This is a genomic window from Dyella amyloliquefaciens, from assembly GCF_004296575.1.
GTDB lineage: Bacteria > Pseudomonadota > Gammaproteobacteria > Xanthomonadales > Rhodanobacteraceae > Dyella > Dyella amyloliquefaciens.
The window spans coordinates 1-230686 of sequence record NZ_SAYT01000004.1 but is presented as its reverse complement, the minus strand read 5'-3'; the positions used below and the strand labels follow the sequence as shown (position 1 = coordinate 230686).

216 protein-coding genes, 1 tRNA gene, 1 pseudogene and 1 riboswitch (1 of these 219 cut by a window edge) are annotated in these 230686 nt (G+C 65.0%); of the genes and pseudogenes, 120 read left to right on the top strand and 98 right to left on the bottom strand.

Annotated elements, in window-relative coordinates; genetic code table 11:
* The 14 genes from EPB08_RS11370 to EPB08_RS11305 form a co-directional block, all read left to right on the top strand.
* A protein-coding gene (locus tag EPB08_RS11370) for a hypothetical protein (protein ID WP_130619209.1) crosses the window boundary here: on the top strand, positions 1-80 show its 3' portion. It extends 1216 nt beyond the left edge of the window; 80 of the gene's 1296 nt are visible here — the last part of the coding sequence; the start codon falls outside the window, past its left edge; the stop codon is at positions 78-80.
* The gene (locus tag EPB08_RS11365) at positions 73-789 is read left to right on the top strand and encodes a hypothetical protein (protein WP_130619208.1); all 717 of its coding nucleotides are present in this window, start codon (positions 73-75) and stop codon (positions 787-789) included. The genes EPB08_RS11370 and EPB08_RS11365 overlap by 8 nt, the downstream gene beginning before the upstream one ends.
* The gene (locus tag EPB08_RS11360) at positions 782-3574 is read left to right on the top strand and encodes an AAA family ATPase (RefSeq protein WP_165418488.1); all 2793 of its coding nucleotides are present in this window, start codon (positions 782-784) and stop codon (positions 3572-3574) included. Before EPB08_RS11365 ends, EPB08_RS11360 begins: the two co-directional genes overlap by 8 nt.
* A gap of 2 nt (positions 3575-3576) precedes the next feature.
* Positions 3577-3900, top strand: coding sequence for an EF-hand domain-containing protein (locus EPB08_RS11355; protein ID WP_130619206.1), 324 nt, complete (start codon positions 3577-3579; stop codon positions 3898-3900).
* Between the two features lie 233 nt (positions 3901-4133).
* The gene (locus EPB08_RS11350; RefSeq protein ID WP_130619205.1) at positions 4134-5483 is read left to right on the top strand and encodes a TCR/Tet family MFS transporter; all 1350 of its coding nucleotides are present in this window, start codon (positions 4134-4136) and stop codon (positions 5481-5483) included.
* Complete coding sequence (locus tag EPB08_RS11345) at positions 5480-5986, top strand: DUF1993 domain-containing protein (protein ID WP_130619204.1); 507 nt, start codon at positions 5480-5482, stop codon at positions 5984-5986. The genes EPB08_RS11350 and EPB08_RS11345 overlap by 4 nt, the downstream gene beginning before the upstream one ends.
* 120 nt (positions 5987-6106) lie before the next feature.
* Positions 6107-6760 (top strand): DsbA family oxidoreductase, encoded by a 654-nt coding sequence (locus tag EPB08_RS11340; protein ID WP_130619203.1) that lies wholly within the window; start codon positions 6107-6109, stop codon positions 6758-6760.
* Positions 6761-6894: 134 nt separating this feature from the next.
* Positions 6895-8529 (top strand): NAD(P)/FAD-dependent oxidoreductase, encoded by a 1635-nt coding sequence (locus EPB08_RS11335; protein ID WP_130619202.1) that lies wholly within the window; start codon positions 6895-6897, stop codon positions 8527-8529.
* A gap of 101 nt (positions 8530-8630) precedes the next feature.
* Positions 8631-10733 (top strand): ATP-dependent DNA helicase DinG, encoded by a 2103-nt coding sequence (gene dinG, locus EPB08_RS11330; protein ID WP_130619201.1) that lies wholly within the window; start codon positions 8631-8633, stop codon positions 10731-10733.
* Positions 10730-11284, top strand: coding sequence for a HutD/Ves family protein (locus EPB08_RS11325; protein ID WP_130619200.1), 555 nt, complete (start codon positions 10730-10732; stop codon positions 11282-11284). The genes dinG and EPB08_RS11325 overlap by 4 nt, the downstream gene beginning before the upstream one ends.
* A gap of 189 nt (positions 11285-11473) precedes the next feature.
* A complete protein-coding gene (locus EPB08_RS11320; RefSeq protein WP_130619199.1) occupies positions 11474-12052 on the top strand; it encodes an NnrU family protein in 579 nt (192 codons plus the stop codon).
* Positions 12053-12121: 69 nt separating this feature from the next.
* A complete protein-coding gene (locus EPB08_RS11315; RefSeq protein ID WP_130619198.1) occupies positions 12122-12319 on the top strand; it encodes a hypothetical protein in 198 nt (65 codons plus the stop codon).
* A complete protein-coding gene (locus tag EPB08_RS11310; protein ID WP_130619197.1) occupies positions 12320-12913 on the top strand; it encodes a DUF938 domain-containing protein in 594 nt (197 codons plus the stop codon).
* A 91-nt stretch (positions 12914-13004) separates the two neighbouring features.
* Positions 13005-13427, top strand: coding sequence for a YchJ family protein (locus tag EPB08_RS11305; RefSeq protein WP_205746340.1), 423 nt, complete (start codon positions 13005-13007; stop codon positions 13425-13427).
* Positions 13428-13432: 5 nt separating this feature from the next.
* Here EPB08_RS11305 and EPB08_RS11300 read toward each other — a convergent pair whose 3' ends face one another.
* From EPB08_RS11300 to gltB, 6 genes are all read right to left on the bottom strand, one after another.
* Complete coding sequence (locus EPB08_RS11300; RefSeq protein ID WP_130619327.1) at positions 13433-14194, bottom strand: NRDE family protein; 762 nt, start codon at positions 14192-14194, stop codon at positions 13433-13435.
* A 98-nt stretch (positions 14195-14292) separates the two neighbouring features.
* Entirely contained in the window at positions 14293-17112 is a 2820-nt protein-coding gene (locus tag EPB08_RS11295; protein ID WP_165418487.1) for a TonB-dependent receptor, read from the bottom strand.
* A 244-nt stretch (positions 17113-17356) separates the two neighbouring features.
* On the bottom strand, positions 17357-17491 hold the full coding sequence (locus EPB08_RS21360) for a hypothetical protein (RefSeq protein WP_267873349.1): 135 nt from the start codon (positions 17489-17491) through the stop codon (positions 17357-17359).
* Positions 17492-17539: 48 nt separating this feature from the next.
* Positions 17540-18412 carry a methylglyoxal synthase gene (locus EPB08_RS11290; RefSeq protein ID WP_130619195.1) on the bottom strand — a complete coding sequence of 291 codons (873 nt, stop codon included), beginning with the start codon at positions 18410-18412 and terminating at the stop codon, positions 17540-17542.
* Between the two features lie 178 nt (positions 18413-18590).
* Positions 18591-20030: an FAD-dependent oxidoreductase gene (locus EPB08_RS11285; protein ID WP_130619194.1), complete on the bottom strand. Its 1440-nt coding sequence runs from the start codon at positions 20028-20030 to the stop codon at positions 18591-18593.
* Positions 20027-24472 (bottom strand): glutamate synthase large subunit, encoded by a 4446-nt coding sequence (gltB, locus tag EPB08_RS11280; RefSeq protein ID WP_130619193.1) that lies wholly within the window; start codon positions 24470-24472, stop codon positions 20027-20029. The genes EPB08_RS11285 and gltB overlap by 4 nt, the downstream gene beginning before the upstream one ends.
* Positions 24473-24859: 387 nt before the next feature.
* On the opposite strand from gltB, the gene EPB08_RS11275 reads away from it, so the two are divergent.
* Positions 24860-26062, top strand: a complete 1203-nt coding sequence (locus EPB08_RS11275) for a murein hydrolase activator EnvC family protein (RefSeq protein ID WP_130619192.1) — start codon at positions 24860-24862, stop codon at positions 26060-26062.
* Positions 26063-26192: 130 nt separating this feature from the next.
* Positions 26193-27566, top strand: a complete 1374-nt coding sequence (locus EPB08_RS11270) for a S41 family peptidase (protein WP_130619191.1) — start codon at positions 26193-26195, stop codon at positions 27564-27566.
* A 556-nt stretch (positions 27567-28122) separates the two neighbouring features.
* On the opposite strand, the gene EPB08_RS11265 is transcribed toward EPB08_RS11270, so the two are convergent.
* The 5 genes from EPB08_RS11265 to EPB08_RS11245 form a co-directional block, all read right to left on the bottom strand.
* Positions 28123-28602 (bottom strand): cupin domain-containing protein, encoded by a 480-nt coding sequence (locus EPB08_RS11265; RefSeq protein ID WP_229238314.1) that lies wholly within the window; start codon positions 28600-28602, stop codon positions 28123-28125.
* Entirely contained in the window at positions 28599-29363 is a 765-nt protein-coding gene (gene tatC / locus EPB08_RS11260) for a twin-arginine translocase subunit TatC (protein WP_130619190.1), read from the bottom strand. Before tatC ends, EPB08_RS11265 begins: the two co-directional genes overlap by 4 nt.
* On the bottom strand, positions 29350-29745 hold the full coding sequence (gene tatB / locus EPB08_RS11255) for a Sec-independent protein translocase protein TatB (RefSeq protein ID WP_130619189.1): 396 nt from the start codon (positions 29743-29745) through the stop codon (positions 29350-29352). Before tatB ends, tatC begins: the two co-directional genes overlap by 14 nt.
* Positions 29746-29760: 15 nt before the next feature.
* Positions 29761-30006 (bottom strand): Sec-independent protein translocase subunit TatA, encoded by a 246-nt coding sequence (gene tatA / locus EPB08_RS11250; protein ID WP_130619188.1) that lies wholly within the window; start codon positions 30004-30006, stop codon positions 29761-29763.
* A 67-nt stretch (positions 30007-30073) separates the two neighbouring features.
* Positions 30074-30763 carry a lipid-binding SYLF domain-containing protein gene (locus tag EPB08_RS11245; protein ID WP_130619187.1) on the bottom strand — a complete coding sequence of 230 codons (690 nt, stop codon included), beginning with the start codon at positions 30761-30763 and terminating at the stop codon, positions 30074-30076.
* A gap of 106 nt (positions 30764-30869) precedes the next feature.
* Between EPB08_RS11245 and hemH the strand changes: the two genes are divergently transcribed.
* Together hemH and EPB08_RS11235 are read left to right on the top strand one after the other, a co-directional pair.
* The gene (gene hemH / locus EPB08_RS11240; protein WP_130619186.1) at positions 30870-31937 is read left to right on the top strand and encodes a ferrochelatase; all 1068 of its coding nucleotides are present in this window, start codon (positions 30870-30872) and stop codon (positions 31935-31937) included.
* The gene (locus EPB08_RS11235; protein ID WP_130619185.1) at positions 31934-32794 is read left to right on the top strand and encodes an alpha/beta fold hydrolase; all 861 of its coding nucleotides are present in this window, start codon (positions 31934-31936) and stop codon (positions 32792-32794) included. Before hemH ends, EPB08_RS11235 begins: the two co-directional genes overlap by 4 nt.
* A 12-nt stretch (positions 32795-32806) precedes the next feature.
* Here EPB08_RS11235 and EPB08_RS11230 read toward each other — a convergent pair whose 3' ends face one another.
* Entirely contained in the window at positions 32807-33313 is a 507-nt protein-coding gene (locus tag EPB08_RS11230) for a hypothetical protein (protein ID WP_130619184.1), read from the bottom strand.
* Between the two features lie 186 nt (positions 33314-33499).
* On the opposite strand from EPB08_RS11230, the gene EPB08_RS11225 reads away from it, so the two are divergent.
* Both EPB08_RS11225 and EPB08_RS11220 read left to right on the top strand, forming a co-directional pair.
* Positions 33500-34294, top strand: a complete 795-nt coding sequence (locus EPB08_RS11225; RefSeq protein WP_130619183.1) for a helix-turn-helix transcriptional regulator — start codon at positions 33500-33502, stop codon at positions 34292-34294.
* Positions 34295-34368: 74 nt separating this feature from the next.
* Positions 34369-36243 (top strand): aspartyl protease family protein, encoded by a 1875-nt coding sequence (locus EPB08_RS11220; protein WP_130619182.1) that lies wholly within the window; start codon positions 34369-34371, stop codon positions 36241-36243.
* 102 nt (positions 36244-36345) lie between these two features.
* Here the strand turns inward: EPB08_RS11220 and EPB08_RS11215 are convergent, their stop codons facing one another.
* The 7 genes from EPB08_RS11215 to EPB08_RS11185 all read right to left on the bottom strand — a co-directional run bounded on the left by EPB08_RS11215 (position 36346) and on the right by EPB08_RS11185 (position 43204).
* A complete protein-coding gene (locus EPB08_RS11215) occupies positions 36346-36801 on the bottom strand; it encodes an REP-associated tyrosine transposase (RefSeq protein WP_130619181.1) in 456 nt (151 codons plus the stop codon).
* Positions 36802-36948: 147 nt separating this feature from the next.
* Positions 36949-38649 (bottom strand): dipeptidyl-peptidase 3 family protein, encoded by a 1701-nt coding sequence (locus EPB08_RS11210; RefSeq protein ID WP_130619180.1) that lies wholly within the window; start codon positions 38647-38649, stop codon positions 36949-36951.
* Between the two features lie 188 nt (positions 38650-38837).
* Positions 38838-40040 carry an ABC transporter permease gene (locus tag EPB08_RS11205; protein WP_130619325.1) on the bottom strand — a complete coding sequence of 401 codons (1203 nt, stop codon included), beginning with the start codon at positions 40038-40040 and terminating at the stop codon, positions 38838-38840.
* 2 nt (positions 40041-40042) lie between these two features.
* On the bottom strand, positions 40043-40777 hold the full coding sequence (locus EPB08_RS11200) for an ABC transporter ATP-binding protein (protein ID WP_130619179.1): 735 nt from the start codon (positions 40775-40777) through the stop codon (positions 40043-40045).
* Positions 40774-42351: an alpha/beta hydrolase gene (locus tag EPB08_RS11195; RefSeq protein ID WP_130619178.1), complete on the bottom strand. Its 1578-nt coding sequence runs from the start codon at positions 42349-42351 to the stop codon at positions 40774-40776. Before EPB08_RS11195 ends, EPB08_RS11200 begins: the two co-directional genes overlap by 4 nt.
* 53 nt (positions 42352-42404) lie before the next feature.
* A complete protein-coding gene (locus EPB08_RS11190) occupies positions 42405-42599 on the bottom strand; it encodes a helix-turn-helix transcriptional regulator (protein WP_130619177.1) in 195 nt (64 codons plus the stop codon).
* Positions 42596-43204 carry a hypothetical protein gene (locus EPB08_RS11185; RefSeq protein ID WP_130619176.1) on the bottom strand — a complete coding sequence of 203 codons (609 nt, stop codon included), beginning with the start codon at positions 43202-43204 and terminating at the stop codon, positions 42596-42598. The genes EPB08_RS11190 and EPB08_RS11185 overlap by 4 nt, the downstream gene beginning before the upstream one ends.
* 460 nt (positions 43205-43664) lie before the next feature.
* On the opposite strand from EPB08_RS11185, the gene EPB08_RS11180 reads away from it, so the two are divergent.
* The 4 genes from EPB08_RS11180 (at position 43665) to EPB08_RS11165 (ending at position 48892) form a co-directional block, all read left to right on the top strand.
* The gene (locus tag EPB08_RS11180; protein ID WP_165418486.1) at positions 43665-44222 is read left to right on the top strand and encodes a fimbrial protein; all 558 of its coding nucleotides are present in this window, start codon (positions 43665-43667) and stop codon (positions 44220-44222) included.
* A gap of 94 nt (positions 44223-44316) precedes the next feature.
* Positions 44317-45060, top strand: coding sequence for a fimbrial biogenesis chaperone (locus EPB08_RS11175; protein WP_130619174.1), 744 nt, complete (start codon positions 44317-44319; stop codon positions 45058-45060).
* A 116-nt stretch (positions 45061-45176) separates the two neighbouring features.
* Complete coding sequence (locus EPB08_RS11170; protein ID WP_130619173.1) at positions 45177-47819, top strand: fimbria/pilus outer membrane usher protein; 2643 nt, start codon at positions 45177-45179, stop codon at positions 47817-47819.
* Complete coding sequence (locus tag EPB08_RS11165; RefSeq protein ID WP_130619172.1) at positions 47783-48892, top strand: fimbrial protein; 1110 nt, start codon at positions 47783-47785, stop codon at positions 48890-48892. The genes EPB08_RS11170 and EPB08_RS11165 overlap by 37 nt, the downstream gene beginning before the upstream one ends.
* 4 nt (positions 48893-48896) lie before the next feature.
* Here EPB08_RS11165 and EPB08_RS11160 read toward each other — a convergent pair whose 3' ends face one another.
* Positions 48897-49244 (bottom strand): hypothetical protein, encoded by a 348-nt coding sequence (locus tag EPB08_RS11160; protein WP_130619171.1) that lies wholly within the window; start codon positions 49242-49244, stop codon positions 48897-48899.
* Positions 49245-49506: 262 nt separating this feature from the next.
* Positions 49507-50250, bottom strand: a complete 744-nt coding sequence (locus tag EPB08_RS11155; protein WP_130619170.1) for an FAD-binding oxidoreductase — start codon at positions 50248-50250, stop codon at positions 49507-49509.
* Between the two features lie 95 nt (positions 50251-50345).
* On the opposite strand from EPB08_RS11155, the gene EPB08_RS11150 reads away from it, so the two are divergent.
* The 9 genes from EPB08_RS11150 (at position 50346) to EPB08_RS11110 (ending at position 61481) form a co-directional block, all read left to right on the top strand.
* Positions 50346-51305 carry an ABC transporter ATP-binding protein gene (locus tag EPB08_RS11150; protein WP_130619169.1) on the top strand — a complete coding sequence of 320 codons (960 nt, stop codon included), beginning with the start codon at positions 50346-50348 and terminating at the stop codon, positions 51303-51305.
* Positions 51302-52075, top strand: a complete 774-nt coding sequence (locus EPB08_RS11145) for an ABC transporter permease (protein ID WP_130619168.1) — start codon at positions 51302-51304, stop codon at positions 52073-52075. The genes EPB08_RS11150 and EPB08_RS11145 overlap by 4 nt, the downstream gene beginning before the upstream one ends.
* 112 nt (positions 52076-52187) lie before the next feature.
* Positions 52188-52907, top strand: a complete 720-nt coding sequence (locus EPB08_RS11140; RefSeq protein ID WP_130619167.1) for a pseudouridine synthase — start codon at positions 52188-52190, stop codon at positions 52905-52907.
* 664 nt (positions 52908-53571) lie between these two features.
* The gene (locus EPB08_RS11135; protein ID WP_130619166.1) at positions 53572-55011 is read left to right on the top strand and encodes a sugar porter family MFS transporter; all 1440 of its coding nucleotides are present in this window, start codon (positions 53572-53574) and stop codon (positions 55009-55011) included.
* A 79-nt stretch (positions 55012-55090) separates the two neighbouring features.
* Positions 55091-56467 carry an ATP-dependent RNA helicase DbpA gene (dbpA, locus tag EPB08_RS11130; RefSeq protein ID WP_130619165.1) on the top strand — a complete coding sequence of 459 codons (1377 nt, stop codon included), beginning with the start codon at positions 55091-55093 and terminating at the stop codon, positions 56465-56467.
* Positions 56468-56503: 36 nt separating this feature from the next.
* Positions 56504-57277: a glutaminyl-peptide cyclotransferase gene (locus tag EPB08_RS11125; RefSeq protein WP_130619164.1), complete on the top strand. Its 774-nt coding sequence runs from the start codon at positions 56504-56506 to the stop codon at positions 57275-57277.
* An 80-nt stretch (positions 57278-57357) separates the two neighbouring features.
* Positions 57358-58740 carry a M28 family metallopeptidase gene (locus EPB08_RS11120; protein WP_130619163.1) on the top strand — a complete coding sequence of 461 codons (1383 nt, stop codon included), beginning with the start codon at positions 57358-57360 and terminating at the stop codon, positions 58738-58740.
* 125 nt (positions 58741-58865) lie between these two features.
* Entirely contained in the window at positions 58866-59765 is a 900-nt protein-coding gene (locus tag EPB08_RS11115) for a DUF2167 domain-containing protein (RefSeq protein ID WP_130619162.1), read from the top strand.
* Between the two features lie 84 nt (positions 59766-59849).
* The gene (locus EPB08_RS11110) at positions 59850-61481 is read left to right on the top strand and encodes a Clp protease/crotonase-like domain-containing protein (RefSeq protein ID WP_130619161.1); all 1632 of its coding nucleotides are present in this window, start codon (positions 59850-59852) and stop codon (positions 61479-61481) included.
* Positions 61482-61487: 6 nt separating this feature from the next.
* Here the strand turns inward: EPB08_RS11110 and EPB08_RS11105 are convergent, their stop codons facing one another.
* The gene (locus EPB08_RS11105) at positions 61488-62189 is read right to left on the bottom strand and encodes an ArsR/SmtB family transcription factor (RefSeq protein WP_130619160.1); all 702 of its coding nucleotides are present in this window, start codon (positions 62187-62189) and stop codon (positions 61488-61490) included.
* A gap of 82 nt (positions 62190-62271) precedes the next feature.
* On the opposite strand from EPB08_RS11105, the gene EPB08_RS11100 reads away from it, so the two are divergent.
* The 9 genes from EPB08_RS11100 to EPB08_RS11060 all read left to right on the top strand — a co-directional run bounded on the left by EPB08_RS11100 (position 62272) and on the right by EPB08_RS11060 (position 70140).
* On the top strand, positions 62272-62910 hold the full coding sequence (locus EPB08_RS11100) for a flavin reductase family protein (protein ID WP_130619159.1): 639 nt from the start codon (positions 62272-62274) through the stop codon (positions 62908-62910).
* 70 nt (positions 62911-62980) lie between these two features.
* Complete coding sequence (locus tag EPB08_RS11095) at positions 62981-63964, top strand: NAD-dependent epimerase/dehydratase family protein (RefSeq protein ID WP_130619158.1); 984 nt, start codon at positions 62981-62983, stop codon at positions 63962-63964.
* A gap of 30 nt (positions 63965-63994) precedes the next feature.
* Positions 63995-64327, top strand: coding sequence for a DHCW motif cupin fold protein (locus EPB08_RS11090; protein ID WP_130619157.1), 333 nt, complete (start codon positions 63995-63997; stop codon positions 64325-64327).
* Between the two features lie 140 nt (positions 64328-64467).
* Positions 64468-65100: a YceI family protein gene (locus tag EPB08_RS11085; protein ID WP_425598255.1), complete on the top strand. Its 633-nt coding sequence runs from the start codon at positions 64468-64470 to the stop codon at positions 65098-65100.
* Positions 65101-65121: 21 nt separating this feature from the next.
* Entirely contained in the window at positions 65122-65784 is a 663-nt protein-coding gene (locus tag EPB08_RS11080) for a glutathione S-transferase family protein (protein WP_130619156.1), read from the top strand.
* A gap of 35 nt (positions 65785-65819) precedes the next feature.
* The gene (locus EPB08_RS11075) at positions 65820-66350 is read left to right on the top strand and encodes an SRPBCC family protein (protein WP_130619155.1); all 531 of its coding nucleotides are present in this window, start codon (positions 65820-65822) and stop codon (positions 66348-66350) included.
* A gap of 262 nt (positions 66351-66612) precedes the next feature.
* Positions 66613-66975, top strand: coding sequence for a hypothetical protein (locus EPB08_RS11070; protein WP_229238313.1), 363 nt, complete (start codon positions 66613-66615; stop codon positions 66973-66975).
* A gap of 166 nt (positions 66976-67141) precedes the next feature.
* Entirely contained in the window at positions 67142-69184 is a 2043-nt protein-coding gene (locus EPB08_RS11065) for a M13 family metallopeptidase (RefSeq protein WP_229238312.1), read from the top strand.
* A 92-nt stretch (positions 69185-69276) separates the two neighbouring features.
* Positions 69277-70140, top strand: coding sequence for an energy transducer TonB (locus EPB08_RS11060; RefSeq protein WP_130619153.1), 864 nt, complete (start codon positions 69277-69279; stop codon positions 70138-70140).
* A 10-nt stretch (positions 70141-70150) separates the two neighbouring features.
* On the opposite strand, the gene EPB08_RS11055 is transcribed toward EPB08_RS11060, so the two are convergent.
* Positions 70151-71398, bottom strand: coding sequence for a cation:proton antiporter (locus tag EPB08_RS11055; protein WP_130619152.1), 1248 nt, complete (start codon positions 71396-71398; stop codon positions 70151-70153).
* A gap of 213 nt (positions 71399-71611) precedes the next feature.
* Positions 71612-71824, top strand: a riboswitch (cobalamin riboswitch).
* 155 nt (positions 71825-71979) lie between these two features.
* Between EPB08_RS11055 and EPB08_RS11050 the strand changes: the two genes are divergently transcribed.
* Complete coding sequence (locus EPB08_RS11050) at positions 71980-74469, top strand: ribonucleoside-diphosphate reductase subunit alpha (protein ID WP_130619151.1); 2490 nt, start codon at positions 71980-71982, stop codon at positions 74467-74469.
* 159 nt (positions 74470-74628) lie between these two features.
* Entirely contained in the window at positions 74629-75654 is a 1026-nt protein-coding gene (locus tag EPB08_RS11045) for a ribonucleotide-diphosphate reductase subunit beta (RefSeq protein ID WP_130619150.1), read from the top strand.
* A 48-nt stretch (positions 75655-75702) separates the two neighbouring features.
* Here EPB08_RS11045 and EPB08_RS11040 read toward each other — a convergent pair whose 3' ends face one another.
* Positions 75703-76173 (bottom strand): bacteriohemerythrin, encoded by a 471-nt coding sequence (locus tag EPB08_RS11040; RefSeq protein WP_130619149.1) that lies wholly within the window; start codon positions 76171-76173, stop codon positions 75703-75705.
* A 148-nt stretch (positions 76174-76321) separates the two neighbouring features.
* Between EPB08_RS11040 and EPB08_RS11035 the strand changes: the two genes are divergently transcribed.
* Positions 76322-77404, top strand: a complete 1083-nt coding sequence (locus EPB08_RS11035) for an AbrB family transcriptional regulator (RefSeq protein ID WP_130619148.1) — start codon at positions 76322-76324, stop codon at positions 77402-77404.
* Positions 77405-77407: 3 nt separating this feature from the next.
* Here EPB08_RS11035 and EPB08_RS11030 read toward each other — a convergent pair whose 3' ends face one another.
* A complete protein-coding gene (locus EPB08_RS11030) occupies positions 77408-77878 on the bottom strand; it encodes a bacteriohemerythrin (RefSeq protein ID WP_130619147.1) in 471 nt (156 codons plus the stop codon).
* Positions 77879-78346: 468 nt separating this feature from the next.
* Here EPB08_RS11030 and EPB08_RS11025 point away from each other — a divergent pair, with 468 nt between their 5' ends.
* The 4 genes from EPB08_RS11025 (at position 78347) to EPB08_RS11010 (ending at position 83594) form a co-directional block, all read left to right on the top strand.
* Positions 78347-78733: a BlaI/MecI/CopY family transcriptional regulator gene (locus EPB08_RS11025; protein WP_130619146.1), complete on the top strand. Its 387-nt coding sequence runs from the start codon at positions 78347-78349 to the stop codon at positions 78731-78733.
* A gap of 1 nt (position 78734) precedes the next feature.
* On the top strand, positions 78735-80939 hold the full coding sequence (locus tag EPB08_RS11020) for a M56 family metallopeptidase (RefSeq protein WP_130619145.1): 2205 nt from the start codon (positions 78735-78737) through the stop codon (positions 80937-80939).
* A 127-nt stretch (positions 80940-81066) separates the two neighbouring features.
* A complete protein-coding gene (locus EPB08_RS11015) occupies positions 81067-82371 on the top strand; it encodes an ABC transporter permease (protein ID WP_130619144.1) in 1305 nt (434 codons plus the stop codon).
* A gap of 8 nt (positions 82372-82379) precedes the next feature.
* Entirely contained in the window at positions 82380-83594 is a 1215-nt protein-coding gene (locus EPB08_RS11010) for an ABC transporter permease (RefSeq protein ID WP_130619143.1), read from the top strand.
* 373 nt (positions 83595-83967) lie between these two features.
* Here EPB08_RS11010 and EPB08_RS11005 read toward each other — a convergent pair whose 3' ends face one another.
* From EPB08_RS11005 to EPB08_RS10995, 3 genes are all read right to left on the bottom strand, one after another.
* Entirely contained in the window at positions 83968-86301 is a 2334-nt protein-coding gene (locus EPB08_RS11005) for a S9 family peptidase (protein ID WP_130619142.1), read from the bottom strand.
* 118 nt (positions 86302-86419) lie between these two features.
* Positions 86420-86752 (bottom strand): multidrug/spermidine efflux SMR transporter subunit MdtI, encoded by a 333-nt coding sequence (gene mdtI / locus EPB08_RS11000; RefSeq protein ID WP_130619141.1) that lies wholly within the window; start codon positions 86750-86752, stop codon positions 86420-86422.
* The gene (locus EPB08_RS10995) at positions 86742-87098 is read right to left on the bottom strand and encodes an SMR family transporter (protein ID WP_229238311.1); all 357 of its coding nucleotides are present in this window, start codon (positions 87096-87098) and stop codon (positions 86742-86744) included. The genes mdtI and EPB08_RS10995 overlap by 11 nt, the downstream gene beginning before the upstream one ends.
* 61 nt (positions 87099-87159) lie before the next feature.
* Between EPB08_RS10995 and EPB08_RS10990 the strand changes: the two genes are divergently transcribed.
* Together EPB08_RS10990 and EPB08_RS10985 are read left to right on the top strand one after the other, a co-directional pair.
* A complete protein-coding gene (locus EPB08_RS10990; protein WP_130619140.1) occupies positions 87160-87567 on the top strand; it encodes an acyl-CoA thioesterase in 408 nt (135 codons plus the stop codon).
* Positions 87568-87619: 52 nt separating this feature from the next.
* Complete coding sequence (locus EPB08_RS10985; protein WP_130619139.1) at positions 87620-88372, top strand: glutathione S-transferase family protein; 753 nt, start codon at positions 87620-87622, stop codon at positions 88370-88372.
* 306 nt (positions 88373-88678) lie between these two features.
* On the opposite strand, the gene EPB08_RS10980 is transcribed toward EPB08_RS10985, so the two are convergent.
* Complete coding sequence (locus EPB08_RS10980) at positions 88679-89011, bottom strand: hypothetical protein (RefSeq protein WP_229238310.1); 333 nt, start codon at positions 89009-89011, stop codon at positions 88679-88681.
* 281 nt (positions 89012-89292) lie between these two features.
* Between EPB08_RS10980 and EPB08_RS10975 the strand changes: the two genes are divergently transcribed.
* On the top strand, positions 89293-91329 hold the full coding sequence (locus tag EPB08_RS10975; protein WP_130619137.1) for an amidohydrolase family protein: 2037 nt from the start codon (positions 89293-89295) through the stop codon (positions 91327-91329).
* 160 nt (positions 91330-91489) lie between these two features.
* Here EPB08_RS10975 and EPB08_RS10970 read toward each other — a convergent pair whose 3' ends face one another.
* Positions 91490-92389, bottom strand: a complete 900-nt coding sequence (locus tag EPB08_RS10970) for a LysR family transcriptional regulator (RefSeq protein WP_130619136.1) — start codon at positions 92387-92389, stop codon at positions 91490-91492.
* A gap of 153 nt (positions 92390-92542) precedes the next feature.
* Between EPB08_RS10970 and EPB08_RS10965 the strand changes: the two genes are divergently transcribed.
* Positions 92543-93535: an aldo/keto reductase gene (locus EPB08_RS10965; RefSeq protein WP_130619135.1), complete on the top strand. Its 993-nt coding sequence runs from the start codon at positions 92543-92545 to the stop codon at positions 93533-93535.
* A 37-nt stretch (positions 93536-93572) separates the two neighbouring features.
* On the opposite strand, the gene EPB08_RS10960 is transcribed toward EPB08_RS10965, so the two are convergent.
* The gene (locus EPB08_RS10960) at positions 93573-94043 is read right to left on the bottom strand and encodes an Lrp/AsnC family transcriptional regulator (protein WP_130619134.1); all 471 of its coding nucleotides are present in this window, start codon (positions 94041-94043) and stop codon (positions 93573-93575) included.
* Between the two features lie 112 nt (positions 94044-94155).
* On the opposite strand from EPB08_RS10960, the gene EPB08_RS10955 reads away from it, so the two are divergent.
* From EPB08_RS10955 to EPB08_RS10940, 4 genes are all read left to right on the top strand, one after another.
* Entirely contained in the window at positions 94156-94782 is a 627-nt protein-coding gene (locus tag EPB08_RS10955) for a glutathione S-transferase family protein (protein ID WP_130619133.1), read from the top strand.
* 30 nt (positions 94783-94812) lie between these two features.
* Positions 94813-95007: a hypothetical protein gene (locus tag EPB08_RS10950; RefSeq protein WP_130619132.1), complete on the top strand. Its 195-nt coding sequence runs from the start codon at positions 94813-94815 to the stop codon at positions 95005-95007.
* Between the two features lie 466 nt (positions 95008-95473).
* Complete coding sequence (locus EPB08_RS10945; protein WP_130619131.1) at positions 95474-95998, top strand: FHA domain-containing protein; 525 nt, start codon at positions 95474-95476, stop codon at positions 95996-95998.
* A gap of 3 nt (positions 95999-96001) precedes the next feature.
* Complete coding sequence (locus EPB08_RS10940) at positions 96002-97705, top strand: serine/threonine-protein kinase (protein WP_130619130.1); 1704 nt, start codon at positions 96002-96004, stop codon at positions 97703-97705.
* A gap of 23 nt (positions 97706-97728) precedes the next feature.
* Here the strand turns inward: EPB08_RS10940 and EPB08_RS10935 are convergent, their stop codons facing one another.
* Both EPB08_RS10935 and EPB08_RS10930 read right to left on the bottom strand, forming a co-directional pair.
* Positions 97729-98679, bottom strand: coding sequence for a LysM peptidoglycan-binding domain-containing protein (locus EPB08_RS10935; protein WP_229238309.1), 951 nt, complete (start codon positions 98677-98679; stop codon positions 97729-97731).
* The gene (locus tag EPB08_RS10930; protein ID WP_130619129.1) at positions 98676-99533 is read right to left on the bottom strand and encodes a PP2C family protein-serine/threonine phosphatase; all 858 of its coding nucleotides are present in this window, start codon (positions 99531-99533) and stop codon (positions 98676-98678) included. The genes EPB08_RS10935 and EPB08_RS10930 overlap by 4 nt, the downstream gene beginning before the upstream one ends.
* 610 nt (positions 99534-100143) lie before the next feature.
* On the opposite strand from EPB08_RS10930, the gene EPB08_RS10925 reads away from it, so the two are divergent.
* The 9 genes from EPB08_RS10925 to EPB08_RS10885 all read left to right on the top strand — a co-directional run bounded on the left by EPB08_RS10925 (position 100144) and on the right by EPB08_RS10885 (position 107581).
* On the top strand, positions 100144-101715 hold the full coding sequence (locus EPB08_RS10925) for a glycoside hydrolase family 1 protein (RefSeq protein WP_165418485.1): 1572 nt from the start codon (positions 100144-100146) through the stop codon (positions 101713-101715).
* A 90-nt stretch (positions 101716-101805) separates the two neighbouring features.
* A complete protein-coding gene (locus EPB08_RS10920) occupies positions 101806-102021 on the top strand; it encodes a hypervirulence associated TUDOR domain-containing protein (RefSeq protein ID WP_130619127.1) in 216 nt (71 codons plus the stop codon).
* An 8-nt stretch (positions 102022-102029) separates the two neighbouring features.
* Positions 102030-102572: a DUF488 domain-containing protein gene (locus EPB08_RS10915; RefSeq protein WP_130619126.1), complete on the top strand. Its 543-nt coding sequence runs from the start codon at positions 102030-102032 to the stop codon at positions 102570-102572.
* Between the two features lie 527 nt (positions 102573-103099).
* On the top strand, positions 103100-103888 hold the full coding sequence (locus EPB08_RS10910) for a hypothetical protein (RefSeq protein ID WP_130619125.1): 789 nt from the start codon (positions 103100-103102) through the stop codon (positions 103886-103888).
* A 265-nt stretch (positions 103889-104153) separates the two neighbouring features.
* Positions 104154-104420 carry a hypothetical protein gene (locus tag EPB08_RS10905; protein WP_130619124.1) on the top strand — a complete coding sequence of 89 codons (267 nt, stop codon included), beginning with the start codon at positions 104154-104156 and terminating at the stop codon, positions 104418-104420.
* A gap of 92 nt (positions 104421-104512) precedes the next feature.
* On the top strand, positions 104513-104956 hold the full coding sequence (locus tag EPB08_RS10900; RefSeq protein ID WP_130619123.1) for a hypothetical protein: 444 nt from the start codon (positions 104513-104515) through the stop codon (positions 104954-104956).
* Between the two features lie 220 nt (positions 104957-105176).
* Positions 105177-105638, top strand: a complete 462-nt coding sequence (locus EPB08_RS10895) for a hypothetical protein (RefSeq protein WP_130619122.1) — start codon at positions 105177-105179, stop codon at positions 105636-105638.
* A gap of 108 nt (positions 105639-105746) precedes the next feature.
* Positions 105747-106124, top strand: a complete 378-nt coding sequence (locus tag EPB08_RS10890; protein WP_130619121.1) for a hypothetical protein — start codon at positions 105747-105749, stop codon at positions 106122-106124.
* A 311-nt stretch (positions 106125-106435) separates the two neighbouring features.
* Positions 106436-107581, top strand: coding sequence for a M24 family metallopeptidase (locus tag EPB08_RS10885; protein WP_229238307.1), 1146 nt, complete (start codon positions 106436-106438; stop codon positions 107579-107581).
* A gap of 75 nt (positions 107582-107656) precedes the next feature.
* Here EPB08_RS10885 and EPB08_RS10880 read toward each other — a convergent pair whose 3' ends face one another.
* Entirely contained in the window at positions 107657-108202 is a 546-nt protein-coding gene (locus EPB08_RS10880; RefSeq protein WP_165418484.1) for a lipocalin-like domain-containing protein, read from the bottom strand.
* Positions 108203-108344: 142 nt separating this feature from the next.
* On the opposite strand from EPB08_RS10880, the gene EPB08_RS10875 reads away from it, so the two are divergent.
* The 6 genes from EPB08_RS10875 (at position 108345) to EPB08_RS10850 (ending at position 120989) form a co-directional block, all read left to right on the top strand.
* On the top strand, positions 108345-109274 hold the full coding sequence (locus EPB08_RS10875) for a LysR family transcriptional regulator (protein ID WP_130619118.1): 930 nt from the start codon (positions 108345-108347) through the stop codon (positions 109272-109274).
* Positions 109275-109962: 688 nt separating this feature from the next.
* Positions 109963-110703, top strand: a complete 741-nt coding sequence (locus EPB08_RS10870) for an alpha/beta hydrolase family protein (RefSeq protein WP_229238306.1) — start codon at positions 109963-109965, stop codon at positions 110701-110703.
* Between the two features lie 308 nt (positions 110704-111011).
* Positions 111012-111548 (top strand): hypothetical protein, encoded by a 537-nt coding sequence (locus EPB08_RS10865; RefSeq protein WP_130619116.1) that lies wholly within the window; start codon positions 111012-111014, stop codon positions 111546-111548.
* Complete coding sequence (locus tag EPB08_RS10860; RefSeq protein WP_130619115.1) at positions 111526-117198, top strand: autotransporter-associated beta strand repeat-containing protein; 5673 nt, start codon at positions 111526-111528, stop codon at positions 117196-117198. Before EPB08_RS10865 ends, EPB08_RS10860 begins: the two co-directional genes overlap by 23 nt.
* A gap of 441 nt (positions 117199-117639) precedes the next feature.
* Entirely contained in the window at positions 117640-119346 is a 1707-nt protein-coding gene (locus EPB08_RS10855) for a SulP family inorganic anion transporter (protein ID WP_205746339.1), read from the top strand.
* Between the two features lie 221 nt (positions 119347-119567).
* Positions 119568-120989 carry a DUF2252 domain-containing protein gene (locus EPB08_RS10850; protein WP_130619114.1) on the top strand — a complete coding sequence of 474 codons (1422 nt, stop codon included), beginning with the start codon at positions 119568-119570 and terminating at the stop codon, positions 120987-120989.
* On the opposite strand, the gene EPB08_RS21070 is transcribed toward EPB08_RS10850, so the two are convergent.
* On the bottom strand, positions 120979-121281 hold the full coding sequence (locus tag EPB08_RS21070) for a hypothetical protein (protein ID WP_165418477.1): 303 nt from the start codon (positions 121279-121281) through the stop codon (positions 120979-120981). The two genes, EPB08_RS10850 and EPB08_RS21070, sit on opposite strands and share 11 nt — an antisense overlap.
* On the opposite strand from EPB08_RS21070, the gene EPB08_RS10845 reads away from it, so the two are divergent.
* The 5 genes from EPB08_RS10845 (at position 121280) to EPB08_RS10825 (ending at position 127077) form a co-directional block, all read left to right on the top strand.
* Entirely contained in the window at positions 121280-121516 is a 237-nt protein-coding gene (locus EPB08_RS10845) for a potassium channel family protein (protein ID WP_205746338.1), read from the top strand. The two genes, EPB08_RS21070 and EPB08_RS10845, sit on opposite strands and share 2 nt — an antisense overlap.
* Positions 121517-121862: 346 nt before the next feature.
* Complete coding sequence (locus tag EPB08_RS10840; RefSeq protein ID WP_205746337.1) at positions 121863-123191, top strand: alpha/beta hydrolase family protein; 1329 nt, start codon at positions 121863-121865, stop codon at positions 123189-123191.
* Positions 123192-124086: 895 nt separating this feature from the next.
* The gene (locus tag EPB08_RS10835) at positions 124087-125337 is read left to right on the top strand and encodes a DUF1254 domain-containing protein (protein ID WP_205746336.1); all 1251 of its coding nucleotides are present in this window, start codon (positions 124087-124089) and stop codon (positions 125335-125337) included.
* Positions 125338-126022: 685 nt separating this feature from the next.
* Positions 126023-126334, top strand: coding sequence for a HigA family addiction module antitoxin (locus tag EPB08_RS10830; RefSeq protein ID WP_130619113.1), 312 nt, complete (start codon positions 126023-126025; stop codon positions 126332-126334).
* A 248-nt stretch (positions 126335-126582) separates the two neighbouring features.
* Positions 126583-127077, top strand: a complete 495-nt coding sequence (locus EPB08_RS10825; protein ID WP_130619112.1) for a GNAT family N-acetyltransferase — start codon at positions 126583-126585, stop codon at positions 127075-127077.
* A gap of 143 nt (positions 127078-127220) precedes the next feature.
* Here the strand turns inward: EPB08_RS10825 and EPB08_RS10820 are convergent, their stop codons facing one another.
* The 5 genes from EPB08_RS10820 to EPB08_RS10805 all read right to left on the bottom strand — a co-directional run bounded on the left by EPB08_RS10820 (position 127221) and on the right by EPB08_RS10805 (position 130843).
* On the bottom strand, positions 127221-127787 hold the full coding sequence (locus EPB08_RS10820; protein ID WP_130619111.1) for an OmpA/MotB family protein: 567 nt from the start codon (positions 127785-127787) through the stop codon (positions 127221-127223).
* A gap of 375 nt (positions 127788-128162) precedes the next feature.
* Entirely contained in the window at positions 128163-128624 is a 462-nt protein-coding gene (locus EPB08_RS10815; protein WP_130619110.1) for an SRPBCC domain-containing protein, read from the bottom strand.
* Between the two features lie 77 nt (positions 128625-128701).
* Positions 128702-129538 (bottom strand): GAF domain-containing protein, encoded by an 837-nt coding sequence (locus tag EPB08_RS21150; protein ID WP_229238305.1) that lies wholly within the window; start codon positions 129536-129538, stop codon positions 128702-128704.
* A 251-nt stretch (positions 129539-129789) separates the two neighbouring features.
* Positions 129790-129933, bottom strand: a complete 144-nt coding sequence (locus EPB08_RS21065) for a hypothetical protein (RefSeq protein WP_165418483.1) — start codon at positions 129931-129933, stop codon at positions 129790-129792.
* Positions 129934-130015: 82 nt separating this feature from the next.
* On the bottom strand, positions 130016-130843 hold the full coding sequence (locus tag EPB08_RS10805; RefSeq protein ID WP_130619109.1) for a helix-turn-helix transcriptional regulator: 828 nt from the start codon (positions 130841-130843) through the stop codon (positions 130016-130018).
* Between the two features lie 169 nt (positions 130844-131012).
* Here EPB08_RS10805 and EPB08_RS10800 point away from each other — a divergent pair, with 169 nt between their 5' ends.
* On the top strand, positions 131013-131927 hold the full coding sequence (locus tag EPB08_RS10800) for an isocitrate lyase/PEP mutase family protein (RefSeq protein WP_130619108.1): 915 nt from the start codon (positions 131013-131015) through the stop codon (positions 131925-131927).
* Between the two features lie 214 nt (positions 131928-132141).
* Here EPB08_RS10800 and EPB08_RS10795 read toward each other — a convergent pair whose 3' ends face one another.
* Entirely contained in the window at positions 132142-133251 is a 1110-nt protein-coding gene (locus tag EPB08_RS10795; protein ID WP_130619107.1) for an oxidoreductase, read from the bottom strand.
* Between the two features lie 125 nt (positions 133252-133376).
* Here EPB08_RS10795 and EPB08_RS10790 point away from each other — a divergent pair, with 125 nt between their 5' ends.
* From EPB08_RS10790 to EPB08_RS10770, 5 genes are all read left to right on the top strand, one after another.
* Complete coding sequence (locus EPB08_RS10790; RefSeq protein ID WP_165418482.1) at positions 133377-133793, top strand: cupin domain-containing protein; 417 nt, start codon at positions 133377-133379, stop codon at positions 133791-133793.
* Between the two features lie 243 nt (positions 133794-134036).
* Positions 134037-136343, top strand: coding sequence for a TonB-dependent receptor (locus tag EPB08_RS10785; RefSeq protein WP_130619105.1), 2307 nt, complete (start codon positions 134037-134039; stop codon positions 136341-136343).
* A 19-nt stretch (positions 136344-136362) separates the two neighbouring features.
* The gene (locus EPB08_RS10780; RefSeq protein ID WP_130619104.1) at positions 136363-137058 is read left to right on the top strand and encodes a phosphatase PAP2 family protein; all 696 of its coding nucleotides are present in this window, start codon (positions 136363-136365) and stop codon (positions 137056-137058) included.
* 163 nt (positions 137059-137221) lie between these two features.
* Positions 137222-137887 carry a response regulator gene (locus EPB08_RS10775; RefSeq protein WP_130619103.1) on the top strand — a complete coding sequence of 222 codons (666 nt, stop codon included), beginning with the start codon at positions 137222-137224 and terminating at the stop codon, positions 137885-137887.
* Complete coding sequence (locus EPB08_RS10770) at positions 137884-139278, top strand: sensor histidine kinase (protein WP_130619102.1); 1395 nt, start codon at positions 137884-137886, stop codon at positions 139276-139278. The genes EPB08_RS10775 and EPB08_RS10770 overlap by 4 nt, the downstream gene beginning before the upstream one ends.
* Before the next feature lie 34 nt (positions 139279-139312).
* Here EPB08_RS10770 and EPB08_RS10765 read toward each other — a convergent pair whose 3' ends face one another.
* The 6 genes from EPB08_RS10765 to EPB08_RS10740 form a co-directional block, all read right to left on the bottom strand.
* A complete protein-coding gene (locus EPB08_RS10765; RefSeq protein ID WP_130619101.1) occupies positions 139313-140446 on the bottom strand; it encodes an acyltransferase family protein in 1134 nt (377 codons plus the stop codon).
* A gap of 26 nt (positions 140447-140472) precedes the next feature.
* Complete coding sequence (locus EPB08_RS10760) at positions 140473-141210, bottom strand: LytR/AlgR family response regulator transcription factor (protein WP_130619100.1); 738 nt, start codon at positions 141208-141210, stop codon at positions 140473-140475.
* The gene (locus tag EPB08_RS10755; RefSeq protein WP_130619099.1) at positions 141198-142280 is read right to left on the bottom strand and encodes a sensor histidine kinase; all 1083 of its coding nucleotides are present in this window, start codon (positions 142278-142280) and stop codon (positions 141198-141200) included. Before EPB08_RS10755 ends, EPB08_RS10760 begins: the two co-directional genes overlap by 13 nt.
* 60 nt (positions 142281-142340) lie before the next feature.
* A complete protein-coding gene (locus EPB08_RS10750; RefSeq protein WP_165418481.1) occupies positions 142341-142844 on the bottom strand; it encodes a nuclear transport factor 2 family protein in 504 nt (167 codons plus the stop codon).
* 193 nt (positions 142845-143037) lie between these two features.
* Positions 143038-145197, bottom strand: coding sequence for a penicillin acylase family protein (locus tag EPB08_RS10745; protein WP_425598254.1), 2160 nt, complete (start codon positions 145195-145197; stop codon positions 143038-143040).
* Positions 145198-145430: 233 nt separating this feature from the next.
* Positions 145431-147452 carry a M1 family metallopeptidase gene (locus EPB08_RS10740; protein WP_130619096.1) on the bottom strand — a complete coding sequence of 674 codons (2022 nt, stop codon included), beginning with the start codon at positions 147450-147452 and terminating at the stop codon, positions 145431-145433.
* A gap of 135 nt (positions 147453-147587) precedes the next feature.
* On the opposite strand from EPB08_RS10740, the gene queF reads away from it, so the two are divergent.
* Complete coding sequence (gene queF, locus EPB08_RS10735) at positions 147588-148412, top strand: NADPH-dependent 7-cyano-7-deazaguanine reductase QueF (protein WP_130619095.1); 825 nt, start codon at positions 147588-147590, stop codon at positions 148410-148412.
* Positions 148413-148570: 158 nt separating this feature from the next.
* Positions 148571-149176, top strand: coding sequence for a hypothetical protein (locus EPB08_RS10730; protein ID WP_130619094.1), 606 nt, complete (start codon positions 148571-148573; stop codon positions 149174-149176).
* A 72-nt stretch (positions 149177-149248) separates the two neighbouring features.
* On the opposite strand, the gene EPB08_RS10725 is transcribed toward EPB08_RS10730, so the two are convergent.
* A complete protein-coding gene (locus EPB08_RS10725; RefSeq protein WP_130619093.1) occupies positions 149249-149800 on the bottom strand; it encodes an HdeD family acid-resistance protein in 552 nt (183 codons plus the stop codon).
* Between the two features lie 283 nt (positions 149801-150083).
* Between EPB08_RS10725 and EPB08_RS10720 the strand changes: the two genes are divergently transcribed.
* The gene (locus EPB08_RS10720; RefSeq protein ID WP_130619092.1) at positions 150084-150290 is read left to right on the top strand and encodes a CsbD family protein; all 207 of its coding nucleotides are present in this window, start codon (positions 150084-150086) and stop codon (positions 150288-150290) included.
* A 103-nt stretch (positions 150291-150393) separates the two neighbouring features.
* Here the strand turns inward: EPB08_RS10720 and EPB08_RS10715 are convergent, their stop codons facing one another.
* From EPB08_RS10715 to EPB08_RS10700, 4 genes are all read right to left on the bottom strand, one after another.
* Positions 150394-150678, bottom strand: a complete 285-nt coding sequence (locus EPB08_RS10715; RefSeq protein ID WP_130619091.1) for an ArsR/SmtB family transcription factor — start codon at positions 150676-150678, stop codon at positions 150394-150396.
* Between the two features lie 81 nt (positions 150679-150759).
* A complete protein-coding gene (locus EPB08_RS10710) occupies positions 150760-151626 on the bottom strand; it encodes an MBL fold metallo-hydrolase (RefSeq protein WP_130619090.1) in 867 nt (288 codons plus the stop codon).
* A 10-nt stretch (positions 151627-151636) separates the two neighbouring features.
* A complete protein-coding gene (locus tag EPB08_RS10705; RefSeq protein ID WP_165418480.1) occupies positions 151637-152062 on the bottom strand; it encodes a DUF6691 family protein in 426 nt (141 codons plus the stop codon).
* Positions 152059-152505, bottom strand: a complete 447-nt coding sequence (locus tag EPB08_RS10700) for a YeeE/YedE family protein (protein ID WP_229238304.1) — start codon at positions 152503-152505, stop codon at positions 152059-152061. Before EPB08_RS10700 ends, EPB08_RS10705 begins: the two co-directional genes overlap by 4 nt.
* 227 nt (positions 152506-152732) lie before the next feature.
* Between EPB08_RS10700 and EPB08_RS10695 the strand changes: the two genes are divergently transcribed.
* On the top strand, positions 152733-155261 hold the full coding sequence (locus tag EPB08_RS10695; protein WP_130619089.1) for a TonB-dependent receptor: 2529 nt from the start codon (positions 152733-152735) through the stop codon (positions 155259-155261).
* Positions 155262-155313: 52 nt separating this feature from the next.
* Here the strand turns inward: EPB08_RS10695 and EPB08_RS10690 are convergent.
* Positions 155314-155390: transfer RNA gene (locus EPB08_RS10690), tRNA-Arg, on the bottom strand.
* Positions 155391-155709: 319 nt separating this feature from the next.
* On the opposite strand from EPB08_RS10690, the gene ubiE reads away from it, so the two are divergent.
* From ubiE to EPB08_RS10665, 5 genes are all read left to right on the top strand, one after another.
* Positions 155710-156462, top strand: coding sequence for a bifunctional demethylmenaquinone methyltransferase/2-methoxy-6-polyprenyl-1,4-benzoquinol methylase UbiE (ubiE, locus tag EPB08_RS10685; RefSeq protein ID WP_130619088.1), 753 nt, complete (start codon positions 155710-155712; stop codon positions 156460-156462).
* A 6-nt stretch (positions 156463-156468) separates the two neighbouring features.
* Entirely contained in the window at positions 156469-157764 is a 1296-nt protein-coding gene (locus EPB08_RS10680; protein WP_130619087.1) for an SDR family oxidoreductase, read from the top strand.
* On the top strand, positions 157761-158237 hold the full coding sequence (locus tag EPB08_RS10675) for a DUF2269 family protein (protein ID WP_130619086.1): 477 nt from the start codon (positions 157761-157763) through the stop codon (positions 158235-158237). Before EPB08_RS10680 ends, EPB08_RS10675 begins: the two co-directional genes overlap by 4 nt.
* A 124-nt stretch (positions 158238-158361) precedes the next feature.
* The gene (locus EPB08_RS10670) at positions 158362-159000 is read left to right on the top strand and encodes a TMEM175 family protein (protein ID WP_130619085.1); all 639 of its coding nucleotides are present in this window, start codon (positions 158362-158364) and stop codon (positions 158998-159000) included.
* 18 nt (positions 159001-159018) lie between these two features.
* A complete protein-coding gene (locus EPB08_RS10665; protein ID WP_130619084.1) occupies positions 159019-159678 on the top strand; it encodes a Pr6Pr family membrane protein in 660 nt (219 codons plus the stop codon).
* On the opposite strand, the gene EPB08_RS10660 is transcribed toward EPB08_RS10665, so the two are convergent.
* Genes EPB08_RS10660 through EPB08_RS10650 form a run of 3 tightly spaced genes read right to left on the bottom strand, consistent with a single transcriptional unit; the run spans position 159679 to position 161601 of the window.
* Complete coding sequence (locus tag EPB08_RS10660; protein ID WP_130619083.1) at positions 159679-160362, bottom strand: glutathione S-transferase family protein; 684 nt, start codon at positions 160360-160362, stop codon at positions 159679-159681.
* A 17-nt stretch (positions 160363-160379) separates the two neighbouring features.
* The gene (locus tag EPB08_RS10655; RefSeq protein WP_130619082.1) at positions 160380-160676 is read right to left on the bottom strand and encodes a cupin domain-containing protein; all 297 of its coding nucleotides are present in this window, start codon (positions 160674-160676) and stop codon (positions 160380-160382) included.
* Between the two features lie 4 nt (positions 160677-160680).
* Positions 160681-161601: a DMT family transporter gene (locus EPB08_RS10650; RefSeq protein ID WP_130619081.1), complete on the bottom strand. Its 921-nt coding sequence runs from the start codon at positions 161599-161601 to the stop codon at positions 160681-160683.
* Between the two features lie 107 nt (positions 161602-161708).
* Between EPB08_RS10650 and EPB08_RS10645 the strand changes: the two genes are divergently transcribed.
* Together EPB08_RS10645 and EPB08_RS10640 are read left to right on the top strand one after the other, a co-directional pair.
* The gene (locus EPB08_RS10645) at positions 161709-162218 is read left to right on the top strand and encodes an Lrp/AsnC family transcriptional regulator (RefSeq protein ID WP_130619080.1); all 510 of its coding nucleotides are present in this window, start codon (positions 161709-161711) and stop codon (positions 162216-162218) included.
* Between the two features lie 303 nt (positions 162219-162521).
* Positions 162522-164117 carry an MASE1 domain-containing sensor histidine kinase gene (locus tag EPB08_RS10640; RefSeq protein ID WP_130619079.1) on the top strand — a complete coding sequence of 532 codons (1596 nt, stop codon included), beginning with the start codon at positions 162522-162524 and terminating at the stop codon, positions 164115-164117.
* Positions 164118-164156: 39 nt separating this feature from the next.
* Here EPB08_RS10640 and EPB08_RS10635 read toward each other — a convergent pair whose 3' ends face one another.
* On the bottom strand, positions 164157-164618 hold the full coding sequence (locus EPB08_RS10635) for a hypothetical protein (RefSeq protein WP_229238302.1): 462 nt from the start codon (positions 164616-164618) through the stop codon (positions 164157-164159).
* A gap of 241 nt (positions 164619-164859) precedes the next feature.
* Here EPB08_RS10635 and EPB08_RS10630 point away from each other — a divergent pair, with 241 nt between their 5' ends.
* The 7 genes from EPB08_RS10630 to EPB08_RS10600 all read left to right on the top strand — a co-directional run bounded on the left by EPB08_RS10630 (position 164860) and on the right by EPB08_RS10600 (position 173736).
* Complete coding sequence (locus EPB08_RS10630) at positions 164860-166404, top strand: S10 family peptidase (RefSeq protein ID WP_130619078.1); 1545 nt, start codon at positions 164860-164862, stop codon at positions 166402-166404.
* Positions 166405-166431: 27 nt separating this feature from the next.
* Positions 166432-167997, top strand: a complete 1566-nt coding sequence (locus tag EPB08_RS10625; RefSeq protein WP_130619077.1) for a S10 family peptidase — start codon at positions 166432-166434, stop codon at positions 167995-167997.
* Positions 167994-169679 (top strand): acid phosphatase, encoded by a 1686-nt coding sequence (acpA, locus tag EPB08_RS10620; RefSeq protein ID WP_130619076.1) that lies wholly within the window; start codon positions 167994-167996, stop codon positions 169677-169679. Before EPB08_RS10625 ends, acpA begins: the two co-directional genes overlap by 4 nt.
* A gap of 156 nt (positions 169680-169835) precedes the next feature.
* Positions 169836-170150, top strand: a complete 315-nt coding sequence (locus EPB08_RS10615; protein ID WP_130619075.1) for an EF-hand domain-containing protein — start codon at positions 169836-169838, stop codon at positions 170148-170150.
* 108 nt (positions 170151-170258) lie between these two features.
* Entirely contained in the window at positions 170259-172121 is a 1863-nt protein-coding gene (locus EPB08_RS10610; RefSeq protein ID WP_130619074.1) for a M1 family metallopeptidase, read from the top strand.
* Positions 172122-172195: 74 nt separating this feature from the next.
* Positions 172196-173197 (top strand): alpha/beta fold hydrolase, encoded by a 1002-nt coding sequence (locus tag EPB08_RS10605; RefSeq protein ID WP_130619073.1) that lies wholly within the window; start codon positions 172196-172198, stop codon positions 173195-173197.
* A gap of 47 nt (positions 173198-173244) precedes the next feature.
* Complete coding sequence (locus tag EPB08_RS10600; protein ID WP_130619072.1) at positions 173245-173736, top strand: hypothetical protein; 492 nt, start codon at positions 173245-173247, stop codon at positions 173734-173736.
* Here EPB08_RS10600 and EPB08_RS10595 read toward each other — a convergent pair.
* From EPB08_RS10595 to ttcA, 4 genes are all read right to left on the bottom strand, one after another.
* Positions 173733-174503 carry a M48 family metallopeptidase gene (locus tag EPB08_RS10595; protein ID WP_130619071.1) on the bottom strand — a complete coding sequence of 257 codons (771 nt, stop codon included), beginning with the start codon at positions 174501-174503 and terminating at the stop codon, positions 173733-173735. The two genes, EPB08_RS10600 and EPB08_RS10595, sit on opposite strands and share 4 nt — an antisense overlap.
* 154 nt (positions 174504-174657) lie before the next feature.
* Entirely contained in the window at positions 174658-175575 is a 918-nt protein-coding gene (locus tag EPB08_RS10590; protein ID WP_130619070.1) for a recombination-associated protein RdgC, read from the bottom strand.
* Positions 175576-175708: 133 nt separating this feature from the next.
* Positions 175709-176908 (bottom strand): amino acid aminotransferase, encoded by a 1200-nt coding sequence (locus tag EPB08_RS10585; protein ID WP_130619312.1) that lies wholly within the window; start codon positions 176906-176908, stop codon positions 175709-175711.
* A 29-nt stretch (positions 176909-176937) separates the two neighbouring features.
* Positions 176938-177801, bottom strand: a complete 864-nt coding sequence (gene ttcA / locus EPB08_RS10580) for a tRNA 2-thiocytidine(32) synthetase TtcA (RefSeq protein ID WP_130619069.1) — start codon at positions 177799-177801, stop codon at positions 176938-176940.
* A 101-nt stretch (positions 177802-177902) separates the two neighbouring features.
* Here ttcA and EPB08_RS10575 point away from each other — a divergent pair, with 101 nt between their 5' ends.
* The gene (locus tag EPB08_RS10575) at positions 177903-178109 is read left to right on the top strand and encodes a YdcH family protein (RefSeq protein WP_130619311.1); all 207 of its coding nucleotides are present in this window, start codon (positions 177903-177905) and stop codon (positions 178107-178109) included.
* Between the two features lie 340 nt (positions 178110-178449).
* Positions 178450-179046, top strand: a complete 597-nt coding sequence (locus tag EPB08_RS10570) for a GNAT family N-acetyltransferase (protein ID WP_130619068.1) — start codon at positions 178450-178452, stop codon at positions 179044-179046.
* Positions 179047-179177: 131 nt separating this feature from the next.
* Here the strand turns inward: EPB08_RS10570 and pssA are convergent, their stop codons facing one another.
* The 7 genes from pssA to EPB08_RS10535 form a co-directional block, all read right to left on the bottom strand.
* A complete protein-coding gene (pssA, locus tag EPB08_RS10565) occupies positions 179178-180572 on the bottom strand; it encodes a CDP-diacylglycerol--serine O-phosphatidyltransferase (RefSeq protein ID WP_130619067.1) in 1395 nt (464 codons plus the stop codon).
* A gap of 139 nt (positions 180573-180711) precedes the next feature.
* Positions 180712-181734, bottom strand: coding sequence for an HlyD family secretion protein (locus EPB08_RS10560; protein WP_130619066.1), 1023 nt, complete (start codon positions 181732-181734; stop codon positions 180712-180714).
* Positions 181735-181743: 9 nt separating this feature from the next.
* Entirely contained in the window at positions 181744-181944 is a 201-nt protein-coding gene (locus EPB08_RS10555; RefSeq protein ID WP_130619065.1) for a DUF1656 domain-containing protein, read from the bottom strand.
* Positions 181934-184075, bottom strand: coding sequence for an FUSC family protein (locus EPB08_RS10550; protein WP_130619064.1), 2142 nt, complete (start codon positions 184073-184075; stop codon positions 181934-181936). Before EPB08_RS10550 ends, EPB08_RS10555 begins: the two co-directional genes overlap by 11 nt.
* A gap of 2 nt (positions 184076-184077) precedes the next feature.
* Positions 184078-184572, bottom strand: coding sequence for a MarR family transcriptional regulator (locus EPB08_RS10545; protein ID WP_130619063.1), 495 nt, complete (start codon positions 184570-184572; stop codon positions 184078-184080).
* 233 nt (positions 184573-184805) lie between these two features.
* Positions 184806-185234: a DUF4156 domain-containing protein gene (locus EPB08_RS10540; RefSeq protein WP_130619062.1), complete on the bottom strand. Its 429-nt coding sequence runs from the start codon at positions 185232-185234 to the stop codon at positions 184806-184808.
* A gap of 101 nt (positions 185235-185335) precedes the next feature.
* Positions 185336-188209 carry a M16 family metallopeptidase gene (locus EPB08_RS10535; protein ID WP_130619061.1) on the bottom strand — a complete coding sequence of 958 codons (2874 nt, stop codon included), beginning with the start codon at positions 188207-188209 and terminating at the stop codon, positions 185336-185338.
* A 287-nt stretch (positions 188210-188496) separates the two neighbouring features.
* On the opposite strand from EPB08_RS10535, the gene EPB08_RS10530 reads away from it, so the two are divergent.
* From EPB08_RS10530 to EPB08_RS10495, 8 genes are all read left to right on the top strand, one after another.
* Positions 188497-188700 (top strand): hypothetical protein, encoded by a 204-nt coding sequence (locus tag EPB08_RS10530; protein WP_130619060.1) that lies wholly within the window; start codon positions 188497-188499, stop codon positions 188698-188700.
* A 52-nt stretch (positions 188701-188752) separates the two neighbouring features.
* Complete coding sequence (gene trmL / locus EPB08_RS10525) at positions 188753-189217, top strand: tRNA (uridine(34)/cytosine(34)/5-carboxymethylaminomethyluridine(34)-2'-O)-methyltransferase TrmL (RefSeq protein WP_130619059.1); 465 nt, start codon at positions 188753-188755, stop codon at positions 189215-189217.
* A 194-nt stretch (positions 189218-189411) separates the two neighbouring features.
* Positions 189412-190062 (top strand): ubiquinone biosynthesis accessory factor UbiJ, encoded by a 651-nt coding sequence (locus EPB08_RS10520; RefSeq protein ID WP_130619058.1) that lies wholly within the window; start codon positions 189412-189414, stop codon positions 190060-190062.
* Between the two features lie 8 nt (positions 190063-190070).
* On the top strand, positions 190071-191711 hold the full coding sequence (gene ubiB, locus EPB08_RS10515; RefSeq protein WP_425598253.1) for a ubiquinone biosynthesis regulatory protein kinase UbiB: 1641 nt from the start codon (positions 190071-190073) through the stop codon (positions 191709-191711).
* 170 nt (positions 191712-191881) lie between these two features.
* A complete protein-coding gene (locus tag EPB08_RS10510; RefSeq protein ID WP_130619057.1) occupies positions 191882-192583 on the top strand; it encodes a pseudouridine synthase in 702 nt (233 codons plus the stop codon).
* Positions 192584-192635: 52 nt separating this feature from the next.
* Entirely contained in the window at positions 192636-193058 is a 423-nt protein-coding gene (arfB, locus tag EPB08_RS10505) for an alternative ribosome rescue aminoacyl-tRNA hydrolase ArfB (RefSeq protein WP_130619056.1), read from the top strand.
* Complete coding sequence (locus EPB08_RS10500) at positions 193055-193645, top strand: 1-acyl-sn-glycerol-3-phosphate acyltransferase (protein ID WP_130619055.1); 591 nt, start codon at positions 193055-193057, stop codon at positions 193643-193645. Before arfB ends, EPB08_RS10500 begins: the two co-directional genes overlap by 4 nt.
* Before the next feature lie 96 nt (positions 193646-193741).
* Entirely contained in the window at positions 193742-194377 is a 636-nt protein-coding gene (locus EPB08_RS10495) for a LysE family translocator (RefSeq protein ID WP_165418479.1), read from the top strand.
* Positions 194378-194523: 146 nt separating this feature from the next.
* Here the strand turns inward: EPB08_RS10495 and EPB08_RS10490 are convergent, their stop codons facing one another.
* Positions 194524-195564 carry a LysR family transcriptional regulator gene (locus EPB08_RS10490; RefSeq protein WP_130619053.1) on the bottom strand — a complete coding sequence of 347 codons (1041 nt, stop codon included), beginning with the start codon at positions 195562-195564 and terminating at the stop codon, positions 194524-194526.
* Between the two features lie 124 nt (positions 195565-195688).
* Between EPB08_RS10490 and aceB the strand changes: the two genes are divergently transcribed.
* Both aceB and aceA read left to right on the top strand, forming a co-directional pair.
* Complete coding sequence (gene aceB / locus EPB08_RS10485) at positions 195689-197287, top strand: malate synthase A (RefSeq protein ID WP_130619052.1); 1599 nt, start codon at positions 195689-195691, stop codon at positions 197285-197287.
* A 128-nt stretch (positions 197288-197415) separates the two neighbouring features.
* A complete protein-coding gene (aceA, locus tag EPB08_RS10480) occupies positions 197416-198720 on the top strand; it encodes an isocitrate lyase (RefSeq protein WP_130619051.1) in 1305 nt (434 codons plus the stop codon).
* Between the two features lie 112 nt (positions 198721-198832).
* On the opposite strand, the gene EPB08_RS10475 is transcribed toward aceA, so the two are convergent.
* The 3 genes from EPB08_RS10475 to EPB08_RS10465 form a co-directional block, all read right to left on the bottom strand.
* Positions 198833-200626 (bottom strand): cation:proton antiporter, encoded by a 1794-nt coding sequence (locus EPB08_RS10475; protein WP_130619050.1) that lies wholly within the window; start codon positions 200624-200626, stop codon positions 198833-198835.
* Positions 200627-200948: 322 nt separating this feature from the next.
* Complete coding sequence (locus tag EPB08_RS10470) at positions 200949-202448, bottom strand: YifB family Mg chelatase-like AAA ATPase (RefSeq protein WP_130619049.1); 1500 nt, start codon at positions 202446-202448, stop codon at positions 200949-200951.
* 149 nt (positions 202449-202597) lie between these two features.
* Positions 202598-202846: an accessory factor UbiK family protein gene (locus EPB08_RS10465; protein WP_130619048.1), complete on the bottom strand. Its 249-nt coding sequence runs from the start codon at positions 202844-202846 to the stop codon at positions 202598-202600.
* Between the two features lie 192 nt (positions 202847-203038).
* Between EPB08_RS10465 and glnK the strand changes: the two genes are divergently transcribed.
* Positions 203039-203377 (top strand): P-II family nitrogen regulator, encoded by a 339-nt coding sequence (gene glnK, locus EPB08_RS10460; RefSeq protein WP_130619047.1) that lies wholly within the window; start codon positions 203039-203041, stop codon positions 203375-203377.
* 6 nt (positions 203378-203383) lie between these two features.
* Here the strand turns inward: glnK and EPB08_RS10455 are convergent, their stop codons facing one another.
* Together EPB08_RS10455 and gpmA are read right to left on the bottom strand one after the other, a co-directional pair.
* Positions 203384-203908, bottom strand: a complete 525-nt coding sequence (locus EPB08_RS10455) for a CcdC protein domain-containing protein (RefSeq protein ID WP_130619046.1) — start codon at positions 203906-203908, stop codon at positions 203384-203386.
* Between the two features lie 113 nt (positions 203909-204021).
* Positions 204022-204765, bottom strand: a complete 744-nt coding sequence (gpmA, locus tag EPB08_RS10450; protein WP_130619045.1) for a 2,3-diphosphoglycerate-dependent phosphoglycerate mutase — start codon at positions 204763-204765, stop codon at positions 204022-204024.
* A 141-nt stretch (positions 204766-204906) separates the two neighbouring features.
* On the opposite strand from gpmA, the gene EPB08_RS10445 reads away from it, so the two are divergent.
* Entirely contained in the window at positions 204907-205569 is a 663-nt protein-coding gene (locus EPB08_RS10445; RefSeq protein WP_130619044.1) for a DUF4097 family beta strand repeat-containing protein, read from the top strand.
* Between the two features lie 108 nt (positions 205570-205677).
* On the opposite strand, the gene hemF is transcribed toward EPB08_RS10445, so the two are convergent.
* Together hemF and EPB08_RS10435 are read right to left on the bottom strand one after the other, a co-directional pair.
* Positions 205678-206580 (bottom strand): oxygen-dependent coproporphyrinogen oxidase, encoded by a 903-nt coding sequence (gene hemF, locus EPB08_RS10440; protein ID WP_130619043.1) that lies wholly within the window; start codon positions 206578-206580, stop codon positions 205678-205680.
* Between the two features lie 184 nt (positions 206581-206764).
* Positions 206765-207472 (bottom strand): YdcF family protein, encoded by a 708-nt coding sequence (locus tag EPB08_RS10435; protein ID WP_229238301.1) that lies wholly within the window; start codon positions 207470-207472, stop codon positions 206765-206767.
* A gap of 149 nt (positions 207473-207621) precedes the next feature.
* On the opposite strand from EPB08_RS10435, the gene EPB08_RS10430 reads away from it, so the two are divergent.
* Genes EPB08_RS10430 through EPB08_RS10420 form a run of 3 tightly spaced genes read left to right on the top strand, consistent with a single transcriptional unit; the run spans position 207622 to position 210373 of the window.
* A complete protein-coding gene (locus EPB08_RS10430) occupies positions 207622-208821 on the top strand; it encodes a beta-ketoacyl-[acyl-carrier-protein] synthase family protein (protein ID WP_205746335.1) in 1200 nt (399 codons plus the stop codon).
* On the top strand, positions 208818-209615 hold the full coding sequence (locus tag EPB08_RS10425) for a beta-ketoacyl synthase chain length factor (RefSeq protein WP_130619042.1): 798 nt from the start codon (positions 208818-208820) through the stop codon (positions 209613-209615). The genes EPB08_RS10430 and EPB08_RS10425 overlap by 4 nt, the downstream gene beginning before the upstream one ends.
* Complete coding sequence (locus tag EPB08_RS10420) at positions 209612-210373, top strand: glycosyltransferase family 2 protein (protein ID WP_130619041.1); 762 nt, start codon at positions 209612-209614, stop codon at positions 210371-210373. The genes EPB08_RS10425 and EPB08_RS10420 overlap by 4 nt, the downstream gene beginning before the upstream one ends.
* A gap of 52 nt (positions 210374-210425) precedes the next feature.
* Here the strand turns inward: EPB08_RS10420 and EPB08_RS10415 are convergent.
* The 8 genes and pseudogenes from EPB08_RS10415 to EPB08_RS10380 all read right to left on the bottom strand — a co-directional run bounded on the left by EPB08_RS10415 (position 210426) and on the right by EPB08_RS10380 (position 216565).
* Positions 210426-210922 (bottom strand): annotated as a pseudogene (locus EPB08_RS10415) (SDR family oxidoreductase).
* Between the two features lie 14 nt (positions 210923-210936).
* Positions 210937-211371 carry a hotdog family protein gene (locus EPB08_RS10410; RefSeq protein ID WP_130619040.1) on the bottom strand — a complete coding sequence of 145 codons (435 nt, stop codon included), beginning with the start codon at positions 211369-211371 and terminating at the stop codon, positions 210937-210939.
* Positions 211355-213673, bottom strand: a complete 2319-nt coding sequence (locus tag EPB08_RS10405) for an MMPL family transporter (protein WP_130619039.1) — start codon at positions 213671-213673, stop codon at positions 211355-211357. The genes EPB08_RS10410 and EPB08_RS10405 overlap by 17 nt, the downstream gene beginning before the upstream one ends.
* A 2-nt stretch (positions 213674-213675) precedes the next feature.
* Positions 213676-214323, bottom strand: a complete 648-nt coding sequence (locus tag EPB08_RS10400) for a LolA-related protein (RefSeq protein WP_229238300.1) — start codon at positions 214321-214323, stop codon at positions 213676-213678.
* The gene (locus tag EPB08_RS10395; RefSeq protein ID WP_130619038.1) at positions 214247-215200 is read right to left on the bottom strand and encodes a lysophospholipid acyltransferase family protein; all 954 of its coding nucleotides are present in this window, start codon (positions 215198-215200) and stop codon (positions 214247-214249) included. Before EPB08_RS10395 ends, EPB08_RS10400 begins: the two co-directional genes overlap by 77 nt.
* Positions 215197-215496, bottom strand: coding sequence for an ApeI family dehydratase (locus EPB08_RS10390; RefSeq protein WP_130619037.1), 300 nt, complete (start codon positions 215494-215496; stop codon positions 215197-215199). Before EPB08_RS10390 ends, EPB08_RS10395 begins: the two co-directional genes overlap by 4 nt.
* Positions 215493-216215 (bottom strand): COG4648 family protein, encoded by a 723-nt coding sequence (locus tag EPB08_RS10385; RefSeq protein ID WP_165418478.1) that lies wholly within the window; start codon positions 216213-216215, stop codon positions 215493-215495. Before EPB08_RS10385 ends, EPB08_RS10390 begins: the two co-directional genes overlap by 4 nt.
* An 80-nt stretch (positions 216216-216295) precedes the next feature.
* Positions 216296-216565, bottom strand: a complete 270-nt coding sequence (locus EPB08_RS10380) for a phosphopantetheine-binding protein (protein WP_130619036.1) — start codon at positions 216563-216565, stop codon at positions 216296-216298.
* Positions 216566-216657: 92 nt separating this feature from the next.
* Between EPB08_RS10380 and EPB08_RS10375 the strand changes: the two genes are divergently transcribed.
* Positions 216658-217644 (top strand): chorismate transformation FkbO/Hyg5 family protein, encoded by a 987-nt coding sequence (locus tag EPB08_RS10375; protein ID WP_130619035.1) that lies wholly within the window; start codon positions 216658-216660, stop codon positions 217642-217644.
* A gap of 4 nt (positions 217645-217648) precedes the next feature.
* Here EPB08_RS10375 and EPB08_RS10370 read toward each other — a convergent pair whose 3' ends face one another.
* The 14 genes from EPB08_RS10370 to queD form a co-directional block, all read right to left on the bottom strand.
* Positions 217649-218443, bottom strand: a complete 795-nt coding sequence (locus EPB08_RS10370) for a DUF4850 domain-containing protein (protein ID WP_130619034.1) — start codon at positions 218441-218443, stop codon at positions 217649-217651.
* Positions 218444-218525: 82 nt separating this feature from the next.
* Positions 218526-219896 (bottom strand): bifunctional UDP-N-acetylglucosamine diphosphorylase/glucosamine-1-phosphate N-acetyltransferase GlmU, encoded by a 1371-nt coding sequence (glmU, locus tag EPB08_RS10365; RefSeq protein WP_130619305.1) that lies wholly within the window; start codon positions 219894-219896, stop codon positions 218526-218528.
* Between the two features lie 84 nt (positions 219897-219980).
* Positions 219981-220547, bottom strand: a complete 567-nt coding sequence (locus EPB08_RS10360; protein WP_229238299.1) for a hypothetical protein — start codon at positions 220545-220547, stop codon at positions 219981-219983.
* A gap of 82 nt (positions 220548-220629) precedes the next feature.
* On the bottom strand, positions 220630-221055 hold the full coding sequence (locus EPB08_RS10355) for a F0F1 ATP synthase subunit epsilon (protein ID WP_130619033.1): 426 nt from the start codon (positions 221053-221055) through the stop codon (positions 220630-220632).
* 94 nt (positions 221056-221149) lie between these two features.
* Entirely contained in the window at positions 221150-222562 is a 1413-nt protein-coding gene (gene atpD, locus EPB08_RS10350; RefSeq protein ID WP_130619032.1) for a F0F1 ATP synthase subunit beta, read from the bottom strand.
* Between the two features lie 181 nt (positions 222563-222743).
* Positions 222744-223664, bottom strand: a complete 921-nt coding sequence (atpG, locus tag EPB08_RS10345; RefSeq protein WP_130619031.1) for a F0F1 ATP synthase subunit gamma — start codon at positions 223662-223664, stop codon at positions 222744-222746.
* A gap of 91 nt (positions 223665-223755) precedes the next feature.
* Positions 223756-225306, bottom strand: a complete 1551-nt coding sequence (gene atpA, locus EPB08_RS10340; protein WP_130619030.1) for a F0F1 ATP synthase subunit alpha — start codon at positions 225304-225306, stop codon at positions 223756-223758.
* Positions 225307-225459: 153 nt separating this feature from the next.
* Positions 225460-225993 carry a F0F1 ATP synthase subunit delta gene (locus tag EPB08_RS10335; RefSeq protein WP_130619029.1) on the bottom strand — a complete coding sequence of 178 codons (534 nt, stop codon included), beginning with the start codon at positions 225991-225993 and terminating at the stop codon, positions 225460-225462.
* Between the two features lie 3 nt (positions 225994-225996).
* Positions 225997-226467 carry a F0F1 ATP synthase subunit B gene (locus tag EPB08_RS10330; RefSeq protein ID WP_130619028.1) on the bottom strand — a complete coding sequence of 157 codons (471 nt, stop codon included), beginning with the start codon at positions 226465-226467 and terminating at the stop codon, positions 225997-225999.
* Between the two features lie 85 nt (positions 226468-226552).
* Entirely contained in the window at positions 226553-226840 is a 288-nt protein-coding gene (gene atpE / locus EPB08_RS10325; RefSeq protein WP_102301691.1) for a F0F1 ATP synthase subunit C, read from the bottom strand.
* A 76-nt stretch (positions 226841-226916) separates the two neighbouring features.
* Positions 226917-227750, bottom strand: coding sequence for a F0F1 ATP synthase subunit A (gene atpB, locus EPB08_RS10320; RefSeq protein ID WP_130619027.1), 834 nt, complete (start codon positions 227748-227750; stop codon positions 226917-226919).
* 3 nt (positions 227751-227753) lie between these two features.
* Positions 227754-228119, bottom strand: coding sequence for a hypothetical protein (locus EPB08_RS10315; protein ID WP_130619026.1), 366 nt, complete (start codon positions 228117-228119; stop codon positions 227754-227756).
* A 248-nt stretch (positions 228120-228367) separates the two neighbouring features.
* A complete protein-coding gene (locus EPB08_RS10310) occupies positions 228368-228751 on the bottom strand; it encodes a phasin family protein (protein WP_130619025.1) in 384 nt (127 codons plus the stop codon).
* 152 nt (positions 228752-228903) lie between these two features.
* Positions 228904-229266, bottom strand: coding sequence for a 6-carboxytetrahydropterin synthase QueD (gene queD, locus EPB08_RS10305; RefSeq protein WP_130619024.1), 363 nt, complete (start codon positions 229264-229266; stop codon positions 228904-228906).
* 130 nt (positions 229267-229396) lie between these two features.
* Here queD and EPB08_RS10300 point away from each other — a divergent pair, with 130 nt between their 5' ends.
* Entirely contained in the window at positions 229397-230428 is a 1032-nt protein-coding gene (locus tag EPB08_RS10300; RefSeq protein ID WP_130619023.1) for an IS110 family RNA-guided transposase, read from the top strand.
* Positions 230429-230686 lie beyond the last annotated feature (258 nt).

Here is a 230686-nt window from a genome sequence, read left to right as displayed (position 1 = left end):
GCCTGGTGGACCCAGGCCTGGCGGCGATCGCGCTGGTAAGCGCGGGCCGCCTGCATCCCAAGGAAACCAACGATGCATGACGACATCGCCGCGCTGACCGCGCGCCTGCTGTCGCAGCGCTGGCTGCCGCGCGACGACGCGCAGGCCCGCAAGGCGCTGCTCGACGAAACCTTCCGCGAAGAACTGGACCGCCGCCTCGCCGCGGTGGGCCTGGAGCTGCGCGAACACCCCTACTCCGCCTATATCGGCGTGGCCATCACGCGCAGCGCCGAGCGCAGCGTGTTCGGGGGCAGCGACAGCTGGATCTCCAATACGCTGCAGCTCGACCGCGATGCCGTGGCGCTACTGGTGGTGCTGTGGGCGCTGATCGTGCTGCCCAAGCGCCAACGCCAGCTGGACCGCCAGCAGGCCGAAGCGGACGCCTCGCAGACGCAGATGTTCGCCGAAGCCAAGCCCATCTCGCGGGATGCGTCACTGTCGCCGGTGGTGGCCGAACGCACCCTGCTGGCCGACTTTGGCGACCGCCTCGGCGGCAAGACGCGCGTGAACTTCAACCTCGGCGTGCTGAGCCGCCACGGCTTCATCATCCGCCGCAAGGGCGAGCTGGCCGAAGGCCCGCTGCTCGACCTGGTGTTCGATTACGAGCGCACCGCACGACGCATCCTCGATGGCGCGCTGGGCGACCTGCTGGCCGGCCTCACGCCGCGCGAGGACATCGGCGACAGCGACGAGCCGCTGTACGAAGAGTCCGACGAATCCGAAGACAGCGAGGCGAGCCACGATGTTTGATTTCCGCAGCCTCGAAGTCATCCACTGGGACTACTGGCAGCGCTTCAGCCTGCCGCTGGATACCAACATCGTCACCGTGGTCGGCCCCAACGGTTCGGGCAAGACCACCCTGCTGGATGCGCTGCGCACCCTGCTCACCATCGACTGCGCCGGCAACCGCGACTACAAGAGCTACCTGCGCCACAACGGCAAGCCCTTCGCGTGGCTGCGCGCCCGCGTGGGCAACCTGCCGGGCCCGCGCGGCGAGCGCCCGTTCTTCCCGATCATGGACAGCGAAGTGACGCTGGCCATGCGCATCCAGAAGAAGGGCGGCGAATGGCAGCGCCAATACTCGGTGCTGGGCGGTGACGTGAGCATCGATGAGATCGAGGCGCGCAACGACTGGCTTGGCCTGCGCGAGTACCGCGTGCGCCTGGAAGGCGCCGGCCTGTCGCAGGCGATCCGCCGCGTGCTGACGCTGGAACAGGGCGCCACCGACAAGTTGTGCCAGCTGCCACCGAAGTCGCTGCTCGACCTGGTGTTCGACGTGTTCGGCGACAAGACCGTGCTGGAGGATTACCAGCGCGCGCGCAATGAACAATCCGAAGCGGATCGTGAACTGCACGGCCTGGAGCACCAGCTTTCACTGATCGGCGTGAGCCTGCAGGAAGCCGAGGGCCGCGTGCGTTCCTGGCAGGAGTGGGATGCGCTCAAGCACGAGCACACCGACCTGGTGGCCGAGACCCTGCCGCGGACGGAACTGGCAGAACTGCACGCCGCGATCCGCGGCGCGCGCCCGCAGTTGCTCGGCCTCAAGCGCAAGTGTCGCGATCTGTCGGCGCGCGACGTGGAACTGCAGCTTGGACTGCAGACGCTGGACGCGGGCGAGGAATCGCTGCGCGGCGAGCAACACGTGGCCGACCAGGTCCGCCAGCAGGCCAAGCAGCAACTGGACGAGGCGCGCCGTGCCGAAACTGAGAATGCCACCCTGCTCAAGCAGGAAGCGCACCTGCGCAAGCTGGTCTCCGAGCAGGACGGTGCCGATCACGAAAAGCAGGGCAAGCAACTCGTGGAAGCGCGCAGCCAGCTCGGTCGCCTGCAGAACGACGAGGCACGCCTGCGCGAACAGCTGTCCACGCTGACCGCACAGCTGGCGGCCTGGCGCCGCGGTCAACGCTATACGCCGGAGTTCGAGCAGTCGTTCCGCCGCGCGCTGGACGACGCGGGCATCGGCCACAGCATGCTCAGCGAGATCGTGGAGATCAGCGAGCCGCGCTGGCAGGCGGCTGTGGAAGCCGTGCTCGCTGGCTATCGCCATGTCGTGCTGCTCGATCATCCACGCGATCGCGAAGCTGCGTGGCGCCTGGGCGAGCAGCATCGTTACAAGCACTTCGTGGTGGCCGAGCGTGCGCCGACCACGGCACCCACGCGTGGCTCGCTGCTGGAAGTGGTGGACTTCACCGCACCCGCACCGGAATGGCTGCTGCGCCAGCTCGACCGCATCCGCCGCGTCGAAGACGTGGCCGACGGCGCGAAGCTGGGCAAGGAGCAGGACTGGATCACCCCGCAGGGCTATTTCCGCGAACGCCGCGGTGGTCGTCACCTGGGCGTGGACGATGTCTACTTTGGCAGTGCTGCGCGCGAGCGCCAGCTGCGCGAGGGCGAAGATCGCCTGCAACAGATCGAGAAGCAGCTGCGCGCCATTGGCGACAAGCGCAAGACCTACCAGGAGCAGGCCAGCGACGCCGAAAGCCTGCTGCGCGGCGCCAACGCCAGCAACCAGCTGGCCGACCGCGCCGACGAGTTCGCGGCCGCGCACGAGTCTCAACCTGCGCTGCAGGATGACGTGCAGCGTTGCGCCGACAGCTATGCCGCCGCGGAAGCACACTACGAAGCAGTTCGCGAAAAGCGCCAGCAGAATTCTCGCCGGCGCGACAACGAGGCCCGCGAGCATCGCCAGGCACAGCAGCAACTGGCCGACAGCGCGCGCCAGTTCTCCCAGTTCCGCAACGAACAGGTCGACCGCCTGAAGGCCTTCCGCCACAAACGCAGCCATGTGCGTCCGGTGCATCGCGCGCGCAAGGCCATGCTGGAGCTGCGCGAGCGCTATGAATCGCCCGCGGCCGTGCGTCGCGAGATCGACCGCATCGAGCGCCGCCTCAACGAAGGCCACTGGGAAACCGACGATGGCGTGCTTCCGCTGCGCGACAAGTACGCCAACGACCATGACGGCCTGAAGGGCGACCTGCAGCGTCGCCGCGTGCACCTGGAGCGCGCGGCCCGCATCACGCACGAGGCACGCGGCGCGTACCTCAACGTGCTCCGCAATACGGTGAAGCGCTACGCGCGCAACCTGAAGGTGCTGGCCGATCTGGCGGGCATCGGTGTGGAAACGGAACTGCCGGAGCTCTCCAACGAAGACCTGGCGCTGGCGCAAGCCGGGCTCAACGTGCGCTTCGAGTTCGACAAGAAGGGCTGGATCGGTATGGACGACGGCGAGGCATCCGGCGGCCAGCAGGTGATGAAGTCGCTGCTGTTGCTGGTCGCTTTGATGCGGGACGAGGACCGCCCCGGTGGCTTCGTGTTCATCGACGAGCCGTTCGCGCACCTGGACATCTTCAACATCGACAAGGTGGGCGCGTTCCTCAAGTCCACCCGCGCGCAGTACATCCTCACCACGCCGGCCACGCACAACATCAACGTGTTCCAGCCCAGCGACCTCACCCTGGTGACCAGCAAGCGCCGCCCCGGCGCCACCTGGGCCCAGCCGCTGGCGGTGTTGCGCCGTCGCACCGAGGCCGCCTGACCATGCGCCGCCTCGGCCTGCTGTTTCTGCTGCCCGCACTGGTGCATGCGCAGAGCACGCCGGCCGAGTACCTGCGACTGTTCGATACCGATGGCGACGGCCGCGTGAGCGAGGCCGAGTACGTGGCGCACCTGAGCGAAGGCTTCCAGCGGCTCGATCGCAATGGCGATGGCGTGCTGGAAGCCGATGAACTGCCGGGTGGGCACGGCAAGCCGATCACGCTCAAGCAATACCAGGACAACCTGCGCCGCCAGTTCCACAAGCTGGACCGCAACCACGACGGCTATCTCGACGCGCATGAGCTGACCCAGCCGCCGCAAGGTTGACGAAATCTTACCGGGCGAATCGTCACCAGCCGCCTTTGTAGGAGCGCACCCAGTGCGCGAAAAGCCTACGGAGCGAAGGTCCCGGCAACCTCCCGATCGCGCACTGGGTGCGCTCCTACAGGAAGAGCCTTCACCGATCTCTTCCTGAGGGCTGGGGAAACGCCTGCCGCACCGCACACGCCCCGTCACGCGCAATCGGCTATGGTTCGACCTTCGCCGCGAACCCCGTGCCCATGGATCAGCCGACCATCAACGAGCTCCATCCGCGCCGTCGGGCCGCGCTCGTGTTCATCTACATCACCGTGGTGCTGGACATGCTCGCGTTCGGCATCGTCATTCCGGTGCTGCCCCACCTGATCGAACAGCTGGCCGGTGGCGGCATCGCCAGGGCGGCCTGGTGGGTGGGCGTATTCGGCACCGTGTTCGCCATCGTGCAGTTTGCGTTTTCGCCGGTGCAGGGGGCGCTGTCGGACCGGTTCGGGCGCCGCCCGGTCATCCTAATCTCCAACGCGGGCCTGGCCATCGACTTCGTGGTGCTCGCGCTGGCGCCCACGCTGTGGCTGCTGTTCCTGGCCCGCGTGCTGCTGGGCATGACGGCGGCCAGCTTCACCACGGCCAACGCCTACATCGCCGACATCACGCCCAAGGAAAAGCGCGCCGCGGCCTACGGCATCCTCGGCAGCGCGTTCGGTCTGGGCTTCATCATCGGTCCGGGCCTCGGCGGCTTCCTGGGCGACATCCACCTGCGCCTGCCGTTCTGGGTCGCTGCGGCGCTGGCTGCCTGCAATTTCATGTACGGCCTGTTCGTATTGCCCGAATCGCTGCCGAAGGAACGCCGCACCAAGCGCTTCGAGATGCACAGCGCGCATCCGCTGGGCTCGCTGAAGCTGGTGCGCCGCTATCCGCTGGTGATGGGCCTGGCGGTGGTGATGTTCCTGGTCTACCTCGCGCACTACGTGCTGCAGACCACCTTCGTGCTCTACGCGGACTACCGCTACAGCTGGGGTCCGCAGGCCGTCGGTTACGTGCTGATGCTGATGGGTGCATGCGATGGGTTCGTGCAGGCCGTGCTTACCCGCAAGCTGGCGCCGAAGTTCGGCGAGCGGCGGCTGATGCTCGGCGGCATGTTGTGCGGCATCGGCTCGTTCCTGGCGATGGGCCTGGCCAGCAGCGGCACGGTGTTCCTGCTCGGCATTCCCCTCATGGCACTGTGGGGCCTTTCGCAACCGCCGATCCAGTCGCTGATGACGCATCAGGTCGATCCTTCCGAACAAGGCCGCCTGCAGGGTGCGATCAGCAGCCTGGCGAGCTTCGCCGGCATTTTTGGCCCGTTCCTGTTCGCCCAGGTGTTCTCGTTTTCCATCTCGCCTTCGTCGCCCGTCCACTTGCCCGGCCTGGCCTTCGTGTTGTCGGCCGGCCTGCTGGCGGTCGGCACGGTGCTCGCCATGCGCGTTACCCGTCACACGGGCGATCTGGCCCAGGCCGATTCCCCCACCGATACCAGCGGGACGGGCGAGCTTTCCTCGGTCGTCACGCTTCAAGGCACCGTCACCACCCCTGAACCACCGGAGCAATCCCCATGACTTTGTCGATGTACCAGGCCTCTGTTCCCGTTTTCCTGCGCGCGCTGGCCAATCTGCAGCATGTGCTGCGCAAGGGCGAGGCACATGCCGAGGCACGCAAGTACGAACCCGCGCTGCTGCTGGGCGCGCGCCTGACGGCGGACATGCTGCCGCTTACGCGCCAGGTGCAGATCGCCACCGACATGGCCAAGAACGGCGCGGCGCGCCTCGCCGGCGTGGATCCGTTGAAGTTCGAGGACAACGAAGCCAGCTTCGCCGAACTGCATGCGCGCATCGATCGCGCGATCGACTACATCAAGAGCTTCAAGCCCGACCAGATCGATGGCAGCGAAACCCGTGCGATCACGCTCAAGATGCGCAGCGGCGAACAGCATTTCGAAGGCGAGGGCTACCTGCTGCACTTCGTGATCCCGAACCTGTTCTTCCACTGCACCACCGCCTACGCGATCCTGCGTGAGGCCGGCGCCGATCTCGGCAAGACGGACTTCATCGGCAAGGCCTGATCGCTCGCCGCTGCACGGCCCGTCGACCCGCCGACATCCGGCGCGGCGGGCCGGCATCCATCAACTCTTGATAGTGGGCGGCCGCGTACCCATGAAGAGGAAGTCCCAGAGGAATTGCCCATGACTGCTCCCGTTGCCCTCAAGATCGACTTTGTTTCCGATGTGGTGTGCCCCTGGTGCGCCGTCGGCCTGAAGTCGCTGGAGCGCGCACTGCAGAGCATGGGCGACGACGTCGCGGTGGAGATGCACTTCCAGCCGTTCGAGCTCAATCCGCAGATGGCGCCGGAAGGTGAAGACGTGGTGGAGCACCTGGTGCGCAAGTACGGCAGCACGCCGGAGCAGATGGAGCAGAACCAGGAAGCGATCCGCCAGCGCGGCGCCGAAGTCGGCTTCACCTTCAACATGGACCGCCGCAAGCGCATCGTGAATACCTTCGATGCCCACCGCCTGCTGCACTGGGCGGCCTTGCAGGGGCGCCAGCCCGAACTGAAGCAGGCGCTGCTCGCCGCCTATTTCACCGAAGGACGCGATGTGAGTTCGCGCGACGTGCTGGTGGATGTGGCGACACAGGTTGGCCTCGACCCGGTCGAGGCGCGTCACGTGCTGGCCGAGGACCGCTATGCGCAGGACGTCCGTGCGCAGGAGCAGTTCTACCAGTCGCAGGGCGTCCGCGCCGTGCCGTCGGTGATCATCAACGATCGCTACCTGATCCAGGGCGGCCAACCGCCTGAGGTCTTCGAACAGACCTTGCGCAAGATCGCCGCCGAAGGGTAACCCGCCGGACTGCGATGCCCCTCCTGTAGGAGCGCACCCAGTGCGCGACCGCGGCCGCCAACCGCAGCCCACCCCCGCCCCACCGCCCGACCATGCGAAAATGCCGGACTATCCACGTCCGACGCCCTCCCCGCATGATCCGACTCACCGACATCAAGCTCCCGCTGGACCACCCCGAAGGGGCGGTCGAGGCCGCCGTGCGCGCGAAGCTCGGGCTCGGCAAGGACGCGGTGCATGCCGTCCATGTGTTCCGCCGCGGCTACGACGCGCGCAAGCGCGGCGCCATCCAGCTGATCTACACGCTGGACGTGGAACTGGCCGATGAAGCCGGCGTGCTCAAGCGCCATGCCGACGACAAGCACGTACAGCCCACGCCCGACACCAGCTACCACTTCGTGGCGCAGGCGCCGGAGGATCTGGCCCAGCGCCCCATCGTGATCGGCATGGGACCGTGCGGCCTGTTCGCCGGACTGCTGCTGGCGCAGATGGGCTATCGCCCCATCATCCTGGACCGTGGCAAGGCGGTGCGCGAACGCACCGTGGATACCTGGGGCCTGTGGCGCAAGCGCAAGCTCGAACCAGAATCCAACGTGCAGTTCGGCGAAGGTGGTGCCGGCACGTTCTCCGACGGCAAGCTGCACAGCCAGATTTCCGATCCGCACCATCACGGTCGCAAGGTGCTCACCGAATTCGTGCTGGCCGGCGCGCCGGAAGAGATCCTCTACGTCAGCAAGCCGCACATCGGCACCTTCCGCCTCGTCACGATGGTGGAGAACATGCGCGCGACCATCGAGTCGCTGGGCGGCGAGATCCGCTTCTCGCAGCGCGTGGATGATTTCCTCGTCGACACCGATGCCGATGGCACCCGCCAGATCCGCGGTGTGGTGCTGGCCAGCGGCGAACAGCTGCTGAGCGACCACGTGGTGCTCGCCGTGGGCCACAGTGCGCGCGACACCTTCTTCCAGCTGCACGAGCGCGGCGTATACATGGAAGCCAAACCATTTTCGATCGGCTTCCGCGTCGAACATCCGCAGTCGATCGTCGACCAGGCACGCTTCGGCCCGCAGGCGGGGCATCCGATCCTCGGTGCCGCCGACTACAAGCTGGTGCACCACTGCAAGAACGGCCGCTCGGTGTACAGCTTCTGCATGTGCCCGGGCGGCACCGTGGTGGCCGCTGCATCCGAACCGGAGCGCGTGGTCACCAACGGCATGAGTCAGTATTCGCGCAACGAGCGCAATGCGAACGCGGCCATCGTGGTGGGCATCGATCCGAAAGACTTCGCCGCCTTCGACGACAGCGGCAGTCCGCTCGCCGGCATCGCGCTGCAGCGCGCACTCGAATCGCGTGCCTACGAACTCGGCGGGCGCGACTACAGCGCGCCGGGCCAGCTGGTCGGCGATTTCCTGGCGGGCAAGCCGTCGTCCGAATTCGGCAGCGTGCAGCCCTCGTACAAGCCCGGTGTGCATCTCACCGACCTCGCGCCTGCCCTGCCCGATTACGCCATCGAGGCAATCCGCGAGGCATTGCCGGCGTTCGATCGCCAAATCAAGGGCTTCGCCATGCGCGACGCCATACTGACCGGCGTGGAGACGCGCACCTCGTCCCCGGTGCGCATCCGCCGTGGCGACGACTACCAGAGCCTCAACACGCAGGGCCTGTATCCCGCGGGCGAAGGGGCTGGCTACGCCGGCGGCATCCTCTCGGCGGCCGTGGACGGCATCCGCGTGGCCGAGGCTGTCGCCCTACGGATCAACGCTGGCCTCTGATCCCACGCCGTTCCGGCGGAGCGGGGATGCCGGGCCGGCACCCCGGTCCCCGGCATGCGAGAATGGCCAGCCGTCGCGAACCCTCGCGCCCCGATCTGCCCATGCTCACTGACGCCACCAAAGACGCGATCCGCGCCTCCTATACGCGCCTGAAGGACGGCCTGCCCGGCTTCCGAGCGCGTGCGTCGCAGGGAAAGATGATCGCCGAGGTGGCCAAGGCACTGGCACAGGAAGGTGGCGCCGCCGTGATCGAGGCGCCCACCGGCACCGGCAAGTCGATGGCCTACCTGATCGCCGGCGTCGAAGTGGCGCGCGCGCAGAAGAAGAAGCTGCTGATCGCCACCGCGACCGTCGCGCTGCAGGAGCAGCTCGTGCAGCGTGATATCCCGCTGTACCTCAAGCTCAACGGCACCGAGGCGAAGGTGGCACTGGCCAAGGGCCGCGGCCGCTACCTGTGCCCGCGCAACCTCGCGATGGCCAGCAACAGCCTCAACGAGACGGCCCAGATGGGCCTCGGCTTCGATGCCGACCTGGCGCTGTGGACCAAGCCGCCGCAGGAACGCGACAAGAAGGCGCTGTCCAAGCTGGCCGACCTGTTCGATCGCCATGAATGGGACGGCGACATCGACGCCGCGCCCGAACCGATCAGCGACCTGCTGCGCCCGATGATCACCACCAGCGCGGGCGGCTGCACCGGCCGCAAGTGCGCGCTGTTCATGAACTGCCCGTTCTTCGCCGCGCGCCGCGCGGTGGGCGACGCCGACATCATCGTGGCCAACCAGGACCTGGTGCTGGCCGACCTCACCATGCCGCGCGAGGAAGACGGTTTCGGCGGCGTGATCCTGCCCAAGCCCGACGAAACGCTGTACATCTTCGACGAAGGTCACCACGTCCCGTCGAAGGCAATCGATCGCGGCGCCGCCGAGGTCTACATGACCGCTGCCGTGCGCCAGCTGAGTCGCCTGGGCCGGCAGATCCACGCCGCGTATTCGCTCACCGACAAGGAAGTGATCGGCAAACTCTCGCTGGATGCCGGCGACGAAAAGTTGCAGGAGCTCAGCAACGGGCTGGAAGAACTGGAAAGGGAAATCCGCCTCGGCTGGCTGCCCTCGCCCGACGACAATGAGCCGATGTATCGCGGCTCGCTCGGCCAGTTGCCCGAAGCGTGGGTGGAGCACGCCCGCGCACTCTACGTATTCACCGGCGAGATCGAGCGCTGGGTCGGCGCCGTGCGCCGCGCGGTGCTCGAGATGACCGAGAGCGGCCCCACGCATGAAGCGCTGTCGCGCGAGCTGGGCATAGCGCTGGAGCGCATCGACCGTCAGCTGCGCACGTGGCGCGCGTGGTCAGCCTCGGATGGTGACAACGCACCGCCGCTCGCACGCTGGGTGACACTGGGTTCCGACCAGCAATTGATCTGCCATGCCTCCGCGGTTTCCGCGGGCGGCCTGCTGCGCAGCGTGCTGTGGGGCAACGCGAGCGCCGCGGTAATGACCTCCGCCACGCTCAGCGCTGGCGGCAATTTCCGGGGTTTTGCCGATGCCGTCGGCCTACCCGACGAAGCGGTGACGCTGAGCCTGCCCTCCCCGTTCGACCTCGCCGCGCAGGCGCGCCTCGAAGTGCCGGCGCTGCGCGCGCTGCCCGATGCGCGCGAAGAGCACGTGCAGGAAATCTGCGACTGGCTTTCGGCAAACCTGGACTGGTCGGCCGGCAACCTCGTGTTGTTCACCTCGCGCATGAAACTCGATCGCGTGCTGCAGAAGCTGCCGATCGAATACGTGCGCAAGGTGCGCGCACAAGGCTCGCTGGGCAAGGCACAGCTGGTGGCCGAACACATCGCCGACATTGAAGCAGGCAAGGGCAGCACGCTGTTCGGCCTCGCCTCGTTCGGCGAAGGCCTCGACCTGCCGGGCAAGCTGTGCGAAACGGTGGTGATCACCCAGCTGCCGTTCGCGGTACCCACCGATCCGGTGGGCGCGACCTACGCGGAATGGCTCGAGTCGCGCGGCCGTAATCCCTTCATCGAAGTCACCGTGCCGGAAGCGACGCGCCTGCTCACGCAGTATTGCGGCCGCCTGATCCGCACCGAGACCGATCGCGGCCGCATCGTGCTGCTGGATCGCCGCGTCGTGCTCAAGCGCTACGGCGAGCGCATGCTCAAGGCACTGCCGCCCTTCACCCGCGTCATCGAGAAAGTGGCATGAGCTTTCACGTCATCCGCGCCGCCGACACGCAACCGCAGCCGTGGAAGAACGGCATGGGCACCACGCGCGAGATCGCGCGCTTTCCCGCCAATGCCGGCAGCGAGGATTTCCTGTGGCGAGTCAGCGTGGCCGAGGTGAACAGCGCCGCGCCGTTCTCCACCTTTCCCGGCATCGATCGACAGATCGTGCTGCTGGAAGGCGACGGCTTCACCATGACGCTGGACGATGCGCGCGAGCATGCGCTGGTGTTGCCGTTCGAGCCGTTCGCCTTTGCGGGCGAGGCGCGCGTGGAAGTGACGATGGCCGGCGGCGCCACGCGGGATTTCAACCTGATGGTTCGCCGCGCGTGGGGACAGGGCGAGGTGCGTACGATCGATCAACCGGGCAGCCATGAGCCGGATCCTTCGTGCGTGCTGATCTACGTCGCACGTGGTTCGGTGACAACCATCGATGGCGATCTGCAGGCCGGCGACGCGTGGCTGCCCGATCGCAGTCCGTTCAAGCTGGCCGAAGGCAGCGTCGTGCTGCTGGCGTTGGTGCGGCCGCGCTGAGGGTAGCCCCCCTCTACCGCTGTAGGAGCGCACCCAGTGCGCGAAAAGCCAACGGAGCGGTGAAGCCGATACGCCGCGGTCGCGCACTGGGTGCGCTCCTACAAGTGGATAGGCTGGAAGCCGCTGTCATCACCCGGCGACCGCTTGCCCGTATGATCAGGTCGTTCCGCCAACCTCTCAGGTGAGCCCATGACGCTGCTGATCCTCGGTCTGGTGTTGTTCCTCGGTTCGCATTCCATCCGCATCTTTGCCAACGACTGGCGCAGCCGGCAGATCGCCCGGCTCGGCGAAAAGGGCTGGAAAGGGCTCTATACGCTGGTATCCATCGCTGGCTTCGCACTGATCATCTGGGGCTTCGGGCTGGCCCGCCAGCAACCCGTGTTGTTGTATGTGCCGCCGATGTGGCTGCGCCATCTCAATGCGCTGTTCACCCTGATCGCCTTCGTCCTGGTGATCGCGGCCTATGTGCCCGGCAATCACTTCAAGGCGAAGCTCGGCCATCCCATGCTGGCCGGCGTGAAAACCTGGGCCTTCGGCCATCTGCTCGCGACCGGCATGCTGCATGACGTGGTGCTATTTGGAGCCTTCCTGCTGTGGGCCGTGGTCGACTTCATCAGCGCCCGCCGCCGTGATCGCGCCGCAGGCGTGCGCTATCCGGCGGGAACGGTGAAGGGCGACGTCATCGCGCTGGTGGCTGGCATGGTGTTCTGGGCGGTGTTCGCGTTCTGGCTGCACGGCTGGCTGATCGGCGTGAAGCCCATGGGGTGAAAGTAGTCATCTACGACACCACGATCCGCTGGGCTAAAGTGGCGTGGTTTCCGGCATGAGGATCGGGCCATGGTCGCCTTCCTGCTCTGGTTGTTGTTGCTGGTGTTCTGCTGGCCGCTCGCGCTGCTGGCGATCGTGCTGTATCCCATCGTGTGGTTGCTGACGCTGCCCTTGCGGCTGGTCGGCATCACGGTGGGCGCCGTGTTTGCCTTTCTCGGCGCCTTGCTGATGCTGCCGGCCCGCGTGCTGCGCGGCCGGCCGGTGTAAGTGGACAAGCCCAGCGCTCCCTCCTGCGAGCGCAACCGCGATCCGATCCTGGACGTGTTGCGCGAGCAGTTCGCGGATCGTCGCGAGGTGCTGGAGATCGGCAGCGGCACCGGCCAGCACGCGGTGTATTTCGCCGAGGCGATGCCCGCGCTCACCTGGCAATGCTCCGATCGCGTGGACAACCTGCCCGGCATTCGCCTGTGGCTGGATGAGGCCGGCCGAGCCAACACACCCCCGCCGATCGAGCTGGACGTGGGCGGCACCTGGCCCCTCCACCATTACGACGCCGTCTTCAGCGCCAATACGCTGCATATCATGGGCTGGGACGAGGTCGAGCGCCTGTTCGACCGCATAGGCAGCGTGACCACCGACGACGCCATCCTCGCCATCTATGGCCCGTTCAACTACAACGGCCGCTACACCAGCGAGAGCAACGCCGAGTTCGACCAGTGGCTGCAGGCCCGCGGGGCGCATATGCGCATCCGCGATGCCGAAGCGGTGGATGCCTTGGCGGAAGTGGCGGGCTTCGATCTCATCAACGATATCGCGATGCCGGCCAACAATCGCCTGCGGGTATGGCAGCGCCGGCGCTGACCCGCGCCGGCTATGGATCACCATTGGCATTTGCCGGCAAAGGCGTCAGGATGCTCGCCAGCGGCGCCCCGAGACGCGCCCCAGCCAAGCCATGCGACCCTACGTGCAAGCCATCGACACCCTGACTCCCTGCCCCTGCGGGAACGACGCCGGCTATGCCCGTTGTTGCGGACTGCTGCACGAAGGGGCCGTGGCAACCACCGCCGAACAACTGATGCGTTCGCGTTACAGCGCCTACGTACTCAAGCGTGAGGATTATCTGCTCGCCACCTGGCATCACAGCACGCGGCCGGCTCATCTCAAGCTGGCGTCACAGCAGCCCGCGCCGACCTGGCTTGGCCTGTCGGTGAAGCGTCATGAAAGCGAGGGCGACACGGCCACCGTGGAGTTCGTGGCACGCCTGCGTTACGGCGGCGGCAAGGCACAACGCATGCACGAGGTCAGCCGCTTCGTCCGCGAAGATGGCCGTTGGTTCTACGTGGATGGCGAATTCCCCGCCAGATCCGGCGAGTAGCACCCTCAGGGCGAAACCGGAATCGCCGTCTCGCCTTCTTCCCGGCCGAACGGCCCGAAGCGCCGCTCCACCACCACACCTCGCCCGTCGTGGCCAATGGCGACCACCGTGCTGGCCCGCGTGCCGTAGTGCTCGCCGCGAATGAAGGCGGAAGACAGCCAGCGCTCCCGCTCCAGGCCCACGCCGGTATCGGGCAACTCGTCGTCGGGATAAGCGTGGGGATCGGCCAGGGCGGCGAACAGGGGCGCGAAGTCTTCGTCTTGCCCCCCTTCCAGCCACGCCTGCACGCGTTGCATCAGTGCATGCGTCTTGGGCCACGGCGTGTTGAAGTCGGCGTTTGACAGGCCATGTACGCCCGGCGTGATGGCCTGCGCCCGTGCGTCGGGACGATTGCCGATATAGAACGCCGCCCGCGTATCGAACGTGAGCAGGTTGAAGGGACGATAGCCTGACGCGGTGGTCAACAATGTTTGCGCATGCGCGGTGGCATCCGCGCTGCCACCCAGATAGTCGAGCGCCAGCAGACCGCGCGACCGGCCCAGTTGCGGATCCCGTGGATCGCGAACATTGGTGACCACGCTGCAGCGTCCGTCGTCGGTCACGCCCAGCCAGGTACCACCGGCTTCCAGGTCCTTGCCCGCCACGATGGAGGGCGACGACCAGCGCGCGAGTGGTGCGCTGGGGCGCGCGTGGAATTCGTCGCGATTGCCGGCAAGCAGCAGGCGCCAGCGCGGATGGTGGTTCCAGGCGAATGCGATCAGGCACATGCCTGCATTGTCGGCAAGCATCGGCGCCAACGCCAGCGAAAAAAGCGGCGCACCCGATGCCGTGGTGCGCCGCCATACAACTCTTCAGGCCGGATGACTTACATCTTCACCTTCACGCCCAGGTTGAAGAAGCGACCCACGATGCCGGAATAGCCATACGTCGGGTTGTAGTTGTTGGCCGCATAGTTGATCGGATCCAGCGGCGGCTTGCGGTCAAACGCGTTCATGATCGAACCGAACACCGAGACGTGCTCGTTGAAGTCGTAGCTGCCAGTGAGGTCGAAGGTGGTGATCGACGACATGTGGCAGTCCGCCGGGAAGTTGGCACCGGTGATCGTATTGGTGGAGAAGCACCCGGGCTGGATATCAGGCACAACGAACGACTCGCCGCTGGTGTAATAGAACGTACCGGTCACCGTCAGCGCCTTCCACATCACGGTATTGGCCCATGATGCACGCGTGCGCGGCGTGCCCGCGCCCGATGACAGCTGGTACGGTCCATGCGTACCCACGAAGCGCTGTTCCGAGCCGTCCTGCAGATAGAGATTCCACTCGAAGATCTGCGTCGCATTGAGCTCGCTGATCCAGCGCCAGTCGTCGTTGAACTTGAAGTCACCACGCAGGTCGGCGTCCAGGCCATTGGTTTCGAGGCTATTCTCGTTCACGTACAACGCCTCGACCACGATCGGCCTGGCCAGCGCGGTCGGGTTTTGCGGATCCGGGTTGTCCGCGATGACAGCCGTATTCGCCGGCAACGGCAGGCCCGCGTAATACGCGTCCAGCACCGCGCTGGAGTCGGCGGCCGTGATCACGCCCGTCTTCCTGATGTCGTAGTAGTCCAACGAAAGGCTGATCGGCTGCCAGGGCTGGATCACGATGCCGAACGTATAGCTCTCCGACTTCTCCGGCTTGATGTTCGGGTTGGCCGCGGTGAGAAAGCCCAGCGGATAGGGCTGCACATAACCGTTGTTGCCGTGGGCGGCCTGGAAGTCCGCGGGTGGCGTATAGGTCGTAAAACCTTCGGAGGCGCTCGAACCGTTTTCCGCAAAGCTCGGGGCACGGAAGCCTTGCGAGTAGGTGCCACGAATCGCCAGCATGTCGATCGGCTTCCACTTGAAGCCCGCCTTCGGCGATACGTTACTGCCGAAATCCGAGTAGTGATCGTAACGCCCGGACAGATCCAGTTCCAGCGACTGCAGCAGCGGCATCACCACTTCGCCGTAAACGCCATAGACATTGCGCCTGCCGATGGTGTGCGCGATGCCCAGGCCTTGTGCGGCGAGATCCGGATTCAGGTCCGGATCGTCCTGTGCCTCATGGCGAAAGTCGGCGCCGACACCGAGACCCATCGGCCCGCCATCCATCTCCCACAATTCACGCGATGCACGGAAGTCGATCGAATCCATGTCGGTGGTGGAGGTCTTGTTCAAGGTCGGCGACAACGCCGCCAGCGTGGCGCTCGAATTCGCCGATGGGTTGATGAAGTTGTAGGTGCCGTTGGTGATATCGCTGATCAGCTGGTTGTAGTTGAGATAGCCGTAGTTGTTGACGTCCAGCCAGGTGTGGTTGATCACCAGGGCGCTGTCGTAGTCCCAACCCCAGGCACGTCCTTTGATGCCGGCGGCGACGCGCAGATTGTGGTTGGTATCGTCGATGGCGCCGAACTGCAGGCCGGGGAAGGCATAGTTGATCAGCGCGTACTGGCCCTGCGCGGCGAACGGGTTGTTCGGATTGAGCGACCCGTCGGGCAACGTCGGCGGCAAGGTGATCGCATTGGTGTTCTTCGGTGTGCTGTTCTGGATCTGCGGAGGCACTGCCGTGGACTGCACTTCATTCTGGAAATAACTGGCGGACAGATAAGCCGTCGCATCATCGCTCAGCTTGACGGTAAAGCGGCCATACAAGCCCAGGCGCTGCTGCTCCGGCGCAATCTGGGTGTCTTGCCCCGTCTGGTTCTGCGCGCAGTAACTACCGGGGTTGTTCGGGTCGTTCGTGATCAGGGTGGAATCGGATCCGCACGGACGCAACGGTTGTGCGACGGCGCCCGGCAACGGCACGCCTGAGGTGAGATCGCCCGGGCGAGTCAACATGGCAGGCGTCACCGTGCCGTAGGTCGAACCGAGGTTAAGGCTGGGCTGGCCCTGGATCAGGTTGTTGCCGCCGATCGAGGACAGGTTCGTCGTGTTGTACGGAAAGCCGCGATCCTTGAGCATGATTTCGTCGTCTTTCTGATATTCGACGCTGATGTAGGCGTTGTGACCATCCTTGTCCAGGTCGCCGCCACCGAGCAGGCCCGTAAAGCGCGTGGTGGTGCCACCACCATGCTGCGAGGTACCCACCTCGGCGGTCGCCTCACCACCCGTGTAGCTGGGCTTGAGGATGATGTTCACCACGCCGGCGATGGCATCGGCGCCATACAGCGACGAGGCGCCGTCCTTCAGCACGTCGATGCGCTCCACCGCCGCGATGGGAATGGTATTGAGATCCACGAAGGTGCGTTGACCGTCGTCGGCCAGCGCATAGCTTGCACTGCGCCGTCCGTCGATGAGCACCAGCGTGGAGTTCACGGTCAGGCCACGCAGCGCCACGCCAGACGAACCGGCGGCGAAACCCGCGGTGAATGCCGTGGGGATGCTGCCGCTGTTGTCGGCCGAAATAGCGCGCACGACATCGCTGACCGTCTTCAGGCCGCTACGTTCTATCTGCGCGGCGGTGATCACGGTGACGGGCGAAGGCGTTTCCACGTCAACGCGCGGCAGCGCCGAACCGGTCACGGTGATGGTTTGGAGCTGCTTGGCCTGCTGCTCCTGCGGGGCCTGGGGCTGTGGGGCCTGACTATTGTCCTGGGCAAGAACGACGCTGGACGTAGACGTGAGAAAAAGCCCGGCCAACGACAAGGCAAGCTTGTTGCGCTTCATGGCGATCTCCTCTTTGTGGGGCCTGGGGACGGCCCGAATGCGCCTATCCCGGCAATGCATCGGGACAGTCGAAAGAGAAAAAACCAGCTAGTTTCCGGTCAGGCGCGAGTGGACTATTTCACCAGCCGGATCACATCACAAGTACATAACGCCAAGCGCACATTGTCATAGCAGCGCGAAATTTCTTGCGCAAATTTCGCTCGAGCACAAAACGCAAAGGACGATGCACCACGTACAGTGACGATCATTGCCGATCGACCCCATTCGCCACGCGAAAAATTTCGTTTGGACATCCATATGAGATGCTGCCGCGCAGCACCTGCATATTCCGCGCCATAGCATATTCATCGATAAAATCGGCAACACCGAGCGAATCCATCAAGGATTCGCGCAGCTTCGCATCGCCTCGAGGGCGCAAAAGAGGGGCTTAGCGCCTCGCGCTCCGCAACCGCACACCCTCCGCCCAACGGGCGGCGACGCGAGGCGAGGTGATGCACGCCGCCTCGTCGGTACGCGTGGTGACCGCGCGTTCGAGAAGCTGGATGTCGGCTTCGTGCTGGCGTGCCACGTGCGGATCCTCGAAGAAGATCGCGCGCTGGCAGCGCCGCTCGAGCACCAGGTCCGCGATCTGTGCATCGCCACCCATCGGGCCGCTCTGGTAGCGCTCGACCCATGCACTGTCGGTGGGCCAGCCGCGGCTCCAGGCCAGTTCGTTGAGTCGCTGGCCGGTAGTGCCGGTGCCCACGCGATGGGCAAAACGGGACAATACATCGAAGTGCTCGGCGGCATAAGCGAGCATCTGCGGCTTCATCGCGTCGTGCGCGATCAGGGCGATGGTCTGCGCTTCCAACGCGTGCAGGTTGTCGGCACCCGGGTCGGGCGCCAATCCGGCGTGCACGCGCTCCATCTCGATCCAGTCACGCGCGGTGGCGACGGTGGAGATGAACGGCTTGCCATGGATGACGCACTGGCGCTTGAGCGCGATCGCTTCGGGAAAAATGGACGATGGATCCACCGGATCGATCAGGTAGATGGCGCCATCCAGTACACGCCCTTCGCCAAGGCCAACGACCTCGGCGACGAGCTTCATCAGGCCACCCTCGCGCCCGTAGGGATAACGATGCAGCGACGGGAAGTTTTCGAGATGACCCGCGCGCAGTATGGCGTCATAAGTCCGCCCTACCGCATGCAGCCCCAAGTCCAGTTCACGGATACCCGTTTCGCAGGCACGCAGCCAGCGGAACAGTGCAGCATCGGCATGGGCGTGATGGAGTTGGTTGGCGGCGAGGCCAAGGCGCATGGGGTTCGCTCCGGGGGGGATGAAAGTTCGACCGCCCGAAGGCGGCCGACGCGAATAATAGCTTCACCTGTAGGAGCGCACCCGGTGCGCGACCGCAGCGTATCGGCGTCGCCGCTGTGCAGGCTTATCGCGCACAGGGTGCGCTCCCACACAGGCCTTGGCGCTGGGGCGCACGCCTTCAGGCGTGCGCCAGCACCGGTGCGTCCACCTGCTGCAGCATCCGCACGATGGAGCCCGCCGCCTCGCGACCGTCGTATACCGCACGCACCACCAGATCCGCACCACGCACGTTGTCGCCGCCGGCGAAGATCTGCGTGTGGCTGGTCTGGTGTGGCAGCGCGCCGTTGGCGCCCGTTACCACGCGACCCGTCTTGTCCAACGCCACCCCGTGCGTACGCAGCCAGTCCGGCGGGCTCGGCAGGAAGCCGAAGGACTGGATCACCACGTCCGCGTCGATCACGTACTCCGAGCCCGCCACGTTCTGCGGACGCAGTCGGCCCGAGCCATCGTCGACCAGCGCGGTTTCCACTACGCGCACACCACGCACGGTGCCGCGCGCGCCGCCGAGGATTTCCAGCGGCTGGCGCTGGAACAGGAAGTTCACGCCTTCCTCGCGGCTGTAGTTCACCTCGCGCGCCGAACCGGGCATGTTCGCCTCGTCGCGGCGATACACGCAGGTGACGCTCGCCGCGCCGAGACGAATGGCCGTGCGGTTGCAGTCCATGCCGGTATCGCCGCCGCCGAGCACCACCACATGCTTGCCGCGGAAGTCGAACGAGGGCGTGATGGCCTCGTCGCGCAGCAGGCGCTCGGTATTGGCGATCAGGAACGGCAGGGCATCGTGCACGCCGTGCAGCTCGCGACCCGGCAGCTGTGCATCCACGTAGGTATAGGCGCCGGTACCGACAAACACCGCGTCGTATTCGTCCAGCAACTGGCCGAACTCGACGTCGCGACCCACTTCCCGGTTGAGCAGGAAGCGTACGCCCATGCCCTCGAGCACGTCGCGACGCGTGCGCACCACGCCTTTATCCAGCTTGAAAGGTGGGATACCGAAGGTCAGCAGCCCACCGATCTCGCTCTGGCGATCGTAGACGTCCGCCGCGATGCCGGCGCGACGCAGGCGGTCGGCGCAGGCGAGGCCCGCGGGCCCCGCTCCGATGATGGCCACGCGCTTGCCGGTCTCGTGTACCGCCGAAAGATCCGGGCGCCAGCCCTGGCGGAAAGCCTCGTCGGTCACCCAGCGCTCGATGCTGCCGATGGTCACCGCGCCGAACGAGGTCTGCTCCAGCGTGCATGCGCCTTCGCACAGGCGATCCTGCGGGCACACGCGGCCACAGATCTCCGGCAACGGGTTGGTCTCGTGCATCAACGTGGCCGCCTCGAGCAGGCGACCTTCCTGCACCAGCTTCAGCCAGTTGGGGATGTAGTTGTGGACCGGGCAGGCATGCTCGCAGTACGGGTTGCCGCAATCGATACAGCGCTCCGCCTGGGTGCCGGCCTGAGCGTTGGCGAAGTCGCCGGCAATCTCGCCGTAACCGAGCACGCGGATCGATACCGGCACCGTGCGCGGTGTCTGCCGCGTGATACTGAGGAACTGGAAATCCTTCTCGCTCATGCCGCGCTCCTCAATTCTTCCGCCAGTGCCGCCAGGCTCGCTGCCTTCGGCTTCACCAGCCAGAACTTGTATTGCAGGCCACGGAAGTCCGCGAGGATGCGGCGCCCCCAGTCACTGCCGGTCAGCTCGACGTGCCGCGCCACCAGGCCACGCAGATGCTGCATGTAGTGCTCCATGCCCTCGGGCGAGATGCGCAGGATGTCTACCAGCTCGTGGTTGTAACAGTCGACGAAGGTGCGTTCGATGTCGAGCACGTAGGCGAAACCACCCGTCATGCCGGCACCGAAGTTGAGGCCGACCTTGCCGAGCACCGCGACCACGCCGCCGGTCATGTATTCGCAGCAGTGATCGCCCGCGCCTTCCACCACCGCCAACGCGCCGGAGTTGCGCACGGCGAAGCGCTCGCCGGCACGGCCTGCGGCATACAGTTCGCCGTCGGTGGCGCCATACAGGCAGGTGTTGCCGATGATGGCCGCATCCTGTGTCGCGAACGGCGAATCGGCGGGCGGACGCACCACGATGCGACCGCCGGCCATGCCTTTGCCGACGCCATCGTTCGCTTCGCCGGTCAGATCGATGTGCACGCCACCGGCATTCCACGCGCCAAGACTCTGGCCCGCCGCGCCACGGAGCTTGAGCATGACCGGATGCAGGTCCATGCCGTGGTCGCCCCACAGTCGTGCGACGGCACCGGACAAGCGGGCGCCAATGGCACGATCGGTATTGGCGATATCGAAAGCAAACTCACCGCCCGTCCGACTGGCCACCGCATCACGGGCCGCCTCGTCGATGCGCGTGGCGAGCGCCGCGTCGTCACGCATGGGATTGCGTGCCAGCGTGCAGGCGAAATCGACATTGGCCGCCAGCGCCGCATCGCCCAGCAGCGGCTGCAGGTCGAGCTTGTGCTGCACCGGCGTGGTGCCATCGACCTGTTCCAGCAGGTCGGCACGGCCGATGAGTTCGTCCAGGCTACGCGCTCCCAGGCGTGCCAGATGCGCTCGCACGTCCTCGGCGATGAAGCGGAAATAATTCATCACCATTTCCGGCAGGCCGACGAAATGATCCTTGCGCAGCACGGGATGCTGCGTGGCCACGCCGGTGGCGCAATTGTTGAGATGGCAGATGCGCAGGTACTTGCAACCCAGCGCCACCATCGGGCCAGTGCCGAAGCCGAAGCTTTCCGCACCGAGCAGCGCAGCCTTCACCACGTCGAGGCCGGTCTTCAGGCCGCCATCGGTCTGCAGGCGCACGCGGCCACGCAGGTCATTGCGGCGAAGGGTCTGCTGCGTTTCGGCAAGACCAAGTTCCCACGGTGTGCCGGCGTACTTGATGGAAGTCAGCGGGCTGGCACCCGTGCCGCCATCATGGCCGCTCACCGTGATGAGATCGGCACCCGCCTTCACCACGCCCGCGGCCACGGTGCCCACGCCGGCATGGCTCACCAGCTTCACCGAGATCAACGCCTCGGGATTCACTTCCTTGAGGTCGTGGATCAGCTCGGCGAGATCTTCGATCGAATAGATGTCGTGATGCGGCGGCGGCGAGATCAGGCCGATGCCGGGCTTGGCGTAACGCAGGCGCGCGATGGTGCTGTCCACCTTGTGGCCGGGCAGCTGGCCGCCTTCGCCGGGCTTGGCGCCCTGCGCGATCTTGATCTGCAGTACCTCGGCGTTCACCAGGTACTGCGGCGTGACGCCGAAGCGGCCCGAGGCGACCTGCTTGATCTTCGAGGTCTTCTCGGTGCCGTAGCGCGCCGGGTCCTCGCCACCCTCGCCGGAATTGCTGCGCGCACCAAGGCGATTCATCGCGATGGCGAGCGACTCATGCGCCTCGGGCGACAACGCGCCCAGCGACATGCCGGCCGAGTCGAAGCGACGCAGGATGTGTTCGACCGACTCCACTTCATCCAACGGAATCGATTCACGCAGCGGACGCGGCGACAGCAGGTCGCGCAGCGCCGACGGCGGTCGATGGTCGACGAAGTTGGCGTAGGCGCGGTAGTCGCTCGCCTCACCCGTGCGCACGGCACGTTGCAGGCTGCCGATCACGTCCGGGTTGTACATGTGGTATTCGCCACCGTACACGAACTTGTAAAGGCCACCGGCGCGCAGCGGCAAGGCATCGCTCCATGCCTCGGCCGCCAGCAGGCGCTGGTCGCTCTCCAGGTCCTCGAAGCTGGCGCCACCGATACGCGACGGCGTTCCCGGGAAGCACAGCTCCACCACTTCAGGTGCCAGGCCGACGATCTCGAACAGCTGCGCGCCGCGATAGCCGGCCACGGTGGAGATGCCCATCTTCGACAGGATCTTCAGCAGGCCCTTGCGGATACCACGGCGATAGCTGCGGCCGATCTCGAAACGGTCGCTGGCGATATGACCTTCGCGTCCCAGTTCGAACAGGCTCTGGTAAGCCAGCCACGGATAGATCGCGGTAGCGCCGAAACCGAGCAGGCAGGCGAACTGGTGCGGGTCACGCGGCGTCGCGGTTTCCACCAGGATGTTGCACTGGCAGCGCAGCGCCTTGTCGATGAGATGCGCATGCACCGCACCCACCGCCAGCTGCGAGTGGATCGGCAACAGATCCTTGTGCGGATAGCGGTCGCTCAGGAACACTAGCTGACAGCCCTCTCGCACGGCCTTCTCCACCTCGCGGCAGAGGCGGCGCAGCGCGGCTTCCAGGCCTTCTTCCGGCGCATACATCAGATCGAAGCGCGGCGTGCCCACGAACTGCGGCAAGGCCAGCAGCTGGCGCAGCTTGCGCTGCGAGAGCACCGGCGAATTGATCAGGATCTGCTTCGCGTTCTCGGGCGTGAGATCGAACACGTTGCTTTCGGGGCCGATCTGCGTCACCAGCGACATCACCAGCTTCTCGCGCAGCGGATCGATCGGCGGATTGGTCACCTGCGCGAAGGCTTGGCGGAAGCGGTCGAACAGCGGACGCACCTGGCGCGACATCGCCGCGACCGGCGTGTCATCGCCCATGGAGCCGGTCGCCTCCTGCTCCAGTTCGACAATCGCCTTGAGCACGGTTTCGCGCTCTTCGCGCGAGAGGCCGTACAGCTTCTGGTAGCGGCGCAGCTCGTCCTGCGGCAGTGGCTCGGCCGCCAGCGAAGGATCGATCAGATCGGATTCGAGATAGCTCACGCCCGCGCGCAGCCAGTCGCGGAACGGCGCGCGCTTGCGATTGATGTCGTCGATATCGGCATCGCGCAGCAGGCGATGCTCCTTGAGGTCCACCGCGATCATCTCGCCCGGGGCGAGGCGACCCTTGGCGATCACCTGAGACGACGGCACGTCCCACAGGCCGGCTTCGGAAGCGACGATGAGATGGTTGTCCGCCGACAGCGCCCAGCGCGCGGGGCGCAGGCCGTTGCGATCCAGCGTGCAGGCCGCGTAATGGCCGTCGCACATCACCAGTCCGGCCGGACCGTCCCAGGGTTCGCTGTGCAGCGCGTAGTACTCGTAGAACGCGGCGAGGTCTTCGTCGATGCCTTCGCGGGCGGCGAACGCCGGCGGTACCAGCACGCGCATCGCGGCGATCAGGTCGAGACCGCCGGCAATCAGGACTTCCAGTGCGTTGTCGAGGCTTTCCGAATCGGAACCGGTCTGGCGCACCAGGGGCCCGATGTCGGAAAGATCCACCAGCGGCGAATGCAGGATGGATTCGCGCGACTGCATCCAGCGGCGATTCGCGCGGATGGTGTTGATCTCGCCGTTGTGCGCGAGCAGCCGGAACGGCTGCGCCAGGCGCCACTGCGGGGTCGTATTGGTGGAATAGCGCTGATGGAACACCACCGCATCGGCGCTCAGCGCCGGATGCGTGAGATCGGCAAACACTTCGCGCAGGCGGCCCGGCGCAGCCATGGCCTTGTAACCCACGACCTGCGACGACAGGGTCACCACATAGAAGTGAGGATCGTTCGCCAGCGCCACCTCCGCGCGGCGGCGCGCGCGGAACAGCGCGCGCTCGAAGCCGGCGTCATCGATGGCCGTGGAGGGTTCGACGAACACCTGGCGCACACGCGGCTTGGCGGCAGCGGCAAGCGGCCCGCACGCCTCGGCATTCACCTCGACGTCGCGCCAGCCCGCCACACGCAGGCCTTCCTCGCGCAGATAGCCTTCGAACGTCGCCGCGGCTTCTTCGCCACCCGAGGGATCGAGGAACACCACACCCGCGGCGAACTGCTTGCCCAGCGTGATGCCGGCCTCACCTGCCAACGCTTTGAGCCATACCAGCGGACGATGAAAGAGCACGCCGCAGCCGTCGCCGCTGACGCCGTCGGCATTGATGCCGCCGCGATGGGAAAGTTTGGCCAGCGCGGTGAACGCGGTGTCTACCACCCATGCACTGGCATGACCGTCGATATTAGCGACCAGACCAAAACCACAGCTGTCGTGCTCGAACGCAGCGTCGTAAAGCGTCGCTGGTAGTGCTCGCGCCATCTCGCCTCCCCGGCTGATGGGTACAGACACGTCGTCCCAACGGCGCCAAAGGCACCGCTGCCACGTATCCAGGTGTGGCCTCGACTAAAACACAATTGGTGCGTCGCGTCAAAGACATCTTTACGTCCAAATGAAAGTTTCAACTGGAAGCAATTTTGTCCGCAGGACATCCATGCGCATCACCCGCGTCACGGTGGCTCGGTGCGCGCTCAGGTCATTCGGACATGCGACACGGCATTGCCGATGGATGTCATCGGCTGTCCTCGAAATCACAGCCGGGCATACCAGTGAAAAGCATGGGCTGACGCCCAGACCGTGCCTGCTCGCCATGGCGCCCCGATCCATGCCGGCTCGCGCGCCGTCATCGCGCTCTGTGATAATCGGCCGATGCCCATACCAGTCCGTCGTGCCCGCCCCCTCGCCCGTGCCATGACCGGCGCCATCCTGCTCTCCCTGTTGACCCTGCCCGCCTGGGCGGCGCAGGACAGCAAGACGCGCGCGGAGCAGGCCGAGGCGCAGAAAAAGCTCTCGGATATCCACAGCAGGATGGAAGCGCTCGCCAAGGAGCAGGCCGAGACGGCCGCCAAGCGCGACAGCGCCACCGCCGAACTGGCCAAGCAGGCCAATGCCGTGGCGACCGCCGCCAAGGCGGTGCGCGATACCGACACTCAGCTGACGGCCAAGCAGAAGGAACTGGACGGACTGGAGACCCAGCGCGGCGAATTGCAGAAGAGCCTCGAAGGCCAGCGCGCCGCCATTGCTGACCTGCTGCGCGCCACCTATGCGCTGGGCCAGGGCTCGGACCTGCGCCTGCTGATGGGCGATGACGATGTGGCCCGCATCGCCCAGGCCCTGGCCTACTCCAAGTATTTCCAGGAAGACCGCGTGGCCCGGGTGCAGAAGCTGATGGGCGACCTGGCCAAACTGCAAGACCTGGAGACGCAGATCTCGGCGGAAAAGCAGACCCTGCAGGCCAGTCGCGTCGAACGCGAGACCCAGGCCAAGACCCTGGAGCAGCAGCGAGCCAGCCAGGCCAAGCTGGTGGCCGACACCGACGCCCAGTACAAGGACCAGGGCGCCAGGCTGGCCGCCCTGAAGCAGAACGAGGCCTCGCTGAACCAGCTGGTCGACAAGCTGCAGAAGGCCATCGAGGAAGCAGCCCGCGAGGCCGAGCGCGCCGCCGCGAAGGCCAATGCGGGCAGCGCCGCGCCGCCCCCGGGCAAGGGGCTGGTGAACATCCGTGGCAACCTGCCCTGGCCGGCCAGCGGCACGGTCAACACCTACGGCAGCGGCGTGCTGATCAAGGCGCCGGGCGGCAGCGAGGTGCGCGCGGTGTCCAGCGGCAAGGTGGTGTACGCGGCCTTCCTGCGCGGCTACGGCATGCTGGTCATCCTCAGCCACGGCAACGGCTGGCTGAGCATGTACGGCAACAACGAAACCCTGCTGCACGGCGTGGGCGACCAGGTGGCAGCCGGCGAGGCAGTAGGTACGGCCAGCGCACCCACCGGGGTCAATACCGGTGTCTACTTCGAGCTGCGCCAGAACAACAAACCCGTCGATCCGCGCACATGGTTGAGCCAGCGACATTGACGCCGGCTACGCGGCGTCGCAGGCTAATCTCCGCGACATGACATTGAATTCCAACGCGATCCGGCGGTCCAAGCAGCACTGCGCTGCTCGCCGGTGGCGTTTCCCTCGGTTCCCCGGAGTCCTCCCTACCATGCGGTTTTCCACCTTGAGTCTGGCCGCCCTGCTGTTGGCGGCGCCGCTGGCACAGGCCCAGACCGCGCCCAACGGCGCCAAGTCTTCCGCGACCCCCACCGCCGCCGCCCTTGCGCCGGCCAGCTCCGTACCGGACCGCCTGGACCTCGACGACGTGCGCAACTTCAGCCGCGTCTACGAGATCGTGCGCCAGGCCTACGTGGAGCCGGTGGACAACAAGACCCTGATGAAGGCCGCCATCAGCGGCATGCTCAGCGGCCTGGATCCGCACAGCGAATACCTGGACAAGGACGGCCTGGCCGAACTCAACGAGGACACCACCGGCCAGTACGGCGGCCTCGGCATCGAGGTGCTGCAGGTGGACGGCACGCTGCGCATCGTCGCCCCCATCGACGACACGCCTGCCGCGCGGGCCGGCATCAAGCCGGGCGACACCATCGTGAAGATCAACGGCAAGCCGGTGGATGCCGACAACATCGACGAGATGTTCAAGGAACTGCGCGGGGACCCGGGCAGCAAGATCACCCTCACCATCCTGCACGAGAAGAGCGACAAGCCGATCGATATGCCGATGGTGCGCGAGCGCATCTCCGTCACCAGCGTTAAGACACGCGAGATCGAGCCGGGCTACGCCTATATCCGCATCAGCCAGTTCCAGGACGACACCGCGCCGGACCTGGAGAAGAAGCTGGCCGAGCTGGTCCGCAAGAACGGCCCGCAGAAGGGCGCGATCCTCGACCTGCGTTCCAACCCGGGCGGCCTGCTCACCGCTGCGGTGGGCGTCAGCGACGACTTCCTGGATTCGGGCACCATCGTCACCACGCGCGGCCGCCTGCAGGACTCCAACCTCAGTTTCGAAGCGCACGCGGGCGACCTGCTCCACGGCGCACCGATGGTGGTACTGGTGGACAACGGCACCGCTTCCGCCGCCGAGATCGTTTCCGGCGCGCTGAAGGACAACCGCCGCGCCCTGATCATCGGCCGCCGCACCTTCGGCAAGGGCGTGGTGCAGACCGTGCTGCCGCTGGACGCGGACCACGCGGTAAAGATCACCACCGCGCGCTACTACACCCCGAACGGCACCTCGATCCAGGCCGAAGGCATCAAGCCTGACATCGCCCTGGCCGATCTCTCGGTCAACAAGGCCGACAGCCCGCCGAGCCTGATCGCCTCCGAAGCCGACCTGCCCAACCACCTCGCCAACGAAGACGGCTCCAAGGGCGGCAAGGACATCGACAACGACGGCAGCGCCGAGAATGCCAAGCTGGCGACGCAGGACTACGCGTTGTCGCAGGCGCTGAATGTGTTGAAGGGTTTGGCGTTGAATCGTGGGGTGCCGGCGGCTGCGGCGACGACGCCGAGCAAGCACTGAGTTTTTCGTTCCCCTGGCGCCCCATAGCAAGCGTCGCGAGTTTGGTTTGCGTCCGCTACTGCGCTCCATCCTTCCCGGTGGGAACGCAGTCTGCACTCGTGCCGCCTGCACCTTAGTTCCGGTGCAATCCAAAAGGCGACCGGCGTGAACACCCTCCATGACGCGAGCTGTCACTCCCTCTCCCTTCGGGAGAGGGCTGGGGAGAGGGTGCGGTTCTCGCCTCGGCCTTCAGCGTAAGCCGCGAGCCAGCGCCTCGCGCTTCTGCCTGATGCGCTACCGCCAGGGTGCCGCCTACGCGGCGGGCGTTTCGATCCCCTGCCGGCGCTCGAGTCACTTTTCTTTTGCTGGCCCAAAAGAAAAGTAACCCAAAGAAAACGGCCTTTAGAGCCAGAGCTCTTAGCGTTATGGGGGATAGGAGCGTCGGATGACCGGTGCAAGCCGAACCAGGGACGTGCTACCTCCAAGGGTACGGCCAAACCGCAACGCGCCATGGCGATGAGGGCTTAGAACGTCGCGTGTCTTGTGAAGACGACCTGCTGGAAATTGTCCACGACGCCTAAAACCCGATTTCCGGCACCAACCCCGCCAAATGCCCCGCCAGCGGATCACTCTCCGCCAACAGTTCGAATCCCTCGTATTCGAACCCAGGTGCCACCATGCAGGTCACCAGCGCATAGCGCCCGAGCGGCCGCGCGGCCTGCCAGGCACCAGCCGGCACCACGGCCACGGAACGGTTGTCACCGTTAAGCGGCCCCAGACAATGACGCTCAAGCCGGTTGCAGGCCGGATTGTAGATGAGCAGCTCCAGCGGCTCGCCCTCGACGAAATGCCAGGCTTCTTCCGCGTCGACCCGATGCCAGCTACTGAACTGGCCATGCTCGAGCAGATAGTGGATGGCACTCATCGCATGACGAGCACTGGTGTTGCCATCCGCAGCCTTGGCGGGATGGAAGCGGCGGTAATAGCCACCTTCGACGTGCGGCTGCAGTTGCAGCGAGTCCTTCAGCTCTCCGACGCGGGCGACCGCGTCGCTCACGACGCCTCCGCAGGCGCGGGCTTGAGCAGCCAGCGCACGGCCAGCACGCCGAGCTCATACAGGAGGCACATCGGAACGGCCAGCATGATCATCGAGGTGATGTCCGGCGGCGTGATGAAGGCCGCAATGGCGAATGCGCCCACGATGGCGTAGCGCCTGCCGTTACGCAGCTGCTCCAGGTTCACCACGCCGATCGCGGCGAGGATCACCACCGCCACCGGCACCTCGAAGCACAGGCCGAAGGCGAAGAACATCAGCATCACGAAGTCGAGGTAATGCGTGATGTCCGTCATCATTTCCACGCCCTGCGGCGTCACTGCCGTGAGGAAGCGGAACGCGGCGGGCAGCACCAGGAAATAGGCAAACGCGCAGCCCAGATAGAACAGGAACAGCGCGGCCACCAGCAACGGGCGCGCCAGCCGCTTCTCGTTGCGGTAGAGACCGGGGCGCACGAAGGCCCACAACTGGTACACCACCACCGGCATCGCGATGAACAAGGCCGCATAGAACGCCAGCTTCAACGGCGTTACGAACGGACTGGCCACTTCGGTCGCGATCAGGTGGGCACCCTGCGGCAGGCGCGACACCAGTGGTGCGGCCAGCTCGGTATACAGGCGGTTGGCGAATGGAATCAGCGCCGCCAGCACCACCAATACGGCGACGATGGCCCGCATCAGGCGCGAGCGCAGCTCGATCAGGTGCGAGAACAGGCCTTCCTCGAGGCCGCCGTCATCCGGACCATCCAGCTCAGGCGCCGCCATGCGAAGACTCCTTGGTCGGCGCGACGCTGGAAGCGTCCGCCATGGTGGCGGTCACGACCGGTTCGTCGACCGGTGCAGGCGCGGGAGAGGGCTCGGAGGAAGCCGGCGCGGGTGCGTCGCCGTTGGGCCGCATCTTGCGCAGGGTCTCGTCGAGCTCGGCCTGGGCGGCGTGAGCACGATCCGCTGCCTCCTTGGCCTGGCGGCGGATCTCCTCCACCTGCAGCTCGCGCTCCACCTCCGCGCGCACGCTGTCCCAGCCGGTACGCACACGACGCAGCAACGCGCCCGCCGTACGGGCGGCGTGCGGCAGTTTTTCCGGGCCGAGTACGATCAGCGCGATGAGCGCGAGCAGTACCAGCTTGCCGAAGCTGATCTCGATCATGGACCGCGAACCGGTTTACTTCTGCTCGGTGGTGTCGTGCTGGCTCTGGTTCTGGGTCGTACCAGCCGGCGGGTCGGCGCGCAGGCGCTCGTTCGGATCGCTCGAGGTGTTCGGCTTGGAGGTACCTTCCTCGCCGCCGTCCAGGCCCTTCTTGAAGTCACGCACGGCGCCGCCGAGGTCGGAGCCGATGTTGCGCAGCTTCTTGGTGCCGAAGATCAGCACGACCACGACGAGCAGGATAAGTAGATGGGTAATGCTCATTTAGCAGGCCTCAGAGACGTTTAAGCGGCGGAACTAAGCTGTCACGCCATCGCGCCGCCGCTCCACATCATCGCTGAGTGTACTCCTCAAGGCGATCCCTGAAATCGACCACCTGACTGGGAACGTTGCTGACCCCGCCTTCGAAGATGCGGCGCGGGGTCACACCCTTGCCGTAGATCGATTCGTTGGCGTCGTAATCGATGCGCAGGGCGGAGCCGTCCAGGGCCACGCCGGCGAACAGGCCGCGCGAACGCGAGTAGGAGTAGATCTCGGCCTTGAAGTCGCTGTCGGTGGAGGCCTGGGCGGTACGGCCGACCGGGCCGGCCGCGGCGGCGGCGTCCGCGCCGAGGGTGAACTTGCCATTGACTATCGAGTCCACGCCGCGCTGGGTGCGGAACACCAGGATCACGTCGGTGGACGAGGCGCCGGCCTGGAAGCCCACGCTGCCGCCGGTCATGGTGATGAAGCTGGGGTTGGACCAGGTGCCGTCCGGACCCTTGACCGAGATCACGCCCTCGCCGCGGCGACCACCGAACACGAAGCCCACCTTGAGCAGGTCGGGGATGACGGCGATGGCCTTGGCTTCCTTGAGCAGGTCGGTCGGGATCGACTTGTCGGGCGCCTGCATGATCTCGTTGAGCACGCGCACGGAGTTCTGCGCGCGGACCAGCGGCGGATCCTCGGCGTGCGCCGCCATGGCCGGCAGCAGCAGAACCGACAGGGCAAGCAACACGCGATGCAACGATGCCTTGAACATGATGACTCCTGAAGCTGGATTTCGAAGGCTGCTGCGGCAACCGTGTCCACGGCAGCCTGGGCAGCTTGTGGCAGACTCTGCGGCGGTTTCTCTCGCCGACGCCACGATGCCACGCAGCCATGACTATACCGGCCCTGCCGGTGATTCCCATGACCCAGCCGTTCAGGCTGCAGTGCTGTTGGTGAACCTCGGCACACCCGATGCACCCACGGCGAGCGCGGTGCGTCCGTATCTGGCCGAATTTCTCGGCGACCACCGAGTCATCGACTACCCGCGCTGGTTGTGGTGGCTGATCCTGCACGGCGTGATCCTGCGCGTGCGCCCCGCGCGCTCGGCCCACGCCTACCAGCGCATCTGGACGGCACAGGGCTCTCCCCTGCGCGTGGGCAGCGAGGCGCTAGCCACCCGCCTGCAGGAAGAACTGTCGCACGATGGCGGTGCGCCGGTCCGCGTCGCCCTGGCAATGCGCTACGGACAGCCATCGGTGCAGCACCAGATCAAACAGTTGCAGCGCGAAGGTGTCCGCCGGCTGCTGGTGCTGCCGCTGTATCCGCAGTATTCGGCCACCTCCACCGGTTCGGTGATCGATGCCGTGGCCGATGCCATGAAGTCGCTGCGCTGGCCACCGGAGCTGCGCATCGTCAACGACTATCACGACGATGCCGGGCATATCGAAGCGCTGGCCCGCAGCATCGAACAATGGTGGGCTGCGCACGGGCGCGGCGATCGCCTGCTGCTGTCCTTCCACGGCATTCCCGAGCGTTACGTGCGTGCCGGCGACCCCTACCTCGACCAATGCCAGGCCACCGCCCACGCATTGCGCCAGCGTCTGCAACTGGACGACTCGCAGCTGGTGGTGAGCTTCCAGTCGCGCGTGGGCCGCGAACAATGGCTGCAGCCCTACACCGACGCTACCGTGCGCGAGCTGGCGACATCGGGGGTGAAGACGCTGGATGTCGCCTGCCCGGGCTTCGCTGTCGACTGCCTGGAGACGCTCGAGGAGATCGCCATGCAGAACCACGACTTCTTCAAGGAGGCCGGCGGCAGCGAGCTGCGTTACATCCCCGCGCTCAACGATTCACCGGGACAGGTCGAAAGTCTGGTCCAGCTGGTGCGGCGTCATATGGCCGGCTGGCCGTCCGGCGCGGCCACCGGCAACGAAGCCTCGACATGACCGAACCCCGCGAACGCGATATCGCCCTGCCCCATCTGCGCCTGCGTGCACAGGTGTGGGGCGACGACCATGCGCCGCCGCTGCTCGCCCTGCATGGCTGGCTGGACAACGCCGGCAGCTATGCCTTTCTCGCTCCCCTGCTGGCCGAGCGCTGGCAGGTGATTGCGCTGGAACTGCCGGGGCATGGCCACTCGGACCATCTGCCGGCGGGCACCCACTATCACTTCATCGACTATGTGCGCGCCGTGCTGGCTGCGGCCGAAGCGTTGCAGCTGTCCAGCTATCGCCTGCTCGGACATTCGCTGGGTGCAGGCATCGCCGCCATGGTCGCCGCCGCCACACCGGAACGGGTGGAGCAGTTGCTGCTGATCGAAGGCATCGGCCCGATCGCCGATGACGGGCACCACACGCTGCGCCGCTTTCGTGATGCGTTGACCTCGTCGGCCACGGGACGCTCGCTGCGAGCATTCCCCTCGATCGACCATGCGATCAGCGCGCGAACCATCGCCAGTGGGCTGCCCGCAGCACAGGCGCGCCCCATCGTGGAACGGGGCCTGCGCGAGACCGACGGCGGCTGGCGCTGGCGCAGCGATCCGCGGCTCAACCGACCCTCACCATTGCGCCTGCCCGAAGCCCAGGTGCGTGCGTTGTTGCGCGGCATTGAATCGCCTGCGGCGCTGCTGCTGGCCGATCCCGCCACACCCTACCTGCCGCGCACGCAGATGGAGGAACGCGCCGCCTGCGTCGGTCGCATCGAGGTGAGCACGCTGCAAGGCGGGCACCATCTGCACCTTGAACATCCCGATACTGTCGCAGCCTGGGCGCACCGCCATCTCGGCGACGGCGTACCGGCCTGAACCACAACGCAGCTATTTCATCCCGTTGCTGCTGGAGGTGGCGTCACTCGTGTGATCGATGCTGGCGTCGTGGGACGGAGGCCCCAGTACCGGCAGGGTGCTGAAGATATCGGCATCGCTCTGGCGCGATGCCAGGATGCGCGAAAGCTTTTCGCGATTGACCGGCTGGATGCTCTTGAAGTGGCAGGACGTGACACGCCCCTGGGCATCCTGCGTAACCACGCTGTCATCATCGGTGATGGCCGGTTGTTCGCAGCCATCCCTGGTAGTGACGAGCCAGAGCTTCTGGTTGGCGCGATCGACGAACACCAGCTTGTTGGGACCGAGGACGAACCCGCCCAGTCTGCCTTCCACGCTCATGCTCGAACTCTTGCCCCCGGCTGCCGATTCGAACGCCGACAGATAGGGTGAATTCCCTTCGGACGATTCGGCATGCACCGCACCGATTGCCACGCAGGCGGCAAACGCCGCAACGCCGATATCGCGCCAACACTTCCCTGCTGCCTTGCTGTTACCCACGGCACCATCCCCCTTGCGTTGACTCCATCTAGGCAAACAGCGATCGAGATGCGGAAGCGGCACCTGCAGCAACACCTGGCGGGTGCAATGTGCGCCGGCCCGGACTGAAGAGGCAATTCGCGTTGCAGCATGACGGGCCTGACCGACGGCACATGCCCCGGGGCGGCAGCGGCCTAGACTGGCGCCATGGAGCATCTCAAGCGCGCCAACTACGGGCAGCCCGACCAGGTCCGTCGCCTGCACGGCCTGCAAGTCTCCGCCACGCCTTACAGGGCCGGCGACGTGCTGCCCTGGCATGAGCATGATGAGGGCTATCTCTGCCTGGTCGCCGACGGCGCGTACACGCAACAGTCGAGCGGCGGCGACCTGGATTGCCGGCCCGGCCTGTTGCTCGCCCATCCGCAGGGACACCGGCACGCCAATCGCTTCGGTCCGCATGGCGCGCGCTGCATCAGCATGTTCTTCATGGATGAGAGCGAAGGCCTGTCGCGCCTGCTGCGCGAGCATCGCCAGTTGCGCCTGCCCGATGCAGGCCGCCTGCTCGACCGCATCGAGCGCGAGCTTCGCGCCACCGACGATGCCGCCACACTGGCACTGCAGTCGGCTGTGCTGGAGCTGGTGGCATCGGCCTGTCGCGCGGAAGGCGAGCGACGACCGGCCTGGCTGCGACGCGTGTTGCAGCGCCTGCACGACGATCCGCTGGCGACACCTTCCCTGCAGGAGCTCGCGCTGCTGGCGGGTGTGCATCCCTCGCATCTGGCGCGCAGTTTCCAGCGCAGCCAGGGCACCACCGTGGGTGATTATCAACGCGGCCTGCGCATCGAACTGGCACGCAAGGCGCTGGCCGGACACGACCATTCCATCGCCGAGGTGGCCGCTATGGCAGGCTTCAGCGACCAGAGCCACTTCGCTCGGGTGTTCAAACGCGTCATCGGCAAGACGCCACGTGACTACCGGCACAGCGTGCAACAGGCGTCCTGATACGCCATTTACGTCCTAGCCATCCGGCGTGCCCGGACGGACGATGGCACCACCCCGAGCAAGGAGCCATTGCCATGTCGTATCGCGCCCGCACGCTGCTTGGCCTGCTGCTCGCCGGCGCACTGTCGCCCGCACTGGCATCGACGGCCAACGACCCCGATACCTTGTTGCACGCCCTGCGCCAGGCCTATGGCGGTACGCATTGGAATCAGGCCGTCGCGCTGCAAGCCGATGGCAAGGAGACCGGTGACGATCTCGCCGGGCCGTGGCACATGCTGGTCGATCTTCGCAACGGCCAGTTCGTCAACCGCATGCGCAACGAGGTGTTCGCCGCCGCCGAAGGCGCCGACGCGCAGGGCCGTTGGCGCGAGGACATCACCGGCCTCGTGCACCCGCTCGACTCGGACGAAGCGCGCACGGTCGGCATAACCGAGAACTGGCTGCGTCGCTTCGGCTTTCTCGACACGCATGCGCCGGTGAGCTATCGCGTCCTGCCCGATGCACAGGAGAAGGGACACAGCTGGCAGCGCATCGAGGCCACGCCCGCGGGCGGGCGCACGGTGACGCTGTGGATCGATCCGGCCACCCACCGCCTCGACCGGGCCACCTGGCCCAGCTCGTTCCTCGTGGTGACGCAGCGCTATGGCGACTACCGTGACGTGAACGGACTGAAGCTGCCCTTCCGCATCGAGACCTCGAGCGCCAACCTGGCCGGCAACGCCGATGGCAGCAGCATCGATGTGGTCGAGAGTTACAAGGTGCTCGACGCCACGCCCACCGCCGAACTGCGCCGCCCGGACGGCAAGGTGCGCGACGTGACCATGGCCAACGGTGCGCGCACGGCCACCACGCGGTTGCGTGTGGAAGGCGGCATCGTGCTGGTGGATGTCAGCATCGATGGCCGTCCGCCGATGCCTTTCATCCTGGATACCGGCGGCCACGCGATCCTGACCAGCGACGCGGCAAAGCTGTTGGGCTTTGCGACGAAAGGCAACGGCGTCTCCGGCGGCTCGGGCTCCGGCACGATGAGCACGTCGTATACCAAGGTGCACGACACCGCGCTGGTCGATGCCCACGTGCGCGACCTCACCTACACCGTGCTGCCCTACCCGTTCGGCTTCTACGAACGCGGCGACGGTGCACCGATCGCGGGCATTCTTGGCCTGGAGATGTTCGAGCGTTTCGCGATCACCTTCGACTACGACCGTGATGAGCTTCGTCTCTCACCCTACGACCAGGGCGAGGCACCCGCGGCCATGAAGGGTGATGCGGTCGCGCTGCGCTTCACCGACGACATGCCGCTGGTCACCGCCCAACAGGACGGCCATACCGGCACGTTCGGCATCGACACCGGCAATGCCGGTTACGTGCTGACGTTCCCGCAATGGGCCGGTCGCAACGGCATCTCGGCGCGCTACGCCGCGGGACTGCCAATTCCCACCGGTGGCGTCGGCGGACTGTTCATCGCCCATGTTGCCCATGCACAGCAACTGGTGCTGGGTCAGCAGCATCTCGACAACGTCGTGGCGATGCTCACGCGCGAAGATGCCGGCGCCACCGGCAACCCAAGCGAAGCCGGCAACATCGGGCAGGACATCCTGTCCCGCTTCAACGTGCACTTCGACTACCGCCGCCAGCAGATGGTGCTGATGCCGCGAGCGAAGGCGACGGAATGGAACTACGGCATGGCCGGATTCCGCGCCGAAAAGAAGCCGGACCATCCGGATCGCTTCGACGTCATCAACGTGATGCCCGGCAGCCCCGCACAGCAGGCCGGACTCAAGCAGGGCGATGCGATCCTGGCTGCCAACGGCAAGCCGGCCACCACGCTCAGCTTCGGTACGCTCCGGGACATGAGCACCCATCTTCCGGAGGGGGCGCCGCTGTCGCTGAAGCTGGCGGATGGTCGGGTGCTGGAGATGAAGGCTAGGGATATGGCGCCGAGGTAACGAGATGTTCTTCTGTGGGAGCGCACCCTGTGCGCGACACGTGCCATTAACCTGCCGCTTCGTTGGCTTGTCGCGCACAGGGTGCGCTCCTACAAACAGCCATCAAAGCCAGACGCAGTCCCAGTAGGGGTAGTCGAGAACATGACTGACCAGTCCGGCACGAAGCGGGTTGGCGACGATATAGCGAGCCACGGCGCGCATATCCTCATCAGCACGCACGGCGCGATCGTGATAGCCGCGATCCCACACAAGGCCCACCTGTGTGCAATGGAGCCGCTTCGCGGTGATGGATTTGAAGCGATTCATCACGGTGGACAGGTTGTCGCGCGCCCCTAGTTTCACGAGTCCATGCCAGTGATCAGGCATCAATACCCAGCACAGGAGTGTGGCGTCGCCCCAGCAAGAATCCTCGCGCATGCAGCGGGACAAGGCTCTTGCCGCTTCCACATTCCGGAAGAGCGGACGTCGATAGGCAGCAACGGTCGTAAGCAGATAGATCTGACCGGGAAGCGAAACGCGTCCGTGGCGCAATGAGCGATAGCCGAAGCGTGGAGTCATGGTCCGAACGTCGCATCGTTCGGGCCATGAACCTATCGGATAGAACGGAAGCTCAGGTAGGAAACTACCTGCGTTCTATTGGTCTCGACAACCTGACGCTCCGCAGTCGCGCACAGGGTGCGCTCCCACAGAGGTGGTTGAGGCAGCTCAGGGCTTAGCCAGACCCAGTACGTCCAACCCCTGATCAAACGTCACATCCACCGGAATCTTCGCCTGGTCCAGGCGCTTCAGGTCGCCCGCCAGCGTGGCGTCCACACTGCCCATGGTGTCGGTGAGCTTCTTCGCGGCATCGTAGTCGCCGTCACCCTGGATGGTGAGCAGCTTGGCCGACAGCGCGTTCATTGCCGCGGTCATCTTGTCGAAGTCCACGCGGTAGCGACCCGTAGTCGCGTCGCGGGTGAAGGCGCCCTGCTGCTGGAAGAAGTTGAAGCGCACCATGTTGGCCTTGGCGTGCGCGTCGCTGGCGCCGAAACGGACCGAGCGCAGGATGCCGGCAAGGAAGGTGACGTAGTTGTCCATCAACTTGGCCTTGTCCAGCTCGCCCTTGTCGGCCAGCTTGGTGACCATGTAGAGGCCGAGGATGTCGGCCTTGCCTTCTTCGAAGCTGGAGGCCTGGTCCTTCAGCGCGGTGCGCACCAGGCCCTTGTCGGTGAGCGTCTGCTTGATGCCCAGGCCATGCGCCACTTCGTGGAACATGGTGTTCTCGAAGAATGCATCAAAGGTGAGGTGCGACTGCTGGTCATCCGCGATCAGCGCCTTGGCGATCGGCAGCATGATCTTGTCGAACTTTGCCTGCATCACGTTTTCCAGCTGCAGGCGGCGCGTGCCCTTCTTCAGCTGCACTTCCTCATCATTGGGCAGGTTGATCGCGATGGTCTTGGCGCCGACGTTGGCATCGCCCGCGTAGTACACCGCGAAATAAGCGTTGAGGTCGGCGTCGGAACCCGGCTTCTCGGCCTTGTACTTGTCGTCTACCGGCAACTCGCGCTGCAGCTCGGGCAGGTACTTGGCGAAGCGAGCGAGCTTGGCGCTCCACGCCTGGTCCTTCACCAGCACGTAGCTTTCGTAGCTGGCCTTGTAGCCGTAGAGCTGGTCTTCATAGGTTTCGATCGGGCCGATCACGATGTCGACGGGATTGTTCTTCATCGACATCCAGGCGAAGTCGCTGGGGCGATAGTCATCGCTCTGCAGCGCGTCCGCGCGCTTCTTTAAGTAGCCGGCGAAATCTTTGTCGGACGAAAGATCGGCGGCCTGCCGCAGCAGACCGGCAGCGCGATCGAGGTCGGCCTTGTACGCCTCGTGATACGGCACGGTGACCAGCTTGCCCTGCGCATCGCGGCGCAGCAGCGTGTAGAGCCCGGTCTTGTCCTTGAGGTCGGCCTTGTCGAACTCTTCCTTGCTCATGTCAGCCGGGTAGAACTGGGCACCCGGCGGACGCGCGCCCACACCGGCGACGAACGGCTGGTCGTTGTCGAGGCGGTCCCACGGACCGTAGTTGATCTCGGCGAAACGACGGGTGACGTCGTCGGGAATGCGCGCCATCAGCGCCGCCTTGTCGCCCCACGACTGCTTCCAATAGATGTCGTTGGTGACGTCGGCCGCCTGCACCAGCAGCGCGATCATCTGCTTCTGCTTGTCGTCGAAGCCGGAAAGATCGGCCGTGAGCTTCACCGTGGCGTAGTTGGCCATGCGCTGCGCGGCGTTGTCGGCATCGGTGGACGGCGGCGGCACCGCCGGCACGGTGGCGGCCGGCGCCGGTGCGGGTGCCTGGGCCGTGCTGGCGTTGTCGTGCGAGCTGCAACCGGCGAGGGTGGCGACGAGGCCCAGGGCGAGCAGGTGGCGGCGCATGGCGAGTATCCCGGAGGGAGAAAACGCCATGGTACCGCGGGGGTGCTCCCTCTCCCCGCCGGGGAGAGGGTTGGGGTGAGGGGGCGATCTTGCGGTGACGTGGATCCGAGCCGGCTTTTATGGTGCTCTTTCGCGAGCACCCGCCCCTCACCTCAGTCCTCTCCCCGGAGGGGAGAGGAAGCCAAGCGTCACCCGGAAATCGCCAGGCGTTCCGACTGATACAGCCGCGCCGTCACCAGCACGCCCAGCGCCGCGGCAACCAGGCTGCCCAGCAGGCACAGGCCCAGTTGTTGCGGCTCCACGCCATCACCGCGAAGCAGCTGCATGATGCCCAGGTGCTGGCCGAGCAGCGGCACGGCGTACATCCAGGCCTGCGCCTTGATCGGCATGGTGGAGAGCAGGATGCTCGGGATCACCGGCACGAACATCAGCAGCGACACGTAGGTCTGCGCCTCGCGATAGCTCTTGGCGAACGCCGCCACCAGCGACTGCAATGCGGCCAGCAACACGATCAGCGGCAACATCAGCAGCAGCACGCGGCTCGCGAAGTTCAGGCCCAGGTCCAGCTCCATGCCGAGCTTCTCGGTCGGCAGGAAGCGTCCCACCACAGCGAAAGCCGTGAGCGAGATGAGCAGGCTCGCCGCCGAGAACACGCAGATCGCCGCCAATTTGCCGGCCAGGATCTTCCAGCGCGGCACCGGGTTGGCGAACAGCGGCTCCAGCGACTGACGCTCGCGCTCGCCGGCGGTGAGGTCAATCGCCAGGTACATGCCACCCATGAACACGGTGAGCACGAAGAAGTACGGCAGGATAGAGAACATCAGCGCCGCGCGCGCCTGCGCCGTGGCCTGGTCGCGTTTGGCGGCGATCACCGGCCAGGCCGTGCCGGGCGAAAGACCACGAGCGACCAGTCGCATTGCGCCCTGCTGGCGCGCATAGGTCTCCACCAGCTGGCTCACGCGTGCTACCGCCGTGTTCGCATCGCGCTGCGAGGAGTCGTAGATCAACTCCACCTGCACCGGCTCACCCTTGCGCCACGCGTTGCCGTAATCCGGCGAGATGCGCAGCACCACGTCAGCGTCCTGTTTGCGCACGGCCACTTCCGGATTGGCGATGGGCGGCTTCGGCACGATGCCGTCGACTTTCAGCGCGGCGATCAGATTGGGGGCGTACTCGGCACCGATCACGGGAACCGGCAGCGGCTTCTCCGCCTTGTCGAATTCGCGATTGAGCGTGATGTTGAGCAGCATCACCAGGATCAGCGGACCAAGCAGCGGGCCGGTGAGAAAGGCGCTGGTGAGTGTGCGGCGATCGCGCAGGTTTTCCTTCACTTCCTTGAGAAAAACGGTGAGGAAGGCGCGGGTGCGACCCAGCGACGCTCGGGTATTCATGTTCATGCGGCGAGTCCCTCTTCGCTGCCGATGATCTTCACGAAGGCGTCTTCCAGATTCGCCTCCCCGGTCTGCTCGCGCAGTGCTTCGGGCGATTCGTCCGCCACTACGCGGCCGTTGGCGATCACCACGATGCGATCGCACAAGGCAGCCACCTCCTGCATGATGTGGCTGGAGAACAGCACGCAGCGGCCCTCCGCCTTCAGCCGCAACATGAACTGGCGCAGCGCACGCGTGGCCATCACGTCGAGGCCGTTGGTGGGTTCGTCAAGGATCACATTGCGCGGATCGTGGATCAGCGCGCGCGCAATCGCTGTCTTCACGCGCTGGCCTTGCGAAAAGCCTTCCGTACGGCGATCGCCGATGTCTTCCATCTCCAGCGCCTGCACCAAGGCCTCGCGACGCATGGCCAGCAGATCCTCCGGCAGCCCGTGCAAACGCGCGAAGTAGTCGATGTTCTCGCGTGCGGTGAGGCGCTTGTAAAGGCCACGCGCGTCGGGTAGCACGCCCAGCTGGCGGCGCACGGCCAGCGCGTCCTGCGCGGCGTCGATGCCATCCACCAGCACCTGGCCGCGATCGGGCTTCATCAGCGTGTACAGCATGCGCAGCGTGGTGGTCTTGCCGGCGCCGTTCGGGCCAAGCAGACCGGTGATCTCGCCGTCGCGCGCCTTGAAGCTCACGCCGTCCACGGCCTTCACCGTGCCGAACGCCTTGTGCAAATCCTTTACTTCGATCATGGCGTGGCTCCGTTGAAGTCGATGAACATCGGCGTGGCACGCAGGCGATCGAGGCACTTCACGTCCAGCGCCTTGGGGTTCTGGTCCTCGATGAAGTGCTTGATGACCTGTGGCGCGCAACCGGCGTTCATCACGTTGTGCCCCTGGCCGGCGAGCACGACATGACGCGACTGCGGAAGGTTCTTCGCCACCTGCTCACCGTAGCGTGGCGGCGTCACCGGATCGAATTCACCCGATAGCAGCAGCACCGGCTTGTCGGTCTTCAGCGGCTGGTGGAAGTCGTCGGGACGCGTGCCCTTGGGCCACACCGAGCAGACGTTCTGCAGCGTGTCGATCATGCGCGTACCGAGGATGGTGTGCGCGTCCTGCGGACGCGGCGTCAGCAGGTCGGCATCTTCGCTGCAGATCACCGACAGCTGCATGCCGCCGTTCATGGTGTCCGACAGATCACCCGACAGCAGCTTGGCCTGGCCCAGCAGCGGACCCACGTCGCCATGCGCCGCCGCGTCGATGGATAGCGGCAGCAATGCCGCCGTGAGCGGGGTATAGGCGAACATGCGCACCACGCTGGCCAGCGACGCCTCGTTCAGCACGCGCTGCACCGTCTGGTAGTTCTGCGGATCGCGGAAGCTCACCGTGTGCGGATTGGCACGCAGTGCATCGCGCAGCTGGTACAGCGTCTGGTACGGATCGTTGAAGCGCTTTCGGCAAGCATCATTCGTTTCGCAGCGTGCGAACTGCGCTTTCAGCGCGGCGTCGAGGTTCTGCGCGAAGTCTTCGCCCAGCACCAGCTCGTTCGGCACGACGCCATCGAGCACCAGACTGCGCACTGCCTGCGGGTAGCGCATGGCGTACTGCTGCGCCATGCGCGTGCCGTAGGACACGCCGACGAGGTCGAAGGAGGGGGCGCCGAGCGCCTGGCGCACGTCTTCCAGGTCCTGCGCGGCGACGGTGGTGGTGTAGTAGCGCGGGTCGGCCTTGCTGGCGAGCACCTTGAGGCAGCGCTGGATGTCCTCGCGTTCCTTTTCGGGATGCGCGTCGAGGTCGTCGGCGCCGCCTTCCGTACCTGCGCTCTCTTCCTTGCAGGTGAGCGGGTTGGATCCGCCGGTGCCGCGCTGATCGAGCAACAGCACATGACGATGCGCGGTAAGCGGCTGCAGCGCAGTGGCTACGCCAGGCCACGACTCAGTGGCCGCCTGGCCGGGGCCACCGGCGAGCATCACCAGCATGTCCTTGCTGGCCACCTGCGCGCTGCTGCGGATCACCGCCAGCTTGAGCTTGATCTTGCGGCTATGCGGGTCGTCGCGGTTCTCGGGCACCTCGAACGGCGCGCACCACGCGGCGGTGGAGAGCCCACTGTTGGGCTGGCCCAGCTCGCACGGCGTCAGCGTAAGCGAGCCCAGCTGCCAGGTCTGCGGCTTGACCGGCCTGACCGGTGCCGCGGGAACCGTGGCTGCGGTTTCCTCCACCTCCGGCGATGCCGCCGTCCGTGCGTGGAAGTGACTCCATCCCAGCGTGGCGAGACCCACGGCCACGATGCCTATACGCAGGGCAGTTCGCCCATTGATTGCCATATCTGCCTACCCCTTCATCCATTTGGGTTGCACGTACTCGCGCCCATCGCCGCTCACGGCCCGGGCTCGAAGATCGATTCGATGGAAAGACCGAACAGCCGCGCGATCTTGAAAGCCAGCGGCAGGCTCGGATCGTACTTGCCGGTCTCGATGGCATTCACGGTCTGCCGCGACACATCGAGCCGCTCGGCCAGATCGGCCTGCGACCAGCTGCGGTCGTTGCGAAGCTCGCGGACGCGGTTGTTCATTCGGCCCGGTTACGGCAGACCAGCACGCAATGGGTCACGCCGTAAGCGATGCTCAGGGCCGGATAGACCAGCAGCAACGCCAGCGAGGCGTCCACGACGATGAGCTTTGCTGCCGCCAGGAAACCGAACACCATGCTGGCCACGCTCACGATGGCGACGCCGATGGCGAGCGCCTCGAGATGCTGGCGGCGTTCCAGTTCGTCGTGGCCCAGTACATAGCGGATCGAGGCGATGATCAGCCAGGCGATCGGCAGCACCGGCAGCAGTGCCGCCGCCACCTTCAGCACGCCGGGCTCCATGGTCTTCTGCAGCGGCCACACATAGAGCATGGCCAACATATAGATAAGCATCGCCGGCATGAATTCGCGGGCATAGCGGCGATCGACCGTACGGCTGCGCTCCCGGTGCATGGCGCGTCCGGCATGAATGGACAGCGGGATACCCATGGCGAGCGCCACCAGCCCCAGCACCCGCCACAGCCCGCCGAGCACGATCAGCCAGAAGCCACTGGCCAGCAGCGCACAGGTAGCCGCGAGGATCAGCCAGCGTCCCCACGCCGGCCAGGTATGCATGGGCGCCCAGCGCCCGGTGTCCACACTTCCCATGCCCTCATCCCCCTCCGCAGCGGACCTTGGGCCCGTCGCGACACATGTCAAGTTGACTTGACACTGAGGCTACGCCCAGCCACTCGATCGTGTCAAGCAACCTTTACACGGGGCAGGGGTTATCGGCAGGCACCGAACAAGCTTGAGGACTTTCGGCACCAATCGATTATGAAAATGTGACCCAATTTGCACATTTGCCCCCTCCCAAGGAGCGGGAAGTGACCCTTTATGGCTCACTTAAACATCACCCTTTATTAACAAATAAGTCTCACTTTCCAGCCAGACGGCCATTTTTGTGACCGAGTTCACATTGGCACGGGGGTTGCTATAGCGGAGGGAAGCGATCGGAGATCGGCCCGAAGAGGCACGAGCCAGTAGCGAAAGCGCAATCGGGGGGCGCTAGCCCGTGGTCCGGAAAGCGCACCAAAAACCGCTGTATCCAAATTCAAAGGACATGGGTATGAAGAAGCTTCTCCTCTCTGCTGTGCTCGCCGCTTCGTTCGGCGCCGTGGCACTCGCTCCGCAGTCGGCCCAGGCCGCCGACGGCACCATCACCGTCAGCGGCACCGTGGCCAGCACCACCTGCACCATCACCGGCAGCGCCGGCGTGGGCAGCGCCGTCACCGTCCAGTTGCCGACCGTGTCGACCAGCGCGTTCAGCACCTCGAACGTAGCCGGCCGCACCGCGTTCCAACTCAACCTGGCCAGCTGCGACCCCTCGCTCGCCAGCAAGACCGCCGTCAGCTTCTTCGATGGCGCCAACATCCAGTCCGACGGCAACCTGAAGAATATTGCGGCCACTAACCCCGCGGGCGGCGTCGAAGTCCAGCTGCTCAATGCCGACGACGCTTCGGCCATTGTGCTGAACAACCTGACGACGGCCACGCAGAACTCGCATGGCGCAACCATCACCGGCAACGCTGCGACCCTGAAGTACTTCGCGCAGTACTACAAGAGCGGTACGGTGGGCGCCGGTTCGGTCAACACGACCGTCAACTTCACCATCAACTACCAGTAAGTAAGACGCGCAGGCGTCTGCGGCCGCAATGGCCGCAGCGCCACGCGGTGGCAGGGGCCGCGGCGCCTCATCCCATTCGAGAGGCAACCCAACGATGGTTATCCGTGTTCGCTGCGGCCTGGTCGCGGCTCTGCTGGTGCTGTGCCAGTTCGCCACGCTCGCCCACGCAAGCGTGCAGGTCATCGGCACGCGCGTCATCTTTCCGGCCAAGGATGGTGAAGTCACCGTTCGCCTCACCAATGACAACAACCGTCCGGCCCTGGTCGAGTCGTGGATCGATCGTGGCGACGACCATTCCACGCCGGACAAGGTCGATACGCCGTTTCTGATCACGCCGCCCCTGTTCCGCATGGAGGCCCACAAGGACCAGAGCCTGCGCATCATCTTTACCCACGAGCAGCTACCAACCGACCGTGAGTCGGTGTTCTGGCTCAATGTGCTCGAGGTTCCGCCCAAGCCCAATGGTCCGGATGCGGAGCAGAACTATCTGCAGTTCGCGATCCGTTCGCGGCTGAAACTTTTCTACCGGCCATCGGGCCTGGCAGTCGAACCGGCCAAGGCACCGTCCCTGATGCGCTTTTCGCTAGTCACCGACAACGGCGGCTATGCCGTAGTCGTGAAGAATCCTTCGCCCTACTTCGTGAGCATCTCGTCGTTGGCGCTTGGCGCGAGCGGCAGTTCGTACTCGACCGAACCCGGCATGGTCGCACCAATGTCGGAGCTGAAGATGCCCGTGCACAACCTGAAGCAGGCACTACCTGCCGGCACGCCGGTCAACTTTGAAAGCATCAATGATTTCGGCGCTGCTTCGCCGACCTCGGCTGCGCTGGGTCAGTGACGGCAGGCTGCGCCAGCACGAATAGCGTTACGGCGCGATACCGGCTTGGTGCCTGCCGTCGACAGGCGCTCGGCCTGGCGGTGGCTTGCGCTCTGCTGGCAGCAGCGCCCTCGTGCGTGGCCGCCGCGTCACCGGCGTCTGCTCCGTCCTCCTCGGCCACGGCAGACGCCACGGCGGTGGAGTTCGACCGCAGCATGCTGTCCGGCGCCGGGCAGAACACCACGGACCTTTCGCGTTTCGAACGCGGTAATCCCGTCATGCCTGGCGCTTACCGTGTCGACGTCTATCTCAACAACGAATGGGTCGGTCGCCGCGATGTGCAGTTTGCTGCTCCGAGCCCCGACGCTAGCGCCCTGCCATGCGTGACTCCCGAACTGCTCAGGATGATGTCGCTCCCCAGGGACAAGCTTTCGGTTGACGCCCAAGCGGCGCTGGCTGACGGCACCTGCACCGACCTGACAGCGCTGATCCCCGGCAGCACAATCAAGTTCGACCAGTCGGAGCTGCGCCTGGACGCGACCGTGCCCCAGGCGTGGCTTGGCTACCGCCCGCGCGGTTACGTGAGCCCAGAGAACTGGGACGCCGGCGTAGCGGCCATGCTGCTGAATTACAACTTCAATGCCTATCACAGCACCAATGCAGGCATCAGTCAGACCAATGCCTATCTGGGCCTCAACCTCGGCGTGAATGTCGGCCTGTGGCAACTGCGCGAGGACGCCAACCTGACATGGCAGTCAGCGGCAGCCGGCCAGCCATCGCGCCGCCAGTGGCAGAGCATCGACACCTACCTCCGTCGCGCGCTGCCGTCCTGGCGAGCGCAGCTGACCGTGGGTGACGCATACACCAGTGGCGACATGTTCGACAGCATTCGCATCCGTGGCGTCAATGTCGGCACCGACGACCGCATGCTGCCCGATTCACTTCGTGGCTATGCACCCACCGTTCGTGGCGTCGCCGATACCAATGCCCGCGTTACGGTTCGACAGAATGGCGTGCAGCTTTACGAGACCACGGTGTCGCCCGGCCCGTTCGAGCTCAACGACCTGTATGCCACCGGCTATGGTGGTGACCTTCAGGTCACCGTTACCGAGGCCGACGGTCGAGTGAAGACCTTCAGCGTTCCCTACGCCTCCGTGCCCCAGCTGCTTCGCCCCGGTGTGATGCGATTCAACATCGCCGCCGGTGCCGTGAACGATGTGTCGATGGAGCACTCTCCCGCGCTGCTGCAGGCGACCATCCAGCGCGGCATGACCAACATGGTGACCGGCTATGGCGGCATCGTGGGCTCCACCGGCTACGCCTCCGCACTGGTCGGCGCCGCACTCAATACCCGTTATGGCGCACTTGCCATGGATATTACGGGTGCTCGGACAAGCATTCCGGGACAGTCGAGCATGACGGGCGAGAGCGTGCGCCTGAGCTACAGCAAGATCATCCCCAGCACCCAGACTTCGCTGTCGGTGGCCACGTATCGCTATTCGACGAGCGGCTTTCTCGGCCTGCGCGATGCCTTGCTGGCCCGCGACTATGCCCGCGGCGGGCTCTACGCGGCGGGCACCGACCCGCAGTTGCTGGCCAACCTGGACTCATTCGACCCGTATCAGGCCAACGTGCTCAACGCGGCCCAGCGACGCGTGCTGCTCGGCTACGACACAGTCAACCCGGCAACCAATCAGCTCTATCGCCAACGCAGCCGCTTCGACCTCTCGCTCAACCAGCAGCTCAACGGCCATGGTGCAATCTACGCCAGCGCCTCGGCGCTGGATTACTGGAACAAGACCCGCACCGACGTGCAATTCCAGGTCGGCTACAACAACTCGTTCAAGCGACTGGGCTACAGCGTCTCGGCGTCGCGCGTGCGCGACTCGCTGGGTCACTACGGCAACCAGTACTTCATCAATTTCACACTGCCCCTGGGTCATACGCCGCACTCGCCCAACCTGACTGCCAACCTCAGCCGTGACGCCAGTGGCGACATGCTGGAACAGGCAGCGGTCAACGGCATTGCCGGGCACGACAACCAGTTCAGCTACGGCGCCAACGCCTCCCACGGCGACAGCGCTGGCACGGCCGGCAGCCTGTATGGCGGCTATCGCTCCTCCTATGCGCAGCTCAATGCAAGCTACGGTAGCGGCAGCGGCTATTCGCAGGCGTCATTCAGCGCGAACGGCGGCGTGGTCGCCTATCCCGGCGGCATCAGCTTCGGTCAGCAGATCGGCGATTCGGTGGGCATCGTGGTGGCGCCGGACGCCGCGGGTGCGCAGGTCTCCAGTACGCCCGGGCTGCGCGTGGACCGCTCCGGCCACGCACTGGTGCCCTTTCTCACGCCATACGCGCTCAACACCGTAGAGCTCAATCCGAAGGGCCTACCGCTGGATGTGCAGCTTGAGGAAACGAGCGCGCAGTCCGCTCCGTATGCCGGCGCGGTGGTATTGCTGAAATTCAAGACCAGCAGCGGCCGCAGCATGATCGTGAAGGCGACCCAGGCCGACGGCCAGGCGGTTCCATTCGGTGCAACCGTGACGGATGAGAAGGGCCAGATGCTGGGCGTCGTCGGCCAGGCCGGCCAGATCCTGGTGCGGGGTGTCAATGATGCGGGTGAACTCAGCGTGCGCTGGAACGATGATGACGGTACAGCCCACGGCTGCTCGTTCCCCTATGCGATGAAAGCGCGCAAGAAGGGCGACGGCACGGCCGTCGCCTTTGAACAGCTCGAGGCCGCATGCAAGCCGGTCGCGATGGCGAGGAGTGGTACATGAAAACGGACAAACATGGCTCGATGCGATTCATGCGCTGGTCGACTGCAATCTTGCTGTTGCTGTTCCTGTGCTGGAGCCCGTCGCTGCTCGCGGAAAACTGCAGCAGCTCAAGCCCCACCATCAACCTTCCCGATTTCACCGTGAAGACCACGGACCCGGTCGGTACGCTGCTGGGCTCGGCGCAGAGCGTGTCCGTCACCTTCTCTTGTACGGGGCTTCCGGTCAGCGGCAACTCCCAATACGCATACACGGCAACGATCCAGGCAGGCAATCTTGCGCCAGCCGATCCACTCGACAACCCGACCGGGAATGCCGGCATCGTCTTTGCCACGAATGTTCCCGGCATCGGCGTGAAACTCACTGCAACGCCGGTCCAGGCGTCCGACAACGCGTGTATCCGCTGCGGCCCCAACAGCTCGCGGGGTTTTGAACCGGGGGCGGTAACCGTCCCATCGTCAACCAACCTCGGGACAGGCTCTGGCACCGTTTCCGAAAGGTTCACCGCGCAATTCATCAAGACCGGGACGGTGACGCCAGGTATCGCAGTCACCAGCCTTCAGCTGATGCAGTTCGCCTGGTACATCTATGGTATCGGCGCGACCCAGCCCTACTTCGCGTCGCTGAGCATTGGGAACGCCAATGTCACTACCATTGGCTGCAGCGTGTCGATCGCTTCGCAGAATCTCAACGTCAACCTGCCCACCGTGGCGCTCAAGCTGTTCACGGGCGTCGGGTCCAAGGCGGGTGCCACGCCGTTCTCGATCGACCTCTCGTGCCAGCCCGGCACCAAGGCTACGGTGACCATGAGCGCCACCAACGCGAACACGACGACGACCGGGGTGATCAACAATGCGACAACCATTACAGGCAAGACCCCGGCCACCGGCATTGGCGTGCAGCTGACCAACACATCAGGTACCGGCGTGAATGTCCGAGGTACCGCCCAGACTGCCGTCACCGCCACCGGCCAGGCCCTGTCGCTTCCCTACGTGGCGCAGTACTACCAGACGGCCGCGACTACCAAAGCCGGTGCCGTACAGGCCGTCATCACGTTCACCATGTCCTATCAGTGACGTTTTATTCGAACGTCTGGGTAATCAGACGCGCTTCTCCGGGGGCAACGCCGGCCGAAGCCAGGTAACCGGCGAGATACGCCACCAGTCGGTCGGATGCTAGCTCGCCACCAGCAAGTGGCGAGTTGGCAAGTACGTAAGGCGAAGCCGTGACGCCTTGCGCATCGGGCTGGCTCTCACCACAGCGATGCCAACGGCTACCTTGAGACGGCTGGTCCATGTCCGGACCGCAGGTCGGCGCAGCGATCATCCCGTTAAAGGCCATCGAGCCTCCCGCGGCACGCACGTCGCGTGCGCCCAGCGCCAAGGCGACGGCAACAACCACCCAGATAAAGCGATTCCAGCCCTTCATAAACGGCCCCTTCCGTACCCCAGGGGAATGGAGGGGTACTGTTTGGAGCTATCGGCGTGGCCGACAGGGGCTTGATATCGAAATCCCGGGCAGGTGTTCACAGCGTGAACTGCGTCACGCTTTTGGCGGGTGTCGGGAAATCGACCCGGGGATGGCGGATTGGGAACGGCGAAGGGCGTCGCCTGGGCTGAACCGTTAGCGGCCAGCCTCAGGCGAACTTGAGGGCCTTGTTAGGCAATGGTTTAGAAATACTTCCCGCGACTCAACGTGAGGAGATGTACTTCTCGCGGCGGATCTGCGCCACCGGCAGGCCGAATTCCTTGAGGGCGGCGAAGGCGGCGTCGACCATGTTGGGGTTGCCGCACAGGTAGGCGATATCGCGTTCGGCACTGGGGGCGAGTTCGGCCAGCACGTTCTGGACGTGGCCAGAGCGGTCGTTCGGGCGGGGCACTTCGCGGGCCTGGCGGCTCAGGCAGCCGTGGAAGGTGAAGCCGGGGTTGGCCTGGGCGAAGGCTTCGAATTCCTCGCCGTACAGCAGCTCGACCTCGTTGCGGGCACCGTACAGCAGCACCACCTCGCGCCCTTGCTTCACCAGTTCGGCGATCTGCGGAAGCATGGCGCGGTAGGGGGTGACGCCCGTGCCGGTGGCCATCAGGATGTAGCGGCCGTTGGTGTCGCCGGCCTGCAGGCAGAAGCGGCCATAGGGGCCGCTGGCGTCGATCACGCCACCGATCGGCAGCTCGCCCAGCAGCTTGGTGGCGGCACCGCCTTCCACGTAGCTCACCGCGATCTCGATGCGCTGGGTCGGAGAGGAGCCATCACCCACTGTGCCCACCGAGTAGCTGCGCTTGGTGGCCGTGCCGTCGTCGTAGTGGAAATGGATCTGCAGGAATTGCCCGGGCACAAAGGCCAAGGGCTGGCCATCCGCTCGCTCAAACGCCATATGACGCACGGTGGGCGCCAGCATGGTGCTGTCGACGAGACGGAGCTGGAAATGGTCGGCCATGAAGGTTTTCCCGGGAAACAATGTGATCGCGACGCCAGGCCGGACGGCCCGGGCAAGCCCCGTATAATAAAAGGCTAGCCCCTCCGGTGCAGCTCATGTCCCCTTCTTCCACACCCGCGCTCGTCGTAAACAACCTGCGCAAGACCTACAGCAATGGCGTCGAAGCCCTCAAGGGCATCAGTCTCACGGTCCAGCCCGGCGATTTCTTCGCCCTGCTCGGCCCCAATGGCGCCGGCAAATCGACGCTGATCGGCATCCTGTCCTCCCTGGTGAACGCCTCCGGTGGCGACGCCGAGGTGTTCGGCGTCTCGGTCAACAAGCAGCGTGGCAAGGCCATGCAGCTGATCGGCCTGGTGCCCCAGGAAATCAACTTCAACCAGTTCGAGAAGCCGTTCGACATCTGCGTGAACGAGGCGGGCTTCTACGGCATTCCGCGGAAGATCGCCGCCGAACGTGCTGAGAAGTACCTCAAGGAGCTGCGCCTGTGGGACAAGGCGCAGCACCAGGCGCGCATGCTCTCCGGCGGCATGAAGCGCCGCCTGATGATCGCCCGCGCGATGATGAACGAGCCCAAGCTGCTCATCCTCGACGAGCCGACCGCGGGCGTGGACATCGAGATCCGTCGTTCGATGTGGCAGTTCGTCAGCGGCATCAATGCCGCCGGCACCACGGTGATTCTTACCACGCATTACCTGGAGGAAGCCGAGCAGCTCTGCCGCAACATCGCCATCATCGACCACGGCACCATCGTGGAGAACACCTCGATGAAGCGACTGCTGGCCTCGCTGGACGTGGAAACCTTCGTGCTGGACATCAATCACGTACCCGTCGAGCTGCCCGTCATCCCGGGCATCACGCTGCGTCGCATCGATGAGCACACGCTGGAGGCGGAGATGGCCCGCTCGCACGACCTCAACTCGTTGTTCGCCACCTTGTCCGCCCAGGGCATGACGGTGACCTCGATGCGCAACAAGACCAACCGTCTGGAAGAACTGTTCGTGCGACTGGTCGAGAACGGCCGAACCACGAAGGACAACGTGGAGAAAGTCGCATGAATGGCGCCGCGAACCTTGTCGCGCTCAACACCATCGTCCGCCGCGAAATCGTGCGCATCATGCGCATCTGGACGCAGACGCTGATCCCGCCCGCCATCACGATGACGCTGTACTTCGTGATCTTCGGCAAGCTGATCGGTAGCCGCATCGGCCAGATGCATGGCTTCACCTACATGCAGTACATCGTGCCCGGCCTGGTGATGATGAGCATCATCACCAACAGCTACGGCAACATCTCCAGCTCGTTCTTCGGCGCCAAGTTCAGCCGCGCGGTGGAGGAGATGCTGGTGTCGCCGATGCCCAACTGGGTGATCCTGCTCGGCTATGTCACCGGCGCGGTGACACGTGGCGTGGTGGTCGGTGCTTTGGTGTTGCTGATCGCGCTGTTCTTCACAGACCTGCATGTCGTGCACCCGATCATCACCTTCCTATCGGTGCTGTTGGGCGCGACGGTGTTCTCGCTGGCCGGCTTCGTCAATGCCGTGTTCGCCAAGAAGTTCGACGACATCGCGCTGGTACCCACCTTCGTGCTCACCCCGCTCACCTATCTCGGCGGCGTGTTCTATTCGGTGGACCTGCTGGGCGAACCGTGGCGCAGCATCTCGATGGTCAACCCCATCCTGTACATGGTGAACGCGTTCCGCTTCGGCGTGCTTGGCGTCAGCGACGTGCAGATCGGCGTGGCGTTCGCGGTGATGCTGGTGTTCGTGATCGGCCTTTCCGGCGTGGCGCTGCATCTGCTCAAGCGCGGCGTGGGGCTGCGTTCGTAAAGCATGGCCATGTAGGAGCGCACCCAGTGCGCGACCGCAGGCTTGCCATGTACCGCTTTGACTGGCTTTCGCGCACTGGATGCGCTCCTACAGTAAGAACAACGATCCATCCATGCGCGTCAACAAATACATCAGCGAAGCCGGCATCTGCTCCCGCCGCGAGGCGGACGAGATGCTGCTGGCCGGTCGCATCACCATCAACGGCGAAGTCGTCACCACCGGTGCCAAGGCGCTGGAGGGCGATGAGGTGTGCGTGGATGGCGAAGTCGTCAAAGCGCGCATTCTCGCCGCGACGCCGTCGGCCAAGCGCGCGGTCTACATCGCGCTGAACAAGCCGGTGGGCGTGACCTGCACCACCGACCAGACGGTGAAGGACAACATCGTCGATTTCGTCGACCACAAAGAGCGCATCTTCCCGATCGGTCGATTGGACAAGGATTCGGAAGGGCTGATCCTGCTCACCAGCAACGGCGACATCGTCAATGAAATCCTTCGGACCGAGAACAACCACGAGAAGGAGTATCTCGTGGGGGTGAACAAGCCGGTCACCGATGAATTCCTCAAGGGCATGGCGCGCGGCGTGCGCATCCATGGCCAGATGACCAAGCCCTGCAAGGTGCGCAGGATCGCCAAGTTCGGCTTCGCCATCATCCTCACCCAGGGCCTGAACCGGCAGATCCGCCTGATGTCGGCGGAGTTCGGCTATCGCGTGACGCAGTTGCGACGGGTGCGCGTCATCAATGTGAAGCTTGGCCATTTGAAGCAGGGGCAGTGGCGGAATCTCACTGAGGCGGAGTTGAAAGGGTTGTTGCCGAATCGCACGCAGTGGTGAGGAGGCGAATAAACCTCACTACGGCCGCTCCCCTGTAGGAGCGCACCCAGTGCGCGAAAACTCTCGCCTCGGTCTTTTCCCCGTCATTCCCGCGAACGCGGGAATCCAGTGACTTTCGCATTTGATCTAGCGCTCCCGCCAGGGTGCCGCCTACGCGGCGGGCGTTTCGATCCCCTGCCGGCGCTCGAGTCACTTTTCTTTTGCTGGCCCAAAAGAAAAGTAACCCAAAGAAAATGGCCTTCAGAGCCAGGGCTCATAGCGATATGTGGGATACGAGCCTGCAGGGTCCGGAGCCCGGATTGCGACCGCCTCCGCCGATAGCGAGCGGCTACATCGCAACGCGCCATGACTCTGAGGACTTAATGCAGCTGCGTTTTTCGCCTCTGTCCTTCACTTCTCCCTCTCCCCTCCGGGGAGAGGGCCGGGGTGAGGGGCCGCTCCTGAGGAGAGCTTTTGGTGGTGCAATGCACCAATAACCTGCTCTCCGTACCATCGCTTTCGCCATCCACCGAGCTGGCGCACAGAACACGTCATTGCGCACCTGCACCATCTCCATCTCGGGCCGCAAAAACTCGACATCCCTCCCCCTCTAGTGCATACGTATTCACTCCTTGTACCCGCGACTGCCAGCGCAGAATCGTCGGACTTTGCATGGGGAGAGGCGATGAATCTCAATACACCTTCAACATCGACGAACGCTGTCGATGATCTGGGCCAGCGTGCCACGGCGCGCGTAGTGCTGATCGCAGCAGCGGCGGCGCTCGGCGGTTTCCTGTTTGGTTTCGATACGGCCGTGATCAACGGCGCCGTGGATGCTGTGCGCGGCAACTTCGGGCTGGGCGCGGGGCAGATCGGTTTCGCCGTGTCGTGTGCACTGCTCGGTTCCGCCGTGGGCGCATGGTATGCGGGTCCTCTCGCGGATCGCCTCGGCCGTGTGCGCAGCATGCAGATCGCAGCACTGTTCCTCGCTCTCAGTGCATTGGGCTCGGGCCTGGTGTCCGGCGTGGCCAGCCTCGTGTTCTGGCGCCTCGTCGGTGGCATCGGCGTGGGCATGGCATCGGTCATCGCGCCGACTTACATCGCGGAGGTTTCACCAGCCGCCGTGCGCGGACGCCTCGGTTCGCTGCAACAGCTCGCCATCGTGCTCGGCATCTTCGCTGCGTTGCTCAGCGACGCCTGGCTTGCCGGAACCGCGGGCGGCGCCGCACATCCCTTGTGGATGGGTCTGGCCGCGTGGCGCTGGATGTTCCTGGTCGCCGTGGTTCCTGCGCTGATCTACGGTTCGCTGGTACTGGGTGTACCGGAATCACCGCGCTACCTGGTGGCCAAGGGCCGGCTGTCGGAAGCGCACGACGTGTTGCGCCGCGTGCTGGACATGCACAGCGAAACGGCGCTCAACGCGAAGGTGAAGGACATCCAGGACAGCCTTCACTCCGAATACCGCCCCACCTTGCGCGATCTGCGCGGCACGGCCTTTGGCCTGCTGCCGGTGGTGTGGGTGGGCATCCTGCTGTCGGTGTTCCAGCAGTTCGTGGGCATCAACGTCATCTTCTACTACTCGTCCACGCTGTGGCACTCGGTCGGCTTCAGCGAGGCCGACTCGTTCTCCATCACCGTGGCGACGTCGGTCGTGAACGTGCTGGTGACGCTGGTGGCGATCGCGCTGGTGGATCGCATCGGCCGCAAGCCGCTGCTCGTCATCGGTTCGGCCGGCATGACGGTGACGCTGGCGGCGATGGCCTGGTGCTTCTCGCAGGCCACCGGCAGCGGCGCCACGCTGAGCCTGCCCGCGCCGTGGAACATGGTGGCCCTGGTCTCGGCCAATGCGTACGTGGTGTTCTTCGGCCTCAGCTGGGGCCCGATGGTGTGGGTGCTGCTGGGCGAGATGTTCCCCAATCGCATCCGCGCCATCGCACTGGCCGTGGCCGCCGCCGCGCAGTGGATCGCCAACTTCATCATCACCAGCAGCTTCCCGGCACTGGCCGAAATGGGCCTGAGCTTCGCCTACGGCCTGTATGCCGCCTTCGCGCTGATATCGCTGGTCTTCGTGGTGAAGACGGTGCGCGAGACCAAGGGCATGGAACTGGAAGAGATGCAGGGCTGATTTGCAGGGGACGGGGGCGTAAGCGCCCCCGGCCCTGGCCGTTTCCTGCCCCGCCCGGGGCGGCATGCGACAATGCCGCATGACCGATTTCCGCACGCTCCCGCTCAAGCCCGCGCTGCTCGCCAGCGTGGAGACCCTCGGCTATACCGAGATGACCCCGGTACAGGCCCAGAGCCTGCCGCCGATGCTGGAGGGCCGCGACGTGATCGCACAGGCCCGCACAGGCAGCGGCAAGACCGCGGCCTTTGGCCTCAGCCTGCTGCAAAGCCTGGACGTGGACACCATTCGCCTGCAGGCGCTGGTGCTGTGCCCCACCCGCGAGCTGGCCGACCAGGTGAGCAAGGCCATCCGCAAGCTGGCTGCCAATATCCCGAATGTGAAGCTGCTGACGCTCTGCGGCGGCATGCCGTTGGGTCCGCAGCTGGCGTCGCTCACGCATGATCCGCACATCGTGGTCGGCACGCCCGGCCGTGTGCAGGAGCACTTGAAGCGCGGCAGCCTGCATGGCGGCGGCATCAAGGTGCTGGTGCTGGACGAAGCGGACCGCATGCTCGACATGGGCTTTTCCGAAGCCATCGACGACATTGTCGGACGCATCGCCAAGCACCACCAGACGCTGTTGTTCTCCGCCACGTACGCCGAAGAAATCCGCCAGGTCAGCAAGCGCCTGCAGCGTGATCCGGTCGAGGTAACGGTAGAAACGCCGCATGACGAGGTCACCATCGAGCAGCGCTTCCACGAAGTGGAACCGGCGCAAAAGATGGATGCGCTCGCACAGCTGCTCGGCAAGGAACACGCGCAGCACGCCCTGGTGTTCTGCAACATGCGCAAGGACGTGGACGCGGTAGCCGACGAGCTGGACAAGCGCGGCTTCTCCGCCCTGGCCCTGCACGGCGACATGGAACAGCGCGACCGCGACGAAGTGCTGGTGCAGTTCGCCAATCGCAGTTGCTCTATCCTGGTGGCAACGGACGTTGCCGCACGTGGCCTCGATATCGCCGCGCTGCCGCTGGTGGTGAGCTTTGACATCGCGCACGATCCTGATACGCACACACATCGCGTCGGTCGCACGGGTCGCGCGGGTGAAACGGGCCATGCCATCACCCTGGTCACGCCCCGCGAACGCCCCAAGGCCCTCAATATCGAGGAACAGATGGGCAAGCCGCTGCCCTGGCAGCCGCTCAAGCTGTCGGCGCCGCGCGGCAAGCAGCTCAACCTTGCACCGATGAAAACGGTGGTGATCGACGCCGGTCGTCAGGACAAGCTGCGTCCCGGCGACATTCTTGGCGCATTGACTGGCGATGCGGGCCTCGACGCCAAGAGCATCGGCAAGATCGACGTGTTCGCCACGCGCGCCTATGTGGCGATTCAGCGTGATCTTGCGAACAAGGCGCTGGAACGCTTGCGCGCGGGCAAGATCAAAGGCCGCAACTTCCGGGTGCGTGCTCTGCATTAAGCTCAGCCCCTTACGCACCATCACGGGACACCCTGCATGATCCGCTGGCTCACCCGCGCGGCCGCCATCGCCGCGCTCACCGCCACCGCCTCCATCCATGCCACGACGCCGGTCTACGGCTATCGCGTGGTGCACACCTATCCGCATGACACCTCGGCCTATACCGAGGGCCTGTTCTACAAGGACGGCTATCTCTACGAGAGCACCGGCGAAGCCGGCGAGTCGACCGTGCGCAAGGTGGAGCTGGAAAGCGGCAAGGTCGTGCAGCGCCACGACCTGCCGGCGCAGTATTTCGGCGAAGGCATCGTCGACTGGGGCCAGCACATCGTGCAGCTCACCTGGAAGGACCAGCTGGGCTTCGTCTACGACCTCACCAGCTTCAAGCAAGAGCGCACCTTCACTTACCCTGGCGAAGGCTGGGCACTGACGCGCAACGATCAGCACATCTACATGAGCGACGGTTCGGCCGTGCTGCGCGTGCTCGATCCCAAGACACTGGCGACGGTGGGCAGCATCCTGGTCACGGACGGCGACCAGCCGGTGCTCAATCTCAACGAGTTGGAATGGGTGAAGGGCGAGATCTACGCCAACGTGTGGATGACCGATCGCATCGCCCGCATCGACCCGGCCACCGGCCACGTGAAGGGCTGGATCGACCTCACCGGCCTGCTGGATATCAACAAGCTGCCCGATCCCTCCAACGACGTGCTCAACGGCATTGCCTACGACGCCCAGCACGACCGCCTGTTCGTCACCGGCAAGCGCTGGCCCAAACTGTTCGAGATTACCCTGGTGCCGCCGGCCCGCTAGCGGTCCGGCCCCTGCCCTCCGGCAGGGGGCGCGCCCGTTGGGCGGCGCTACAGTGGGCTGTTGCCTTACCGGAGAATCCGATGCGCCCCGTTCCCTTGCTGCTTCCGCTCGCCCTGAGCCTTGCCGTGTCCACCGCGTTCGCCGACGAGGCGCCGGTGCAGCCGCGGCAGCAGCCGTCGCTGCTGGCACTGTCCACCCAACCCAGCGAGGCGGAGCTGCACGCCACCATCGAGAAGCTGGTCGGCTTCGGCACGCGCCATACGCTGTCCGACACCAAGTCGGACAAGCGCGGCATCGGCGCTGCGCGCCGCTGGGTGAAGTCGCGCTTCGAGGAAATTTCCAGGCAATGCGGTGGCTGCATCGAGGTGGTCACGCCGTCTCAGATGTTCACCGGCAAGCGCATCCCGCAGCCGACCGAAGTGATGGACGTGGTGGCGATCAAGCGCGGCAAGGGTGATCCGCAGCGCGTGATCGTGATGACCGGCCATCTGGACTCGCGCGTCACCGACGTGATGAACACCAAGTCCGACGCACCGGGCGCCAACGACGACGCCTCCGGCGTTGCCGCGCTGATGGAAGCGGCGCGCATCCTCTCCAGGCAGGACAACGACGCCACCCTGGTGTTCGCCGCGCTGTCGGGCGAGGAGCAGGGCCTGTACGGCGGCAAGGTGCTGGCCGACTACGCCGTGGCGCAGGGCTGGAAGGTGGAGACCGATCTCAACAACGACATCGTGGGCAACAGCCACGGCCAGAACGGTGTGATCGACAACCTCACGGTGCGCGTGTTCTCCGAAGGCACCAAGACCAACGAGACGCCGGAGCAGGCGAAGTACCGCGCGTACCACGGCGGCGAAGTGGATTCGCCCTCGCGCAACATCGCGCGCTACATGGAGCAGCTCGCCTCGACGTACCTGCCCGACTTCCGCGTGCACATGGTCTACCGCACTGACCGCTACAGCCGTGGCGGCGACCAGGTGCCGTTCCTCGAAGCCGGCTACCCCGCAGTCCGCGTGAGCGAAGGCCACGAGGATTACACCCGCCAGCACCAGGATCTTCGTACTGAAAAGGGCATCAAGTACGGCGACACCATCGACGGTGTGGATTTCCGCTACCTCGCCCGCGTCACCGCGCTCAACACCATCACCATGGCCTCGTTGAGCCGCGCCCCGGCCCCGCCCAACGGCGTGAGCACCGAAGGCGCGCTGGCCACCGATACCACCGTCCACTGGAAGAAGGTGCCCGGTGCCGCCGGCTACGTGGTGCACTGGCGCGACACCACTGCGCCGCAGTGGCAGTACAGCCGCGTGGTGGGCGACGTGGAACAGGCCGTGATCAAGGACGTGGTGATCGACGACTGGTTCTTCGGCGTCTCCGCCGTCTCGGCCGATGGCTATGAGAGCCCGGTGGTGTTCCCGGGTGACGCTGGCAGCTTCGAGCGCTCGCCAGCCCCCAAGTCGCCCTGAACCACCTGATCCCGGTGGTCGCCGTGGTGTGCCGCACATCGTAAGATCGTGCGGTCGCTGCGCCACGGGGGAGCCGCGGCCGCATCGATCGATGCGTATCCAAGGACGAACCAGGGGAATCCAAGATGCTTCGCAAGATGATGCTGCCAGTGCTTTGGCTGGCTGTTTTCGCATGCACCACGCCCGTGCTGGCCGAGGAATCGGGCGACATGACGGCCGAACAGTTTGTCGCCACGCTGCACCCGGTCACCGGCCCGGTGACCCTTCCGGGCGCACAGGCCACGCTCAACATTGCCGACGGCTACAGCTTCCTGCCCGCGGCGGACGCGCAGCGCGTGCTCACCCAGCTGTGGAACAACCCGCCCGACAGCGACGTGCTGGGCATGATCCTGCCCAGCAGCGACGCGCGCGCCGTGCTCGACGACAAGAACTGGGCGGTGGTGGTGACCTTTGTCGATGATGGCTACGTGTCCGACGAAGATGCGGCCAAGATCGACTACAACGACATGCTCAAGGACATGCAGAAGTCGACGGAGGACGAGAACGCCGATCGCCTCAAGGAAGGCTATCCCGCGATCGAACTGATGGGCTGGGCCGAGCCGCCTCACTACGACACCGCGAGCCACAAGCTGTACTGGGCGCAGGACCTGCGCTTCAAGCGAACCAACGGCTCCGACGAAAACCGCACGCTGAACTATGCGATCCGCGTGCTGGGGCGCCAGGGTTACCTCTCGCTCAACGCGGTGGCGCCCATCGAAGCATTGGCGCAGGTGCGCGCGGACATGCCGCAGGTGGTGGAGATGGCCGACTTCGACGCCGGCCAGCGTTACACCGACTACAACCCGAGCACCGACAAGGCCGCCGCCTACGGCATCGCCGCGCTGGTGGCGGGTGGCATCGCCGCCAAGGCGGGCCTGTTCGCCAAACTGGGCGTACTGCTGCTAGCGTTCAAGAAGTTCATCGTGCTCGGCGTTGCGGCCGTCGGCGGCGTGATCGCCAAGCTGTTCAAGCGCAAGCAGGCCTGATGCCGTACCCCGCGGTGGCGCCACGTCGGCGCCGCCGCTTTTATTGCAGGAAGTCGTTCCGGTCACCGCTCTGAGGGCTGTCCGATGGCTTTTCCCGATCCGACGTACCGCCGCACCGAGCGCGTCCCGCCTACGTGGGATGGCACGTTGCCGCTCGAACCGCCGGGCCAGCGCCCTCCACCGCTGCCGTCGAAACCGCGGACCAACTACCTGCTGGCGCACTGGCGCGGCGAGCTCTCCCTGGCCCAGTCCTACTGGTGCAACAACGTGCTGGTGAGCCTGGGCCTGGCCCTGCTTCAGACCATGATGCTGGGATGGCTCAACCAGGCACACCTTTCGCTATCGCATCTGCTCATCGTGGTCGCCAGTTCTGCGGCGGTGCGCCTGCTCATCTCGGTATGGCAGGTGATCGGCACCCTGCGTGCCGCCGCGGTGAGCGGCAGTCGCTGGGCGATCGTCGTGAATATCCTGATGGTGCTCGGCATCCTCGCCACCATCGGCACCCTGCCGACCGAATGGGCGGCACTGCAGAAGATCGCCGCCGGTGCCGCGGAGCAGCGGCGCTTCAGCCAGTACACGATTGCGCCGGATGCGGGCGGCCAGGCGATCGTGGCCAAGGGCACGATCGGCGTCGGCTATGCCGATGCGGTCGTCGACGCGCTCAGGGCTCATCCGTCGATCCATCGCCTCGTGCTCGACAGCGTGGGCGGGGACGTCGACAACGGCATGCAGTTGCACGACTTCCTCGCATCGCGTCCCGACATCACCGTGGAAGTGGATCACCTTTGCGCCAGCGCCTGCACGCTCGCCTTCATCGGCGCCAGCCAGCGCATCGCGTCGACCCACTCGACATTCGGCTTCCACCAGATGCGCTCGATGATCGACAGCCACGCCTCACAGGCCTATGTCGGCACGCTGCAGGAGAAGTACAAGTCGCTGCTGGCCCAGGCCGGCGCCTCACCGGATTTCATCCGCCTGGCGTTCGCCAAGCAGGGTGACGAGGTGTATTCGCCCCATGCCGACGAGCTGTTCGCCAATTACATCATCACCGGCCTGCGCGTGGACGATCGCGTGCTGACCGCCGAGCAGTGGCGACAGGAGCAATTCCTGTATGCGCTGCATATGCACGCCCACACGCAGCGCATGGGCGATGCGATGGCGCTGATACGCCAGCAATGGCCGCCCATCTACGACGCCTGGACCCAGCGCGACCTGCGTCTGCTCGACAAGCCCGATAATGCCGAAACCGATCGGGCCTATGGCGTTTCCATGTGGACCGCACTGCATGAGGCACGACGATCCGCGATGCGCACGGTCACGGCGGACCGCGTGCGTGCCTTTGCCACCGCGCGGCGCGAGCTGCTGCAGATGATCAGCCGGCGCCTTTCGCCGGATGCCTGCGGACGCTATCTCGATGGCGCAGGCTTCGATCCGGGCAAGCCGGCCGATGCGATCTTCATGGCCAACGGCGACAGTTATGCCAACCTGCTGGCCGACAATGATCCGAAACGCATCATCACGGTGAACTGGTCACTGGGAGCGCGCGAACTGTCGCAGGCGCGCAGCGCTGCCGCGCAATCGGTGCCAGTGCATCCGGGCGCGGGTTTCCATGCCCAGTCCTGCCACCAGCAGATCGCCTTGCTCGACAACCTGCTGGCATTGCCGCCGCTCGGCAGCGACATGGCCTTGCGTAACCTGTTCTCGCAGTTGCAGTGACGAACGTCAGCTGGCGTCGATGCGCACGCCGAGTGCCACCAGGCGGCGAAGCCCGTCGTCGCTCGGCTGCAATGCACGACTGTCGGACCGACGACGCAACCAGCCGGACTCGAGCATGGCATCGGTGAGCGACACGCCCAGCGGGCCACCCACGTGCATGCGCCGCTCGGTCCAGTCGAGGCAGCTGCGCCCGCGCAGCGATACCAGGGCCTGGGCGGACGTTTCCCGCAAACCTGCCGACACCAGCGCAACTACACCCGATTCGCGCAACCGCAGCCCTTCGCTCGTCATGTGCAGGTAATCGCCTGCCAGCATCGCATCGCACAACCCCACGCCGAGCCGACCCGCGAGATGGCGATAGCAGGTGCGCGCCAGGCGCAATGCGCGGTCCCCGCCGGCGGGAACCGGAAGCGTGGCGCGCGTGCGTGGCAATGCCATGGCCTCCAGCAATGCCGACACCTCTTCGCCAGCCAGCCGGTAATAGCGGTGGCGACCTTGCACATGCACCGCGAGCAGACCGCCCTCCAGCAGGCGCTTGAGATGGGCGCTGGCCGTGGCGGCGCCCACACCGGCCGCCTGCGCCAGCTCGCCCGCGGGGCGCGCCGTGCCGTCGATCAGTGCCAGCAGCATGGCGGCCCGCGCAGGCTCGGCGAGCAAAGCGCCAATCTCGGCGAGTTGATAGCGACTGGGGGCGACGGTATCGCTCATGCGTGCAGTCTAGCGCCGTGCCTCGGCGGATACTTCGCTGCGCAGCGAAACCTCGTCGAACACGGCGCTGCACACTGCAGGCATGGACAGTTTCCGCTCGCCTGACAGTCGCGTCATTCATCCATCGATCCTCTATTTCGGCACGCCGGTCGTGCTGATCACCACGCGCAATCCCGATGGTTCGACCAACATCACGCCGATGTCCTCCGCATGGGCGCTTGCCGATCGCGTGGTGATCGGACTTGCCGGCGGTGGCCAGGGCCTCGCCAACCTGCAGCGCGAACGTGAGTGCGTGCTCAACCTTGCCGGCGAGGACCAGTACGAGGCGGTGGAACGCCTGGCCCCCACCACGGGGCGTGACCCGGTGCCCGCATGGAAGCGGCAGAACGGCTATCGCCACGAGGCCGACAAGTTCGCGCTGGCCGGCGTGCACACCGCGCCATCGCTGACCGTCGGCGCACCACGCATCGCCGAGTGCCCGCTGCAACTCGAAGCGCGGTTGGTCCTGGCCGTTGAGCGCCCGCTGGAGGCGTGGCGCGATGCGGCCGGTGGCTATGTCATCGCGGAACTCGAAGTGCTGCACGTACATGCGCACGACGACGTGGTGGTGGCTGGCACGCAGCACATCGATCCGCGGCGCTACCAGCCATTGTTCTACCTGTTCCGGCACTACGTGGGTCGCGGCCAGGCGCTGGGCAAGACCTTCAAGGCGGAGGTTTGAGACCCGGCTGCCGGGCGCGGCAGGGCAATGCTAGGATCGGTCACTTCCCCCGGCTCATCGGTCCGCACGCATGCGTATCTTGGTCACAGGAAGCTCCGGCCATCTCGGCGAAGCACTGGCGCGCACACTGCGCGACCTCGGCCACGAAGTGATCGGCCTGGATATCGTCGAGGGGCCTTTCACCACACAACTCGGTTCCGTGGCCGACCGCACCACGGTGAAGCGCTGCATGGCCGGCGTACGCCACGTGTTTCACCCGGCCACCCTGCACAAGCCGCATGTCGCGACGCATAGCCGGCAGGCCTTCATTGACGTCAATCTCACCGGCACGCTCAACCTGCTCGAAGAAGCGGTCATGGCGGGCGCCGAATCCTTCGTCTACACAAGCACCACCAGCGTCTTCGGCGACGCGCTGGTACCGCCGGCCGGCGAACCGTCCGCATGGATCACCGAAGACGTCACCCCGATTCCCAAGAACATCTACGGCGTCACCAAGGCGGCGGCGGAAGACCTGTGCCAGCTGTTCCAGCGCAACCAGGGCCTGGCGTGCATGGTGCTTCGCACCTCGCGCTTCTTCCCCGAGGAAGACGACGATCGCCATGCCCGTGCGAGCTACGCCGACGACAACCTCAAGGTGAACGAGTACCTGCACCGGCGCGTGGATATCGAAGACGTCGTGAGTGCGCACCTGCTGGCCGCACGCCATGCGAACACGCTCGGCTTCCGCCGCTACATCATCAGCGCCACCTCGCCGCTGCAGCCGGAGGACATGCCCGCCTTGCGCGCGAATGCGCCACTGGTCGTGCAGCGGCGCGTGCCAGCGTATGCCGAGGTTTATGCACGCCTTGGCTGGAAGATGGCGCAGGGCATCGACCGCGTGTACATCAACGCACGTGCCCGTGAGGAACTGGGTTGGCAACCGCGCTACGACTTCGCCTTCCTGGTCGGCCAGGCGGAGGCCGGCGAGGACATCCGCAGCCCAATGGCACGCCTCGTAGGCGCCAAGGGCTATCACGCCGAAGTCTTCGCTGAAGGCCCCTATCCCGTCGAATAACCATCGCATCGCGCACAGGACGCCACGCCGATGAAGATTCCCTCCCTGCCGTTCACAGTGACGAACTGGGCCGACGTGCCGCCCACGCGACACCCGGGCGAATCCGGGGAGGCGCTCTGGCGCAGCTTCAACATCGGCGATCTGCGCGTGCGCCTGGTGGAATACAGCCCCGGCTATGTGGCCGACCATTGGTGCGATCGCGGCCATGTGCTCTATGTGCTGGAGGGAGAGCTGCATTCGGAGCTGAAGGATGGCCGCCGCTTCGTGCTCACGCCCGGCATGAGCTACCAAGTGTCCGACTTCGGCGATGCCGCGCATCGCTCCAGCACGCCCACGGGCGCACGTCTTTTCATCGTCGACTGAGGCGTCCACCGCCCGCAGGACAAGCGATACCGACTTCCCGAAGTCCGATGTCGAAATTCCCGCTGCCCGTTCGTCATTGAAGTGAGCGCGGCCGGAGTGGCCCGCGAAACCCCACCGTTCAGGAGCTGACGATGACCGCATTGCCCCCTTTCACCCGGCACGCCGCCATGGCTACGCTGGCCATGGCGTCCACCTTCGGCGCACCGGTTCATGCCGCCCCGGCCAGCTACACCATCGACCCCGCCCACACCTACCCCAGTTTCGAAGCTGATCACATGGGCGGCTTGTCCACCTGGCGCGGCAAGTTCAACAGCACCAGCGGCAAGATCACGCTGGACAAGAGTGCAGGCACCGGCAGCGTCGACATCACGGTGGATATGTCCAGCGCGGACTTCGGGCTCGACACGTTGAACGAGGTGGCTCGCGGCCCGGAGCTGTTCGACGTGACCAAGTATCCGCGGGCCACCTACAAGGGCAAGCTCGCCGGGTTCGTCAACGGCGCGCCCACCAAGGTCACCGGCGAGCTGACGCTGCATGGCGTCACCCATCCGGTCGACCTTGCGATCAACACGTTCAAGTGCATGCCGCATCCCATGCTCAAGCGCGAGATCTGCGGCGCGGATGCCTACGCCACGTTCAAGCGCGATGACTTCGGCATGGATGGCGGCAAGAACTACGGCTTCAACATGGACGTGGTGCTGCGCATCCAGGTCGAGGCACTGGTCGACGAACCGGGCAAGGACAAGGTTGCCCTGGCCTCCCCGCAACGCTGACCCGCACGCACGAGGTTCAACATGTCACTCACGCTCTACATGCATCCGCTCGCCTCGTTCTGCCACAAGGCGCTGATCGCGCTGTACGAGAACGACACGCCGTTTCATCCCTACCTGGTCGATCTGGCCGACCCGGAAGCGCGTGCCTCGTTCTATGCGCTGTGGCCCATGGGCAGGTTTCCGCTGCTGCGCGACGATGCCCGCGACTGCCTGGTGCCGGAGTCCAGCATCATCATCGAATACCTGGCGCAACACTATCCCGGCAAGGTCGCACTGGTTCCGCAGGATGCCGACCTGGCCCGCGAGACCAGGCTGCGCGATCGCTTCTTCGACCTGTACGTCAACGAAGCAATGCAGAAGGTCGTCACTGACCGGCTTCGCCCTGCCGACGCTCACGACCACTATGGGGTGAGCGAAGCGCGTCATCGCCTGCGCACTGCCTACGACCTGCTGGAGAAGGACATGGCGACGCGCACATGGGCCATGGGTGACAACTACACCATGGCGGACTGCTCGGCATCGCCCGCGTTGTTCTACGCGAACATGGTGATACCGCTCGACGAATCGCATCCGCATACCGCGGCCTATCTGCTGCGCCTGATGCAGCGCCCCTCGTTCGAACGCGTGCTGCGCGAAGCACAGCCTTACCTGCACATGCTGCCCAGGGAAGCGGCCGACGCCTGACGCCGGTCCGCAACGATCCATCAAGGAGTCACATCATGCTAATCGCCATCGTCATCATCCTGCTCGTCATCGCCGCGCTGCTCGGCGTGGCGGCCATGCGCCCCGACCAGTTCCGCATCGAACGAACCGCCACCATCCAGGCATCGCCGGAACGGGTCTTTCCCTTCATCAACGATTTCCGCCACTGGCAGGCGTGGTCGCCGTATGAGCGCAAGGACCCCACCATGGAACGCAGCTACGAAGGACCGAATGCCGGTGAAGGCGCGACGTATGGATGGAGCGGCAACAAGAACATCGGCAGTGGACGCATGCAGATCACCGAGTCCACGCCGTCCGCGCGCATCGAGATCAGGCTGGAGTTCTTCGCGCCCTTCAAGGCCACCAACACGGCCGAATTCGTGCTCGAACCGCGCGGTGACGGCACACAGGTGACCTGGGCCATGCACGGCCGCTCGAGTTTCACCAGCAAGCTGATGGGCCTGCTGTTCAATATCGACAAGATGGTGGGCAAGGATTTCGAGGAAGGACTGGGCAGTTTGCGCAGCCTTTCCGAAGGCCGCGCGTAAGCTTGAAACGCCTTCGTCATGCGCACCGCTGTCGGCTGGCTGACGACATGCCGTGCTGCATCACGCGGAACCTGCCTGCAGCTGAATGAAACCGGGCAATCGCGTGTCATCCCGTCAACGGCGACTGTGATCCCTCGTTCTCCGCATCGAGCCATCCATTCTGGAAAAGCTCGCAGGGGAAACACCATCAGCGAAACAGCAGCGGATCATCCACAGGGATCCCGTTGCTGTTTCCAACCACCGGAAGAGAGGATCGCAAGCCATGAAGACCAAGATGACGTCGCGCTTCACCCTGATCGCCTTCACCATGGTGGCCGCGTTCGCAAGCGCCGGCGCCATGGCGCAGTCCACGTCGCCGGACAATGTTCCCGGCCATCCGCGCGTAAGTGAAGTCAACAGCCGTCTCGAGAACCAGCAGGACCGCGTCCAGGCCGGCGTGGCCGATGGCCAGCTCAACGCCAAGCAGGCTGCCCGCGACGAGAAGCAGGACTCCAATATCGCCGCGCGCGAAAGCCGCGACGAGGCCGAGCATGGTGGTCACCTCACCAAGCAGGAACAGAAGAACCTCAACAAGTCGCTGAACAAGGACAGCCAGCGCATCCACAAGCAGCGCGCTGCCGGCTAAGGCCTTCGATCCAGACTGACCGACGGCCCGGCACTAGCCGGGCCGTTTCCTTTTGCGCGGAAAGTACAACTTCCAGCACTGGCAGCACCCCGCCACCGTGCGAGCATCCCTTCACCTCAAACACGGTGGAGTGCTTATGGTCAGCAGGATCCTGGCGGTCGCTTGCATGAGCGCGTTGGTCTTCGGTGTCGCCCATGCCGCCGACCCGGCGACAACCAAGCCGCAGTACGGCACATGGGGATTCGATCGGGCCGGTGCGGATACCGCGACGAAACCGGGCGACGATTTCTTCCGTTACGCCAACGGTACCTGGCTGGACCACACGCCCATCCCGCCCGACAAGCCGGCGGTCAGCCTGCGCCTGGCCATGACGGACCTCACCGAGCAGCGGCTGCACACGTTGATGGAGGGTGCCGCACAGAGCCATGCGCCCGGCACCTCGCTCGAAGGCAAGGTCGGCAACTTCTACCAGTCCTACATGGACGAGGCGCATATCGATGCACTTGGCGCCAAGCCCATCGCGCCGCAGCTCGAGGCCGTGCGCAAGGCCACCACGCGCGATGCGCAGGCCGCCTTGATGGGACGTACCGGCACGGATTTCGACGGCGCGCTGTTCGACCTCGTGTTCGACGTGGATCTCAAGGACAACTCGCGCTACGCGGTGTACGTCACCCAGGCGGGTCTCGGGCTGCCCGACCGCGACTACTACCTCAAGCCGGCCTTCGCCAAGGAGAAGGCCGCGTACCAGGCCTATGTCGCCCAACTGCTCACCCTCGTCGACTGGCCCAACCCCGATGCGGCGGCCAAGGACGTGGTGGCCTTCGAAACCGCGATCGCCCAGGCCAGCTGGGACAAGGTGGCGCAGCGCGACCCGGTCGCCATGTACAACCCGATGAGCGTGCAGGACCTGCAGAAGCTGGCGCCCGGTTTTGCCTGGCACGACTACCTGGCATCGGCCCAGCTCGGCGATCTCAAGCAGATCGTGGTGGCGGAGAAGACCGCCTTCCCGAAGCTCTCCGCGCTGTATGCGAAGACACCGGTCACCACCATCCAGGCATGGCAGGCCGCACGCATCGCGGACAACGCCGCCTACTACCTGTCCAAGCCGTTCCAGGACGCGTACTTCGAGATGCATGACAAGACGCTGTCGGGACAGCAGCAGCAGGAAGCACGCTGGAAGCGAGCCGTGCATGCCGTATCCGGCGGGGATTGTGGCGTGGGCGACCGCCTCTCCTGCTTCGGCAATCTCGGCTGGGGCGTCGGCGAGCTCTACACGGCCAGGTACTTCCCCGCGTCGTCCAAGGCGAAGATCGAGGAGCTGGTGGCCAACCTCAAGGCGGCTTATCGCGTGCGCATCGAGAAGCTCGACTGGATGGGACCCAAGACGCGCGAGGAAGCACTGCGCAAGCTGGATACCTACACCATCAAGGTCGGCTACCCGGATCATCCGCGCGACTACTCGAACGTGACCACTCGTCCCGACGACCTTGTCGGCAATGTGTTGAACGCCGCCAAGGCGGACTGGTCGTTCTACGTGAACCGCCTCAACGGCGCAGTCGATCGCAGCGACTGGTCGATGACGCCGCAGACCAACGACGCCTACAACGGCTCGCTGCGCGACATCGTGTTTCCCGCCGCCATCCTGCAGCCGCCGATCTTCGATCCCTACGCCGATCCGGCCATCAACTACGGCGCCATCGGCGGCGTGATCGGCCACGAGCTCACGCACGGCTTCGACGACGAGGGCCGCAAGATCGACGCCGACGGCAACCTGCGCGACTGGTGGACGCCCGCCGACGCCAAGGCCTTCGATGAACGCGCGAAGAAGCTCGGTGCGCAGTACGACGCGTTCCAGCCGATCACCGGCGTGCACATCAACGGCAACCTCACCATGGGCGAGAACATCGCCGACCTCGGCGGCCTCACGCTCGCCCTCGACGCCTACCACGCCTCGCTGCATGGAAAACCCGCCCCGGTGATCGACGGCCTCACCGGCGACCAGCGCGTCTTCCTGGGCTGGGCGCAGGCGTGGCGCGGCAAGCTCACCGACGACGCGATCCGCCGCCAGGTCACCAGCGATCCACACTCGCCCCGCAAGTTCCGCGTGAATGGGCCGGTGCGCAATCTCGATGCGTGGTATCAGGCGTTTGGAGTTCAGGCTGGGGAAAAGCTGTATCTCGATCCGAAGGAGCGGGTGCGGATCTGGTAAGGGTTTGCACCGTCACGGCAGGTGGCAACCTAACGTTGCTACCTGCCGAACGCCGTGATTAGACTGCGCTCGTCTTTTCGGGGGAATAGACCATGCGTGCCCTTTCTCTGGCTACGGTTTTCCTGGCCGCGCTGCTTGCCAATGGCGCGCTGGCAGACGATCTCCGCCATCAGGTCGAGGCCAGCATGCTGGTCGAAGGCAAGGCGGTGCTGAATCCCGACGGCAGCATCATCAGTTACAGTCTTCGAGAGCCCGACAAGCTTCCTCCGCCGGTCATCGATCTGATCAAGCAGAACATCGCTACGTGGAAGCTCATGTTCGTCCATGAGCCGGCGGCGCCCGTCGAAGAAGACATGACCATGCGTATTGTCGCCACCGATGTCGATGGAAGGCACACCACGCTTCGCCTCGCTTCTGCGCACTTCGAAGATGCCAACCGTCCGGCCAATGAGGTTATGCATTGGAAGGATCGCGTACGACCGAGCTATCCGCGCAGGTCCTACGAGGGGCGCGTTTCCGGAACGGTGTATGTGCTTGCGCGCGTTGGTCGCGACGGACACGTGCTCGATGCGGATGCAGAACAGGTGAACCTGCATCAGTATGTGACCCGCGGTGAGGAAGCAATCTACCGCAGGGATCTCGCTGCCGCCTCGATAAGAGCCATCAAGCGGTCGACGTTCGAGGTCCCGTCCGCAGGCTTAGAGGCGGGGCAGCCCTATTGGTACAGCCGGGTACCGGTCAAATTCCATCTGCACGACTTCAACAATCCGGCGTTCGATAGCCACACCGGCAATGACTACGGCACATGGGAAATCTATGTGCGCGGCCCTCGCGAGGACATCCCGTGGCTGCAGGACCGAGCGCTACTCGCCGAAGCTCCGGATTCCACGGCAGACAGTGGAGTTCACCAGCTAGGTATCGGGCCGACCTTGCAGAAGCCACTGGCGCCGAACTAAGGTTCAGCGATCAGTCGAGGAGCCGGCGTTGCGCTCCCGATGCAACGGCGCCACGATGAAACGCTGCCACCATCGGCGTCGTCATCATCGTGGTGACGATCGCCATCACCAGCAGGATGGTGAACATCGCCGGCGTGATCACACCGGCGTCCAGGCCCACCTTGATCACGATGAGCTCCATCATGCCGCGCGCATTCATCAGCGAGCCAATGGCGAGGCTGTCGCGCCAGCCCTGACCGGATATGCGCGCACCGGCCGTGCCACCGATGAGCTTGCCGAGGATCGAAACAGCAAGCACGAGCGCTAGCGCCAGGCCGGCATCCGCACTCAACAGCTGCGCGGTGGTGCTCAGTCCCGCAAGCACGAAGAACACCGGCAACAGCGTCGCCAGGGTGACGTGTTCCACGTGCTCGATCAGGCCCTGCAACAGCCGGTCGTCGCGCGGCAGGCACAAGCCGAACAGGAACGCACCGAACACGGCGTGCAGTCCCAGCCATTCGGTAATTGCGGCGCAACCGATCGCGCCGGCCAGCAGGAACGCGAGCACCGCACCGCTCGCATGCCCATCGGGCGCATGCCGCGCCAGCAGCCACGCGCACGACGGACGCAACGCGAACCAGGCCATGCCGAGCAGCAGCAACAGCCCACCCATGGTTCGCCAGAACGGCAGCCAGTTGCCGTGCGCGCTGATCAAGGCCACCACCAGGGCGAGCGCCACCCAGGCCAGCACATCGGCCACGGCAGCGGCGGCAATGCCGAGGCGTCCCGGAAGACTGTCGGTGAGTCCGCGCTCCTTCACGATGCGCGCCATCACGGGCAGCGCCGTGATCGCGCAAGCCGTGGCCATGAACATCGCAAACGGCCCGTACGACACGCCGGCGGGTGCGTAGCCGCGGAACAGCCATGGCGAAATGCCGAGTGCCAACAGGCCGGGCAATGCGAATGCCAGCCCGCCGATCCACGCCGCCGGCCTCAACAGCCGCCCACCGGTGGGCACGCGCAATTCGGCGCCCACCACCGTCATGAACAACACCAGGCCCAGCGTGCTCAGGCTTTGCAGGGCGCCGAGGCTGTCGGCGGGAAACAGGCTCGCCTGCCATCCTGGCGCCAACGCGCCGAACAGCAGCGGCCCGAGCGCCAGCCCGGCCAGCATCTCCCCCACGACGGCCGGTTGGCCGAGCCCCCGCAGCAGCCAGGCCAGCAGCCGCGAGGCCGCGATGATCACGAGCAACTGCACAAGCAACAACGGGTGTCCCATCGACCCATCCCTTCCCCGTTAGACGAGCGGGCAGCTTGCCGGGCAGCGGGACGAGCCGCAACGCCGCCCGCCAAAGGCACCCGTCACAGCCGGCCTCGCGCGGGCCCTGGGCAAAATTCCTAGGGACGCGATAAACCTCCCAGCAGCCTGATCTTTTTCGAGTTATCCACGCCCCATCCACAAGTTATTGGGTTGACCCACCCGATCGAGCCCGATATGTTGTGCCCCGTCGGTGCCACTCTCAGACCTATGGTCGGACTGGCTTAATAGGGAATCCGGTGAGAATCCGGAGCTGCCCCGCAGCGGTAAACGGAAACGAAAGCCAACAACGCACTGGCCCTCAGCTGCTGGGAAGCGGGAGCGAGTAGGCGGGTCGAAAGACCCTCGTCCGTGAGTCCGAAGACCTGCCGACAGCCGTGGCCATGCACCACGGTGAGTAGTGGCGGCTTCCGCGGGGAAGCGCGTCGACGCGCGGGGCGCTGCCCTGCTGCTCGGCCGTCCGTGAAGCTCCACTGCTCCTTTCCTTTCAGCCCTGCGCGCGGGAGCAGGCGGTTGATGACCAAGCTTGGAGCGAAGTCGCCATGCAACCTATCGATACCACCGGCCGCGAACGTGAAGACGGGCGCGCCGACAGTCCCGCTTTCCCTGCCGACAGCGTCGTGGCCGAGGCACCGCGCGCGGATACCCCGTTCGCACTGACCCCGCCGCACAACCCTGGCCAGATGCGCGTGACCAAGCGCAACGGTCGCCAGGAAACCGTGGACGTGAACAAGATCGTCCGCGCCGTGACCCGCAGCAGCGAAGGCCTGCATGCGGTCGACCCGCTGCGCGTCGCGCTCAAGACCATCGGTGGCCTGTACGACGGCGCCACCACGCAGGAACTGGACGAGCTGTCCATCCGCACCGCCGCCGCGCTCACCGCCGAAGAGCCCGAATACGGCCAGCTCGCCGCGCGCCTGCTGGGCGCGTACGTCGATAAGGAAGTGAGCGGCCAGGAAATCCAGAGCTTCTCGCAGTCGATCGCGCGCGGCGCCGAGCTCGGCATCGTCAACGACCGCCTGCGTGACTTCGTGGTGGCCAACTCGCGCAAGCTCAACGACGCGATCGATCCGCTCGCCACGCGCCGCTTCGAATACTTCGGCCTGCGCACGGTGTACGACCGCTACCTGCTGCGCCACCCGCAGCTGCGCAAGGTGATCGAGACGCCGCAGCACTTCTTCATGCGCATCGCGTGCGCGCTGGGCGGCAGCGAGATCGGCGAGACGCTGGAGCTGTACCGCCTGCTGTCCTCGCTGGAATACATCGCCAGCTCGCCGACGCTGTTCAACTCGGGCACGGCGCACGAGCAGCTCAGCTCCTGCTTCCTGCTCGACTCGCCGTCCGACTCGCTGGAATCGATCTACGAGAAGTACGGCGACGTCGCCAAGCTGAGCAAGTTCGCCGGCGGCATCGGCCTGGCCTACTCGCGCGTGCGTTCGCGCGGTTCGCTGATCAAGGGCACCAACGGCCATTCCAACGGCCTGGTGCCGTGGCTGAAGACGCTGGACGCCTCCGTGGCCGCCGTGAACCAGGGCGGCAAGCGCAAGGGCGCGGCCTGCGTGTACCTGGAGCCGTGGCACGGCGACATCGAGGAATTCCTCGAGCTGCGCGACAACACCGGTGACGATGCTCGCCGCACGCACAACCTCAACCTCGCCAACTGGATCCCGGACGAGTTCATGCGCCGCGTGGAGATTGACGGCGAGTGGTCGCTGTTCGATCCCAAGGTGGTGCCGCACTTCGTGGACAGCTGGGGCGAGACGTTTGAAAAGGCGTACCGTGAAGCGGAGGCCGCCGGCCTCGCCGTGAAGAAGGTGAAGGCGCGCGAGCTGTATGCCCGCATGCTGCGCACGCTGGCGCAGACCGGCAATGGCTGGATGACCTTCAAGGATCGCAGCAACGCCACCAGCAACCAGACGGCGAAGGCGGAAAACGTCATCCACCTGTCGAACCTGTGCACCGAGATCCTGGAAGTCACCAATGCCGAGGAAACGGCGGTGTGCAACCTGGGTTCGGTGAACCTGTCGCGCCACGTGGTCGATGGCCGCTTCGACTTAGACAAGCTCGCCGCCACGGTGCGCACCGCGGTGCGCCAGCTGGATCGCGTGATCGACCTGAACTTCTATCCGATCGACACCGCCAAGGTCGCCAACAACAAGTGGCGCCCGGTCGGTCTGGGTGTGATGGGCCTGCAGGACGTGTTCTTCAAGCTGCGCCTGCCGTTCGATTCGGCCGAAGCGCTGGCGCTGTCCACGCGCATCGCCGAGGAGATCTACTTCAACGCGCTGTCCCAGTCGAACGAGCTGGCGATGGAACACGGTGCGCACCCGGGCTTTGCCGAGAGCCGCGCCGCCAACGGCGAACTGCAGTTCGACTACTGGACCAACGCCACGCCGAACGACCAGGCACGCTGGGATGCGCTGCGTGAATCGATCAAGGCGAAGGGTCTGCGCAACTCGCTGCTGATCGCCATCGCACCGACCGCCACCATTGCCTCGATTGCCGGTTGCTATGAGTGCATCGAGCCGCAGGTGAGCAACCTGTTCAAGCGCGAGACGCTGTCCGGCGACTTCCTGGTGGTGAACCGCTACCTGGTGGAAGAGCTGAAGACGCTGGGCCTGTGGACGTCGGAAGTGCGCGACGCGATCAAGCTGGCGGAAGGTTCGATCCAGGGCATCAGCGCGATCCCGGAACGCCTGCGCACCATCTACCGCACCGTGTGGGAGCTGCCGCAGAAGGCCTTGATCGACCTGGGCGCCGCGCGCGGTGCGTACATCGACCAGAGCCAGTCGCTGAACCTGTTCATGGAAAACCCGAACATCGGTCAGCTCAGCTCCATGTACATGTACGCGTGGAAGTCCGGCATCAAGACCACCTACTACCTGCGCTCGCGCCCGGCCACGAAGATCGCCAAGACCACGGTGTCCGCGGCACCTGCCGCGAAGCCGGCGCCGGTGGCGGACCAGGAACAGGCGACGGCCGCGGTGTTCTGCTCGCTCGAGAACCCCGAGTACTGCGAAGCCTGTCAGTAACGCGCTCCACTCCCCTCTCCCAATGGGAGAGGGGTTGGGGGTGAGGGTGCGGGCTTGCCTCAACGCCGCACTAATCCCGCACCCTCATCCGCCCCTCGCGGGGCACCTTCTCCCACCGGGAGAAGGAAAGATCGTCAACCGTTGTCGCAAGGATCATCCATGTCCGCCGAATCATCTCGCCCCCAGCACATCCTCGATCCCGGCTTCGCACTCACACTGCGTCCGATGCGCTATCCCGAGTTCTACGAGATGTACCGCAACGCGATCAAGAACACCTGGACGGTGGACGAGGTGGACTTCTCGCTGGACGTCACCGACCTGCGCTCGAAGATGAGCGAGGCCGACCGTCACCTGATCCATCGCCTGGTCGCGTTCTTCGCCACCGGCGACACCATCGTGGCGAACAACCTGGTGCTCAACCTGTACCAGCACATCAACGCGCCCGAGGCGCGCATGTACCTGTCGCGCCAGCTGTACGAGGAAGCGCTGCACGTGCAGTTCTACCTCACCCTGCTCGACACCTATATTCCCGACCCGACCGAGCGCAACAAGGCGTTCGCGGCAATCGAGAACATCCCCTCGATCCGCCAGAAGGGCGAGTTCTGCTTCAAGTGGATCGACTCGGTGCAGGACATCAAGCGTCTGGAGACGCGCGAGCAGCGTCGCCAGTTCCTGCTCAACCTGGTCTGCTTTGCCGCGTGCATCGAAGGCCTGTTCTTCTTCGCCGCGTTCGCCTATGTGTACTTCCTGCGTTCGCGCGGACTGCTGCATGGCCTGGCCTCGGGCACCAACTGGGTGTTCCGCGACGAGAGCTGCCACATGGCGTTCGCTTTCGACGTGGTGCGCACCGTGCGTGCTGAAGAGCCCGACCTGTTCGATGAGGAGATGCGCGCACAGATCGAGGAGATGCTGGAAGACGCGATCGCCTGCGAAACGCAGTTCGCCGAGGACGTGCTTTCGGGCGGCGTGGCGGGCCTGTCGGTGAAGGACATGCGTCAGTACCTGGAATACTGCGCCGACCAACGCCTCACCCAGCTCGACCTGCCGAAGAAGTACGGCGCGAAGAACCCGTTCGACTTCATGGATCTGCAGGACGTGCAGGAAGTGACCAACTTCTTCGAACGCCGCGTCTCGGCCTACCAGGTCGGCGTGCAGGGCGAAGTCTCGTTCGACATGGCGTTCTGATCGCCCGGCGCCACGCACGGCAGGCGTGCGTGGCGCCATCGCTCTCGTCTATTTGTTGCTTCCGAAGAACCGGCGCAATGCCGTGGACAACCAGCCACCCTCGCTGGTGTCGCTGGTGAGCTTGAGCATGTTGCGCTTCACCGAGTCGACGTAGGCACGATCGTCGCTGCGGATGTGCTGGAACAGCCAGCGCGACAGCATCACCCGCAACTCATCCGTGATGTCTTCCCCCGCCCTGAAGCGCTCGCGATATTGCTGGATGCGGTTCGCGAAGATCTCGTGCAGCCGCTGGTGCGCGCGGCAGAATTCGTAGCCGGCGTCCTCGATCAGCGTCTCCTCGAAAGTGAAGTGCGACAAGGTGTAGTCGACCAGTTCCTCCAGCACGGCGTCGATCGCGGCCCGGTCGCCACCGTCCTGCGCCTCCTGCAACGCATTGAGGATGGCGACGATGCGCCAATGCTGGTTGTCGATCACCTCGATGCCCGTGTTGAGCTCGTCCTGCCATACAAGTGCGGTCACTGCGATACCCCCTTTACGCTCCCTGATCTGACAAGAAATAGCGCTGTGCGCTGATGACACGATTGACCTGCGTCATGGCCTCCCACGTAACCGTGCCGTCGAGGTGATGTGCTGTAATGCCGGCGCCCATCCACCCGACGGAAACGCCATGTCACCGCCCCTGCCTGGCTGGTCGTTGCGAGCCCTTGGACCGGTTCCCGTGTGGACATTGCTGCTCCTGCTGTCGACGGCATTGGCCGGCGCACTGCTGGCGCTGCACCTGACGGCGGCGTTGCTGATCGGCCCGATGGCGGCTGCCATCGTGCTGGCGGCGCTAGACGCACGCATCGAAGTGGGCAACGTCGCCTTCATGGGTGCCCAGGCCCTGGTCGGCTGCATGATCGCGCGCAGCTTCAGCCCTGCCTTGTTGCACGAGGCGGCACGCGAATGGCCGCTGTTCCTGGTGGGTGTCGCGTCGGTGATCGGCGTGGCCGTGGCGTTGGGCTGGGTGCTGGCGAAGCGACGCGTGCTGCCTGGCACGACGGCCGTCTGGGGTTCCTTTCCGGGTGCGGCCACCGCGATGGCGCTGATGGCCGAAGCCTTCGGCGCCGACGTACGCCTGGTCGCCTTCATGCAGTACCTGCGCGTGCTGATGGTGGCGGTGGTGGCTTCCACCGTGGCGAGAGTCAGCCTCGGCAGTGCGCATGCGCCGCCCACCGCGTGGCTGGCCGCCGTTCCACTCCTTCCCTTCCTGACGACGTTGCTGCTCGCTTTCGGCAGCGCCGCGATCGCCTATCGGCTACGTATTCCCGCGGGCCCGTTGTTGCTGCCACTGTTCGTCGGCGCACTCGCGCAGGACATGGGCTGGCTCAAGGTAACCTTGCCGGCATGGCTGCTGGCGATCAGCTACGCGGTGATCGGCTGGGGCATCGGCCAGCGTTTCACGCGCGACATCCTCGGTTACGCACTGAAAGTCATGCCGAGGATCCTGGGTGCGATCCTCGCCTTGATCGCGATCTGCGCAGGGCTGTCCGCGCTGCTGATGATGGTGAGCCACAAGGATGCGCTGACGGCCTACCTTGCGATGAGCCCCGGCGGGGCCGATTCGGTGGCGATCATCGCCGCGTCCAGCCAGGTGGACGTGCCTTTCGTGATGGCGATGCAGAGCGCCCGCTTCCTGCTGGTGGTGCTGCTGGGCCCGGGCATTGCCCGCTGGGTCGCGGCCCGTGTGCAGGTAGCCGGGCAGGACTGAGCGTCAGGCCCTCGCGCCAAAGAAGCGCCGCAGCGAACGCGACAGCCAGCTGCCTTCGTGGTCTTCCGTGCCGACCTGATGCAGGTGGCGGCGCACGGCATCCACGATGGCCTTGTCGTCGTTGCGGATGTGGTTGAACAGCCAGTGCGATAGCGTGTGCAGCAGCTCGGTGCCGATGTCCTCGCCGGCGCGGAAGCGCAGGCGGTATTCCGAGACGCGTTTGACGAACACTTCGTGCACGCGCTTGTGCGCACGGGTGAATTCGTAGCCCGCATCCTCCATCAACGATTCCTCGAAGGTGAAGTGGGACAGGGTGTAGTCGACCAGCTCATCGAGGATGTCGCTGAGTTCCTGGCGATCGTGGTGGTCCATGGCGTCGTGCAGATGGTTGATCATCTCCACGATGCGCCTGTGCTGGTTGTCGATGACCTTGATGCCGGTGTTCAGGTCATCCTGCCAGACCATATAGGGCATATCGCACCCTCCGATGTGCGGTGGTCCGGCTATTGGCGTGTATTTTTTCTGTCGGCAGATTGACCTTGATCAATCAAATCCGGCGACGTTTGCGATAGCGACACTACGCCGCATGAAGTCCGCGAACGATGTCGAAACGTGTAGCGCGTGGCGCAGCTCGCGTTATCAGATGCATTGAGGATCCGGAAGGACACTGCATCGCTGATACGTGTAGGCCGACACCTGAGCGTTTCCGGCTCGGGGTACCCGCAGCATGTTCAGCGTCCGCGGCGGGCCACTCTCTTCAACGCCATGAGTGGGCCTGGCCGATGGCATCACGTGCCGCGGAGAGGGGCCGGCGGGCCCGGCCAGGCATTGATGCGGCGCAGCAACCCGGTCCTGCGCCGCAGGACCGCCCAACGACCTATTGACTACAGCTGTAGTCAGAGGGTAGCGTGACTACAGCTGTAGTCACCAAGGATCGTGCACATGGGCAAGGCAACCATCGGCGACCAGGAGCTGGCGCTCCTGCAATACATCGCCGAACACAGCAATGCATCGGTAGGTGAAGTCGCCTCGGGCTTTGGCGAGCCGCGCGGTCTCGCGCGCTCCACCGTGCTCACCATGATGGAACGGTTGCGCGGCAAGGCCTATCTGCGCCGTCGCCAGGTGGCGGGCGTCTATCGCTACAGCCCGGCCACCGGCCCCGGCGAAGTGATGCGCAGCGCCGTCGGCCAGTTCGTCGAGAGGACGCTCAGCGGATCGGTGTCGCCCTTCGTGGCCTGGATGTCCGAGCGCGGCAAGGTGAGCGACAGCGAGCTGGCGGAACTGGAAGCGCTGGTCGTCCGGCTGCAGTCGCAGCGAAAGGAGAGCTGAGATGAATGCCCTGCCCTCGTTGATGGACACGCTGCTGGTACGGATCGGTTGGACGTCGCTGCAGGCGGCGTTGCTGATCGGCGCCATCTGGCTCATCTGCCGGCAGCTGCCGCGCCTGAGCGCGGCGACGCGCTCGCTGCTGTGGTGGCTGGTAGGGGTGCAGTTGCTGCTGGGCCTGGCGCTGCCAACGCCGGTGGCACTGCCGCTGCTGTCGGCTCCGGCACCCGTCGTGCAGGCCACGGTCCAACCCGTCACCCCGACATTCATCGCGCCGAGCGAGCACCGCATCGGCAGCTTCGGTGGCGGTTCGGCCGCACCGACCGTTGCCTACGACAACTTCGCACCCGCCACGCCGCCGGTGGTGGTGGAGGCAAGCCATAAGGACTTCAGCCTGCCGTGGCGGAACATCCTGCTCGCCCTCTGGCTCGCTGGCGTGCTGGTGCAATTGCTGGTGACGGCACGCCATTGGCACGAGGCACGCCATGTCCTGCGCACCTCCGATGAACTCGACGATCCCGCGCTGCTTGAAGCCAGCCGCGTGCAGGCGCAAGCCATGGGTCTGCGCCGCTGCCCGTCGCTGCGCGTCTCGCACGCCATCCGTTCGCCGCAGGTAAGTGGCTGGTGGCGGCCGGTGGTGCTGCTGCCCGCGCAACACGAACTGAGTGAGGACGAAACCGCCCTGGCCCTCGCCCATGAACTCGCCCACCTGCGCCGCGGCGACCTGTGGCTCGGCTGGGTGCCTGCCATCGCTCAACGCGTGTTCTTTTTCCACCCGCTGGTGACCTGGGCGATGCGCGAGTACGCGCTCAACCGCGAAGCGGCCTGCGACGCCCAGGTGATGCAGCGGCATCACGCAGCGCCCCAGGACTATGGCCGCCTGCTGCTGCGCCTGGGCGTGGCCCATCCGCTGCATGCGGGCCTTGCCGGCGCTTCGCCGACCTTCCTCAACCTCAAGCGACGCCTGACCATGTTGCAGGGCGTATCGCAGGGCGCCACGTCCCGTCTGCGCAGCGCAATGCTGATCGTCGCCGTGGCATGCGCGGGCGTGCTGCCCTATCGCGTGACGCAGGCTGCAGCGGAAACTCCGTCACCGTCGCCCGCACCCGCTGCCGCTTCATCCACGGCTGCGCCGGCCACGGACGCGACGCCCGCCGTGCAGGCAGCGCCTGCGGCCAAGGCCACGGCTGCCGTGCACGCCACGCCTGCGGCTGCCGCCAAGCCTGCAGCCAAGGCCGCACCGGCCGCCAAGGCGACGGTGGCGAGCAACACGTCGTACGGCTGGGTGCCGGATGTGCCGCCTCCGCCGCCGGTTCCCCCCACGCCGCCGACTCCGCCAACGCCGATGACCCCGCCGACGCCGCTCACGCCGCCGACGCCGCCGACACCAATTACTCCGCCAACACCGATCACACCTCCGACTCCGCCGACTCCGATCACGCCACCCACGCCGTTCACGCCGCCGACGCCACCTACACCGCCGACTCCTCCGACGGCCCTGACAGGCATGCGCGGCCACCACGTCGACATCGATATCTCCAGCGATGCGAAGAACGGCTTTGCACTGTTCGACGACAGCGCCAACACCATCCTCGTCAACGGCACCGATCGCGACGTCGCAGAAGCGAAGCAGGAGCGCAAGGGGTCCGAATCGCTGCTGTGGTTCCGCCGGGGCAACCAGGCTTATGCCGTGCGCGACGGCGCCACCATCGAACGTGCACGCATTGCGTATGCACCGATCCGCGACATCGCGTCGATGGAAGGACGGATAGCCGGTGAGCAGTCGCGCATCGCCAGCATCCAGAGCCGCATCGCCAGCCGCCAGGGTGAACTCGCCGCGCGCCAGGGCGAACTGGCGGCACGCCGCGGTCAACTCGAATCGCAGCGCGCGCAGCTGGAATCGCAACGCGCGGTGCTCTCCACCAAGCCGGGTATCACGCAGGACGACCTGCGCGAGATGGACAGGCAGGTCCGCATGTTCGATGACCAGATTCGTTCGATGGCGGCACGCGAGCACAGCCCGGGGGACGATCCCGAGTTCCAGCACCAGCAGGAAGAACTCGCCCGCCAGGAGCAGCAGCTGGAACGCGAACAGCAGGCACTGGAAGTGCGCCAGCGCAGCGAGAACAGCAAGGCCGACAGCCAGATGGAAAAGCTGCTCGACGATGCCATTGCCAAGGGCGTAGCCAAGCCCGCCGCCCTGCGCTGAAACGCGCCGCATGACGCGCCGCCCTGACGGCGGCGCGCTGCATCACCCACGACCACACGCGCACCCGGGCCGGCGGGAGGGATGCCTTCGTGTCCAGATCACACCCGGCCACCGATGGAGAACAGCCATGCTTGGCTATTACGCGTCCATTGCCGCATCCAGCTTCCGGAAGAACAAGGCGCTTGCGACCTTGATGGTGCTCGTGATCGGGCTCGGCATTGGCGCCAGCATGACCATGATCACCGTGTTCCACGTGCTGTCCGGCGACCCGTTGCCAGGACGCAGCGAACACCTGTTCGTGCCGGTGATCGACCCGCGTCCGCTAGATCGCAGCCCGTCCGCCGGCACGCCATCGATGGATGGCAACTTCACCTGGCCCGACGCACTGAACCTGTTGCATGCCGCACGCGCCGATCACCAGGCGGCGATGGCCGGCGGCGCGGTGCCGGTACGGCCGATGCAGGGCGCAGGCCTGCCGTTCTACGAGACGGGCCGATACACCACGGCGGATTTCTTCGCGATGTTCGGCACGCCGTTCCTCAGCGGCGGCGGATGGACCGCTGAGGACGATGCGCAACGCGCACGCGTGGTGGTGCTCGGCCATGCACTCAGCCGCAAGCTGTTCGGCGAGGGGCCGGCGGTAGGCCGAACCGTGCGATTCAAGGATGTCGACTTCCGCGTGATCGGCGTGCTCGACGACTGGCAGCCGCAACCGCAGTTCTATGCGCAGATGGACAGCCGTGCCTTCGGCCGCAGCGACCAGTTCTTTCTCCCGCTGCAAACGGCGCTGGACCTGAAACTGGATTTCGTCGGACGACTGTCCTGCTGGGGCGACTCCGGTGACGGACGCACCAGCGACCAGTGCAGCTGGCTGCAGTTCTGGGTGCAGCTGGACAACCCCGCCAAGGTCGCTGCGTATCGCGCCTTCATCACTGGCTACTGGCGCGAGCAGCAATCGCACGGCCGCCTGCCACGGCCGGTCGACGCCCGGCTCTACGGGTTGATGGACTGGCTCGCATACCAGCACGCGATTCCGGACGACCTGCGCCTCCAGCTGTCGTTGTCGGTGGGCTTCCTGCTGGTGTGCATGCTCAATGTGATGGGCCTGCTGCTGGCAACCTTCCTGCGTCGCGGTGGCGAAATCAGCGTGCGCCGCGCACTCGGCGCGCGGCGCCGCGACATCTTCCTGCAGCTGGGCGTGGAGTCCTCGGTGATCGGCCTCACGGGCGGACTGCTGGGTGTGCTGGTCGCGTTGTTCGGTTTGTGGAGCGTGCGCCAGCGACCGGATGGCTATGCGCAGCTCGCGCACATGGATCCCGGGATGCTGTTGGCGACCTTCGCACTGGCCCTGATCACCGGTGCACTGGCCGGACTTCTGCCCGCCTGGCGCGCCTGCCGCATTGCTCCCGCCCTGCAACTGAAGACCCAGTGAGGACTGTCATGCCGCACTCGCCCCTGCTCGCCAGCCTGGGTCGCCACAAGCTCACCGTGCTGTTGATGGTGATGCAGGTGGCACTGACCTGCGCCATCGTCTGCAATGTCGCCGCCATCCTCGGTCACCGCATCACCCAGCTGAGCCTGCCCAGCGGCGTGGCGGAGGACGAGCTGGTGATGCTGGAAAGCATCAGCGTGGATGCGAGCACCGACCCACTGGTTCGCCACGACACCGACCTCGCGGCCCTGCGCCAGCTGCCGGGCGTGCGTTCGGCCGCCGCCGTGGACGCACTGCCGTTCAACAGCAACAACTGGAGCAACGGCATCTCGCTCGTGCCCAAGGGTGACGCGCGGCTGACCGCGACCGCGTTCAATGGCACGCCCGGCGAGCTGGCCACGCTGGGCCTGCGCCTCGCCGCGGGCCGTGACTTTCTACCGGAGGAATATCTGCCTTTGGGTGCCGCGCAGGACTGGACCGGTATCAACAAGGTGCCGTCCACCATCGTCACCAGCGCACTCGCGCAACAGCTGTTCCCGGGACAGGATCCACTGGGCAAGGTGATCTATCCCGGCGACGGTCCGGTACGCATCGTGGGTGTGGTCGATCATCTGTTGCGCCCGACGCTGGACGAAACCGCGGGCAACGAATACGCCACGGTGTTTCCCATGCTGCCGGATGACGGACGTGTCACCTATGTGATGCGCACCGCGCCTCAGGATCGCGAACGCGTGCTGCAGCAGGCCATGGCGCGGCTTGCGCAGCTGGACAGCAACCGTGTGCTGCGTCGTCCGCAGACCTTTGCGCAGTTGCGCGAAGACTACTTTCGTCGCGATCGCACCATGATCAGCTTACTGCTGGCCGCCGCGTTCGGATTGTTGCTGGTCACTGCCGCAGGCATCGCGGGACTGGCGAGCTTCTGGGTACAGCAACGGCGTCGCTCGATCGGCATCCGACGCGCAGTGGGCGCGACGCGGCATGACATCCTGCGTTACGTGCAAGCGGAGAATTTTCTGATTGTGAGCGGAGGCGTGCTGCTGGGCGCGGCACTGGCGTATGCACTCAACGTGATGCTGATGCAGCGCTACGCCTTGCAGCGACTGCCGGCGTTCTATGTGCCGCTGGGTGCGGCGGCGCTGTGGTTACTGGGACAGTTGGCGGTGCTGGGGCCGGCGCGGCGCGCGGCGGCGGTGCCGCCGGTGGTGGCGACGCGATCGGGTTGACCGCCTATGACTCCCTCTCCCCTCCGGGGAGAGGGTTGGGGTGAGGGGCTGGCCTTGCCGAGACCTCACCAAGAGCGCGCTCTTGGCAACCTAATCGCGAGCACCCGCCCCTCACCTCGGTCCTCTCCCCGAAGGGGAGAGGAAGAGTAAGAGCGCAGGCTTCAGCCCTTTGGCAATGACGACAAGGGAGTAATGGAGAGAACCAACGACTTCAAGCACGAACCCTTCTCCGTCCGGGAGAAGGTGCCGGTCCCACGGGGACTCCCTTCGGTCGCAGGCGGATGAGGGTGCGGGCGGAGCGCAGCCATCAGGCGTGTCGCGAGTCCGCACCCTCACCCCAACCCCTCTCCCATCGGGAGAGGGGCTTTAAGCATCAGTCCTTCGGCGGCTTCATCGTGTACTCCTTCGGCGGCGTTTCGCCGGCGAGGTAGCGCACGAAGTAGTCCCAGCGCTTGCGCATCATGTAGTTGCTGGCCGCGCCATAGCCGTGGTGGGCATTGGGAATAAGCAACAGATCGAAGTCCTTGTTGGCCTTGATCAGCGCATCGACCACCAGCAGCGTTTCGTACGGCGGCACGTTGTCGTCCATGGTGCCGTGCGCCAGCAACAGATGGCCCTTGAGGCCTTCCGCGTGGTTCTGGTTGGCCTGGTCGTCGTAGTTGCTCTTGCCGTCCTTGTCGGTGGTCAGAAGGCCCTGCCACTTCTCGGCCCAGTCGTCTTCGTAGTTGCGGTTGTCGTGGTTGCCGCTCTCGGCGATGCCGACCTTAAACATATCGGCATGGCGGAACATCGCGGTCACCGTGGCGTTACCGCCACCGGAATGACCCCAGATGCCCACGCGGTCCATGTCGATCCAGGCATTGCGCTTGCCCAGTTCCTTCAGGCCTGCGACCTGGTCGGGCAGCGTGTTGTCACCGATGTTGCCGAAGTAGGCATCATGGAACGCCTTGGAACGCCACGGCGTACCCATGCCGTCCATCGCGACCACGATGAAGCCCAGTTCCGCCAGCGCCTGGTGATCGACGCGCGCTGCCGCGAAGCTGCGCGAACCGACCGAACCCGTCTGCGGGCCCGGATAGATGTAGTCGACGATCGGATACTTCTTCGACGGATCGAAATTCGTCGGCTTGAACATCAGGCCGTAGATGTCGGTCTTGCCGTCGCGGCCCTTCACCGTGAACGGCTCCGGTGCCTTCCAGCCGGTGGCGAGCAGGCGCGAGATGTCGGCCTTGGCGACGTTGCCCACCACATGGCCGTCGTCGCCACTGCGCAGCACCGTCACCGGCGCGGTGGTCGGCGTCGAGTACGCATCAGCAAACAGACGTCCATCCGGCGACAGGCTGATGGTGTGGTCGGCCGCCTCCGGCGCCAGCAGCGTCGGCGCGCCACCATCCAGGCTCACCTTGTAGAACTGCTGGTAGTACGGATCGACGCCATGCTCGCGACCCACGCCGCGGAACCACGCCGTGCGCGACTTCGGATCGACCCTGAGCACCTCGGTGACGTTGCCTTCGCCCGTGGTGATGGCGTGCTTGAGCTTGCCGCTGTCGAGGTCGTAGAGGTACAGGTTGCCCCAGTTGTTGCGCTCGCTGAACCACACCACTTCGTGGCTTTCCGGCAGGTACTGCCAGTTGACCTTGCCGTTGCCGCTTTCGTAGTAAGTGGGCACGCTTTCGTCGAACACGGTGCGCACGGCGCCGGTGTGCACGTCGGCGACGCGGAACCAGGCCTGCTTGTGATCGCGCGAGGACGACACGAAGGCCAGCGAGCTGGCATCGGGCGCCCACTGCACGTCATCCCAGCCGCCGTCGCGGCCGCAGCTCACGTCGTCGCACAGGGTGGAGCGGTGCTGGTCGGGGTCCATCTTCAGGCGCAGCGTCTTGTGGCTGCCGACATTGACGATGACGCGTTCGATCATCGTCACGTCCTTGTCGCCCACCAGCGGGTACTTCCACTTCTCCACCTTCGGGTGGCCGACGTTGGTGCCCACGATCACCATGTCGCCGGTCTTGCGCTGGTCCTGCTGGAACGTGGCGATCTGCTTCGAATCGGGCGACCACACCAGGATGGCCTTGTTGGTGTGCTTCCAGCCCGCGTTGTCGGTGGCGTAGCCGTAGTTCTCCACGCCGTCGAGGGTAAGCTGGGTTTCCTTGCCGGTGGCGATATCGCGCACCCACAGGTTCCAGTCGCGCACGAAGGCTTCGCTGCGCTTGTCCGGCGAGAGCACGCCCGGTTCGCTGCCCACGGCCTCGGAATTCTCGTCCTTGCCCACGGTGCACGCGGCGGCCTTGGCATCGCACAGGTAGTGCTTGCCGCGGATGGCCACATCGAGGTGACCGTCAACGGTTTCACTGTAGCCGGAGATACCCAGCTTGTCGGCCTTGACCGGCTTGCCGAGCGCCTTGCCCAGCGCCGCGGCGAGGCGCGCATGGTCGAACAGCGGGGAGGCCTTGCCGGTGGCGGCGTCGTAGCGCAGGTAATGATCCCCCTTGGCGTCGTGGTCGCGATACCAGAAGTGACCATTGTCCAGCCACATCACGCTGGTGACGGCGTGATCGACCAGCGGCGTGGTGTTGTAGCCCACGTAGCGCTCGGCCTTGGCGTAGTCGTCGTTGGTGAGCGTGCGGCCCTGTGCCGCCGCGCCCGTCGAAAGTGCACCCAGTACCAGCGCGCCCAGCAGGCGCGAGCCGTGTTTCATCGGAACCATGCGTTCTCCCCAGTCTGCTGCTTGTGGCGGACGCCGTCGTGGACGCCGCGTTCAACCTTTCATCCTACTGTCGACGGCGGGTGGGGACCCCTGCCATTGGTCCCGTACCCGAGCCCTCTCAGGCGAACTTCAGCAGGCAGACGCCCGCAGTGATCAAGGCCAGGCCGGCCCAACCCGAGGCGCGCAGGCGCTCGTCGAACAGGGTGATGCCCAGCAGCGTGGTGGCAATCAGCCCCACGCCGCCCCAGATGCCATAGGCCACGGACAGCTCGATGCCCTTGATGGCATAGCTCAGCGCCGTGAAGGCCGCCAGCGCGCAAATGATGGCGGCAATGGCCGGGCGCTTGTGGGCAAAGCCGTGCGACTGCTTCATCAGCACATTGGCACCCACTTCGAGCGCAATCGCCATCATCAGGTAGAGCAGGTGGACGGGCTGGAAATCAGGAAGCATGGCTGCCTCCGTGCTCGCCTTCGTCGGTGCCGCGCTCGAGCAGCACGATGCCCGCGATGATGAGCGCGATGGCGACGAGCTTGGGCGCGCTGAGCTCTTCGGCGAACAGCCACGCGCTGCACAGCGTGATCAACACCAGGCCCAGGCTTTCCCACGCGCCATAGGCCACGGCGAGCGGAATGCGCTTCACCGCGAGTGCGAGGCTGGTGTAGGACACCACCAGCATCACGTACATCACCGCCAGGCCGATGGCGTGCGACGCGTGATGCGCGCCGTATTTCATCGCCAACGTGCCGATGACTTCGGTGACAATGGCAGCCGTCATGAACAGCCAGTAGCGCAGCATTGCGATCTCCTCGTCGCGCGCCCCCCGATCAAATCCTAACCTCCCCCCTGTCGATCACGCCATGAGCCAAACGAACATCGAACCTACTCTCCAGCTGCCTGAAGCGCGCCTGCTGGAGATGGTCTTTCCCGATCACACCAACCACCTGGGCACGCTGTTCGGCGGCCAGGCGCTGGCCTGGATGGACAAGGCGGCCTTCATCGTCGCCTCGCGCCACGCCCGCCGTACGGTGGTGACGGCACGATCCGAAGAGGTGAATTTCCGCACGCCGGTGCGCAAGGGTCAGCTGGCGGAGCTGGTGGCGCGCATCGTCCATGTGGGGCACAGTTCGATGACGGTGGAAGTGGAACTGACCGCGGAAGACCCGCTGACGGGCGATCGCCGCGTATGCACCACGGGTCGCTTCGTGATGGTCGCGCTCGACTCCAACGGTGCGCCCGCCACGGTGCCCCCGCTGCCCACGGCTTGACTCGCCACCGGCGGGCAGCCCACCCTCCATGGGTCCCCGCAGGAGCGCCGCGATGTCATCCCAGTTCACCATCATCGGCAATTACATCTCGCCCTATGTCCGCAAGGTGCTGGCGTGCATGGAGCTGAAGGGGCTGGACTACCAGATCGATCCGATCACACCCTTCATCGGCGATGACCGCTTCACGCAGCTCAGCCCGCTCAGGCGTATCCCGGTCCTGATCGAAGGCGACCTGGTGCTCAACGACTCGTCGGTGATCTGCCAGTACCTCGAGGATCGTTTCGCGGAACCCTCGCTCTACCCCGCCGACGCCGCCGATCGCGCCAAGGCGCGCTGGGTGGAGGAGTACTGCGATACGCATCTGGCGAGCGTGCTGGTCTGGAAGTTGTTCTACCAGAAGGTGGTCCGTCGCCACGTCTTCCAGGAGGAACCCGACGAAGCGATGATGACGCATGCCCGCGAGGTGGAGATTCCCGCCGCACTCGATTACCTGGAGAGCTGTGCTCCCGCAGACGGCTTCCTGTTCGGCGCGCTGTCGATCGCTGACATCAGCATCGCTTCGTATTTCCGCACGGCGTCCTTTGTGCGCTACGTCATCGATGCAGAGCGCTGGCCGCGCATGGCGGCGCTGGTGGCGCGCGTGCAGGGGCTGCCTTCGTTCCAGAAGCTGGCGCGGCTGGAGGAATCAGTCCTGCGCGTACCGCTGGCAGAGCAGCGCGATGTGTTGATCGCTGCGGGTGCGCCACTGACGGCGGAGACCATGGCTACGCTGACGCCACGCAAGGGGACGTCACGTTTCGCCTGACCAGGCCATACGAACATCACCTGTAGGAGCGCACCCAGTGCGCGACGGCCTTACGCGCCGGTCTGCATGTTCTTCGTTCTTGCGAGAGCAGTGTTCGGCCTTCGGTAGCTCTGCTGCTGTCAGCTTGCCGCTTGCGACAAGGTGTCAGCCAGCAGCCGAGGCTCCAGGCCTCGGCTTGCGCAAGGACGATGGCATTGGGGCCTGGGGCGAAAACCGCACCCTCTCCCCCACCCCTCTCCCAGGGGGAGAGGGTGCTACAGCTTCGCGATCGCGCACTGGGCGTGCTCCTACAGCGAACAACGCGCCTCAGCGCAAATGCAACCAGTACAGGTGGATCCCGTTCTCGCGGTCTTCCGCGCGGAAGCCTTCGCGTCCCTCGACGGCGATGCCCCATACGGTGCGCATGGTTTCGCCGCGCGGCTCGTCCACGCGCACGTGTTCGCCCAGCGAAATGGGGAACCGGGTCTCCAGCATCATCACCTGGTCGCGCTCCCACACCAGCACGGCGTTGCGCGCGGTGTTGGCGCCCCAGCCGAGATGGATCTGCACTTCCTTGGGGTCGTAGTTGCCGCGGTTGTCCAGCTTCCAGTTTTCCGAGCGGCGCAGCAGCTCGGCCAGGCGCGGATCGTTCCAGTCCACGCGACTTCCCTTGGAGTGAGGCTTATGAGGGCTCATACAAATAGCAACTTCCGGTCTGACGGGTACGGCGGCAGCGCTGGCAAGCCACGCCAACGTCCGGACCGGCGCACCTCAACTCCACAGGGGCGGAGGGCGCGCGTCCCCCTGATATCGACCGTTATGTCAATGACTTGAGCTCTGCGCCGAACATTCTAGCCCATCCGACACCCCTCCGACGGGCACTATGGCGCCGGCCACAGCCCGGTGATACTCCGCCGCGACCACCCACGGAGGCTTCAACCATGCGCGCCCCGCTCGTCGTGTTCGCCCTCGGTCTCTCCCTTCCCTGCCTCGCCGATACCGCCACAGACTCGCTGGCCAGGCCGCCAGCCAATGCGCAGCGCTTCACCATCATGTCCACCGCCGGCAAGCACGGCACCTCGGCACGCTGGACTACCGCCGACGGCACCCGCATGGGGCGCGACAGCCTGCTGTTGCGCGGCATGGTCACGGAAGTGGAGAGCAGCGCCACGCTGGGTCGCGACGGCATGCTGGACCACGTGGTCATCCGCGGCCACACGCCCAGCGGCGATGCGGGGGAAACCTTCTCGATCAAGGACGCCACCGCCAGCTGGAAAAGCCCGGTGGATGCCGGCTCCGCGCCTTACCGCGGATCGGCCGAATACGTGGCGTTCGGCGGTCCGATGGATCTCAACGCCGACCTGATCGAAAAACTGCTCGCCTCCCCGGGCCACACACTGTCTCTGCTGCCCGGAGGGCAGGCGCACGCCGAGCAGCTGACCACCGCCACCGTGGGCGAAGGCGCGGCGAAGAAGCAGATCAAGGCCTATGCGGTCACCGGACTCAGCAATACGCCGGTACCGGTGTGGGTCGATGCCTCGGGCAAGTTCTTTGCCTTCGTCGACGGCCTGTCGTGGATGCCGGAAGGCTACGAGTCGGCCCAGGCCCAGCTGGACAAGGCGCAGACTGCCGCGCTGGCCGAGCACGCCAAGGCCATCGTGCCCAAGCTGCTGAAGACGCCCACCGGCCCCGTGGCGTTCACCCACGTGCGCGCGTTTGTTGATGGCACGCGCTTTGTCGAAGACCAGACCGTGGTGGTCGACAAGGGCAGCATCGCGCAGGTCGGACCGGCCGCATCGGTGAAGGTGCCTGGCGGTGCCCAGGTGATCGACGGCAAGGGCAAGACCCTGGTGCCGGGCCTGTGGGATTCCCACCAGCACGTGCCGGATGACGCGAGCGGTCCGATGCTGCTGTCGCTGGGCATTACCTCGGTGCGCGACCCGGGCAACGTGGACGAGCAGACCATTTCGCGCGCGCAGCGCCGTGCCAAGGGCGAGCTCTTGGGGCCGAAGGTCTATCCCTCGATGCTGATCGACGGCAAGGGCCCCAATACCGCCCAGGTGGCCGACGTGGCGACCTCGCAGGCCGAGGCCATCGCGCTGGTGCACAAGGCGAAGGACGAGGGCTTCGACGCGATCAAGATCTACGGCACGTTCAACCCCGACTGGGTGAAGGCGACGGCGGCCGAGGCACACAAGCTGGGCCTGCACGTGCACGGGCACCTGCCCGCCGGCATGCGTCCGAAAGATGCGATCGACGACGGCTACGACGAAATCACGCACATCTACTTCGTGATGATGCAGGCGATGCCCGATTCCGTGGTCAAGGTATCCAACGGCATGGCGCGGTTCGAAGGCCCGGGCCGTTACGCCAAGGACGTGGACCTCACCAAGGAACCGATGAAGTCGCTGATCGCCACCATGGCCCAGCACAAGATCACCTCCGATCCCACGCTGGTCGTGGCCGAGAGCCTGTTCATGCCTGAGAACGGCGACCTCTCCCCGGCCTATGCGCCCTACATCGGCGGCCTGCCGCCGGCCGTGGAGCGTAGCTTCCGCCAGGGCGGTTTCACCGTGCCGAAAGACCTCACCCGCGCCGATTACCGCGCCAGCTTCGCCAAGCTGCAGGCGCTGGTCGGCGCCATGCACAAAGCCGGCGTGCCTATCGTGGCCGGCACCGACGGCAGCGGCCTGGAACTGGTGCGCGAGCTGGAGCTCTACGTGCAGGCCGGCTTCACCAACGCCGAAGCGCTGGCCAGCGCCACCATCGACACGGCGCATCTGGTCGGTGCGGACCAGCGCACGGGCAGCATCGCCGTAGGTAAGGCCGCCGACCTGGTGCTGGTCGAAGGCAATCCCGCTGAACACATCGGCGACCTGCGCCACACCGAGGTGGTGATGATGGACGGCAAGCTGATGGATGCGACGGCGTTGCGCTCGGAAGGTGGCATCAGCAGGCGGCCGGCGTGGTTTGAGTAAGCGCGCCTACCCGACCCTATGTGGGAGCGCACCCTGTGCGCGACCGCGGAGACGCGCCGACATCGTTGCATGCGGTCGTCGCGTCTCCCTGGGTTTCGGCTTCTACGCCTTGTAGGCTTTTCGCGCACAGGGTGCGCTCCTACAAAAGAGCCGTGGCGGCTCAGGGCAAATCGCGCAGCACGCCGGCTACCCAGTCGATGAATACCCGCAGTCGCAGCGGCAGCTGTCGTTGTGACTGGTAGAGCACAGTGACCGGGAAGGCCGGTGGCGGCGTCGCCGGCAGCAGTTCCACCAGGGAGCCGTTGGCCAGCGCCTCGCCGAGGCGGTAACGCGGAAACTGCGCGATACCCAGGCCCGCTTCGCAGCAGGCGAGATAGGCCTCGGTACCGCTCACCGTGACCCGCGCCGGCAGCACCAGCTCGCGCATGCGCTTGCCCACCATGAATTCCAAAGGCGTCGTGCGGCGCGTGGTGGGCGAGGCCCAGTTCACCGTGACGTGGCCGTCCTGCAGGTCGGCGAGGGTTTGCGGCAGGCCGTGGCGGCGCACGTAATCCGCGCTCGCCACGGTGGCCTGCGACATGCTCGCGACGCGGCGGCCCACCATGGTGGAATCGGAAAGATCGCCCGCGCGCAGCACGCAATCCACACCCTCCTGCACCAGGTCGATGAAGCGGTCGCTGGTGCCGATATCCAGTTCGATCTGCGGATAGCGCGCCAGGAATTCCGGCAGCGCGGGAACGAGCACCTGGCGCGCCAGCGAGGACGCCAGATCGATGCGCAGCTTGCCCTTGGGCACCACGGCGGCCTCGCGGAAATCCGCTTCCACCGCATCGAGGTCGGCCAGCAGGCGTACGCAATGGTTGTAGTAGACCTCGCCGTCGCGGGTCGCGCGCACGCGGCGCGTGGTCCGCTGCAGCAGGTGCGCGCCCACGTGTTCTTCCAGCCGCTTGATGGTGTGGGTCAGCGTGGCGCGCGGCAGGTTCAGGTCGTCGGCGGCGCGGGTGAAGCTGCCCAGTTCGACGATGCGGGTGAACACGCGCATGGCTTGCAGACGATCCATGGAGGCCTCTCGGGCAGTCGCGCCAGCCAGTGACCCGACCCGCCGATTGTTGAGCAATTCGACAATAGACATGGCGATTATTGAGCATTTATCCGACAGCCGTCATGCCGAAGAATGCGTGTCTGCCTTTCTCCCCCACCAAGGAATCCCCCGATGCAAATGCGACAGCTCGGCAAGCACGGCCCTTCCGTTTCCGCCCTCGGCCTCGGCTGCATGGGCATGAGCGATTTCTACGGTTCGCGCGACGACGCCGAATCGATCGCCACCATCCACCATGCCCTGGAGCGCGGCATCAACCTGCTCGATACCGCCGACGTGTACGGCCCGCACACCAACGAGGTACTCGTGGGCAAGGCCATCCGCGATCGCCGCGATCAGGCCTTCCTCGCCACCAAGTTCGGCATCCTGCGCGATCCCAACGATCCGAGTCGCCGCGGCGTCAGTGGCAGCCCCGAGTACGTGCGTGCCTCGTGCGACGCCAGCCTCAAGCGCCTGGGCGTCGACCACATCGACCTGTACTACCAGCACCGCGTGGACCCGAACGTGCCGATCGAGGAAACCGTGGGCGCGATGGCCGAACTGGTGAAGGCCGGCAAGGTGCGCCACCTCGGCCTGTCCGAGGCGTCCGCCGCGACGCTGGAGCGCGCGGTCAAGGTGCACCCCATTGCCGCCCTGCAGGTGGAGTTCTCGCTGTGGACGCGCGATCCGCAGGAGAACGGCATGCTGGATGCCTGCCGTCGGCTGGGCGTGAGCCTGGTGGCGTATTCGCCGCTGGGTCGCGGCTTCCTCACCGGCGCGTTCGCCAGCCCCGATGACTTCGACGCCGATGATTACCGCCGCCAGAGCCCGCGCTTCCAGGGCGAAAACTTCTACCGCAACCTGGAACTGGTGGAGAAGGTGAAAGCCATCGCCGCCGAAAAGCGCTGCACGCCGGCCCAGCTCGCGCTGGCCTGGGTCCTGGCACAGGATCCGAACGCGATCGGTATTCCCGGCACCAAGCGCCGCGACCGCCTGGACGAGAACCTCGGCGCGCTCGACGTCACGCTCAGCACGGACGAACTGAAGGCCATCGACGCGGTATTCCCGCCGGATGCCGCCGCCGGCGCCCGCTACGTCGACACCATGATGCGCATGGTCAACGTCTGATCCGACCACGCCGCGCGGCCTGCGCGCCGCGCGGTGTTCAGACCGGGATGACGCTCCCCACCTTGTCGCGCGCCATCACCACGTTGGTGGTGAAGCGGCGGATGTTCGCGTTGTCGAACAGCAGGCGGCGCGTGAACTGCTCGAAGTCGTCCATGTCCTTCGCCGTCACGATCAGGATGAAGTCCGACTCGCCGGTGACGTAGTAGCACTGCTGCACGTTGGGATCGGCGCGCGCCGAGCGGCGGAACGCGTCGAGCATGTCCACGCGCTCGCGCTCCAGTTCCACGCCGATGATGAAGGTCATCGCCTGCCCCACGGCCGCGGGGTTCACCAGCGCCACTTCGGCAGTGATCACGCCCAGCTGGCGCAGATGCTTGATGCGCCGTTGTACGGCAGCTGCGGAAAGTCCGATCTGGGCGCCAATCTCCTCGCCCGTGGCCCGCACATCCAACTGCACGCGGCGGAGGATCTCGCGGTCGAAGTCGTCCAGCTCGTAATCGGTCGCCATGCCGCACAGATAAGCCAAAAAACGCGGCCTGACAACGCCTTTACCCCGTACAACGCGCCTTGGCCGCGCCGCCGAACCCCAGAATGCGTGCACCCCATCGGCTCGGGCACGCATGAAACTCCTCTACCAGACCCACTCCCCCTATGCCCGCAAGGTGCTGGTGATGGCCCACGAGGCCGGCCTCGCCGACCGCCTGAGCGTGGTCCACCACGAAACCAGCCCGACCTGGCGCAACGACGACGTGTTCCGCCTGAACCCATTGGGCAAGGTGCCGGTGCTGCTGCTCGACGACGGCACCGCGCTGTTCGACTCCAACGTGATCTGCGAATACCTGGAGTCGCTTCACGACCGCCCGCCCCTCATCCCCCGCGAACCCTTGGCGCGGCTTCTGACACTTCGAACGCAGGCGCTGGCACAGGGCCTGTGCGATGCCGGCATCGCCGTGCGCCATGAAACCGTGCGTCGCCCGGAAGCGTTGCGCTATCCCGCGATGCGCGACGGGCAGATCGAGAAGCTGGTGGCTTCCTACGACTTTCTGGAACAGGAGTGGGCGGAAGCCGCCGACGGGGCCCCCATCGACCTCGGCCAGATCGCCCTTGCGACTGCGCTGGACTGGCTGGCCTTCCGCGAACTGCCCGATTTCGAGCAAGGCCGCCCGCGCCTGTCGTCGTGGTACCGCCGGTTCATCGAACGCCCGTCGATGCTGGCGACCACGTTCGCCGGCCAGACCGTGGATTGAAACGCCCCTCACCTCTTCCCGGAGACTTCCATGAGCTCGCTCTGGACGGACCTGTTGTTCCTGCACGGCCACGTCACCGACCTCAAGCTGCTGCACCCGTTGAAGGAAATGCCTCGCCCGGACCCACACGCCACGCAAGCTCGCCCAGCGGGCGGCAAGCAGCGGCCCTGCTGGCCGTTCCGTTTCTGCCTGGGCATCGGCGATGGCGAGGTGCGCACGCAGTAAGGCGCCCGCATGTGAAGGCGATGCGAGCCCACACGAAACACGACGATGACCTACCTTTCCTGTAGGCGTCTGCTTACATCGGATAGCAGGCGACTGCGGCAACTTATCCCGGTCGGCGTTTCCACGAACGTCCGACGCCCCCGGGCCGGTCGCCCCCCCTAGATCCGGCTCACTGGCCCCCGAAAGGGGGCCTTTTTCTTGGTGGCCCCGGGTCAGTCAGCACTTAGCCCTCGCCTTGCACCCCGCCAGGTTGACGCCACCTGAACCCTTCGACGGCGATGCTCCCCGCATGCAGGCGCATTGCTTTATGTTTCTGCTGCCGCATCGCGGCGTCGCCGACGCCGTGCGAGGCTCGCAAGGGGCACGCAAGCTACGTTCTTTCAAGGGGCGACAGGGGCTTCAGTTCCGGCCGTAGCGGCCGACTTGTTCGCTATATTGTCGAACTGCTTCAGGTACCAAGGCTCCGATGGACAACCCCCGCAACGTGACGCCATCTGCTCACCCCCGGCGCCCTTTGGGTCCGCAGGGCACGCAGCTGTTTTCGGCGGATGAACTGAATCGCCTTGCGGCCGAAGCGGGCGCCGCTTCCGACGGGCGCGCCAGCGTGCACGAACCCGTGCTCGAGGGAGCCAATGCGGGGCTGGAAGGCAAGCGCTTCACGCTGCGCGCGGGACGGCAGACCATCGGTCGCCGCGACGACAACAACATCGTGATCGGCGACTCCAGCGTGTCGTCGGCCCATGCCTGGATCATGAACCAGCAGGGCCACTACGTGATCATGAATACGCTCTCCACCAACGGCACCTACGTGAACGGCAAGCGCGTGCACGAAGCCACGCTCAAGCATGGCGATCGCGTCCGCCTGGGCCAGGTGGAATTCGTGTTCCTCACCCGCGAGCCCGGCCAGCACTCGCATACGCGCAGCGTCGCCATGGCCCTCGGCGTGGTGGCCCTCGCGGCGATCGCCGTGCTGGCGTGGTGGTTGCTCTAGCCCATGGGCGAACCCTCGATACCGCGCACCATCGGTCGCTACCGCATCGATGGCGTCCTCGGTGAAGGCGCCATGGCCGTGGTGTACGCCGGCTTCGATCCGGGCATCGATCGGCCCGTCGCCATCAAGTGCCTGCATCGCAGCGTGGCCGCCGACCCCGGTTCGCGGCAGCGCTTCCTGCAGGAGGCACGCGCGTCGGGACATCTCGTCCATCCCAACATCGTCACCATCTTCGACACCGGCGAAACCGAGGACGGCCGCAAATACATCGCGATGGAACGCCTGTCCGGCGAAACGCTGGCCAGCCGCGTATCGCGCGAAGGCCTGCCGCCGCTGTCGGTAGCGATCGAGCTCGCGTCGCAGGTCGCCGCGGCGCTCGACTACGCGCACGGCCAGGGCGTCATCCATCACGACGTGAAGCCCGAAAACATCATGCTTGCCGAGGACTGGCACTACGCCAAGCTCAGCGACTTCGGCATCGCCGAACGCCGCGCAGCGTCCCTCACCATGCATGACGGCGACCGGAAGATGGGCGGCACGCCCGCCTACATGGCGCCCGAACGACTGCGCGGCGAGGCGGCCGACGCGCGCGGCGACCTGTTCTCGCTGGGCGTGGTGCTCTACTGGCTGGTCACCGGCAAGATGCCGTGGCCCGATACCACCGACCTCAAGCGCCTGATCCGCGAGCGGCAGCGCCATCCGCGCCCGGCGATCACGCCGCTGGACCCCGCCACGCCGCCGATGCTGGTCAGCATCGTGCGCACCCTGCTCGCTCCCACGCCGGATGCGCGCTATCAAAGCGGCGCCGAGGTGATCAACGACCTGCGCCTCGCGCGGCGCGAGTACGAACGCACCAATGAATCGCCGCTGGCCTCACGCATCATCTCCCTGCGCTTTCGCTGGATCAGCGCACTGAGCACGATCCTCTGCCTGGTGCTGCTGCTCGGGCTGGCCGCGATCTACACCAAGCAGAACAGCGCCGTAACCGGCCTGGCCACCGACTACGGCAGCACGCTGGGCCGCATGGTGGCCAGCGAGTCGGCCGAGAACCTGTTGCTGGGCGACGAAGCTGCCACGCGCGCGCTGGTGGCGGACATGGCGCACAACGGGCAGATCCACTATCTCTCCATCGCCAATCGCGAAGGCAACGTGGTGGCGAGCACGCAGTCCGCCGATGTCGGCCACGCATTGCCCGTCGTCGCCGGCACGCACCAGCAAACCCTCGCCGACGGCGTGGAACGCTTCCTGGGCCGCGTCGCCGAAGACAACCGCGGCAACGAGATGCTGCTGTTCGACGTACCCATCCGTTACCAGGACAAGACGGTCGGCGAACTGCGCCTGGGCGTGAGCAATGCGCCGCTGCTCGCCGCGCAGCGCACGACGTTCTGGGTCATCGCCTCGGTACTCGTCATCACGCTGCTGGCATTGGTCGGCGCGGCCTACTGGCTGTTCCGCCAGCCACTGGCCCTGCTGGGCATGCTGGGCGACGCGATGATGCGCGTGGCGCGCGCCGACTACAGCTACCGCATCCGCCTGGTACGACGCGATGAACTGGGTCGGCTGTTCGCCGCCTTCAACCTGATGAACAGCGCGCTGCAGTCGCGTCAGCCGGCCGAGGTGGCGACGCCCACGCGTCCCACCGCGGAGGATGCCGGCCAACCCACCTTGATGATGTCGCCGCCTGCGGCCAACGACGACGCCCACTGAGCGTCGTCACCTGGCGCCGCGTTTCAGATCTGCTTGAGCCGCTGCTGCAGCTCGATGGCGCGGGCGCGATAGACCGTAGCGCGCTCGTAACCCGGATCGATCGCCAGCACGTGGTCCCATAGCGCGATGGCCTGGTCCAGCTTCTGGTCGCGATACAGCACCACGGCGCGCTCGTGATACGACGCGAGCAGCTGGTCACGCAGCGCCTGGTTGCCCGCGGGTTTCAGCTGCGGATCCAGCGTCAGCGCCTGATCGAGTCGTGCCAGCGCCTGGTCCTTCTGGCCCTGTTTGAGCAGGGCCGAGCTTTCCGTCTGCAGACGCTGCGCGCGGGCTGCGGGAGAATCGGTCGACGGCGGATTCTCCGGCGCGGCAGCAGCAGGCGCTGCCGCGCTCGCCGTAGTGGCAGCCTTGCTGGTCGTGTTGCGCGCGACGGGCTTGGTCGTCGTATCGGCGGACAAATTCGGCCGCACGCCAGCCAGTGGCAGGCGCACCGCATCACCCACATGCAAGGACGAAGGGTTGGTCGAACCGTTGTAGCGCGCAAGTATCAGGAACAGGCTGGAATCGCCCAGATGACGCGCGGCCAGCGTGCTGTAGGAGTCGCCGGTCTGCGCCACGTAGGCGCGCGACCTGGTGCCCAGTGCCACCTTGGGGTCCGTCGTCAGCTGGCGCAGTGCGACCTGTGCGGCGTGATCGTTGGGATATTTCGCCAGGTACTGACGCAGGCGCTGCTCGCCTTCGTCGTAGCGACCCTTCATCAGGTACGTACTGACGATGGTGTTGAGCGGCAGCGGCTCAGCGGCTTCCGACGTGCTATTCGTTGACGTGGTGCCCGAACCACCCAGCGTATCGCCGACCTTGGACTTAAGCGCCGTCATCTGGGTACAGCCCACTGCACCCAGCGCCGTCATCACGAGCGCCAGCCGCAGGGTTCGCACGCCATGCGCGCGCATGAAAAGAAACGATCGAATCAAGAGGAAGCCTCGTTGTAACTGGCGGCGACCCGCCGCCCGCCGGGTGCAGCGCGACGCAAGGCCCACCGCAACCTGTCGCCGTATCGCCGCCACCAGCCTTCGGCCGGGCGGGCGAAAATCAGCGCGACATTATCGCCTTCCTGGCCGCCACGTTCGACAGCCAGCACCAATGCCTCGCGCAAGGCGTCCTGCTGATCGCGGCGACGCGACAGCCGGGCCAGTTCCTCCGTCGAGAGCTGCTCCCAGATGCCGTCGCTGCAGAGCACATAGGTCTGCCCCGCACGCAGCACCGCGCAGCCATGCTCGACCACCGGCGCTTCGGGGCCACCCAGGCCCCGAAGCAGCTTGTGCTGGTCCGGGTGGGTCGCCAGCTCACTCTCGGTGATCTGGCCCTGCTGCAGGCGCAACTGCGCCAGGCTGTGATCCTCGGTCCGCCCCAGCAACTGGCTGCCCTGGAAGCGGTAAAGACGGCTGTCGCCGACATGTGCCCACGACACGCGACCGCGATGCACCATCATCGCCACTACAGTCGAATGCGGCTCGCCGCTCGCCAATCCGGCGCGGCGACGATGAAGTTCGGCATGCGCGTCCTGGCACAGCGACTCGAGAAAGAGCGGGCCCGGCTGCTCGCGCCACTGGCCTGCATCCCACAGGCGGCGCGCCACCTCGACGACGCCGGCCGACGCGAGCTCACCGGCCCCATCACCGCCCATGCCATCGGCCAGCACGAGCAGGAAGGCTTCCTCCCGCGCATCATGGAGGCACACCATGTCGTCCTGCTGCGTTTCGCGCCCACCGCGAGCGCGTCCTGCTACGACCCGTGGGATCGCCTGAAAGTCGACAGCCTGATCCATCGCCCTCCCCCTTCGCTCCCACGATCCGCCCCGGTCTGGCCGGCACCTTACGGGAGTTTGGGCGATCATAATTTGCGCCTGGTCCCGCTGCGCAAGTCGGCCAAACGGCGAAGCGTGCGGCAACGCACCGATGCCGTGACTTTCGCCACATCGTTTCACCGCGGCTTCGCCGGCGCCACTTGCCGCCGAGCTCGCCTTGTCGACATGCTTACCCGGAAAGCCATCGGCCCTTGCCCGGCAAGGCGCACCTTCTTCAGGCCCATGTGCGGGGAACACGTGGGGATGGCCGGGGAGTGTAATCCGGATAGCGTCAGCGACTGACGACCGCGTGCAGTGCCGCGGGCCACCCGTCGCGCCGTGCCCTAGGCACAGCGAGCGATGGTGGCTGCCACATGCAAGCGAGGCGTCGCGTTGGCTTCCCGTCCTGCAGGACATCCACACGACTCCCCTGTGCAACCGAGCGACTACCCGACAAGGTGATGGGGATGGCAATGATGGCGGTGGATACAAGCAACAAGGCGCTTCACGTTCAAGCGGGGCCAGACATGGAAAACCGTTGCAGCCAAACGGCCCAACCATCCCGCAACGAACAACCGCGATGGATGCGCGCATGAGCCGGCGCCACTGGAAGCGTTACACGGCCATCGGCGTTCTCGCGCTGCTCGTTGTCGCAGTCATCGCATGGAGCCTTGCCCTTCCCGGGCGCGGCGAACCGCGCATCACGGCGGCACCGATGCAGCCCATGCTCTTTCCCAAGGGCTTCCTGTGGGGTGTGGCGATCGCCGGACAACAGGCCGAAAGCCTGCCCGCCAGCGACTGGACGAAGTTCGAGGCCGAGGTGTTTCGCGATCACCGCTTCGCCCAGGGCGAGCACATCGGCGCCACGCCTGCGGGCAACATTCACGGTTTCGGTCGATGGTCCGAACAGGTGCGCACCCACAAGGCGGGGTTCGATGTCCTGTACGAGGAGGACATCGATGCCGCCGCGCACCTCGGTCTCAACGCCTTCCGCGTCTCGATCGAATGGGCCCGCCTGTTTCCGCGCCCCGGCATGACCGAACCCGATCCCGAGGCGATCGCGTACTACCACAAGGTTTTCGCGGCGATGAAAAGCCGTGGCATCGAGCCGATCGTGACCTTGTTCCACTATGTATCGCCCGCCTGGTTCTTCGATGCGGACGCCCACGGCAAGCGCGGATGGGAGCGCGCCGATGCGCTGACGCTGTGGCAGGCCTACGTCGATGCGGTGGCGAACAACTTCGTGCCCGACGTGCGGATCTGGTGCACGCTCAACGAGCCCAATGTCTATCTCTACGACGCCTATGTCCTCGGCACCTACCCGCCGGGCGAGAAGCGCGGCGACTTCGCCGGCGCACGCGACGTGTATGCCGCGCTGCTGCGCGCGCATGCCCAGGCCTATCGCACCCTGCACCGTGTCGCCGCCTCGCGTGGCGCCACCGTGTCCGTGGGGCTGACCCAGAACATGCAGATCTTCGAGCCGTATCACCGCTACTCGCCGCTCGACCGCACGCTCGTGTGGGTCGTCGACAAGGTCTGGAACTGGGACTTCCTCGATGCTGTCGCCAGTGGTCGCATGAAGCTCACCACCACGGACATCGATATCCCGATCGAGGGTCTGGCCGGCACCGAGGACTACGTCGGCGTCAACTACTACAGCCGCAACTATGTGCGCGGTGACTGGCGGCATCCGCTCGACCCGGACGTCGGCACGGTCGCGCCAGACCTGCCCGATGAGGAGCGCAACGACCTGGGCTGGCCCTCCTATCCGCATGGCTTCTACGAGACGCTGACCAAGGTGGGCAAGCGCTATGCCAAGCCCGTGATGATTCTGGAGAACGGCACGGCCGACAGCGCCGACGACGACAAACTACGGCAACGCTACCTGGTCGCGCATATCCGCGAAGCGTGGCTGGCGCAACGCGATGGTGTCGACATCCGCTCCTACGTCCATTGGTCGTTGATGGACAACTTCGAATGGAACGAGGGATTCGATGCCAGGTTCGGCCTGTTCGCGGTGGATTACGAGCACGACTTCCACCGCACCGCCCGCCCTTCGGCCGCGCTGTACGGCGAGATCGTTCATGCCAACGGCTTGAGCACAACCGTACTGAAAAGGTATTCGGAAGCTGCCGGGGCAACCGCCGGCACATCTGGCAGATGACGGCTACGTCACGTCGAAGTGACGTAGCGCCCATGCACCAGCTACTCCAATGGAGAGCCATGGAGTAGCCATGCCGCCGGACATCTCACGATGAGCAGCGCATTCAAGGTAGGCGATCACGTCAGCTGGAATTCCGAGGCCGGCCGGGTCTCGGGAACCGTCATTGCGGTCCACACCCGCGACTTCGATTACAAGGGCCATACGCATCACGCATCGAAGGAAGAGCCCCAATACGAGATCAAGAGTGACAAGACCGATCACGTCGCGGCCCACAAGGGCGGCGCGCTCCGGCACCTTGACGGCTGACCGGTGCAATGTCTGCGTTCTTCACCATCGGACATTCCAACCGAAGCGTTGAAGAGCTTGTCGAGCTGCTTGTCGATGCGGGTGTCCGGCGCGTGGTGGACGTACGCGCCTTTCCCAGGTCGTACACCCACCCGCAGTTCAACGAGGATGTGCTCCCCCTCAGCCTCGCGCCTTCCGATATTTCGTATGAGCATCTGAGCCCGCTTGGCGGACGACGCGGCAAATCGAAGACCGTGCCTTCCGGGGTCAATGGATTCTGGTCGAACCCGAGCTTCCACCATTACGCCGACTACGCGCTCTCCGACGCCTTTCGCGCCGGCCTGGACGACCTGATTGCACGAGGCCATGCATCGTGTTGCGCCATCATGTGCTCCGAAGCCGTGTGGTGGCGCTGCCATCGCCGCATCATCACCGACTATCTGATCACTCGCGGCGAAACCGTGTGCCACATCCTTGGACGTCGCCACGTGGATGAGGCCAGGCTGACAGTCGGCGCGGTGCCGCAAGCGGATGGAAACATCTTCTATCCCGCGGCGGCACCGATGGCCTGAGGCAAGTCTTCACGCCGGGCTGCGTCACTTGCCAACGCGCGCTCAACGAATGTCCTTGCTCCGGTGGCCCTTGGGACTCGGCGCGGCGCGCGATGACCCCAACCAGACGCAAAGCCCGAGCCTGACAACGCCGCCCGTATAGTCCGAAAGGCCGATCAGCGCTTGCCGAAAACGTGCAATCGCCGCCTCTGCATCGCTCAACACTGCGCTGGTTTGTGAAAGGGGTTCACACTTCCAGCACCGCAAGTTTTGGCGATCCCGTCGATGAAACCGCAAGCCATCGGCGACCTTGTCTCCCGCGAGCAGTGAGCGATCACGGCGATGCGTCCGGTGCCAAAGCGTAACCCCTCTTCGGCATGCCTGACCCGGCAATACAGGTTTCTTCTTATGGCTTGCCCCGATCGCATCGGCAGTTGAATTCGATGGGGTGACGGACGGATACGCGCCATCTGGACAGCGACGTCGGTTCAACCGGATGCGTGGCCGCTTGTGGCCATGTCCGTCACCAACAGAGGGGAATCCAGAACATGAGCAAGTTCCACAAGTCGATCGTCGTCCTGGCGTTGTTGTCTCCCGTGTGCGCCTTTGCCACCAGTGCATTCGATGGCACCTGGAAAGTCGACATGAGCCAGGTGCAGCTCTCGAAGAAGCCGTCCGTGATCGTGTTGCAGAGCGGCATGTACGACTGCAAGTCGTGCGTGCCGCACTTCATGGTCAAGGCGGATGGCCAGGACCACCCGATTACCGGCAACCCCTATTTCGATGCTGCCGCTGTTGAAGTCGTGGACGCCCATACGGTGAAGATCACCGACAAGAAGGGTGGCAAGGTGGTGGCCAGCGTCACGAGCACCGTAAGCCCTGACGGCAAGACGGTCCACGACGACTATACGGACAGCAGCAACACCAACAGCGCCCCGATAACAGGGAGCGAGGACTGGGTGAAGGTCGCTGCCGGACCGGTGGGCTCGCACGCCCGCTCGGGAACGTGGCAGGCCGGCAAGGTGACGAGCGTGTCCGATAACGCTGTGACGTGGACCATGAAGGAAACGGGCGGGATGTTCAGCATGACCGCCCCGACCGGGCAGTCCTACAACGCCAAAGTGGATGGCACGGAAGCTCCGTTCGTCGGCGATCCGGGCGTTACCAGCGTTACGGTAAAGCTCACCGGCAACACGCTGGTGGAAAGCGAGATGCGCGCTGGCAAGGTCATCTCCGTGCAGACCTCCACGGTATCTGCGGACGGCAAGTCCATGAAGGTGGTCAGCGAAGACAAGCAGCGCAATCGCACGACGACGTTTGTGGCCTTGAAGCAATAAAAGCCTGGCGCCCGGACCGGGCGGTCCGGGCGCTTGCCCTGGTCAGGGGCCACCGCGCCGGCCATCAGCGGCGACGGCCCAGCCAGGACGGGAAGGTCCAACGCACGCCAATCCCCCTACCGGCACCCGGGCGCAAGTGGACGGCCAGACGGCCGCACACCCTTGGCGATACTCCCCTACGGTTCAAAGAGTTGCCATACTGCGAGCCGGGGACTCTAGGCACTGCCTGCCTTCTTGGCGGACAGACGGGGATAAAGGGGGAAATATGGGGCTTTGGTCAGTCTTGGCCGTCGGGCAGGGTTTTCTGCGTCCCGAAGGGATCGCCGATTTCGAACTCTATGGTGTCGTCTCGGCCTGCGATTCGGATGCCGCGCTTGCCAAGGCCATCGATCTCGCCCGGCAGCACTGGCCGGAGATCGGGCAAGGCCACGAGACGTCCGATTCCGAAGCCGTCATCCATGCCGAGGCGATCAATGAGGTTGCCTTGGTAGCGGGCATGGAGGTCGACGTCGTCGACGTCTCCTGGATCTAGATATCCAGTCCGCCCACAGAGCGGACAGATGCTTGGCTTGTGCAATGACAGGTTCGACGATTCCAAACAGTTTTCCAACAGGGGGAGGCTCTATGCAATCGAAAGGCATGGTATTGGCTGCGGTTGGTCTCATCATCGTCGTGGGCTTTCTGGTGCAGCGAAGCTACAGCTCCAGCGCACGTCCAGATAGAAATCCCGATCCACAGATGAATGCGCTTCCGCAGGACGCGCTCGCATACAAACCCATCGACAGCACCAGCTACGACCTGGGTTACCAGGCAGGCAAATCGTCCACGAGCCCGGCCAAGCCGCCCGCCGACTGGGTCAGCTACTGGCTTGGCTATGGAGAGGAGAAGCGCGCGGAGGGTGACACGCCGCCGCGTCCTGGCAGCTTTGCCGACCTTCTCCACGAGAACCAGCGTTGCATTCAAGGCGAGGTCGTAACGCTGCGCGAAAAGACCTACGCCAAGACCAAGGACGCGTCGGGAAGCACCTTCCTGTGCAACCGGTTCACGGTGTTGCCGCTAGGGCATTGAGCGTGGCCTAGCCCGGTCAAGCGGGGTCCGGAGGCGTCTTCGGCCCCGCTTGCGAGGGATGCGCGACTCGGCTTGAGGCCGAGTGCTCTCCGGATCGATTGATCATTCCGAATGAGATCGGGATGTCGCGGCATGCACGTCCGCGTTAGAACGAAAGTCGCTCAACGACCAGGCACGAACCCGCGAGACGCCTTGGTCAGGCACATACATGGGGGGATGGATGTCGCAAGACCAGTACGCTGCACCAGCTACGACGTTCAACAAGGCAGTATCGCCGGCCATAGCCATTTACTCACCCATCCAGATCGCCTTCGGGACGTTTCTTGGTGGCCCGGTCGGGCTTATCTATTTCTTGTGGAAAAACTTCGTTGCGCTCGAGAAATACACTTATGCGCGACGTTGCCTGATTCTCGGTGCAGCACTCATCGCAGCGCTTTGGCTATTGCTGCCTTTTCTGCCGGAAAAGACGTCAGGCATGCCCTTTGCCATTGCCTACGTCATTACCGCCCGGCACATCGCCGAGACCTATCAGCTCACCAAGCCGGCCATTGCCGAAGACCCCAGGTATTCCTTCCGATCCAACTGGAATGTGGTCGTTGCCGGGGTGCTATGCCTGGTGGGTTCGGTCGTGTTGATCGTCGGCCCCATCCTTGCGCTGTACATGTTCGGGATCGTCAAGTGACGACCCGCTTCGTTGGATGCGCGTAGTACGAGTCGCGCGATTTGACCCGCCGGCTTCGACCGGTCGCGAGACGGTTCCGCAAGGGAAACGCACCATGAGGCAAAGCGAATGACCGATCCGCACGAGGTGGTTGTCGATGTCATTGCGGTAGGCGAAGAGCCTGACGAGTGGCAGATGGTGCTCGTCGAGGCAGGCCCGTGGGAGGGCGAGACGATCACCCACCTCAAGAGAATTCAGGCTCGCATGTATGGCTGCGTCGACGCGGCCCTGGATGGCCAGCTATCGGCGAAGTTTCCCGATGCCATCGGAAAGTGGGTGCTGATTGTGCTTGATTGCTATGGCGGCCCGCAGAACGAGATCCAGCGATTCTTCGACCGCTTCTCCGACGGTGTGTTTTCCATCGACGACTATCGAAAGAGTTTGCAGGAGCAGGCGTTCGTGCAGGGCATCCGGTTTCAGCTGAATCTAGGGAGCCTTCCCTCCTGAGGTCAGTTTCCGACGGGATAATCCCTGCCTGTATCACTTTGAGCACAGGCGCCCAGGTTCACCGCATGCTGCACTTGGCCGTGGTGTTCACGCATAGCGCGATCTCACACCTAGCCAGGCAGTAGTCGCGCCGCCGACTCCAGCCTCATACTGCAAAGCAACCTCTCAACCGGTCCGGAGTCTTCATGCGTCGTCGCGACTTTCTTGCTGGAGCTGTAGCCACCACTGCCGCGTCTGCTGCCCTCATGCTGGGTAGCCGGTCGGCCCAAGCCGCGCCTGCTGCATCGAACAGCATGGCCGGATTGACCTCCATGACCACCGGTGCCAAGCCGATTTCCGTGGAGGAACGCCTCGCCCGGATCGCCAGGCTGCAGAAGCTGATGGTCGAGCAGAAGATCGGTGCCCTGATCCTGGAGTCGGGCTCGAGCCTGGACTACTTCACCGGCATCCAGTGGCATCGCTCGGAACGTACGACGGCCGCCGTGATTCCGGCCCATGGCGACCTTGTCGTCGTGACCCCGGCCTTCGAAGAACCCTCGATCCGCGAAACCCTGGCGGTGCCCGGCGACGTGCGCCCCTGGAATGAGCACGAGAGCCCGTTCGCCCGCATCGTCGGCGCGCTTCGCGACCGCGGCGTTACCTCCGGCCCGATCGCCTTCGAGGCCACCACGCGCCTGTTCATAGTCGACGGTGTGCGTGACGCGAGCGCAGGCGCCTACAACGTGGTCTCCGGCGACGCGCTGGTCAAAGCCGTCCGCTTGATCAAGTCTCCGGCCGAACTCGCGCTGATGCAGACCGCCAACGACGTCACCCTGGCTGCGCTGCGCTATGTCCATGGCAACGTCCGCGTCGGCATGCGTCCGGACGAAATCGCCAACATGATGAATGCCGCCACCGTCGCCCTGGGCGGCGCGCCGGAGTTCGCCCTCGTGCTGATCAACGAGGCCAGCGCCTACCCGCACGGCTCGCACAAGGCAGAGACCCTGCACGAAGGCTCGGTGATCCTGATGGACGTGGGCTGTGCCGTGCATGGCTATCAATCGGACATCTCGCGCACCTGGGTGATGGGTCAGCCGACCGCGAAACAGCGGAAGGTCTGGGATACCGTCAAGCGCGGCCAGGAAATTGCGCTGGCCACCGCCAAGCTCGGCGCTCCGGTGGGCAGCATCGACGACGCCGTGCGCGCCTACTACGAAAAGGAAGGCTGGGGCCCCGGCTACCACCTGCCCGGTCTTCCGCACCGCACCGGTCACGGCATCGGTCTGGACGGCCACGAGTCGCCCTATCTCGTCCACGGCGACGCCACGCCGCTCGCGGCAGGCATGTGTTTCTCCGATGAGCCGGGCCTCTACATTCCCGGTGAATTCGGCATCCGCCTGGAAGACTGCTGGCACATGACCGAGACCGGCCCGAAGCTCTTCACCCAGCTCGCCAAGTCGATCGAAGACCCGATCTGATCGAGACAAGCAGGCAGCCACCGGGATGCCGGTGGCCCTGCAGATGTGAGCCCATCATCGAGACGGCGTGCGTTCCTATGAATGGACGCGACGCCAAACCACTTCACCATGGGCGCCATCCGCCGCACCGCTCGACGGTTTGGCAACGCGATAGGTCAGCTCGTCACCGTTGATGGTGTAACTCGTGTCGCCGCTCCTTCCATCCCAATTGGGGAAGGATGCATGCACGATGTCGCTGCGCAGATGGCTCGCATCGGCACTCACGCGACCGTAGTGGGCATTGCTGTCCATCGAGGCGGCGCGATACTCGTCGGGCGTCCCTTTGGATTTGTCGTTGGCGGCGAATGGCATGCGCCTGGCGCGCACGATCTGCATCATGTAATCGCCCTGGGCATCGATAAGCCACATGCCTTCCGGATGGGGGCCGTAGAGCTCCACGCGATGGCCATCGGGATAGACGTTGTCACAACGGACCAGCGTCCACGCCCCGACCAGCTCCTTCGGAACCATGCCGTGGCCGGCGCTTGCGGCGGACGTCATGGCGTCCTGGCCGGCCAGCACCGGGGATGCGGCCATGGAGGCGATCAGGCAAACAACGAACATGCGTTTGGCGAATGACATGGCGGCACCTTCAGGGGAGCGGGGGATGAATTCCATACTCACTCGCCGCCTTCCGCTTGATAATGAGCCTCGATGTTTATTGACCTTCAAATGCCATTTGAAGATGATCCGGCTCAAGCCTCCTGCGCCAGGACAGGCACTCATGAACCGCTTCAGCGACATGCAGCTTCTTGTCGATGCGGCCGACCTCGGCAGCCTGTCGGCGGCCGGGCGCCGGACCGGGCTTTCACCTGCCGCGGCCAGCGCCTGTGTGCAACGGGTGGAGACGATGCTGGGCGCGCGCCTGTTCGAGCGGACAACGCGTCAACTGCGCCTGACGGATGAGGGGCGCATCTACATCGCCTCCTGCCGGGTGGCGATCGAAACCATGAACGAGGCCGAGCGCGCCGTGCGAAGTGGCACCGACGCGGTCAGCGGAACGCTGCGGGTATCGGCACCGTCGGATCTCGGGCGCAACCTGCTGGTCCATATCCTCAACCGCTTCATGGAGCTGCACCCCGACGTGCGCGTCGTGCTGACGCTGTCGGATTCGCTCTCGCGCTTCGTGCCCGACGATGTCGACGTCGCCATACGCGTCGGCCCCTTGCAGGACAGCGACCTCGTCGCGCGCCACCTTGCCGACAGCTGGCGCGTGGTGTGTGCATCGCCGGCATGTATCGATGCCTACGGCATGCCAACGCAACCCGAGGAACTCGCCGAGCTTCCCACGCTGGTGCTGACCAACCAGGCAGGGCCAAGAAACGAGTGGCAACTCGGCGAGGATGTCGTACGCGTGCGGCGTTATCACGAATGCACCGACAGCGAAGTCATTCGTACATGGGCGGTGATGGGGCGCGGCTTTGCGTACCGGCAGCTATGGGCGGTCACGGCGGATGTAAGCGCCGGAAGGCTGAAGCTCATAAACGCGCCGGCCTGGTCCGCCCCTTCGCCCATCCACGCGATGTACCACCCCAACGTGTTTCAGCCACCGCGCGTGCGCCGCTTCGTCGACTTCCTGCAGGGGGAGTTTTCACAGCGGTTTGCAACGGAAGGCGAGAACGCCTTGGCGTCGGCTTTCAAGAGGAAGCCATGAGCCGGGTGTTCGCTGCCATCCCCGATGGGTTGAGGCGAAGCCGCGTTTCGACGGCCCGCCCCCATCGGCAAGCGCTGAAGCCCGATGCCTGCGCGGTCCCACACCCGTGTTCGGCTCGCGAACCGTGACTGCGCGCCACGCGGCATCAAGCAGCCACAGCGCCGCGGTCAGACGCCACCCAAGGGGGTTACCGAATATGTGCAATACGGAGGTAGTCCGATCCTATAGCGTTGGACGATCGCCACATGGAGTCCTGCACTGCTGCCAGGCTGCCTGCACTCAAGTTGACCGGGAACGCCGCTCACCGCCGTCCAGCCGCCTTCATCGGGGTGCGCCTGTGCGGCCGATGGACAAGCCCTGCCCCGGTCAGTCCGAGCCTAGAATGCGACGACCATAAGCCATCTGGCAGAGGGAAGAAGTCCTCTGCACATCGACTATCCGCATTAGTCTGGCATCGCTCGCGGGTAACCGGCGCCAGCCATCTCACCAAGGGGAAAGCATGAAAACGTTCGTGACGTCCGCATTGTTTGCCGCTTGCCTATCGCTGTGCCTGTCTCCTGATTCAGCTCACGCCCGCGGTACCGGGTCGCCTGACGATGCGAAGGCCAGCGTTAACAGTGCGACCCAACCGGAAGGCGATGCGAAGGCGTCGATGGAGACGATGCAGATCCCCAGCCACGGATCGCTCATGAATGCCCTGGTTTACGTGGCTGCGGGTGCTGGTCCGCACCCAGCGGTGATCCTGTTGCACGGCTTTCCCGGAAACGAGCGAAACCTGGACCTCGCGCAGGACATGCGGCGCGCCGGGTGGGACGTTCTCTACTTCAACTATCGCGGGTCATGGGGTACGCCGGGCACCTTCTCCTTCTCCCACGGCATCGAAGATGTCGCCGCGGCCATCGCCTATCTTCGCCAACCCGCAAACGCCAAGCGCCTGCGACTCGACCCATCCAGGATCGTGCTCGTGGGTCACAGCATGGGAGGCTTCATGGCGGTCCACGGTACCGCGTCGGACCCAGCCATCAAGGGCATGGCGATGATCTCGGGTGCCGATCTCGCCGGCGAGCTGGCGCAGCTGCAGTCGCATGGTTCGAAGGAAGACGCCATTAAGGCCATGGGCACGTCACTGGCTGACGAAGGCATGGCGCCGCTCAGCGGATGCACTCCCAACGGTTTGGCCCAGGAGGTATCCGACCATGCATCTGCGTGGCGATTTGGCGCGAAGGCGGCAGCCATCAAGGACAGGCCCGTGCTCGTGATGACGTCGGACGACGGCCTGGCGCCCGTGGACGACGCTTTCGCCAGCGCGCTTCGCCAGGCCGGTGACACCCGCGTCACCACGTTGCATCTGGCTACGGATCATGCGTATTCGGATCAACGAACGGAACTCTCGCACGCCCTGTTGCAATGGCTTGAAACGGTCAAGTGAACTAGAGGCTTGGGGAATACGAATATTGAGTGTGTCGGCTAGGCAACGCCTGCAAGGTCCGCCTTCGACCCGAAGCAGTCATAAGGACCACGCGATTAGGCAAGTTTTCATCCTCGCAAGGTTCGCAGCCAGCCCCTGGGGAGAGGGCGCGTTGACATTGTGTTGAAGGCATGCGGTGTATTTTGGTTTGGCAGGGGTTGTCCTCCGATAGGCATGTCGCGCTCTGGCCGGTATGAGTCGCGGCTCACCGCGCCGATCGTTGTTCAAAAGGGGGCTGACCATGAAGGGTTGTGTCGCAATGGCGGTCGATGTTCGATCCGTTGCGCAACGCCGCAGCGCGTTCGGAAGTCCAGCGAGTAGTACGAAGCGACGGCAGACGAACCTTCCCCGTCGGGGCGGCGCATCTGCCCCTTCTTGACCATATGCACCACCTCGATGCCGCCACGCAGGATCCAGGCACATTGGATGCTTTTGGAGCCCAACGGGGGTCGCGCTCGTCGCTTGCTGGCGCGGTGATTCTGCTCGACCAGGTTGTTCAAATACTTCTACTGTCGAATGTTGATCGGCTGATTGCGGGCGGCGGTGATGTCTTTGAGCGCAGCGAGGTCCGCTCCGCTCTTATTTATCGTCACCGTCTCGGGTACGCCATTCTTGGCGATCCTATTGAAGTATTGATCTCCACGCGGGTATTCGCCTGGCTGGCAACACCTGATTCTCAGCAAAACTTCGTAGGATGGCTCCTCTCTGCCGAGGTTGTCGCATGCGCGACGAACCACTGTGAGCGTCGAAATAAATGCGTTTTGACGGACACCAGAGCGAACTATGACCGCGCCGAAAAACTCTGATGGAGGTCGGCTGCCAGGTTACGTGGAGGTGCCCTGTCGCTGCATCAGCCAGATGGTTGCCAGACCGATCGCACTTGCATTGATTATGGCGTCCGTCGCTATTCCCGCTTGGGCCGGCAACGGTGGCGATGGAACAAGTTGTACGGGTCAAGCCGTTGGCAACTTCATCGGTGGCAGCTCAGGCGGTGGCAATGGCGGCAACGCAGCTGCGGGGGGCGCAACGGGTGGTGCGGGCGGCACCGCCGCAAATCCTAACGGCGAGAATGGAAATCAGGGGTTAGCTGATGGCGCTGGCGGTGGCGGCGGCTGGAACGGCAATGGCACAGGCACCGCGACCATCAACAACACGGGCAACCTCGTTGGAGGCAACGGGGGCAATGCGTCCAACGAAGGCACTGCTCACGGAAACAATGCCGGCGGAGGAGCCGGAGGATGCGGCGCCTACATTACCGGTAGCAGTGGAACCAGCACGAACTCCAGCACGATCACGGGAGGCACCGGAGGCGCGGGCGGCAATGGTGGCGGCGGCACGAGCGGCGGCTTTGGCGGAGACGGTGGCGCGGGTCTGAAGTTCGCGGCGAACGGTGCGACGCTAGTGAATTCGGGCTCGATCAGTGGCGGTCAGGGTGGCGCGAACTCACCCAATGGCCTGGGAACTGCTGGGAACGGCGGCATCGGTCTCATCGGGCTTGCCGACACCGTCATCAACTCCGGCAGTATCTCCGGAGGTGCAAGCACCAGTGCGATTGGCGGTGCCGGCATCTCTGGTACTGGGCTCAGTGTCACCAATATGGCCGGTGGCACTATTTCCGGGGGGGCAAGCACGACCGGCACCGGAGGTGTGGGCATCACCGGCGCGGGGCTAACGATCATCAATGCCGGCAACATTTCGGGCGGCCTCGGAGGCGGAGGCACTCGGGCAAGTGCCATCACCTTCACGGGCGGCACCAACTCGCTTGAGATCGATGCGGGCTCGAATATCACCGGCAACGTGGTGGCGTTTTCGTCAGCCGATACGTTCATTCTGGGCGGTTCGACCAACGCGACCTTCAGCATGGCGCAGATCGGTCCGACTGCACAGTATCAGGGCTTTGGCCAGTATCAAAAGACGGGCGTCAGTACCTGGACGCTGACCGGCTCAACCACGACGACTACACCCTGGACGATCTCGGCGGGCACGCTGCAGGTGGGTGACGGCACTACCAATGGCGCCATCACCGGCAACGTCAGCAACAATGCCGCGCTGGCCTTCGATCCGGCAGCCGGCACGGCGGTGACCTACGGCGGCGTGATCTCGGGCACCGGATTAGTCAGCCAGATCGGCACCGGCACTACCACGTTGACCGGCGCCAATACTTATACGGGCGGAACAACGATCAGCACCGGCACGCTCGTCGTCGGGAGTAACTCTGCGCTCGGCTCCAGCGCAGGCGGAACCACGGTGGCCGCGAGCGCGACCCTCGATCTCAACGGCATGAACATCGGCGGCGAAAGAGTCGTGCTCAATGGAGGCACCATCGCGAATTCATCCGTCACCGCCACTGACGGCAGAGTGTATTCGGTGGTGGCCAATGCCAATAGCTTTCTCGCGCCGAACGCCGGATGGATCAGCGTCAGCATTACCAGCGGACCCGGCTCTCTCACCATTTCGAGCACCGGAGGTCATGGGATTTTCAACAATACGGTAGGCGGCGTCTGGGCGAACACGGGCGGCGTCATTCTCAATAGCGGTGACCTGGATATCTATAACGGCGCGAGCATCACCGGCGGCCCGATCACGATCAACGGCGGTCTCTTTAGAGTGCTGGGGACCAACAACGGACAGAGCGGGATCGGCGGCAGCGTCGCTGTCACCGTCAATGGCGGCGAGTTCCAGTTGCTGGCCGTCGATACGATCGGTTCCCTGGCCGGCACCGCCGGCACAGTGGCGCTGAATGCGACCACCCTGGCCACCGGCGGCAACAATACATCGAGCGCATACTCCGGCACGATCAGTGGAAGCGGCAACCTGACCAAGATCGGCACCGGCACCCAGACCTTGTCCGGCAACAACTCCTACAGCGGTACGACGACGATCAGCGGTGGCGCGATCGCAGTCGGCAACAATGCGGCGTTGGGTACGGGCGCGCTGGCAATGGCCGCTGGCACCACCCTGTCATGGCTGAGCGGTAGCAACTACACGATTGGCAACAACGTCACACTGACCGGCGATCCGAACTTCACGCCGCCGGCGGGAACCACCCAGACCCTTGCCGGGGTCATCTCTGACGGTACCGCTCCCGGCGTGCTCAATGCGGCTGGCCCTGGCACGTTGGTTCTGACCGGCACCAACAGCTACACGGGCGGCACGACCGTCAATGGCGGCTCCCTGTACATCAACGGCGACCAGACGGCCGCCACGGGTGCGACGGCGGTGGCGAGCGGTGCGACGCTAGGCGGCACTGGCATCATCGGAGGAAGCGTCAACGTGGCCGGTGGCACCCTGGCTCCTGGCGGGGCTGCGGGCGGTATCGGGACCCTGACTATCAACGGTGATCTTGGCCTCGCCAGCGGTTCGGTCCTCGAGTACAGCTTTGGCCATTCCAATGTGGCAGGTGGCGCGCTGAATGACCTGACCGCGGTGAAGGGCAACCTGACGCTGGACGGCACGCTCGACGTAGCCGAATCACCGGGCACCACGTTCGGGCCGGGCATCTACCAGGTTTTCATGTATGGCGGTGCGCTGACCAACAACGGACTGACGCTGGGCACCCTGCCATCGGGGACGACCGCCGTGGTGCAGACTTCGGTGCCTGGTGAAGTAAATCTGGTCAATACGACGGGCGTGACGTTGACCTATTGGGATGGTACGGGAACCAGGAACGGCGACATCAACGGTGGCAGCGGTACCTGGCAGAGCCCTGCCGGCAATGACAACTGGACCAACGCCACGGGCACCCTAAACGCGCCGTGGGCGAACTTGGGCTATGCAATCTTCGAGGCGACGCCGGGCACGGTGACGGTGGACAACAGCGTGGGCCAGGTCAGCGCCGCGGGCATGCAGTTCGCGTCCGGTGGCTATGTGATCAATGGCGGACCGCTGACGCTGGTTGAGACCACCGCCGGATCCGGCACGACCACCATTCGGGTCGGCGATGGCACGTCGGGTGGAGCAGGCTATATCGCGACAATAGACGCCGTACTGCAGGGCAGCACGCAGCTGGAGAAAGCCGACCTCGGCACACTGATACTCGGCGGCGCGAACACGTACACGGGCGGCACAGCGATTAACGGCGGCACGCTGCAAGTGTCCGCCGACGACAATCTTGGTGCGGCAACGGGCAGCCTGAGTCTCGATAGCGGCACGCTGGCGGTCACCGGCCCGGGCTTCACCACGGCACGCAGCGTGACGCTCAATACCGGCGGCGGGACGATTGATGTTGCGCCAGCCGGTACATTCGCCGCGAGCGGTGTGATCGGCGGCACCGGATCGTTGACGAAGGTCGATACGGGCACGCTCGTTCTTTCGGGCGCGAACACCTATACGGGCGGCACGGCGATCAACGGCGGCACGCTGCAAGTGTCCGCCGACAACAATCTTGGTGCGGCAACAGGCAGCCTGAGTCTCGACAGCGGCACGCTGGCGGTCACCGGCCCAGGCTTCACCTTGGCACGCAGCGTGACGCTCAATACCGGCGGCGGGACGATTGATGTTGCGCCAGCCGGGACACTCACCGTGAGCGGTGTGATCGGCGGCACCGGATCGTTGACGAAGGGCGATACGGGCACGCTCGTGCTTTCAGGCTCGAACACCTATACGGGCGGCACGACGATCAATGCCGGCACCCTGCAGCTGGGCAACGGCGGTACCAGCGGTAGCATCGTGGGCAACGTCACCGACAACGGCGCCCTGGCGTTCGATCGCAGCGACACGCTCAGATTCAGTGGCGTGCTTTCGGGAACCGGCGCTCTGGTACAGATGGGCACCGGCACCACAGTGCTCAATGGCAACAACACCTACAGCGGCCCGACAACCATTCAACAGGGCACGCTCATCGTCAATGGCTCGATCAGTTCGCCCGTGACCGTCCTTGCACCAGGGACCTTGGCCGGTTCGGGCACGGTGATCGGCAACGTGGTGAACCAGGGGGTGGTCTGGCCCGGTAACCCGGTGGCCGGAGATACCGGTTATGGCGCGCTGACGATTCGCGGAAGCTACAGCGACCCGCAGGGCGAGGTCGTATTCAACACGTTTCTCGGCACAGACGGCTCGCCATCGAGTCGGCTGGTGCTCGACGGTGGCACCACGAACGGAACGAGCGCGGTAGTCGTGCTTCCCACCGGCGTCAGCGGCGCGCAGACCTTGAACAACGGCATCCGCCTGGTCCAGGTGATCAACGGCGGCAGCACAACAGCAGGCGCGTTCGTGCTCAACGGCAGGCTGCGCGCCGGCTTCCTCGACTACCGCCTGTTCAGAGGCAGTGTCGACAGCAGCGCGCCCGAAGACTGGTTTTTGCGCTCTGATTTCATTGCGGCACCCACGCCGGTCACCTCGACGCCTTCCACGCCACCGCCGACGGGATCACAGTCCGGAGTACCGGACGGCATCCCTCCCGGCAACTCACTGCCTCTGGATGCGCCGGCGGCCCAGCCTACATCGGCGAAGTATCCGATCCTCGGCCCGGAAATCGCCACGGACGCGGTGGTGCAGCCCATCGCGCGACAACTGGGACAGACGACCCTGGGTACGTTGCATGAACGGATCGGCGACACGTTGACCGTGGCCGCGGGTGGTGCCGACAACGCTGGCTGGGGCCAGTCTGCCTGGGGGCGCACGTTCGGACAGCAGATCGACAACCGTTACCAGACCTTCACCGATGCGAGCGCCAGTGGCCACCTGTTTGGTGTCCAGGTGGGTCTGGATCTTTGGCGCGACAGCTTCATGCCAGATCACTACGATGCCGCCGGCGTCTACTTCGCATACGGAAACAGCAATGCCGACGTGAACGGGCTCGTGACCAATGCACCGGCCACGGCCTACGTGCAGGTCCAAACAGGCACGCTGGATCTCGATGCGTACAGCGGCGGGGCATACTGGACGCATTACGGCCCAAGTGGTTGGTACGTCGACGCCGTGCTGCAGGGCACGCACTACGACGGCAACGCCACAACGCAGTCGGCCCGTCTGTCGGTCTCAGGCTACGGCGTTCTGACTTCGATCGAGGCAGGTTATCCGGTGGCGCTCGCGTTCGGGCCGAACTTCGTGCTGGAACCTCAGGCGCAGATCATCTGGCAGCGCGTCGCATTGAACGATGGCAATGACGGGCTGGGCGCCGTCGACCTGGGCACGACCACAGGGGGAACCGGGCGGCTGGGCGTACGGGGGCAGTGGACGATCAACCGTGCCGACGGGGAGATGTGGCAGCCGTATGTGCGTGCCAACCTCTGGCGGGACTGGGGTGCGCAAGCCACGACGACATGGTCCGGAGCGAATCAGGTTCCGCTTGCGCAACAGACGACGCGCATGGACATTGCAGCAGGCGTCACTGCGACGCTCAATACCCGCATGAGCCTGTATGGCCAGTTCGGCCGCCAGTTCTCCATCCATAGTTCGGAGAGCGGAAGCCGTAAAGGCGTCTGGGGCGATATCGGCATCCGCTACACCTGGTGACGGTATGGACGCTCAACATCGTTCCATCGAGCATTGGTCCTTGCGGTCGCGGAAGACGGACACGAAACGTCACTTTGAGGCAGACCTGTGGACGCGGGCTCCGCCAAGCTGGTTAGGTCCACTCTCGACCCAAAGCGGATAGCCATGGCTGCCAATCCCGAGACGCAGTAACTAGGTAAATTTACGCAATCCTGTCCGAAATCGAGCGGCACGAGCGTCCACCATCCAAAAACATGGTCGCCTCCTCTGACCATCGATAGAGCGGGGTTGGCGCTCCACATCTGACGCCGTTCTGCGGCTTGTGCCTAGAGCCCACCGGCGTCAAGCTATTTCAGCTCGATCGACGCACGCGCGAATCTCTGTTGAGAATGGCCTCGAGCCGTCTCGCTGGACGAACTCGAGTCTGACGACACGCCGACACATTGGCGGAGGAGCTCTCATATGCAGCATCCTTCGATGTCCCCTGTCATGCAGCCGCAGCCCGCCGCCCGGAAGCGATTGCGCCACTACAGTGGTGCATGGGCAAAAGCGGATGTCATCGCTGGCGTTACCGTCGCGGCGGTGGTGATTCCAAAGGCCCTGGCTTACGCCACCGTTGCGGGATTGCCCATACAGGTCGGTCTGTATACGGCATTCCTTCCCATGGTCATTTATGCCTTCCTCGGCACATCTCGACCCCTTAGCGTCAGCACCTCAGCAACGCTTGCCATCCTTACGGCGTCCGCACTAGGGCGGGTGGTACCCGATGGCAACCTTGCCGCCTTGACCACAGCCGTAGCCACGCTGACGGCTCTTGTGGGTGTCACGCTTCTACTTGCGTCGGTGCTTCGCCTGGGTTTCGTCGCGAACTTCATCTCGGACCCGGTGCTTACCGGCTTCAAAGCTGGCGTGGCTGTCGTGATCGTGGTCGATCAATTACCGAAGCTTCTGGGCATCCACTTCCCTAAGGGGTCGATCGCTCATAGCGTCTACGAGATCGTCGTGGGTCTTCCTCACTTGTCGATAGCGACGTTTGCGGTGGGCGCCGCCTGCATAGGCATACTGGTGGTCTTCGAGCGATTTTGGCCGAAAGCGCCAGCGCCGCTCATCGCTGTGGCGGCTGGAATCGGCAGTGTGGTGATTTTCAACCTGTCGTCACACGGCGTGGAACTCGTCGGCAAGATACCAACGGGCCTTCCTTCTCTGACTTTGCCCGATCTATCGATGATCCGGGAGCTTTGGCCGGCAGCAGTCGGCATTGCGCTGATGAGTTTCACCGAAACCATCGCGGCTGGACGCGCCTTTGTCGGGGATGACGAGCCGATACCCACAGCAAATCGCGAGTTGCTTGCGACGGGTTTTGCCAACCTGGGCGGGGCATTCCTCGGTGCGATGCCTGGCGGTGGTGGAACGACCCAGACGGCGGTCAATCGCCTCGTCGGTGCGCGGACCCAGGTTGCCGAGCTGGTTACGGCGACTGTCACGCTCTGCACGATGCTGGTGCTTGCGCCATTCATCGCACTGATGCCGCATGCAACGCTGGCCGCAGTGGTCATCGTTTATTCGATCGGGTTGATCAAGCCGGCTGAATTCCGCGCCATTCTGTCGATTCGTCGGACCGAATTCGTGTGGGCCATGGCGGCAGTCGTCGGCGTCGTATTCCTTGGAACACTGCAGGGCATCGTCATTGCCATTGCGGTATCGCTGCTGGCGCTCGCACATCAGGTATCCGACCCTGCACTGTATGTACTGGTGCGCAAGCCTGGAACGACGCTCTTCAGGCCCGCGTCGCCCGAGCACGCGGATGACGAAACGATTGACGGCTTACTGCTTCTTCATCCCGAGGGTCGGGTCTTCTTCGTGAATGCTGCGAGGCTCGGGGCGAAGATGTCGCAACTCATTTCGCAAGTCGCTCCCCGGATAGTGGTGATCGATTTGAGCGCCGTGTTTGATCTTGAATACACGGCGCTGAAAATGCTTATTGCAGCCGAGAAGAAAGCGAGGGAAAGCGGGCGCGAAATATGGTTGGCAGGCATGGCGCCGGAGGTCTTGCATGTAGTGCGCAATTCGTCCTTGAACAATGCGCTCGGCCCCGGGCGGATGTTCGCGCGGCTGGAAGACGCCGTTACGAAATTTGAGGCGTCAGCGGAGAAGCAGAGCTCGCCCTGAATCACGGGAGCGGCAAACCGGCACGTCAGCTGGCCGTAACCAGAAATATCGGCGCCTTGCAATGGAAGCATCGTCTTGAGGAGACCGGGGTCGATCGTGCGAGTCGTAATCAAATTGCATCGGTTGCGTTTGAATCGCCCGCCTACTGGATGCGCCATGATCCTTCACAGTGTGATCTTCCTTGCTGTCCCCACAAGGCAAGGTGATCTGCAGGAATCGCGATGATCATCAACCCGGTCAATTCGCCACGAAAGGCCACAGAGAGCCAAGACGCGTCACCACACCTGCGCGTCGATGAGCGTCAGGCCGAGGGCCGAAAGCTACGCGGGAGGACGCCTCGGCGGTCGCAAGCAGGATGGTCCAGTCCACCGGACCGTCGTGCTCCGATGGAGACACTGGCAGAGTCCAATCAGGGGCGACTTCTAGAACTCATTCCCATCCGTTTCGGTCGCATGTCGGCGTCTCCCTTCGCATTCTACCGTGGCGCGGCAGCGGTCATGGCTGCTGATCTCTCGACAACGCCTGTCAGTGGCCTGCGGGTGCAGGCTTGCGGTGACGCGCACCTCATGAATTTTGGAGGCTTTGCAACGCCTGAGCGTAATATCGTATTCGACATCAATGATCTTGATGAGACCTTGCCCGCGCCCTTCGAATGGGATGTAAAGCGGCTGGCGACCAGCATGGTCATCGCGGCTGAACATTTGAATCAGTCCAACAGCGACGTAAGGCACGTTGTGCGGCACACGGTCCGCGAATATCGGAGGAAAATGCTCGACTATTCGGGCATGCGTGTTCTTGATATCTGGTACGACAGGATCGATTTACGGAAGTACTCGGATAAGACGGGCGACCCGGAGGTTGTCGCCGACGCGCGAAAACGTCTAGCCGGAAGGATCGAACTGGAGAAGCGCAAGGGTTCGATCGATCATCTATATCCGAAGCTCGTTTCAGAGCGGGGAGGACTCGCCAGGATCAAGGACGACCCTCCTTTGATCTATCACCCTGACTCCGAACGGACTCCCGGCTTCGAATCCGATTGCGCAGCCGCGATTGCCCTGTATCGGAGAAGCCTGCCTGGGCATGTAAGAACGCTGTTCAACAGATTTCACGCCTCTGACCTTGCCGTAAAGGTGGTTGGCGTAGGTAGCGTCGGTACCATGTGTGCGGTCTATCTTTTTCTTACGGCTGATGGAGATCCCTTGTTTCTCCAGATCAAGGAGGCGCGCGCCTCAGTGCTCGAGCCCTATGCCGGCAAGAGCAACTATTCGAACCATGGGCAGCGCGTTGTCGCCGGTCAGCACCTGATGCAGACGGCCAGTGACATATTCACGGGGTGGACGCAGGTGGAGAGCGGAAGGCACTTCTACATTCGCCAACTCCGCGACATGAAGATTTCTGCCAATCTTGACGATTGGGATGAAGGGATGTTGGGTGAGTATGGGCGCATGTGCGCGCATGCCCTGGCACACGCGCATGCGCGGTCTGGAGATCCGGCAGCGATAGCTGGATACATGGGGTCAAGTTCGAAGTTTGAGGATGCTGTCAGCGAGTTCGCGATTGAATATTGCGCGCAGAACCAGAGCGACTACCGGGAGCTACTCGCAGCGATCAAGTCCGGAAGCATCAAGGCGGTCATCGAATGACGAACCAGTCGATCGGCGTTTCGCGCAAACCATTGCCTGCAGTTACGAACGCTGGAGAGCCGTAGCAGGCGATCTGTGGATGGAAAGGCCCCAGTTGGGAGCATTGGGTGGCAAGGCGGCAATTGGCACAGTGAGCCGCCGGGTGGCAGCCCGAGATACTGAGCAGGGCCTTCTCCATCGTTCCGGAGTCCCATATGAGAGCTTCGAGATATTTGCGACGCAAATTCATTCGTGAACTCATGCACGGGATAGCCATCATTTGGCCGGTCCTGTCAGTGCTGGTGGTATTCATGGGGCTTCTCGGCATTTGCGTTGCGAGGATTGAGGGCTGGCCCGTAGGAGACGGGCTGTACTTTTCCTTTGTCACCGGACTGACCATTGGGTATGGTGACCTGGTGCCCAAGCACGGGCTGGCCAGATTCCTGGCAATCGCGATCGGATTGACCGGCATCGTCATGACCGGATTGATCGTTGCCATCAGTGTCGCTGCACTGCATCACGCGCGAAACAGCGACGACGGCAACTAGAACACTCGCCTCCTTCAGCTATGGGCACCCCTAAGCGACCGCCCTGGCCGCAGTGCTGTCATGCGCAGCGCTCGCTTGTCAAAAGCAAATACCTGGACCGGGCACGCCAAGCGGATGGTGCCTAAGCGGCGGTCGACCTCGTGCAAGAAGTGGACATCTCGATGTGCTATCCGTAAGCGACTTTGCAATGTCAGCTTTCGAACCAAAGCCGACGATCTATTGATCTGATGGGAGAAGACCTCGCTAAGTAATTCTACGCAGCCTAAGCTCCGTAGAATTTCAGTCGCGTCGTAAAGCTGCCTGCGCGCACGCTTTTGCACCACCCTTTCCCGGGAGCGACGCGGTCATGTCCTCCACTCCGGCGTTCGAAACGGAACCCGTACCCGTACCTTCCAACGAAGTGCGTCGTGGACGCCACCTGATCAGTGCCCGTATTCGTTTATTTGTTTGCGCGGCTTTACTGTGTGGAAGCGCACTGATTGCCCAGCCAATCTGCGCACAGAAGAGCCAGCCGGTTCGCGTCACCTCGGACGTCCAATACGAATTCATCGGACGGTGGGATGTCGCTCGCCTGAACCAGATTCTTCAGGTTGATACGCCCAAGTTCTTCGACATCCCGGTGACCTATACCTCGGCCCGGAATTCAGTCCGGCTCTATCGCGTGACCTATCGGTCGGTTATCCCCGAGATGGGCAACCAACCCACGACGGCAACGGGCTTGCTCGCCATTCCTGAAACTTCAGGCAAGGCATTTCCGGTGGTGTCGTATCAGCACGGCACCGTGTACGGGAAGCATCAGGTTCCATCGTTTCCCGAGGAGTCCGGCGAAACGAAGTTGATGATTGCGCAGTTCGCTGGCCAGGGCTATGTCGTGGAAGGCGCGGACTACTTCGGCATGGGCGCGGGTAGCGAACCCCATGAGGGCTTCATGGTGAAGAGCAGCCATCAGCAGGCTGTTTTCGACATGAACGAGGCAGCGCATGCGGTGATGGCGAACATGAAGCTTCGCGGCACTGATCTCTTCCTCGCCGGTTGGTCGCAGGGCGGATTCGTCACGATGGCAGCATTGGAGAAGTTCGAACGCGACGGCGTGCCCGTGACTGCGGTTGTGACGGCCAGCGCACCCGTGGACGCACTCATGCCGATCACCGGCTTCATTGACTTTCCGCGCAAGAACGATGCGCCGTGGACGAACGCACTCGTCGTGCTCACGGCATTCTCGTTCGAGAATTACTACGGCGTGCCGGGGCTCGCTCAGTCGGTATTCAATCCAGCGTATTACGACGCAGCCAAGGCCATCTACGACCGAACGCCCGGGGCCGATCTTTCCGCGCTCCCGGCGGACTTGCACAAGCTGATTCGCCCGGAATACTTCGACCCACAGTTCCTCGCCAACTCGGAATACGGGCGACTGCTCGCCAAGGATCGCGCGTATCAGTGGGTCATCAAGACGCCGGTGCGCAACTACTACGGTACGAACGACGAGGTCATCAGCGTTGGCCTGGGCCAGTTGGCGGCGAACTATCAGCACGCCATCGGCAGCGGCAACGACAAAGTCCAGGCCGTCTCGACCGGCCCCACCACGCATCGCGGCACCTACGCCAGCGCAGTGCCTGAATGGAAGATCTGGTTCGATTCGCTTGCCGGGGCCAAGGTAAACGATCGCAAAGAATAGATTTCAGTTCATCGCGATCGATTTTTTGGCACATAAGAACGATACGCTTCAGACCCAAAGCTGACTCTTCGCTTTCGTCTGCGATCCGATGCGCTCGCAGGCGCATTTGAGCGATGGTGCGTGGTACCTGCGTTCCGATTCAATCGCGACGACCGCTCCGCCGGTGACCACCCCTCCCGTGGCCACTCCGCCGACCACTACGCCGCCCGTGACCACTGATCCGACGCCGCTCTACGCGCCCGGCGTGCCGCTGCACGAGGCCTAAGCCGGTGTGCTGCAGCGCCTCAACCAGCTCGGTACGCTGCAGCAGCGCGAGGGCAATCCGGTTTTCAACGATGCGACGTCCGCTGATCCACATAGCGGCGCAGCGTGGGTACGCGTCACCACCGATCACGCGGACCTTTCTCCGGAGACGTCCACGACGGGTACGGATTACGGCGTCACCACGAAAAAGCGCGCCCCGCATCCCTCGCGAGGCCGAAAGGCATTTCCCCGAACGCTCGCTTTTAGAACCATGGCGGGACGGACCATGACCCATCAGATTCTGCACCAACCTCGGTAAAAATACGTAGGACAGCCCTGTAAATCTTCCGATGCCAAGGGTCTGTTTCGCAGTCACCCTGCTCTCATTCCATGACTGACCTGGTTAGGAGAGACCATCGTGAAAGCACTAGGATCCATTGGACTCTGCGCAGTCATGGTGACGAGCGCACCACACGCAGCGACGTCACCGGCAACGGAGTCTTCGGGTGCCCATGTCGGCTCGTCCTCTTCTTCCATGCCCGCGGGACCGTTGCCCGGCGCACTCATGACCGAGGCATATGCTCGTTCCGTCGCGCGGTCCATATACGTTTGGGCCTGGCCCATGGTGAATGTCTACAACCGCCGATTGGTGATGGAACCACTGAAAGAGCCGGGCCGCCTGAGCGGCTCGCTGCCGGTGGCACCCGTCAACCATCTCAGCATGCTCACCGACTACATCGAGCCGCAGGAGCGCGATGTCACCTGCCCGAACCAGGACGTGGTGTATGGCAGCGGCCCGCTGGTGCTGGACAAGGAGCCAGTGGTCGTACAGGTCCCGGATTTCGGCGATCGCTTCTGGGTTTATCAGGTGGTCGACATTCGCACGGACAGCTTCGCCAACCTTGGCAAGATGTATGGCACCAAGCCCGGCTTTTATCTGCTGGTTGGCCCCGACTGGAAAGGCACGGTACCCAAAGGCATCACGCAAGTCTTCCGCTCCGGCAGCAATACCGGTTTTATCGTGCCCAGGGTCTTCATGGATGACACCTCGGCGGATCGCACGGCGATCCAGCCACTGATAGCGAGCATCAACATCTACCCGCTATCGCAGTTCGATGGAAAGATGAAACACTTCGACTGGACCCATACACCGTCCATTCCCGGTCCGCCGCCGTCCGCCGATGGTGGTGAGGCGCCCAAAGTCATCCCCGGAAAATTCCTGGATGAGCTTCCCACCGTCTTGCAGGATGCCAAGCCGCTACCCGGTGAAGAGGCATGGTATGCACAGGCGAAGGCCCTGGTGGCCGCAGCGAAGGCCAACCCGGCGCTTCGTGCTGCGATAGACGACGAGCTGGCGAAGACAGAGAGGGAAGTCGTCGCGCCCCTGCTGGACTTCCACAACTACGGCATGCCGTTGCCGAACCATTGGACGGTGGCACGCAATGGCGCGCAATTCGGCACCGACTATTTCACACGGACGGGTGTTGCCCGGTCCAACATCTTCGTGAACAAGCCCAACGAGGCGTCGTACTTCTATCAGGACTTCGACGCCAACGGCGCCAGGCTGGACGGTAGCAAGCGTTATACCGTCACCTTCCCCAAGGGGACGCCGCCCGTGAAGGGTTTCTGGTCGATCACCATGTACGACAGCCAGCATTTCTTCGTGTCGAATGCGATCAAGCGCTATTCCGTGGGCACCAAAAACAAGGACCTGAAGTTAAATGCGGACGGTTCGCTGACCCTTTACATCCAGGCGGAGCAACCCACGGACGCGGCACAACGCGCGAACTGGCTGCCGTCCCCATCGCATAGCGCCTTCTCCCTCTACATCCGAACGTACTGGCCGGACCAAGAGGTGCTCGATGATCGCTGGACGCCACCGCCGGTGTTGGCCGGCAGGTAAAGGGACTCAGCACTCCTTTTCGCCGGTGTGGAGTCCATGGACAGCGGGTACCGCTTCGACCTAACGCGGGTTTGCCGCCATAACACGCCGGGTTCGATGCGCCACGTATCGGGCATTGGACGCCGCGTGATTACGCCTGCCACTGATGGCGCTATTGGAGTAACGCTGACAGGCGTTGCCATGTGCGTTTGCTACCGTCGCGGTGTCGCTAGCGGTGGCTTTTGAATCCATCCCGCGAGCGACCATGGCAGCAGTGTCATGAGCGCGGACCGAGTGAGTGACAGCTCAAACGGTCCGCTGACCATCACCAACTAAATCGGAGTTGATCATGGCTGGCCGCGATCATACGGGACGCATTCGTCTGTCCATTCCCTTCGGTGGCACTCCCTCTTCCCCTTGTCGTGACCCGCGCCCAGCGGATCGGTCCACGCGTGGATGTCTCTGCCGGCGCACGCTGACAAGCGCCATCGGCCACACATAGGCCACGCATAGGTCGTCAAAGGGCTTGGTAACAAGCCTCAGGCGAGCATTTGCCGCGCCCTGTGTTCGATTCGGCAACGATCCCTCCTGCGGGTCGGAACGTCCTATCCGAGCGATCACTTACACCATTCCCGGCATATGCCGACACGGAAGCCTGTAGGGCTTGATCCGTGATTGGGCCGTGCCTGACAGGAAAGGAAGCCTTATGTGCCTCATCAAGCTCAATCCGCTGATAGACTTTGATTCATCGGAACTGCTACGCAGCCCCGGCGAGGTGCTGCTGAACGACCACCTGCGTCCTCGCACCATGACGCTCTCATGGCTCGCTCGGCGCACAGGCATTTCCCTGTCCACGTTGCGGCAGATCACCCGGGCGGAGCGGCGCATCAATGCCGAGTTCGCCTTGCGTCTTGCCACTGTGATGGATCCCACGCCGGCTTACTGGCTGGTGCTGCAGGCACGTTACGACCTGGCGATCGTGGGTGCATCTCGGCTAAAGCGTTCGCGAACGACGTAGCCGTCCTTCCGCGCTGATCCGGCGGTGTCGTATCGGGAGGTACTCCAACCCGAAGCTTAGGGATCTCGCTCGCTCAATCCTGGACGCGGATGCGATTCCACTGAGTCACCGTCCCTGTTTCCGTGCCAGTGGTTGCGCCATCATTCGCCACGGGTTCGCCGTGGGGTTCCTTGCTCATGCGGCCACCGAGTACACGCCTGCGACCCGAGCCAGAACTCGCGGTTTGATCTTGTCATTTCGGAATCACCATGGACATCCGAACACTCAATACCCACGACCTCGACTTGGTCTGCCGGCATCGCGAAGAGATGTTCCGGGATGCAGGAAGAAGCAGCGATGCGCTGAAGCTCATGACCGAGCACTTCCGCGAATGGCTCAAGCCGCGACTGCAGGATGGTTCGTACTTTGGTTATGTGATGTCCGACGACGGTGCGCCCGTGGCCGGCATCGGCCTGATGCTGATCGAATGGCCTCCCCATCCGGAGCATCCGACGCTGGACAAGCGCGGGTACGTGTTGAATGTGTTTGTGGAACCCGGCTACCGCAAGCGCGGACTCGCACGCGAGCTGATGACACTGGCGGATGCGGAGTTTGCCAGGCGCGGCCTGAGTTATGCCGTCCTGCATGCCACCGAGAAAGGCAGGCCGCTCTATCAGGTCATGGGTTGGAACGGCACCACGGAGATGGCGAAGGTGCTGGATGTTTCGCCCCACGCGGGATCGGCGGGAATCCATGCAAGGTAAAGGGCTGATGCCGCGTGGCGCTCCGCGCATTTGATGCGAAGCCCGTGCGGCTTTGCGAAACCTCTACCGGTACCAGCCGCGCACCACCGTGAATAACAGGAGGGAGTACTCATTGCAGAGTACCCCTCCCCTGCTTTGCCACGTTACTGGTTCTGATTCGCGATGGTGAGTTCCACGCGACGGTTCTGCGACTTTCCTTCGGCCGTGTCGTTGGAAGCGACCGGATTTTCCTCACCATAACCGTGAGACGACACCATGTCCGGCCTGACGCCCTGCGAAATCATGAACTGCATGACGTTGTCCGCGCGCTTCTGGGACAGGATCATGTTGGTCGTGACGCCCTGGGCCGCAAGCTGAGGTCCGATCGGCGTGCTGTCCGTATAGCCGTTCACGTTGACCTTGTTCTTCTGGTGCGGCGCCAGGATCTTGGCGATTTTGGCGATACTCTGCTTGGCCTGGTCCGAGATCTCCCAGCCGCCCGACGGGAACAGAAGCTGATCGTTGAGCGATACCTTGATCGCGTCCTGCATGCGCGTGATCTGCATGTCGCGGGACGCAACCTCCGTACCCATGGTGTCATTGAGTTGCTTGTACTGCGCCTCGAGCTCGGCATTCCTTTGCTGTGACTCGTCATACTTCTGCTGCGATACGCAGCCTGCAAGAAGCAGCACCGCCGTACCTAATACGCACAGGATCGAAGACTTCTTCATTGGTGTTCCCCTATCGCCGGGATTTTCACGGAAGCAACGTTGGCTCCTGAAGAAAACCACCCTCAGGTGGAATCATCATCTCCAACGCACCGTGAAAAATAATAGAAATAAAGGGCTTCGAAAGGCCCCGACTACAGGCCCCGGATTGACCGACCCAAGGATCGCCCATACCGCTTAAAACAAGGGCTTTTTCGACACAATCTCCTGCATGCAAGGCATCGCAAGAAGGATCGAATTTGACCGCTTAGGTAGAACTACCTAACGGCATCCCGTAAATATGCTGCCGCGAAAATTCGACCTTGAAACGTCTTCGCCGCGGCGAACCTGTCCACCCGAAAAGGACGGTGCACGGAAGCCCGGAATGACGGGAGGCAGCTATTCGACAAACGCCGCGAGATTATCCAGCGTCGATCGCATGCCTGTTTCATGGTCGGCCTGGCTTATGCCGGCAGGGACGTGCTCGGCCACGATAGTGACTCGCGTGCCAACGGGCAGCGCCGCGAGTTCCCAAGTCATGATCATGGTTCCCGCAAAGGCGGATTCGTCCGAATCGAAGTCGACCGCCATGACCATGCGGCGATCGGGCATCAGTTCGACGAAACGCCCCGCCACCACGTCCGTGTTGTCGGACGACTTTCCCCGAGCCGCCTCGAAGACCAGCGTCAGCCGAAAGCGTCCGCCTTCCCAGGGTTCGAATACGTCGAACAGACCCGTGGCACCTGCTGGCGGCAGCCATGTCGACATGGCTTCGCGACTCAGGAAGGCTCGATAGATCGTTTCCGAAGTGGCCCTGATATCGCGCGAAGCGACATGACGCTGGCATTCCTTGGCTGTCATCGCATCGCCCCTCAACTGTTCCGGCGATCTTCAAAAGACGCCGGATGGCACGTCGCCCGTGAGCCACGCGCATAGCGCTATTCCGGGAACGAAGCGTCGATGGCGTCGCCGATCGCGAGCGCATATCGCTCGAGCACCTTGACCATCTCCTGGTCGATGTGCCGGGGCTGCGGATCCACGGCGCACAGCGTGCCGAAGAAGATGCCGCTCGCGCGGTAGATCGGCACGGAGATATAGCTCTCGAAGCCATACAACGCAGGCGTCGGATGCTGGGAGAACAAGGGGTGGGTGCTTGCGTGGTCAAACGTCACCGTATGACCGTGCTCGCGAATCTCGTTGCAGATGGTGGTTTCCAGGATCAGGTCCTGGCCGGCGCGCAGGCCGAAGTTGATCGTGTCGTAGACGGCGCAGGCGGTCCAGCGTGTTTCGGAAACCCTGGCGACGGTCGCGAAGCGCAACCCGGTTTCGCGCGACACCGACTCCAGGATAGTGGCCACTACCGGCATCCTCGCCACGAGATCAACGTCGCGGACGGCAGATGCATTCTCGGACGTACCCATGACGGAGTCATCGTTGCGGTTGATCCGCTCGATGACGCGTCGCTGCAGGCTGATGCGTGAAACTCGATGCACGAAATCGCGCAAGTGGATCGTTAGACCGCGTAGCTGCGAGGCCGGCCCCTTCACCACCAGGCCGCGCGCGTCGATGCGCACGTCCACCAGTTCATGCTGCGATTTGAAATCGCACACTTCCGAGGCAAAGGCTTCGATCCAGTAGTGATCGGGATGCGTGTTGAGAAACGCGACCATGACCGGCTCGACATCGCGCTGTCCTGCCATGGACGGCGATGGCATGTCGAATCCCATGACCGAGGGTGGCCAGACGTACTCGGACGACGGCGTAACCGATGACATGATGCGCTCCCCCCGCAACGGACGGCAGGAAGTATGGCTGAACCGCCGCGTCATGAAACGCCATCCGTCGAAAAATATCTGGCAATCGGTGGCACGAAATATGCCGGATTCCCCGCGCATCACCCCATCGCGCAACTGCATTGGTACCGAAGTCGCCATGGCATCCGGTGCCGCGACAGGTTCTTCGGCACCGGATGCCTGCGCGCCGGCACCCGGCATGGCCACTGCCATCGCCGGGTGCCGGCTGACTGTCATGCGCCAGCCTTGGCGCTGGCTTCGCGCAACTTCTGTGCGCATTCCTCGCAGCACACTTCCACCACGCGATGGCCAATGGTCACCTTGATGGCGTTTTCGTCCAGCGGGTAGTCGCACGCAGCACAGGTTTTCTCGCTCATGGTCTGTCTCCTGATAGCCCTTCAATGGGCAGGCTCATGAGACCACTGGGGGCCACCGGATGCTGTCGAATTCTTTAGTCGTTCAAGGCTGCGACGAGCGACGGAATTCGGTGGGCGAGCGTCCGTAAGCCTGGCGGAAGGCGTTGGCGAAATGACTGTGGCTGGAGAAGCCGAGCTCCGCGGCCAGTGCCGACAGATCGTCGTAGCTCGCGACGAGGTCGAGCGCACGGGCCAGGCGAAGCTGCAACTGGTAGCGGTACAGCGGCATGCCTTCGACCTGGCGGAACACCTGGGTCAGGTAGACCGGCGAGCTGCCGATCTCCTTGCCTATATCCGCCAGCGTCCAACGTCGCGAGAGGTCGCTGGCCAGTAGCACCTTCACCCGATCGGCCAGGCGGCGACGTGCGTGTGTCGAGGCAGGTTCGCGCGAGGTGCGTGGGCCGAGGCTGCGGCATACCAGGGTGAGCAGCAACGCCTCCGCCTCCAACGGCTCGATGCTGCCGTTCTCGAGGCTGTGGCGAAGCAAGGCCACGAGCGCCTGCGCGCGGGCGTCGATGCGCTGCGACTGTGCGCGGAATGCAACGTCACCGCCTCCCTGCATCAACGGCTTTGGCGCCAGTTCGGCCAGCAGCGTCTCGTTCAAGTCCAGCGACAGGCAGGCATCGCCGCCATCCAGCGGATGGCTGACCTGATAGCCCTCCTGCGCATTGAAGAACAGCACGTGGTTGGCATCGGCCACCGACTGGTCCTTGCCCACGTGGCGCATGTACAACCCGCGATAGGGGAACACCAGCTGCGTCTTCGACGCGCACTCCTCGGCACTGCGATGGCGACATGTGCCCGAACACTGCACGTTTCGCAACGTGAGTGTTTCCGTCGACAACAGTACCTTGGCGGTCAGGCTCGACATGGGACGTGCGCGCCGTCGATTCGCGTGGCGAAGTCCACCGGAGCTTAGCAAGACCGGGCGCCGCGGACCTGTGCCGGATGTCGATGGCTAAAGATTCTGACAGCGTGAAAGTGTTGCGAATGGTCTCCTTGGCTGGCCCGATCGGCGGGCGCCAAGGCAGACCAGAACCATGAATCGTGAACAGCACATCCGGGCGGAACGTTTCCATCAGCTGCATGCCGCCGCCGAACCGCTGGTGCTGGCCAATGCCTGGGATGCGGGCAGCGCTCGCATCGTCGAGAACGCAGGCGCGCAGGCTGTCGCCACGACCAGCGCGGGCATGGCATGGGCACTGGGTTATGCCGATGGCGAACGCCTGCCGGTTCAGGAGTTGCTGGCCGCCTGTCGTCGGATCTGCCAGGTCGTGACCGTTCCGGTCAGCGTGGACATCGAACGCGGCTTTGGGCGCGAAGCGAAGGACACGGGCGGACTGGTGGGCGCCCTGATCCAGCTGGGCGTGGTGGGCATCAATATCGAAGATGGCACGCTGCCCGGCACGCGACGGCTGGCACCTTTGGACACGCTGGTCGAACGCATCGTGTGTGCCCGCGCCGTGGCGGAGCATCACGGCCTTCCCTTGTTCATCAATGCGCGCATCGATGCCTATCTCACCGAGGATGTCCCGGCGGAAGCACGCTTCGAGGAAACGCAACGGCGCGCCATGGCGTATGTCGACGCAGGTGCCGATGGCATCTTCGTGCCAGGCTTAAGCGATCCGCAGGAGACAGCTCGCCTCGCGCAGCAGTTGCCGGTGCCGTTGAACATCTACGTGGGTTATCCCGGTGCGCCCACGGTGGCGGAGCTACACGGACTGGGTGTGCGGCGCATCAGTCTGGGCTGCGGCCCCATGCAGGGCGTGCTGGCGCACCTGGCGCACATCGCCGCCGAAGCGCTCGCGAAGGGTCGCTATGACACGATGGGTGGATCGATGCTGACGGTGGCGGAGGCGAACGGCTTGTTCGATGCCGGCGCACGGCACTCGCGCGGCGTACGAGCGGATCAAACCTCTCTCCCAGCGAAACAAGGGTTTGAGGTGAGGGCGTGAACTTGCGGAAGCCCGATCGTTACCGGCATCTTGGAAATGCTCCGACAGCCCACGTGTGAACCCTTCTCCCCCTGGGAGAAGGTGGCGGCAGCCGGATGAGGGTTCGGACGTCGCACAGGGTGGACGGTTGCGCGAGCCTCGTACCCTCTCCCCAACCCCTCTCCCGGAGGGAGAGGGGCTAAATGGCCGCATTGCTGTCCCACACGGCATGCCGTCAACCCCGCGATAACGTTGAATCCCGTGCACTGGCGCCGGCGTCCCACGCCGCGCGTTCTTCCTTCGACAAGGCGAGGGCGATGGCACGGCCGCTGGCCGCCGATTCGATGGCCGCTTCGAGCACCGCCATCACCGTCACCGCCTGCAAGGGCGTGACCGGGTTGCCACCGTAGCCCGTCACCGCGTCGCGCAGTGCGACGTAATAGCGGCATTGATCGCCCGCAGGCGCGGGCAGGCGCGAGACTTCGCCCTTTGCGTCGTATAGCAGCAACTCATCCGGATCTTCGCCCCACGATGCACTGCCGGGCAGCACGCCGGCCAGCAGCTGCGCTTCCTGGCGATCTGCCTGCGGCTTCACCAGGCTCGCGCGCGTGCCGTGCAACGTGAAGCGCGGGCTGCCGCCTGCCACCAGCATGCTGGCGTGCAGGATCACGCGACGCGCGCCGTACTCCAGCACCACGTGCGCCCAGTCGTCGACCTCGCCGCCATCGCGCAGCACCGCCAGGCTCGCCAGCACGCGCTCCGGCACGCCGAACAGCAACAGCGCCTGGTCGATCAGGTGTGGCCCCAGGTCGTACCAGATGCCGCTACCCGGACCTTGCTGTTCGCGCCAACGCACGCGCACCTGGGGACGGAAGCGATCGATATGCGATTCGAAGTGCCGCACCTCGCCCAGCAAGCCGTCCGTCATCGCCTTGCGCACGCCAAGAAAATCGCTGTCCCAGCGGCGGTTCTGAAATACCGACAGGACACGGCCATGCTCCACCGCGAGTGCCGCCAGTTCGCGCGCCTGCGACAGGTCGATCGCAAAAGGCTTGTCCACCACCACGTGCTTGCCTGCCTGCAATGCCGCACGGGCCAGCGGCGCGTGCGTGTCGTTGGGCGAGGCGATCACCACCAGCTGGATGGCGGGATCCGCCATGACCTCCTGCGGCGTGCCGACCACGGCGACGTCGGGGAGGTCCGCGTGCACCTTGGCGGCGTCGCGCGATACCACCGTGGCCAGTTCCATGCCGGGAACACTGCGGATCAGTGGCGCGTGGAAGGTCTTGCCGGCATAGCCGTAGCCGATCAGTGCCACGCGGACGGGCGACAATGTGTGGTTCATGGCCTGACGAATCGATGGGGATGCGTCATGGTAAGCCATCGTGGCCGGCAGGCCTTTCGATTTCGCGTGGAGGTAACACGCCGGCGCGCAACATCGCGGCCCAGTTCCACCTGGAGGCAGCCGCCATGCGTAGCCACGCGTTCGTGATCGCCCTGCTGGTACTCAGCGCGCTGCCCGCTACGGCCATCCATGCACAAGACGCTGCCGCCGGCGCGGCACAGCCCAAGCGCACGCTGCTCGACAGGCACGACCAGAGCGAGGTGCCGGGCAAGGAGATCGTGCTGGGCACCGCCGAGTTGCCCGCGGGCGGCGTGATCGGCTGGCACACGCACAACGGCGACGAATCGGGCTACGTGCTCAGGGGCAACCTGGTGCTGAAGACCCGCGGCCAGCCGGACCAGGTGCTCAAGGCCGGCGATCATTTCTTCAATGCCCGCGGCGCCGTACACAGCCTGATTGCGGCACCGGGTAGCGACGGCGGCGCGGCGGTATCGACCTGGATCGTCGACAAGGGCAAGCCACTGGCCGAGCCGGTGAAGTGAGGGGTGCCCCTCACCCTCCTCCTGTAAGAGCGCACGCAGTGCGCGATCGGCCCGCAAGGCAGGCGTCACCCTCGCAGGTGTGACCACGGTGGCGAGGTGGTTATCGCGCACTGGGTGCGCTTCTACAGGGGTCATCTAAGACGACGCTAAGCCATCGGTCGGCGCGCATCACCGGCGTGCAACAGAACTGTCAAACGGCCAAACCACGCTAGTGCGCTGAATCCAGCCACTACACAGGCCACCATGTCCACGTCATCCAGCCGGCGCATTGTTGCGTCGCTCCCTGCCCTGCACCCGATTTCCCGTGGTATCCGCCAGTGGCGCACGCCGATGGGCCTGGCGATGCTCGCCGGCCTGTGCCTGTGCCTGCCGGCTTATGCCACCGACACTGACGCCGATGCCGCGGCGGCCAACGCGAGCGCCGCCCTCAAGGCGCCCAAGCAGCTGGAAGAGGTGGAGGTGAAGGCCAACACCACCGGCTCCGCGATCCTGCAGGCGCCGACCCAGGCCGATCTCACCATCACTCAGCCGCAGTCCATCATCGGGCTGGACTGGATCAGCAACCACGTGGCGCCCACCGCGGACTACGCCACCATCGCCGCCATCTCGCCGGCTGTGACCAACGTGAGCACCGCCGGTCCGGGCCTGGGCGAGTCCAAGCAGATGACGCTGCGCGGCTTCAACGACAACCAGTACAACGTCACCTACGACGGCATCCCGTTCGGCGATACCAACGACTTCAGCCATCACACCAGCAGCTATTTCCCGGCGAAGATGCTCGGCCAGGTGCTGATCGACCGCGGTCCGGGCAATGCCAGCACCATCGGCCAGGCCACCTTCGGCGGTACCGTGGCGTTGAGCTCGAAGGATCCGACCGACACGTTCTCGTTCATCCCCACGCAGAGCTTCGGCAGCTACAGCACCTCGCTGACGCACCTGGAAGTGAACTCGGGCAAGCTCGATGACCTGGGCGGCGGCAAGTTCATCGCCAGCGCGCAGTACATGGACACCGACACCGCCAAGACCAACGGCGACATGTCGCGCAAGACCGGCTACATCAAGTACGTGCAGCCGATCGGCGAGAGCACCGAGATCACCTTCCTCAGCAACTACAACTACATCCGCTTCAACAACCCGAACCTCAGCTCGCTGACACTGCAGCAGATCGACCAGCTGGGCCGCAACTTCGGCCTCAACCAGGACCCGACCAGCGTCAACTGCGCCTGCTACAACTACCAGACCAAGCAGACCGACCTGGAATACCTCGGCGTGCGCAGCGCGCTGTCGGAGAACTGGGCGCTGGACAACAAGGTCTATACCTACGCGTACGACAACACCAGCCATGAGAGCCCCTACGTGGGCACCAAGGCTTCGCCCACCAACATGGGCGGCTACGTGAAGATCAACAACTACCGCGCGTGGGGCGACACGCTGCAGGTGACGTACACCGATGATCACGGCCAGTTCCGCACGGGCGGCTGGTACGAATACACCAACAACAGCCGCAGCAGCGTGGCCATCGACTACGGCCGCGACGGCGCCATCGACGTGAAGCCGGGCGCGTCCACCTTCGGCACGTTCAACAGCAAGGGCGTGTACAGCGGTCCGTACAAGTACACGATGAAGGACCAGCTGCACACCGGCCAGCTGTACGCCGAATACCAGTGGTACGTCACCGACGGCCTCAGCATCACCCCGGGCGTGAAGTACTTCGACGTGACGCGCGACATCCAGGCGCCGATCAACCAGACCACCAAGACCCCGCTCTACTACAGCCAGAGCTGGGACAAGACGCTGGGCTACCTCACCGCCAACTACATGCTGCGCGAGGACTGGAGCATCTATGCCACGGTGGCGCAGGGCTTCCTCACGCCCAACCTCAACCAGTTCTACGTGCCTGACCCGACGGCCAACAACACCAGCCCGACGCAGACCATGAACTACCAGTTCGGCACGGTCTACAAGACCGACCGCTTCAATGCGGATGCCGATGTGTACTTCATCAACTACAAGAACTACCAGTTCTCCACCACGATTCCGGGCACCACCGACGCCGTGTACTACCTGGCGCGCGGCGCGTACATCAAGGGCATCGAGGGGCAGGCGACCTATTACATCGGCAGCGGCACCAGCGTGTTCGCCAACGCCTCGTTGCAGGATGCCTATTTCAAGGGCTCCAACCTCGACATGCCGAACGTACCCGATCGCACGGCCGCGCTCGGCGTGCTGTACGAGCAGGGCGGCTTCTTCGCGTCGCTGTACGACAAGTACTCGGGCAGCCAGAAGGCCTACAACTCCACCTTCAACCCCGATGTGGCCTCGTCGGTAACTTCCACCATCGGCACCGGCGGCTACTGGCAGGCGGCGATGAGCGTGGGTTACGGCCAGAACCTCACCGGTTCGGTGATCAAGAGCTACAAGATCCGCCTGCAGGTGGACAACCTGTTCGACGCGCACAACCTGGTGATCAACTCGGTGAGCGGCAACGTGGGTTCCTACTACGTGCTGCCGGGCCGCAGCTGGTTCGCCTCCGTGTCGCTGGCGCTCTGAACGAAGGGATACGAAGACGATGATGAAGCACGCCCTCGTTGCACTGCTGCTCGCCGCACCGGCGTTCGCGCACGCCGGCAACAACTACCTCAGCAACACGCAGGTGAATCAGGCCATGGCCGCGCTGCCCGCGCCCAGCGCGCCGGGCAGCGCGGAGGATCTGGCCGACTACGCTGCCACCGATCGCGCCTTCGCTGCGCGCTCGGCGGCGGATTTCACGCGCGCCCAGCAGGAAGAAAAGTTCGATGTGTTCGACTTCGCCGATGTGATCGGCCCGGGCTTCCGTGCGGACAAGCTGCCCCACGTCGCAAAGCTGTTCAAGGAAGCCGAGCACGAGACCAAGGAAGCCGTGGATCTCTCCAAGAACCACTGGAAGCGTCCCCGTCCCTGCCCGCCGGCCTCGCCCTGCGCGCAGCATCCGGAGGAAGCGTCGAAGAAGAGCTTCGGCTACCCGAGCGGCCACTCCAGCCGTGCCACGGTGGACGCGATCCTGCTGGTGCAGCTGTTTCCGCAGGACGCCGACGCCCTGATGCAGGAGTCGCGCGACATCGGCTGGCGCCGCGTGGTGAAGGGCGTGCACACCTTGCAGGACATCTATGCGGGGCGCCAATTCGGCCAGTCGCTGGCAAGCGGCATGCTGGCTTCCCCCACCCTGCAGCATGATCTTGCGGAAGCCCGCGCTGAATTGCAGGCGGCCGGACTGGTCGCACGCTGACGATCAGGAGGAATCCCGCTCAGGGATGAGCACTTAGAGCCTGTTCAATGCCTCCGCATGGGTGTTGAACAGGCTCTTACCCCAGACCGTAACAAAACGGCAAGACAATCGATGGATGGCGGCGGGCGCATGTGGCGCCCGCTTCGCTTTCGAGGGGAACACAGTGCACATCATCCTGGTGGAAGACGACCTGCAGCTGGGCGCGGCGATCCAGCGCGCGTTGGATCGCCTCTCGTACACGGTGACCTGGCTCACCGATGGCGCCAGCGCGGTGGACGCCATGCAGGAGAAGACGGCCGACCTCGTGCTGCTCGACCTTGGCCTGCCGGGCAAGGATGGCCTCGACGTACTGATCGAGGCACGGCAGAACCACATCCGCACACCGGTGCTGATCCTTACCGCCCGTGACGCCGTGCAGGCGCGCATCCACGGCCTCGATGCCGGTGCGGACGATTACCTCACCAAGCCCTTCCACCTCGACGAGCTCGCGGCACGTATACGCTCGCTGACGCGGCGCATGCAGGGACTGGCGGATAACCGCATCGAAGCGGGCGCGCTGTGCCTCGACCTGGCCACGCTGGAAGTCACCTTCCATGGCAAGAAGGTGGACCTCACCCGCAAAGAATTCACACTGCTGCAGACCTTGATGGAGCGCACCGGGCGACTGGTTCGTCGCGACACGTTGGAAAGCTCGCTGTACGGCAGCGAGAAAGTGGTCACCGATGGTGCGCTCGACGTGCTCGTGCATTCGCTTCGGCGCAAGCTCAGCTTCGACACCATCCAGAACGTGCGCGCGTTCGGCTACATGATTCCACGGGAAACGCGATGAAGCCCGACAGCCTGCGCGGCAGGCTGCGCTGGATGATCATCGCCATGCTGCTGCTGTTCCTGCTGCCATTGGCTGCGTTCAGCTTCCGCCGCACCAGCGCCGAGATGGCGCAGCTCTCCGACGCACGACTCGCCGAGGCGGCCCACACCATCGCGACGATCATCCAGCATGCCGGCATCGAAACCTTCGCGGGACGCGAGGACATCCTGGTGCCCGTGCGCAAGCGCAGCGAGTTGCGCGCCGCCGGTGAAGTGGCCACCAACGAATCCGTGGTGGGCTTCCAGGTGTTCGACCGGCAGGGCCATCTGGTGCTTGGTACGACCAACCTGATGACGCTGCCCGCCACGCCCGACGATGGCTCGGCTTATCACGACCTGAAGAAGCAGCACCACGTGTGGCGCACTTTCAACTACGTCGATCCCGCCAGCCAGTACGTGATACGCGTGGCCGACCGCTATGACAGTCGCGAGGAGATCGTGCATGCGCTGTGGCTCGAGCACGGGCTGCCGTTCCTGCTGGGCCTGCCGGTGCTCGCGCTGCTGGTCGGCTGGGCCGTCGCGCGTGGACTACGGCCACTCGCCACGTTGACGAGCGCGCTGTCGCTGCGTGAACCGGGCAGTCGCGAACGCATCGTGCTGCCCCACGCGCCGATGGAGCTACGACCGGTGCTCGCGGCGCTCAACGAGCAGCTGGCGCGCCAGGAAGATGCCCTGGAGCGTGAGCGCCGCTTCAGCGCGGATGTGGCCCATGAGCTTCGCACCCCGCTCGCATCCATCATGCTCAACCTCGAAAGCGCGCTGGAAACCGTCGTGCTGGAGGAGATCCAGGACAGTGTCATTGGCGCGCACGGCAGTGCGGCTTCGCTCGCGCATCGCATCGAGCAGTTGCTGGCCCTGGCCAGGATCGAAGTGGGCGCGGCGGCGAATGCGCCCGCTCTGGTCGACCTCGTGCATGTCGCCGACTACGTGGTCGACGAATTCACGCCGGTGATCCGGGACCGCGGCGTGGAGCTGGCCTTCTCCGAGCGTAGCGACGCCGTGCTGGTACAAGGCTATGAACCCGCCCTCGTCGCACTGCTGCGCAACCTGCTGGAGAACTCGCTGCGCTACGTGCCGCGTGGCGGACGCATCCAGCTCGCCATCACGCAGAACCGCCAGGAAGCGACGCTGGAAGTGATCGACGACGGCCCGGGCATCCCGGTCGAACGGCGGCATGCGGTGTTTGCCCGGTTCCATCGCGAAGCCGGTAGCCGCGGCGAAGGTTATGGCCTGGGACTCTCGATCGTGGCGCGCGCGGCGAGCCTGCATCGTGCTTCCATCGAACTGCTGGATTCGCCGCTGGGACGTGGGCTGCGCGTGCGCGTATCGATACCGCTGCTTTGCCCCCTGTGACGAATCGTGGCGTACACGTGCATGGTGCGCATGATCAACCCGAGGCCTGCTCCGCGATCGCCACGGGCGCAGGACGCCTGACACCTGCATCGCGCCAGCGAAGACATGGCCGCTCCACCAGGTAGTGCAGCAAGGCACCACCGACCAGCGTCGCCACTGCATAGATGGCGAACAACAGCAGGCCATGCTGCTCGAGGCGATCGCCCCACGCCGAGTCCACCAGGTGAAAGACGCCCTTGTGGCTCAGGTACAGGCTGTACGAGATGGCCGCCAGCCAGCCTGCGCCCGGGATGCGAAAGCGGGCGAGCCAGGACCTGCCACCACTGGCGGCAGCCACGATGGCCATCAGCGCGAGCGACAGCAGCGGGTAGCCGACGACCGTGGCTGCAAAGCCTACGCGCTGCGTGAACAGCGCGATGGAGGCTCCCAGCAAAGCGAGACCGAGCAGCAGCACGAGATGGCCATGGCGATGCACGCGGGCCATCCAGGCGGGTCGGAACACGCTGCAGGCAGCCAACGCCACGCCCGCCAGCAGGCCATCCAGGCGCGAGTAGGTGGGGTAGTAGATGTATCGAAGGAACATCAGGCCGGACGTGCCGTCCGTCGCCAGCTTTGCGGGCTGGTAGTAATGCAGCCACAGTGCAGCGCGCAACGCCATGCCACCCAGCGCGATGACCGCGCACAGCGTGATGAAGCGCCCAGCCGATGGCTTGCGCCACATCAGCAGGGCCGCGAACGGAAACAGCAGGTAAAAGTGCTCTTCGACGCATAGCGACCACACATGCGAGAAGGCGTAGTGGCTGCTGTCGTCGTACAGCAGGTTGAAGGTGAACGTGGGGAACTGCCACAAGGGCTGCATGCCGGGTGTTTCGCGCCACGCGGGCCACAGCGCATACACCCCCAGCACGACGAAGAACGCGGGCAGGATGCGGAAGGTTCGCCGCCGATAGAACCCGTATAGATCCAGCGATCTACCCGCCGCCAGGGGTCGCATCACCTGGGTGCCGATGAGAAAGCCGCTCAATACGAAGAACAGATCCACGCCCATCCAGCCGTACTGCTCGGCACCGCCGAAGTGGTCGCCCACGCCGCCGACGAGATAGGAATGGAACAGCATCACCCAGAGGATGGCGATGGCGCGAAGTACGTCGAGACCGGGAAGGCGCATGGCTTGATGACAATGAGGGGTTGAGTTCATCGCGCCGCCAGGGCGGCGCGCAGCGAATCGACATAGGTACGGCTGGCGCGCAACGGTGTGCCGTCTTTCAGGCGCAGCAGGCAGTCGCGATTGGAGAGCGACTCCAGTTCCGCGACGCGATCGATGCAGACGATGGCGGAGCGGTGCACCCGTATGAACCGGCGTGGATCGAGCCGCAGGCTGAGCTGGTGCAACGGCTCGCGCAGCAGATACAGCTGCGGGCCGACATGCAGGCCGGCGTAGTCGTCGTGGGCCTCGATCCAGTCCACGTCATTGGCATCGACGACGACCACGCGTTGCCCCACGCGGATGGAGAAGCGCTCTGCCCAGGCCAGGGATGGCGCGGTGTCGTTGCCAGCACGGAGCCGCATGGCGGCGCGTGCGCGATCCAGCGACTCCCGAAAACGTTGGTCGTCGATGGGCTTGAGCAGATAGTCCAGCGCAGGCAACTCGAACGCTGATACGGCGAACTGGTCATAGGCGGTCAGGAGAATCGCAAGCGGGCGCTGTTCCGACTCGATGCTGCGCAAGGCGTCGATGCCGCTGATGCCTGGCATCTGCACGTCCATGAACACCAGGTCCGGCTTCAGGCGCTGCATCACTTTCACGGCGGCTTCGCCATCACCCGCCTCGCCTATCCAACAGAGATCGTTGTGCCAGGCCAGCCGGGCGCGCACGCCTTCACGGGCCAGCGGTTCGTCGTCCACCACCATCACGCGCATCATGCGCTGCATGCCTCGCGCTGCTCCGCCGGCGCGGCAAGACGCAAGGGCAACATCAGTCGTACCGTGCACGCACCGTGCGGGTCCATCTGGAAGTCCACGCTGTGCTGGCCGGGATAGAGCGTCTCCAGGCGCTGGCGCATATTCGCCAGGCCAATGGCCGTCGATCGCTGCGCACGCTCATCCGACGTCGCCGGGACACCCTCGTTGTGCAGCTCGATGCGGAGCAGATGCTGCTCACCCTCGATGCCTAGGCGCATCGCACCGCCCTCTGTGCGAAGTGCGATGCCGTGGCGGATGGCGTTCTCCACCAGGGGCTGCAGCAGCAGCGGCGGCACCTGCGCCTGCAGCAGCCCAGGACCTACGTGCAGAGCGACCTGCAGGCGCGCGCCAAGCCGGGCCTTCTCGATATCCAGATAGTGCTCGGTGAGCGAGAGCTCCTCGGCCAGCGACACCTCCCGCTGCTCGCTGCGCTCCAGCGTGGCCCGCAGCAGGTCGCCCAGGCGGGCGATCATGCGATTGGCATCACTGCCGCGCCCACCGGCCACCAGGGCCGAGATGCTGTTGAGCGTGTTGAACAGAAAGTGCGGGTGCAGCTGGTACTGAAGCGCCCGCAGCTCCGCCTCGCGCGCGAGTGCCACGGCCTCGGCCTCGCGCTGGCGCGAATGCTGCAGGGCGTTGTAGTGGAGCAGCAGCGCATGGATGGCGCAGTAGGCGATGAGGGCGAGCCAGCAGCCATCCAGCCCGGCGAAGGCACGACGAAGCTGGAAGGCGGGCACCAGTTTCCAGTGCACTGCGGCCGCCTGTGCCATCGCGTTGTTGATCACCGAGGGCACATAGGTCGCCAGCAGCAACGCCGGCACGGCGATGCGAGCCGGCGTACCGCGTTGCCACATGCGACGCTGCACCAGGCAAAGCGGAACCACCCACGCCAGGAAGGTTGCCGCGTAGAAGGCGCGAAACGCGCTCGCGTAGGCGTGCCCGAGTTCGGGCAGCGCCATGACGCCCATGCACAGAGCGATGGGAAGGGCCGCCAGCAATGAAACCCTCAGTGGCAGCCCGGTGAATGAAGTGCGCATCATCCTGATACTCGTGGAGCGTCGCTCCCGCTGGCGGACGCACGTCGCACCGTATAGCGATCGTCAGTGCTTGTCATCAAGCACGACGGAGAACAGCATCGCGCTGATCTTCCAGCCGTCGTCGGTGTTCACCAGCTGCCAGGTTTCCACGCCGTGATTGGTGACCTTGCCATCGGCGAGGAAGCGGTAGTCGAAATACACCGTGCCGACCACGCCATCAGTCTGGATGCGGACGTTGTCGAAGGTTTCCTCGATCGGCTTGGGCGATGAACCGACGAACTTGGCAAATTGTTCGTAATTGCCCGGGATGAACTGCCTTGCATTGGGCTCCCTGGTACGTACAGTCGCCAGCGATGTCTTGTCGAGGCCCTGCAACCACGAACCGCCAGGCAAGAACAGGCTGTGCATGGTCTCCCCATCCTTGGCGCGGATGGCGCCCTTGAAGCGCTCGACCAACTGCAGGATCTGGGCATTGTCGGTGGCATGCGTGCCGACCCCGTTTTCCGCGGCATGCAACGGCATGACGAACAGCGAGATGAGTCCCAAGGCGGACCAGACTGGCTTCACGGTGCAACTCCCTTTGTGGATGGCGATGGGCGCCATTACGCCCATGGCGAATCCAGGGAGCCAGCGTTATGCGGCGGATCGTGCCCGGGGTGCGGCGAGTCGTTCGCGGGGCGTGATTCGCGCGCGGGGCGCAGTCGAACGTCTTACCGTGTGGCCATCGTTCAAGCAGCCATCCCCGGCCGCCCGCATGTCATCACGAACCCGGGTGATAGGTACGCTCGACGTGACCCTGCAGGTCTTCCGGCCAGAAGTACACCTTGCGCAGGTTGCCCGTGGTGTAGCGCTCTGCTTCGTCGTTGAAATGCGGCGAGTCGGGATGGCCGCTCTCGCCACCCGCGGTGATCGCGCGGGCGCTCACCTTGTCGCCGAACTCGACCACGGCGACGAAGCTGTTGCCGCTGGTGCCGTAGTAGCGACGCGTACCGGGCCAGCGATGGGCGCCGAAAGACGCCAGCGAACCCCAGCGCGATGAAGTGAACGGCACTGGGATGCTCGGCTTGCTGTCATCGAAGGGCTGTTGGATATCGCCATTGACGCGCTGGTAGCGATTGACCTCGCCCCACGGCACGCCCCAGCTGCCGAAGTCCTTCTCGAGGCGATCGGCGGCTTCCGCCAGCGCCTCGAGGCGCGCTTTCGGTCCTGCCCGCTCGGCCATGATGTCGTAGACGGAAAGGCCTTCGGACACGTCGGACTTGTCCACCTTGTCCCACAGCGTGTCGCCCCAGAACACCGCCAGCGAGGTCGGCATCGAAGCGATGCCCCAGCGATAGTCCCAGCCTCGCAGCAGCGCGATGGGGCCTGCCAGCTTCTTCTTCAGCGGATCGGTTGCGGGCAGCTTGTCGTAATCGGCCACCAGGATCGGCAACTGTCGCGCAAACGCCGGCAGATAGGAATCGAAGGCCGAGGTGATCAGCGACGCCTTGGTGAAGTCGTGCTTGTCGCTCAGCACCATGGTGGCGTGGATGCCGCGCGGGTTCTCGCCGACGCTGTCCATGTAGTGCGGATAGTTCTCGCGCTTGGGACTGTAGGCGGCTGCAGCGGAATACGGCCAGTTGTTGGTGTTCATGATCCAGCCGTTGGCCGGATTGAGCAGGTGCGGCGCGCTGTCGAGCGGTAACAGGCCCTGCCAGTCAGTGGCGGGATCGCTGCCATCCACGGGCTTGGTGTAATCGAAGCGGTCTTCGCGCTTGGGAATGAACTGCGGATGCAGGTACGCGATGTTGCCCTTGTCGTCCGCGAAGATGGTGTTGTTGGACGAGTTGGCCTTGAGCTCGGCGATCTTCATGAAGCTGCCGAAGTCATTGGCCTTGGTGCGCAGCCAGCTTTGCTCCAGCGCTTCCATCGGCTTGTTCATCAACGCGGTGGCGATCCACTTGCCGTCCTTCTCGCGCACCACCGGACCGTGGTGCGTGGCATAGGTGGTGAACGCGCGCTCGCCCATCGAGCCGTCCGACTTGCGGTAGGCCACGCGGATCTCGCGCGTAGTGACCGGGCGCTGTTCCTTGCCGTAGCGGTAGCTCAGCTTGCCGCCTTCGCGCGAGATCGTCTCGGCGAACTCGTCCACCACGTCGGCGGTGGTCGAGGTGTGCATCCAGCCGATGTGCTTGTTGAAGCCCTGGTAGATGAAGAACTGGCCCCAGGTCACCGCGCCGTACGCATCGAGGCCGGCGTCGCTGCTCATCTGCAATTCGGAACGGAAGAAGAACGAGGTGTGCGGATTGATCAGCAGCAGCGCATGGCCGTCCGCGGTGAGCTTGGGCGCGATGGCAATACCGTTGGAACCGGTGGGCTCGGCCCAGCTCGAGGGCGTATCGACGAAGGCCACCTTGTCGTCGGTCTTGCCGTAGAACGCCTGCAGGTCCTTCAGCGAGACGCGCTCGATATCGCCGCCGATGCTGCCTTCGCTGAAGCTCAGCGCCATCCACGGCTCGAAGTGCGTGATCACGCGCGGATGCACGTCGGGGTGGGTGGCGAGATAGTAGTTGAGACCGTCGGCCCAGGCGTTCATCAACGACTGCAGCCAGGCGGGGCTCTTGGCGTAGAGACGCTTCAGTTCGGCGGAATCGATCCACAGCTGCTGCCGAAGGTCCGACCAGATCGCTTTCTCGCCTTCCGCCTGCGCCAGCCAGCCGAGCGAGTTGAGATAGTTCGTCTCGACGCGATTGAAGTCGTCCTCGGCCTGGGTATAGGCCATGCCGAATACCGCGTCGGCATCGGTCTTGCCGTGCACGTGGGCGATGCCCCAATCGTCGCGGGCGACCGTGACGGCCTTGGCTTCCGCCTGCCAGCGGGTCTGGTCGGAGGTTTGTGCCGCTGCGTTATGGCCAAGGGTGAGCAGGAGGGCAAACGACAAGGCACGGATGGCCCCGTGATGGGAGCGCGGAGAAAAGGTCTTGGTGGTCACTTATCTGTACTCGCGCGGCCCTGTCGTTGAGTCTTGCCCGCCTCTTCGCCGTCATCCCGGCGCAGGCCGGGATCCAGTTTCCTCGGTAATAGGTTGTCGCGATAACACGTCACGAGCGTCATCGAGAGAACCGAACCGTGTCGCTGCTGGATCCCGGCCTGCGCCGGGATGACGAGCGTTCCTCAAGGCATCGTATAGCTGTTATTGCTGCGATCCGCATCCGGCAACTTGTGGTCCGGATCGAGCGTGATCTTGCTGATGCGCTTGCTCGTGCGCAGCTCCAGCGCCGGCGTCGCGCTCTGGTGCCAGGCCTCGACCGGCAGACGCTCATCCTCGTGCGTGCCATCGGCAAAATCGATACGCAGCGTGGCCGGCATCACCAGCTTCTGCTTGCTTTCCAGCTTCACCACGACACCCTTGGCCGGGTCGTTGTCGACGTAGCGGGCCGCGGTCACGCCCATGTCCAGCTGCCAGTTGTTGAGGTACCAGCCACGCCACCACCAGGACAGATCCTCGCCCGCCTCGCTGCTCATGAAGCGGAAGAAGTCGGACGGCGACGGATGGTGGTACGCCCACGTGGCGATGTACTTGCGGAACGCGGGATCGAAACGCTCCGGTCCGAGGATCTGCTCGCGCAGCAGCACCAGGCCCAGCGCGCCCTTGAAGTAGCTCACCGAGTGGCGGTACTTCTCGGACACCGAATCGGCCGGCGCCATCATCGTCGGTGCGTCCGGATCGGCCAGCAACGGCAGGATCTCGTCGACCGGGTTGCCGCCCTTGGGGGCGTACTCGCTGTCGCGCTTGGGTGCGAATTCGCCCTTGTTGAAGGCATCGGACGCGTACACGTCGATGAAGGTGTTGAAGCCTTCGTCCATGAACGCGTGGCGGCGTTCGTCCGAGCCGACGATCATCGGGAACCAGGTGTGGCCGATCTCATGCGCGGTGATCCAGAACAGCATCGGCCCCTTGTCGTCGTAGCCGTCGAACACGATGCCCGGATACTCCATGCCCGCGCCATGGCCACCGAGGTTCACCGCCGCCGGCCACGGGTACGGATACCACTTGGACGAGAAGTGCTCGATCGCGCCCTTCACGTATTCGGTGGAACGGTTCCACTGGTCCTTGCCCACGCCTTCGACCGGGTACACCGACATCGCCATCGAATGCTTGCCCTCCGGCAGATTGATGCGCGCGGCATCCCACACGAACGCGGGCGACGCGGCAAAAGCCACGTCACGCGTGTGGTCCATGTGGAAGCGCCACGTCTGCGTGCCGCTCTGTTTGGGACGGCTGGACGGATCGTTCACTTCCTGCGGCGTGCGGATCATCACCGTGGCGTCGCTCTGCGCGGCCTGCGCCAAGCGCTGCTGCTGCGTCGCGGTCAGCACTTCCTTTGGATTGACCAGGGCGCCGGAGCCGGCGACGAGGTAGTTCCACGGCACGGTCACGGCGTAGTCGATGTCGCCGTATTCCAGGTAGAACTCCGAACCCAGGTAGGGCAGCGTGTCCCATCCGCGCAGGTCGTCGTATACCGCCATGCGCGGGAACCACTGCGCAATCTCGTAGATGTCGCCGTTCTTGGTCGGCGTCACCGCGGTGCGCCCACCCCAGGTGCCCGGCACCGTGTAGTGGTAGCGGATGCGCAGCTTCAGCTGCTTGCCGTTACCGGCCAGCGCCTCCGGAAGGTCCACGCGCAGGCGCGTGTCGTCGACGAGGAAATGCACGGGCTTGCCGTCGATCTCGACCGCGTCGAGCTGATAGCCCTCGGTAAATGCGTTTTCCGGACGCGAACGGCGCGAGTTGCGACGTTGCGCAGTCTGGCCCGGCTGCACCCACTGCACCTCGGCACCGAGCGTACCGCGCGAGTCGCGGCGATACGCGTTCTGGTCCAGCTGCACCCACAGTACGTCGAGTGCGTCGGGGCTGCGGTTGGTATAGGTGATGGTCTCGTCGCCGCGCAGCGTGTGCGAGGCGGGGTCGATCTCGGCCTGGATGGCGTAGTCGACGCGGTTCTGCCAGAACAGCGGGCCCGGCTTGCCGGAGCCTCCACGGAAGGCATTCGCGGCGTTCGGCAGGGATAGCGGCGCAAACAGCGCCTGCGGGTCGAAGCCGGCGTCGGTGCCGTCGGCATGGGCAGGCGCCGGCACGGCGGCGGCCACGAGCAGGCCCGCCGCAATGCGGCCAGCCAGGGCAAGTTTCTTCATCAGGCGGTTTCCTTCGGCTCCCCAATATCACCGGACACTATAGGAAGCGCACTGGCCGGTGAACTGGGCCAGTCGTCATGGTCGCGGGCGCAGCTTCGTGCGATGTCCATGGGCACGGGGCGGTAGAATGGCGGGATGAGCACTCCCGAACATTCCCCGCTCGGCAAGACCACCGTCTATGCCGACCGCTATGACCCTGCCCTCCTGTTCCCGATTCCGCGCAGCGGCAAGCGCGACGAGATTGGCGTAACCCAACCGCTGCCGTTCCACGGCGTGGATGTATGGAACGCCTACGAACTGTCGTGGCTGGACGCGCGCGGCAAGCCCGTGGTGGCACTGGCGGAATTCCGCGTGCCGGCCGAATCGCCCAACATCATCGAGTCGAAGTCGTTCAAGCTGTATCTCAACGGCTTCTCGCAGGAGCGCATGGACAGCACCGATGCGCTGCTGGCCGTGCTGCTGCGCGACCTTTCCGCGGCAGCGGGCGCACCCGTGCAGGTGCTGCTGGCCGAACCGCGCGCGAAAGGACATGCCACCACCGACCTGGTCGGCGAGTCCGTCGACGGCCTGGATGTGGAGATCGGCGACTACGGCCCGCCGCGCGCCGACTACCTCTCGGCCGATGCCACGCAGCCTGTCGTGGAAGAAACCCTGGTGTCGGACCTGCTGCGCTCCAATTGCCCGGTGACCGGGCAGCCCGACTGGGGCAGCGTACAGATCCACTATCGCGGCGCGCCGATGGACCGTGCGGGCCTGCTGCGCTACCTCGTTTCGTTCCGCAACCACAACGAGTTCCACGAGCAATGCGTGGAGCGCATCTTCGTGGACGTGATGGCCCGCTGCCATCCCGAACAGCTCAGTGTGTATGCGCGGTATACGCGGCGTGGTGGCCTCGATATCAATCCGTATCGCAGCACGGGCACGGAAATGCCCGGCAATCCACGCGGCGCGCGGCAATAACAGACCGTTTACTTGCCGCATTCGGGAAAGTCATGTTGGCAGTGAGACGCTCGGTAATCGAGGCTTCAGTCCCACAGGACTAGCCTGTCTGCACCAGGCGCCCGGCGTTCGGCATGGCCGGTCGGGTGTGTGTTCCGCCACCAGCCACGGGGTTCGTCATGAAGATTCAGGCACGCAACACCGCTCTGTACTGCACGACCCTTGCCGGCCTGCTGATGCTCAGCGCGTGCGGCAAGAACGATCAGGAAACCAATACACCGCCACCGGGCGCACCTGCTGCCAGCAGCGCGCCAACGCCGGCGGCACCGGCACCTGCGTCCACTGCGCCCACCATGCCTTCACCGAGTGGCTCGGCGGCACAACCGGAAGCAACGCCGCCGCCGGCGAGCACCTCCGGCAAGTCCGCCAGCATCAAGCCTGCCGAAAGCATCAAGGTCACTTCCGTGACGATCGGCAGCGCAGTCGATGCCTCGCTCGCCATCAGCCGCGAGCAGCGCAGCTTCAGGCCGCAGGAGAAGGACATCTATGCGAGCGTCGCCACCACCGGCAACACCGACAACGCGACGCTGAACGCGAAGTGGAGCTATGTGGAAGGCAAGGAGCAGCCTTTCAGCACCACCAGCGAATCGATCGCCACCAATGGCCCCGCCATCACCACATTCAAGGTGCAGAATCCGAATGCGTGGCCGCAAGGCAAGTACAAGGTGGACATCTCGCTCAACGGCAAGACCGTCGCGACCGAGGCTTTCGACGTACGCAGCTGAGCCCATTCATCCATCGCATCAAAGAGAAGGCGCCTTGCGGCGCCTTTTCTTTGCAGGTCGCGCAGAGATGGCTCAGAGGATCGCCTTCACCCGGTGCAACCTGATGCCGGCCGCGAGCTGAAGCACGCCATAGATCAATGCCGCCACGCCGATCCAGATCGCGATGGTGAGCAGGCCCGCCGCCGGATAGGCCACGAACATGCCGCCCAGCAGGATGGCCAGCACGCCGCTCAGCGCGATCATCCATTCGCCTTCGATCTCCTTGCGCACGCGGATGGCGAACATGATGCGATAGATGCCGGCCACGATCAGCCATACCGCAAGGAAAACCAGCAGCACGCTCACCACCGCGAGTGGATGCCAGATGGCCAGCAGGCCGAACACGATGGATGCGATGGCGTACAGCACCAGCCAGCCTCGCGAGATGGCAACGTCCCGATTGAACAGCGCGAACACGCTGACGATGCCCTCCGCCAGCGACATCACGCCGAAGGCCCAGGCCAGCGCCACCACGGTAGAACCGGGCCAGACGAGTGCACTCAATCCGAACAGGATCGAGATCACTCCATAGATGATCAGCACCCACCCCGTACGGCCCACCCCCTTTCGCAACGCAAAAGCCATGACGTGACCCTCCTTGATGTTGGGGGGCGGCCACGAGGCCGCCCATCGCTGCAACGGCATGCACATTCGATGCTGTCGGCGGCTGTCGCCCGTCCCGCCGAGACGCCATCGACGCATCTTTCGTGTCGACGCGATGCGAACGCCGCAATGCGCCGCATCCCACGAAGATGAACCGGGACGACTCGATGGCGACACGTTGGGAACACGCACTTAACCGCGGCGCTGCTCGAATCGACCCCGCAATGCGCGTTGCACCCCCTCCATCTCCATGAGGTAAAACCCAATGAACCAGGACACCATCCAGGGCAATTGGAAGCAGCTCAGCGGCAAGATCAAGTCACACTGGGGCAAGCTCACCGACGACGACCTCAAGGTCGCGGAAGGCAACGCCGAATATCTTTCGGGCAGGCTGCAGGAGCGCTATGGCATGGCGCGCGACGAGGCCGACAAGCAGGTGAAGGCTTTCGAGAAGGAAATGCGTCACCACTGAATATCCTGGCACCCTCTCCCCCGCACGGGGGAGAGGGCCCCGGCGACGACTTCATGCCATGCAGCACCTGCGCGGAATATCCAACCCGCGTGGCGGCTGCCGTCTATTCATCGACACAGAACAGTTCGAACAGGCGTGCCATCAGCGCATGCACCCGTTGGTCGCTGATGACGTAGTAGATCGATTGCGCTTCGCGCCGGCCAGCGACCAGTCCATCGCGTCGTAGCAACGACAGATGTTGCGACACCACGCTCTGGGCCAGGCCCAGCGAGGCGGCGAGATCGTTGACGGATCGCTCGCCCTCCAGCAGTTCGCACAGCAGCAGTAGCCGGTTCTGGCTGCCCATGGCCTTGAGCACCGCCACCGCCTCGTCGGCGTGGCGCTGCATGCTGGCCATATCCATCGCTGGCTTGCGTCGGCGCGGGGTAACGGATTTGACGGGACGGTTCATCGTTTGGGCGCAGGCGCTTCAGAACGCGTTGAGCGGAATCTTCAGATAGCTGACGCCGTTGTCCTCGGCGGGAGGCAATTGGCCCGCGCACATGTTCACCTGCACTGAGGGAAACAACAGCCGCGGCACTGGCAGCGTGGCGTCGCGGCCTTCGCGCAGGCGCACGAAGGCTTCTTCGTCGACGCCTTCGCGCACATGCACGTTGCCACTGAGTTCCTGGCCGACGGTGGTCTCGTGGGCGAACACATCGCGACCCGGCGCCTTGTAGTCATGGCACATGAATACGCGGGTGGACGGCGGCAAGGTGAAAATGCGCTGGATCGAGCGATACAGCGTGCGTGCGTTGCCACCGGGGAAGTCGCAGCGTGCGGTGCCGTAGTCGGGCATGAAGAGCGTGTCGCCGACAAAGGCGGCATCGCCGATCACGTGGGTCATGCAGGCCGGCGTATGCCCGGGCGTATGCATGGCCACGGCATCGATGCTGCCGAGGCGGTATGACTCACCGTCCTTGAACAGATGGTCGAACTGGCTGCCGTCGCTGCGGAACGCAGGACCCGCGTTGAACAGCTTGCCGAAGGTCTGCTGCACGTCGCGGATATGCTCGCCGATCGCCATCCGTCCGCCCAGCCGCGATTTCACGTACGGCGCGGCGGAAAGGTGATCGGCATGCACGTGCGTGTCGATGACCCATTCGAGCGACAGGTCATTCGACTCGACGCAGGCGATCATGGCGTCGGCTGACTCATGCCGGATGCGGCCGGACGCGGCGTCGTAATCCAGCACGCTGTCGATCACCGCGGCTTTGCGCGTGGACGGGTCCCACACCACATAACTGAAGGTGTTGGTCGGCTCGTCGAAAAAGGCCTTCACATCAGGTCGACTCATGGCTTCCATCTCACTTCGCATCGTTGTTGCGTGCCGGCAGCCTTGCCGCCAGCCACCAGCCAAGCACCATCATCGCCACCAGCAACGCCACAGGCGCCAGCCCCGCACCGAGCGACGCCAACGCCGGACCGGGGCAGTAACCGGCGAGGCCCCAGCCAATCCCGAACAAGGCCGCGCCAAGCAGCAGGCGCCGATCGATCCGCCTCGCCGCCGGCAGCTTGAACGAATCTTCGAACCACGGCCGTCGTGCGCGCCATACCAGTCGGTAACCGAGCGCGGTAGTCGCTACGGCACCCGCCATGACAAACAGCAGGCGGGGATTCCAGGCGCCGGCCAGATCCAGGAAACCCAGCACCACTGCTGGCTGCGTCATGCCGCCCAGGCTCAATCCCGCACCGAACAGGAAACCGGCAAGCAGCGCCATGCCTATCTTCATGGACCCACCACTCCAAGCAGATGCCGCACGACGAAGACCGTAACCACGCCCATCAGCATGAACACCAGCGTCGCCAGCAACGAGCGTGGCGACAGGCGCGCCATGCCGCAGACCCCGTGCCCACTGGTGCACCCACCGCCCAACCGGGTACCAAAGCCCACCAGCAGCCCTGCTCCCGCCATCCACGGCCAGGACATCGGTGGCGCGCCGATGCCGCTGTCACCGCGCAACCACTGGAGCAGCCATGGCGCCGCCACCAGCCCGACCACGAATGCGATGCGCCAGCCACGATCACCCGCGCCGGTGACCAGACCACTGGCGATGCCGCTGATGCCGGCGATGCGGCCCAGCGAGCCCATCAGCAGCACGGCAGATAGCCCTATCAGGATGCCGCCTAGGGCGGAGAGCAGCCAGGGATGCATGGTGACGATCCAAACATTCATATATTCGATGATTCTAATATACATGTCCGAATCACCGTGAGCAAAAGTTGAGCACCCGGTGGATGGGCGCTGAGTGAAGCCGCCGACGCCAGCTCAAGATGTTGCGCTGCATCTGTACATTCATGCGCCACCCCCGTGAGCATACGCGAGCGTATCGGTGACCCCCAGGGGAAGCAGGAGTCCCGAGCCGCGTGTTGCCGACATCCATCCAAGGGGATTTCCAATCCATGCATATCCGTAAGAGAGGCCTTGCCTCGGGCATCGCCTGTGCGCTTTTCCTGGGTTCGTTGGGTGTCGCCAGCCAGGCGGCCGCCCAGGATGCAACCACGCCGACCGCCCCGCAGGGCGACCCGTCGTCGACACAGAAACCCTCCAAAGCCAGCGCGACCCGGCTCGAACAGGTCACGGTGACGGCGCAGAGCCGCACGCAGGAGATGCAGGAGGTGCCCATTGCGATGGACATCGTCACCGCCAAGCAGCTGGACACCGTGGCGGCGACCGACCTCAGCCACATGAACCTGTTCGTGCCCGGCCTGGTGGTCGACAGCACCGACGCCACGCAGCCCACCTATCGTCTGCGCGGCATCGAGACGAACGATTTCGGCATCGGCACCGACTCGGCCGTCGGCGTCTACATCAACGGCATCTACCAGACGCGCAGCGGCGGCTCGCTGATGGCGTTCAACGACATCGCCCGCGTGGAAGTACTGAAGGGCCCGCAGGGCACGTTGTTCGGCCGCAACACGGCTGCCGGCGCGATCTCCATCGTCACCAACGATCCGACCGACCGCTTCGAAGGCAATGCGCGCCTGCGCGTGGGCGACTACGGCAAGCGCTATGGCGATGCGCTGGTCAACATCCCCATCAACAAGGACATGGCCCTGCGCGTCAGCGTGGTGGACAACCAGAGCGATGGCTGGAAGCAGGATGCCGCCACCGGCCAGCACTACGGCAAGGACGACGAGTGGGGCGCGCGCGTGGTCTACCGCTGGAATGTCACCGACGATACGCAGGTGAAGCTGGCCTATGACCACGACCGCGTGAACCAGCCTTCGCGCATGGACGTGGGCCTGATCCCCATGCCGGCCAACGACCTCTATGCGCGCGCGCCGTTCCCGGCCAACCCGTCGACTTTCTACAACCCGATCAACGCGCCGTTCTACAACACCGCCACCGACGGTCGCGAGGAGCGCAACTACAACGACTGGACGCTGACGGTCGACCACAACTTCAGCTGGGGCAACTTCACCTCGACCACGAACTGGACCGGCTACAGCATGTCCCACGTGGAGAACGGCACCGGCCTGCAGCAGCTCACCGAGTACCTCAACACAGGCGTGATCGGTGACGGCCACAACTGGTACCAGGAGTTCAAGTTCACCGGCAACACCGACATGATGGACTGGGTGGCCGGCGCCAGTTACTACCAGGAGCACGCCAACCAGACCAACCTGGCACGCGTGAACACCGATACCTACGACACGCTCGCGCTCAACACCGGCGTGGGCAAACTGTTCACGCCCACCGGCACCATCTTCGGCTACTTCGACTCGGTGCTGCGCTCACTCGGCCTGCCCTATCGCCTGCTCGGCGATCCGTGGACGGAGACCGTCACCAACAACGGCCGCTTCAGCGCGGGTGCCGTGTATGGCGACGTGATCTGGCATCTGGACGACAAGTGGGATCTCACCACCGGCCTGCGCTACACGCACGACAACAAGGATTTCAGCTGGTACACGCCGACGCGCTCGGCGCCCGAGTTGGACAACACGCTCGCGCAGATGCAGCAGGCGGGCCTGCTCAACCTCGTGCCGCTGCTCACCGGTGGCAAGATCACCGGCGCCCAACTGCTCGGACTGCTGCAGCAGAACCAGATCTTCTCCACCGCGGTGAACGAGACGGTCAAGAAGAACGCCAGCTGGAACGACCTCAGCCCGCGCCTGGTGCTCTCCTACAAGTTCAGCCCGGACGTGATGGGCTACGCGTCGCTGGCCAAGGGCTACAAGGCCGGCGGCTACGACGGCACGGAGCCGGGTGCGGAGTTCGCGCCCGAAAAGGTGTGGAACCTGGAAACCGGCTTCAAGGCGACCTTCCCCGACTACAACCTGATGGTGAACGGCTCGGTCTACTACTACCGCTACGACAACGTGCAGACGCTGACGGTGATCCCGTCCACGTCCGGTTTCAACGTGCCCGAGTACCAGGTCAGCAACACCAACCAGAAGGCGACGGGTCTTGATCTGCAGGTGGAGTGGGTGCCGATCGAGGACCTGCGCCTCGCCTTCAACGGTGGCTACATCGACTCGCAGTACACCACGGCGAAGGTGCCGATCGGCCTGAACAGCACCAACCAGATCGTCTACTCGGATGTCTCGGGCCAGCCGGTGGGCGAACCGAAGGTTTCCTACTCGGTGAGCGCCGGCTACACGTGGCATGACGTGGCGAACGGCAATCTCAGCTTCGACGCGAACTACGGTTTCCGCGGCCCGCAGCGCTGCAACGATGCCTCGGTCTACCAGGGCAAGTGCTCGCTGCCGACCAACTTCAGCCTCAACCAGGCCCAGGAACGCACCGACCTGCGCCTCGGCTGGTCGTCGTCGGGCGATCGCTGGGGCGTCGCGCTGTACGTCAACAACCTGTTCAACAAGCAATACGTCAACGGACTGGGCACCGTATCGCAGTCGGTGCTCGGCACGCCTTACGCCTACATCACGCCGCCGCGCATGTGGGGTGCGGAGTTCCGCGTGAAATTCTGACGCCGGAAATGAAGAACCCTTCCCGGTCAACCGGGAAGGGTTCGTTCACAACTGGCGCGCCCGGAGGGATTCGAACCCCCGACCAATGGCTTCGGAAGCCACTACTCTATCCGGCTGAGCTACGGGCGCATGAGCGTTGCGCGGGTGTCGAGCTTGGGCTTCTTGTCCGCGGCGGACGCGCAGTATAACGGACTTGGGGATGGGTGCCCATGCGGGTGCCATGGGCTCGCGAGTGGCGCTATCGCCAGCTCGCCGCCTACGCCTTGGCACCGTGCTGGACGCGTGGCTACTGGCGAACGAGGCCTGAGGCGGTCGCGCACCGATGGTGTTCCTGTAGCGGGGGCGGTGGACGGGCATGGGGCGCGGCCAACCTGCGCAAATGCCGCATCCGGGCGGAAAGCGGACCCACCCAAGTGAGCCCGACACCCCAATCCGCTACCATGCACGGATGAGCGAACAGTCCCAAACCACCCACTTCGGCTTCCGCGACGTCCCCGTCGGCGACAAGCAGAAGCTCGTCGGCCAGGTATTCACCTCCGTCGCCAGCAGCTACGACCTGATGAACGACTTGATGTCGTTCGGCATCCATCGCCTGTGGAAGCGCCATTTCGTGGCTGTCAGCGGTGTGCGCAGGGGCGATCGCGTACTGGATCTCGCCGGCGGCACCGGCGACATCGCCGCGTTGCTGAAGCCGGTGGTGGGCGCCGAGGGCGAGATCGTGGTGGGCGACATCAATGCCGCCATGCTGGGTGTCGGCCGCGACCGGCTCACCGATCGCGGACTGGTCTCGGGCCTGCGCTGGGCCCAGCTCAACGCCGAATGCCTGCCGTTCCCGGACAACAGCTTCGACGCCGTGACCATGGCCTTCGGCCTGCGCAACGTCACCGACAAGGACAAGGCGCTCGCCGACATCTGCCGCGTGCTCAAGCCCGGCGGCCGCGCCCTGGTGCTGGAGTTCTCGCGCGTACAGAGCGACCTCTTCAGCAAGCTCTACGACTTCCACTCCTTCAAGGTGCTGCCCAAGCTCGGCCAGCTCTTCGCCGGCGACGCCGACAGCTACCAGTACCTGGCCGAATCGATCCGCAAGCACCCGGACCAGGAAACGCTCAAGGGCATGATGGAGCGCGCCGGCTTCGGTCGCGTGGACGTGCGCAACCTTAGCAACGGCATCGTCGCCATCCATCGCGGTTACAAGCTCTAAGCCCGCATGCGCGTGCTGGTCACTGGAGCCTACGGCTTCATCGGCTCGCACATCGTCGCCGCACTTTCTGCTGCCGGACATGAGGTCGTCTGCGCCGTAAGGAGCGGCCGGCTCGACACCCGCTTTCCTGGCGTGCGTGCCATCTCCTGTGACATGGCACGCGACGTCACGCCCGACGTCTGGCTTCCGCGACTGAACCGCATCGACGCCGTGGTGAACTGCGCGGGCATCCTGCGGGAGCACGGCAAGGACCATTATGAAACGGTCCACGTTCAGGCACCGCTAGCCCTGTTCGAGGCCAGCGCACGCGCCGGCGTACACCGAGTCGTCCAGGTGTCTGCGCTGGGGAGAGCCGACGATGGCGAGTTCATCGCCAGCAAGCACCGTTGTGACGAACAACTGGTGAAGCTCGGACTCAACGCCACCATCCTTCGCCCTGCGTTGGTCTACAGCGTTCGAGGCTCTTACGGCGGCTCATCCCTGCTGCGTGCGATGGCAGCATTACCCGCCGTCGTCCCTGTACCGAACATCGCGACCCGCCCCTGCGTGCAGCCCATCGCCGCGGAGGATGTGGCGTTGGCCGTCGTCGCATCACTGTCCGATCCGCCTATCGGCGTTGAAACACTGGAACTGGTCGGGCCGGAATCCATGGGACTTGGTGATTACCTGCAGCGCTGGCGTCGCTGGCTGGGCCTGCCGCAGGCACGCCTCTGGGCTGTGCCCACCACCCTGGTCCGCATGGCATGCCGAGTCGGTGAACGACTGGGTCGTGGTCCATTGGGCGAAACCATGCAGCGGATGCTGGAGCATGGGCATCTGGGGCAGTCTCAGGCGCTGCCGCAGATGCGCAACAGGTTGGCGCTGGTACCACGCACGCTTGAGCGCGCCATGGCCGAGGCACCTAGCCACGTGCAGGATCGCTGGCATGCGCAGCTGTATTTCGCCCTGCCCCTGTTGCGCATCAGTATTGGGTTGCTTTGGATCGCCTCGGGAGTGGTCGGCTGGTGGTTGCCGCGCGACACGGTCGATGCCGCCGCACCAGGCGGCCTCTTATCCCAAAGTACGGCGCTAGTACTCGCCAGGAGTACGGCAAGCGCCGATCTGCTACTCGGCACCCTTTGCTTGTCGCGCTGGCGGCCTCGCTGGGTTTTGACCGGCATGCTGTTGATGTTGTTCGGCTACACCCTCGGCATCGGGACGCTGTGGCCTGTGCACTGGCTCGATCCACTGGGCGGCCTGTTGAAGAACCTGCCATTGATGGCAACGCTCGTCCTGTTGCTTGCCACGGAGGAGAAGAAATGAACGCCTATGTGCTGCTGAAGCTGCTGCACATTCTTTCCTCGACGCTTCTGTTCGGCACCGGCCTGGGTACGGCTTTCTTCATGTGGTTCACCTGGCGCAGCGGCAACCTTCCCGCCATTGCATCCGCGTCCCGGCTCACCGTACTCGCCGACTGGTGCTTCACCACGCCGGCCATACTCATCCAACCCCTCACCGGCATCGCACTGGTGAGGTTGATGGGCTTTCCCTGGAGCAGCCCGTGGCTGCAGGCCGCCCTGACGTTGTACCTGGTGACTGGCGCCTGCTGGCTGCCCGTGGTTGTGATGCAGATGCGTGTTCGTGACTTCGCCGTGGCTGCCCTGGCTGCGGAGCAGCCTTTGCCTGAAGACTGCGCGCGTCTGATGCGCTGGTGGTTCATGCTCGGCTGGCCGGCATTTCTGGCCATGATGTGCATCTTCTGGCTGATGGTGGTGAAGCCACCCTTGTGGGGCTGAGCGCATCTCGCGACCACGGTAGACAGCGGGCCCGCCTTCCGAAGATGGTGGTATGGCGCATCAACTGTCTTAAAGTGGCTCCAGTCTGTCTTTTATCCACCGCCGCCGCGCCGCAGGGAGCACGATGAGCACGAACGCTTCGCAACTCGAACGTCTGACGTTTTTCTCCGACGCCGTATTCGCCATTGCGATTACCTTGTTGATCATCGAGGTGCACGTGCCGCATCTCGAGACGCGGGACGACCAGGCCTACTGGCAGGCGCTGCATATGCTGCAGCCGAGCTTCATGGGTTTCGTGCTGAGCTTCCTGGTGATTGGCGCCTTGTGGGTCGCGCATCACCGCGTGTTCGGCATGCTGGTCGACTACAGCCCCACCATCATGTGGCCGAACATGCTTCTGCTGATGACGGTGGCGTTCATGCCCTTCGCCACGGCGCTGATGAGCTCGAATCCCATGGCCCGCGTGCCCGAGCTGTTCTACGCCTGCACCTTGCTGGTTGCTGGACTGCTGCAACGCCTGCTTTTCGCGCAAGCCCTGCGCGCGCCCTATATCAAGCCAGGCATTTCGTCCGAGGACATTGCCGCCACGCGCTGGCGTTCGCTGGGCCTGCCGACCGCCGCGGCGATCTCGTTGGTCGGCGCGTGGTGCGCACCGGGTTGGAACAATTTCCTGCTGCTGAGCATTCCCGTGCTGGTACGAGCGTACGCCGCCTTCGGTCGCCGCAAGGCGCTGCGCCTGCAGGTGGTGCCGGTAGAATCCTGAGCGCACCTGGAGACATCGATGCCCCGCTATCGCTCACTCGCTGCCGTCGGTTCGTTGCTCGGTTGGTTCGGCCTTGTGCTGCAGCTGTGGTACTCGATCCAGATCACGCAGGCGAAGGGTGAAGGCGCGCTGGCCGGCGTGTGGCTGTACCTGGGCTTCTACACGATCCTCACCAACATGCTGGTGGCCAAGGCGCTGGCCGCCGCCGCGCTCGGGCCGGGGCATGGCCCGGTGGTGCGCTTCTTCCTGCGCCCGGGCGTGCAGACGGCGATCGCGATGAGCATCACCATCGTGAGCCTGATCTACAACCTGATGCTGCGCCAGCTATGGCATCCCACCGGCGGCCTGCTGCTGGCGGACCTGATCGTGCACGACATCATGCCGCCGCTCTACCTGCTGTACTGGTGGCTGGCCGTGCCCAAGCAGGCGCTGCGCTGGTCTCAGGTGCTGGTGTGGCAGAGCTATCCGGCGGGCTATTTCTTCTATGTGCTGCTGCGCGGCGCGGTGGACGGGTGGTATCCCTATCCGTTCCTCGACGTGAAGGAGCTCGGCTACGCGGTCGTGCTAGTCGACGCCATCGTGGTGCTGATGGCGTTCATCGCGGTGGGACTGGTCCTGGTGGCGCTGGGCCGCTGGCAGGCGCGTCGCCAGGAAAGGACGACGCTCCGCGCTGCCTGATCACGTCGTGCGCAGGTCTTCCACGATCTCGCCGTAGCGCACGACCTCCTGCTCATGCTCCTCGTCGCGCCAGTTTTCCTTGAGCGCAGCGTCATACCAGCGGCGCATCGACGGCATCGCAAGCAGGCGCTGCACGTACTCGGCTGCCGGAGCGGGCAGGACGAGACCGTACGTCTGTACGCGAAACGCGACGGGGGCGAAGAAGGCATCGACGGCGGTGAATGCCCTGCCCGCCAGGAACGGACCGCCGAAACGATCCAATCCTTCCAGCCAGAGCTCACCGATACGCGCGATGTCCGCCTGCAGCGCGGGCCCCATGTCATGCAGGCGAACCCGGATGCCGCAGACCATGCCACACTGGCTGCGCAACGCCGCAAAACCCGAATGCATCTCCGCGGCCGCACAACGAGCCCAGGCACGTGCCACTCGATCGGACGGCCAGACGGCTGGATGGTTCTCGGCCAGGTATTCGGCAATGGCCAGCGAGTCCCACACCACCGCATCGTCATCGTGCAGGCACGGCACTCGACCGCTGGGTGAGAAATGCCGAAATGCATTCCAGTTCGAACCCAGACCGAACGGCGCCAGCTTTTCCTCGAAGGGGATGCCCAGTTCGCTCATCAACACCCAGGGACGCAACGACCACGACGAATAGTTCTTGTTGGCGATGTAGAGCGTGGGCACGGCGCATCTCCCGCAGGTCAGGTATCGAGGATCAGCAGCGTACCCCGACTGCCGTGCTCCACACTGTGCGGCACGCCCGGCGGCACCACGCAGAGCTGGCCCGCGCCGACGCACATCACCTGGCCATCCAGTCTCAGCCGCATCCCGCCGTCGAGCACCAACAGGCCTTCGGCGTAGTCGTGGCTTTCCTCCGGATAAGCGGCATCGTCCATGCGCAAGACCTTCAGTCGCGCGTCGCCGAACTGCGCGAGCACGCGGGAGGACCAGACTTTCGGCAATTCACGAGCGAGATCGACCAGATGAATGGGCGTCATCGCGTCAGTTTTGCTTGGCCGCGGTGCAGGCGACCTGCGTCGCTGGTGCCGGGCGGCGACGCGCATTGGCCAGCACCACGCCAGCAACGGTGATCACGCCACCGAACAAGGTCAGCAGGGTCGGGCGCTCGCCGAGCCACACCCATCCGATCAGCACCGCAATCGGCGGCGAGAAGTAGATGAAGCTACTGACCTGCGAGGCCGAGGCTCGATGCAGGGCCGCATTCCACGCGATGTAGCCGATGAAGGTGGGTGCGATACCCAGCCACAGCAGCGCGCCGATATGCGATGCCGGTGCGTTCGCGAGCGCATGCGGCAACCCCAGCCCGAACGGCAGCGTGCCCAGCGTGCCGGCGAAGAAAGTGAAGGCGGTGACCCCGATCATGCTGTTGCGGGTGAAGAACGGCTTCTGCCCCACGAAGAAGATGGCCGATGCCAGCACGCTGACCAGCACCAGGGCCGCCATCGGTTCGATCTTCACGTCCTTGCCGCTGGTGAGCACCACCATCACCACGCCGACGAGGGCGACGCCCAGGCCGGTCAGCGTGCGCGGCGACAGCCGCTCCCGCAGCCAGATCGCCGACAGCGCCGCCGTGGTGGCCGGCACCAGGGAAATGATGATGGCCGCCGTACCGCTGGCGACGCGGGTTTCTGCCGTGTTGAGGCACAGGTGGTACACGCTGAGGCCAATCACGCCCAACAGGGCCAGTTGTGGCCAGTCCCGCCGGGCCGGCAAGGGCACCCGCTTCACCGCCAACAACACGGCAAAGCACAGGGAACCGATGGCCAGGCGCGCCAGCGCCACTTCACCCGGGGTGAAGGAGGCCAGGGTATAGGCGATCGCAGCGTAGGCCGACGACCAGGTAAGCAGGGCGATGCCGATATAGGTGAGGGCACGCCCGTCCAGGCGTTCCGGGGTTTGCATGGGGAGTTCCGATGGGAGGAAACGTGCGCATCGTAAGTCCGATCGTGGTGCGCATGAATGATGGATCAGCGTACGATGGCGTTGTTTCGCCAACGATCGAAATGTCCATGAACGCTGCCACCTTTGAATCGAAACCGATTTGGGACACCACGGACTGGCTGCTGCTGGAGGCTCTGCAGCAGGATGCCCGCCTGGGCTACGCCGAGCTGGGGCGCAAGGTGAAGCTGTCCGCGCCGGCCGTGGCCGAACGCGTGAAGCGCCTGGAGGAAGCCGGCGTGATTACCGGTTACCGGGCGGTGATCAACCCGCGCAAGCTGGGCTACGAGATCGACGCCATGATCCGCCTGCGCTGCGACGGCGGCATCTGCGCACGCGTGGGCTCGCTGGTGGCGGATATCCCCGAGGTGCTGGACTGCCGCCGCCTCGCCGGCGAGGACTCCGCCCTGCTGCGCGTGGTGGCCATGTCCATTCCGCACCTGGAGGCCGTGCTCGACCGGCTGCTGAAGATCCATTCCAGCATCAGCACCACCACCCTGGTGGTCCTGCAGACGCCCCACGAGAACCGTCCGTTGACACGCACCATGTGGAGTGCAGGGCGCGTTTTTCTAAATGATTGAACCGCCGCCCACAGGGAACTTGCTGCTCATCACACTATCAATGTGATACGCATCACATATTGAAAATGTGCATCTGCCGAGAGGCACAGTTATTGCGTCTCTGGTCGATGCAGGAGATCGCCGACCCAGGGCCGTCCGCCGTGCCGATGCAGGCTGCGCAACCTCTTGCGCAGGTAGCCGTGCTCCAATTGGGTTAGGATGTTCTGTGCATTGGGGGCAAGCCGACGACTCGGGGCCCTCCATTTAGGTCGATCGGCAGGAGCGGCGATCGTGAAGGGACGCTCCATCCAGCGGGGGTTGGATATGCAAAAGGGAACAGGGGCGGCGTCTTGGCTACATCAGATTGCAGTAGCCGCGGGCTACGCCGTACTCGTGACGCTCGTAAGGGAACTGTCCTTCTCGCACTGGCTGCTGCTGGGCGGACTGCACATGGCTGCCTTGCTGCTCACACCCTACCGCTACTGGGCAGCATTGTTCATCGGCGAAATGGTGTCGCTGAGCTACGTCAGCGTCACTTGTCTTGAAGAGCTAGGCCTTGCCTGGTCGGTCTGCAATGTGCTCCTGTGCAGCGCGTGGATTGCGCCCGTCGTGTATGCGTGCCGCGAGCATTGGCGCATTTTCCCCTCGCGCACGACCATCAACATGGGTGTCCTTCTCTTTGGCACCTTGCTGGTTGCGCTCATCAGGACCGGCGCCAGCCTGCTGTTGGTGTCGATAGCCAAGATTCCCGCTGATTACCCGCCGTTGCACTACGGCTTTCTGGCTGGCCAGTGGATGCTGGGCAGCTACGTGGGCATCCTCACTGTGCTGCCCTTCGTGCTGGTGGTTCGTGAGGTGCTGCAGGAGAGCAGTTGGAGAGAGCTCGGCACTCGCTTCATCAAGAGCCGCCTTGCGCTCGAGTGCGTCTTCGTCTTGATCCCCACGCTGGCTTTCCTGATCGCACTGGGACTCAACGCATCATCGACCGCCAATACGCGACAGCTTGCCCAGATGATGATGTTCCTGCCGGTACTGTGGCTGACACTGCGCTATGGCTGGCAGGGCGCGGCCGTAGGCGGCACGCTGGCGAGCCTGGCGGTCGTGGTGCTGATGCCGCGCATGTTCGACCACGACACGATGAACGCGCAGGTGTTCATCGCCTTCATCATCTCCACCATGCTGATCGCAGGTGCACGCATCGGTGCACTCAACCAGCAGGCCCAGCAGGAGCGCACCGACATGCGCCTGGCGCTGGCGCTGGCGCAACGCAACGTGCACATGGGCGAGGTGCAGCTGCACATGACCTCGCAGGCACTGGAGCAAGTGCGCGAGTCGGTGCACTCGGTCTACAACATGATGCTGGGGCGGCTGCGCAACGTGGCACCGGTCATCGACGACCGCAGCTACCGCCGCCAGGCCCTGGTGGCACAGGACCAGCTCTACCGCCTCGCCGACAGCCTGTGCCCGGTCACGCGAGAGCGCGGCCTGCCCGCCGTGCTGCGCGAAGGCCCGATTGCCCGCGTGCTTGAGGAATCGGGCATGTCGTACTGGTGCGACCTGCGCGGTCCGGTGAGCCTGCTGTCAGGGACGATCCAGCTGGCCATCTACCGGGTGGTGTGCGAAGCCGTTGCGGATGGCTGCACGCGTCGCGACATCAGCGACATTCGAGTGCAGGTGCGTTGCGGTCATCGCAACGATCGCCGCTGGACGGTGGTGCGAGTGAACCTTCGTGCTCACTCCGGGCGCCTGAACAACGTGCGCTGGGACGAACTGCTGCCACGTGTGCTGCGTACGGCCACCGGCCTGGGCTGGCCAGCCATCGAAGACCGCGCGGCCACCTTCGAAGGCCGCGCCCGCGAGCATCTGATTACCCGTGGGCGCTGCATCAGTGTCCTGCTGTATGACCCCGAGCAGCCCTAGCAGCGCTTAGCGCTGCCAGGGTCCAACCCGTTCAATCAATTACTGGACGCGGCTGCTGCACTGGATGGGATCGCACGCAGCCGACGTCGCCATCAGCTGCACCGTGCCATCCGTCTGCGGCGTTGCGGTGACCTGCACGGCCGTATCGTTGTACACCGTGGTCGGAGCAGTCGTCGGCTGAGCGGTCGGGGCCACGGCAGCGGGCTGCTGCGGGGTCGACACCAGCTGCGAGAAGGCACCGATCGGCAGGGTGATGAACTGGCCGTTGGAGGTACCCACGGCGCCGATCACGTTGCCATTGGCATCGTTCACCTGGATGTACTTCACGCCACCCATGGTGAAGACATACGCGTGCCAGTTCGGGCTCGGGCTCACATCCGTGGTGTTCGGCCACGCCTGGCCAAGGCCAGAGGCCGCCGGCTGAGCAGCCAGGGCCGGGCCCGCTGCGCCGGCAATGAGCAACGCCGCAAGCGCGACACTACGCAGACGTGTGTGTGACATGGTCATTCCCCTTTCTGAATTTTGGCGGTAACGCCTTCGTGGCGCCTCGGGACTGTAGCATCAGGCTGCGTCCCGGATAGGAATATGGCCCCCAATCTGGTCAGTTATTGCGCACAAACGCACGAAAGACGCACGAACCATCGCCTGTCGAACCAGTACTTTTGTCACGGTCGCCCCGTGACGGCGATACGCATACTCCCTTGACGGTTATATCGATCCTGTCGCCATTCGGGGAAGTCCCATGCGCCGCCTCATGTACCTGCTGCTCGCCGGCAGTGTTGCCCTTTCGCCCTGTTACTCATTGCTGGCCAAGGAAGCGCCCACCGACAAGAAGGAAGCAGCCAGCAAGGACGAGGACGTCAAGGCACCCACCTCCGAAAACGCGGTGACCACCAGGCACAGCGTGAGCATCGGTGGCCGCTCCGTCGCCTATACCGCGACGGCCGGCAACCTGATCATCCGCGACGAGAAGGGCGAGCCGCAGGCCAGCGTGTTCTACGTGGCCTACACCGTGGACACCGGCAAGTCGGAAAAGCGCCCCGTCACGTTCCTGTACAACGGCGGCCCGGGCTCCTCCAGCATGTGGCTGCACATGGGCTCGTTCGGCCCGGTGCGCATCGAAACCGCCAGCCCCGCCGCCACCGAACCGGCGCCGTACAAGCTGGTGCCCAACAGCGACAGCCTGCTGGACAAGACCGACCTCGTCTTCATCGACGCGGTGGGCGCCGGCTACTCGCGCCCGGTGGGCAAGGCCGAGGGCAAGGACTTCTGGGGCGTGGACCAGGACGTGTCGGCCTTCAGCCGCGCCATCCAGCGCTACGTGACCATCAACAACCGCTGGAACTCGCCCAAGTTCCTGTATGGCGAGAGCTACGGCACCACGCGCTCGGGCGCGCTGGTGGATGCGCTGCAGGACAAGGGCATGGCCATCAATGGCGTGATCCTGATGTCCTCGATCCTCAACTACGGCGTGCGCATGCCGGGTTACGACGAGATGTACATCGGCTACGTGCCCAGCTACGCCGCTGCCGCGTGGTACCACAACAGGATCGCCAACAAGCCGGCCGACCTCAAGACCTACCTCGACCAGGTGCGCGCCTTCGCGCGCGGCCCGTACGCGACTGCGCTGGCGAAGGGCCAGGACGTGCCGGCCGCCGAAGCCGACGCCGTGGCGCGCCAGCTCGCCGCCTACACCGGCCTGTCGCCGCAGTACATCAAGGAAGCGAACCTGCGCATCGAACCCTCGCGCTTCCGCAAGGAGCTGCTGCGCAACGAGCGCCGCACCATCGGCCGCTTCGATGCGCGCTTCGAAGGCGTGGACGAGGATGCCGCCGGTGAAGTCCCGGGCTACGACGCGTCCGATACCGGCATCAGCGGTGCCTTCATCACCGCGTTCCACGACTACATCACCAGCCAGCTGAAGTACCACTCCGACCTGGAATATCGCCCCACTTTCGGCGACATCGGCAAGGACTGGGACTGGAAGCACCAGGCCGCAGGCATCAAGCGCCCGCTGCAGACCGCCTACGTGGCCGGCGACCTTGCGCATGCCATCCGCACCAATCCGCACCTGCAGGTGCTGTCGGTGAACGGCTACTACGACTTCGCCACGCCATTCTTCATCACCGAGTACGACCTCTCGCACATGAACCTGGAGCCGTCGCTGCGCGGCAACGTGCACTTCCTGTACTACCCCTCGGGTCACATGGTCTACCTGAACACCGAGGCGTTGCAGCAGCTCAAGGGCGACCTCGCCCGCTACTACGACGACACCAACCACTCCTGATTTCCTGCCGTACCGGAGATGTATTCCATGCGCCACATGCCACTCGCCTCGCTCGCCCTCGCCACGATGCTGGCCCTGGGCAGCCTGCCGCTGCACGCCGCCGATGAAACCAAGGACGCGCCGAAGGCGCAGTCGGACAAGGGCGACAAGGACAAGAACGACAAGTCCGACGAACAGCCCACGCCCGCCGATCGCACGGTGGTGACCAAGCACAGCGTGCGCGTCGGCAACCGCACCATCAGCTACCAGGCCACCGCCGGCCGCATGCTGATCCGCGACGACAAGGGCAAGCCGACGGTGAGCTTCTTCTACGTCGCCTACACCGCCGACGGCGGCAAGGGCGGCAAGCGCCCGGTGACGTTCTTCTACAACGGCGGCCCGGGCTCTTCCTCCATGTGGCTGCACATGGGCTCGTACGGTCCGGTGCGCGTGGCCAATGACGGCGACAAGCCGATCCCGCCCGCGCCCTATCGCTTCGTGCCCAATGAATACAGCCTGCTCGACAAGAGCGACCTGGTATTCATCGACGCACCGGGCACGGGCTACTCGCAGCTGGTGGGCAAGACCGAAGGCAAGGACGTGTGGGGCGTGGACCAGGACGCCGATGCGTTCACCCGCTTCATCTCCGGCTGGGTGAGCGCCAACAACCGCTGGAACTCGCCCAAGTTCCTGTTCGGCGAAAGCTACGGCACCACGCGTTCGGCGGTGCTGGTGAAGTCGCTGCAGGAAAAGGGCATGGAGTTCAACGGCGTCGTGCTGATGTCGTCCATCCTCGACTTCACCGTGGCGGCGCCCGGCATCGACCACGGCTACATCGTGAACCTGCCCACCGAAGCCGCGATCGCCTGGTACCACAACAAGGTGCCGAACAAGCCGGCCGACATCGGCGCGTTCCTCGCCGAAGTGCGCCGTTTCGCCTCGGGTGAATACACGCTGGCGCTGGCCAAGGGCGACAACATCGATCCTGCCGAAGCCGACCGTGTCGCCAACCAGATGAGCCACTACCTCGGCCTGTCGCCGCAATACATCAAGGAAGCGAACCTGCGCATTGATCCCAGCCGTTTCCGCAAGGAGCTGCTGCGCGACCAGCGCCTGACCGTTGGACGTCTGGACGGCCGTTTCCAGGGCATCGATCCGGATGCCGCCGGCGAAACGCCCGATGGCGACACCGCCAGCGATGCCATCACCGGCGCGTATGTAGCGACGTTCAACCAGTACGTCGCAACCGAACTGAAGTTCACCGAGGATCGCCCTTACCTGCCCAACAATTACGCCGCCGTTGGCCGCAACTGGGACTGGAAGCGCAAGAAGAACGGCGGCTGGCTGCAGGCCACCTACGTGGGTGACGACCTGGGCGATGCGATGCGTCGCAATCCGCACCTGAAGGTGTTCTCGGCCAACGGTTACTACGATCTCGCCACGCCGTTCTATGCCACCGAGTTCGACCTCTCGCACCTTGGCCTGGAGCCCGCGCAGCGCAAGAACATCACGTTCGGCTTCTACCCGTCGGGCCACATGATCTACATCGATCAGCAGTCGCTGCAGCAAAGCAAGGCGGACCTGTCGCGCTTCTACGACGACGCGGCACCGTGAGCGAGCTGCCGCCCTCCATCGACGCGGAAGAACAGCCGCAGGACCCGTCGCGACGCCGCCTGCTGGGCGGCCTCGCGGCGGCCGGTGCCGCACTGGCCGTGAGTGGCGCGCCGAGCCTGGCCGCCACCCAACGCACAACCGCTGCGGGCAGCAACACGCCGCTGGATGCCGCGCTGCGAAAGCACATCCAGCGCGTGGTGGTGATCTACGCCGAGAACCGCAGCTTCAACAATCTGTTCGCCAACTTTCCCGGCGTCGAGAAGCCGCTGAGCGCGCTTACGCCGGCCGAGTACCAGCAGCGCGACCGCGATGGTTCGCTGCTGAAGACCTTGCCGCCGGTATGGCACGGCCTCGCTCCGCACAAGCAGGTGGTGAACCACCGCAGCTACCAGGTGATGGAGGACGATCTCAAGGGTTTGCCGAACGCGCCCTGGGCGCTGCGTACCGGCGATGGCGAGCCATTGCCGCACGGCGTGGTCACGCGCGACCTGGTGCATCGCTTCTACGAGAACCAGCGGCAGATCAATGGCGGCCGCAACGATGGCTTCGTAGCCTGGGGCGATACCGGCGCCATGGTGATGGGTCACTACGACGACAGCGCGGCTAACCTGCGCCTGTGGCAGCTCGCACGCCAGTACACCCTGTGCGACAACTTCTTCATGGGTGCCTTCGGCGGCTCCTTCCTCAACCACCAGTATCTGGTGGCCGCGCAACCGCCCTATTACCCCCAGGCCGACCAGAGCCCGGCGCGCTTCAACATCGCCGTAACCGAAAGCGGCGAGCCCACCGACATCCACCTGAAGCTCGCCGAGGATTCGCCGCACAGCGCGATGGACGGCCGGCCGAAATTCGCTGCCCGTAGCTCGCTTACGCCGGACTTCCACGCGGTGAACACCATGTCGCCGCCGTACGCACCAAGCGCGTCGCAGTCGGGCCGCGATCCGCTGCTCGCCGACGAAGACAGCCCCAATACGCTGCCACCGCAGGGACACAAGACCGTCGGTGACGTGCTTTCCGCGGCCGGCGTGGACTGGGCCTGGTATGCCGGTGCATGGCAGCTGGCGCTGGAGGGCAAGGGAGATGGCGACGAGAAGCAGTTCCCGCAGCGCCCGAATTTCCAGTACCACCACCAGCCGCTGAACTACTTCAAGAGCTTCGCACCGGGCACCGAGGCACGCGCGCAGCACCTGCGCGATGCCGGCGTGGGCGAGACGGCGCAGACCAATCATTTCCTCGCCGACATCGTCGCCGACAAACTGCCGGCGGTGAGCTTCTACAAGCCGCAGGGCGACCTCAACATGCACGCCGGCTACTCCGACGTGGATGCCGGCGACCGCCACATCATGGCCGTCATCGATGCCCTGCAGAAGTCGCCGTCGTGGCAACACACGATGGTAGTCATCACCGTGGACGAGAATGGCGGCTGGTGGGACCACGTGGCGCCGCCCAAGGGCGATCGCTGGGGACCGGGTTCGCGCATCCCCGCGCTCGTGGTGTCGCCGTTTGCGAAGAAGGGCCACGTGGACCACACGATCTACGACACCGGCTCCATCGCACGCTTCCTGACGCGACGCTTCGGACTGGAGAGGCTGCCCGGCCTGGTCCTGCGTGAGCAGGCCATGGTGGCGGCGGGTGGGCCGGCGCCGGGGGATTTGACCAACGCGTTGATGTTTGACGCCTGAGGCCAGGCGAATCGCGCACTGGGTGCGCTCCTACACGGCAGCTTCGATGTAGGAGCGCACCCAGTGCGCGATCGCTCTTGTGGTAGCCGCAGTACCGAACGATCCGCTCACATCCCCGGTGCGATACTCCGCGCACTCGTTCAGGGAGAGAGAACCATGCGCCATGTCCGCCCGCTCCTCGCTGTCTGCGCCCTTGCGCTGGCCACTGCAACCCAGGCCCAGATCGGCGCCGGCTACCTGGCCAACCAGGTCGACGTTGCCGCCAAGAATTTCGACATTGCCGACAAGAACCATGACGGCTTGCTGACCAAGGAAGAGGCCGAGAAGGGCCCGGTGCCATTCATCCGCGCGCATTTCGACGAGATCGACAAAACCAAGCGTGGCGTGGTGTCCAAACAGGACGTCTTCGACTACGTCCGCTCGATGCAGAAGCCATCGGGAGCGCCGGCACCCGCCAGCTCCAGCCATTGACCGGGCCGGCGGACGACCCTGTCCTCCGCCCATGGGGTGACCATCCGCACCCGCGGGCCCTAGCCGGGCGGTGGCATACTCCGCGCTCCTGCTGATGGAGTTTTACCCATGCGTCCTCTCCACGCCCTCGCCGTCGGCGCCCTGGTGCTGCCGCTCAGCGCCTTCGCGGCCGATCCCCATTCCTATGCCCAGCCCGACCAGGTGCGCGTCACCCACCTGGACCTGGACCTGAAGATCGACTTCCCTCACAAGCAGCTCGATGGCACGGCCACGCTGAAGCTGGACTGGAAGGATCCGAAGGCGCAGGCGCTGGTGCTGGATACGCGCGACCTGAAGATCGCCAGCGTGGAAGGCGTCGATGCCGCGGGCAAGGCAAGCGCGCTGAAGTACGCACTGGCGCCCAGCGACAAGGAGCTGGGCAGCAAGCTCACCATCACCTCGCCGCAGCATCCTTCGCAGGTGCGCATCGTCTACTCGACCGTGCCGACCGCCTCGGGCCTGCAGTGGCTGACGCCGGAACAGACGGCCGACAAGAAGCTGCCCTTCATGTTCTCACAGTCGGAATCCATCCATGCACGCTCGTGGGTGCCGCTGCAGGATTCGCCGGCGATCCGCTTCACCTACAACGCCCACGTCACCGCACCGAAGGATGTGCGCGTGGTGATGAGCGCGATCAACGACGCCAACCATCCGCTCAACGGCGACTACTCGTTCGAGCAGCCGCATCCGATTCCGTCGTACCTGCTGGCCATCGGCGCGGGCGACATCGCGGCGAAGGAAACCGGCCCGCGTTCGGCCGTCTATGCGGAACCGAGCGTGGTGGGCAAGGCGGCGAAGGAATTCGAGGACACCGAGAAACTGATCAAGGCCGCCGAGGCGCTGTACGGACCCTATGCGTGGGGCCGTTACGACCTGCTGGTGCTGCCGCCGTCGTTCCCGTTCGGTGGCATGGAAAACCCGAACATGACGTTCGCCACGCCGACGCTGCTGGTGGGCGACAAGAGCCTGGTCTCGGTGATTTCGCATGAGCTGGCCCACTCGTGGTCCGGCAACCTGGTGACCAGCGCCGCATGGCGCGACATCTGGCTCAACGAAGGCTTCACCACCTACGTGCAGGGCCGCATCACCGAAGCGGTGTACGGCAAGGCGCTGGCCGACGAGGAAGCGCTGATCTCGGCGCGCGGCCTGGAGAATTCCATCAAGGACAAGTCCATCCCGGAGAATGCACAGCGCCTCGCGCCCAAGCCCGGCATCGGCGCGGACGATTCCATCTCCGCCGTGCCCTATGACAAGGGCAGCTGGTTCCTGCGCACGCTGGAACAGCGCTTTGGCCGCGACACCTTCGATGCGTACCTGAAGGGCTACTTCGCGCACTTCGCGTTCCAGAGCATCACCACCGAACAGATGCTGGACTATCTGAAGGCGAACCTGTTCGACAAGAACCCCGGCAAGATGAGCTGGGACGAAGTGCAACAGTGGGTGTACGAGCCGGGCGTTCCCAAGGACGCGCCGCTGCCCGATTCGCCGCGCTTCAACGCGATCGACAAGGAGCGCGCCTCGTTCCTCGCCGGCTCGTTGGCCGCCGACAAGCTCGACGCGAAGGGCTGGAACACGCAGGAGTGGATGTACTTCCTCGACGGCCTGCCGGACGTCACCCCGCTGGACAAGATCAAGCAGATCGACACTGCCTGGCACCTCACCGGCACGCCCAACGCCGAGATCGGCATGCGCTGGTACAGCCACGCCATCGCCGCTGGCGATAAGGATGTGTGGAACGCCGCCGCCGAACACATGACGCGCATTGGCCGTCTGTACCTCACCATGCCGCTGTACAAGGCGTTCGCGAAGACGCCGGAAGGCCTCGCCTATGCCGAGCAGGTCTACGCCAAGGCCAAGAGCGGCTACCACCCGATGACGCAACAGGCGGTCGAATCGGTGTTCGCCAAGGCGAAGAAGAACGCCAGCAAGTAAGCGTCGCGCGCGCCTCCTTGCAAAAGGGGGCGCGCGTCGCCATCGATGTCGCGTCCAGGAACCACGACACCGCCATGAAATCGAATACACCCGCCAAGCCCTCCGCCACCTCGCGCCCCCTGTGGCAGCGACTCGCCCTGCGCCGACTGAAGTTCCTCGGCTTCACGGCCTTGTTGCTCGCCGTCGTGCTCGGCGGCTCCTACCTGTTCGCGCCGCAGTGGCTGATGAAGGCCGACATCAAGCGCCAGATGATGGCCGCGCACGTCGAGGACCACTCGGTACAAGTGGGCGACACCAAGTGGGTTTACTTCGAGGGCGGCCAGGGCCCCACGCTCGTCCTGCTGCACGGCTTCGCCGCCAGCAAGGAAGTGTGGCTCAAGCAGATGGAACTGCTTACGCCGCATTTCCACGTGATCGCGCCCGACCTGCCGGGCTGGGGTGAGTCGACCCGCGTTGACGGCGCCAGCTACAACATCGATGCGCAGGTGGCGAGGCTGCAGGGCTTCGTCGATACGCTGGGCCTGCAGAAGGTGGTGCTGATCGGCCATTCGATGGGCGGCGCCATCGCCGGCGTCTACGCCGCCGAGCATCCCGAGCACGTGGCCGAACTGGCCCTGCTCGACTCGTTTGGCCTCAAGGCGAACGAAAACGACTTCTCGCGCCTCGCACTGTCCGGCAAGAATCCCTTCGTCTTCGACAACCGCGAAGAATTCGCCAAGGCGACTGCGTGGGCGTTCGCCAAGCCGCTGGATATCCCCGGCCGCTTCGAGGACGTGCTGATCAAGCGCAATCAGGCGAGCCGCGCCTTCATCGACCGCACCTTCAACGAGCTGCGCGAACCTTCGCAGTACCTGTCGCTGCAGAACCGGCTCGATCGACTCGGCATGCCGGTGCTGGGCCTGTGGTGTCATGACGACAAGATCATCGACATCTCGGCCTTGGACAGTCTGCGCAACGGCTTGAAGACCGCCCAGGCCATCAGCACCAGCACGCTCAACGGCTGCAACCACATGCCGATCCTGGAGAAGCCGGAAGAGACGGCGCGCATCCTCACCTCGTTCACGCTGTCGCACTGAAGATCCCGCATCATCCGCGAACCGTCGGCAACTGAGGGGAGGTCGGCATGGGGCACGAGATCAGGATCGGTGGAGTATCGCTGGTAGTTGACGATCCGCGCGGGCAGCTGGCACGCACCGCCGAGGCAGAGAGAAAGGTGGAGCACCAAGAAGCCGAAGTGCTCGAGGCAAGCGTGCGCACGGCCAGAAACAGGCCGAAAGCGCCAGTGATCAACACCGTCGACCCCATCGCCAGCCTCCACGCGCGCACCGAGCTTTTCGACAAGGTGGTCAACGGCAGGCAGGGGCTTGCTTCGCTTGCACTGGCATGGATGCTGTTCGGCATGCCGTTGACTACGTTCGCTGTGGGCATCGGATTCAGCCTCGCCAACGACTGGCATCGACTGCAGGGGTCCCTGGTGTGGAAGCTGGTCGCGACGGGGATGCTGGCCGAGATTGGCATCCTTCTGGGTCTTGGCCTGCTGGTCCGGCGAACAGTGCGGGTCTTCAGCGCGCGACGATGCTCAGCGACGACGCGCGCCGACGAGCAGTCCGGCTAATCAGCCACGTCGGCGATCAACCGATCCAGTTCGGTCTTCAGCCACGCGCCGTTCAAGCGCAGCCAATCGCGCTGCTCGCGCCACTCGGGGAACAGACCCTCCACCTGCGCCCAGAAACGTGGCGCATGGCTGCGCACCTTGAGATGGCACAGCTCGTGTGCGAGCACGTAACGCAGCGCGGCAGGTGGCGCGAGTGCCAGGGCGAGATCGAGATTGATGCGATCGCGCGTATCGAGGCTGCCCCACAGGCTTTTCATCGGGCGCACGCGCAGTGCGGTGGGTGCGAGCCCGAGCATCGGCACGTAACCGGCGAGCCAGCGCGATACATCGCGGCGAATCTGGCTCTCGAAATACGAAGCAAGCAGACCGCGCGCCACCGGCAACGCCCGCGTGTGCGGGCGCGGGATCACCAGGGTGAGCGTGCCCTCGCCCGCTTCCACGCGCGGATACGGGCCATCGACCCAATCGAGCTGCACGGTTTCGCCGCGCAGGGGAAATTCGGTCGACACGCCAACGCGCAACGGCGGCAACGGCTTGACGATGAGATGCAACTCATCGAGCTTGCGTTCCAGCCAGTCGGCGTGGTGACGAAGAAAGGCGCTGACCTGCGCCGGATGCGTGCCGTGCGGATACGACACGCGCGCGCCCTTGGGCGTCACCGTCAAGCGCAGGCGACGCGCGCGCGGATGCGCGGCCTTGAGCACGCGGATCGTACTTCCGCTTGCGGTGGCCAGTTCCAGCCAATCGCCTTCGAGATGCTGCGTCATATCCCCGCCTTACTACGACTACGTGGCGTCCAGTCCCGCTAGTGTCCCTCACCAAATGTGGGGGGAGCATGCAGGCTTCGCAAGACGACCCGGTGACCGTTTGGCGGGCGACACCCCTTTCCCGTCTCAACGGGAAAGGGACGGGACGGGGGACTTAGCCCTCGGCGGGACGGGGCAGGCCGAACCACTCCTCGAGCTTGCCCAGCAGGCGCTCGAGCTCGAGGGTCAGCAGGGCGAACGTGGCGTCGGCCTCGGCGGCGGCATCCGGATGGCTGTCGCCCAGCTCATCGGTGACCACGTCCAGGAACTTCAGCTTGCGGACGATCAGGTCCTCGCCCAGCACGAAGCTCATGCGCTCATCGAAGGTGAGACCCAGCTGGAACACCTGCTTACCGTTGCGCAGGTGCTCCTTCACCTCTTCGCTGTCCAGGTCCTGGCGGCGGCACTTGGCGATGGCGCCGGTAGCGCTGGCGGGATCGCGCAGCTCCACCTCATCGCCCAGGGCCAGGCCGGCCGGCAGGTTGCCGGTAGCCAGCCAGTCCGTCATCAGCACGCGCGGGCCTTCCTCGGGCGCCAGCGGCACCGCCGGGAAGCTGCCCAGGGCCTCGCGGATCTGGGTCAGGGCGTTTTCGGCCGACTTGCGGCTGGACGTATCCAGCACCAGCCAGCCCAGCTTCTTGTCCACGTAGGAGCGCATGCGCGAGCTGCGGATGAAGGCGCGCGGCACCAGCTCGTTGAGCACGTCTTCCTTCAGGCGCTTGCGTTCACGACCGCCGACCTTGCGGCCTTCTTCTTCGGCGATCTTCTGCACACGGCGGGCAAGTTCGTCGTTTACCACCGAACCGGGCAGGAGCTTGTCCTCGCTACCCACGGTGACCATGGTGCAGGCCTTCACCGCATGGGTGAGCGGCGCTTCCTCGCCGCGGCCTACCGGCGGCACGAAGCCCTTGGTGCCCATTTCCATGGGACCACAGGGGCGCAGGCGATGCTCGACCAGCGCTTCGTCCAGGCGGTTCAGGTCTTCGGCGACGGCGGGGGAAAAGCGGAACAGCGTGAGATTGCGGAAAAACATTCGGTATCCGTGTTTGTTGCTTGACCGTCATCCCCGCGCAGGCGGGGATCCAGTGTCGTTGGAGACGCTCAAAGTCGCTGGGTCCCCGCACCTTTACGGGGGCGCGGGAACGACGATGACAGGGGACAGGAACTCAGCGGCTGACCGCGGCGACGGCATTCACCACCGTGTCGAGGTTGGCGCGGTTCAGCGCGGCCACGCAGATGCGCCCGGTGCCGACCGCATAGATGCCGTACTCCTCGCGCAGGCGATCCACCTGCGCTTTGCTGAGGCCCGAGTAGGAGAACATGCCTGCCTGCTGCTGGATGAAGGCGAACTGCGGCGCACCCGCCGCGGCCAGCTTCTCCACCATGCCGGCACGCATCGCATGGATGCGCTCGCGCATCTCGGCCAGCTCCTGCTCCCACATGGCCTTCAGCTCGGTGCTGTTGAGCACACCGGACACCAGCGCGCCACCGTGCGTGGACGGGCTGGAGTAGTTGGAGCGGATGGTGCGCTTCACCAGCGACTGCACGCGCGCCGCCTCATCGCGATCCTTGCCGACCACCGACAACGCACCCACGCGCTCGCCGTACAGCGAGAACGACTTGGAGTAGGAGTTGGCGACCACGAACGCCTCGATACCCGAGGCGGCAAACAGGCGCACCGCGGTGGCATCGGCGTCGATGCCTTCGTCAAAGCCCTGATAGGCCATGTCGATGAAGGGCAGCAGCTTGCGCTCCTTCACCAGCTCGACCACCTGCTGCCATTGCTCGGCATTGAGATCGGCGCCGGTCGGGTTGTGGCAGCAGGCGTGCAGCAGCACCACCGTACCCGGCTCCAGCTTGCCCAGGTCGGCCAGCATGCCGGCGAAATTCAGGCCATGGGTGGCCTCATCGTAGTAGGCGTAGGTCAGCACTTCGAAGCCGGCCGAGCCGAACACCACGCGGTGGTTCTCCCAGCTGGGATTGCTGATCGCGATCTTCGCGGAGGGCAGCACCTGCTTGAGCAGGTCGGCGCCGATGCGCAGCGCACCGCTGCCGCCGATGGTCTGCGACGTGGCCACGCGACCGGCCGCCAGCAGCGGCGAGTCTTCGCCGAACACCAGCTTCTGGGTGGCGACGTTGTAGGTGGCCAGGCCATCGATCGGCAGGTAGCCGCGCGGTTTCGCTTCCAGCGCCAGCGCCTGCTCCACTTCGCGCACGGCGCGCAGCAGCGGGATGCGGCCCTGTTCGTCGTAATAGATGCCCACGCCCAGATTGACCTTGCCCGGGCGGGTATCGGCCACATAGGCCTCGGAAAGTCCCAGGATCGGATCGCCAGGAACCATTTCAACAGCTGCAAAGTGCGACACGGCGTTACTCGACTGGTAGGTGGTTGAGGTCACGGCTCTTCCGGGGATCCGGCGAGCCACTGATGCGCATCGGCGCGTACGGCAGCTTCGCTCGCGCCCAGCGCGGCGAAGTCGAACAGGTTACGGTCGGCGAGCTGGGATGGCGACACATTGCCGAGCGCACGAAAAATATTCTCGGCACGACCGGGCTGGATCGTCTCCCAGTCCTCCATCATGCGCTTCACCGCCTTGCGTTGCAGGTTTTCCTGCGAGCCGCAGAGGTTGCACGGGATGATCGGGAACGCGCACGCCTCGGCGTACTCCGCGATATCGGCTTCCTTGCAATACGCCAGCGGGCGGATCACCACATGGCGGCCATCGTCCGAGCGCAGCTTCGGCGGCATCGCCTTGAGCTGCGCCTGGTAGAACAGGTTGAGAAAGAACGTGCCCAGGATGTCGTCGCGATGGTGGCCGAGCGCGATCTTGGTGATGCCGTTGGCCGCCGCCCAGTGGTACAGCGCACCGCGCCGCAGGCGCGAGCACAGGCTGCACATGGTCTTGCCCTCGGGAATCACCCGGGTCACCGTGCTGTAGGTGTCCTGCTCGATGATGTGGAACGGCACGCCGCGCGCGGTGAGGTAATCCGGCAGCACATGCCCGGGGAAACCCGGCTGCTTCTGGTCCAGGTTCACCGCGATCAGCTCGAAACGCACCGGCGCCCTGGCCTGCAGCGAAAGCAGGATGTCCAGCAGCGTGTAGGAATCCTTGCCGCCCGACAGGCACACCATCACCTTGTCGCCGTCCTCGATCATGTTGAAGTCGGCAACGGCCTCGCCCACCTGGTGACGCAGGCGCTTGGCCAGCTTGGCGGCCTCAAAGTGCTGCTTGCGGGTGGCGTCGGGCTGGGCGGACATGACGGGCATCGGGCGGAACGGCCCCCCATTGTAGCGGCCTCAGCGCCCCCGGTCCGGCAGGAGTAGAATTGCAGGCTGTCTTTCCAGCCGTGCACGCCGTTATGCAGGTCCAGGACCAAGCCGAAATCGCCCACCTGCTGGCCGAACTGCGCGTCGAGCACCGCGACCTCGACGTCGCCATCGAGCACCTTGCCTCGACGATGAGCCGCGACGAACTCCAGCTGACGCGGATGAAGAAGCGCAAGCTGCTGCTGAAGGACCATATCGCCCGGCTGGAAAGCCGGCTGATTCCCGATCTGGACGCCTGACCGCCTACGGTCGCGCCGACAGACGGCCCCGCTGGGCCGCCTGTCGACTGTCGAACCATGGAGCGCCGCCCCACGGGGCTGCGAGAAGTAGAAGGGGTGACGCGGTTCGCCGGATCCCGGGGTGTCATGCCGTCCTGGCAGGCATCTGGCGAATTCCCTTGCAACCGCGACACGAGCGAAAGTCTAGGGGGGCACACCCACGCGTCCCATCAGATAAATCTGAGATGTGCTGAAAGCTGGCCCAACCGCGCAAGCTCTGCATGCACGATACCGGCACTCGCCACTGTCGTCCGGATGCCACGGCTGCTTAAATGCTCGCTTGCCGAACGCCGGAGCCGCCATGCCCACGCTCACCCCGCTTCGCCTGGAAGACGATCACGTCGTGCTTGAACCACTCACCGCGGCACATGCGCCTGCGCTGGAGGCGGCATCGGCGGATGGCGAACTGTGGAACCTGTGGTTCACCAGCGCCCCGGCACCCGGTGAGGCGGCCAGCTACATCGCCAAGGCGCTGCAAGGCCAGGCCAACGGCAACATCCTGCCATTCGCTGTTCGCGAGAAGACCAGCGGCGACATCGTGGGCACTACCCGCTACTACGACTTCGTGCCGGAACTGCCACGCCTCGCCATCGGCTACACCTGGTACGCGAAACGCTGGCAGAAGAGCCACCTCAACACGGCTTGCAAGCGCCTGCTGTTCAAGCATGCCTTCGAGACACTGGGCTGCGTGGCGGTGGAATTGCACACCGATCATCGCAACCTCGACTCGCAACGCGCCATCGAGCGCCTGGGTGCCCAGCGCGAAGGCGTGCTGCGCAACCACAAGCGTCGTCCCGACGGTGGCCTGCGCCACACCGTGTGCTACAGCGTGATCGACAGCGAATGGCCGGACGTCGCCCGCTGGCTGGCGATGCGGCTGGAACGACTGGCAGGCTGAGCGGCCCCATTTTTCACTGTAGGAGCGCACCCAGTGCGCGATGCACGCTCGCGATAACCGTCCTATGTGGGACAACGGCAACTCTGCGGTCGCGCACTGGGTGCGCTCCTACAGGAAGGGAAAAGCAGGCGTTACAGCAGCCGCCCGATCAACCGATCGAGCCGCACGCGCCGCAACCGTTTCAGCATCTTGCGCACCTCGGGCGGATAACTGCGCACGCCTTGCAGGTCGTGATAGTGGTCCAGGCGCATCGCGTGGCGGCGCAGGGCTTGCCATTCCGCCTCGTGTTGCTGGTGCAACTGTCGCGAGGGATCACGCAGCAGCAGGCCGTTCTCCAGATCCAGCGCCCAGGCGCGTGGATTGAGGTTGTTGCCGGTGAGCACGGCCCACTCCTCGTCCACGAACAGGCCCTTGAGGTGATAGCTGTTATCGCCATCGCGCCACAGCCACAGGTTGAGCTGTCCGCTGTCGATGGCACCCTGGTGCGAACGCGCGAAGCGCCGCAGGTTGCTTTCGTAGAGGTAAGGCAGCAGGCCGATGCGACTGAACGGCTGATCGGGCGGGATATAGAAATCGTTCGCGGTCTTGTCGCCCACCATGATGTCGAGGCGACAACCCCGGCGCAGCAGCTGGCCGATAGCCGCGCGTACCGGGCGCGGCAGGTTGAAGTAGGGCGTCAGCAGGATCACCCGCTCGCGCGCCTCGCGCAGCAGCGCCAGCAAGGTATCGTTGAGCGCGTTCTCGCCACGTCCGAAACCCGAGAGCGGAATGACCGTGACGTCGCCCTGCCCTGGCGTTTCGCTGGCGCCCTCATAGCGCGCCTGCTGCAACGACTGGCGCAACCGGCGGAGCGGCTCCTGCATGTCGCGTGGACGCGGCAGTGGCAGGCGGTCAAAACGCGGCACCGCCTCGCTGTCGCCGAACTGGCGCGCCACGAAGTCGGCCATGCTGTCGGCCAGCGAGCGATGGTGGATGAGGTGATAGCGATCCAGCCGGTACCGCTCGTGCCTGGCGAGATAGACGTCGTTGAGGCTGGCACCGCTGTACAGCACCGCATCGTCGATGATGAAGCCCTTCAGGTGCAGCACTCCGAACAGCTCGCGCGTCTGCACGGGCACGCCGCGCACGACCACGCCTTCACCCAGACGCTGCGCGTACTCGCGGTACATCGCCGCATTGCCCTCGCTGGCGCCCTTGCCGATCAGGCCGCGTCGAGCGCGATGCCAATCGACGTAGACCTCGATGCTGAGCGACGGCCGTGCCGCGCGCGCGGCGTACAGCGCATCGAGCACTTCGCGCCCCGCGTCATCGTCCTGCAGGTACAGCGCCACCAGCACAATGCGCCGCTGCGCCTGCCCGATCAGCGTGAGCAGGGTCTCGCGGAACGCAGCCGGGCCACTCAAGGTGGTGATGGCCGTGGGCGGCACGGCGAAATTCGGATGGCCGGACAGATCCAGGCCGCGACGGCGCCGCAGGGACAACAATCGGCGGGCAAGGCCGCGCGGCGAAGGCAGGGATCGATTCATGGGGCGCCATGTTAAGGCAACACTGGATAAGTATCGCCTTGACCAACCCGGCGCCCCGGGTGGAGCGCACGGTGTGCGCACCGTTCAACGATGGACGTGACGGCGCCGTCGTTTCTGCGAAACGGCGCGTGAACCGGCGTCAGTGCTCGTCTTTGTCCAGCACCCGCCGGGGCTGCACGTCGATGCTCGCCGTCATGCCCGCCGCCAGCACCACGTCCTTGGGCACGCTGGCCTCGTCGATCGCAATGCGCACCGGTACGCGCTGCGCCAGGCGTACCCAGTTGAAGGTGGGATTCACGTCGGCGAGCAGGTCCTTGCCAGTGGGGTTGTCACGATCGGTTATACCGCGGGCGACACCGATGATGCGGCCCTTGAGGTGCGTACCGCCGCTCATCAGGCGGATGTCCACCGGATCGCCCACGCGCAGGTGCGGCAGCTTGGTTTCCTCGAAGTAGCCGTAGATGTAGTAGCTGTGCCGATCGATAAGGGCGAGGCGCGGCGAGCCGGTGGCGGCATAGTCGCCCACGCGCACGTCGAGGTTGGTCACGTAGCCGTCGACCGGAGCGCGCACTTCGGTGCGCTCCAGGTCGAGCTTGGCGCGATCCACCGCCACCTGGGCCTGCACCACCGCGGCCTCAGCCTGCTCGCGCGCGGCATTGGCCTGGTGGCCGCTGGCCTGCGCCTGCTGCCAGATCGCGCGAGCGGTCTCGGCCGCGGACTTGGCATCCGTGCGCTCTTCCTTCGGCACCACCTCGGCCAGTTGTTCACGACGCGTGGCCTGTTCCTGGCGCATGTCGTACTCGGCCTTGCGCGCACTGGCGCTGGCCAGCACGGCGTCGATGTTCGCGCCTGCCGCGCGTGCACTTGCCTTGGCCGCATCGAGGTTCGCCTCGGTCTGCTGCAGGGCGATGCGGAAGCGCAACGGGTCGATCTCGAACAGCACGTCCCCCTTCTTCACTTCCTGGTTGTCGATCACCGGCACCTTGGTCACCAGGCCGGAGACATCCGGCGCGACGCGTACCACCTCGGCACGCACGCGGCCGTCGCGTGTCCACGGCGAATACATGTAGTGCCGCCACAGGGCATGACCCAGCAGCAACGCCACAATGACAACGGCGGCGGTGATGGCGAATCGAAGCAAGGCTTGGGGCTGGATTTTCATGAAGGTCACTCAGGGATACAGCAAAAGGCCGACCGCGCTGAACAGCACGAAGAACACGGCAACGCGGAACAGCGACGGATGCCAGACATAGCGGTACAGGCCGTAGTGGCCGACGATGGTATCGATCACCCACAGCACCAGCAGGCAGCCCAGGTACACCAGCAGGATGCTGGGTACCAGTGCATCTGCGAGGGCGATTTCACGTGGCATGAGGAGTCTCCGGTACCTTGACGATATAGGGAGCCAGCGCCGATTCGTCGTCGCGCAGCGCCGTGCGCAGCTGCAGTAGATGCGCCAGCGCCGGCTGGCAGGTGGCGCGCATCTGCGGCAGGGTCTGCATGGTCAGCGCGATGGCATGATCGACTGCGCGATCCGCTTGCTCCCAGCGCGCCCGGTCAGGGGCGTCATAGAGATGCGCCAGCGCATCCACGGCACGCTGCATCGCCTCGCACAGCGGCGGCGGGAGATCGGCGTGATGGATGTCCTGCCGCAGCTCGATCACCGCGCGGCCGCTGTCGTGCACTGCCAGGCCCCACGCCAGCAGGCTGCGCGATTCGGTGCTGTTGGGCTTGGTGAACTGCACGATCTGGTGGAACAGGTCGCGATTGGCGCTCTCGAAGCGATACAGCAGGCCTTCCATCGGCGCGGTGGCGGCAAGCGAAACCTGCCGGCGCAACTGCTGCAGCTGGCGGCGTCGCAACCACTCGGTGCCGATCACCGTGGGAATGATCATGAACGCCATGCCGGTCATCATCAGGCCGAACAACGAGGCGATGGCGTCGTTGAAGAAGTGCTCAGGGCTGTACACCATGGGATTCTTCAACGCGAGGATGTACACGTAGCCCAGCGTGTAGCCTCCGCCGATGCCAGGCAACGTTGCACTGCGCGTAGTGAGGTAGGGACCGATCATAAGGAACGGCATGGTCGCCAGCATCAGCATGGCGAAGCCATCGCTACCCGGCAGCAGGTAGAACACCACGACGTACGCCGCCAACATGCCCAGCGCGTAACCAATCCAGGTGTTCGCGGTAGCGGACAGCGGCGCCGGCGACGTCGCCAGCAAGCCGCTGAAGATGGTGGCCAGCAGCATGGCGCTGGGCCCGAACGGCCAGCCCGACCACAGCCAGAACACGCTCAGCGTGATCATGGTGAGGAAACTGCGTACCACCGCGATCAGTGGCGCGGCATAGTCGTTGGCACGCTTGAAATCCACGCGCTCCACGTTGCCCTTGAGGCGACCCTGTGTTTCGCGCAGCGTGGCTTCCAACGCGGCGAAGTCGCGCAGCTCGCTCACGAAGCGGTAGAGCAAGGTGGTGCCGCTGTCGAACTCCAGCAGCAGCTCCGTATCCTGGCGCAGGCCTTCGCGCAGCTCGGCCGCCAGCGCCGGCAGCGTCGCCTCGCAGGCCTCCAGTCGCACGGCCAGGGACTTCGGCGCCGTGCTTTCCGTCGGTGGCGGCGACAATGCCTCGCCCACCGGCGCATAGAGCTTGATGAGCGCGCCTGCCGTGCGCGGATGGTTGTTGCGCTGCAGCCGGTTGATCAAATGATGCAGTGACTGGAAGCTGGTGGCGGTCGCCATGTAGCGCAGGTTGAGCAGCTGCATGCGACTGCTGCGCGCGCGGGCTTCTGGATCCTCGAAAATCACCGAGGCACGCAGGTCTTCCAACTGCACCGCGGCACGCACGAAGCGCAGGTGCGCTTCTTCCATCTTTTCACGCGGGATCGCGCCGCCCAGGCTGCCGCGGGCAAACTCGATGAAGTGCCCGTAGTGCGAACGCGCCGCACTGCGCAGCACCTGGCGCAGGCGCTCGGGCAACACCATGTCGCTGACCAGGCCTGCGACGACGATGCCCAGCATCACCTCGCTCACGCGCATCATGGCCGAGTCGAACACGTTGTAAGGGTTGCTGATCGCCGGCAGCGCCACGATGGCCGCCGTGTATCCGGCCAGCACGAAACCGTAGGACATGAAGTTGCGGTAGAGCACGGCGCCACCCGCGCACAGGCCCACCCACAACGACAGACTCACCAGGAACAGTTCGCGCTGCTGCGGAAACGCCGACATCAGCAGCACGCCGCAGAGGCTGCCGGCACAGGTGCCGATGGCGCGATAGAAGCTCTTGGCCAGCACCATGCCGCTGTGCGGATGCATCACGATGGATACCGTGATCATCGTGGTCGAAGGCTGCTCCAGCTGGAACAGCATCGACAGCCACGCGGCGATGTAGAACGCCAGCATGCACTTGAACACGAAGATCCACGCCTGGCGCTCGGTCGCCAGGAACTCGCCCAGCCATGGCAGCGGGCGCTTCACGGAAACGTCGGAGGGTACCGCCGCCACGACTACGGCCGCTCCAGTTGCGCGAGGAATTTCTTGAGCAGGCGTTCCAGCTGCGCGGTCTCGCGCGGCTGCAGGTCGCCCATCTGCCGCTCGAGCAATGCGCACACGTCCGGCAGGAAGCCCTCGATCATGGCCACCCCGTCCGTCGTCAGCGTCAGCGCGATCTTGCGGCGATCCTCGTCGCTGGTGTTGCGCGCGATCAGCCCCTTCTCGCACAGCTCGTTGGTGAGCCGCGTGATGTTGGCCAGCTTCTCCCCTGCCGCATCCGCCAACTCGGTGGGATGCATGGTGTAGCCCTCCGTGCCGTACAACATCATCAGCAGGTTGTATTCCGGATGATTGATGCCGTAGGGCCGCAGCATGGCATTGGCGTCGTCATGCACGCGTTTGTAGATGTGCTTGATCAGGCGCACCAGCACGGCCGGGTCCCGCGGAAACGCAGGATGCCGTTGGCGAGTGATCGCCAATCGTTGTTCGGTGGGATGGAAGCTGCTCATGGCCGGGGGGCTAAATAGTACATATATGTAATATATACATGTGAATTTTAGGCCCGCACACGGTGGACGTGCAAGAGCGTCATACCGCGCGCGTGAAAAAGGCGCCACGAGGGCGCCTTTGGCGGGAATTTCGTACGCACCCGGGTGCGCGATCAGAACTTAAGGGGTCACCGCTCCCCCGGCGTGCGGCGCACCGGGTGCGCGCCCGCCGGTTGGTCGGGGCCGGCCAGGCCTCAGTTGCCCTTGACCGGGTACGTCTCGAACCCGCCAGGGGTGGTCTGCGGATTCGGTGCCGTCGCCGGATTGGCCGGGTTGCCTGCCGGGCGGCTGGCCGGTGCCAGCTGGGCGTTGCCGCACTGGTAGGCGCCCCACGGCTGCGAGCCGTCGGTCGGTTCGCTCAGCGGCTTGATGGTGTCGGCGTGCATCTTGGCCGCTTCGTTGCGCGCCATGACTTCCAGTTCGTCACGCACCTTGATGTCGTTGCGATTGACGGGACCGACGTGGTCCATCACCGACACGGTGACCTTGCCCAGGTCACGGCACGAAGACAGATCGCCGGTCCAGGCCGTGCGAACGCCCTTGCCGGCATCGTCCAGCGTGATGCCGTAGGTGCAGGCGCCGAGCAACGCGATGGGAACGAGCAACAACAGGGTCTTGCGCATGGATGACTCCGCGACATGAAAAAAGAAGAAGCCGGGCAGTCTCCCGCCCGGCCTCCATCCTAACCCGGGGACGTGAACCAGTCCCCCTATGCCATCAACGCTTACTTGGACGGCACCGGCTTGCCATCACCATCGATCACCTGGATCTCGCCCAGCTTGAGCGCACGCACCGGCTGTTCGATCTTCTTGAGATCGCCCACGATCACCCAGGTCAACGCGGACGGCTTGATGATCTCCTTCAGCGCCTGCTCCGCATCGGACTGGCTGATCGCTTCGGTACGGGCCTTGAGCGTCTGCACGTAGTCATCCGCGCGGCCGTACTGCACGATCTCGGTCAACGCGCCCAGCACTTCCGAACTGGTCTCGAAGCTGCCCGGCAAGCCGCGGACGTTGGAGTCCTTGATCTTGTCGACCTCCTGCTCGGTCAGCGGACGCGCGCCCACCACGGCCGTGGCTTCCTTGAACACCTCGTTCGCGGACTCGGCGGTCTTGTCGGTCTGCACCGGTGCGTACATCAGGAACGGACGCTGGCCGACCGCATCGCGCATGAAGCTGAAGGCGCCATACGCCCAACGCTTGTCCTCGCGCAGGTTCATGTTGAGACGCGAGGTGAAACTGCCGCCGAACGCGCCGTTGGCCACGTCGATCGCCAGCTCGTTCGGCGCCTTGCTCGACGGGGCGAGCAGGCCGGCGAGGATCAGCGACTGCGGTGCATCCGGCTTGTCGATCAGGAACACGCGCGGCTTGGGCTGCGCCGCCACGGTGGCGATGTTCTTCTTCGGCACGGCGCTGGTGGGTGCCTTCCAGTCGCCGAACGCGGCTTCGAGCTGCGGAATGATCTGCTGCAGCGTGGTGTCGCCGGCGACGAGGATCTTCACGTTGTCCGGGCGCAGCCAGTCACGCTGGAACGCCGCGAGATCGGACGCCTGCATCGACTTGATCGCCGCTTCCGTGCCCGACCCGGTGAACGGGATGCCGTACGCATGGTTGGCGCCGTAGATCAGCGGCGGCAGCGTGCGCAACGCGAGTGCCGTGGGCTGCGTCTTCTCCTGCGCGATGCCGGCCAGCCACTGGCCGCGAACGCGCTCGATGTCCTCGCTCTTGAAGGCGGGGTTGCGCACGATGTCGGCGAACAGCGCCAGCGACGGCTGCAGCTGGTCGTTCAACGCATTGAGCGCTGCCGAGCACGCGTCGAGACCGCAACCGATGCGCGTGATCGCGCCGAGGCGCTGCTTGCGCTTGGCCACTTCCACCGAATCGAGATCCTTGGTGCTCTCGTTCATCAGCGTGGTGGTGAAGCTGGCGGTGCCGAGCTTGTGGCCCTGGTCGGCAGCGTAGCCCGCATTGAACAGCAGTTGCACGTGCGTGACCGGCACGGTATGACGCTGTGCCAGCACCACCTCGATGCCGTTCTTCAGCTTGCCGCGCTCCAGCGCCGGGAAGCTCAGGTCCGGGAACGTGGCGACCTTGGGCACGCCCTGGCTGCGATCGACCTGGCTCTTGGCGACGCTGAAGTCCTGCTTGGCGGGCATCTTCGGCGTCGGCTTGCCCTCGACCGGGCCAAGCGCGGCCACCTTGGCGTCTTCCTGTTCGCCATTGAAGTCGTCGCCGGCGGGCAACACGGTCAGCAGGTAGTCGCCGTGGCTCAGCCACTTGTCGGAAGCGGCCTTGACGCTGGCCTGCGTGGCGGCATCGGCGCGCTGCAGATCCTTCTTGTAGGCGCCCGGATCACCGCGATACACCTGACCCTCGGCCAGGATCACTGCCTTGCCGCCGAAACCGCCGACTTTCTCCAGCCCGCGCACGAAGCCCGCGCGGTTGCCGATCTTGGCGCGCTCGAGTTCGTCGGCGTTGGGACCGTCGGCAAGGAATTTCTTCAGCTCATCGTTGATCGCCGCTTCGACCTTGGCCGGATCCACGCCGTCCTTCACGTCGGCCTGGATCTGGAACTGGCTGGCGAGTGCGAACGGCGAAATGCTCGCCGACACGTCATCGACCAGCTTGTCCTGGTAGACGAGGCGCTGATACAGGCGCGAAGTCTTGCCGCCACCGAGCACGGTGGAGGCGAGGTCGAGCTGGATCGCATCGTCCGTGCCCAGCTGCGGCACCACCCAGGTGCGATAGATGCGCGGCTGCGCCACGTGGTCGTGCTGGATGCCACGCGTGGACTTGGTGAGCGGCGTGATCCACGCCTGCTGGCGCGGCACCGGCGGACCGGCCGGAATGTCACCGAAATACTTCTCGGCCTTGGCCTTGGCTTCCGCGACGGTGATGTCGCCGGCCAGCACCAGCGTGGTGTTGGCAGCGCCGTAGTAGTCGTGGAACCACTGCTTCACGTCGCCGAGCGAGGCGGCATTGAGGTCGGCCATCGAGCCGATGGTGTCGTGCTGGTAGGGATGGTTGCCCGGATAGGTGTTGGACAGGATGTTCTGGTCCACGCGGCCGTACGGACGGTTCTCGCCCTGGCGCTTCTCGTTCTGCACCACGCCGCGCTGGGTGTCGAGCTCCTTCTGGCCGATCGCGCCCAGCAGGTGGCCCATGCGATCCGATTCCATCCACAGCGCCATGTCGAGCGCGGTGGTCGGCACCGTCTCGAAATAGTTGGTGCGGTCGAACCAGGTGGTGCCGTTCATGTCGGTGGCGCCGGCCAGCTCGAACGGCTGGAAGTAGGTGCCCTTGTGGTTCTCCGAGCCCGAGAACATCAGGTGCTCGAACAGATGCGCGAAGCCTGTCTTGCCCTTGGGCTCGTCGGCCGAACCCACGTGGTACCAGATGCTCACGGCCACCACGGGCGCCTTGTGGTCCTCGTGAACCACCACGGTGAGGCCATTGGGCAGGGTGAAGCGGGTGTAGGCGATGTCGGGGACGGCGGTGGCGGCGGATTCCACCGCGGCATTGGGCGCAGCGACCGCCGGCAGACCGACCGAGACGCTGAGTAGTCCTGCGACGAGCAGGGCGAGGGGCTTTCTTGCCATCACGACACTCCTGATTGTTTCGGCTTATGAACGCCGGAGGCTAGCCACGCCTCCGGGGCTTTGGCAAATGACCAATGGCAGGGGTTTTAGTGCCCGGACCGTTGTCCGGATGACTGTCCGTCCGGCTGTCCGGCTGCGCCCGGTCGCTGTCCGCGGACAGCCAACGTGCGTTTGGAGCTTCAGACAATTTTCAACAAAGACAGTCACTTGAAGGTGAAATCCGGGTTGGCACGGGGCTTGCCATATCCACAGTGCAGGACTCACCCACTTTCATCGGAGACATGATCATGAAATTCGAAGCCTTGATGCTGCGCAGCCTGTTCGTTGCTTGCCTGCTGGTTTGTGGACTCGTGTTGGGTGCCATGGTGAACGCTTCGCCGGACGCCATCCGTATCGCCGCTGCCGGCAGCGCCGGTCAGCTGATCGCTACCCCGGTTGCCTGTGCATTGCCGCCGGACGGCGTGGTCTGCCCCCGCACCAACAACGGCTGAGCAAGGACGCTCACCGTTTGGCGGGTCGCGGGAGAGACCTGATAATGCCGGGATGCTGCATGTCATCCTTTACCGACCGGAAATACCCCCCAACACTGGCAACGCGATCAGGTTGTGCGCCAATACGGGCGCCACGCTGCACCTGATCCGGCCCTTGGGGTTCGAGCTGGACGATGCCCGCCTGCGCCGAGCAGGCCTGGATTACCACGAATATGCGCAACTGGCCGTGCACGACGACCTCGCCAGTTGCCTCGAGGGCATCGGCCAGCCACGCGTCTTCGCATTCTCCACCCGAGGGCGCGTCGCCCATGTCGATGCGCGCTTCGCCGAAGGCGATGCCCTGCTGTTCGGCTGCGAGACCGCCGGCCTGCCCGGCGAGGTGCTCGACGCCATCCCCGAGGAACAACGCCTGCGCCTGCCGATGCGGCCGAACAGCCGCAGCCTGAATCTCTCCAACACCGTCGCCATTGCCGTGTACGAGGCTTGGCGGCAGCTGGGTTTCATCGGCGCGGCCTGATCGCCCCCCCTGTAGGAGCGCACCCAGTGCGCGATAAGCCGACGGAGCGGTGACGCGGGCGCGTGATGTTCCCCGCACAGCGTTTCATGGGCTCGTCCCGGAACCGTGATCGCGCACTGGGTGCGCTCCTACAAAGGGCGCATGCAAGGGCCCAACACGGGTGGCCCGCCACCCTCACCCGCTACAATCGCGGCATGACCACCTCTCCTGGCTCCCTGCTGCCCCGTCCTTTGCGCGCCCTTGCCGGCCGTGCGCTGGAAACCGCGCTCAACCACACGCTCTCGCTCGACCCCGAAACAGTCGCACGTCTGTCCGCGCTGGATGGCCGCAGCGTGCAACTGCACCTGCGCGGTCCGGAGCTCGCGCTGTCGGTGACGGTCGACGGTGATCGCCTCAGGGTCGGCCCGGCCAAGGACGACAGCCATCTGCGCGTCGCCGCCACGCCGGGCAGCCTGCTGGGCATGCTGGTGAAGCGCGATGACGAAGGCGTGGCCCCCGGCAAAGTGGACATTGCCGGCGATGCCGACCTCGCGCGTCGCCTGGAGAAGCTCGCGAACAAGTTCGCGCCGGATTTCGAGGAAGCCTTCGCCCGCACCTTCGGCGACGTGCTGGGCGTGCCGCTGGCCAAGGCCGTGCGCAACGGCCTCGCGCATGCCAAGGAAACGGCCAGCCACCTCACCACCGATACCGCCGACTGGCTGCGCGACGAAATCCGCGTCGCCGCCGTACCGGGCGAAGTGGAAGGCTTCCTTGATGGCGTGGACGAATTGCGCGAGCGCAGCGAGCGCCTGGAAGCGCGCCTTGCCCGCCTCGAGCAGCGCCTGAAGAAAGGACCCGCCGCGTGACGACACCCCTGAAGGTCGTACCGCGCGTGATGCGCGTCGCCTCCGTGCTGCTCGCCTACCGACTGGATGAACTGGTCGACGCCGCCCACCTGTTCCGCCCGCTCAAGCTGGTGCGGCCGCTGGTGGCGAAGCCACGCGTGAACGTGGACGGCCTTTCGCGCGGCGCACGCCTGCGCCTGGCGCTCACCGACCTGGGCCCCATCTTCGTGAAGGCCGGCCAAGTGCTGTCCACGCGCCGCGACCTGGTGCCGGCCGACATCGCCGACGAACTCGCGCAGCTGCAGGACCAGGTGCCGCCGTTTTCCGGTGCCCAGGCGCGCACCATCGTCGAGCAGGAACTGAAGGCACCGATCACCACGCTGTACGCCGCCTTCGACGAAACACCGCTCGCCTCCGCCTCCATCGCACAGGTGCATGCCGCCACGCTGCACGATGGCAGCGCCGCGGTGGTGAAGGTGCTGCGCCCGGGTATCGACAAGCAGATCGAGCGCGACATCAAGCTGCTGCGCTCGCTGGGTGAACTGGCCCATCGCTGGCATCCCAACGCCGACAAGATCCGCCCGCTCGACGTGGTGGCCGAAGTCGAGAAGATGCTGGAGAACGAGCTGGACCTGCAGCGCGAAGGCGCCAGCGCCAGCCTGCTGCGGCGCAATTTTGAAAGCGGCGTGGACATGTACGTGCCGGCCGTGCACTGGGACCTCACCGCCGCGCGCGTGCTGACGCTGGAGCGCGTCTACGGCGTGAGCTGCGACGACATCGCCGCGCTGGATGCCGCAGGCGTGGATCGCAAGGCGCTCGCCGTGAAGGGCGTGCGCCTGTTCTACGAACAGGTGTTCCGCGACAACTTCTTCCACGCCGACGCGCACCCGGGCAACATCTGGGTAGACACCGCGCGCCCCGGCGAGCCCCGCTTCATTGCGCTGGATTTCGGCATCATGGGTTCGCTGCCGGAAGAGGACCAGTACTGGCTGGCGCAGAATTTCATCGCGCTGTTCGAGCGCGACTACGCGCGCATCGCGCAGCTTCACGTCGATGCCGGCTGGATGCCTTCCACCGTGCGCCTGGACGAACTCACCGCTGCGGTGCGTACGGTGTGCGAGCCGTATTTCACCCGCCCGCTGTCGCAGATCTCACTGGCGGAACTGGTGGTCAAGCTGTTCCAGACCGCGCGACGCTACGAGCTCACGCTGCAGCCGCAGCTGATCCTGCTGCAGAAGACCCTGCTCAACATCGAAGGCGTGGGCCGCATGCTCGATCCGCAGATCGACATCTGGGCGGTGGCGCACCCGGTGCTCAAGCGCATCCTGCGCGAACGCTACAGCCCGCTGCGCACGCTGCGCGAGATGCGCCGTCGGCTGCCCGAATGGTTCCATGCCGCGCCGCAGTTCCCCGAGCTGATGCGCGACGCGCTGCGCCAGGTGGCCAAGGGCGAACGCCAGCACATTGCCGACCCGCGCGAGCTGGCGCAACGACGAGAGGAGGCCCTGGGTGCCCGCCGCTCGTTGGCCTTTGGACTGCTGGGCGGCAGCCTGCTGATCGCCAGTGCGGTGTTGTGGACACAGGCGGCCGAACAGGGCATCTGGCACGTGGTCGCCACGGGCGTCGCCGGTCTTTTTGCGTTCGCCGCAGGCTGGCCGCGCCGCTCGTAACCCCTCACCGTCATCCCTGCGAATGCAGGGATCCAGTGACTTTCCACCGCGCGGCACATTTCGATAGACACTGGATTCCTGCTTGACCAGCCTACGGCTGTTGAAAAGCGCCTCGCAGGAAGGCCGGTCTTGATGAAGGCCCGGCCAGAACGTAACCACCCTGGTTTCCCATGCTCGACATCCTCTACCAAGACGACGCCCTCATCGCGGTCAACAAGCCCGCCGGCCTCGCCGTGCACCGCTCCAAGATGGTGGGCAACGCCGAGGAGTTCCTGATCGACGTGCTGCGCGAACAGGTGGGCGGCATCACCTACCTCGCCCATCGCCTGGACCGCGCCACCAGCGGCGTGCTGCTCGTGGCCCGGTCGTCCGAGATCGCGGCCGCGCTGGGCGAGCAGTTCATGGGTCGCGACGTGCACAAGCAGTACCTCGCCGTCGTGCGCGGCTGGCCGGATCCGGAAGCGGCGGACATCGACTATCCCCTGCCCGGCTCGCGCGAAACCGGTCCGCGCCGAGATGCGCGCACCTCGTACCAGCGCCTCGCCACGATCGAGGTGCCCATCGCGCTGGGCCGCTATCCGCAGCAGCGCTACGCCCTGGTGCTGGCCGAGCCGCATACTGGCCGCTTCCGCCAGATCCGCAAGCACATGGCGCACATCCATCACCCGATCATTGGCGACTGCCAGCACGGTCGCGGCGACCACAATCGTCTGTACAAGCAGTACTTCAGCTGCCACCGCATGCTGCTGCACGCATGGCGGCTGAGCTTCGCCCATCCGGTCACCGGCAGCCCGATGCGCATCGAGGCACCGCTGGACGCGGCCTATCTCAACCTGCTCGAGCGCTTCGGCTGGTCATTGCCCAGCACGTGATGCGGCGGCGCGCCATGGCGGCGCATCGTGTGCGCCCGCTAAACTCCGCAACATGCTCACCGTCAGCCGTTCCATCGTTCTGCCAGAGACCGAGCTGACCGAGCGCTTCCTGCGTGCCGACGGTCCCGGTGGGCAGCACGTCAATCGCACCGAAAGCGCCGTCGAACTGCGCTTCGACGTGGCGCGCTCGCCTTCCCTGCCCGACCCGGTGCGCGAGCGCCTGCTCGCCCGTCGCGATCGTCGTCTCACCGACGATGGCGTGCTGGTGATCCAGGCACGCCGCTTCCGGGACCAGGTCCGCAATCGCGAGGACGCACGCGAACGGCTGGTCGAAGTCATTCGCGGCGCGCTCATCGTTCCCAAGGCACGGATCGCCACCAAACCCACCCGTGGCTCGAAAGAGCGCCGCCTCGCCGGCAAGCAGCAGCGAGGCAAGATCAAGCAAACGCGTTCGCGTGACTGGAGTCGTGAATGAGTACCCGGATGCTGCCATCCGCCCCGTCTGAAGCCCCCAAGCTCAACAGCCGTTTCTGGCCCTGGCTGGCGCGCGTGCTGCTGCGCCTGAGTGGCTGGCGCCTGCTGGGCGAACTGCCCAACGAGCCCAAGCTCATCCTGATCGGCGCCCCGCATTCGTCCTATTGGGACGGCTATTACGGCCTGCTGATGAAGATCGGCCTGGGCGTGGACATCAACATCATCATCAAGCGCGAAGTGCTCGAGGGACCGCTGGGCATCATCCTGCGCCCCATCGGCATGATCGGCATCAACCGCAGCGCCGCACTCAACGTGGTCGGCCAGATGGTGAAGCGCTTCGACGAGAAGGGCCGCATGTGGCTGGGCATCACGCCCGAAGGCACGCGCAAGAAGGTGAAGCACTGGAAGTCGGGCTTCCTGCGCATCGCGCACGAGGCCAATGTGCCCATCCAGACGCTTTTTATCGACTACCCGACCAAGACCTTCACCTTCGGTCCGGTCGTACGCGCCACCGGCGACCACGACGCCGACATGACGCGTATCCGCGCGCTGTTCGCGCCCTATCGCGGCAAGCATCGCAACGCTTGATTTGGTGCGGTCGTCCATGACCGCGAAGATCAAGAAGCAGCCATCCATGGCTGCACTTCTCAAGGAGTGCAGTCATTCACTTGTGAGGATATCCCTGTGAACGCGCTAGGCATCCAGCACTTCGACGCGTTCCTGCTCGCCTGCATCGCGCTGAACCTGACGCCGGGGCTCGATACCTTCTATATCCTCACCCGCAGCGGCCGCGAAGGCCGCGCGGTAGGCGCTGCGGCAGCGCTGGGCATCAACGCCGGCTGCATCGTGCACACGCTTGCCGCCGTGCTGGGCATCTCGGCGATCCTGATGACCTCGGCGCTCGCTTTCAGCGTGCTCAAGTACCTCGGCGCGGCATACCTGGTCTGGATCGGCCTGCGGATGCTGCTGACACGCGGCGGCGCGCGCCAGCCCACGGTGACGCGCGGCAAGGGCCTGGGCGCTGCATTCCGCCAAGGCATGCTCACCAACGTGCTCAATCCCAAGGTGGCGCTGTTCTTCCTCGCCTTCTTGCCGCAGTTCGTGTCGATGCAGGCAGCCCATCCGCAGCTCGGCCTGCTGGTGCTCGGCCTGAGTTTCATCGGCACCGGCCTGGTCTGGTCGACGGTGCTCGCGCTGCTGGGCGGGCACATCCATCACCTGCTCAATACGCGCCCGCGTTTTGGCCATTGGATGGATCGTGTGTGCGGCACCGTGCTGCTGGGCTTTGGCGTGAAGCTCGCGCTGCAGCGGCAGGGCTGAATTGTTCTGACGCCCACTGTAGGAGCGCACCCAGTGCGCGACCGCGGCACAACAACCCGCGCCATTTGCCGGCTTTCGCAGCACGAACATCAAGGCCAGCCCATGCGCTTATCGCGCACTGGGTGCGCTCCTACAGATGCCTCTGGTCAGCGCTCGGAATGTCCGGACTCGTCGTAATCGCGATGGGTCAGCAAGCCCGGCCGCACCAGATCCACGAACGCCCGCGCCTCCGCGCTGAGGAACTTGCCCTTGCGCATCACCACGCCATAGCTGCGCTGCGGGAAATACTGCTTCATGTTTCGGACGGCCAAACGCGAACGGTCCGCGTCGGTGATGCAGATGCCAGTGACGATGGAAATGCCCAGCCCCATCGCCACGTACTCCTTGATCACATCCCAGCCGCCGACTTCGATCGCTACGCGATACGGTACCTGGCGCTGCTGGAACACCAGGTCCACCAATCGATAGGTGGAAAGCCGCTGCGGCGGCAGGATCAGGCCATAGGGCGAGAGGTCCTGCAGCGTCAGCGCGTCCTTCGACGCCAGCGGATGATCCAGCGGCGTGATCAGCATGGGGTCGTAGTGATGGACCGGCGCCCACGCGATGTCGTTGGGCACGTCCAGCATCGAGCCCACCGCGAAATCCGCCTCGTCGGCACGCAGCAGCGCCAGGCCGTCCTTGCCGGTGACGTTGGCCAGTTGCAGTTGCACCTCGGGGAACTGCTCGCGATAGCGGCGCACCAAGTCGGGCAGCAGGTACTGGATGGTCGAGGTGCCTGCCGCGATGGTCAGCCGCCCGCCCTGCAGGCCCTTCACCTTGGCCTGGAAGTCGCGGTCCAGGTTTTCCCAGCCCTCGACTAGCGGACGCGCCAGCTCGTACAGCGCTTCACCGGCGTCGGTGAGGTTGATGCGGCGGCGGCGGCGCTCCAGCAGCTTCATGCCCAGCTCCCGCTCCAGTGCCTGCAGCTGCAGGCTCACCGTGGGCTGAGACAGAAACAAGGCTTCCGCAGCGCGGGTCAGCGTGCCCAGCTTCACGGTGTACACGAAGGCCCGCATCTGCTTCTGGCGATTGCCCTTGTAGTAGTAGCGGCCCGTTCCGGCCGCTTCCTCACCCTCGCCTTTTCGGCCCTTTGAAGGGCCGACACGCGCTTTTTTCGGCTTGTTCAGCCGTTTTTCGGTCGTTTTCATGCCTTTCAATTCAGCCATTTGCAATACCTATTAAGAATCACGATACCAAAAATTGAAACATTTGCTTTGTCAAAGCAAATCTCCGTGACCTAGTGTCATCCCATCGTCATCACGGAGATCGGTCATGGCAGTCCCCAAGGAACGCATCACCCTTTCGCCGGCCCAGGTTCGCGGCAGCACCGGGCCGGAGCACGACGCCATCCTCACCCCGGAGGCCCTTGTCTTCCTGGCTGGGCTCCATCGCCAGTTCGACGGCTGCCGCCGGGTGCTGCTGGCCGCCCGCCACGCCCGGCAGGCCCATTTCGACGCCGGCGAGCTGCCCGACTTCCGCGCCGACACCGTGGCCATCCGCGAGGGCAACTGGACCGTCGCCCCGATCCCGGCCGCCCTGCGCGACCGCCGCGTGGAAATCACCGGCCCGGTCGAGCGCAAGATGATCATCAATGCGCTGAACTCCGGCGCGAAGGTGTTCATGGCCGACTTCGAGGATTCCTCGGCACCCACCTTCGCCAATCAGATCGACGGCCAGATCAACCTGCGCGATGCGGTGGACGGCTCGATCGACTACACCTCGCCGGAAGGCAAGCACTACCGGGTCAACGACAATCCCGCCGTGCTGATCGTGCGTCCGCGCGGCTGGCACCTGCCGGAACGCCACATCACCGTTGACGGAGAGCCGATGTCGGGCGCGCTGGTGGACTTCGGCCTGTTCGCCTTCCACAACGCGCACAAGCTCCAGGCCCGTGACCGCGGTCCGTACTTCTACCTGCCCAAGCTGCAGACGATGGAAGAGGCCGCGCTGTGGGACGAAGTAATGGCCGCCACCGAAGCCGCGCTCGATCTGCCGCCGGAGTCCATGAAGGTCACCGTGCTGATCGAGACGCTGCCGGCCGTGTTCCAGATGCACGAGATCCTGCACGCACTGTGCGGTCGCGTGGTCGGCCTCAACTGCGGGCGGTGGGACTACATCTTTTCCTACCTGAAGACCTTTCGTGCCCATCGCGACCGCCTGCTGCCGGACCGTGGCCAGGTGCTGATGACGGTGCCGTTCCTGAAGACCTATTCGGAACTGCTGATCCAGACCTGCCATCGCCGTGGCGCCTTCGCCATGGGCGGCATGGCCGCCCAGATTCCGATCAAGGGCGACGAGGCCGCGAACGACGCCGCGCTGGCCAAGGTGCGCGCCGACAAGCTGCGCGAGGTGCAGGCCGGCCACGACGGCACCTGGGTCGCCCACCCGGCGCTGGTGCCGGTGGCCCAGGAAATCTTCGACAAGTACATGCCTTCGCCGAACCAGCTCAACGTGGTGCGCGCCGACGTCGAAGTGGCACGCGACCAGCTGATCGCACCGTGCAGCGGCACCATCACGCGCGCCGGCTTCGACAACAACGTGGAAGTGGCACTGCGCTACACCGCCTCGTGGCTGGACGGGCAGGGCTGCGTGCCGATCCATCACCTGATGGAGGACGCCGCCACCGCCGAGATCGCGCGCGCACAGCTGTGGCAGTGGCTGCACCTGGGGCCGCTGGAATTCACCGACCACGCGCCGATCGACTTCGCGCTGTTCGACCACGCGCTGACCAAGCACACGCATCGCCTGATCGAAGGCAACGGTCCCTACGCGCATCGCGCCGAACAGGCCGCCGTCTTGCTCAGGCAGCTCACCCACGCCGATGAACTCGGCGACTTCCTCACCCTTGCCGCCTACGAACAGCTCGCCTGATCGCAAGCCAAGCCCTGTGGGAGCGCACCCTGTGCGCGACAACCTGACGAAGCGCAACACCGCAGCGCCGCGGTCGCGCACAAGGTGCGCTCCCACATTTCCATGCACGTTGGTTACGGAGTCACGTCATGAAGAACATGCTGCCCACCGCCGAACAGATCGCGCTCGACTGGAAGAACAACACCCGCTGGAGCGGCATCCAACGCAACTACAGCGCCGAGGACGTCGCCCGCCTGCGCGGCACCGTGCAGGTGGAACACACGCTCGCTCGCCGCGGCGCCGAGCGCCTGTGGAAGTCGCTGCAGAAGGAAGAGTTCGTTAATGCGCTCGGCGCGCTCACCGGCAACCAGGCCATGCAGCAGGTGAAGGCCGGCCTGCAGGCGATCTATCTCAGCGGCTGGCAGGTGGCCGCCGATGCGAACCTCGCCGGCGAGATGTATCCCGACCAGTCGCTGTACCCGGCCAACTCGGTGCCGTCGGTGGTCAAGCGCATCAACAACACGCTGCTGCGCGCGGACCAGCTGCACCACGCCGAAGGCCAGGACGGCACCGACTGGATGGTGCCGATCGTGGCCGACGCGGAAGCCGGCTTCGGCGGCGTGCTCAACGCGTTCGAACTGATGAAGGCGATGATCGAAGCAGGCGCCGCCGGCGTGCACTTCGAGGACCAGCTGGCTTCGGTGAAGAAGTGCGGCCACATGGGCGGCAAGGTGCTGGTGCCGACGCGCGAAGCTGTAGACAAGCTAAACGCCGCGCGCCTCGCCGCCGACGTGCTCGGCGTGCCGACGCTGATCGTGGCGCGCACCGATGCGGATGCAGCGGACCTGCTCACCTCCGATATCGACGACAACGACAAGCCGTTCATCACCGGCGAACGTACCGTGGAAGGCTTCTTCCGTGTGCGTCCCGGTATCGATCAGGCCATCAGCCGCGGCCTGGCCTACGCGCCGTATGCCGATCTCGTGTGGTGCGAGACCAGCAAGCCGAACCTGGAGGAAGCTCGCAAATTTGCCGAAGCGATTCACACGAAGTACCCCGGCAAGTTGCTGGCCTACAACTGCTCGCCGAGCTTCAACTGGAAGAAGAACCTCGACGACGCCACCATCGCGAAATTCCAGAAGGAACTGGGCGCGATGGGCTACAAGTTCCAGTTCATCACCCTGGCCGGCTTCCACAGCCTCAACTACGGCATGTTCGACCTCGCATACGGGTATGCTCGCCGTCAGATGAGTGCGTTCGTGGAGCTGCAGGAGAAGGAGTTCGCCGCCGCCGAGCGGGGCTTCACTGCGGTGAAGCACCAGCGCGAGGTCGGCACGGGCTACTTCGATTCCGTGACCCAGGCCATCCAGCAAGGCCAGTCGTCCACCACCGCGCTCAAGGGTTCCACCGAGGAGGCCCAGTTCCACGCCTCCCGCCAGGCCAGTGCGGCCTGATGCGGTGATTCCCGTCGCGTGAGCCGGCAAGGATGCTGGCGCGTGCGCGGGGAGCGCGGCCCTGTCCTGCGCTTCCTGCGCGCGCCGCGCAGGGAAGCTGCGCCCAGCAACGTCACGGGCGCAGTTGTTGCGGCGGTACCAATGCGGTGACCAGCCAGCCCGGCCGCGGTTCCAGCTCGCGTTTCACCGAGGCGATCCGCAACGCACCTTTTTCCTCGACGCCGAACAACAGGACCGTGTTCGAGCCGTACTGCTCGATGAAATGCGGCCAGTCGAACGTCGTCGTCAATCGCGTCGACTTGATCGCCCAGCCTTCGGCCAGGCGCTCCTCGAATCGCTCGTGCGTCATCCCCGGCTCGAACAAAGCCGGCGCCAGCAGGTGGCCGCCGAGTTGCGTCCGTTCGTGCTCCTGGTGGGTCGCTTCGTTGAGCAGGCGATAGACCCGGCCGCGTCCGAACTCCTGGCGGTAGTACACGCAGGCGAGCGCGTTGCGCTCGCGATTGGCGGACATCGCCAGCAGGCGCCCGATGCCGGACAGGTCGAGATGGCGCTCGGCATACGTCGTCGCCGGGTGGCCATAGAAGGTGTTCAAGCCTTCCATGCGCGCGAGGCGGATGCCTTGCCATTGCTCATCGGCGACGATAACGCGAAATCCCGCGTCGACCAGCGCACGCGCGATCTGGCGCGCCGGTGCATCCGCGCCATAGATGAGCACGCCGGTCGGATCGGGTTCGGCCACTTTCAGCCAGCGCGCCAGGGGCCGCGCCGTCGCGCTCTGCAGCAGCACCGTGCCGATGATCAGCAGGAATACCAGCGGCACCAGCTGTTTGGCGCCCGGCAAACCCAACTCGTCCAGGCGCAACGCAAATACCGCGGAGGCCGCGGCGGCCACGATGCCGCGCGGCGCCACCCATCCAATCAACGCGCGCTCGCGCCAGCTCAACGTGCTGCCCGCTGTCGCGATGGCCACGGTGACTGGACGCACCACCAGCTGTGCCGCGATAAAAATCGCCACGCCGGAACCAAGCACGCCGCCCGGCAACGGCCAGGTCAGCCGCGCCGCCAGCAGGATGAAGAGACTGGAGACCAGCAGGGTGGTGAGGTTTTCCTTGAAGTCCAGGATGTCGTCGATATGCACGTCGCGCATGTTGCCCAGCACGATGCCCATCACCGTCACCGTCAGCAGGCCCGACTCGTGCGTGACGGCATTGGACAGCGAGAACGCCAGCAGCACCGTCACCAGCGCACCGTAGTTCTGCAGGTACTCGGGAATCATCTGACGACGCAGGAAGAACGCCAGCAGCCAGGCCGCCAACAGGCCGACGACGGTGCCACTGGCGAGCACCGCCAGGAACACGCCGATGGTGCGGCCTTCCTGATGGGAGGCGATTGCCTCGAACACCAGCACGGCGAACAGCGCGCCGAGCGGATCGATCATGATGCCTTCCCAGCGCAAGGTGTTGGCGATGCGGGCATTGGGACGCACGGTGCGCAACATGGGCGCGATCACGGTAGGCCCGGTGACGCAGGTCAGCGCACCGAACAACAGCGCCACCTGCCAGCTCAGGCCTGCGAAATACTTCGCGGCAATCGCCAGCAGGAACACGGCGATCACCGCTCCATAGGTCACCAGGCCACGCACTACGCGGCCAATCTCACGCAGTTCGTTGAAGCGCAGGGTCAGGCTGCCTTCGAACAGGATCAGCGACACCGCCAGCGACACGATCGGAAACAGCAGCGGTCCCAGGAGCCGGTCCGGCTGCAGGGCGCCGATCACTGGCCCCATCACGAGGCCAGCCAGCAGCAGGAACAGGATCGCCGGTAGGCGGATCCGCCAGGCCAGCCATTGGGCGAGAAAGCCGATGCCCAGCATGCCCACCAGCAGCAATCCCAGGTCAGCCGTCATGCACGATCCTTCGAGCGCCTACGACAGCGCTATCGGAGCACGCCCGCAACACCGGCGTCCACCGCTCAAGACTCATCAGGGGGAAGGAAGAAGGGCCAAACCCCGGTATCGGACGGGGGGAGGGGGAGGGAGTACCGATACCGGGGGTGGCAGGCTGAGTTCAATTGCGAACTAGCGGGTACAGATAATACGCCCAGGTCTCGGCAAGTCAATACCCGTCAGTTCAAAAATTACGCAAACAGCAGCAATCCCCGATGGGAGCTTGCCCTGTGCGCGATTGCTCGCGCCGCTTCACCGCCCCGGAGTGAGCCCGGAGTGAGCCTCAAAACCGGCGATAGGTCAGCGCTTCAGCCAGATGCGAGCGGTCCAGCAAGGCCGCGCCACCGTCCAGGTCGGCGATCGTGCGCGCCACCCGCAGCGTCCGGTGATAGGCCCGCGCCGATAGCCCCATGCGCTCCAGCGCCGCGTCGAACCAGCGACGCTCTGCCGGCCCCAGGGCACAGTCACGCTCCAGTTCGCGCGTGCTGATTTCGGCGTTCGGCCGGCCGGCACGCATCAGCGCATGCTGCCGCGCCCTCACGACCCGCGCGCGCACCGTCGCCGAATCCTCGTCGTTCGCACCACGGGGCGCGCCCAGATCGCCCAACGGCACGCGTGCGACCTGCACGCCAAGGTCGATGCGATCCAGCAGAGGCCCGGAAATGCGCGCCCGGTATCGCTGCACCTGGTCGGGCGTGCACTGGCACGAATGACGGGGGTCGCCCGCATAGCCGCATGGGCAGGGATTCATGGCCGCCACCAGCTGGAATTGGGCGGGAAAGGTGGACTGCCGCGCGGCGCGCGATACAACGATGTGGCCCGATTCCATGGGTTCGCGCAGCACATCGAGCACGTGCCTGCCGAACTCCGGAAGCTCATCAAGGAAGAGAACGCCGTTGTGCGCCAGCGAGATCTCCCCGGGTCGGGGCATCGCGCCGCCACCCACCAGCGCCACGGCGGAGGCGGTGTGGTGCGGCGCGCGGAACGGGCGACGACGCCAGTGCTGGGGATCCACGTTTTGTCCCGCCACCGACAGCACGGCGCAGGTTTCCAGCGCCTCGGATTCGGTCAGCGGCGGAAGAATGCCGGGCAAGCGCTCCGCCAGCATGGTCTTGCCGGTTCCCGGCGGGCCGGACAGCAGCAGGTGGTGTCCGCCCGTGGCAGCGATCTCCAGCGCGCGGCGCGCCTGCAACTGGCCGCGCACGTCGGCCAGATCCGGCCCGACACCATCGCTGGACGGCGGCGGCGGATCCGAGGGCAGGCCCAGGTCCTGGGCGCCACGCAGCCAGCCACACACCTCGGCCAGCGTATCGGCGACCAGCACGTCGGCATCGGAAACCAGGGCGGCTTCCGCCGCATTGGCACGAGGCACCACGACCCGGCGCCCCCGTGCCCGCGCCCGCAACAGGGCGGGCAGCACGCCCGACACGCCACGCAGCGCGCCGGACAGCGCCAGCTCGCCAAGGAACTCACAGTCGTCCAGTTTCTCCCGCGGTACCTGGCCTCCAGCGGCCAAGATACCCAGCGCGATGGCCAGGTCGAAGCGACCGCCGTCCTTGGGCAGCTCCGCTGGCGCCAGGTTCACGGTGACCTTGCGGTTGGGATATTCGAAGGAGGTGTTCTGGATGGCGACGCGTACGCGGTCGCGCGCTTCGCGCACGGCGGCTTCGGGCAATCCCACGATATTCGTGCCGGGGAGTCCACCGGAAAGGTGGACTTCGACCATCACTTGGGGCGCAGCCACGCCTTCCTGGGCACGGCTCAGCGTGACGGCAAGACTCATGGAGTACGGGTATCGGAGGGGCTGCCAGGTTGCGACACAGAGCGATTCCCTCGCGCAGCCAGCGGTGAAAACAGCCGCCCCCGACCGTTCTCGGGGTGAGGGTGACAGATCGGGGGCGGCTCCCGGGACGTGGGCCGCGCTATGCCCGATCAGGTGCCAGCGCTGGCCTCGAGTTCTGCGATTCGCTTCTCCAGTGCCTCGACCTTGGCGCGCGTGCGCGCCAGAACCTGGCTCTGGACTTCAAACTCCTCGCGGGTGACTAGGTCAAGGCGGCGCAATCCCTGCGCCAGAACATCGCCGAAGTTGGTGCGCAAATCCTGGTGCGCCTGAGCCAATCCTGATGGAACCAACGAAACAAGACGCTGGGCAAGTTGATCGATGTCCTGCCTATCCATCATGGATAGCACCTCGAGCTCGTCGGGAGAAAGTGTAGATTCATGTCTTTAAACGCCACCATCGGCCTGCTCCACTACATTTTGTAGGCATTGTCCTACACGGCACCCACCCAGGCGACAGTTAGGGGCCGGACAGGCAAAATGCCACGCCATGGCCCCGGTGCCGGACCACCCACGATTTTTGAGGAAGACCCCATGAAGCTGGTCGTAGCGATCATCAAGCCGTTCAAGCTGGACGATGTCCGCGAGGCCCTGGCCGAGGTGGGCGTCCAGGGCATCACGGTGACCGAGGTGAAGGGCTTCGGCCGCCAGAAGGGTCATACCGAGCTCTATCGTGGGGCGGAGTACGTGGTCGACTTCCTACCCAAGATCAAGCTGGAGGTGGCGGTGGCCGAGGACCAGGTGGACCGCGTGGTGGAGGCCATCCAGCAGTCGGCCCGCACCGGCAAGATCGGCGACGGCAAGATCTTCGTCAGCCCGCTGGAGCAGGTGATCCGCATCCGCACCGGCGAGCTGGACAACGACGCACTCTGAGCCGTCTTACGCCACGGCCGGCTGCGTGCGTTCGAAGCGCCGGTGATGCACGAGCAGACCGGTGAAATAGCAGATGTAGTAGCCGATGATCAGGCCGAAGATGGCCAGCGTGAGCGGGCTATTGCCGAAGGTCGGCGCCGAATGCGTCATGGCCGGATCTTGCATCTGCGGCATCAGCACCATGAACCGCCACGCCAGGCGACCCACCAGCAGCACGGTGAGGATGCCGCCGATCCAGGCGTTGGGAATGTAGAGGTCGTTGCCGCTGGCATCACGCTCGAAACGGGTCAGCCGCAGACCGACCGTGCCGAGCGCCACGCCAACCAGCACGCCGCCCAGCAGGCCTTCCAGGAGGCGGACGTTGTGCATGCCGCCCAGCGCGATCAGGCCACCGATCAGGGTGAAGAAGGTGATGCGGCCGATCATCCGCTTGCGACGGACGGGCTGTCGCCCGAAGCTGCCACGCACACGGCGCCAGATGCCGAAGGCCATCAGCGGAATCATCAACGCGTAGATCATGTTCGGGGTCATGCCGGCATCTCGCTTTGGGATGCCGGGAGCTTATCGACTCGTCCCCGCGCCGACGACTGACGCGACGCAGCCATCGCGGATGACGCCTGTCACCCGCGCTGGTCCAGGGCGGCTTACTTCGCCTTGCCCTGGTTGGCCACGGCGGCCATCTTCGCGGCGATCGCGTCGGCGTCGCCCAGGTAATAGTGGCGGATCGGCTTGAGGTCCGCGTCGAACTCGTACACCAGCGGCACCCCGTTGGGGATGTTGAGTTCGACGATGGCTTCCTCGGACATGTTGTCCAGATACTTCACCAGCGCACGCAGCGAGTTGCCGTGCGCGGCCACCACCACGCGCTGGCCGGAGCGGATCGCCGGCGCCAGCACGTCATGCCAATACGGCAGCACGCGGTCGACCGTGTCCTTGAGGCACTCGGTATCCGGAATCATCGACGGGTCGAGGTTCGCATAGCGCGGATCGCTCACCGACTCGTTGCTGGCACGGTCGAGCGGCGGCGGCGGGATGTCGTAGCTGCGGCGCCAGACCTTCACCTGGTCCTCGCCGTACTTGGCCGCCGTCTCGGCCTTGTTGAGGCCGGTCAGGCCGCCGTAGTGGCGCTCGTTGAGGCGCCAGTCGGTGACGACCGGGAGCCACATCTGGTCCATCGCATCCAGCACGCCCCACAACGTGCGCACGGCGCGCTTGAGCACGGAGGTGTGGGCGACGTCGAAGGCGTAGCCCTCGGCCTTGAGCAGGCGGCCCGCCTCGGCGGCTTCGGCCTGGCCCTGTTCGGTGAGGTCCACGTCAGCCCAGCCGCTGAAGCGGTTGTCGAGGTTCCACTGGGACTGGCCGTGACGGATGAGTACGAGCTTGTACATGGCGGGGATTCGCGGCGGAAACCCCGAATGGTGAGGCTGCACCCGGGGCGCGTCAAATCGGCGGCCCCTGTCGAAGGTCATGCTAAACCCCGGGGCGGGCAGGCGCATCCTAGGGGGGTCAACACCCTCATGGAGCTCATCATGCATCGCCACCTGCTAGCCCTCGCCCTTGCCCTCGCACTGCCCCTGGTCGCACAGGCAGCGGACAACGATATCGACAAGGTCAATGGCACTGCCCGCGTCGAGGCCGGCCAGCATGCCGGCAACGTGAGCACGGTGAATGGCGCAGTACGCGTCGGCGACAACGCGGTCGTGCAGAAAGCCAGCACCGTGAACGGCTCGGTGGAGTTCGGCGATCACGTGCAGGCCACCGCCGCAGATACCGTCAATGGCGCGATTACCGTCGGCGCAGCCAGCCGCGTGAGCGGAGCCGTGACCACCACCAACGGCGGCATCCATCTTGGCAATGGCGCGGACGTGGCCGGCAAGGCTGGCACGGTCAACGGCGGCATCAACCTCGATGCAGCGCATGTGGGTGGCGGCATCTCCACCGTCAGCGGCGACATCATCGTGGGCGCCAACTCGCGCGTGGAAGGCGGCATTCTCGTCGACAAGCCGGGCGGCTGGTTCAACTTCAGCAGCAACAACCGCTTGCCGCACGTGGTGATCGGCCCCCACGCCGTGGTGCAGGGCACGCTGGAGTTCCGTCGCGAGGTCGTGCTGCAGGTGAGCGACTCCGCGCAGATCGGCCCTGTGAAGGGTGCCACGCCGGTGAAGTTCAGCGGCGACGCACCCACCGGCTGAGCATCCGCCTGATTCGGCTTTCCAGTGAATGCGGGTGCCCGGTGACTTCATCCCCCAGGGTCGCCGGGCTCCGGCTTCCGCTGGGAAGACGAGCCGCACGACCGCGAGTTACACCCAGTCGCGCGGCTTGAGGTAGTCGTTGAGCCGCGCCTCCGCCGACTCGGGCTCGGGCTGGTAGGCGTATTCGAAGCGTACGCGCGGCGGCAGGCTCATCAGGATGGACTCGGTACGCCCCCCCGACTGCAGGCCGAACAGCGTGCCACGGTCGTACACCAGGTTGAATTCCACGTAGCGCCCGCGGCGATAGAGCTGGAACTCGCGCTCGCGCTCGCCGTAGGCCTCGTCCTTGCGGCGCTCGACGATCGGCAGGTAGGCATCGAGGAAGCCCTGGCCGACATCACGCGTGAAGGCGAAGCAGCGCTCGAAGCCGCCCTCGTTGAGATCATCGTAGAACAGGCCGCCGACGCCACGCGTTTCGCTGCGATGCTTGAGGTAGAAGTACTCGTCGCACCATTGCTTGTATCGAGGGTAGACCGCTTCGCCGTAGGGCTTGCACAGGTCGCGCGCGACCGTATGCCAATGCACGACGTCTTCGTCGTGCGGATAGAACGGCGTGAGATCGAAGCCGCCGCCGAACCACCACACCGGATCGACGCCTTCCTTGCTCGCTTCGAAGTAGCGCACGTTGGCGTGCGTGGTGGGCACATGCGGATTGCGCGGATGCAGCACCAGCGACACGCCGGTGGCGACGAAACTGCCGCCGGCAAGATCGGGCCGGTGCGCCGTCGCGCTGGGCGGCAACTGGTGGCCGTACACGCGCGAGAAGTTCACGCCGGCCTGTTCGAAGATCGCGCCGTCGCGCAGCACGCGCGTACGCCCACCGCCACCGGCCGGACGTGTCCAGGCGTCCTCTTCGAAACGCGCCTTGCCGTCGAGCTGTTCGATGGCGGCGCAGATGCGATCCTGCAGTTCGCGCAGGAAGGTTTCGGCTTGGTCGGCTTGCTGGCTCATCACGTCACTCGTGCTCGATCGAGAGCCGCAAGCTTAGCAAGCATGGAACGCATGCCTGTGCGGCGAGGCGTCGCGTTATGACTTTGTGGGAGCGCATCCTGTGCGCGACTGCGGCACCCCACATGCCTCGTCGCGGGCCTGTCGCGCGCAGGGTGCGCTCCCACAAGGGGAAATACGTGGAGCTTCAGCTGACGCGGCGCGCCATGCGCTGGTGGCCGATCAGGCGCGCCCACCGAACGCCGAGGTCGATCCACATCAGGTAGCCGGACTCGGTCAGCATGCGGACCAGATAGCGGCGATTGAGTACGAACGTCGGTTCCGCCGCCACCGGCACGCTGTCGAAACCCAGACGCTGCGCGAGCAGCTGGCAGCGCGCCAGGTGGTAACGGCTGCTCACCAACGCCACCGGCGGCAGCACGCGCATCACCGGGCCGTCTTCCTGCAGCAGGCTGCGCGCATGGCGCAGGTTTTCCAGCGAATCGACCGACGCCTGCTCCAGTCGCAGCACCACGCCCGGCGGCAACTCGTGGTCGGACAGCCACGCCCAGCCGGCGGCCGCCTCGCTGACGCTGCCGCCGCTGCGGCCACCCAGCAGCAATACATGGTCGGTGAACTGGGCGCGCATCAACGCCAGGGCCCGCCCCAGGCGCTGCTGGTAGTCCGTTTCCGGTCGGTCGTGCACCAGCCGGCGGCCGAACACCAGCACGGTCATCGGGCGTCGCGGGGTCAGGGGGCTGCGGGCCGCCACGTGCCAGACATGGATGAGATACCCCAGCCACACCAGCCCCAGGCTCAGCACCAGTGCGACGACCACGACCACCGCCGCATGCAGCACGTCGCGATCGCTCAGATAGCGCCAGGGACCACGTTTGAGCGGAGCGACGGTGGACACGGGATGGGGCAGGGCAGAGGCCAATGGGAAAGGGAAGTGTGCGCAGCGAACTCAACCGGCGCAATCCGTCCCACGGGCAAGATGAACGCCACTTCGACCGTTCCGGGCGCGGACTAGGCAATGTCTCGGGCGCTGGTTAGGCTGGGCCGATGCCAGTACCGATTCAACCCCTGGCCGTCAGCGCCTACACGGTCACTTCGGCGCTCGGCCACGGCCTAGAAAGCCACGTCGCCGCCCTGTCCGCCACCCGCGGCGGCCTGCGCCAGAATGATTTCAGCAGCGCGCCCCTGGCGTGCTGGATTGGCCGTGTCGATGGCGTTGAAGACGCCGCGCTGCCCGCCGCCCATGCCGTATGGGAATGCCGCAACAACCGCCTGGCCTGGCTCGGCCTGCACCAGGACCGCTTCCTCGAGCGCGCGCTGGATGTTCGCCAACGCTACGGCGCCGCCCGCGTCGCGTTGGTGCTCGGCACGTCCACCGCCAGTATCGGCGCCACCGAGGAGGCTTACCGGCGCCTCGATGACGAAGGCCACATGCCGCCGGACCTGCGCCGCCCGCTGATCCACGCGCCCCACTCGCTCGCCGGTTTCGTCGCCGAGGCGCTGGGACTGGAAGGCCCCTGCCTCACTGTCTCCACGGCCTGCTCTTCCAGCGCCAAGGTGTTCGCCAACGCCGAGCGCCTGATCCAGCTGGGCCTGGCCGACGCCGCCGTGGTCGGTGGGGTGGATACGCTGTGCGACAGCGTGCTGTTCGGCTTCAACGCGCTGGAGCTGGTGTCGCCGGAACCCTGTCGTCCGTTCGACCAGGCGCGCCGCGGCATCTCCATCGGCGAGGCCGCCGGCTTTGCATTGCTGGAGCGCGTCGGCATGGCGCCCCACGCGCCCCGGCTGCTGGGTTATGGCGAATCCAGCGACGCGCACCACATGTCCACGCCGCACCCGGAAGGTTTGGGAGCGGAGCTGGCGCTGCGCGATGCGCTGGCCCGCGCGAACCTGCACGCCGACCAGGTCGATTACATCAACCTGCACGGCACCGCGAGCCTCAAGAACGACGAAGTGGAAGCTGCGCTGGTCACGCGCGCGTTCCCGACCACAACACGCGCCAGCTCCACCAAGGGCTTCACCGGTCACACGCTTGGCGCCGCCGGCATTCTCGAAGCGGCGTTCGCCCTGCAGGCCATCGAGCGCGGCCTGGTGCCGGCCAACCTCGGCTGCACGACGCCGGACCGCGCCTGCGGCCCGCAGTTCGCGTTGGAAGTGGAGCAGCGCGCCATCGACGTCGCGCTCAGCAACTCGTTCGGCTTCGGCGGCAACAACGCCTGCCTTGCCTTCGGGAGGGCGCCGGCATGAATGCGCTGCATGCCTTCGTCGAGGGCATCGGCGTGTGGTCGGCAACACTCGCGGACTTCGCTGCGCTGAAGGCGCAGGAGCGCGGTGAGTCCGTCGCCGCGCCACCGGCCCGGCCACCCGCGTCCATGCTGCCCGCCAGCGAACGGCGCCGGGCGCCGGAAAGCGTGCTGCTGGCGGTGGAAGTCGCCAGCCAGGCGGTGGCGATGAGCGGTCGCGAGGCAGGCGAGCTGCCCTGCGTTTTCAGTTCCGCCTACGGCGACCAGCTGATTTCCGACTACATGTGCGCCACCCTGGCGCAGGCACCCACCGAGTTGTCGCCGACGCGTTTCCACAACTCGGTCCACAACGCACCCGCCGGCTACTGGACCATCGCCACGGGTTGCCATGCGCCGTCCAGCGCGATCACCGCCGGTCATGCGAGCTTCGGCGCCGGCCTGCTCGAAGCAGCCTCGCTGTGTATCACCGAGCAGCAACCCGTGCTCCTGGTCTGCAGCGATATTGCCGGCCACGGCCCGATCGGCGAGATGTCCGGCTCGCAGGCCGCCTTCGGCTGCGCGCTGGTGCTGTCGCCGCAGGCGGGTGAGCGCAGCCTCATGCGACTGGACCTGACCCTCGAACCTCATGCAGGCTCCATGCTGCATCCCGCGCCCCGGACGGGCGCCTGGCAGGAAGCCAACCCGACCGCTTCCGCGGCGTGGTCGTTGATGCAGAATCTGGTCCGTGGAAGCGGCGAGTGCACCGTGGCCGCCGCCGAAACGCTGGCCTTGCGCATTGTCATGGAGACGTCTGCTTGAACAACTCCGAGGTTCGCTGGTGCGTGCTGGTCCCCTGCCTCAACGAGGAGGCGGCCATCGGCCAGGTCGTGCAGTCGGTGCTGGACCTGGGCGCAGCCGTGATCGTGGTGGACGACGGGTCCGACGACCGCACGCCCGACATCGTGAGCGCACTGCCGGTGACACTGCTGCGTCACGGGCAACGCCGCGGCAAGGGTGAAGCGTTGCGCACCGGTTTCCGCGAAGCACTGCGCCAGGGCTACGACGCGGTACTCACCATGGATGGCGACGGCCAGCATCTGGCCAGCGATATCCCGCGCATCGTGGCCGCGGCGATGCGATATCCCAATCACATCGTGATCGGTGCACGCCTCATCGGTCGCGAACAGCAGCCCAAGGGTCGGCGCCGCGCCAACGCGGTGGCCGACTGGGGCATCTCCTGGGCCTGCGCACAACCCGTAGCCGACACGCAGAGCGGTCAACGCTGGTATCCGCGCGTGGCACTGGACCTGGTCGACCTGCCGGCGGAGAACTTCGTGTTCGAAGCGGCCATCCTCATCGCGGCGACGCGCGAGCGCGGCCTGGGCGTGGTATCGGTACCGATCGCTTCGCGCTACGAAGGCGAGTTCCGCATCAGCCATTTCAGCCCGGTGCGCGACGTCACGCGCATCACCATGTACACGGTCGGACAAGTGCTTCGGCACGGCGACGTGATGGCGAGCTATCGACGCTCGCGTGCGTCGCACCCCATCGTGTTCGACGCAGCGATCACGGGATAACGCGGAAGCGAGAGCGGGCCTGTGCGCTCCCGCACGCTTCAACAACCGCTACTTAGGCCATGCCGCCGTTGACACCGATGACCTGGCCGTTGATGTAGCCCGCGGCGTCGGAGCACAGGAAAGCCACCAGGGCCGCCACCTCCTCCGGTTTGCCTGCGCGCTGCGCGGGCACGATCTCGCGGATACGTTCGACCGGAAAATCCTCCCCGATCAAATGACGCGACGCCACGCGTCTTCCGACATGCCCGCCAACGGACCGTCCTGGTGGATGCCCGCGTTGTTCACCACGGCATGGATCGCGCCGTCGACCAACAGCGTGTCGATGGCCTGCCGGGTGACCTCGGCATCGGTGACATCAAAGGCGATGGACTGAGCACTCCCGCCCGCGTCACGAATGGCAGCCGCCACATCGTCCGCACGCGCCAGCGAGGCGTTCGCATGAACGATCACGTGGTAGCCGCCCTGCGCCAGCGCCCGGCAGATCGCGCCACCGAGATCGCCACTGCCACCAGTGACCAGCGCACGTCGGGGAGCTTGGGCATGGGACATGGAAAGTCTCGCTGTCAGGAAACAGGGTGGATGACCGCTGCGCGTCCGGACGCCAGGAGATGGCCGCGCTGCTCCACACGGAACGCATACTGCGCCCCCGATTCATCGGCGTACAGGCAGTGCGCATGGACGTCCAGATGGCCAGCAGCGACATCGACGACTTCCACCGCCAGCGTCACATCGCGCAGGCTCACGAGCCGCCCGGGACGCGGACCAGCCTCGCCTTGCCGACTCGCCAGCAACGCCCCGTGGACAGCCATCGCCTGCGCACCGTATTCGGCGAGGTGCACGGCGTGAAGACCATGCTCGCCGCGCAGCGGATGATCCGACTGTGCATGGCTATTGCTCGTGGCGTGGATGTCGGTGTCATCCCATGACACCACGGCATCGAGCAGGCACATCGCGCCCTGGTGGGGAATGAGATGTGCCCAGTCAGTCTTGGCGAGCATGCGGAGCCATCAGGATCGAAAGACAGAAATGGAAGGCCACGCCAAGGCTGACGGTGAGGCCGATGGCGCGCAACACCGGAATGGAACTCCACGCCAGCATGCCGAACACCAGCAAGGCGGACAGCACGCACACCAGCGTGGCGTGCAGCGTGCGGCGCTGCTCGGCGGCATCGCCGGTATCGCGCTCGAAGAACAGCGCGTAATGCAGGCCGAGACCGGCGGCGAGGATCAACGCCACCAGATGGAACAACGAGACTTCCACGCCTGCCACGCGTTCCACCGCCAGCACCAGGAAGGTCGCCAGCGTCATCGGCGCCAGCACGTGCCAGGCTCGCCGGATGCTGCGCAGGGCCAGGGTGATCGCCACCACCAACAGCAGGGTCGCCGCCAGCAGCGCGTGCAGAATGCGCGTGCGATAGGCCACCACCATCGACTCCGCGGTCTCCTTCAGATCGAGCAGGCGCACCGAACCGCCGCTGCCCTGCGCGAGCGATTGCAACGCCGCCACGTCATGTACGCCGCTGAGCGTACCCAGGCCCACCCAATGGTCGCCACGCGACACCAGCATCGCCGCAATGCGCTGGCCCAGCGGCGAAGTGGCGAAGCGCTCCTCCGTCAACGGGGGCAACTCGCGCGCTTTCTGCACATCGTCGACAAAGGGCGCGAACAGGCCCGCCTGGAACGGCATGCCCTGTTGTGCGTCGGACAGGGCGCGCTCCAGCGTCGGACGATCCGGTAGTCGCTGCTGGCGGGCGCGCTGCACCGTTTCGCTGGGCAGGTAACGCGACGGCAGCTCGATGGCATCCACCGCGTGCGTGGCCAACAGCGCCTGGACGGCCGGCTCCAGACGTTCGGACAGGGCGAGCACGCCTTGTTCGTCCCGTGCCTCCAGGACCAGCAGGTAACGCACGTCCGGCGCGCCGAGCGCTTCGCGCAGGCGCGCGTCTTCCTGCAGCAGATCCCGGGGCAGCGGCGTCAGCGCGGCTAGGTCGTTCTGCCAGAACGCACCGCGGGCGAACACCAGCATCAGCACCGTGGCGATCGCGACCAGCACGGGAATCCAGCGTGGACGCGGCAAGGCATCGACCCAGCGCCGCGCACGCACCAGCCAGCCCATGCCGGCGACGTCGTGTACGCGCTCGGGCAGCAGGTGCGGCAGCGCATATCGGGTGCTGAATCCTGCGACCAGCAGGCCCGTGATGGTGAACACCGCCAGTTGCTTGAGGCCGTTCACGCCGGATGCGTAGAACGCCAGGTACGCGATGCAGGCCGATGCGATGGCGATGAGCAGCAGCGGCCACAGGTCGCGCACGCTTTGCAGTGCGTTTTCACCAGCACGCCGGTGACTGAGCACGCGGATCGGATACTCCTGCGCCACGCCCAGCAAGGTGAAGCCAAACGCCAGCGTGATGCCGTGCACCTGCGGGAACAGCAGCACCAGCGCCGCGATACCGGCGAGCGCCGCACTGGCGATCGGCAATGCCGACAGCAACAGCGAACTGATGCTGCGATAGGCCAACAACAGCAGCAGGATGAAACCCACCGTGGACACGCGGCCGATCCATTCGGCCTGCCCGCGCGTCTGCGCGTTGGCCACCACGCTGAAGTACCCCGGCCCGCTCACGATGAGCTTGGCACCCGCATGATCGGGCAAGGCATCGAAGGCTTGGCGGATGCCGTCGATCGCCAGTGTCTGTGCATCCGGATCGAAACCGGCCGCGCGCGTCTGCACCAGCAGCAAGGCCTCGCCCTGCGCGGAGAACCACACGCCCTCGCGTACTTCCGGCGACTTGGGTGGCGTCCAGCGTTCGGCCAGTTTCAGCACTTCCAGCGTGGGATCACGCGGGAGCAGCCCCTTGAGCAGGCCGGCGGCGGGCGAGGACAGATCCTCCAGGCGCTGCTCCAGCTCATCGCGCAGGTACGGCGCGTCCAACGCATGCGTGTCGAGCGTGGGAGACAACAGGTAACGGTAGGGCAGTAATGCCTCGTCGAGCGACGCGATATCGAAACTGCCGTTGAGCACCTGGCTGTAGCGCTCGTCCTTGCGCAGCGATGCCGTCAATTGCTGGCTCAGCGCCGCAAGCTGCTGGTCGGTCTTGCCGGCAATGGCGAGCAGCAGCAGGCGCGAACCCGGCCCCTCGCCCACCTGCTCCATCAGGAGGCGCTGGTCCGGCGTGGTCGGCGCGGGCATGAAGCTGCGCAGGTCGGTGCTGACACGCAGGTGTTGCACCACGAAGACGCCCACGCCGGCCAGCAACACCAGCCATACCACCAACAGCGTCCAACGCCCGCCAAGGCGCATGCTCAACCGCCTCGACAGAGGACCGCGAGCGCCTCGCGGGTCGGTGCGGCGGGCATCTTCGCGGCCAGGTCACCCAGCAGATCGACGGCGAGGTCGCCATCGGCCTCCTGCATGCGCATGCAGTGCGGCTCGTTGCCGGCGCCTTCGATCTCGATGCGACTGACCGTGCGCACGAGTTTCGGATCACGCGGCGTGAGGATCAGCGTCCAGCGCTTGGCATCGGTACCGCTGTACTGGATGGCGAACGCCTGTTCCAGGCGCGTGGCATCGCCGCCGAGCATGGCGACGAAGCTGTCCAGCAGGATCTGCAGCTGCGGTGCCCGCTTCAGCGAGAAGCGACGCGGCTCGCGCCCTTCGCGCTGCTGGCTCACCTCGCCGTCGGCGATGGTCGACACTTCGTGGTTCGGGTGGTCCACCCGGCGTTCCAGGCGATCGCCGCCCAGCCATGCCAGCTCACCAGTCACCACCAGCGGCTGGTCCAGCATCTTCATGAAACGCGCTTCGGCGAACGGCGTGCGTGCAGGCGCCGGGCGGCCCAGCGAGGCCACCAGCGCCCGCGCCGTAGCGGCTTCCTCAGGCGCCGACGCGTTCGCGCACAGCGACAGCATCAGGCCGCACAGCAGTAGCCACGTCTTGCTGCCAGAAATCATAGAAGTTGAACCAGTTGTAGGGAGCGACGTGGACATAGTGCTCCACGCGACTTGCATAGCGGGCAATCCAGGCATCCAGCGCCCGCGTGCGATCGTGGCGCGGAATCTCCACGGGGTCGGCAAACGGCTCGAACACGAGACGATAGCGATTGCCGCCTTCATACAGGCCAAAGCACAGCATCACCGGCACGCGCAGCGAATGCGCAAGCAGCCATGGCCCGACCGGAAACGGTGCCGGCTCGCCGAGGAACGGCGTGCGGCGCAGCACCTCATGCTCGCGCCCGCGGTCAGCCAGCAGCGCAACCATCGCGCCCTTTTCGCAGGCCTCGGCCATGGCGAGCGTGATGGAAGCACCACCCAGCGAGGCATCGATCACGTGGGCGCCGATGTCGGGAGCGAGCGTTTCGAACAGCTCGGTCATCGATGGCGTCTTTTGCTTGTCGAGCACCACGCGTAACGGAATGTCGGGCCGGCGCGAGCTGAGCACGCGCAGCGCCTCGAAGCTGCCTTGATGCGAGCCCACCAGCAGCAGGCCCTTGCCTTGCGCCAGCGTGGATTCCAGCGCGTCGAGGCCTTCCACGGCGATGTCGAAATTCTTCTCTCCATGGGCGAGCAGGAAGATGCGGTCGAAGGTGACCGCGGCAAAGGCATGGAGATGCTTCATCACCTGCCATACGCTGACCGGCTTGCCGAGCACACGCTCGAGGAAGTGGCGCGACGCGTCACGCTCCGGCTGCCGCCGCAGGTAGAAGTACAGTGTGATCGGATACAGCAGCGCGCGGCCCAGCCGGCGCCCGCCGCGCAACGCGATGGCACAGAACAGCCAGATGGCGAAGTGCCCGCCGCCTTCGGGGCGGCTCTGCCAGTGTTCGCTCATGACGCGCCCTCGACGGTGCCACGCGCCAGCAGTTCGCCTTCGTGACGGATCTCGAAGCGTACGCGACCGTGCATCTCCGTCAGCGTGACCTGTGCGTGCTGTCCAGGCAGCAGCGGCCCCACGAACTTGGCGTCCTGCACGCGCGCGAGGCGTTCGCCACGCCACGCACGCAAGGCCAGCGCGACCTGCTCCAGCAGCATCACGCCCGGCACCAGCGGCGATCCGGGGAAGTGCCCGGGCAGGCAGGGGTGATCAGCCGCCACCTGGAATTCACGATGAAAGGCAGCGGGACTCATGGCGACGCCGGATCCTGTCCCCGCAGCAGCTGTGGCCAGCGCGCCGCGATGCCGAGCGCGAGCTCATGCAGGCGCGGATGCGAAAGATGGCGCAGATGCCAGCGGCGGTACGCGTTTTCGAGCAGGAACGCCGCGACGATCAGCACGTAGCCTCCGATGTGCACGTAGGACTGCGCCAAGCCGGCGGGCACCGGCAGCGGCGAAGCAACGCCCAGCGACGCAAGGAGTCCGCCCGGTTCGGCACACAGCAGCAGTACGGCGAGCACGGTCGCCTGCGCGGCCGTCAACAAGGTCCAGAAGCAGGTGAGCTGGCGCGCATAGCGCATCAGGCCCGGCACCTGCAGGCGCTCCGGTCCTTCCACCACCTCGATGAAACGCGCGATCAGCGGCGTCGAACCCTCGCGCAGGCTGCGCCCGAACAGCGATGCCAGCAGCACGTTGATGGCGATGGGCACGCATTCCAGCAACAGGCTGACGAGATCGTGCATCCACAGCCAGCCCATCGCGGCCAGCATGAGTGCCCACGCCAGCCACGCCAACACGCGGCGCGCCGCGAGAGAGGGTGCCAACAGCAGGGTGAGCAGCAGGACGCAGGCCGCCAGCGAGAAACCCTGGCGATGCGTGAGCACGCCCGCCATCGCCAGCACCGGGTAGCCGAACATCAGCGGCAGCCAGCGCCGCGATGAAGACGTCGATGAAATGGCGGGAACACAAGACATGCGTAGCTCGGCCTGCTCGCTTGGTGTCGGGGTGACGGCACCAGTGTGCCGTGCCCGCCTGACATCATGCCCGATGCAGGTTAAACGGCACGGTGCCGTTCGACATGCTCGGACAGCATGCGCAGGCTGGAGAAGATCTGCTGGTTTTCCGGGTTGTCCGAGCGCAGCTGGAAGCCGTAGCGCTTGGACACCGCCAGCGCGATTTCCAGCGCGTCGATGGAGTCGAGACCCAGATCGCCGCCGAACAGGGGGGCATCCGGGTCGATCTGGTCGGCTGACACCGCTTCCAGATTGAGGCTTTCCACGATCAAAGTGGCCAGTTCGTGTTGTGCGATGCTCTGCTCGGCCATGCCCGATCCCGTACTCGATTCAAGCGCCTCTCCCCCAGAGGCGGCGACCGGCGAGTGTAACATAGCGACCCTGTTTCCCCGGCTGGTCTCCCATGGTTCAGGGTTGTGAAAACGCCAAGCCTGCGCTGCGCCGCGCGCCGCAGGTGTCTTATCGCCATGCCGGACCGGATGAGGTCCTGCGCGAGTCGGGCACCCTGGCAGTGTTCGGCTTTGGTGCCGGCGCCGTGCGCAGCAGCGATCCACGCTGGCTCGGCGTGGACCTGGAGAGCTTCGACGCGCCGGTGCCGTTGGAGGTCTGGCGAGTGGACGGCCCGGTCAGCCAGGGCCGCGAGGGCGACGTGCAGTGGTCGGCCGGCGACGGCTGGCTGTTCGCGGCCATCACCCTGGACGAGCACGAGCACGGCGGCCCGCGCGACACGGCCCGCGAGGCCTATGCCCAGCTATGCCGGTTGCTGGCCACGCGCGGCGAGCGGCACGTGCAGCGCCTGTGGAATTACCTGGGGGACATCAACCAGGGCGAGGGCGACGTCGAACGCTATAAGCAGTTCTGCGACGGCCGCGCCTCCGGCATGGGTGAAGTCTTCGCCGACGGCTTTCCGGCCGCCACCGCGATCGGGCATCACGCCGCGGCGCCCCGCCTGCAGGTGTACCTGCTGGCCTGCGATGAACCGGGCCAGCGCGTGGAGAACCCCCGCCAGGTGAGCGCCTGGCGCTACCCGCGCCAGTACGGCCGCACGCCGCCGAGCTTCGCACGCGCCATGCGGCTGCCGGCGGACGACGCCCTGGCCATCTCGGGTACCGCAGCCGTAGTGGGCCACGCCTCGACCCACGACGACGACCTGCTGGCCCAACTGGGCGAAACGCTTACCAACCTCGAGGCGCTGCTGCAGAGCGCGGACATGACGGCCGGCTTCGACACCCAGTCGCCACTCAAGGCCTATGTGCGCCAGCCCACCGACGCGCCCCTGGTGCACGACTTCCTGCAGCACCGCCTGCCCGGCGTGCCGGTGCTGCTGCTGCACGGCGACATCTGCCGCCAGGAGCTGCTGGTGGAAATCGACGGCTGGCGCTACGCCTGAAAGCTCAGCCCGACCAGCCGTTCGGCGAATGGCAGGCCGGGAACGCCTGCCTGAAGTGGCCAAGCAGGTAATCGGCCGCGCCCGCTTTGGCGGCCGGCAGCGCGGCGTAGACGTCCGCCACGGCGAGGTCGCCCTTCTGACTGTCCAGCGCCGAGATCGGCACGCTGCTGAGCACGGCGGCATGCACGGTGAGACCGCCGGAACGGTAGCGGAACAGCGCCGTGCAATCGTCCGGACGCGACTGCCAGCTCATCACCGGATTGGTCTGGCCGAGGTTGGATTCCGGCGAACCGCTGAGTGACGCCAGGCGCTCGCCCGCGCCCGGCAGCAGTCCATTGGTTTCGTCCAGCATGCAGCCCACGCAGGCGGGAATCACCGTGTAGGTAATCCAGCCGGCCGCCGCGCCCTCGGGCGACGCGTAGGTGTAGACCGTGCCGCCGTCCATGCCGATCTCGGCGCGCTGCAGGCGCCAGCCCGCCGGCACCGGCATCCAGCCCGCGACCGCACCGTAGAACCATTGCAGCGGGACCTTGCCCGCGACCGGGGCATCCCTCGGAAACGGCGGCAGCTTTGCCGGGTCGGCGCGCACCCAGTCGCCGCCGCCGGCGTGCACATCGATCAGGGTGACGGGGCCACCACCGAAGGTGGCGGCATGCAGCGCATAGTCCGCATCCGGCGCAGACCGGGTATCCGGCGTGGCGCGCAGTTCACGCACGCCAGTGGTGGCTTGCAGTGCCGTCAGGCTCAAAAACCAGAGCATGACGACGGCGATCAGCTTGAACCTGCCCGGATGACGCATGGCCCTCTCCCTTTGGCGAACGCGGCGCGAGTTATACGCCGCGGCCGGCCCGCAAGACATCAGACCATTCGGACTATGCCGGTCACTTCTGCTTGATCGGCCGATGCCAGCCATGCAACGTCGTCTGGCGCGCGCGCGCGATGGTCAGCTCGCCCGCCGGCGCGTCCTTGCCGATCACCGACCCGGCGCCGATGGTGGCCTGCGCACCAATGGTGACGGGCGCCACCAGCGCACTGTTGGAGCCGATGAAGGCGCCATCACCGATCGTGGTCACGTGCTTGTTGGCGCCGTCGTAGTTGCAGGTGATGGTGCCGGCGCCGACATTCACGCCACTGCCGATCACGGTGTCGCCGAGATAGCTCAGGTGGTTGGCCTTGCTGCCCTCGCCGATCTGCGCCTTCTTGGTCTCGACGAAGTTGCCGATATGCACGCCGGCGGCCAGCTCCGTACCCGGACGCAGGCGCGCGAACGGCCCGATCGTGCATGGACCGTGCGTCACCACGCCCTCCAGATCGCAATGCGCCTGCACGACGGTGCCGGCGGCGAGCTTCACGTCCTTCAGGCGGGTGAAGGGACCGACGAGCACGTCGTCGCCCAGCGTGACGTCGCCCTCGAAGATCACGTTGGCATCGATCTCCACGTCCATGCCGGCGCTGACCGTGCCGCGGATGTCGATGCGCGCAGGATCGACCATGCGCACGCCCTCGAGCGCGAGCGCCTTGACGGCGCGCTGGCGGTACTGCGCTTCCAGCTCGGCCAGCTGCCAGGGATTGTTGGCGCCCGCCGCCTCGTATTCGTCCTCGCATTCCACGCAGCTGGCAGAGCGGTTCTCGCCGGCAGCCATCGCGAAGATGTCGGTGAGGTAGTACTCGCCCTGCACGTTGTTGCGGTCGAGCTTGGACGTCCAGCGCTTGAGCGCGACCGCCTCGGCCGCAAGGATGCCGGTATTGATCAGGTTGTTCGCGCGCTGCGCGTCGTCCGCGTCCTTCTCTTCCACGACCGCACGCACGTAGCCGTTGCCGTCGCGCAGCACGCGGCCGTAACCAAACGGATTGGCCACACGCGTGGCAAGCAGGCTCACCGTCCCTTCGGCGCGTACCAGGCGCTCCAGTGTCTGCGGGCGGGTCAGCGGCACGTCGCCGTAGAGCACCAGCACGGTGGCGTCGTCCGGTACGTCCAGCAGCGCCTCGCGCACGGCATGACCGGTACCCAGGCGTTGCGACTGCAGCACCCAGCGCAGGTCGACATCACCGTCGAACGCCGCATGCACCTGCTCGCCGCAATGGCCGTAGACCAGGTGGATCACCTGCGGCTTGAGCGCGCGGGCAGCCTCCAGCACGTGCGCCAGCAACGGACGCCCGGCCAACGGCATCAGCACCTTGGCCTTCTTCGACTTCATGCGCTTGCCTTCGCCGGCGGCTAGGACGATCACGTGCAGCGGAGCGTTCTTGATCATGGGCAGACCTGTCTTGGCTAGCGGCGGAGAATAACAGCCAGGGTGCACGCACTCCGGTACCCGAGGAGGTAGGCCTTCTGGCTATCTCGTGACATGGGGTGGCGCCGATGCATCGGTGACCGGCTTGCCGTCCTTCCAGGCAAAACGAAATACATAGTCCATGCTGAACGGGCGCTCTTCGCTACCCGTTTCATGCGTGTTGCCGTCGGCATCCGCGGCCCACTGGGTAACGTGCAGGGGAGTGAAGGCCCATTGCATGGCAGCCGCCCGGACCGCGGCATAAAACAGGCGCGTATCGGCGTTTGCCTTCGCTTCACCGGCCATACGCACTTCGGTGACTTTGCCCGCTTCATCCACGATCAGGAGTGCTTCCACTTCCTGCGGCGGAAGCCTCTGCTCCAGCAGCGAAGGGGGATAGATCGGCGCAGGGTGGTCACGGGGAACGGCGCCGGTCGCCACCTGGCCGAGGGCAAGTTGATAGTGCCGGAGATCGTTCTTCGCCGTGGCTCGATAGGAGGTATCGCCCTCCGTCGTCGGCCTGGCGGGCCTGGCTGGTGGCGTGTTGGCGCAGCTTGCCAGGGCGAGGGCAAGAATGCCGATACATGGCACACGGGCAATCGCACAACCGCCACGGTACGTAGCGTCCATTCCACGCCTCCCCCTCAATGGAGGCAGCATAAACAAAAACGCCGGCACGAGGCCGGCGTTTCGCAGCCACGTTGCCGTGGACTTAGTGCTTGAGCGTCTTGCGCAGGCGCTCGAGGGCCTGCAGCTGGGTGATGGCTTCGGCCAGCTTGGCCTGCGCCTCGGCGATCTCCACCGCATCGGTGCGGTTGGCCAGCGCCTCTTCGGCTTCCTGCTTGGCGCGCTGCGCGGAGGCTTCGTCCAGATCGGACGCGCGTGCGGCGGTGTCGGCCAGCACGGTGACAACCTGCGGCTGCACTTCCAGGATGCCGCCCGACACCCAGAACTGCTGACGCTCGCCGTTGCCCAGCACCACGTCGACGTGGCCGGCCTTCAGGCGGGTGATCAGCGGCGCGTGGCGGGGCGCAATGCCCAGTTCGCCCATCTCGCCGGTGGCGACCACGAGCTGCGCTTCGCCAGAGAAGATCTCGGCTTCGGCGCTGACGATGTCGACACGGAGGGTATGACTCATGACGGTATTCCGGTGCGTTCGGTGAAAAGCAGACGATGCTGTGTGGTGCCGGTGAAACGCGATGGTCGCGCTTCACCGTAATGCCTCACACCGATCAGGCCGCCTTCTTGGCGCCCATTTCCTCGGCCTTCTTGATGGCCTCGTCGATGCCGCCGACCATGTAGAACGCCTGCTCCGGCAGGTGGTCCACGTCGCCGTCCACGATCATCTTGAAGCCGCGGATGGTTTCCTTCAGCGGCACGTACTTGCCCGGCGAGCCGGTGAACACTTCGGCCACGTGGAACGGCTGCGAGAAGAAGCGCTCGATCTTGCGGGCGCGCGACACGGCCAGCTTGTCGTCTTCCGACAGTTCGTCCATGCCCAGGATCGCGATGATGTCCTTGAGCTCCTTGTAGCGCTGCAGGGTGCCCTGCACGCGACGGGCCACGTCGTAGTGCTCGGCGCCGATCACGTTCGGGTCGAGCTGACGGCTGGTGGAGTCCAGCGGGTCCACGGCCGGGTAGATACCCAGCGAGGCGATGTTACGCGAGAGCACCACGGTCGCATCCAAGTGGGCGAAGGTGGTGGCCGGCGACGGGTCGGTCAGGTCATCCGCGGGCACGTACACGGCCTGGATCGAGGTGATCGAACCGGTCTTGGTCGAGGTGATGCGCTCCTGCAGGACGCCCATTTCCTCGGCCAGCGTCGGCTGGTAACCCACGGCGGACGGCATACGGCCGAGCAGTGCGGACACCTCGGTACCAGCCAGCGTGTAGCGGTAGATGTTGTCCACGAACAGCAGCACGTCCTTGCCCTTGCCGGTCTCGTCCTTCTCGTCGCGGAAGTACTCGGCCATGGTCAGGCCGGTCAGCGCCACGCGCAGACGGTTGCCCGGCGGCTCGTTCATCTGGCCGTACACCATGGCCACCTTGTCGAGCACGTTGGAGTCCTTCATCTCGTGGTAGAAGTCGTTGCCCTCGCGGGTACGCTCGCCCACGCCGGCAAACACGGACAGACCCGCGTGCGCCTTAGCGATGTTGTTGATGAGCTCCATCATGTTCACGGTCTTGCCCACGCCGGCGCCGCCGAACAGGCCGACCTTGCCGCCCTTGGCGAACGGGCACACCAGGTCGATGACCTTGATGCCGGTTTCCAGCAGGTCGTTGGCGGCAGCCTGGTCGTCATAGCTCGGGGCTTCGCGGTGGATGACCCAGCGATCCTGCTCGCCGATCGGGCCGGCTTCGTCGATGGGGTTGCCCAGCACGTCCATGATGCGGCCGAGGGTGGCCTTGCCGACCGGCACCTTGATGCCTTCGCCGGTGTTGCGGGCCACGAGGCCACGCTTCAGGCCATCGGTGGAACCGAGGGCGATGGTACGGACGATGCCGTCACCGAGCACCTGCTGGACTTCCAGCGTGATTTCGGTGCCGTCGATCTTCAGCGCGTCGTAAACCTGCGGCACCTGATCGCGCGGGAATTCCACGTCGATGACCGCGCCGATGATCTGTACAACTTTGCCCTGACTCATGGATGTGCTCCGGATGGATCTTTTAGGTTCGTTACAGCGCCGCCTGGGCGTCGCTCTTGTTTAAAAGTGCAACCATCGATGGTTGCTTTTTGAATCTGGCGATCATGGATGATCGCTTTAACCATTCGCGGCCATGGATGGCCGCTTCTTGACTTGCGCTTGCAGGCAGGGATGCCTGCACTTACACCGCCGCGGCACCACCGACGATTTCCGAGATTTCCTGGGTAATCGCGGCCTGACGCGCCTTGTTGTAGATGAGCGTCAGTTCGCCGATCACCTTGCTTGCGTTGTCGGACGCGCTCTTCATCGCCACCATGCGCGCGGCATGTTCGCTGGCGAGGTTTTCCAGCACGCCCTGGTACACCACGGACTCGATGTAACGACCCAGCACGTGCTCGAGCACGGTGGCGGCATCGGGTTCATAGATGTAGTCCCAGTCATGCTTCTGCTCGAGCTTGAGGCCCGACACCGGGTAATCGGGCGAACCGGTCTGGCCTTCGCCCATTTCCTCGGCCGCCACGGGCAGCGGAAGCAGCGCATGGACCGCCGGCTTCTGCGTCATCGTGTTGACGAACTCGTTGTGCGCGAGGAACACGCGGTCGAGCTTGCCGCCCATGTAGGCATCGAGCGCGACCTTCATCACGCCGATCAGGGCCTCCAGCTTCGGACGCTCGCCGAGGTGGCTGGCCGTGGCGATCAGGTTGACGCCCTTGATACGGCGGAAGAACTGGATCGCCTTCTGGCCAACCGCGACCACGTCGACCTGCACGCCCTTGTCCTGCCACTCACGGATGGCCGGAAGCATGCGACGGAACAGGTTGGCATTGAGGCCGCCGCACAGGCCACGGTCCGTGGTGATGACGATGTAGCCCACGCGGGCCACGGTCTCGCGCTCCACCAGGAACGGATGGTTGAACTCGGTGCTGGCCTGGGCGATGTGCGAGATCACCTTGCGCATCGAGCGCGCATAGGGACGCGAGGCCTTCATCAGATCCTGCGCCTTGCGGATCTTCGAGGCCGAGACCATCTCGAGCGCGCGCGTCACCTTGCGCATGTTCTGCGTGCTCTTGATCTTGGTTTTGATTTCGCGTCCGCTTGCCACGTTTGCCTCAACCTTTTGGGTTATTGCGATCCCGGCCGTCAAGCCGGAGTGCGGTACGGCCGTCCAGACGGCCGTACGCCCTTGTTACTGCTTACCAGCTGCCGGTCTTCTTGTACTCGTCGAGCGAGGACTTGAAGATGCCTTCGATCTCGCCGTTCCAGTCACCGGTGGCAACGATCTTCTTCATCAGGTCGCCGTGGTTCTGGTGCATGAACGCGTGCAGGCCCTTCTCGAACGGCAGCACCTTGTTCTGCGGCAGGTCGTCGAGGTAGCCCTTTTCAGCGGCGTACACCGACAGCGCCAGCTCCGCGATCGAGAGCGGGGTGTACTGCGACTGCTTCATCAGCTCGGTCACGCGCACGCCGCGGTCCAGCTGGGCGCGGGTGGCCGGGTCGAGGTCCGAAGCGAACTGCGCGAACGCAGCCAGCTCGCGGTACTGAGCCAGGGCCAGCTTCACGCCGCCGGACAGCTTCTTCACGATCTTGGTCTGGGCGGCACCACCGACGCGCGACACCGAGATACCGGCGTTCACGGCCGGGCGGATGCCGGCGTTGAACAGGTCGGTTTCCAGGAAGATCTGGCCGTCGGTGATCGAGATCACGTTGGTCGGCACGAACGCGGACACGTCACCGGCCTGCGTTTCGATGATCGGCAGCGCGGTCAGCGAACCGGTCTTGCCCTTCACTTCGCCGTTGGTGAACTTCTCGACGTACTCCTCGGAGACGCGAGCAGCGCGCTCGAGCAGACGGGAGTGGAGATAGAACACGTCGCCCGGATAGGCTTCGCGGCCCGGCGGGCGCTTCAGCAACAGCGAGATCTGGCGGTAGGCCACGGCCTGCTTGGACAGATCGTCATAGATGATCAGCGCGTCTTCGCCGCGGTCACGGAAGTACTCGCCCATGGCGCAGCCGGAGTACGGCGCGATGTACTGCAGGGCAGCCGACTCGGAAGCCGAGGCCACGACGACGATGGTGTTGGCCAGCGCGCCGTTCTCTTCGAGCTTGCGCACGACGTTGGCGATCGACGAACGCTTCTGGCCGATCGCGACGTAGATGCACTTAATGCCGGAGTCTTTCTGGTTGATGATCGCGTCGATGGCCAGCGCGGTCTTGCCGGTCTGGCGGTCGCCGATGATCAGCTCGCGCTGGCCACGGCCAATCGGGATCATCGAGTCGACGGACTTGTAGCCGGTCTGCACCGGCTGGTCGACCGACTTACGCCAGATCACGCCCGGAGCAACCTTCTCGATCGCCGAGCTGGTCTTGGCATTGATCGGACCCTTGCCGTCGATCGGGTTGCCCAGCGCGTCGACCACGCGGCCCAGCAGCTCCGGACCGGTCGGCACTTCGAGGATGCGGCCAGTGGTCTTGGCCACGTCGCCTTCGCGCAGGTGCTGGTATTCGCCCAGCACCACGGCGCCGACCGAGTCACGCTCGAGGTTCAGCGTCAGGGCGTAGGCATTGCCCGGCAGTTCGATCATTTCGCCCTGCATCACGTCGGCCAGGCCGTGGATGCGCACGATGCCGTCGGACACGCTGATGATCGTGCCTTCGTTGCGTGCTTCCGCGCCGAGCTTGAACTGCTCGATGCGGCTCTTGATCAGTTCGCTGATCTCAGACGGGTTCAAGGTGGAGCTGGACATGGGTCGATATCCTGAATTTTGAGTCTTTTTTGAAGAGTCCTGCCATGGATGGCCGGGTTTTGCTCTTCGCGAAACGGACTTCGCTTAAATCTGTGAGTTGTCCGGCCACGGATGGCCGGTTTTGCTCTTCGCGAAACGGACTTCGCGTGAAGCCTAGTGCGTCAGCGCGCTGGTCAAGCGCGACAGACGTCCGCGGGCGGAGCCGTCAATCACTTCGCTGCCGGTGTCGATCACCACGCCGCCAAGCAGCGATGCATCGACGCTGGTCTCCAGCTCGATCTCGCGCTTGAATCGACGCTTCAGCGACGCCTTGAGCTGCTCGGCCTGCGCGGTATCCAGCGCGAACGCACTGGTCACCTTCACCAGCAGCTGCGACTCGGACTCGCGCTTGTACTCTTCGTACAGTGCGGCGATTTCCGGCAGCAGAGCCATGCGGCGGTGCTCGGCAAGCTCACCCAGGAAGCGGGCGAACGGCGCATCGGCGGCCATGCCCTGCGGAAGGTGGATCGCCACCAGCTGCGAGGGCTGCACGCGCGGATCATTGCCGAGGTTGGCAACACGCGCGTCCTTCGCCACTTCGGCGGCGAACGCCAGCGCCTGCGACCATGCGCCAAGCGAGCCGGCCTCATGGGCCAGCTCGAAGGCTGCACGTGCGTACGGGCGGGCGAGGGTGATTGCCTGGGCCATGGCTTAGATCTCGGAGACGAGCTGGTCGAGCATGGCCTTGTGGGCCGACGCGTCGATCTCGCGCTGCACGATCTTCTCCGCACCCTGGGCGGCCAGACGGCCGACCCAGCCACGCAGTTCTTCGCGCGCACGCTGCTGCATGCTGACGATCTCTTCCGCGGCGCTGGCCTTCAGGCGGTTGGCCTCGGTGATGGCTTCGGCACGGGCCTTGTCCACGATCTGGTTGGCCTGACCCTGGGCGCGCTCGATGATCTCGTTGGCCTGCTGACGGGCCAGCTTGATCTCGTTGGCAACCTTGGCGTCGGCGTCCTTCAGTTCGGCGCGCGCCTTTTCGGCGGCAGCCAGACCTTCGGCAACCTTTTTCTGGCGCTCTTCAATCGCGTGATTGAGCTGCGGCCAGATGAACTTCGTGGTGAACCAGACCAGGATGGCGAAAGAAACCATCTGGCCCAGGAAAGTCAGATTGATATCCATGAGCTTTCCAATTAACTCCGGTAACGCGTTAAACCGCTGATCACCGCGGCGTTTTCAGCGCCGCGGTGACTCTCCTTCGGGCCGATTAGTGGCCGAAGTTCGCAATGACCTGCGCGGTCAGCGGGTTCGAGAAGGCGAACAGCAGCGCCACAGCCAGGCCGATAATGAACGCGGCGTCGATCAGGCCTGCGAGCAGGAACATGCGACCCTGCAGCAGCGGGACCAGTTCCGGCTGGCGGGCAGCGGACTCGAGGAACTTGGAACCCATGATGGCGATGCCCAAGCAAGCGCCGAGCGCGCCGAGGCCGATGATGATGCCCACGGCGATCGCGGTGAGGCCCTGAACATGGGAAATGAGTTCGGCGAGGTTCATGGAATTCTCCTGTGAATCTTTCTAAGAAGTGATAAAGGGCAAAGCGGTTTAAAGCGGAACCGGATGGAACGAAACGTCAGTGATGCTCACGCGCCGTAGCGATGTACACGATGGTCAGCATCATGAAGATGAAGGCCTGCAACAGGATGATCAGAATGTGGAATATCGCCCACGCCGTATTGAAGATCACGCCCGGCAGGAAGCTGATCCAGCCTGCGAACAGACCTGCAATCAGCATGAAGACCAGCTCGCCGCCGTACATGTTGCCGAACAGTCGCATGGCGAGCGACACCGGCTTGGACAGGTATTCCACGACGTTGAGCAGGAAATTGAACGGCACCAGGATGGCGACGACGACCGGGTTGTGCGCATGGAACGGCGCGGTCAGCAGCTCCTTGCCGAAGCCCAGGCCGCCCTTGGCCTTGATGCCATGACCCAGCACGATGAAGAACACGGCCAGCGCCAGGCCCACCGTGGTGTTGATGTCGGCGGTCGGCACCCAGCGGAAGAACGTGTGGTGCGCAGCCTCGGCACCGGCAGCCGTCTTCACGGCGAAGCTCGGGGCGTCCAGCGGCAGCAGATCCATCGCGTTGAGGAAGGTCACCCACATGAAGATCGACAGCGCCAGCGGGGTCACCGTGCGGCGATCGCCGTGGAAGGTGTCCTTCACCTGGGTGTCGACAAACTCGACGATGATCTCGACGAAGGCCTGGCCCTTGGACGGCACGCCCGAGGTGGCCTTGCGGGCCTTCAGCCAGAACCACAGGCAGAACAGCGCGCCCAGCAGGAAGGCCACCACGATGGAATCGAGATGGACCTGCATGAACGGGCTATCACCCAGACTCACCGTGTTGTGGTGAAGGTGATGCTGGATGTATTCGGTTAGTCCGCCCTGCGGCTCGCTTGCCATGTCTTAGCCCTTGAATCTGAACGCCAGCAAATTTATTGCGTAAGCAGCCACCAGCCCCGTGATGGCAGCTAGTGGCGGTAATTTCCATTGACCGAGGATCGCGATCAGCCCTCCGAAGATCACGATCCACTTCAGGACCACTCCTGACATCACGCGCCACATGGTCATGCCGCCACCACCCAACCCGGCGAAGGTACGCCACGCCAATAGCGCGGTACCCAGCGCCACGACGGTGGCGCCCGCAAAGGCAGCCAATGCCTCGCGGCGCCCCTGCGTCAGGAAGGTGAGTCCCACAATCGCCGCCACGGCCAGCTGCAGCAAGATAATGCGCAGCGCCAGGCGTCGACCGGAAGCAAGACTATTGAGCACGTGACGCTCCCGCGCGGTTTCGCCCTAGGCGGCACCGAACCATCTGCGGGCTACGGTCCAATCTGAAAAAGTATATCAGTGCTGCATTTACAGCGACAAGCCGCGCTTGATGCGACAACTTGTCTAATCGCCGGTGCGTTCACAATTCCTTCGCGAGTTTTCGCGAATACGCCAAAGAAAAGGGGCCGGACTGTCGTCCGGCCCCACGGCGCAACTGGGGGAAGAGGCGTTACGCCGATAAAGCGGTATTACTTGGCGGCCGCAGCCTTCTTGGCCGGCGCGGCAACGGCGTCGTTGGCGGCCTGCTGCTGCTCCTGCACGAGTGCACTGAGCGACTCGGCGGTCTTCTGCGTCACGGCGATGATTTCCTGAGTGACCGACACGGCGCGCTCGGCGTTCTCGCGGCTCGCGGTGGTGGCCTTCTCCCACAGGGCACGCAGACCATCGATATCGCGGGTCTCGAAAGCACCGCTGATGAAGTCCGAAGTGGCTTCGGCCTGCTTCTCGAGCGCCTTGATCTGCAGCTCGGCGACCTTTTCCAGACCCTTGAGCGCCACGGACTGAGCCTTGAAGGCGCTGTCAGCCAGCTGCTTGGCGTAGGCAAAAACCTGGGCGTTGAGTTGCTGCGTCATGACTTGGTCCCTCGAAGGGAGTGGGGGTAGTGGCAGAAAGCCTACCAAGTCATTTTGTGCGCTGCAATATATTTTTCCTGAACGAACCGCCGTGTCACAAAAATTTCAATTGAAACTGTCAATTACGACAACTCAAAGAATTTTGCGACGCGTCAAAAACTGTCGCGACTGCAACTGGCACCGGAGGTACAGGTCTCGTGCACGACCACCTTGTCCAGCCCAGGGAGCGCCGGCTCGAGATGGCGAAAGATCCAGCGCGAAAGCATTTCGCTGGTCGGATTCTCGAGGCCTTCAATGTCGTTGAGGTAGTGATGGTCCAGCTGGTCGTACAGCGGGGCGAACGCGGCTTTCACGTCGGCGAAATCCATCACCCAGCCCATGGTGGGATCGGGCTCGCCGGCCACATGGATCTCCACCTTGAAGGAGTGCCCATGCAGGCGCGCGCATTTGTGGCCAGGCGGCACGTTGGGCAGGCGATGCGCCGCTTCGATATGGAAGACTTTGAAGATATGCATGCCGCCATTCTACCGCCTGGGCCACGCCGCTTCCCGAAAGCAATGGGATGGACTCCTCCCCACCCTCGGCATCTAAGAGTGCCAGACTGGAGTTGCGAGACAACCAGTCACAGTGAGGAGGAGTCCACTCATGAAGCTTACGCGCATTGGGATCGACATCGCCAAACAGGTTTTCCAGCTGCACGGCACGGACCGGTCGGAGCGGACGGTGTGGCGTCGGCGCCTGCCCCGAGACCGTTGGCTGCAGGTGCTCCAGGAAGTGGCTGAGCCAGGCTGTGAAGTTGGCATCGAGGCCTGTGGCGGAGCGCACCATTGGGCTCGTCAGCTCCAAGCGCTGGGCTACCGCGTGAAGTTGATCGCGCCACAGTTCGTGAAGCCGTATGTGAAGAGCAACAAGAACGATGCGAACGACGCCGAGGCCATTTGCGAGGCGATGAGTCGGCCTAGCATGCGCTTCGTCACTGTGAAGACCACCCGCCAACAAGACATCCAGGCTGTGCATCGCGTGCGCTCCGGACTGATGGAGCAACGCACCGCGAAGGGTAACCAGATCCGCGGACTGGCCGCCGAATACGGCTTGGTGGCGCCGCTGGAGCTGTCCTCACTGCGCCGAGCGATTCCTGCGTGGCTCGAAGATGCCGACAACGGATTGAGCGCCTGCTTCCGGAAAATCCTCGACGGCCTGTGGCGCGACTTGCGCGCACTGGACGAGCGCCTCGCGGAGGTCGATCACGACATTGCCCTCATTGCGCAGCATGATCCCGATGCCCAGCGACTGCAGTGCTTGCGTGGCGTAGGCCCGATGGTCGCCACCGCGCTCATTGCCGCCGTGGGCGATGCGAAGCAATTTACCAATGGTCGTCAGATGGCCGCTTCACTTGGTCTTACTCCGCGTCAACACAGCTCAGGTGGGAAGGAACGCCTGCTCGGCATCAGTAAGCGCGGTGATGCCTACGTACGCGGGCTCCTCGTGCATGGCGCGCGGTCAGCGCTGCGCACGGCGCCCTCCAAGGACGATCGACTTAGTCAGTGGGTCGTGCGCCTCGCCCAGCGCGCCCATCCCAATGTCGCCTGCGTGGCCCTGGCCAACAAGACGGCGCGACTGGCTTGGGCTCTACTGCGTCACCAACGTGATTACCAACCGGCCCTGGCGGCCGCCTGATAGAGACGTACGACGATCATCCAACCACGATTGCTAAGCCCACCGCACGATGGCGAACCGGTCGAACCGGCGCCGGCAAAACCCTGAAATGTCCAAGTGCCCTAAAGCACGAGAAAGCGATTGGGAGCCGGCGCGCGACTAGCCCATCATGGCCCAGCACCGCTATGCGGTGTGGTTGTCAGAGGCCGGATATACGTGTGCAGTCGACACGGACGCCAGAGCACGGGAGGCTTGCAATGGGGAGGAGTCCATATACGG

Coding starts and splice junctions, on each gene's coding strand:
- EPB08_RS11365 (WP_130619208.1), top strand. CDS start 73: ATGCATGACGACATCGCCGCGCTGACCGCGCGCCTGCTGTCGCAGCGC.
- EPB08_RS11360 (WP_165418488.1), top strand. CDS start 782: ATGTTTGATTTCCGCAGCCTCGAAGTCATCCACTGGGACTACTGGCAG.
- EPB08_RS11355 (WP_130619206.1), top strand. CDS start 3,577: ATGCGCCGCCTCGGCCTGCTGTTTCTGCTGCCCGCACTGGTGCATGCG.
- EPB08_RS11350 (WP_130619205.1), top strand. CDS start 4,134: ATGGATCAGCCGACCATCAACGAGCTCCATCCGCGCCGTCGGGCCGCG.
- EPB08_RS11345 (WP_130619204.1), top strand. CDS start 5,480: ATGACTTTGTCGATGTACCAGGCCTCTGTTCCCGTTTTCCTGCGCGCG.
- EPB08_RS11340 (WP_130619203.1), top strand. CDS start 6,107: ATGACTGCTCCCGTTGCCCTCAAGATCGACTTTGTTTCCGATGTGGTG.
- EPB08_RS11335 (WP_130619202.1), top strand. CDS start 6,895: ATGATCCGACTCACCGACATCAAGCTCCCGCTGGACCACCCCGAAGGG.
- dinG (WP_130619201.1), top strand. CDS start 8,631: ATGCTCACTGACGCCACCAAAGACGCGATCCGCGCCTCCTATACGCGC.
- EPB08_RS11325 (WP_130619200.1), top strand. CDS start 10,730: ATGAGCTTTCACGTCATCCGCGCCGCCGACACGCAACCGCAGCCGTGG.
- EPB08_RS11320 (WP_130619199.1), top strand. CDS start 11,474: ATGACGCTGCTGATCCTCGGTCTGGTGTTGTTCCTCGGTTCGCATTCC.
- EPB08_RS11315 (WP_130619198.1), top strand. CDS start 12,122: ATGGTCGCCTTCCTGCTCTGGTTGTTGTTGCTGGTGTTCTGCTGGCCG.
- EPB08_RS11305 (WP_205746340.1), top strand. CDS start 13,005: ATGCGACCCTACGTGCAAGCCATCGACACCCTGACTCCCTGCCCCTGC.
- EPB08_RS11300 (WP_130619327.1), bottom strand. CDS start 14,194: ATGTGCCTGATCGCATTCGCCTGGAACCACCATCCGCGCTGGCGCCTG.
- EPB08_RS11295 (WP_165418487.1), bottom strand. CDS start 17,112: ATGAAGCGCAACAAGCTTGCCTTGTCGTTGGCCGGGCTTTTTCTCACG.
- EPB08_RS21360 (WP_267873349.1), bottom strand. CDS start 17,491: ATGGATTCGCTCGGTGTTGCCGATTTTATCGATGAATATGCTATGGCG.
- EPB08_RS11290 (WP_130619195.1), bottom strand. CDS start 18,412: ATGCGCCTTGGCCTCGCCGCCAACCAACTCCATCACGCCCATGCCGAT.
- EPB08_RS11285 (WP_130619194.1), bottom strand. CDS start 20,030: ATGAGCGAGAAGGATTTCCAGTTCCTCAGTATCACGCGGCAGACACCG.
- gltB (WP_130619193.1), bottom strand. CDS start 24,472: ATGGCGCGAGCACTACCAGCGACGCTTTACGACGCTGCGTTCGAGCAC.
- EPB08_RS11275 (WP_130619192.1), top strand. CDS start 24,860: ATGCCCATACCAGTCCGTCGTGCCCGCCCCCTCGCCCGTGCCATGACC.
- EPB08_RS11270 (WP_130619191.1), top strand. CDS start 26,193: ATGCGGTTTTCCACCTTGAGTCTGGCCGCCCTGCTGTTGGCGGCGCCG.
- tatC (WP_130619190.1), bottom strand. CDS start 29,363: ATGGCGGCGCCTGAGCTGGATGGTCCGGATGACGGCGGCCTCGAGGAA.
- tatB (WP_130619189.1), bottom strand. CDS start 29,745: ATGATCGAGATCAGCTTCGGCAAGCTGGTACTGCTCGCGCTCATCGCG.
- tatA (WP_130619188.1), bottom strand. CDS start 30,006: ATGAGCATTACCCATCTACTTATCCTGCTCGTCGTGGTCGTGCTGATC.
- EPB08_RS11245 (WP_130619187.1), bottom strand. CDS start 30,763: ATGTTCAAGGCATCGTTGCATCGCGTGTTGCTTGCCCTGTCGGTTCTG.
- hemH (WP_130619186.1), top strand. CDS start 30,870: ATGCCACGCAGCCATGACTATACCGGCCCTGCCGGTGATTCCCATGAC.
- EPB08_RS11235 (WP_130619185.1), top strand. CDS start 31,934: ATGACCGAACCCCGCGAACGCGATATCGCCCTGCCCCATCTGCGCCTG.
- EPB08_RS11225 (WP_130619183.1), top strand. CDS start 33,500: ATGGAGCATCTCAAGCGCGCCAACTACGGGCAGCCCGACCAGGTCCGT.
- EPB08_RS11220 (WP_130619182.1), top strand. CDS start 34,369: ATGTCGTATCGCGCCCGCACGCTGCTTGGCCTGCTGCTCGCCGGCGCA.
- EPB08_RS11215 (WP_130619181.1), bottom strand. CDS start 36,801: ATGACTCCACGCTTCGGCTATCGCTCATTGCGCCACGGACGCGTTTCG.
- EPB08_RS11210 (WP_130619180.1), bottom strand. CDS start 38,649: ATGCGCCGCCACCTGCTCGCCCTGGGCCTCGTCGCCACCCTCGCCGGT.
- EPB08_RS11205 (WP_130619325.1), bottom strand. CDS start 40,040: ATGAATACCCGAGCGTCGCTGGGTCGCACCCGCGCCTTCCTCACCGTT.
- EPB08_RS11200 (WP_130619179.1), bottom strand. CDS start 40,777: ATGATCGAAGTAAAGGATTTGCACAAGGCGTTCGGCACGGTGAAGGCC.
- EPB08_RS11195 (WP_130619178.1), bottom strand. CDS start 42,351: ATGGCAATCAATGGGCGAACTGCCCTGCGTATAGGCATCGTGGCCGTG.
- EPB08_RS11190 (WP_130619177.1), bottom strand. CDS start 42,599: ATGAACAACCGCGTCCGCGAGCTTCGCAACGACCGCAGCTGGTCGCAG.
- EPB08_RS11185 (WP_130619176.1), bottom strand. CDS start 43,204: ATGGGAAGTGTGGACACCGGGCGCTGGGCGCCCATGCATACCTGGCCG.
- EPB08_RS11180 (WP_165418486.1), top strand. CDS start 43,665: ATGAAGAAGCTTCTCCTCTCTGCTGTGCTCGCCGCTTCGTTCGGCGCC.
- EPB08_RS11175 (WP_130619174.1), top strand. CDS start 44,317: ATGGTTATCCGTGTTCGCTGCGGCCTGGTCGCGGCTCTGCTGGTGCTG.
- EPB08_RS11165 (WP_130619172.1), top strand. CDS start 47,783: ATGCAAGCCGGTCGCGATGGCGAGGAGTGGTACATGAAAACGGACAAA.
- EPB08_RS11160 (WP_130619171.1), bottom strand. CDS start 49,244: ATGAAGGGCTGGAATCGCTTTATCTGGGTGGTTGTTGCCGTCGCCTTG.
- EPB08_RS11155 (WP_130619170.1), bottom strand. CDS start 50,250: ATGGCCGACCATTTCCAGCTCCGTCTCGTCGACAGCACCATGCTGGCG.
- EPB08_RS11150 (WP_130619169.1), top strand. CDS start 50,346: ATGTCCCCTTCTTCCACACCCGCGCTCGTCGTAAACAACCTGCGCAAG.
- EPB08_RS11145 (WP_130619168.1), top strand. CDS start 51,302: ATGAATGGCGCCGCGAACCTTGTCGCGCTCAACACCATCGTCCGCCGC.
- EPB08_RS11140 (WP_130619167.1), top strand. CDS start 52,188: ATGCGCGTCAACAAATACATCAGCGAAGCCGGCATCTGCTCCCGCCGC.
- EPB08_RS11135 (WP_130619166.1), top strand. CDS start 53,572: ATGAATCTCAATACACCTTCAACATCGACGAACGCTGTCGATGATCTG.
- dbpA (WP_130619165.1), top strand. CDS start 55,091: ATGACCGATTTCCGCACGCTCCCGCTCAAGCCCGCGCTGCTCGCCAGC.
- EPB08_RS11125 (WP_130619164.1), top strand. CDS start 56,504: ATGATCCGCTGGCTCACCCGCGCGGCCGCCATCGCCGCGCTCACCGCC.
- EPB08_RS11120 (WP_130619163.1), top strand. CDS start 57,358: ATGCGCCCCGTTCCCTTGCTGCTTCCGCTCGCCCTGAGCCTTGCCGTG.
- EPB08_RS11115 (WP_130619162.1), top strand. CDS start 58,866: ATGCTTCGCAAGATGATGCTGCCAGTGCTTTGGCTGGCTGTTTTCGCA.
- EPB08_RS11110 (WP_130619161.1), top strand. CDS start 59,850: ATGGCTTTTCCCGATCCGACGTACCGCCGCACCGAGCGCGTCCCGCCT.
- EPB08_RS11105 (WP_130619160.1), bottom strand. CDS start 62,189: ATGAGCGATACCGTCGCCCCCAGTCGCTATCAACTCGCCGAGATTGGC.
- EPB08_RS11100 (WP_130619159.1), top strand. CDS start 62,272: ATGGACAGTTTCCGCTCGCCTGACAGTCGCGTCATTCATCCATCGATC.
- EPB08_RS11095 (WP_130619158.1), top strand. CDS start 62,981: ATGCGTATCTTGGTCACAGGAAGCTCCGGCCATCTCGGCGAAGCACTG.
- EPB08_RS11090 (WP_130619157.1), top strand. CDS start 63,995: ATGAAGATTCCCTCCCTGCCGTTCACAGTGACGAACTGGGCCGACGTG.
- EPB08_RS11080 (WP_130619156.1), top strand. CDS start 65,122: ATGTCACTCACGCTCTACATGCATCCGCTCGCCTCGTTCTGCCACAAG.
- EPB08_RS11075 (WP_130619155.1), top strand. CDS start 65,820: ATGCTAATCGCCATCGTCATCATCCTGCTCGTCATCGCCGCGCTGCTC.
- EPB08_RS11070 (WP_229238313.1), top strand. CDS start 66,613: ATGAAGACCAAGATGACGTCGCGCTTCACCCTGATCGCCTTCACCATG.
- EPB08_RS11065 (WP_229238312.1), top strand. CDS start 67,142: ATGAGCGCGTTGGTCTTCGGTGTCGCCCATGCCGCCGACCCGGCGACA.
- EPB08_RS11060 (WP_130619153.1), top strand. CDS start 69,277: ATGCGTGCCCTTTCTCTGGCTACGGTTTTCCTGGCCGCGCTGCTTGCC.
- EPB08_RS11055 (WP_130619152.1), bottom strand. CDS start 71,398: ATGGGACACCCGTTGTTGCTTGTGCAGTTGCTCGTGATCATCGCGGCC.
- EPB08_RS11050 (WP_130619151.1), top strand. CDS start 71,980: ATGCAACCTATCGATACCACCGGCCGCGAACGTGAAGACGGGCGCGCC.
- EPB08_RS11045 (WP_130619150.1), top strand. CDS start 74,629: ATGTCCGCCGAATCATCTCGCCCCCAGCACATCCTCGATCCCGGCTTC.
- EPB08_RS11035 (WP_130619148.1), top strand. CDS start 76,322: ATGTCACCGCCCCTGCCTGGCTGGTCGTTGCGAGCCCTTGGACCGGTT.
- EPB08_RS11030 (WP_130619147.1), bottom strand. CDS start 77,878: ATGCCCTATATGGTCTGGCAGGATGACCTGAACACCGGCATCAAGGTC.
- EPB08_RS11025 (WP_130619146.1), top strand. CDS start 78,347: ATGGGCAAGGCAACCATCGGCGACCAGGAGCTGGCGCTCCTGCAATAC.
- EPB08_RS11020 (WP_130619145.1), top strand. CDS start 78,735: ATGAATGCCCTGCCCTCGTTGATGGACACGCTGCTGGTACGGATCGGT.
- EPB08_RS11015 (WP_130619144.1), top strand. CDS start 81,067: ATGCTTGGCTATTACGCGTCCATTGCCGCATCCAGCTTCCGGAAGAAC.
- EPB08_RS11010 (WP_130619143.1), top strand. CDS start 82,380: ATGCCGCACTCGCCCCTGCTCGCCAGCCTGGGTCGCCACAAGCTCACC.
- EPB08_RS11005 (WP_130619142.1), bottom strand. CDS start 86,301: ATGGTTCCGATGAAACACGGCTCGCGCCTGCTGGGCGCGCTGGTACTG.
- mdtI (WP_130619141.1), bottom strand. CDS start 86,752: ATGCTTCCTGATTTCCAGCCCGTCCACCTGCTCTACCTGATGATGGCG.
- EPB08_RS10995 (WP_229238311.1), bottom strand. CDS start 87,098: ATGCTGCGCTACTGGCTGTTCATGACGGCTGCCATTGTCACCGAAGTC.
- EPB08_RS10990 (WP_130619140.1), top strand. CDS start 87,160: ATGAGCCAAACGAACATCGAACCTACTCTCCAGCTGCCTGAAGCGCGC.
- EPB08_RS10985 (WP_130619139.1), top strand. CDS start 87,620: ATGTCATCCCAGTTCACCATCATCGGCAATTACATCTCGCCCTATGTC.
- EPB08_RS10975 (WP_130619137.1), top strand. CDS start 89,293: ATGCGCGCCCCGCTCGTCGTGTTCGCCCTCGGTCTCTCCCTTCCCTGC.
- EPB08_RS10970 (WP_130619136.1), bottom strand. CDS start 92,389: ATGGATCGTCTGCAAGCCATGCGCGTGTTCACCCGCATCGTCGAACTG.
- EPB08_RS10965 (WP_130619135.1), top strand. CDS start 92,543: ATGCAAATGCGACAGCTCGGCAAGCACGGCCCTTCCGTTTCCGCCCTC.
- EPB08_RS10960 (WP_130619134.1), bottom strand. CDS start 94,043: ATGGCGACCGATTACGAGCTGGACGACTTCGACCGCGAGATCCTCCGC.
- EPB08_RS10955 (WP_130619133.1), top strand. CDS start 94,156: ATGAAACTCCTCTACCAGACCCACTCCCCCTATGCCCGCAAGGTGCTG.
- EPB08_RS10950 (WP_130619132.1), top strand. CDS start 94,813: ATGAGCTCGCTCTGGACGGACCTGTTGTTCCTGCACGGCCACGTCACC.
- EPB08_RS10945 (WP_130619131.1), top strand. CDS start 95,474: ATGGACAACCCCCGCAACGTGACGCCATCTGCTCACCCCCGGCGCCCT.
- EPB08_RS10940 (WP_130619130.1), top strand. CDS start 96,002: ATGGGCGAACCCTCGATACCGCGCACCATCGGTCGCTACCGCATCGAT.
- EPB08_RS10930 (WP_130619129.1), bottom strand. CDS start 99,533: ATGGATCAGGCTGTCGACTTTCAGGCGATCCCACGGGTCGTAGCAGGA.
- EPB08_RS10925 (WP_165418485.1), top strand. CDS start 100,144: ATGAGCCGGCGCCACTGGAAGCGTTACACGGCCATCGGCGTTCTCGCG.
- EPB08_RS10920 (WP_130619127.1), top strand. CDS start 101,806: ATGAGCAGCGCATTCAAGGTAGGCGATCACGTCAGCTGGAATTCCGAG.
- EPB08_RS10915 (WP_130619126.1), top strand. CDS start 102,030: ATGTCTGCGTTCTTCACCATCGGACATTCCAACCGAAGCGTTGAAGAG.
- EPB08_RS10910 (WP_130619125.1), top strand. CDS start 103,100: ATGAGCAAGTTCCACAAGTCGATCGTCGTCCTGGCGTTGTTGTCTCCC.
- EPB08_RS10905 (WP_130619124.1), top strand. CDS start 104,154: ATGGGGCTTTGGTCAGTCTTGGCCGTCGGGCAGGGTTTTCTGCGTCCC.
- EPB08_RS10900 (WP_130619123.1), top strand. CDS start 104,513: ATGCAATCGAAAGGCATGGTATTGGCTGCGGTTGGTCTCATCATCGTC.
- EPB08_RS10895 (WP_130619122.1), top strand. CDS start 105,177: ATGTCGCAAGACCAGTACGCTGCACCAGCTACGACGTTCAACAAGGCA.
- EPB08_RS10890 (WP_130619121.1), top strand. CDS start 105,747: ATGACCGATCCGCACGAGGTGGTTGTCGATGTCATTGCGGTAGGCGAA.
- EPB08_RS10885 (WP_229238307.1), top strand. CDS start 106,436: ATGACCACCGGTGCCAAGCCGATTTCCGTGGAGGAACGCCTCGCCCGG.
- EPB08_RS10880 (WP_165418484.1), bottom strand. CDS start 108,202: ATGTCATTCGCCAAACGCATGTTCGTTGTTTGCCTGATCGCCTCCATG.
- EPB08_RS10875 (WP_130619118.1), top strand. CDS start 108,345: ATGAACCGCTTCAGCGACATGCAGCTTCTTGTCGATGCGGCCGACCTC.
- EPB08_RS10870 (WP_229238306.1), top strand. CDS start 109,963: ATGAATGCCCTGGTTTACGTGGCTGCGGGTGCTGGTCCGCACCCAGCG.
- EPB08_RS10865 (WP_130619116.1), top strand. CDS start 111,012: ATGTTCGATCCGTTGCGCAACGCCGCAGCGCGTTCGGAAGTCCAGCGA.
- EPB08_RS10860 (WP_130619115.1), top strand. CDS start 111,526: ATGACCGCGCCGAAAAACTCTGATGGAGGTCGGCTGCCAGGTTACGTG.
- EPB08_RS10855 (WP_205746339.1), top strand. CDS start 117,640: ATGCAGCATCCTTCGATGTCCCCTGTCATGCAGCCGCAGCCCGCCGCC.
- EPB08_RS10850 (WP_130619114.1), top strand. CDS start 119,568: ATGATCATCAACCCGGTCAATTCGCCACGAAAGGCCACAGAGAGCCAA.
- EPB08_RS10845 (WP_205746338.1), top strand. CDS start 121,280: ATGGGGCTTCTCGGCATTTGCGTTGCGAGGATTGAGGGCTGGCCCGTA.
- EPB08_RS21070 (WP_165418477.1), bottom strand. CDS start 121,281: ATGAATACCACCAGCACTGACAGGACCGGCCAAATGATGGCTATCCCG.
- EPB08_RS10840 (WP_205746337.1), top strand. CDS start 121,863: ATGTCCTCCACTCCGGCGTTCGAAACGGAACCCGTACCCGTACCTTCC.
- EPB08_RS10835 (WP_205746336.1), top strand. CDS start 124,087: ATGGAACCACTGAAAGAGCCGGGCCGCCTGAGCGGCTCGCTGCCGGTG.
- EPB08_RS10830 (WP_130619113.1), top strand. CDS start 126,023: ATGTGCCTCATCAAGCTCAATCCGCTGATAGACTTTGATTCATCGGAA.
- EPB08_RS10825 (WP_130619112.1), top strand. CDS start 126,583: ATGGACATCCGAACACTCAATACCCACGACCTCGACTTGGTCTGCCGG.
- EPB08_RS10820 (WP_130619111.1), bottom strand. CDS start 127,787: ATGAAGAAGTCTTCGATCCTGTGCGTATTAGGTACGGCGGTGCTGCTT.
- EPB08_RS10815 (WP_130619110.1), bottom strand. CDS start 128,624: ATGACAGCCAAGGAATGCCAGCGTCATGTCGCTTCGCGCGATATCAGG.
- EPB08_RS21150 (WP_229238305.1), bottom strand. CDS start 129,538: ATGTCATCGGTTACGCCGTCGTCCGAGTACGTCTGGCCACCCTCGGTC.
- EPB08_RS21065 (WP_165418483.1), bottom strand. CDS start 129,933: ATGAGCGAGAAAACCTGTGCTGCGTGCGACTACCCGCTGGACGAAAAC.
- EPB08_RS10805 (WP_130619109.1), bottom strand. CDS start 130,843: ATGTCGAGCCTGACCGCCAAGGTACTGTTGTCGACGGAAACACTCACG.
- EPB08_RS10800 (WP_130619108.1), top strand. CDS start 131,013: ATGAATCGTGAACAGCACATCCGGGCGGAACGTTTCCATCAGCTGCAT.
- EPB08_RS10795 (WP_130619107.1), bottom strand. CDS start 133,251: ATGAACCACACATTGTCGCCCGTCCGCGTGGCACTGATCGGCTACGGC.
- EPB08_RS10790 (WP_165418482.1), top strand. CDS start 133,377: ATGCGTAGCCACGCGTTCGTGATCGCCCTGCTGGTACTCAGCGCGCTG.
- EPB08_RS10785 (WP_130619105.1), top strand. CDS start 134,037: ATGTCCACGTCATCCAGCCGGCGCATTGTTGCGTCGCTCCCTGCCCTG.
- EPB08_RS10780 (WP_130619104.1), top strand. CDS start 136,363: ATGATGAAGCACGCCCTCGTTGCACTGCTGCTCGCCGCACCGGCGTTC.
- EPB08_RS10770 (WP_130619102.1), top strand. CDS start 137,884: ATGAAGCCCGACAGCCTGCGCGGCAGGCTGCGCTGGATGATCATCGCC.
- EPB08_RS10765 (WP_130619101.1), bottom strand. CDS start 140,446: ATGCGCCTTCCCGGTCTCGACGTACTTCGCGCCATCGCCATCCTCTGG.
- EPB08_RS10760 (WP_130619100.1), bottom strand. CDS start 141,210: ATGCAGCGCATGATGCGCGTGATGGTGGTGGACGACGAACCGCTGGCC.
- EPB08_RS10755 (WP_130619099.1), bottom strand. CDS start 142,280: ATGATGCGCACTTCATTCACCGGGCTGCCACTGAGGGTTTCATTGCTG.
- EPB08_RS10740 (WP_130619096.1), bottom strand. CDS start 147,452: ATGAAGAAACTTGCCCTGGCTGGCCGCATTGCGGCGGGCCTGCTCGTG.
- queF (WP_130619095.1), top strand. CDS start 147,588: ATGAGCACTCCCGAACATTCCCCGCTCGGCAAGACCACCGTCTATGCC.
- EPB08_RS10730 (WP_130619094.1), top strand. CDS start 148,571: ATGAAGATTCAGGCACGCAACACCGCTCTGTACTGCACGACCCTTGCC.
- EPB08_RS10725 (WP_130619093.1), bottom strand. CDS start 149,800: ATGGCTTTTGCGTTGCGAAAGGGGGTGGGCCGTACGGGGTGGGTGCTG.
- EPB08_RS10720 (WP_130619092.1), top strand. CDS start 150,084: ATGAACCAGGACACCATCCAGGGCAATTGGAAGCAGCTCAGCGGCAAG.
- EPB08_RS10715 (WP_130619091.1), bottom strand. CDS start 150,678: ATGCAGCGCCACGCCGACGAGGCGGTGGCGGTGCTCAAGGCCATGGGC.
- EPB08_RS10710 (WP_130619090.1), bottom strand. CDS start 151,626: ATGAGTCGACCTGATGTGAAGGCCTTTTTCGACGAGCCGACCAACACC.
- EPB08_RS10705 (WP_165418480.1), bottom strand. CDS start 152,062: ATGAAGATAGGCATGGCGCTGCTTGCCGGTTTCCTGTTCGGTGCGGGA.
- EPB08_RS10700 (WP_229238304.1), bottom strand. CDS start 152,505: ATGAATGTTTGGATCGTCACCATGCATCCCTGGCTGCTCTCCGCCCTA.
- EPB08_RS10695 (WP_130619089.1), top strand. CDS start 152,733: ATGCATATCCGTAAGAGAGGCCTTGCCTCGGGCATCGCCTGTGCGCTT.
- ubiE (WP_130619088.1), top strand. CDS start 155,710: ATGAGCGAACAGTCCCAAACCACCCACTTCGGCTTCCGCGACGTCCCC.
- EPB08_RS10680 (WP_130619087.1), top strand. CDS start 156,469: ATGCGCGTGCTGGTCACTGGAGCCTACGGCTTCATCGGCTCGCACATC.
- EPB08_RS10675 (WP_130619086.1), top strand. CDS start 157,761: ATGAACGCCTATGTGCTGCTGAAGCTGCTGCACATTCTTTCCTCGACG.
- EPB08_RS10670 (WP_130619085.1), top strand. CDS start 158,362: ATGAGCACGAACGCTTCGCAACTCGAACGTCTGACGTTTTTCTCCGAC.
- EPB08_RS10665 (WP_130619084.1), top strand. CDS start 159,019: ATGCCCCGCTATCGCTCACTCGCTGCCGTCGGTTCGTTGCTCGGTTGG.
- EPB08_RS10655 (WP_130619082.1), bottom strand. CDS start 160,676: ATGACGCCCATTCATCTGGTCGATCTCGCTCGTGAATTGCCGAAAGTC.
- EPB08_RS10650 (WP_130619081.1), bottom strand. CDS start 161,601: ATGCAAACCCCGGAACGCCTGGACGGGCGTGCCCTCACCTATATCGGC.
- EPB08_RS10645 (WP_130619080.1), top strand. CDS start 161,709: ATGAACGCTGCCACCTTTGAATCGAAACCGATTTGGGACACCACGGAC.
- EPB08_RS10640 (WP_130619079.1), top strand. CDS start 162,522: ATGCAAAAGGGAACAGGGGCGGCGTCTTGGCTACATCAGATTGCAGTA.
- EPB08_RS10635 (WP_229238302.1), bottom strand. CDS start 164,618: ATGTCACACACACGTCTGCGTAGTGTCGCGCTTGCGGCGTTGCTCATT.
- EPB08_RS10630 (WP_130619078.1), top strand. CDS start 164,860: ATGCGCCGCCTCATGTACCTGCTGCTCGCCGGCAGTGTTGCCCTTTCG.
- EPB08_RS10625 (WP_130619077.1), top strand. CDS start 166,432: ATGCGCCACATGCCACTCGCCTCGCTCGCCCTCGCCACGATGCTGGCC.
- EPB08_RS10615 (WP_130619075.1), top strand. CDS start 169,836: ATGCGCCATGTCCGCCCGCTCCTCGCTGTCTGCGCCCTTGCGCTGGCC.
- EPB08_RS10610 (WP_130619074.1), top strand. CDS start 170,259: ATGCGTCCTCTCCACGCCCTCGCCGTCGGCGCCCTGGTGCTGCCGCTC.
- EPB08_RS10605 (WP_130619073.1), top strand. CDS start 172,196: ATGAAATCGAATACACCCGCCAAGCCCTCCGCCACCTCGCGCCCCCTG.
- EPB08_RS10600 (WP_130619072.1), top strand. CDS start 173,245: ATGGGGCACGAGATCAGGATCGGTGGAGTATCGCTGGTAGTTGACGAT.
- EPB08_RS10595 (WP_130619071.1), bottom strand. CDS start 174,503: ATGACGCAGCATCTCGAAGGCGATTGGCTGGAACTGGCCACCGCAAGC.
- EPB08_RS10590 (WP_130619070.1), bottom strand. CDS start 175,575: ATGTTTTTCCGCAATCTCACGCTGTTCCGCTTTTCCCCCGCCGTCGCC.
- ttcA (WP_130619069.1), bottom strand. CDS start 177,801: ATGTCCGCCCAGCCCGACGCCACCCGCAAGCAGCACTTTGAGGCCGCC.
- EPB08_RS10575 (WP_130619311.1), top strand. CDS start 177,903: ATGCAGGTCCAGGACCAAGCCGAAATCGCCCACCTGCTGGCCGAACTG.
- EPB08_RS10570 (WP_130619068.1), top strand. CDS start 178,450: ATGCCCACGCTCACCCCGCTTCGCCTGGAAGACGATCACGTCGTGCTT.
- pssA (WP_130619067.1), bottom strand. CDS start 180,572: ATGAATCGATCCCTGCCTTCGCCGCGCGGCCTTGCCCGCCGATTGTTG.
- EPB08_RS10560 (WP_130619066.1), bottom strand. CDS start 181,734: ATGAAAATCCAGCCCCAAGCCTTGCTTCGATTCGCCATCACCGCCGCC.
- EPB08_RS10555 (WP_130619065.1), bottom strand. CDS start 181,944: ATGCCACGTGAAATCGCCCTCGCAGATGCACTGGTACCCAGCATCCTG.
- EPB08_RS10545 (WP_130619063.1), bottom strand. CDS start 184,572: ATGAGCAGCTTCCATCCCACCGAACAACGATTGGCGATCACTCGCCAA.
- EPB08_RS10540 (WP_130619062.1), bottom strand. CDS start 185,234: ATGCGCAAGACCCTGTTGTTGCTCGTTCCCATCGCGTTGCTCGGCGCC.
- EPB08_RS10535 (WP_130619061.1), bottom strand. CDS start 188,209: ATGGCAAGAAAGCCCCTCGCCCTGCTCGTCGCAGGACTACTCAGCGTC.
- EPB08_RS10530 (WP_130619060.1), top strand. CDS start 188,497: ATGAAATTCGAAGCCTTGATGCTGCGCAGCCTGTTCGTTGCTTGCCTG.
- trmL (WP_130619059.1), top strand. CDS start 188,753: ATGCTGCATGTCATCCTTTACCGACCGGAAATACCCCCCAACACTGGC.
- EPB08_RS10520 (WP_130619058.1), top strand. CDS start 189,412: ATGACCACCTCTCCTGGCTCCCTGCTGCCCCGTCCTTTGCGCGCCCTT.
- EPB08_RS10510 (WP_130619057.1), top strand. CDS start 191,882: ATGCTCGACATCCTCTACCAAGACGACGCCCTCATCGCGGTCAACAAG.
- arfB (WP_130619056.1), top strand. CDS start 192,636: ATGCTCACCGTCAGCCGTTCCATCGTTCTGCCAGAGACCGAGCTGACC.
- EPB08_RS10500 (WP_130619055.1), top strand. CDS start 193,055: ATGAGTACCCGGATGCTGCCATCCGCCCCGTCTGAAGCCCCCAAGCTC.
- EPB08_RS10490 (WP_130619053.1), bottom strand. CDS start 195,564: ATGAAAACGACCGAAAAACGGCTGAACAAGCCGAAAAAAGCGCGTGTC.
- aceB (WP_130619052.1), top strand. CDS start 195,689: ATGGCAGTCCCCAAGGAACGCATCACCCTTTCGCCGGCCCAGGTTCGC.
- aceA (WP_130619051.1), top strand. CDS start 197,416: ATGAAGAACATGCTGCCCACCGCCGAACAGATCGCGCTCGACTGGAAG.
- EPB08_RS10475 (WP_130619050.1), bottom strand. CDS start 200,626: ATGACGGCTGACCTGGGATTGCTGCTGGTGGGCATGCTGGGCATCGGC.
- EPB08_RS10470 (WP_130619049.1), bottom strand. CDS start 202,448: ATGAGTCTTGCCGTCACGCTGAGCCGTGCCCAGGAAGGCGTGGCTGCG.
- EPB08_RS10465 (WP_130619048.1), bottom strand. CDS start 202,846: ATGATGGATAGGCAGGACATCGATCAACTTGCCCAGCGTCTTGTTTCG.
- glnK (WP_130619047.1), top strand. CDS start 203,039: ATGAAGCTGGTCGTAGCGATCATCAAGCCGTTCAAGCTGGACGATGTC.
- EPB08_RS10455 (WP_130619046.1), bottom strand. CDS start 203,908: ATGACCCCGAACATGATCTACGCGTTGATGATTCCGCTGATGGCCTTC.
- gpmA (WP_130619045.1), bottom strand. CDS start 204,765: ATGTACAAGCTCGTACTCATCCGTCACGGCCAGTCCCAGTGGAACCTC.
- EPB08_RS10445 (WP_130619044.1), top strand. CDS start 204,907: ATGCATCGCCACCTGCTAGCCCTCGCCCTTGCCCTCGCACTGCCCCTG.
- hemF (WP_130619043.1), bottom strand. CDS start 206,580: ATGAGCCAGCAAGCCGACCAAGCCGAAACCTTCCTGCGCGAACTGCAG.
- EPB08_RS10430 (WP_205746335.1), top strand. CDS start 207,622: ATGCCAGTACCGATTCAACCCCTGGCCGTCAGCGCCTACACGGTCACT.
- EPB08_RS10425 (WP_130619042.1), top strand. CDS start 208,818: ATGAATGCGCTGCATGCCTTCGTCGAGGGCATCGGCGTGTGGTCGGCA.
- EPB08_RS10410 (WP_130619040.1), bottom strand. CDS start 211,371: ATGCTCGCCAAGACTGACTGGGCACATCTCATTCCCCACCAGGGCGCG.
- EPB08_RS10405 (WP_130619039.1), bottom strand. CDS start 213,673: ATGCGCCTTGGCGGGCGTTGGACGCTGTTGGTGGTATGGCTGGTGTTG.
- EPB08_RS10400 (WP_229238300.1), bottom strand. CDS start 214,323: ATGATTTCTGGCAGCAAGACGTGGCTACTGCTGTGCGGCCTGATGCTG.
- EPB08_RS10395 (WP_130619038.1), bottom strand. CDS start 215,200: ATGAGCGAACACTGGCAGAGCCGCCCCGAAGGCGGCGGGCACTTCGCC.
- EPB08_RS10390 (WP_130619037.1), bottom strand. CDS start 215,496: ATGAGTCCCGCTGCCTTTCATCGTGAATTCCAGGTGGCGGCTGATCAC.
- EPB08_RS10385 (WP_165418478.1), bottom strand. CDS start 216,215: ATGTCTTGTGTTCCCGCCATTTCATCGACGTCTTCATCGCGGCGCTGG.
- EPB08_RS10380 (WP_130619036.1), bottom strand. CDS start 216,565: ATGGCCGAGCAGAGCATCGCACAACACGAACTGGCCACTTTGATCGTG.
- EPB08_RS10375 (WP_130619035.1), top strand. CDS start 216,658: ATGGTTCAGGGTTGTGAAAACGCCAAGCCTGCGCTGCGCCGCGCGCCG.
- EPB08_RS10370 (WP_130619034.1), bottom strand. CDS start 218,443: ATGCGTCATCCGGGCAGGTTCAAGCTGATCGCCGTCGTCATGCTCTGG.
- EPB08_RS10360 (WP_229238299.1), bottom strand. CDS start 220,547: ATGGACGCTACGTACCGTGGCGGTTGTGCGATTGCCCGTGTGCCATGT.
- EPB08_RS10355 (WP_130619033.1), bottom strand. CDS start 221,055: ATGAGTCATACCCTCCGTGTCGACATCGTCAGCGCCGAAGCCGAGATC.
- atpD (WP_130619032.1), bottom strand. CDS start 222,562: ATGAGTCAGGGCAAAGTTGTACAGATCATCGGCGCGGTCATCGACGTG.
- atpA (WP_130619030.1), bottom strand. CDS start 225,306: ATGTCCAGCTCCACCTTGAACCCGTCTGAGATCAGCGAACTGATCAAG.
- EPB08_RS10335 (WP_130619029.1), bottom strand. CDS start 225,993: ATGGCCCAGGCAATCACCCTCGCCCGCCCGTACGCACGTGCAGCCTTC.
- EPB08_RS10330 (WP_130619028.1), bottom strand. CDS start 226,467: ATGGATATCAATCTGACTTTCCTGGGCCAGATGGTTTCTTTCGCCATC.
- atpE (WP_102301691.1), bottom strand. CDS start 226,840: ATGAACCTCGCCGAACTCATTTCCCATGTTCAGGGCCTCACCGCGATC.
- atpB (WP_130619027.1), bottom strand. CDS start 227,750: ATGGCAAGCGAGCCGCAGGGCGGACTAACCGAATACATCCAGCATCAC.
- EPB08_RS10310 (WP_130619025.1), bottom strand. CDS start 228,751: ATGACGCAGCAACTCAACGCCCAGGTTTTTGCCTACGCCAAGCAGCTG.
- queD (WP_130619024.1), bottom strand. CDS start 229,266: ATGCATATCTTCAAAGTCTTCCATATCGAAGCGGCGCATCGCCTGCCC.
- EPB08_RS10300 (WP_130619023.1), top strand. CDS start 229,397: ATGAAGCTTACGCGCATTGGGATCGACATCGCCAAACAGGTTTTCCAG.